Source organism: Flavobacterium faecale (assembly GCF_048320115.1).
In the GTDB taxonomy this organism is placed as follows: Bacteria; Bacteroidota; Bacteroidia; order Flavobacteriales; family Flavobacteriaceae; genus Flavobacterium; species Flavobacterium faecale_A.
Window position 1 is genome coordinate 2,076,170 of sequence record NZ_CP182943.1, and the last position, 230,686, is coordinate 2,306,855.

Consider the following 230,686-nt stretch of genomic DNA (forward strand, 5'->3'; position numbering starts at 1 on the left):
TCAATCCCTCGAATAGTAGTTCCAAAAAAATTAGTATTTACACGTGGTACAATTACACCAATCATTCCACTTCGACCACTTTTTAGTGCAAGTGCAAGCCTGTTTTGTTTGTAGTTCATTTTTTCGGCCGTATCCATAACTAGCTTAATGGTGTTTTCGCTTATTTTAGGATTTTTATTCAAAGCCCTAGAAACTGTAGCAGCTGATATGTCAAGCTTTTTGGCTATGTCGTAAATTGTGGTTTTTTTACTCATTATGGAATAAGATATTTTAAAGTGCGTAAAAGTAGTTTTTTTTCTTTAATATGTAAAGTATAAGACATGTAATCGATTATCGATAAAAATAGAACTTACAGGTTTAATATTTTTTCTGTATTTAAATGTGTAGAATATGAATTTTTTAGTGATGTATTTAATAAGTGTTATAAAAATAAGTGTTTTTTTTATGGTTCATATAATTTTGACTGTTTTTTTTTGGTTTTAAGCTAATATATTTCTACTTTTGTGTAATCGATTGCATAACGATGATGTTTCGCTGGTTTTTTGTGTGGATTTGAGTAAGTTAATATTGTATAATGATGAAACGAAATTTATTTTTATTGTTTGTTTTGGTTTTAAGCATTTCCTGTAAATCTACGAAACAGCCAAAAGCTGTATCTAGTCCTTGGAATTTGATGAAAACAATTGAAGCTCAAATTGTAGTGCCTGCTTTTAAGAATAAAACCTATAATGTTATTGCTTACGGTGCCATTGGCGATGGGAAAACGGATAATACTAGAGCAATCAATTCAGCTATTTTAAATTGTTCCAATGAAGGTGGTGGAAAAGTTCTTGTGCCATCGGGGAAATATTATACAGGTCCAATCAATTTACAAAACAATGTTAATTTGCATTTGGCTGAAGGAGCTGAAATTTTATTCAGTACCAATCCTAAAGATTATCCTATTGTTCATACTTCTTTTGAAGGGACCGAAGTAATGAATTATTCGCCTCTAGTCTACGCTTACCAAAAAACAAATGTTGCCTTGACTGGCAAAGGAATCTTGAATGGTCAAGCGAGTAATGATAATTGGTGGTTTTGGTGTGGTGCTGAAATGTACGGATGGAAAAAAGGAATGCCAAATCAAAAAGAGCCTCAAAACCTTTTTCGCTTGATGGATATGGCAGAAGAAGGAGTTCCAGTTTCTAAAAGAGTTTTTGGCGAAGATCGTTACCTAAGACCAACATTTATCGATTTTTTTGAGTGTACTAATGTGCTTTTAGAAGGGATCAAAATAGTAAAGGCACCTTTTTGGGTCATTCATCCTATGAAATCAACTAATGTGACTATTGATGGTGTAACAGTAGAAAGCCACGGACCTAATAATGACGGTTGCGATCCCGAATATTCTAAAAATGTAATAATAAAGAATTGTGTTTTTAATACTGGAGACGATTGCATCGCTATCAAATCAGGCAGAAATGCAGATGGAAGACGAGTGGCAATCCCTAGTGAGAATATTATAGTACGAAATTGCAAAATGATTGACGGTCACGGTGGAGTGGTGATAGGAAGTGAAATTTCAGCTGGTGTTCGAAATGTATTTGTCGAAAACTGTTTGATGGATAGTCCCAATTTAGATCGTGCCATACGAATCAAATCGAATTCTAAACGCGGTGGACTAGTAGAGAATGTCTATGTTCGAAACCTAGAGGTGGGACAAGTAAAAGAAGCGGTATTGAAAATCAATATGTTTTATGGTATCTACGGAAAACAAGAAGGAAATTTTATTCCTGAAGTGCGCAATGTGTTCCTTGAAAATGTAAAAGTAAAAAATGGTGGTAAATTCGGAATATTAGCCAATGGCTATAAAGAATTACCCATTCAAAATATAAGATTTATGAATGTCACCATTGATAAAGTCGACAAAGAGTATTCGATAGATAATGTGGTGGGATTGCAATTTATAAATACTCGTATTAACGGGAATTTGATGCAAAGTCCATAATAAAGCATAACTTTTACTTTCGATTTGTTTGACATTCGAAAGAACTGTTATTTAGTTAATTTAATTTTTTTTTTTGGTTTTTTGAGTTTTTAAGAGGAGCTTGACTGGTTATCAAGCTCCTTCTTAAATTCAAAAGGAGAAGTAGGATATGAAAAAAACAGTGCTAATATTACTATTTATTGTAACCAATATTTTTGGTCAAGAACCGTATCCTATTGATACTTCATATACTGTAAAAAGTACTTATGCAAAACTAATTCGTAATTATCCCGACATCAAAATCCCTAAAAAAAGCACATCAAAAAACGTTCAAGAGAAATTCAATATTATTTATAAGAATGAAAATGCACGTGCATTACATTTGGATGCTTTTTTCAATACAACAAGAAACAACAACCCTGCAATACTGTTGATTCATGGTGGTGGATGGAGATCAGGGAACAAAGCGCTCATGCATATTTTAGCTCAAAAAATAGCGAAAGAAGGGTACTCTTGTTTTGCTATAGAGTACCGATTATCTTTAGAAGCTAAATATCCAGAAGGGATTTATGATATAAAGAACGCCATACAATTTGTGAAGGAAAATGCATCAAAGTATCATGTTGATGCCAATAAAATTGTCGTTTTAGGTTGTTCAGCTGGTGGACAAATGGCGGCTTTGGTAGGGACAACAAATAATAATGCAACTTTTGAAAAAAAGTCAATCAGTAAACAAAATACCAATGTTGCTGCTATTGTGAATATAGATGGAATATTAGCGTTTAAACATCCAGAATCACAGGAAGGTGAGATGGCTGCTTTTTGGTTGGGTGGAACTTATGAGGAAAATCCTCAAAATTGGGAGAACGCATCGGCTTTAAGCCATGTTAGTCAAAACACACCTCCTATGTTGTTTATAAACAGTAGTTTTAAACGGTTTCATGCTGGTAGAGATGATGTTATTAAAGTGTTGAACCAATTTAATATTTATAGCGAAGTACATTCGCTTCCTAATTCGCCGCACTCTTTTTGGTTGTTTGAACCATGGCTAGAACAAACAGTGACACATACCACACGATTTTTAAATAAAATTTTCAAATAAAATAATATTAATGAAAACAATACTATCATTATCAGTACTAGTTGTTTTAGGATTGTCCAGCTGTAAAACACAGAATAAAAATGAAATAAGTAAGGCTAAAACCTATGCTGAAATATCGGTTAAAGAAGGTGGAAAATGGGAAGGTAGAAAGTATATAGGCGGTACTTTTAAAAATGTACAGGAATTGCAATTGGCCCCTGAGCACACAGACCACTCGTTTGATATTCGCTATGAAGGTCCAGGTTGGGAAAGTGATAAAATTGGATATCGTTTGTATCTGGACTGGCGCAATGCCATTGATATTTTTGGAAAAAAAACCGAAGCTATGATTTTACCTCAGGTAGGTCAAGACGGGTTTGATTCCTATCACGAAATGAGTGACTGGGGCGCTGATATTTTAAAAGCAGGAAAAGGAATTGGTATTGGTTCTATCGATCGTTATTTGAATAATGAAAGACTACACTTCTATAAGGTGGACGCAACGAGTGCCAAGGTAATCAATGATAAATCAAAATCAACGGTTAAAATCAATTACAGCGGTTGGGAAACGGCTTCAAATAAAATTGACTTTAGTTCGGAGTTAACGATAAAACCGGGTCAACGTTACACCCAACATACTATTCAAGCCTCTAAAGCGATTGAGGGAATTTGTACGGGAATTGTAAAACAGAAAAATACCGAAATTTTAAAGAGAACCAGTACTAATAAAAAATGGGCGTATCTAGCTACTTATGGGACACAGTCCTTAGTCCCAGACAAGTTGGGAATGGCTATTTTTTATGAAATTAGTACTGTTGCTGATGTGGTGGATGCTCAGTTTGATCATTTATTGATTTTTAAACCAACTACAAAAGCCGTAACTTTTTACTTTTTAGGCGCTTGGGAACAGGAAGTTAACGGAATTAAAAGCCAAGAAGCTTTTGTGGATTATTTGAATGAAAAATTAGAGTTGCTGAACAATAAAAACAAAATATAATTACAGTTATAATGGTAAAGACAATAAAAAAAGGTGGTTTTATAGCTATCGCTTTGATAGTAGTTTTAGGATATACAAGTTGTAAAACAACCTCTCAAACAACTACAAAAAATGGAGGGATTTCTAAAGATTTAAAATGGTCTGAAAGAATGGCACAAACAGTGATGAAAAGTCACGAACAATCCTATATGATTGATGATGCCAAAGAGCCTAAATGGGATTATGTACACGGTTTGGTTTTAACTTCGATTCAAGTACTGAATAAGAAAATAAACAACCCAGCCTATCACAATTACGTGAAAAGCTATGCAGATATTTTAATTGACGAAAAAGGAGTTATAAAAACTTATGAAATCGAAAAGTACAATATAGACATGGTGGTGGCAGGTCGTATTTTATTTGATTTGTATGCCAGTACGAAAGACAATCGTTATTTGGTTGCCATGCAAACCTTGAAAAAACAAATTGAAAACCAACCGAGAACACCAAGTGGTGGATTTTGGCATAAAAAAGTGTATCCGAACCAAATGTGGTTGGACGGTCTTTATATGGGGCAGCCGTTTTACACGCAGTACACAGTTACTTTTGAAAATGGAAAAAATTTGGATGACATCGCCAAGCAATTTGAATTGATTCAAATGCATGCTACTGATAAAAAAACAGGATTGTTGTACCACGGTTGGGACGAAAGTAAAAAAATGCCATGGGCTAATCCAGAATCTGGAACTTCTCCAAATTTTTGGTCTAGATCGATTGGATGGTATGTAATGGCATTGGTAGATGTTTTGGACTATTTTCCAAAAGACCATCCAAAGCAAAAAGAATTGGTGGGTTATTTGAATAATGTTGCGAACAGTTTGACTCAATTTCAAGACCAATCGGGATTGTGGTACCAAGTAACGGATATGGGCGGAAAAGAAGGTAATTACTTGGAAGCTTCAGGAAGCGCAATGTTTGCTTATGCTTATGCAAAAGGAGCAAACAAAGGATATTTACCCGCTAAATTTAAAGTTTTGGCCAATAAAGCATTTGATGGTTTGACTAATGATTTGGTTAAATTAGGTGATAACGGAGAAGTAATTCTAACGCAAGCATGTGCAGTAGCAGGTCTTGGTGGAAAACCGTATCGAGATGGGTCTTACGAATATTATGTAAACGAAAGAAAAAAAGATAACGATCCTAAAGCGACAGGGCCTTTTATTTTGGCTGCTTTAGAATTGAATCGATAAGTTTAGGATGAAGTATCAATTGAAATATACCCTCTTTTTATTTTTTGTCTTTTGTCAAGGAACTATTGGACAGAAACAATTAAAATCATCAGTTTGGATATCTGACAATGCTGATGGAACCTATATAAATCCTGTTTTACATGCCGATTATTCGGACCCTGATGTGATTAGGGTAGGTGATGATTACTTCATGACGGCCTCTTCCTTTAATTGTGCGCCGGGTTTGCCTATTTTGCATTCCAAAGACATGATTAATTGGGATTTGGTCAATTATGCTTTGCCACGACAAACGCCACTCGACGTTTTCGCGCAACCGCAACATGGGAACGGAGTATGGGCACCCTGCATTAGGTATCATAAAAATGAATTTTATATCTATTATCCTGATCCTGATTATGGAATTTACATGATAAAGACCAAGAATCCTAAGGGGGTTTGGTCGACACCAATTTTAGTCAAAGCTGGAAAAGGATTGATTGACCCCACACCACTTTGGGATGATGACGGAAAGGTCTATTTAGGCTATGCTTTTGCAGGAAGTAGAGCGGGAATCAAAAGTTTATTGGCAATTTGTACAATGAATAGTGCGGGAACTTTGGCAAACCAAGATGATGTAATAATCATTGATGGTCATGAGGGAGAAACGACAATTGAAGGCCCTAAATTGTACAAACGCAATGGCTACTATTATGTTTTTGCACCTGCTGGTGGAGTTCCTACTGGTTGGCAAACGGTGATGCGATCCAAAAATATATATGGACCTTATGAAAAACGAAAAGTTTTGGAACAAGGTAGTACAGCGGTAAACGGGCCACATCAAGGAGCTTGGGTACAAACGCAAACTGGCGAAGATTGGTTTTTTCATTTTCAAGATAAAGCTGCTTATGGTCGAATTGTGCATTTGCAACCTATGAAATGGATCAACAATTGGCCCGTGATAGGAATGGACCAAGACGGTAATGGAATAGGGGAACCAGTGATGTCCTATAAAAAGCCAAATGTAGGGAAGCAATATCCAATGGTGACGCCGCCAGATTCGGATGAGTTCAACGAACCCAAATTAGGTTTGCAATGGCAATGGCACGCTAATCCGCAAGTATATTGGGGATTCCCGTCAACTATGGGGTATTATACCCTGTATTGCCGTCCCAAGCCTGAGAATTCAGTAAATTTATATGATGTGGGGAATTTGCTATTGCAAAAATTTCCTGCAGAGGAATTTACCGCCACAGCCAAAATGACTTTTAATGCGAGATTTGACGATGAGGAAGTAGGTTTGTTAATCATGGGATTGGATTACAGTTATTTGAAGGTTAAATTCTCAAATGGGAAATTCATTTTATCGCAAGTGGTTTGCAAAGACGCTGATAAAAAAGGAAGCGAATTTGAAAAAGGTAAGACAGAATTGCTAAACGGTACTTTTTATTTACAAGTGAAAGTGAGTAAAGGTGGTATTTGTAATTTCTTTTATAGTGAGGACGGTAAAGAATTTACAGCCATTGGAACCAATTTTAAAGCGAGAGAAGGAAAATGGATTGGCGCTAAAATAGGATTTTTGGCACTAAGAAATGGTACAATCAATGATGCAGGAAATGTAAATATTGATTGGTTTAGAATTACAAAATAAGATCATTAATATTCGATTTTTCGAAGTAAAAAAAATAAGAATGAAGAATTTTTGCAAAATACTAAGCGTACTTTTTTTAAGTATGGCATGGAATAGTTCGGCTCAGCTGTTGAATAAATCTTGGGGGAGTGTTACAGAAAAAGAAGAAGGTGCTTGGTTTGCTTCGGATGAGGCCAAAGCTATTGCCGAAAATGTTTTGTTGTACCAAAGAAATATTGGAGGATGGCCAAAAAATATTCAGATGCAAAAGCCTTTGACTGAGGCTGAAAAAAAAGAACTTTTGGATCTAAAACCGGACACGCATGACGTTACAACAGACAATGGTGCGACTTATCAAGAAATGGTTTTTCTATCTAAAATGTACCGACAAGTACCAGATGAACGATATAAAAAAGCTTTTTTAGCGGGTTTGGATTATATTTTAGAAGCACAATATGATAACGGGGGATGGCCTCAATTTTATCCTTTGAAAAAAGGCTATTATACACATATTACTTACAATGATGATTCGATGGTGAATATCCTGAATGTTCTAAAGGAAATTAAAGACAAAACAGATTATTTTTCGATTCAACCAAATGAAAAAACAATTGAAAAAGTTAAGGCCGCTTTTGATAAAGGCATCGATTGTATTCTTAAAACACAATACAAACAAAATGGAGTGTTGACAAGTTGGTGTGCGCAACATGACGAAAACACATTAGAACCTGCCAAAGCTCGGGCCTATGAATTACCTTCTTTGAGCGGGAAAGAGTCGGCTAAAATTGTCTTGTTGTTAATGTCGATTGAGAACCCTTCATCTGATGTCATTAACGCAGTAAATAGCGCCGTAGCTTGGTTCGAAAAAGTTAAAATTACTGGTTTAAGAGAAGACCGTACTGTTGAAAACGGGAAGATTGTAGATAAAAAAATAGTTGTAGATGTTACTGCAAAACCATTATGGGCGCGCTTTATGGAATTAGAGGACAATAAACCTTTTTTCTGTGATAGAGATGGAGTCAAAAAGTATTCTCTTGCTGAAATAGGTGCGGAACGTCGCAACGGTTATGCTTGGTACACTAACGAACCTAAAGAAGTTTTGAAATCCTATGATGAGTGGAAAAAAAAACTTCCAACAGAACTGAGTTCAAAAAAAAAAGTAGGTACTAAAACGCCTAGAGATGAGTATAATATGGTGGTAGCTCTTGATGGAAGTGGCGATTTTACCAGTATTCAAGACGCTATCAATGCAGCCAAGGCTTTTCCGCCACAACGAGTAATTATCAATGTAAAAAATGGTCTCTATCATGAAAAAGTAAAAATTCATGAGTGGAACAGCCATATTTCGATAATTGGAGAAAGTAGAGACAAAACAATAATTACTTATGACGATTATTTTGATAAAATTAATTTAGGTCGAAATAGTACTTTTTATACGTCAACCGTTCTTGTTGAAGGGGATGATTTTTATGCCGAAAATATAACGATACAAAATACTGCCGGTAAGGTGGGCCAAGCGATAGCTTTATCTGTCAATGCTAATAGAGTATTACTTTCTCGATGTAATATATTAGGAAATCAAGATACTTTATACCTAACAGGAAATGGAAGTAAACAGTATTTCAAAGATTGCTATATCGAAGGAACAACTGATTTTATTTTTGGACAAGCAACTGTTTTATTCGAAAGATGTGAGATTCATAATTTGAGTAATTCCTATATTTCCGCTGCTTCTACTCCAGATAATGTGGCCTTTGGTTTTGTTTTTAAAAATTGTCGTTTGACTGCTGCACAAGGAGTCAAGGAAGCTTATTTAGGTCGGCCTTGGCGCATCCATGCTAAAACAGTTTTTATAGAATCTGAGATTGGGAAACATATTAAACCAGAGGGTTGGAATGATTGGGACAAAGCTGAAACACATCAAACCGCCTATTATGGTGAATACAATTGTACAGGAGAAGGTTTTCAACCCAAACTACGTGTGAATTGGTCGCATCAATTGAAAAAGAAAGAAGCTAAAAAATATACAATTAAAAATATTTTAGGTACAAATTCAAAAGGGAAACAGTGGTATGAACAATTTAATCAATAGAACTATGTCTTATTTTAATTTTATCTTTTTACTATTTGTAATGCTGAATTGTTCTGCCCAAAAAGCAACTATTTACAGTATTGGAGACTCTACTATGGCTGATAAAGTGAACCCTAATGAAAATCCAGAATTTGGTTGGGTACAAGTTTTACCTTCTTTTTTTACGACTGAGGTTAAGATTCATAATCATGCTGTTAATGGGAGAAGCAGTCGTAGTTTTATTGCCGAAAAAAAATGGGAGGCGGTGTATAATTCTCTAAAATCTGGAGATTATGTTTTCATTCAGTTTGGACACAATGATGCTAAAATTGCTGATTCAGCACGTTACACAAATCCACATACGGCTTACCGTCATAATCTGATTCGGTTTGTTACTGAAAGCCGCAAAAAAGGAGCTGTTCCAATTTTGTTCTCCTCAATTGCAAGAAGAAATTTTAACGAAAATGGGGTTTTAGTAAGTACTCATGGAGATTATCCTTTGGAAGCGAGATTGGTAGCTCAAGAATATAAAGTACCTTTTATTGATTTAGAATATTTTTCAGAACAGTTAGAAATGCGTTATGGACCAGAAAAGTCTAAAGAGTTGCATTTGCATTTTGCGGCTGGGGAACATCCCTATTATAAAGAGGCAAAAAATGACGACACCCATTTGTCAAAATTAGGGGCAACTGAAATAGCTAAGATTGTTGCAGTCCAACTCAAAGAAACCAATCTAGAATTGAAAAAATACTTGAAGTAAATCAGATGAAAAAGATTATTATTTGTTGTTCGTTTTTTCTTTTTACAACCTTGATCGTTGCACAATCTGCGACAAAGAACACAACAGTTGAAATAGAAAATATTATCAAAAGGATACAGTTGCCTAGTATTCCTCATAATCGCTTTTTCGTAACTGATTTTGGTGCCAAGGGAGATTCGGTTACAAATTGTAAAAAGGCCTTTGACAAAGCTATGGTGGCTTGTGCTAGGAAAAAAGGTGGAGTTATTGTTGTTCCTAAAGGAGTTTACACTATTAACGGTCCGATTCATTTTGAATCTAATGTGGAACTGCACTTAGAAGCGGGGGCTCGCATTCGATTTGGGTCTAACCCAAAAGATTATCCATTGGTATTAACGAGTTGGGAAGGCACGATGTTGTACAATTACAGTCCATTGATTTATGGGAATACTGTTGAAAACGTAGCTATAACCGGTGAGGGTGTAATTGATGGTGAGGCAAATCATACTTGGATTAAATGGAAGCCGTTAGAGGAGGCCGACAAACTTTTAAGTCGGGAGATGAATCATAAAGAAGTGCCCGTAAAAAAGCGAATCTTTGGTCAAGGGCATTATTTGAGACCGCAATTGATTCAGTTTATTAATTCCAAGAATATTTTGATTGAAGGGGTTCGAATTGAAGACTCTCCATTTTGGTGTGTTCATTTATTGAAATCTAAAAACATTACCATTCGAAATATTAAATACGATGCGCAGAACTATAATAATGACGGAATTGATCCTGAATATTCCAGTGATATTTTGATTGAGAATGTACAGTTTAATAATGGTGATGATAATATTGCAATCAAGGCTGGTCGCGATACTGAAGGCCGTGTGAATAGCCATACTCCTTCAGAAAATATCGTTATCAGAAATTGTTTTTTTAAAGGATTGCATGCCGTTGTGATAGGAAGCGAAATGTCTGCGGGCGTTAGAAATGTATTTGTAGATAATTGTAAAGCAGTAGGATATTTAAAAAGAGGAATCTATATTAAAACCAATTCAGATCGTGGGGGGTACATAAAAGATATTTATTTTTCTAACCTTCAATTCGGTAAAGTGGAAGATTGTATTTATATGACGGCCAATTACCATGGTGAAGGTAGCGGTAATCATCCTTCTAAAATAGCTAATATTCATTTGTCCAATATAAATTGTGACGAAGCTACCCAAACTGCTATTGTTATTGAAGGTTTTCCAGAGTCAAAAGTAGAAGACGTTTTCTTGAATCAGATTACAATAAAATCGGCTAAAAACGGTATGACAGTGACGAATACTTCAAATGTTGTTGTTAACGAGCTAGTTATCGGAGATAAAATAGGCGTTCCTACTGCTGTGAAGTAGGTTTTCTCTAATTTAATGATTAACTTTAATTCAGATTATTGATTTTTCTATTGTAGTTGGAAAAATTATTAGTTACTTATCTTAATCTAATTCAAAAGAAAAATTGGGTTTCCACAATTGGATTTAATATCTGAAATTTAAATTATTACCTAATTATGTAATCGATTACCTTAGTTTATTGAATTTTATTTTGCTAATTGTTCTTTTTTTTAAAACAAATGATTTAGAATTCTTAGCTTTTAAGAGTTTATTGTGATGATATGTTTAATTTTTAAATCAAAAATCAGCAAAACGTTATGAATAATGAAAAATATAGTACTTTTTTTTATATGATGTGTTTTTTACTTGTTTTTTCGAAATTAATGCATAAATTTGTGTAATCGATTGCATTAGTTGTTTTGTTCGATTGTTTTTTAAGGTTGAGAGCTGCTATAAGAAAATGTAAATGGAGAAGTGAAAAATCTATTTATGTTGGTTGGGAAAAAAAAATAAAAAAAAATACATCTTAAAAATTAGCTTCTAAAGATTAGATGTTTGAAAACAAAAACACATAACACTAAACTAAATACTAACTATTAAAATTTAAACTATGATTATTAAACGTTTCTTCAACGGAAGGGCAAATTACAGTTTTGTCATCATTATCTTAATGACCTTGTTCATGAGTAATGGGGTAACGGCTCAAAATGATTTGAAAATTACTGGTGTGATAAAGGACGTCGGTAATTTGCCATTACCAGGAGTGAATGTATTGGAAAAAGGCACTAAGAATGCAGTAAGTACTGATATTGACGGGAAATTTGCAATAAAAATTTCAAAACCAAATGCCATCTTAGTAGTTACTTATATTGGGTTTAAAACCAAAGAAGTTGCTTTGGCTGGAAAAAAGACGGTAAGTGTCACTTTAGAAGAGTCTCTAGTTTCACTTAACGAGGTAAAGATTGTAAATATTGGATACGGGACTACTCGTAAACAAGATTTAACGGGTTCTGTGGTTTCAATCTCAGGTGATGATTTGAAAAAACAATCTATTTCTAACGTAGCAGAAGCTTTAACAGGTCGTATGGCTGGGGTTCAAGTATCATCTGCTGAGGGTTCTCCAGATGCAGATATTAAAATTAGAATTCGTGGTGGTGGGTCGTTAACACAAGATGCTTCTCCATTAATTATTGTGGATGGATTTCCGGTTAACAGTATGAACGATGTTACTCCTTCTGATATTGAGAACATTACAGTATTGAAAGATGCTTCTTCTACAGCTATATATGGTTCTAGAGGAGCTAATGGAGTTGTGATTGTAACAACTAAGAGTGGTAAAGATGGGAAAATTGCAGTAAGCTATAACATGTTTTATGGTGCTAAGAAGATCGCTAAAACTATTGATGTGTTACAGCCTGAAGATTTTGTAAAATGGCAATATGAGTATGCTGTTCTTAGAAACCCAAATGATATTAGTTCGTATGAAAAATATTTTGGTAACTATCAAGATATTGATCAATACAAAGGCTTGCAAGGTAACAACTGGCAAAAACAGATTTATGGTCGTATGGGCCAAGTACAAAGTCGTGATTTAGGGGTTCGTGGTGGATCTGAAAAAGTTAATTTCAACTTCAACTATGCACATTATGATGAAACAACCATCATGCAAGGTTCTGACTTTAATAGAGACAATATCTCTTTGGCTTTAAAGGCAAAAGCTACTAAAAAAATAGACTTATCATTTACATTGCGTTACTCAAATACAGAGATCAACGGAGGTGGTGCTAATGAGCAAAATGAAATTTCTTCTGCTGATGCTCGTTTGAGACATAGTGTGGGGTATTCACCAATTCCTTTACCAGGTTTAACAACAGATAATACTGACGAAGCACTTTCTAGTTATTTAGTAAATCCTTTTGTTGCTGTGGATGACAACCAGCGCAAGCAATTGAGAAAAAACTTTAATATGTTGGGTAGTTTTTCTTGGAAAATTATTGATGACTTGCAATTAAAAACAGATTTAGGTTTAGATAATTACAATAATTTAGATTACCGTTTCTACGGGCGTTCTACTTATTATGCAAATAACAGACCAGCTGCCGAAAATCAAGGATTGCCTGGTTTGGTAATGAGCGATGAGAAAAGAGAAAGATTTAGAAATGCAAATACTTTAAACTACGATTTTAAAAAATTAATTGGAACCAATCACCGTTTGAAACTTCTTGTTGGAGAAGAAATGATTGTTTTTCGTACCAACGAATTAACTAGTGAAATACATGGTTTTCCAAAGTTTTTTGACTTTAATACTTCAAGAAACTTGACTACTCAAGGGAAACCAAATTCAGTGGACAACTATTACAGTCCAGATGACAAATTGTTGTCTTTCTTTGGTCGTGTAAATTACGACCTTCACAATAAGTATTTATTTACTGCTACTTACCGTGCCGATGGTTCTAGTAAGTTTTTAGGTAACAATCGTTGGGGGTATTTTCCATCAGCTGCAGTAGCTTGGAAAATTAATGAGGAAGAATTTTTGAAGAATGTGGATTGGTTAAGCGCTCTTAAATTAAGATTGAGTTATGGACAAGCAGGTAATAACAATATTCCTACTGGACAAACGGTTCAAAACTTCCAATCATCTACAACTACTTTTATTAATAATGTTTCAAGTTATTGGGCAGCCTCTAATACTTTAGCGAACCCAGATTTGAAATGGGAAACTACAGTTACACAAAACTTAGGTTTGGATTTTGATTTGTTTAGAGGACGAATCAGTGGTTCTGTAGAGGCATATAAAAACACTACAAGTGATTTATTAATTAACTTCCCAGTTCCAGGTACAGGTTATGCTACTCAATATAGAAATATGGGGGAAACTCAAAATACAGGTGTTGAGGCTTCGTTAAACTTGGTAGCTTTGGATAAAGAAGATTATGGATTGAGTTTTGCTTTCAATGTTGGAGTAAATAAAAACCGAATTAATTCTCTTGGAGTTATGCAAAATTTTGGTCAAAACACAAACTGGGCTTCTTCTCAGATTGGAGATGATTATGTAATCAATGTAGGGCAGTCTTTAGGTCAAATGTATGGATTCCAAAGTGACGGTCGTTACGAAGTATCTGATTTCACCTATAATGCGACAACAGGTAGTTATACATTGAAGCCTTATTTTTTACCAGACGGAATTACCGTAAATCCAGAAGGAGTAGTTGATAACTCAGCTATTGTAGGAACAATTAGACCTGGTACAATGAAATTAAAGGATATTAATGGTGATGGTAAAGTAACTGTTGCGGATAACACGATTATTGGTAATGCTAATCCAAAACATACTGGTGGTATGGTAATTAATGCCAATGCTTATGGATTTGATTTGTCAGCTGCATTTAACTGGAGTGTTGGGAATGATGTATACAACGCTAATAAAATTGAGTTTACTACTTCGAACCAAAATGGTCAATATAGAAATCTTGCAACTGAAATGGCTGATGGGAAAAGATGGACTAATTTAGATGCTGCAACAGGTCAAATTGTAAGAGATCCAGCTGCTTTAACTGCTCTAAATGCAAATACAACGATGTGGTCTCCTTATATGCAAAACTTTGTTTTCAGTGACTGGGCTGTTGAAGATGGTTCTTTCTTAAGATTGAACTCACTTACATTGGGTTATTCAGTACCAAAAACGTTAGTTTCTAAAATCGGAGTTTCAAAAATGAGATTTTATGCAACTGCAAATAATGTTTTCATTATTACAAACTACTCTGGTCTTGACCCTGAGGTTTCAACAAGAAGAAAGACTCCTTTAACTCCTGGTGTGGATTACTCTCCATTTCCTCGTAGTAGACAATTGGTTTTTGGTTTAAACCTTAATTTTTAATTAAACATTTATTAGAAGATGAAACATATAATAATAATTTCAGGAATAATAATAGCTGGGCTTTTTAGTTCTTGTCAAGAGACGAATGGCGATTTCTTGGATGCACCAGCAAAATCAACCTTAGATGAATCTATTATCTTTTCAACGGCTGGATTGGCCAAAGGAGCTGTAGATGGCATCAAAGAACCAATGGGGCAAACAAACTCATACAGAGGGCGTTTCATTCCTTACTATGGATTTAATACAGATATTGAGTGGATTACTGCCTCTGAAACTACAAATGATGCTAAAACTGATTTGGCTCGTTATGACACTAAGGTGAATAATTCAGAAATGAATACCACAAATAATGCTTGGGCAATGATGTACTCTGGTATTGAACGTGCTAACATTTGTATCCGTGGTTTACGCAAATTTGGGAATCCACAACCAGGGACAGAATTAGGACAACTACTAGGAGAAGCTTTTAACTTTAAGAGCGATTTACTACGCTGATTTAATGAAAGCTTGGGGTGATGTTCCCGCTCGTTTTGAACCAATTAATTCCGAAACTTTGTATTTAGCAAAATCAAGTCGTGATGTGATTTACAAACAACTTATTGCTGATTTAGGAGAAGCTTCAACTTTAGTAGCTTGGCCTGGGGAAACTGCTGCAACTACATCAGTAGAACGTATTAATAAAGCATTTGTAAAAGGGCTTAGAGCTCGTTTAGCAATGGTTGTTAGTGGTTTTCAACAATATCCTGACGGAGTAAGAAGAAGTACTGATCCAGATTTGTCAGTGGCTAATATGTATAAAATAGCACTTGATGAGTGTAGGGATGTCATCAATAGTGGAAAAGCTAAATTAGAGCCTTCGTTTGAAACTTTATGGAAAAAATTAAACCAAGAAAATGTTACTGCAGGTGGAGAATCTTTATGGGAAATTCCTTTTGCTGATGGTCGTGGTCGTGTAGTATTTTCATTTGGTGTTCGTCATGCGACTAACAATCAGTTCCATAATAATGGTTCTAACCGTGGAGGAACTGCGGGGCCATTACCTACTATTTTCTATGATTATGACGTTGCTGATAGCCGTAGAGATGTTAGTTGTGTGCCTTACAGATGGGGAACTGCTGTTAACGGTATTGCACAACAAGAGCTTGTAGGTTCTAATACTTGGTATTTTGGAAAATTCCGTTACGAATGGATGACTCGTTTTGTAACTTCTAGTAATGATGATGGTGTTAATAAAATGTATATGCGTTTTGCTGAGGTACTTTTAATTGCTGCTGAAGCGGCAAATGAATTAGAGGGAACTGCGGCTGCGGCACCTTATTTGAAAGAAGTGCGAAAAAGAGCTTTTGCTCCAGCTTTGCACCCTGTAAAAGTAGAGGCTTATGTAAACGGTCTAACGAGTAAACAAGCCATGTTTAATGCAATTGTTAACGAACATAAATTAGAATTTGTTGGTGAAATGGAGCGTAAACAAGCACTTATCCGTTGGAACTTATTGAAAGCAAACTTAGAGTTGGCTAAAACTAAAATGTACAATTTCAAAAACCGTACTGGTGAGTATGCTGATGTGCCAAAAACATTGTATTATAAATATAAAACGGACAATGTTAGTCTTGATATTTATGGTTTAAATAGAGGTGAAAATGTAAGTCCAGGGGTTGATTATTCTTCTTTTGGGTGGAATTCATTGACGGATCTTAGAGTAGAATCTCTTTTTAAAGCAGGCGTAAATCCAGATAACAGACAGTTCTGGCCAATTTGGCAAGTGTTTATTGATGGAAGTAATAACACGCTGAAAAATGACTACGGTTACTAACAATCACACAAAATAATTATAAGTTATTAGGAATAGGTACTTCGCCATTAAATAAAAGGTAGTTTAACTAGTTATTTAGTGGCTATTACTTCCTAACGACAAATAACAATAAAATTTAAAGAGATGAAAACAATATATATATTTAAGGGTCTGCTAGCCGCAATATTACTTACTTTCACTGTCTCCAGTTGTGATAGTTATAATGTTGATTTGATTGACGAGTTATTAGTAGATAGAGTATTTGCTCCAACAGCTATTAAAGCAATACGAAGAAATCAAACGAGTGTTGAACTAAGTTGGGCCATCCGTGAGGGGGTTTCAAAATATGTCATCGAATTTAGTGCGGACGATCCAGATTTCACCACTATTTTTAAAAGAGTAGAAGTAACAGCGGCTGAGTTACCTGTTACAATTGCTCTTGAAGGAGAAACTCTTTATTCAATAAGAGTAAAAGCCATTAGCGCTACTGATTTAGAAGATTCTAAATGGTCTGTAACCACTGTTCAAACATTGTCAGAACAAATTTTCTTGGCGAGTGTGCCAGGTGATGTTAAAGCAAAAGAGGCTACTTTCAGATGGCCAGCAAATAGTGCTGTAACTAAAATTGAAGTTACTGGACCAGTTTCAAATCCAGGTCCGATTGTACACGTTATTACAGCTCAAGAAAAAGCAAATGGAATCGCGACAGTGACGGGATTAACAGGTGAAACGGCTTATACTGCTGTTTTGTATAACAACTTGAAAAAAAGAGGTACTGCTACTTTTACTACAGGTGTAGATATTGGTACAGGTATTTTAGTGAAACCAACAGATGATTTGGTACAAATTTTAGCGAATGCAAACTCAGGGGATGCATTCTATTTAGAGCCAGGAGATTATACAGTTGCGTCAGGACCAATTCAATTGACGAAGTCTGTTATTGTAAGAGGTTTGAGAAGTTATGACAAACCACGTTTGAAAACAGGTTTTTTAATCAATGCAGGAGCTGCTAATGTGAGTTTAATTGATTTAGATTTAGAAGGATTTGGCCCGTCAGTGGATTCTAATAATGATGTCGTTCGTTTTAACGAAGCAGGAACTTTTAACTCATTATTAATTAGTGGGTGTAATATTCGTAATTTTAGAAAATCGTTTATTGCGGGTGATGTTACATCTTCATTAGTAACAACCGTAACAGTTGAGAATACCATTGTGTCAGATGTTTACTGTAACGGAGGTGATTTTATTGATTTTAGAAAAACTAATGTTATTAACCTAGATGTTAAAGCGAATACATTTAGAAATTGCGGTTCATATGCGGTTACAGGCGAACGTGATTTTATTAGAATCGATGCTGCTGGTTTAACAGGTACTGGTTTAACAACGAGAATCCTATTAGATAGTAATACACTTTACAATGTTTCTAATGCTTCAGGCAAGAGAATTTTATATGTTCGTTTTATTTCTAATGCATCGACTGTTAAGAATAATTTATTTGCTGAAACTGTAGCGATCTATTCTAATCAAGCCAATACAGCAGATCCAGTATTTACAAATAACAACTATTTTAATGCTACAGGTTTCCATTCTACTGCAACTAAGTTTGACAATTCAGGAACCTTTACAACATTAAACCCTGGATTTACTGATGCAGCAGCAGGTAATTTTAAAATTTCTAATCAAACGCTAAAAGACAATAAAGTTGGGGATCCAAGATGGAGACTTTAATCGATATTGAAAAAATCCGTTTGTTTTAATAACTATAAAAGAGGTATGCATTGTGTGATGTATACCTCTTTTTGCAATAAAATCATAATTATAATTCCTGAAAAGGAGTTTAAAAAATAATGAAATGAAAAGAATCTATTTATTTATCATAGCGTCTCTGATTTCCTGTTCAAAAGATGAGACCACAACCCCAGAAGAAATAAAAGAAGTACAGACTTTAGTACAATCAATAGCTATCGAAGGAAGTAATATTAGTTCAGGAACCACTGGGCAAATGACTGCCGTGGTTTTACCTGCTGATGCCAGTAATAAAGCAATTACATGGACTTCGTCAGATATTACTATTGCAACGATTTCGGCATCAGGATTGGTTACTGCACATAAAAATGGTACGGTTATTATTCGTGCCACAGCAGCAGATAAAAGCACAGTGTCTGCCACCAAAACAATCACCATCTCAAATATTGTAGTTGTTCCTACTTACGAATATACCGTAGCGAATGCAACAGAATTTTTGTCAGCTTTAACGAAAGTGAAAGCTGGTGAAACCATATTTGTAAAGGCAGGTATTTATGTAATGAATGCTAAAATTACTTTGAGTAGCTCAGGTACTTTGGGAAATGAAATTAAAATCTTAGGACAAACGGAAGGAGGACGTGCCAAACTAGATTTTTCTTCCATGCCCGAGAATTCGGCTAATCAAGGAATTATTCTTACGGGTAATTTTTGGCATATCAAGGGGATTGATGTTTTTAAAGCTGGAGACAATGGATTACAACTTAAGGGAAGTAATAACTTGATCGAGTTTTGTACTTTTTCTGAATGTTCAGATACGGGTTTGCAAATTGACAATGGGGCTGCTAATAATACCATACTCAATTGTGATTCTTATTTTAATGCCGACTCAACGCTTGAAAATGCAGATGGATTTGCTTGTAAATTAACCGCTGGTACTGGAAATAAATTTATTGGTTGTCGTGCTTGGCAAAATCTTGATGATGGTTGGGATGGCTATTTACGTGGTACGGATAATATCACAACTACCCATATCAATTGCTGGGCGATTAAAAATGGTTATTTAAAAAATGGAACCAAAGGAGCTGGAGATGGTAACGGTTTCAAAACAGGAGGGAGTGATGACAAACTTTTAAAACATAATGCGGTGTATAAAAATTGTATTGCTGCTGGAAATGTTGCCGATGGTTTTGATCATAATAGTAATCGTGGCAACGTTGAAATTTATAATTGTTCAACCTATAGCAATGGTGTGAATTATAATTTTAGCAATACCAATCCGCTGGCCAAATTGACGATTAAGAATTCATGTGCGATTGGTGCTTATGGCAATACAAATGCAACGGCGGTCATAGCGACTAACAATGGTTGGCAAAACGGAATTATTACGGATGCTAATGATTTTCAAAGTATTGATATGAGCCAATTAATTCAAGCTCGTAAAGCCGATGGTAGTTTACCTGATGTTAGTTTTATGCACTTAAAATCAGATAGCGATTTGATTGACAAAGGAACTGATGTGGGATTGCCTTTTAAAGGTGTGGCTCCTGATATTGGTGCATTTGAATTGCAATAAGAAATTAAATATTTAAGATGTAGGAGTCTTGACTAAGAATAGAAAAAATATTTGATAAAAATAAGGTATATGATGAATTGGAATTTAGCCGTTAGACTAATTCTTTTAGTGAGCTTTGCCAGTAGTACATTGGCACAAAAAAAAGAAATCAAAAAAAATAAGTTGTACGATTTAGTAGTTGATGCAGGAGGGACTGGTGATTTTACAACAGTGCAAGCAGCTTTTGATGCAGTGCCTTTCAATAAAGAAACTGAAACGAAAATTTTCATCAAAAAAGGCATTTACAAAGAAAAGTTAGATTTGCCTCAAAACAAAAAACATATTAGCATCATAGGAGAAGATAGAGAAACTGTGGTGCTTACTTTTGATGATTATGCGTCCAAGAAAAATAGTCTTGGACAAAATATTGGTACAACAGGTTCTTCAAGTTTTTTTCTAAATGGAGACGATTTTAAAGCTGAAAATATCACTTTCGAAAACTCATCAGGAAATGTAGGTCAGGCAGTTGCTGTAAGGATTGACGGGGATAAAGTTGTTTTTTATAACTGCAAATTTCTAGGCTATCAAGACACTTTATATGCCCATGACAGTAGCAGCAGGCAATATTACAAGAGCTGTTATATAGAAGGAGCAACAGATTTTATTTTTGGTGCTTCAACCGCTGTTTTTGAGGATTGTGAGATATTTGCAAAAAAAGGGGGGACTTACATAACTGCCGCTAATACGACAGAAGGGAGTGCCTATGGTTTTGTTTTTATGAATTGCAAATTAACTTCAGACTCGGGAGCCAGTACCTATTATTTAGGCAGACCATGGAGGAATTATGCTAAGACTGTCTTTATCAATTGCGAGATGGGAATTCATATTAAACCTGAAGGTTGGCACAATTGGAGCAAGCCAGAGGCCGAAGAGACGGCATTTTATGCGGAATATCAATCAAAAGGAGCAGGAGGGAACACTATTTCTCGTGTGAGTTGGTCACGGGTGCTGAGTCCAGCACAATTTGAAAGCTATAATCTAAAAACAATATTTAAGGATTGGATTCCTGAATTGTAACGAATAAAAAACTTGTATAATTCCTGAGTTTATTTTTCTCTTTTTTTCCTTGGTTTTAATGCGTAAAAAAAGCTTCAGATTTCTCTGAATCTTTCTTAGTAGTCCGCTACAGCGGAGACTCGAACCTTTGTCCGCCGCGGCGGATATGAGCTTTCTTTATAAAGCGTTTTGAATTAAATTTTTGATAAATTCACGTCCGACTCCTGTTTTTAAATACTTTTCTCTTTTCATAGCTTCGGATTTTGAGTTAAAAAATTCAACATGAATTACTTTCCAAGGTCTAAATTTCAAGGTGTGGCCTTTAGTTTCCAGTTCGTTGTGAGATTTGAAACGTTCAATAAGGTTGGAAGTAAATCCAGTGTAGTTCTTGTCAAATTTTTCAGAATATAAAATGTAAACAACAAATTCCTCCATGATAAAAAGTGTTATAAACGAAAAAACACCAACTTTAATAAGTGGTGTTTTTTTCTAGTAGTCCGCTACAGCGGAGACTCGAACCTTTGTCCGCCGCGGCGGATATGAGCTTTCTTTATAAAGCGTTTTGAATTAAATTTTTGATAAATTCACGTCCGACTCCTGTTTTTAAATACTTTTCTCTTTTCATAGCTTCGGATTTTGAGTTAAAAAATTCAACATGAATTACTTTCCAAGGTCTAAATTTCAAGGTGTGGCCTTTAGTTTCCAGTTCGTTGTGAGATTTGAAACGTTCAATAAGGTTGGAAGTAAATCCAGTGTAGTTCTTGTCAAATTTTTCAGAATATAAAATGTAAACAACAAATTCCTCCATGATAAAAAGTGTTATAAACGAAAAAACACCAACTTTAATAAGTGGTGTTTTTTTCTAGTAGCGGGAACAGGACTCGAACCTGTGACCTTCGGGTTATGAGCCCGACGAGCTGCCTACTGCTCTATCCCGCGCTGTGTGTTTTGCAATCTTGGTTGAACCTTTGTCCGCCGCGGCGGATATGAGCCCGACGAGCTGCCTACTGCTCTATCCCGCGATGTGCGTTTGTAATCTCAATAAAATTAACTTAGTAGCGGGAACAGGACTCGAACCTGTGTCCGCCGCGGCGGATATGAGTTCGAAAAGCTGCTTCATGCTCTTAGTTTTAATCTCAATAAAATTAACTTAGTAGCGGGAACAGGACTCGAACCTGTGTCCGCCGCGGCGGATATGAGTTCGAAAAGCTGCTTCATGCTCTTAGTTTTAATCTCAATAAAATTAACTTAGTAGCGGGAACAGGACTCGAACCTGTGACCTTCGGGTTATGAGCCCGACGAGCTGCCTACTGCTCTATCCCGCGATATATTTTCAATTTGTATATTTAAGAACCTGTGTCCGCCGTGGCGGATATGAGCCATCTGAATTAGCCTACTGCTCTATCCCGCGATGTTTCGGGTGCAAAGATACATATAAAATCTAGATTTCCAATGCGTAATTTTAAAAAATGTTTTATTTCATCTATTGACTTGATATGACTACCTTTGCAGCATTAAATAAATAAGGAAATGGCACACAAAGCAGGTTTTGTAAATATTATAGGGAATCCTAATGTAGGGAAATCAACGTTGATGAATGCGTTTGTAGGGGAAAGATTGTCTATTATTACCTCAAAAGCACAAACTACTAGACACAGAATTCTTGGAATTGTGAACGGAGAGGATTTTCAGTTAGTACTTTCGGATACTCCTGGAATTATCAAACCCGCTTATGAAATGCAAGAGTCGATGATGAATTTTGTAAAATCGGCTTTTGAGGATGCTGATATCTTGATTTATATGGTGGAGATTGGAGAGCAAGACTTGAAAGATGAAGCTTTTTTTAATAAAATCATTCATTCTAAAATTCCAGTGTTGTTATTGTTGAATAAAATTGACAATTCTAACCAAGAACAATTGGAGCAACAAGTGGCTTTTTGGACAGAGAAAGTGCCTAATGCTGAAATTTACCCAATATCGGCTTTACAAAATTTCAATGTTCCTGAGGTTTTTGGCCGAATTCTAGAGTTGTTGCCAGAATCACCAGCTTATTATCCAAAAGATCAATTGACAGACAAACCAGAACGTTTTTTTGTGAACGAAACCATTCGTGAGAAAATATTATTGAACTACAGCAAAGAGATTCCGTATGCAGTAGAGATTGTGACTGAAGAATTTATTGAAACAGATAATATTATCAAAATTCGTTCGCTTATTATGGTGGAACGTGACACCCAAAAAGGAATTATCATAGGTCATAAAGGAGCTGCTTTGAAGAAAGTAGGGATGGAGTCTCGTGAGGATTTGGAGAAATTCTTTGGAAAACAAATTCACATCGAGTTGTATGTGAAAGTGAATAAAAACTGGAGAAGCAATGCCAATATGTTAAAGCGTTTTGGATACAATCAATAATATGCTGTAGGGACAGGTCGCGACCTGTCCGTACCAATAAAAAATGCAATCAATCTGTACAAACAGAATTTGATTAAGAAATGCCCTAGCCCAGATGGGAACGGCATCCTTTTATGCTGGGGTTCAGCATAAAAGATATAGTGGACAGCTGGAAATAGCTTCCAGAAATTGTAAAAATCATAGGTACTCAGAAACTTAGCGACTTAGCGATTTTTTTAACTACCTTTGCCGAATATTTGAAAAAAGATTATGAATAATATTGTTGCGATAGTAGGAAGACCTAATGTAGGGAAATCAACCCTTTTTAATAGGCTGATACAAAGAAGAGAAGCCATTGTAGATTCGGTTTCGGGTGTTACCCGTGATAGAAACTATGGTAAGAGCGAGTGGAACGGAAAAGAATTTTCTGTAATTGATACAGGCGGATATGTGCGTGGTTCTGATGACGTGTTTGAAGGAGAGATTCGTAAGCAAGTAGAATTAGCTATCGATGAAGCCGATGTGATTATTTTTGTGGTTGATGTTGAGGAAGGTATTACACCTATGGATGATGCTGTTGCTAAATTGTTACGTAAAGTAACGAAGCCAGTATTGTTAGCGGTAAATAAAGTTGATAATGCCATGCGCGAGAAAGACGCGGTGGAGTTTTACAACCTTGGATTAGGGGATTACTACACTTTTGCTAGTATATCAGGCAGTGGAACAGGAGATTTATTAGACGCTTTGATCGATGCTTTTCCTGAAAAACCAGTTGTTGAAGAAGTTTCAGACTTGCCTCGTTTTGCAGTAGTAGGACGTCCTAATGCTGGAAAATCGAGTTTTATCAACGCCTTGATTGGACAAGACCGTTATATTGTAACCGATATTGCGGGTACTACTCGTGATGCGATTGATACTAAATTTGACCGTTTTGGGTTTGAATTTAACTTAGTGGATACAGCGGGAATCCGTCGTAAAGCTAAAGTAAAAGAGGATTTAGAGTTTTATTCTGTGATGCGTTCAGTACGTGCGATTGAGCATGCTGATATTTGTATCTTGGTAATCGATGCTACTCGTGGATTTGAAGGGCAGGACCAAAGTATTTTTTGGTTGGCTGAGAAAAACCGAAAAGGTGTGGTGATTTTGGTAAACAAATGGGATTTGGTTGAAAAAGATACCATGTCAACTCGTGATTATGAAGAGAAAATTAAAAAAGAATTAATGCCATTTACGGATGTGCCTATTCTTTTTGTTTCGGCATTGACCAAACAGCGATTGTTGAAAGCCTTGGAGGCGGCAGTGAAGGTGTATGAAAGTAGACAAACTCGTATTCCAACTTCAAAATTCAATGAATATATGTTGAAAATTATTGAAGCTTATCCACCACCAGCGACAAAAGGGAAATATGTGAAAATTAAATACTGTATGCAGTTGCCATCGGCAACACCACAGTTTGTGTTTTTTGCTAATTTACCACAATATGTTAAAGAGCCTTACAAGCGTTACCTTGAAAATAAAATCAGAGAAAACTGGGATTTTTCAGGTGTTCCAATCGATATTTATATTAGAGAAAAATAAGTCTCAGAAACCATAAAAATAAATTACCCTCAAGATGCATTTTGGCCTTTGAGGGTTTTTTTTATTATCCAATTAAACCTTATAACTATTTTTAGGTCATACAATACTATTTAATTTGCCAAAAAACCATGTTCAAAAGCCATTTTTTAGTTCTGTTCTTGTTTTTATCATTTAGTTTTTTTGCCCAAGAGAGCTATTTTATTCAAGGACAAGTATTGGATATCAATACCCAACAGCCTTTAGAAGCGGCTAATGTTTATTTTTCAGTAGTCAAAGATTCTTTGAAGTTAGGAGCAACGTCAACCGACAATACGGGTCGGTTTAGAATTAGATTAAAAAAGTATGACAATCCTACTTTTTTGAATGTTTCCTTTGTAGGACATGAAAATTATAAAGATGAATTAGCGGGTATCACAGAGAATAAAGATTTAGGGACTATTTATTTATTCAGTACTGAAAATATTTTAAAGGATGTAGTGATAAAAACTACAGCACCTCCAATTGTCGTTAAACAAGATACTTTAGAATACAATGCGGCTTCATTTAAAGTGCGTCCAGATGATAATGTGGATGCAGTCTTGAAAGAACTACCTGGTTTTGTAATTGATGATGAAGGGAAAATTACAGTGAACGGCAAAGAAGTGAGTCAGATTTTAGTCAATGGAAAAGCCTTTTTTGGTAAAGATGGAGCTGTGGCCTTACAAAATTTACCAGCTGATATTATTAATAAAATTCAGGTTTCTGATTTTAAAACTAAAAAAGAAGAATTGGCAGGAGATGATGCCGCTTCTGATTTTTTGAGTCTGAATTTGACCATTGATAAAAAGAAAAATAAAGGTTATTTTGGGAAATTCCTAGGAGGTTATGGTACTGATGATCGCTATGAAGGAAGTTTTTTAGTCAATCAATTTGATAATAAACAGCGCATTAGTGCGGTAGGTTCTACTAATAATATCAATTTATCGGGATTCTCAATTGATGAAGCTTTTGGTGAGGATAAAAATAAATCCAATGGTGATGTGGGGGCAACAATTTCAAGAAAAGGGATTACTCGTACCAACTTGGCTGGATTTAATTATTTTAACGAATGGTCTGATAATCTAGAAACTACAGGAGATTATTCGTATGATAATAGCTTGAATAACAATGCGAAAAAGTCAACGCAAACCCGTTTTTTACCTACAGGAAACATCACGACAAAATCAGATTCAGATGCTAAAACAGAGAATACGAATCACAAAATAAATTTTGAAATAGAATACAAACCAATAGATAATGTTCAAATTGTCTTTGAGCCAAGATTTCGAAAAGCTAATTTTAAAAACAATGGTTCATCTTCAAGTGTTTCAACAAATGAAGTTGGAGATTTACTTAATGAAAATAAAGGAACTACCGAAAGAAGTACAGATTTGCTCAATTTTGATAATGTAATTTCGGTTAATAAAAGTTTCGAAAAAAGATCTCGTAATTTGATTTTTTCGATGACCAATAATAATTCTAAGAATGATTTATTAGGATTTAATAAAAATGAAATTAAATCCTATACTTCAGGAAAAACCAACCTGCGTAACCAGATGATTGACAACTCTGTGAAACGTGATTTTTATTATGCACAGGTTGAATTTACGGAGCCTATTTCGAAAGTTATCCGTTTTAGAGTAGGGGCAGAGTATAAATGGGACAACAAAATCACGGATGAAAAAACGTTTAATTTTGATACTACAACTGAGGGGTATTCTATATTTAATGCTGCACAATCCAGCTATATTTCTTCCAATCAGAGTTCTATAGCTCCAAAAATGGGTTTCTTTTATAATGATAATGTGTTTTCATTCAATGTTAGAAATACCACATCTTTGGTGCAATACGATAACTATTCTTTTTATCTTAATAATCAAACCAAGCTAAAGTCGAATTATTTTATTCCAGAATGGCATACACAATTTAAGTATAAGATTGACAAATCGAATTATGCGTTATTAAAATACGATTATAGAGTTAATTTACCCACTGCTTACCAATTATTGCCAGTTTTGGATATTAGCAGTACTGTGAATACAATTATAGGAAATCCAGATTTAGATCCTATAAAGAAACATAGTTTTAATTTTAGTTTTAGAAACTATAATATGCAAAAACGTTCTGGTTATAGCATTTATATGAAAGCAGACGTTGTTGATAGTGATATTATTTCTGCTAGGACGTATGCTGAGGATGGGACAAGTAATACAACCTTTATTAATATTAATAATATTTATAAAACAAGTTTGAGTATTTACTGGAATAATTATATTAAGAAAGAATTGAATACTTATCGCTATGGTTTTGGTTTTAAAACTGATTATTCTTTTGATAAAGGATTTGTAAATAATGTTTTCTATGACGCTAAAATTCTTTCATTTGCTCCAAGAGTCTATTTGTCTTATAATTATGGCAAACTGTTAACGATATCACCATCTTATAGTTTTCTGTATAATGAGTCTAGATATCGAAATTTCTCTATTGATTCTCGTTTGAATGCAGTTCACAAATTAAATTTAAGGGTAACAAACTATTTTGGAGAAAGTTGGGTCTTGAGTAATGATTTTGGATACAGCTATAACACTAATTCGGGTACTGGTTTTCAAAATCAGTACAAATTGTGGAATATGAGTTTGGGGTACACTTTCTTGGATAAAACGTTGACAGCAAGAATAAAAGTTTTTGATATTTTAAATCAAAACCAAGGATATACGCGATCGATTACAGAGACTTCAATTAGAGATGAGGAAAACACAGTTCTAAAGCGTTACGGAATGTTTTCATTAATATATAAGATCAAAAATTTTGGAGGAATGAAGCCTCCAGGACCTAATTCGGATAAAGATAAAAATTTTGGAAGGAATAAAGATTTAGACTCTAAAAGTAAAAATAGAGAAGATTAATAAAAAAGTACCTGCTGTTTTATAAACTAGCAGGTACTTTTATTTTTAGTTAAATCGAGTTTTGAATAGTGTAGGGGTGAATTTCACCTGGATATAGGCCCAAGTTGCGATGTTGTCAGCATTTCCAAAGTTTTTGATAGTTGTCATGGTGTCTGTTGGTAATGCTACTGAAAATCCGCTTTCAATATTCGTAAAATGATTTGGTTTGTATGTGACTAATAAATCATGTTCGTATCCCATGAATGGTTTTAGTTCTTGATTGGCGCTAGTAATAAATTTCCTTTGGGTATAGAACAAATGATTGTTCGAATGCAATTCTAATTTTTTAGATACTTTTTTGCTAAAAAAAAGGTAAGGATTGATCAATCCAGCATTATTTAAATCAGATGGGAATCGGGTAAAAAAGTCCATAAACCCATTAAATCGATGAGCAACTCCATATAATGGAACAAAATTATGGTCCGTTTGACCTACGGTTCCATTATCACCACTAAGTATTTCAGCGCCTAATCGAATGGATAATTGGTCATTTGAACTGTATTTTATTTCTGGCTGAATGTACCAAGCGTCAATAGTTTTTCCTGTGCTGTTGCGACCAGATTGTAAATAAGTAGTAGTAGTTACATACCAATTTTTATTTTTGACCTCTAGTCGGCCTCCATAAGTAAAACGCCAGTGGTTCAGTTCTTTTTGCACCTCATCCTGATAAGCATCACTTGCTATAATAGAAGTTGCGGTAAATTTAGAGTTGAAATTATATTTTAAATAATGAATTGCGAGTGCTTTGTAATTAGTCCAAGTTGTTGCTGTGCTATTTGCAGGAGTGATGCTTAATGTAGCAGGAGTATAATCGGTGCCAAAAATACGTTCTCCAGTTTGGTTAAAGGCGCCCACTAATTCAGTGCTTAGCTTTTTTTTGTAATAACGAAAGTTAATTGCATCATGAGCAGCTCCGTTAATCCGCCATTCATTTTCTGCAAAAAAGCGTTGGTTGTCGTATGCAATACGCTGTCTTCCTATTCGGATTGAAAGATTTGGATTGATAAACGGCTCTATATATCCTTCAAATAATTGTATGGTTCCATTTAAACCCCGTGGGTCATGTGAACCCCAAACTCTGGCATCTTGTAGTGATAGTAAAGTATTGAATGATTTACCCTGTTTATAATCAATATTCAGTCGGCTTCGTTGGTTGATAAATACAGCAGCACTACTGTTGTCATTTGGAATATTTCTGTATCCATGTCGATATTCTCCTCGATTTTTTATCTGTAAATCTACTTGGAAAGTTTTGTTTTTTACTTGTTCCGCTACATTAGACTTGCTGTGAGAACGAATAGAATCGGCTTCAGTTTGTTTAATGATTTTTCTTTGGATAAGTAAATTCAGGATATCATCTGAGTTTTGTGCAGTAATGGAATTAAGAGTAAAAAGGGTAATTATTGAAAAGATAATTTTATTTATTCTCATTAGAATTTAAATCAAATTTATATTGTAAATGCTGGTGTGTCTGTGTTTTTGTAATAATAAATAGCGTCTTTAAGCTATTTTGAGTGCAAATATATATAAATTCTATAAAATTAGTAGAATTTAAAAAAAAATATTTTTATTTATTTACTAATGAAGCAATAGTGATGCCCTTCATAGCATTTAAAGTTTCGTCTCTAATGGTGATTAAACCGTGTCGAAGCAAGCATTCTGATTCATCAGTACAGTCCGAACAACGTTCGTAAAAATTTAAAGAAGCACAAGGAAGCAAAGCGATAGCACCGTCAAATAATCGATGGATATCAGCCAATGTAATTTCGTTCACATGTTTTAAAAGATAATAGCCGCCAAATTTACCTTGTTTACTCCCAACAAAATGACCTCGTTTGAGGTCTAATAATATTTGTTCCAAAAATTTTTTTGGAATATTAGCTGCCTCAGCGATATCCGTTGTTTTGGATACAACATTTTGATCTTGTTTCGCTAAATAAAGTAATGCTTTAAGAGCATATTTTGCTTTGTGTGATAACATGTTTCTAGTTTTAGCCTCGGACTATATAAAAGACAAAGGGTTTAAAGATAGTATTTTTTACAAATACAATCTAAAAAGCTTTTAAACTAATTTTGAGGTTGAGTCTAAATATGCAAACTTATTTTCAGGTGTAAAAATAAGAAAATCAGTGTAAATGAGAACTGTCGGGGAATTGATTATTCTTCGTTTTCGTCTTTTTCTAGTGTGTTCATGGGGTGGTCTTCATACCATTCTTTAAAAGTATTGGTAGGATTGTAATTGTCTGTTAAGACCTTGTAAACCATAAGCGGTATTAAAAACACTCCAATAAAATGTAGTGCTAATAATATCCTCAAATCAGTGTCTGTTTGATTTAAAATAGCGAATACAAACACATATACCGTAGTAAACCATACGAGCTTAATTGCAAAATTTTTCATAACTGTTGTTTTCTCTTAAAGTTACGGAGTTTATTTTGTAATTGCTGTTAAAGTATTGGTAATCAGTTGTTAGTATTGTATTTGAGTTGGTTTTTTATGTTTTCACTTTGAGTTTACCAGTTATTGATCTATCTACCAACTTCCACCAGAACCTCCGCCAGAGAATCCACCTCCGCCAAAACCACCACCGAAGCCGCCGCCGCCAAATCCGCCGCCTGAAGAACCACCGCCAAAACCGCCGCCACGATGACCACTGCCAAGACTGCTTAGAATGATAACATCCAATAGGCTAGGGCCACCAGAACGGTTGCCTGAGTTTCCGCCTCCGCTACCGCCTCCTTTGTTTTTGGAAGCCAATATGATAATAAATACGATGATGATGATAAAGGGTAAAATAGGGAAGTCTTTGCTTTCCGTTTGTTTGCGTTGGCCTTTGTATTTGCCTTTGAAAACGTCGATAATTGCATCAGTTCCTTTGTCTAGTCCACGGTAATAACTGCCGGCTTTGAATTCGGGAATGATAATATTTCGGGTGATTTCACCGCCAATTCCCGCTGTCAATCGGTCTTCGAGTCCGTAACCTGGAGAAATCCATATTTTTCTTTCAGCTTTTGCCAATAAGATTAAAACACCGTTATCGTCTTTTTTAGTGCCTCCAATTCCCCATTGGTGTGCCCATTTGGGGGTTAAGATTCCGATATCTTCACCCTTTAAACTTTCAATAGTTATAATGACTATTTGTGTTGTTGTGGAGTCTGAATAGCGAATAAGCTTCTCTTCCAGTTGTGCTTTTTCGGTACTGCTCAATACATTGGCGTAATCATAAACCGAAGTTTGAAATTTTGGGATTTCAGGAATGGTAAATTGTGCTAATAGGAAACCGCTATTCAATAGAAAAAAGAGTGCCAATAAAACGCTCCAGTCTTTCTTTAAAAATTGAATTTTGTTTTTTGAATTTTGTTTTTTGAAAGTTGACTTTTGCATTATTATCCTTTAGAAATTTCGTTTGATAATTCGTTTGTGTCACCTTCTAGGTAAGGGAAGTACTTTTTAAGTTGTTCCCCAGCTCTGGTAATTCCGTCAATCAAACCTTGTTTGAAATTGCCAGTTTTGAATTGCGCTACCATGGCGTCTTTGGTACAATCCCAAAAATCATGAGGTACCACATCATTAATTCCCTTGTCACCACAAATTACAAATTGATGATCTTCAACAGCAAGATAAATCAGTACGCCATTTTTGAGTTCAGTCGCATCCATGCCTAGGTCATGAAAAACTTCTGTGGCCCTGTCAAAAGGAATTTTAGAAGTTGTTTTTTCGATATGAACACGAATCTCGCCCGAGGTTTTTTCTTCGGCCAAGCGAATCGTTTCTACAATCGCTTTTTCCTCTTCTTGGGTTAAAAAATCTTCTACTTGTGACATGCAAAGGAGTTTTAGTTTCAAGTGTAAATACACTCAAAATTAGAATAAACATTTTTTACCATTAAGAAATTAAGATTCATTAAGTCTACTTGAGCTAAATTATCTTAATTTCATAATGGTTTTTTTTTTTTTTTCAATGTTTTGAAAATTTCAGATTGATTTTAGAGGTGTAAATCTCCTATCAAAAATCGTTAATCAAAAATCAAAAATATTTTTTAGAATTTCACTTCTACGGGTTTTTCAGCACCTTCTACAGCATTGAAATAAGCTTTCTCTTGGAAACCAAACATTCCCGCAAACATAGAGTTTGGGAAGGTTTTGATATGTGTATTGTATGGTTTAACAGTTTCGTTAAAACGAGTACGAGCTGTTAAGATTTGGTTTTCAGTGCTTGCCAATTCGTCTTGTAATTTTAAGAAATTTTGATTCGCTTTCAAATCAGGATATTGCTCTACAGTTACTAATAAACGAGACAAAGAGCTGCTTACGCCACTTTGTGCTTTGTTGAAAGCTTCTAATTGTTCAGGTGTAATGTTGGCTGGGTCAACAGTTGTCTGAGTCGCTTTGGCACGAGCTTCAATTACTGCTGTTAAAGTGCTTTTTTCAAAATCAGCAGCTCCTTTTACAGTGTTTACTAAATTTCCAATAAGGTCATTACGTCTTTGATACGAAGTTTGTACATTTCCCCAAGATTCTTCGATATCTTGATTTAAAGTTACCGCTGTGTTGTTGATGCCTTTAACCCAACTATAACCAGCGAAAAGAATAACTGCTACAATAATCCAAGGTAAAAATTTTTTAAAATCCATGTTTCTATTTAATTTAAAGTTTGTTGTTTTTATTTACTATATATTTTTAAAATTGTCAATTTCAATTGCTTATTGATATTGTTTTTTTTTACTTTAAAGTTCGTTTTTAATATTGGTTAACTGCGTTTTGATTGCTTCCAGTTTTCGAATAATTTCAAATTTGTCCAAGGTTTTCTTTTGTCCTTCTTTCAGGTGAATTTTAGCACCTTCAAGAGTAAAACCTCTTTCTTTAACCAAATGATAAATCAATTGTAAATTGGTCACATCCTCAGGAGTAAACATTCTATTGCCTTTGGCGTTTTTCTTTGGTTTCAAAATATCAAATTCGCTATCCCAAAATCGGATGAGCGACGCATTTACATTAAAAGCCTTAGCGACCTCTCCAATGCTGTAATACCTTTTATCTTTTGAAAGTTCTATGTGCATTTTAATTTTTGTTTCAAGTTTAAAGTTTTAGGTTTTTTCCTGCAAGGTATAAAATCTGTTTTTTAATTTCAATGTTAATATTATAAGCTATTCTTAAATTTTAAATCCCAAATCTCAAATCCAAATTCCTTAATCCAGCGATTGATTCTCCTGATTCGCTAATTTAGATATCGCCACATATTCCACTGCCGAAATATTGCCGTAATAAAAATTCAACGGATTCACGACCTTACCATCTTTATGGACTTCATAATGTAAATGTGGCGCTTCCGATCTTCCTGTACTGCCTACAAACCCAATGATATCTCCTCTTTTAATCCTTTGCCCTGGACGGCAGTTGTATTTGCTCAAATGCGCATACAACGTTTCGTATCCATAACCGTGCCTAATGACCACATGATTCCCATAACCTGAAGCATTGGCATCTGCTTGTGACACTACGCCATCTCCTGTGGCATAAATGGGAGTTCCTGTTTTAGCTGTAAAGTCCATGCCTTCATGCATTTTTCTTGCTTTAGTAAATGGGTCGGTCCGGTATCCAAATCCAGAAGCCATGCGTTTCAAGTTTTCATTTCGAACTGGCTGAATGGCAGGAATAGCAGCTAATAATTTGTCTTTTTCCTTGGCTAATTTCAAAATGCCATCCAATGATTTAGACTGAATAGCGAGTTGTTTTGCCAAAACATCTATTTTTTGGGTAGTACTCAAAACTAGCTTGGTATTGTCGTACCCTTGCAGCTCGGCATATCGATTGGGGTCTTTAAATCCTGATTTGCGTTCCTCTGTTGGAATAGGGGAAATGTTAAAATAAGTGCGGTAAAGGTTATTGTCTCGGTCTTCAATAGCTGCCGCAACTGCTGATAGCTCTTCAATGCGTTTATTTAAAACCTCATAATTCAATTTTAAATTCTCAATCTGACGCATCAAGAGGCGGTCTTTTGGTGTGTCAAAATAAGGTGTATTCAATAAAGCTAGAAAACACAGGAAACCAAATAAGGCCGAAGCCACCAAAAACAAGACTGCATAAGCAAATTTGTGTCTTTTTTTTGTTTTGATCTTCCGATATGCCAGATTTTCAGAATCGTAATAATATTTTACTTTCGCCATATTTTAAAATACCCTATTTTTGCACGTCCAAAAAGGTTGGTCGAACAAATTTAATAAATGTTTCATTCGTAACACCCCTTTTTTCGGAATAAAAAAATAATTAGAGCCTATTCCAGCTATCCGTTGCAAGTTCTCGTTTAGCAATCTTTTTTTCTACCCTGTTGCAGGAGCTTCCTCTGGTCGCTCTGCACCATCAAGAAAAAAATAGATTGCCCAAACTCGAAGCTTTCCACTTTTATCTGGGGCAAAAAAGTTGATTCGTTGATTTGGTTTTTCGTTTATTCGAACAAACCATTAAACAATTAAGCAATTAACCGATTAAACATTAAAAATGAAATCACAAGACATTCGCAAAGCGTATTTACAATTCTTTGAAAGCAAAGGGCATTTAATCGTTCCTTCGGCACCTATCGTTCTTAAAGACGACCCCACCTTGATGTTCAACAACTCAGGAATGGCACAGTTTAAAGAGTATTTCTTAGGAAACGCCACACCCAAAAGCAATCGTATTACCGATACGCAAAAATGTCTTCGTGTATCTGGAAAACACAACGATTTGGAGGACGTAGGTTTTGATACCTACCACCACACCATGTTCGAAATGCTAGGGAACTGGTCATTTGGCGATTATTTCAAAAAAGAAGCGATTCCGTGGGCATGGGAATTTTTGACGGAAGTTTTAAAGTTAGACAAAGATCGTTTGTATGTTTCTGTTTTTGAAGGAAACGAAGCAGAGAATGTGCCTTTTGATCAAGATGCTTTTGATATATGGAAACAATTCGTTTCTGAAGACCGAATTATCCTTGGTAATAAAAAAGACAACTTTTGGGAAATGGGAGACCAAGGCCCCTGCGGACCTTGTTCAGAAATCCACATCGATTTGCGTACCGATGCAGAAAGAACCGAAGTTTCAGGTTTCAGTTTGGTAAATGCTGATCATCCGCAAGTAGTGGAAATTTGGAACAACGTATTTATGGAGTTCAACCGTAAGGCCGATGGTTCACTAGAAAAATTACCAGCACAGCACGTTGATACCGGAATGGGATTTGAGCGTTTGTGTATGGCAATGCAAGGCGTGACATCCAATTATGACACGGATGTGTTTACACCACTAATTGAAAAAGTGGAGCAAATCACAGGATTGAAATACACTTCAAACGAAATAAAAACCGTTTCTGAAGAGCAAAACAAAACGAATATCGCTATTCGTGTGATTGTAGATCACGTGCGTGCGGTAGCCTTCGCTATTGCCGATGGACAATTGCCGTCTAATACTGGAGCGGGATACGTAATTCGTCGTATTTTACGTCGTGCCATTCGTTACGGCTTTACTTTCTTGAATACAAAAGAGCCATTTATTTTCGAATTGGTAGCGGTATTAGCAGACCAAATGGGAGAATTTTTTCCAGAAATCAAAAAACAACAAACTTTGGTTACCAATGTTATTCGCGAAGAAGAAGCTTCTTTCTTGAGAACTTTGGATCAAGGATTGCAATTATTAGACAAGGTAATTGCTGAAACTTCAAGTAAAGAAGTGAATGGAGCTAAAGCATTCGAATTATACGATACATTCGGTTTTCCAATCGATTTAACGGCTTTGATTTTAAGAGAAAGAGGATATAGCTTGGATGAAGCTGGTTTTGATAAATCCATGCAAGAACAAAAATCACGTTCTCGTGCGGCCTCAGAAGTTTCTACTGATGACTGGAAAATTTTAGTGGACGGAAATGTTGAATCTTTTGTAGGCTACGACCAATTAGAAAACGAAGTTAAAATCACTCGTATTCGTAAAGTTGATTCTAAAAAAGATGGGGTGATGTACCAAATCGTTTTAGACGCTACACCATTCTATCCAGAAGGTGGAGGTCAGGTTGGGGACAAGGGAACCTTAGTTTCGGCAAACGAAACTATTGAAATCATCGATACTAAAAAAGAAAACAACTTGATTTTGCATTTTGCTAAAAAATTACCAGAAAATGTAAATGCAAGTTTTGTAGCCAAAGTTAATATCGATTTAAGAAGTTTGTCTTCTAAAAATCACTCGGCGACACACTTGATGCACTTGGCATTGCGCACGATATTAGGAACGCATGTGGAGCAAAAAGGGTCGTTAGTAAATCCAAATTATTTGCGTTTTGACTTCTCACACTTCTCTAAAGTGACGGATGAAGAAATTCAGCAAGTGGAGGATTTCGTCAATGCTAGAATACAAGAGCAATTGCCATTAATTGAAAGAAGAAATATCCCAATTCAACAAGCCTTGGACGAAGGTGCGATGGCTTTGTTTGGTGAAAAATATGGAGATAATGTACGTGCAATAAAATTTGGCAACAGTATGGAATTGTGTGGTGGAATCCATGTGAAAAATACCGCTGATATTTGGCATTTTAAAATCGTTTCTGAGGGAGCTGTTGCGGCAGGAATTCGTCGTATTGAGGCGATTACTGGTGATGCTGTTAAAAAATTCTTTGCGTCGCAGGAGGCATTGTTAGGCGAAATTAAAGCAACTTTAAAGAACCCTCAAGATGCTGTGAAAGCGGTGGTTTCTTTGCAAGATGAAAACGCCAAACTGAAAAAACAAGTCGAAGCCTTGTTGAAAGACAAAGCAAAAAATATGAAAGCTGAATTGGCTCAAGAGATTCAAGAACTAAACGGCATACAGTTCTTAGCCAAGCAAGTGGATTTGAATCCGGAAGGCGCAAAAGATTTGGCGTATGAACTAGGAACCTTAGGAACCAATTTGTTTTTGGTTTTGGCCACAGCCGACGAAGGAAAGCCAATGTTGACTTGTTATATTTCTAAAGAATTAGTAGCTGAGAAAAGCTTAAATGCGGGACAAGTTGTGCGCGAATTGGGTAAATTTATCCAAGGTGGCGGTGGCGGACAGCCATTCTTTGCTACTGCAGGTGGTAAAAACGCTGGAGGAATTCCAGATGCTTTGACCAATGCAATTGAATTCGTGAAGTAGTAGAAAAAAAATAAAAACCAAAGCTATAGTTTTTTTATATCTTTGGTTTTTATAATGTTAGAGATTGTAAGAATACCACCTTTATAGTTTTAATTTTTAATATCATTAAATGACAAAAAGAATATTTATATATTGGTTCTTGACAATTGCTTTTTTGTCGCTTTCTTCTTGTACGGATGATTTAGATGATAAAATTAAATACGTAAAAAATATTGTTGAAACTTCGGAGAGTGGAACAGAAAAAACAACTACCTTTTTTTATAATCAAGCCCAGCTTGTTAGAATTGAGAGCGCTGAAACGATAAAAGTATTTACCTATACTGCCGATTTGATTACCAAAATCGAAACGACGACCCTTTCAAACAACTCGAAAACCATTGTGAATTATTCCTATAACAACGGAAAACTGCAAACCGTTCAATCCGATGGGGATTATGTCATCAATTATACGCATAATCAGGACGGTACGATATCTTATGAAAAGTTTGATATCAGTTTATTGCCGTTACCTGTAAAATTACATCATGGAAAATTGTATTTTGATAATGGGAATATCATTAGAGAAGAACGTACCTTAGATAATGTAGGGGTAGGAGTGTTGTCACGCTATTATGTGAATTATGAATATGATTTAAAATCTAATCCTTTGCATCATATTCAAGGGTATGAAAAATTATTGGACCACGAAGGGATTATTTCTACAAATAATTATCTTATCAGTACCGTAGAAACCAGTGTTGAAAAAGATGGACAAATTATTTCGTCGGCTAGTTTTTATAAAAATACCTTTAAATACGACAAGAGGAATTATCCAGTGGAGAAAAACTCTTTAGTAAGTATTCCTCACAAAGGTATTTCCTATAATTTGAAAACAACTTATCATTATTAACCCTACAATGGATTTCAGACTTCAAGTTCCTATTTCAAAAAGTAAATTTCCTATTGATTATGATTCCAAAATACTATCACTAGGTTCTTGCTTTGCCGAGAATATGAGCCAGAAATTTGAGTTTTACAAATTCCAAAATACAGTGAATCCTTTTGGAATTATTTTCAACCCTGTCTCCATTGAAAAATTAATCCAACGTACGGTTCGCAAAGACTATTTTACCGATAACGATGTTTTTTTTCATAACGATTTATGGCATTGTTTTGAAGTACATTCTGAATTGTCTAATCCAGACAAACAACAACTTCTCGATCAATTGAATGGATTGTTGGATGGGTTTTGTAACCAAATCACACAAGCAACCCATTTTGTCATTACTTTAGGCACTGCTTGGGTGTACCGCAGTATTGAAAGCAATGCGATTGTAGCCAATTGTCATAAAGTGCCTCAAAAACAATTTACTAAGAAGTTGTTATCTGTTGAGACTATTGTTAGTAGTATTCAAAGAAGTATCGACTTAATTCAGTCTGTTAATCCAAATTGCAATTTCATATTTACCGTTTCACCAGTTCGACACATAAAAGATGGTTTTTTTGAAAACAATATAAGTAAAGCATCATTACTGCGAGCCATTTATGAAATAGTGAATACTGAACACTTTAAACTGAATACTGAATACTTTTGTAGCTACGAAATCATGATGGATGAATTGCGTGACTATCGTTTTTACGCTCCTGATATGTTGCATCCAAGTCAAGTGGCGATTGATTATATCTGGGAACGATTCAAAGAAGCCACGATTTCTGAATCTTCATTTTCCTTGATGAAAGAGGTTCAACAGATACAAACCGCCTTATTGCATCGTCCTATTAATCCCAATTCAGAGTCTCATCAGCAATTTGTTATCAAAAATCAAAAACGAATTGAAACTTTGACCCAAAAATATCCTTTTATGGTTTTTTAACTTTTGATTATGATTTTCTCAAAGGATTTTGTTTATTTGAAACTATGTTTTGATTAAAGTAACGCCTATGGATTCAAATATACTTTACCTTAATTGTTTTGTCATATTTATATTATCATTAATTGTAGTCTCTATCCTTATTACCAAAAAAGAAAATCCCAAAGCAAGATTATCGTTCTGCTTTTTCTTTTTGAACATTATTTTGGTTTGTTTTTCTAATTTAATCACTTACTATTACGGTAATTATCATTTGGTATTTATTCAGTTTTCTATTACTGGTTTTGCATTGTTGTACGGGCCTATGCTGTTGCAATACGTTTATTTTACCTTGGAACAAAAACTACCAAAATATTGGAGTTTAAATTATTGGATTGTATTATTGGTTTTTGTAGCGGGTCTATATTATTTATTTATACCTGACGAATTGCAAAAACAATATTTTGACGAAATGATTCAAGGGAATCACACGCCTACGGCAATTTTGAATAATTTGGTGTTGTTTCATTCCGTTTTTTATTTTATTTATCTACGAATATTTCTCAATAAATTTAAAGTCAGTGAGAACGATATCCAACTAACTTTAAGAAAGGAATGGGTTTCTGATTTTGTAAATTATATGATTTTCTGTAATGTGATTTTTATTTTCTATTACATAATCGCTACATTATTTTATGCTGAATATATTGTTTTTGGGGATTTAGTAATTGTTCCCATTATTATCTTGGCTATCTATTCTTTTATTGTTATCAAAAGCTCTCAAAAGCATAAAGAAGCCGAATACAAATATGTTTTGTCACATATCGAAAATCAAAATGAATTGTTGCAACAACGTTTGTCTATTTCGAGAGATTTGCATGATAATATAGGTTCTCAGCTTACTTTTATCTTATCCTCCGTTGAAAATATTCAATATGCGCATACTATTGAGGATGCACATTTAGGAACCAAATTGAATACGATTGGTCAATTTGCAAAGGAAACCATCGTGGAATTAAGAGATACGGTTTGGGCTTTAAAGAGTAACGAAATGCTATTTGAAGATTTAGAAATGCGTGTCAATGATTTTATAGCTAAAGCAAAAATGTCAAACGAAGCGATTCAGTTTAGTTTTGTGATTGACGAAAAATTAAGGGCTAAAAAGTTGAGTTCCATCGAAGGGATGAACATTTATAGGGTGTTACAAGAAGCCGTTCACAACGCTTTCAAACACGCACAAGCAAGACAGATTACAATAGCGGTTTCTGAAAAAGAAAACCAACTCCTAATTACCATTAAAGATGACGGAATTGGGTTTGACAGTGCTACTATTGTCAAAGGCAACGGACTGAATAATATGAAAAAAAGAATCCAACAAATAGGAGGGCAGTTCATATTGGATTCTAATTCGCAAGGAACAAAAGTGGAAATTAGGCTGTGATTTTCCTCTTTTTATTTAAAAATAGGGCAATTGCCTTATTTCCCATCAGCAATCATATTTAGAATTTTGTTTAAACTAATTTTAAATATGCAATATGAAAACCTTTTTTAAAAAATTATTTTTTCTATTCCTACTCACAGCCTTTCTAACTTCGAATGCTCAAACAATTAATGAGTTTAAGATTAAGAGTTTTGGAGGAACCAAACAATTAAAAAACAAACCTAAAAAAGTATTTGTAAACGATTTTGTGGTACATTATCAGTTTTACAATCAAAAAGAAAAGACTTCTAAAGGAGGAATGCTAGGAAGTGTACTGACAGGTGACGCCAAATCAAAACTTTTTTTAGGATTGGATAATTTAACCGAAGAAAATTTTAAAGACATTACCAATGATCTGTTTGCTGATTTTAAAAATCAATTGAAAACAAAGGGCTATGAATTTGTTGATGGGAAAAATTATGAAAAAACAGATGCCTTCAAAGGAAGAGAGCGCATAGAAAATTATCCCGTTTCTTATACCATTTTCCCAGGAGTTGCCTCTGTTCGTCCGAGTAATTATGCCTTTTATTCTTCAAACGAAAACTTCTTGAAAATGAATTACGGTTCTAAATTGTCCAAAGATTTGGATGATGCAGTGGTGGCCAATGTAGAATTGTTTGTGTTTTTTATTGAAGATAAAAACTCATGGGCTCAAAGAAATAAAAGTGCCAATATAAAAGTAGAAACACAATTGCGTATTGTTGCTTATGACAATGTCAAAGCCATCAATGAAAAAGAAATAAGCAAATTACAAGCCTTAACCATCGGGAAGAAAAAACAAGTGGATATTCCAGCACAAAGCCAAATTGACATCACTTGTGGACGTAACCCTATTGGAGGGTCGCCTGATGTTAGTTATATAGGAACGCTTAAAAATGATATTGTTATCGATGGAGCTTTCAAAACGCAAACTATTAAGAGTGAGGCAAAAAATGATGAAGATTACATAGGTACCAATACGGCTTTTGGGAAAGTGTATAGAGCCAACAATATTACGGTTTCTAACAGTTATGTTTTACCAGTGGATGTAGAAAAATACAAAGCAGGGGTGTTAAAAGGTGGAATAGCTTTCCTTAAATCACACATTGATGAAATGCTAAATTAAAACACCTAGATTTGATTTAAAAGCTGACTGAATGATAAAAAAGAGGTCAGCTTTTTTATTTTTAGGAATAGTGAAATTTCGTTATATGCAATTCAAAATGAATAGAATCCTTCCCGTTTTTATCTTATTGCCACTACTATGGATTTTATGTTCCAATGTTTCCCAACCCGGAGTGTATAATAGTGGTGGAATGGCATTTACCATGTTGTTTCCCGAAGATTCATTGGCTTACAAAAAAATACAAATGCGGGATGAGCGTATTTATATTCAGTTGTACAAAGGCTATGCTGTGGTCAAAGGAGTTTACCAAATGGTTAATACCACTTCTGAAAAGTTGAGTTTTAAAATGGGATATCCCATCAAAGGAATTTATCATGGTGGTGCAGTGGAAAGCAATGAAGTGAGTTTGGATTCGATTTATAAATTCAAAGTGAAGTCCAATGGCAATGAGCTGCCTGTCCTTACACATCAATTTGATGACACGAATGAAGTAATGACGTTTGCAAACCAAAATTGGTTAACATGGCAGATGGATTTTTTGCCCCAACAAGAAAATGTAATTACGGTTTATTTCATTGTAAACACCAATAACGGACAGGTTTCAAGAGGGTATTCTAAAGATTATTTGAATGTGTTTACCTATCTCCTTGAATCAGGCAAAGTATGGAAACAACCTATAGAAAAAGCTACTTTTATCATACAATTGCGAGATGGTTTAAGTTACAAAGCTATTCGTGGCTTATCTGAACATTTTCAGTTTAAAAAAGCTTCTAATGCTCCGATATTCTTGGGAGGGTTAACAGCTTTTTCACCTTTGCCTAAAGATAATTTGGTTGTTACTTACGGTCATCAAATCGAAAATTTTGATTTCGAAAAGGTATTGGAAAAAGAAACTATTTTATTTGAGGCAATAGATGATTTTTCCAATCAAAAATTACCTTCCACTTTTGAAAAAATACAACCTCAAAGTCCTTATGAGGTATCATTTGATATTTGGTCAACTTTTCCGTTTATGATTATTATTTTAGGAATAATAGCACCTGTTGTTCTTATTGTAGTGGTTGTTTTTTATATTTTTAAGCAAATTTATAACCGTAGAAAATCCAAATAATAGTCTTAATTAATCTGCTTGGTATGAATAGCAATAGCTGTAATTTAGAGTTAAGAAACAAGTGGAAGTACCTATTGCTGCTTTTAGGTTTTTGGTGTCATGGAATTTTGGCTCAAGAAAAAATACCTTTGCAACAGCTCAAAAAACAAGCGAATTATTGGATACAAAAAGCGAATGATTCCAGCGACCAAAACAACAATGAAGCGCTTGTTTATGCTAAAAAAGCATTGGCAATTTCTCGACAAATACCCAATGACACGCTTTTGTCAAAAGTATATAATACGTTAGCCAACGCTTACCAACACAAAACCTTATTGGATAGTGCTATTGTATTTCATAAACAAGCGTTGCAACTTCGTCAAAAAATAAACAGTCCAATAGAAATTGGGGACAGCTATAATAATTTAGGAATATGCAGTGAGTTTTTAGGTGATTTAAAGACTGCCTTAACGTATTATTTTAAGGCCTTGTCAATGTATGAACGTCAAGGCAATCCAAGCAAGAAAGCGATGGTTTTGGCTAATATTGGAATCGTTTATAAGGAACTAAAGTCGTATGCCAAAGCTTTGAACTACTACAAAAAAGCCAATGTTATATATACTAGTATCAACGATGATTTTGGGAAGACGGCAACCTATGGTAATATGGGTTCGGTATTGTTGAATTTAAAGCAATATGAAAAATCGATACACTATTCTGCTAAAGCATTTGAAGGATATCGAGCTTTAGGGTTTAAAAACTACCTTCCGTACCCAGTTTCGAACATGGCCATGGCGCTGGATAGTTTAGGGAATTATTCTCAAGCGGAAACTAAATTTAAAGAGGCTATACTTGGTCATAAAGAAACGGGTAATGCTTATGAAGTGGCGAATGTTTTGAATGCTTACGCCAAAAGTTTGTTGAAGCAAAAAAGATATACTGAAAGTATTCAAAAATCCAATGAAGCTTTAGTGTATATTGAAATGACAAATGCTGAAAAACTTAAAGTAGCCCAATTGCAAAACTTGTCTAAAGCTTATGCCGGCCTGAATAAATTTGATAAAGCCTATTGGTTTTCGCAACAATACAATGCGATTAAAGATACCTTATTTGAAAAAGAAAAAGCCAAAGCCGTTTTTGAATTGGAAACAAAATACCAAACAGCCAAAAAAGATGCTTTGTTAATTAAATCCAAAAATCAACTCGCTGAACGTGAGCGCCGAATTAAAGAGAAAAACAAATTGTTTTATTTTGCTTCGGGCATGGCTTTTTTGTTAGGGTTGATAGGTTTTTTAGTGTACCAACAACAACGACTTAAAAACAAACAAATTATCAAAGAAAACGAATTAAAACAGGCGTTAATCAAAATTGAAAATCAAAACAATCTTCAGCAACAACGACTGGCGATTTCTAAGGATTTGCATGATAATATTGGCGCGCAATTGACCTTTATTATTTCGTCATTGGACAATTTGAAATATTTTGATTTCACAAAGGAAAAATTGTACTCCAAGTTTGATGCGATAGGTACTTTTACCCGTTCCACAATTACGGATTTGCGTGATACCATTTGGGCCATGAACAAGGAACACATCACCTTTGAAGACTTAAAAATAAGAACGACTAATTTTATTGAAGCGGCACGAACTTCTTTGATTGGCATCGCTTTTTCATTCACACATCCTCCTCAATCAGAGGAAATATGTTTTAATGCTTTGATGGGTATTGATGTGTATCGAATTATTCAAGAAGCGGTGAACAATGCAGTCAAACATGCAAGAGCGACCCAAATTAGTGTTCGTTTTGAAAATGAAAATAACCAACTCGAAATCACCATTCAAGACAATGGAACTGGTTTTGACACCACTACTATTGAAGCAGGTAACGGAATGCTATCGATGAAAAAAGAGCTCGCGAAATAGGAGCAACATTACAATTAACGTCATCAGATACAGGAACTCGTGTTCAGTTGTGTTTGCCTGAACAATAGTCGAATGTGGTTTTTTATAGCACAACATAAAATGAATTCGAATACCCATTCCATAGCTACTTACTGTTCAATTGTCCTTATGACAGGATGTACCATTATGGAAATTATTCATAAACAAACCACTGTATTTTACATTTTGTACTTGTTTTGGTTTGACGAATTTATTCGGACTGTTTTTGATAGAATTGCCTACTATTCCAAAAAAGTTCCAACAGCTGATGCGGTTCAATTCCTTGGAAATAATAAAGAAAGGTTCTTTATGTTGGGTATTTATTTGGTGTTTATTATTGTCTTTTTTGGTATCATCATTGATTGGAAAGAACTCGATTTGATAGGATTGAATTTTGAAATTTTTAGTTTTAAAAACCCTTATTTTAATGGAAGCCTGTTCATTTTTACACTAAGAGAAGGCTTTCTTTTTTATACTAATTCGAAAGTAAGATACGCCAAAGATATTTTCTCGAATGGCATACTCACGCTGCATCTGTCGCTATTGCTAGGCATTTTGATTTGGTTTTTATCTGCTCAAAAATGGCAATTCATGGTCGAATATGCCAATGTTTTCGCTGTTATTCCTTTTTTGATTCTGAAAATTATCTTCGAATTAAAACTAAAAGAATAACTGTTTTTTGACCAATATAGGGCAATTGCCTTATTTATTCGTGTTTCCTGTTTGGTTTATTTTGTGATAAACAAATAACCCATTATGAGAGCGATACGATACTTGTTTCTTTTTTTTGTATGTAGCACAATAGCCCAAAACGGTTTGTTTACTAACATACAATGGAGTACTAAATTAAAACCCATACTCAATAAAGCAGAAACCCATTGCTTGCTTTGGAACGGCTCTAGCTATGGTTTAATCTATGATTTGACAACAGGAGAACAAGTAAAAGAAGTTATCCTAACAGGCTTTACTAAGAGTAGCAGTTTTGAAGCTCTTGTTTTTGATTATAGAAACGACAAAGCCATTATAGCAGGTTGGGACAATAGCGAACTAAAACCAGACCATTATTTCTTATGGGATGAAGCCTCAAATTCTTTTTTTCCAGGCAATAATTTTGCAAAACCCAATCATGGAAAAATTATCGATTTGATTGGAGATGAAATAGTTTTTTGTTTTACGATTTATAAAAAAGACAGCAAGGGGCGTCTTGATTTAGACAAACCCGAACATAGTTTTGTGCAATTTTACAATTGGAAAACTAAAAAATGGCGTGAAACCAAATACGACTACGAATTTGCCGTTGCTATTCCGTCTAAGAATTTATTGGGCTTTAAGGAAAAAAACAAAATAAAATACCTTGATATAAATACGCTTTCATTTCTGGATACCACGACTGATTCGTATGACAATATTATCACGCATTATCAAGATGGGAAGGTTTATGCTGCTAAATATAATAAAGGAATTGATAAAGTAGCCTTGCTAGATGAAAAGACCTTGACCACAGGAAAATTTAGCAAACCACCTTCAACAAATAATTTGGATTATTATTGGGGTGCTTTATGGAAATACCAAATCCAACTGTTGAAGACCGAAAATAAAAGTTTAAATGCTCAGGATGTTGATTTAGTAATCACCAATAAGCAAACCAAAGAGGAAAAGAAAGTAAGAATCACGGCCAGTAGTAAGGAAGAAGTAGCTTTAGTACGGGATAGAGTTGAAACAATCAAAAATGCCCGTTTGAATCAAACAAAGAATGATTTAGCTAAAAAATATGCCGGTCAAGCAGCTGATTTTAAGGAATGGGAAATCAATTTTCAGGACTTGCCTAAATCCTACGTACATAATTATCAAAACGCCAAAGGAAGAGATATAACTAATTTAAAAATGTCTCGAAGATTGTTCTTAACGCCTAATACCACGGTTTATGCGATTGGTAAAATATTTCAATGTGAGGAATCCAAAACCTTTTTGGTGATGCTCAGAGGGCCTCAGGCAGAAGGAACCGAATCAGTTTATGCGGTGCTTAAAACAGACCATTATGGCAATAGATTGCAATACCAAATCGTTGCAAGAACCCTCAGCAATAATTTAGGATATATCCAGATGGATGATTTTTCCATTTCGACCTATCTCAATAACAATACAACCATTGATGTTACTGAGAATTATATGGGAGAAAAAAAGAAAAAACAGTATAAAATATATTGTCTGAATTAACGAATAAACGCATTTATAAAACAAACTTCTTTTAATTTCAACTCACAAAATAAAAACCAATTATGATGAAAAAAATACTACCATTAGCCTTGTTGTTAGCCATTACAACCACTTGGGCACAATCCAATTTTAACAAACAACCAGGAAAAAAAGAGTTTAAAAAAGGAATGGTTACTTACGAATCGTTTACAGATTCTAACGGTGCTGTATCGTACGGATTTAGAATAAACGGACTAATTGTAGGACCCAATATGGTGTTGCATACCAATGGGAAATCCTCGTTTGTAAATTACAATCTTAGTAGCCAAATGGATGGAACTTTAATTGAAATGGATAAAAATTCGGGGACGATAGATTTGATTACCTACAGAGATGGCGAAAAAGATGGTCCGTCGTTCAAAATAACCAATGGAAAACCGAGCTCAAGTCAGCAATACAAGAATGGCAAAATTGACCCAAAAGGTTTTAATCCACCACCTCCTGGAAAATATGCCTTGCAAAAAGGAGATGGAAAAACAGGTTTGACGATGGAAAAATACGATAAAAGTTATGCTTTAGGCTATTTTATTCACGGATACAGAAATTTTCCGATGATTCATGTATGGAATGACGGAGATTCCTACTACGGACAATATATGTTTGGAGAACGCAGAGGGTTTGGCGTTTTTTTCTATAAAAACGGAAATAAATACGTAGGCTATTGGGATGAGAATTATAGAGAAGGACTTGGTTTTTTAGTGGATAAAAACGGAGTAGTCATTGAAAAAGGCTATTATGATGACGGAAAATTAGTAACTCCATTATAATTTCAATTCTATGATGTCTTTGAAAAAAATAGCGATTCTATTTGGATTTTTTTGGTCATTAGTCGTAAGTGCGCAAAATGATTTCAATGCCTTTTACAACACTTATTTAGAAGGTTATAAATCGAATGATTTGTCAAAAATGAAATCCGGTAGCGAAGGCTTGATGGTCAATTTTTCGGATGAGTTTGCTGGCTTTTATCTGAACTCGTATTACCAAATCCTAAAAGGAGATTTGAATCAGGCACAGTTAGCCAATACTCAGGCAATGAACATTCAGCCTTTGATGTCATATCCCTATTACACACAGGCCTATATTGACTATCTCAATGGCAATACAGCAACTGCCATGAAAAATTTAGAATGGGCTGCTCAGTTGTGTACGTTTCCTTCACCCAAAGACATTATTGATGATATCGAAAAAATTGAGGTTATTACCAAGAAAGATTTATCGGCATTGAAAAATCAATGGAATGCCTATTATCAAACGAATTTTATTCAGCCTAAAATAAATTCGGCCAATGCTTTAGACCAATGCGTAAACGGTATTTTGACAAAGGGACAAAAGTGTGACAATCTGGACGCTCAATTTGCTTATTTTTCGACTTTAAAAAATGCCAATCCGTTATTTCAAAAAATGCTGCCCTTACTCAAAGCGGTAACGTATTATTACGGAAGAAATACAACAGCCAGCATTAAACAATTTGAAACCTTTATCGAAGGCAGCAAAAACATTCCTCAATTATACTGGAAAAGAAGTTACGCACTACATTTTTTATCAACCATCAAGAAAAATTCCTTTGACAGCCGTGGGGCTTTGTTGGATATCAATGAAGCGCTAGCCGATTATTCAAAGTTGCATTTCCCTTCGGTGCATCAGGCGTATATGCAAATGCATAAAATTAATGTGATAGGGGATGTAGGCAGTAATGTGGAGGAAAAAGTTCAAATGGCGTATCAATTGGAACAAACCGCTAACAAAATCAACAATGATTATTATAAGGCTCGAGCCTATGGAGTCATTGGCGCTACCAATTTTTTTAGTCGTGACCCTGTTGAAAAACAAAAAGCCACAGATTATATTTTGAAAGCCTATAATCTGGCAAAGAAAATACAAGATGACGACTTGTCAAATTCGGTTAATACTAACTATGCGATGATTAAAGCCAAACAAGGCTTGTTTGCTGAAGCAGTGCGTTTGAACGAAGAGGTAGCTACTAATTATTTGTCAAAAAAACAATATCAAAAAGCGCAAAACAACTACAACAACCTTGGTTTTGTTTTCTACATGCAAAAAGAGTATGCTAATGCGATTGTTCAGTTTGAAAAAAGCATCGATTTAATTGATAAAGTAAAAAAAGATTTGAATGCCAAGCAAAAGTTGGAATACATGAATGCTGTTTCAGGAACTTTTGAGGCGATGATGATGTGTCTAAAAGAAACCAATAAGGTGGACAAACTTTTTGAAATGCAGGAGAAAACCAGAAGTGGTTATCTTAAAGAATTGCTTACCATAAATAATGTGGCAACCATAAAGGATGCGCAGGCTATGCTCAGTGATGATGAAATATTGCTCACCTATTCGATAGGGCGACCTGGGGAACTTATTATTACGGCGATTACTAAAAACAAAGCCGAAATACGTTACAATTATCCTGTTGAGAATTTAATTGCTTTAAAAAAGTTTTATACCGATCGCATCAAAAAAGTACCTTCTGAATTGAACAAATACATGCAGGATTTTAATGTGGATTACGTCAACGGAAAATTGGTGCGTTATGCAGATAAAAGCAGTAATTATACCAAAGACGATTTTGTTACTTTAGTGCAATGGACTCGTGATGTTTTAGAAAATTCAGACAAACCCGATTACCAAAAACCACAAGCCGATTTTTTACATTTTTGGTACAATCTCACCTTGCAACCCGTACAGGATTTGGTTTCACAATATAAAAATGTCATTATTAGTGTGGCTTCGGAGTTGAATTATTTGCCTTTTGAAGCTTTCATTAGTCCCAAAAACCAATACTTTGTAAGTACCAATAATGTGCGTTATATTCCTAACGTAACCATTTGGAAAAAAATCGCAAACCGCCATTATAGTAATGACCGAAAATCCATTTTGGCTTATGGAGGCGCACAGTTTCAACCCTCAGGAAATGTAAAAGGAACGGTTCGTAATATGGAAGATTTTTACAAAGTTTCGGATGCGGTAACCAAAAAAATCCAACAAGGGAATTACAATCTTAAACCAGAATTGGAAGCCGTAGGTTTTGGTGGTGCCAATTTCTTAGAAGGAACGCTCAAAGAAGTACAATTTATGGCTACGCTGTCAAAAGATGTTAAGGTGGTAACCGGCTTGAATATGAGTGAATCCAACTTTAAAAAAGCCAATCTATTGGGTGAATTAAAACAATACAAAAACATCCTTATATCTACTCATGGTTTTACTGATGATGTGATACCCGAATTTAGTGGCGTGATGTTTTCGCAACCCAATGGAGGCGACGGACAAGAAGATACTTTTTTGTTAGCTCCCGAAATTATGAAACTCAACCTCAATGCCGATATGACGGTTTTGAGTGCTTGCAGTACCGCGGTAGGCAAACTCTATGGAGGTGAAGGAATTAATGGCTTGAATAACGCCTTCTTGATTGCGGGATCCAATAGTACTTTGCTGTCGTTGTGGCCCGTAAATGATGCTAGTACGGCGATAACCATGCAAATGTTGTTTAAAAAAGTAGTTCAAGAAAATGCCCAAGCCAGTGTGGTCTTGAACGATATCAAACGTGCTTTTATCAACGGTGATATAGGTGAAGCAGCCAAATCACCCAAATATTGGGCGCCTTTTTTATACAACGGGAGATAGTTTTTGGAACCCAAACAAATAGGGCAATTGCCTTATGGTGTGTGACTTCCTTTTTTTTCAACTTTGATTGTACTTTAATTTTGATACTTATGAAACGATTTTTTACCCTATTCCTCTTATTCAGTCTCTCTTTGGTTAAGGGACAAAACTTCTCCAAAGTCGTATTAAAACATTATGATATTGTGACCAATGATGTCGTTGCAATAAATGAGATTTCCAGTTCTTACAATGGTGTTTCAAAAACATTTGGTGTTGAAAGAAAGACAGCGTACGAATTTGATGCAAACGGGTACAATACGGCGATTAAATATCCTTCGAGTGATTCCAAAACAATTATTTCGTATGATAAAAAATACACCCAACAAACCAAACAAATTAATGATAAAAAATATGTTGAATACCTAATCGTAACTCCAGAACGTTATTATATTATGCCCACAAATGACGTGGAGAAAAACAGCGATGGTTCTGTCAAGAAAATAACGTATAAGGATTTGACTAACAAAAAAGATTTCGATTATAATTTTAGTTATAAGGGAGGTATTACAACCATTACGTCAACAGGTAGTTTTAATTTGACTCAACGTTTTTCTTCTGATGGATTAATGCTTTCGGAAGCCACGGATTTATTAAATACGTATTGTTTTTATAATAATCCAAAGACTAAATTGCTCTCTCAAAAAATATCAAAATTAAATAAAGGCGGTTCGGATATTTATTATATATCGCTATATGAATACGATACACAAGGCAATTGGATAGTACGTTATAACTTTTCGACGATTCCTACGTATGGAACAATGGGGAATTTGATACAGTCGGTTACCGTTAGGGAATTGGTTTATAAAAAAGGCAATAAGACCGGCTATACGACCATACCTGAGAATACTAAAAATAAGGCTATCAATCTTCGAACGAGCATTTCGGTTACTAAATTAGAGACTAATAATTACGAGAGTTTTCCAGTTTATATTGATTTTGATAAAAATCTTAACTCTCAAGCAAGTCTTAGCAATCCAAGTACACCTAGTAGTCCAAGTACACCAAACTCCCCACAACCCATGAGTGTGGATGTAAAATGTAGAGGAAATTGCCAAGATGGTTGGGGAACTTATACGTATGACAATGGTTATTATGACGGTTTTTGGAAAAACGGCCAAAAAAACGGCTACGGTCTATATGTGTGGAATACAGGAGCGAAATATTTTGGAAACTGGGAAAACAATCAAATGTCGGGTTATGGTGAAACGATATTGAGTAACGGTGACCTTCATTTTGGGTTATACAAAAACAACAAATACGATGGGGCAGGAGTGTTCTTTAACAAAGAAAAAAACAAATACGAACACAATATTTACCAAGAGGGGAATTTTCTAAAAACAGCGGGTTATATAACCATTGCAGGCGCAACTACAGGTTGTACAGCAGGACAGTGTTATAATGGTTATGGACGCTATGTATTTCCAAATGGCGATCAATACTACGGACTTTTTGTAAATGGAGCGATGCATGTAGGAAGTTTTATTTTTAAAAATGGAGATGTTTACATGGGCGAATTCAATGATAAAAATCAATTCTCAGGCTACGGATTTTATAAATTCAAAGAATCTGGTGATTTCTATCGAGGCAATTGGGCTGCTGGTAAATATGATGGTTGTGGTTACGGTTTTTTTAACAAACAAACGAGCCGTGGCGAATTTAAAAATGGGGTTTTGGTAAACAAAATGTGATAAGACCATGGGGAAACTTAGTAAAATAGTGGCGGTTTCACCTTCCTGTCAAGGAGTGTATTGGAATGCCCTGTTTTTAATAGTGTTGTTGTTTCTAGGAAAAGCGAATCCTATGGCCATTGTTTTTGCGTATGTGTTAGAGACGATTATCATAGGTGTGTTTCATGTGGGAAAACTGGTTTTAATCCTTCGTAACAATCCTTTGGAGAAAACACAATCTGGGATTACGTCTTATTTCATGATTCCGTTTTTTTTGCTTCATTATGGTTTTTTTGTAGCTATTCAAAGTGTTTTTATTTATATCGGTTTTGCAATTAAAGACGAACGCTTTTCAACCTCTTTGCAAGCGAGTAACTTTCTTTCTATTCTATCTTTAGAAGGCTTTTATTGGGTGTTCCTTTCCTTGATAGCAACTCATTCGATACAGTTTTATTTCCATTTTTATAAAAATAAAAAATACAATGAGTATAGTTTGAATCGGTATTTTATGAAACCTTATTTGCGGATTGTCATTCAGCAATTTTTAGCCATTATACCGTTCTTTTTTTTAATCATTTATGACCATGTGGGAATAATAGCGGCTTTGTTACTCATTGGGATGCGAACATTTCTAGATGTTTATCTTAGTGAATTAGCACGTCATCCAGAGAAATTAGATAAGGTAGCGCGCTCTTTGATGAAAACCAATCAACCCGAAGAATTACCCGAAATCAAAAAGACATTGCAGGTTTTTTTGGAAGATTAAAATGAACGCAAAACAAGGATGAAAGATGAGTGTATTGTTAATTTTATTATTTTTAGTAGGTTTGGTACTAGTAATGTGTTGCATCCAAGCCATCGCTAAGTCCAAAAAAGAACACCAAGTTTTGATGGAACAAATTGAGGATCAACTAGGGCTTCAAAAAGAAACCCAGCAGGATTTGCAAAAGAACGCAAAACAAGATTGGGTGTCGATGATTTATTTTAAGTTAAAAATCATCCAACAACAAGTACATTTACTATCGGAAATTTCTAAAGAAAGGGAACCATGAAAATAGCCATTATAGATGACAATCACTTTTTAATTCAGTCAGTCAAAGAAAAATTATCTTTTTTTGAAGAAGTAGAAATCAAATTTACAGCTTGTGATGGGAATGATTTGATGGAAAAATTAGAAACCAATTACAACCTCGATGTGTTGTTAATGGATATCGAGATGCCCGTGATGAATGGAATCGAGGCCACCTTGTTAGTCAAACAAAAGTTTCCTCATATTAAAATTATCATGCTCACTGTTTTCGATAACGACGAAAATATATTTAATGCCATAAAAGCGGGTGCCGATGGCTATTTGTTGAAAGATGTAAACCCTCATACCTTGTTCAACGGAATCGTGGAGACTCTAAATGGTGGTGCTGCCATGAATCCTTCAATCGCGATGAAAACACTAAAACTCTTGCGCAATCCAGTCGATTTTAATCTTGATAATCAAGAAGATTTTAATCTTACCGCTAGAGAAATCGATGTTTTAGAACAACTAGCTCAAGGGTTAAGTTATACTGTTATTGCGCAAAATATGTTTTTGTCTCCATCGACCATTCGCAAACACATTGAAAATATTTATAGCAAATTACAAGTGCATTCTAAACTAGAAGCTGTACAAAAAGCCCAACGAAATAATTTGATTTGATTCAGCACGTTCGTTTTTCTTTAGTATCTTCGTTCTTGAATTCTAATATAATCACATGAATCGTCTTGCTGAAATCAGAAAATGGGTAATACTAATCATTATTGGTTTTTTATTATTTTGGGCTTACCAATATTTTTCGAAAAAAGAGGATACTTCTACTGTTGAATACAATACAGCACTAATACAACAGCAAATAAAGAATGTGGGTAAATTAGTTGTTACCGAAGGTCATTTTGCCGAAGTACTTACTTATAAAGACAATAAAAAATACTTAGGAAGTTTAATTTCCTTTGAGAAAAAAGCCTTGGTAGTAGTCAATGCTGATGTGACCGTGGGTTTTGATTTGAGTTTAATTGAGTACCAAATCGATTCAGTAAACAAAGTGGTGACCATTCTAAAAATCCCAAAAGAAGAAATTAAAATCAGTACCGACCTAAAATACTATGACACCGAATCCAGTCGATTAAACGAATTTACCGGGGAGGATTACAACAAAATTGCCAAAATTGCCAAAGCCAATATTGCTAAAAAAGTAGCCAATTCTTCCCTGCAGAAAAACGCTAAGAATCGATTGATATCTGAATTGTCAAAATTGTTGATAATCACCAAAACTATGGGTTGGAAATTGCAATACGACGGCGAAATTTTAGATCAAGAAACTGATTTGAATCGAAAGATAAAGGGTTGATTGTTATTTGGTTATATTTTACGTCCCTCGTTCCTGAAATACTCAATTTTATAATGAAACATTTCAGCCATATTTTTGGCTCTTAGTTTGGCTTCATCAGCAATTGTACCTTCAAATGATGTATTTACAGTATCTGTGAAAATCTCCATCCAACGGTTAAAATGCTCTTTCTCCACTGGTAAATGTTTGTGTGGAGGAAACGGACTCCCAGAATAAGAGTGTACTTCTAATAAGATAGTTTGCCAAAAACGGTACATTTTTTCCAGATGTTCGTCCCAGCGATGTCCAATCTTTTGATTGAAAATAGGGCCAATCAAGTCGTCTTTTTGAACTTTATCGTAAAAGGTATTTACAAGGAGTTTGATGTCGTCTAATGTAGTAATATCTGGTAATGGCATTGTTATAAGTTAGTGTTTTGCAAAAATAGCATTTATTGGAAATAAATATTACCCAATCAACTGCGTGAATAAATCAGGCATTTCGTTGAGGTATTTGAATTCAAAACCTTTGTTGGTCATATTGACTTTGATGGATTCGATATCTTTGCGGTTTTTTAATTCCAATCCCACGACCACCGTTCCCACCTCACGGTTGGTTTTTTTGTTGTATTGAAAATAGGTGATGTCATCATTGGGGCCCAAAATGTCGTTTACAAATTCCTTCAAAGCACCTGGTCGTTGCGGAAACTGAATCAAGAAATAGTGCATCAATCCTTCGTAGAGCAAAGAGCGTTCTTTGATTTCGGCGGTACGTTCAATGTCGTTATTACTCCCGCTTACCACACAAACTACGGTTTTTCCTTTGATTTTGTTTTTGTAAAAATCAAGTGCCGCAATGGTCAAAGCCCCTGCAGGTTCTACAACCATAGCTTCTTCATTGTACAAACGCAGGATGGTAGTGCATACTTTTCCTTCTGGAACAAGAACAACATCGCTCAAGTTTTTTTGACATATTTCAAAAGTGTGATGCCCTACTTGCTTGACGGCAGCCCCATCCACAAATTTATCAATGGTTTGTAATGGGATGTTTTGACCCGATGCAATCGAGTTTTTCATAGATGGAGCCCCCTGAGGTTCAACGCCTATTATATGGGTTTGAGGACTTAATTGTTTGAAAACCGTGGAGACACCAGCAGCCAATCCGCCACCTCCAATGGGGATAAATAAATAATCAATAGGTAAGGAGCATACGTCGAGAATTTCTAGACCTACAGTACCTTGCCCTGCAATTACTTTACAGTCATCAAAAGGATGAACGAATATTTTATCATTTTTTGTAGCATCTTCCATCGCGGCCGCAAAAGCATCATCAAAAGTATCGCCCGTTAAAACAATTTCCACAAATGATTTTCCGAACAATTGAACCTGCTTGATTTTTTGTTTTGGAGTTGTATTAGGCATGTATATCTTGCCTTTCAATTGAAGTAAATGACAAGAATAGGCCACCCCTTGTGCATGGTTGCCTGCGCTAGCACATACAATTTCTTTGGATTTATCTGTTTCAGGTAGACTGCTAATTTTGTTGTAAGCACCTCTTATTTTATAGGAACGTACAATTTGTAGATCCTCTCTTTTTAGTAAAATAGTAGCATCGTATTCCTCTGATAAGTTTAAGTTTTGTTGTAGTGGAGTAGTGGGGACTACATTTTCTAATTGTTGCTTGGCTGCTACTATGTCTGCGAATAAATCCATTTGTATCATTTTTGAATATAAAAAAAACCTCTCAAAGGAGAGGTCTAGATTTTGTAAGTTTCGTATTTACTGATCTAAATTACATTTCGTGACAACTCTGAGAAATAGAAATGTAGGTTCTCAATTCCTCGTAAAAATAATGATTAATCAGCAACTTGTGTGTGATGCTTTTATTTTTTTATATCCGAGGGCGGAAATTGGGCTAGTATTTTGGCAACAAAATTATTGATTTGTTCTTCTTTTTTGCTGCGGTTTTCAGTCAATACGCCTACTCCTTCGCCTTCCCAAACCAATTCTTTTTTCTTTGCATCAATTATATCAATGAATAGCGTGCCTTCTGTAGAGGAAGTTACAAATGTATTGCCTCCCCAGAAATAAGGGTTCCATCCCCATCCCCAACCATAACCCCATCCGGCGTTAAATTGGTTGACATCTAGACGTTCTCTTTCTTTGGTGAAAATATTCACTAGCATGTCAGGATTTTCACTTTTAGTAAATCCTTTTTTAGTCATTTCGGTATCAATTGCGCGTAGGATTCTTTTTTTATCGAGTCCTGATATTTGCGCTTTGTCAATACCATTTTTGTGAAATGCATAAGTTTTATATTGAGTAAAATCAGCTTTTGAATCATAATCTGCATTTACATGAATACTACTGCAAGAACTCAATATAAAAACCAGTAAAAGCGGTATAAGTTTAAGTGTTTTCATATTGTAGTATTTTTTGTTGAATTTATTTTGTTTTCCAATGCTTTGATTGTGTATGAAATAGCTCAAAAATCATGCCGATTGCGATGCGAAAATGCTAGTAAGGATTAACTATTGCTTTTTTTGATTGTTCCAGTGTTTTTATCATATCCATAAGGGCAATGTCTGCAACCATTTTTACAACAATAGCCTCGTTTAAGGTGGTATTTTTCAGTTAAACATTTATAGCCTTCGGGAGTATAATAAAAATCTTCTCCTTCAATTAATTTATTTTCATTACTTTGGTCAATCATATTTTTTGTCAGCTCTGTCTTAGTAGCTCAACTTTACAAATTTATAACTTTTATCAAGAATGTTTTTTGTTGTTACAAAATATTTAACGCCAAAGGGTTTTCGAGGATTAAGCCTGTATCCATTCGTGTTTATAAGATACGCAACTGATATACAAAATCCTGTTTTTGTCAATCATGAAAAAATCCATCTGAAGCAGCAATTAGAATTATTGATTCTGCCTTTTTATATTTGGTATGTTTTGGAATATTTTATTCGTTGGATACAATTTAAGGAAAAACATTTAGCGTATAGAAATATAAGTTTTGAACGAGAAGCATATACTAACGAATCGGATCTTAATTATTTAGCCAAAAGAAAATCATTTGCATTTATAAAATACCTCAAATAAGGAGGTATATGAGTAATAAGCTTTTAACTTTTACGTTTTGGTGATACCTTTGCACAAACACTTTCTATATTGAATCAATCCATAAAAATATCATTTCCCAAGAATATTTCTGTTTCGATCAAGCGTGAGGATTTGATTCACCCTTTTGTTTCTGGAAATAAATTTCGGAAACTGAAATACAATTTGCTTCAAGCTAAAGATGAAAAAGCTACTAGTTTGCTGACTTTTGGGGGGGCTTATTCCAATCACATTGCTGCAGTCGCTTTTGCTGGGAAAGAAAAGGGTTTTAAAACTATTGGAATCATTCGCGGTGAAGAATTGGCTAGTAAAATCAATGAAAACCCCACCTTGAAATTTGCCAAAGAGTGCGGAATGGAATTCGACTTTGTAACTAGAGAAAGATATCGTTCCAAGGAAGATTTGAAATTTATAGCCGATTTAAAACAAAAATGGGGTGATTTTTATCTGGTACCCGAAGGAGGGACTAACGACTTGGCAGTTCAAGGATGTGAAGAGATTTTAACAGAAGCTGATGCTCAATTTGATTACATCTGTTGCGCTGTAGGAACAGGAGGAACCATTTCAGGATTAATTAATAGTGCTTTACCGCATCAAAAAGTTTTGGGTTTTCCAGCTTTAAAAGGGGATTTTTTACAAGATGAAATTTGTACTTTTGTGAAAAATAGAAATTGGGAGTTGATTCAAGATTACCATTTTGGAGGTTATGGAAAAGTTACCCCTGAATTAGTTTCTTTTATAAATGATTTTTTCAATAAAACAAAAGTACCGCTAGATCCTATTTATACGGGAAAATTGGTTTTTGGAATTTTGGATTTAATCCAGAAAAATTATTTTCCAGAAAATTCAAATATTCTACTGATTCATACTGGAGGTTTGCAAGGGGTAGCAGGAATGAATACCAAATTGAAAAACAAAAAATTACCTTTAATACAAATTCATGATTAAGAAAATCTTTTTATTCATCATCGTAGCAGCTTTAGTGGGGTGCAACTCTAGTAAATCAACAACTGCTACTTCTAAACAAAATGGAGCTAGAAGAACTAATAAAAGTTCTCAAGCAGTATCAAGGAATCAAGTGGTAAGCTCTTATGTCGATCAATACAAAGATGTGGCGATGCGTAATATGAAAAAGTACGGAATTCCAGCCAGTATTATTTTGGCACAAGGAATTTTAGAATCAGGAGCTGGTCGCAGTGAACTGTCTGAAAATGCGAATAATCATTTTGGAATTAAATGCCATAACAATTGGTTAGGTGAAACGATACGACACGATGATGATCAGCGTCAAGAATGTTTTAGGAAATACCGAAATTCAGCAGATTCTTATGAAGATCATGCTGCTTTTTTGACCAGTGGTAGTCGTTATGCGAGTTTGTTTAATTTACGAAAAGACGATTATGAATCATGGGCCAAAGGACTTCGTGCGGCAGGCTACGCCACCGATCCAAGATACCCTAATAAGCTAATTGCTTATATTGAAGCCTATGATTTGGCTCAATATGATGCTCAAGTTTTAGGTAAAAAATATACTTCTACAATAGTAAATAATTATAGTAAAGGCGTTTTTCATGAAGTGCAAAAAGGAGATACCTTGTATTCTATTTCCAAAAAATACAATGTTTTGATTGAAGATTTAATGCGAAGAAACAACCTTTCTGATAATACAATTTCCATAGGACAACAACTAAAAATAAATTAAAATTTAAGTAATGTTATACCAAAGAAGCAGCCAGCTTTTTGCTGCAGCAGAACAAGTCATTCCGGGTGGTGTAAATTCACCTGTAAGAGCATTTAAAGCCGTAGGCGGGACACCTATTTTTGTCAAAAGTGCTAAAGGAGCTTATTTATATGATGAAGACGGAAACCGATTGATAGATTACATCAATTCATGGGGTCCAATGATATTAGGGCATGCTTTTGAGCCTGTTGTTGAAGCGGTTATTGAAAAAGCAAAATTGGGAACATCCTTCGGAATGCCTACAGAGTTAGAAACACAGATTGCAGCTTTGGCAGTTTCTATGGTTCCTAACATTGATAAAATTCGGTTTGTGAATTCAGGAACTGAGGCTTGTATGAGTGCCATTCGTTTGGCTCGTGGATATACCAAAAGGGATAAAATCATCAAGTTTGCTGGTTGTTATCATGGACATTCCGATTCTTTTTTGATTCAGGCAGGTAGTGGAGCAATTACTTTTGGTTCGCCTAACAGTCCCGGAGTTACAGAAGGTACTGCCAAAGATACCCTGTTAGCAAACTTCAATGATTTAGAAAATGTACGAACATTAATTGAAGCCAATAAAAACGAAATTGCTGCCATTATTGTAGAACCTGTAGCGGGTAATATGGGCTGTGTACCACCAGGGAATGGATTTTTGGAAGGATTGAGAGCGTTGTGTACTGAAAACGGCATCCTGCTTATTTTTGATGAGGTAATGACAGGATTCAGATTGGCTAAAGGTGGTGTGCAAGAATTGTTCAATATCAATGCTGATATTGTTTGTTTTGGAAAAGTAATTGGTGGAGGCTTGCCAGTGGGGGCTTTTGCAGCTCGTGCTGAAATTATGAATTATTTGGCTCCTCTCGGTCCTGTATATCAAGCGGGAACCTTGTCAGGAAATCCGTTGGCCATGGCAGCTGGATTAGCCATGTTGCAGACGTTAAATGAAGATGCGGAAATTTTTCAACGATTAGCTGATAAAACCGCTTATTTGGCAGCTGGAATTGATAAAGTTTTGAAAGCTAATAATGTTGTATTTACCATCAATACAGTAGGTTCAATGATATCTGTTCACTTTGACGCTAATCCAGTGGTAGATTTTCAAACAGCTCGAAATGGAGATAATGAAACTTTTAAAAAATTCTTTCATGGATTGTTGCATGAAGGTATTTATATAGCGCCATCTGCTTATGAAACTTGGTTTATTACGGATGCCTTAACCTATGATGATTTGGATTTTACCATTCAAGCGATTGATAAAGTAGCTAAAACTTTTTAAAAGGTTTTTGAATGAAATGAAAAACTTCCGGCAGCACCGGAAGTTTTTCTGTTTTAAAGAGTACTGATTGATTATTCTTCAGTTCCTGCTTCTTTTTTCATCTTAGCTTCTCCTTGACCTTTTCCTTTGCCTTTAGACATGTTCGCTTGCCATTTTTCGAATTGCTCTGGAGTAAGGATTTCTTTCAATTTTTTCCCAGTTTCTTTCATTTTAGCTCTATTTTCTTCTTTGCTATCAGGATTTTCTTTGATAGCTTTCTTGATAGCAGCTTGCTCTTCAAGAACTGGAGTTAATTTTTTTTGTTGATCAGCATTTAATGCCAACTCTTCTGTCATTTTTTTCAATCTCATTTCGGTGCTTACTTCTCCACCTTTTTTCTTTTTACCCTCTTGAGCAAATCCAGTTAAACCTACTGCTAATAACGCAATTATAAGTAATCTTTTCATTTTTATTTGTTTTTAAGTTGTTTTATGGAGATTAGATACTTGATTTTCTAAAAGGTTTAATTAACTGTCAAATATGATGTTTATTTGTAAATGATTATAGGGTAAAAAAAAATCTCGTAATAAACGAGATTTAATTTAATAATGAGAGGAACTAATTATTGAGCTGAAGCTTGTTCTCAGCTTTTGCTTTTTCTTGTAATTCCTTTCTTGTTTTCTTTTGTTCAGGAGTTAAGATAGCAGAGATCTGTTTACCTAGCTCTTTGTTTTTAGCTTGATTTTCTGCTTCGTGTTCTGGGTTTGCTTTTGTATCCGCTTTAAGCGCTACTTGTTCTTCAAACAAAGGTTTTAATTGTGTTTGTTGGTCGGCTGTTAATGACAATTCAGTAGTCATTTTATCCAACATTTTTTCTGCTCCGCTTTTCTTTTGAGCAAATCCTGATAAGCTTGCAACTAATAAAGCTGCAATAAATAATTTTTTCATTTTTATGTTTTTTCTTGAGTTAGGTTTTGTTTTATAAGATAGTAAACAATGGTCTAATGTCTTAGAAAACAGAATGTAAAAGTATCATTATTTTGATTTGAAAAATTATTTTTTTGTTAAATTTTTATTGAATGTTTTTTTGGTTGAATTGCTAATAAATGCGGTTTTAATGGAGAGTTTTTTTGCTTTAATTTAGGAAAATGTTTTTCTTTTTAAATAAATCATAAAAGTTTGTCTGAAGGGGTTTTAATTGTTGTTGCTGTTTTGGATAAAAATGAATATTTTGAACGAAAATTATTGGTTCAGAATTGTAATTATGGGAATGCAGATATAAATAAAGCTGTGGAAAATTTAATTATATAGGAATATCTTCTTTTGGAATTGTATTTTTGAAAACGAATTAATAAAATGTTATCATGGTTACCATTCAAGAAGCTTTTTCGATTTTAAATAATAATCTTCCAGCGCCTAAAGTAGAGATATTGCCTTTGGCGAAAGCCAAAAAACATGTCCTAGCCGAAGATTTATTCGCACCTATTTCAATGCCTCCTTTTCGTCAATCTGCTATGGATGGTTTTGCTTTTGGACTTTACGATGGCTTAGAATATGAAATTATCGGAGAAGTCAAAGCGGGTGACAACCATCAAGTTGTTTTAAATGCTGGCCAAGCGGTGAAAATTTTCACTGGTGCTCCTGTTCCTGATTCGGCTACGGCGGTCATGCAAATAGAAAAAGTAACAGTTTCAGGAACGGTTTTGAAATTAGCAGAACTGCCTAAACAAGAACAAAATATCCGTCCCGTAGGAGAGCAAAATTTAAAAGGAGATTTAGCACTTACAAAAGGAACTTTACTCAATGCGGCTTGTATTGGATTTTTAGCTGGATTAGGATTTACAGTAGTGAAGGTTTATCAAAAGCCTAAAATAGGGATATTGGTTACTGGAAACGAATTGGTGCAACCTGGATTGCCATTGGATTTTGGTAAGATATACGAAAGTAATTCGGTCATGCTTGATATTGCTTTGCAGGAGGCTTTTTATGAAAATACAAGTATTTATAACGTTAATGATGATTTTGAAAATACCAAAAACAAAATTGCCGAAGCTTTGGCTGAAAATGATGTCATTCTTATTTCTGGTGGAATATCAGTAGGTGATTATGATTTTGTTGCCAAAGCATTAGAAGTCTTACAAGTAGAAACTCTTTTTTATAAAGTCAAACAAAAACCTGGAAAACCTTTTTATGTTGGGAAACTAAACGACAAAAGAATATTTGCCTTGCCAGGGAATCCTGCCGCTTCACTGACTTGTTTTTATGTGTATGTGTTGCCGACCTTGCAAATAATCTCTGGAGTGAATACAGATTATGGCCTAACCAGTTCAAAAAAACTCACACATGATTTTACGGTAAGTAATGCCCGAAATCAGTTTTTAAAAGCGCATATTGTAGGTGATAAAGTCACTATTTTGACCCATCAAAATTCTTCTATGTTGAATACTTTTTCGATTTCAAACGGATTGGTGTATGTGGAAGATGGAGGCTATCTGTTGGCAAAAGGAGATGCCGTTGAGGTTTATGTGATTAATTAAAAAAATAATTCTATATAATTGATTAAATTATTGTGCCTCCAGAAGAGTTTTATCTTTTTGGGGGCATTTTTAATTGTAAAATTTATTTTTACTCCTTTGCTCAAAAGGAAATGAAAGACTCTTTTAAATAATGATTTACTAGATTTCAGCCTTGTTTTTTTCGAATTATATAGAAGTGTGTGTTGTGTTTTTTTATCAACCCCTCTTTCGTTATATTTGCAAAAGTATAACGTAAATTGTCCGCTTTGAAAATAAAAAGTAAAATCTGGATTGAAACTGATGAAGGCATCCTTATTAGCTGAAGGACGTGTAAAATTGTTGAAATTGATAGCAGAGACGGGTTCGCTCAACAAGGCAGCCAAAGCCATGGAGTTGTCTTATCAAAAAGCTTGGAAGTTAGTGGATGCTTCGAACAAAGTTGCAAAATATCCTTTGATAGAAACCCAAGTGGGTGGAAACAAAGGAGGAGGGACGGTTTTGACATCTTATGGTCAGTCTTTGATTGATGCTTTTGAAACCATCAATAGCAATTGTTGGGAGTTTTTGGATAGCGAATTTAAGAAGCACGAATTGTAATTATGATCGATTTATTAAACATGCCTTTGTTACTAGTATTATTGCCTGTTGTGGCATTTTTATATGCTAGTGTAGGCCACGGTGGTGCCAGCGGTTATTTGGCTTTGATGAGTGCTTTCGCATTTCCTGAAACCTTTATGAAACCAACCGCTTTGGTACTGAATATCTTAGTGTCGGGAGTTTCTTTTTATTTTTATTTTCGAGAAAAAGAATTCAGATGGAATTTGTTTTATCCTTTTGCGATCACTTCTGTGCCCTTTTCATTTTTGGGTGGATTTTTGACCGTTTCTGGCTATTACTATAAAATAATTTTAGCCACGGTTTTAATTTTTGCTGTTTTGAGATTAATGGGACTTTTAGGAAAGGAAAAGGAAGAACTTAAAAATCTGAATTTGTATGCTGCGCTTGTTGTTGGCGCGGTAATTGGATTTTTGTCTGGTTTAATCGGAATTGGAGGTGGAATCATATTGAGTCCCGTAATTATCCTAATGGGTTGGGGAACGATGAAGCAAACAGCGGCTGTTTCGGCTTTGTTTATTCTAGTGAATTCCATTTCAGGGATGACTGGTTTCTTGTCTAAAGGAGGTGTGTTGCCTGAGTCTTCATTACCACTTATAGGAATTGTTTTCGTAGGTGGTTTTTTGGGAGCCTATTATGGTAGTAAAAAATTCAATTCGATCGTGTTGAAAAATGTTTTGGCAACCGTTTTAGCGATAGCGATTTATAAATTATATGTTACGGCATAAATTAGAATTTAAAACTTATTAGGAATTAGACGGAAGAAAAAATGACTCACTCTTAATTTCTATCAAACAACCTAATAGCTAAGTTATAACTTTTAACTCATAACAGATAAACATGGAAAACAATTATACAGCATACATACTAGCAGGTGGAAAAAGCCAACGCATGGGGAGGGACAAGGGGTTGTTGCCTTTGAACGGTAAAACTTTTGTTAGTCATATTTGTGAAGCTTTAAAGCCAATCGTGGAAGATAATATTGTGATTGTTTCTGCAAATGTTAATTACGATTTTTTAGGTTATTCAAGAATCGAAGATTTAATTGATGATAAAGGTCCCGTGGGGGGCATTTATACTGCTTTGAAACATTCGAAAACCAAATTTAATTTTATTTTGAGTGTGGATGCACCTTTAATTTCGACTGATTTGTTGCAGTGGTTGGCCGATAAACACGAAGATTCTTATATGATGACGCAAGTGCAAGTAGGTGACAAAGCGAGTCCGTTAATTGCAGTATATGATCGATCTTGCAAAATTGCTTTTGGCGAACATATGGCTGCTAAACAATTGAAATTGCGTGAAGTTATAGAGGATTTGTCACATCAAACGCTTATTGTTCCAGACAAGTGGAGCAAACAAGTTCAAAATATTAATACACCCGAAGAATATAAAAAAATACAATAATGATAATCAATGCAAAATATTTTGGTTTGATTGCAGATATCACCAATAAGAAAGAAGAGCGGTTGCAATTAGAAGACAAGCAAATTTCTGTGGCTAAATTGAAAGCTATCATGGAGATGAATTATCCTGATTTGAAAACAACTACTTATACGGTAGCAGTGAATCAAACCATGGTTGGATCAGATACCAAAATTAATAAAGAAGATACCATTGCGTTCTTGCCACCGTTTGCGGGAGGTTAAGAGAAAATCAAAATTCAAAGGTCAATTTCAAAGGTCAAATTTCAAATAATTAAGAAACTTAGTGAACTTCGTGCCTTCTTCGAGCTCTTAGTGGTTAAATCAACATAAAAAATGAGATACAATCGTCAAATCATCCTTCCTGAAATAGGGCAAAGTGGTCAGCAAAAATTAGCTGAGGCGCGTGTCTTGATTATTGGTGCGGGGGGGTTGGGCTGTCCAGTTTTGCAGAATTTAGCCGCAGCTGGTGTCGGGACAATCGGAATTGTGGATGGTGATGTAGTTGAAGAAACCAATTTACACCGACAATTGTTATACAATCTTGATCACTGTGGTCAATGTAAAGCGGAAACGGCAGCTAATGTGATTGGTCAATTGAATCCAGATATAAAAGTTAATGTTTATAATCAGTTTTTTAGCAGTGACAATGCTTTTGAAATTGTTGATGATTACCAAATTATTGTAGATTGTACGGATACAATTGCTGTTCGTTATCTGATTAATGATGTAGCAGTCTATAAAAAAATCCCTGTGGTATATGCTTCTATTTATCGTTTTGAGGGACAAGTTTCGGTTTTTAATTATCAAAATGGTCCAAGCTATCGCTGTTTGTTTCCAGAAAAAGAAGGTTTGCAAAAAACACCTAATTGTGAAGTAATGGGAGTTTTAGGGGTATTACCGAATACACTGGGTGCTTTTCAGGCTACAGAGGTGTTGAAAATAATTTTGAATATTGGTGAAGTATTATCTGGGAAATTGTTGGTGTACGATGCGTTGCAATTTCAAACCCAAACGATTGATTTTGCCAGAAATCCAAAAGCTATTGAAAAAGGATATATAAATGGCACCCAACTTTTACATCGTAAAAAAGACATCAAAAATTTAAGTTCAGTCTCCTTTTTGGAAAAATGCAGTCAATTAGGAATTGTTGTGATTGACGTTCGGGAATTGGAAGAAAAACCAGAGTTTAAAGGAGAAAATGTAGTACAAATTCCTTTGGCAGAATTGGAAGACTACAGTAAAAAATTAGATAAAAATCAAGAAATCGTTCTGTTTTGTCAAACAGGTCAGCGAAGTCTAGCCGCTATGAATTATCTAAGAGATTCTGGGTTTGTAGGTGTCTTTCATTTAGGAAAGGGAATTGAATCTTTGAAAAATCAAATTGAATAAAATAAAAATAAACATACATTGCCATGGCAACAGATAAACCAAAAAAAAGTTCTTTTATTCAAGGACAAATTACATCGGATTTTATTGGGAATTCGATTGCAAAACACCAAACTAAAACCACTATTGGTGCTCACAATATTTTTTTAGGACAAGTTCGTGCCGATGTGATTGACGAAAAAATCGTTGCGGCGATTGAATATACCGCTTATGAAGAAATGGCTGAGCAATCTTTTTACGAAATTAGAGAAGCGGCTTTTGCTAAATATGATTTGACTTGTATGCATATTTATCACAGTTTAGGCGTTGTAAAAGCAGGAGAAATTTGTTTGTTTGTTTTTGTATCGGCTCCCCGACGTAAAGTAGTATATGAAGCATTAGAGTTTCTAGTAGAAGAAATCAAAAAGAGTGTAGCGATCTTTGGAAAGGAGATTTTTGAAGACGAGAGTTATAAGTGGAAAGAGAATTCATAGAATTGATTGCGTAAAGTTTCACAGAGAATCTCAGAGCAACGCAAAGAAGTGAAAAAGTTTTGTGAATCGCTGCGAAAAAATAATAAGTAAAAGCAAGTAAATGGTTGATATTATACATAAAATTATCACACAACGCACCGCAACGGCGCAGGCGATTGTGAAAGTAGGAACAAAAGCTACAATGGAAGCGATTTTGAATAAAACCGTTCCCAAAGGAGATGTGCTGGAAGTAGCCAGAACAGCGGGACTTTTTGCCGTAAAAAATACTTCCAATTCGATTCCGGATTGTCACCCCATGCCGATTGAGTTTACGGGAATCGAATATGAATTCTTGGATGATTCAATTTTGATTAAAGTAACAGTAAAAGCTATTTACAGAACAGGTGTTGAGGTGGAAGCCATGCATGGAGCATCTATAGTAGCTTTGACAATGTATGATATGCTGAAACCAATTGACAAACAGGTCGAAATTTCAAGCATTAAATTGTTACATAAAAAAGGAGGGAAGTCGGATTTTGGGAAGCATGATGTGCCTGATTTAGGTGTGTCTGTAGTGGTATGTTCAGACAGTGTTTCCAGTGGTAAGAAAGACGATAGAGCAGGAAAAGTGATTTCAGAAAAAGTTAAAAACTTAGGTTTGCGAGTGTCTAATTATACGGTAATACCAGATGAAGTTTTGGATATTCAAGCTACGGTTTCCAATTTATGCGAATTGAAAGTAGATTTAATTATATTGACAGGAGGAACAGGATTGTCTAACCGTGATGTCACTCCTGAGGCTGTCATCCCGATGTTGGATCGTCGTATACCCGGAATAGAAGAAGCCATTCGTTCCTATGGACAAGATCGTACGCCGTATGCAATGTTGTCACGTTCGGTAGTTGGGTTTAAGGGAGGGACTTTGATTATGGCCTTGCCTGGTTCTACGGCAGGAGCATCTGAATCTATGGACGCGGTTTTTCCATCTATTTTACATTTATTTAAAATTCTTAACGGATTTAATCATGGTGCCTAAAAATTTCTTGCAGGACACGCACGGACGCGCACACAATTATTTGCGCATCTCCATTACAGAACATTGTAACTTGAGGTGTGCCTATTGCATGCCTGCTGAAGGAATTGCTTTGACACCAAGACCTTACTTGATGACTGCGGACGAAATTGTGACTATTGCACAAACTTTTGTGGATGCGGGAGTAACTAAAATTAGACTAACGGGAGGTGAGCCTTTGGTGCGTAAAGACGCCAAAGAGGTGATGCTACGTTTAGGAAAATTGGGTGTTGAATTGACCATTACCACCAACGGAATTTTAGTGCATGATTTTATTGATACTTTCAAAGAAGCTGGAATTACGGGCTTGAATGTGAGTATTGATAGTTTGCAAAAAGAAAAATTTAACTTGATTACGCGACGCAATTATTTTGATCAGTTTTGGAAAAATTTAGAATTGCTAGAACAAGAAAATTTTAAATTGCGGCTGAATGTTGTGGTCATGAAAGGTTTTAATGATAACGAAATTATAGATTTTATCGAATTGACCAAAAACCGCAATATTATGATTCGGTTTATTGAGTTCATGCCTTTTGATGGGAATAAATGGAATAAAGAAAAATTAGTTTCCTATGCCGAAATCATGAATCAAGTTCATGACAACTTCGGAATCACCAATACAGAGCGATTAGTTGATAAACCCAATGATACTGCCAAAAATCATAAAATAGTAGGCTATCAAGGAAGTTTTTCAGTAATTAGTTCGGTTACGAATCCGTTTTGCAGTACCTGTAATCGTATTCGATTAACGGCTGATGGGAAATTAAAAAACTGTTTGTTTTCGAATACGGAAACCTCTTTGCTTGAAACTCTGCGTGCTGGTGAATCCATTGTGCCTCTAATTACACAAAACATACAATCCAAACATGCTATGCGTGGTGGCATGGATGATGATGCCAAATTTCAAAACCCAGCTTTGTTTTCCCAAAATAGGAGTATGATTAAAATTGGGGGGTAAATTAAAATTTCAATTCGTTATTGAAGAAATGCTACACCTATTCTGCGGTAATATCTATTGTTTTTGAGAAGTCAATATCAACTTGTGAAGTCTTTTTGGGGGGCAAGCGATATTAGGAGGGGCTGGTTCGTACACAATTTTAAAATCCAACAGATTTCTTTCTAAGGATTAAGTGGGGAATTAAGATTTAGTATGCTAAAAATAAAAAACAAATAGGGTTTGACTTAAATTTTAAGTCAAACCCTATTTGTTTTTTGATGATATTTATTGGTCACAGTTTCGGGTCTAAAACCCTGCAATTTATTGCAGTACTTTAGTAATGCGAAAAAATCTATATCTTTAGGTTATGGCTATAGATTTAAGAAAAGGTTCGCATACAGTAAGCAGATTAACATGTCATGTTGTTTGGGTTACTAAATATAGGTTTAAAGTATTGAAAGGTGATGTTCAAAAGCGTTGCCGTGAAATTTTGATACAAATTTGTGAAGCAGAAGGAATTGAAATTTTAAAAGGAGTTGTAAGTTCTGATCATGTTCACATGCATATTGAATATGCCCCCAAACAGAATGTCAGTTCAATTTTAAAAAGTTTTAAAGGGAGAACGTCTCGAAAATTACAGATGGAATTTCCTGAATTGAAAGAACGATATTGGGGTCAACATTTTTGGGCAAGTGGTTATGGAGTTTGGAGTACTGGGAATATAACTGACAAAATGGTAAATGAATATTTGGAGCATCACAGAAGAAAAGATAATGATGATAATTCAAATTTCATTCTCGAATGAAAGAAATGAGGGACTTTCAGTCCCTCGTCAAACAAACCTCTGCACTTTCAGTGCAGAGTGGTTTAGTTCAGAAAACAGAAACTATTTTTTCATTTCACCTTCTCTCATCATCCTTTTTTTATCTCCTTTTGAATGGTGTCTTTGCATTCCTTTATGGTGATGATCTTTTAACTTTTCCCATTTTGTAAATTGTTCTGGAGATAATATTTTTTTCATTTTAGCTTTCATTGCTATTTGTTCGTCAAGCATTTTGCTTTTCATTGCAAAAATCTCGTCCGATGTCGGTTTTTCTGTTTTCGCTTTTCTGTTTTTCATTTGAGCTTCTCTTTTTGCACTTTGCTCGCCAATGATTTTACTCATGTCTTTTTGTTGAGAAGTAGTCAAATCCAATTCTAATGTCATTTTTTTTAACATCAGTTCTTGGCGTTGTTCAGGTGTGAATTGCTCCATAGGCTGTCCTTCATGTTTTCCATGTCTCTCTTGTTTTTCTTGTGCGTAGCCAGTGATGCTTATTATAGCAATCAATGCAGTTGTGATTATTTTTTTCATAATTTAAAAATGTTTGTTTAGGGATAAGACAATGGTTTTCTTAAAAGGTTTATCTATTAAGATTAATTTGTGATTTTGATTATCTTTATTCATGATAAATTAACAGTAAGTTAAATTGTTATTGTATTGTTGCTAAAATAAAAAAGGAACTCCATTACGAAGTTCCTTTTTTAATATAATCTATGTTGATCTGTGAAATCGATGTTTTAATAATTACTCCACCAATTCTACAATTTTATCTTCACCAATTTTTGCTACCTTGGTCAATCCATGTTTGGACAATCCTTTCATGGCTGCATCCCATTTTTTACCGCTCAAATCAGTTTTTACTTTAAGTAAACCAAGATCCATTTTGTTCTCGTTTACTTTTAGTAAATCAATGATTAATTTTTCTTCGACAGTCAATTCAATTTGAATTTGCTTTTTCTCAGGTCTCATTTGTGGGAACAACAACACCTCTTGAATCGAAGCATTGTTTGTCAGGAACATCATCAAACGATCCATTCCAATTCCTAAACCAGATGTTGGAGGCATTCCGTATTCCAAAGCTCTTAAGAAATCCTCATCGATAATTCCGTTTGCTTCATCATCACCTTTGGCAGCCAAACGCATTTGATCTTCAAAACGTTCTCTTTGGTCAATTGGGTCGTTTAGTTCAGAATAAGCATTTGCCACTTCTTTACCACAAACCATCAATTCAAAACGCTCTGTCAACTCAGGATTGTCACGGTGTTCTTTACACAATGGTGACATCTCTTTTGGATAATCAGTAATGAATGTTGGTTGAATATAATTTCCTTCACATTTCGCTCCAAAAATTTCATCAATCAATTTTCCTTTACCCATGGTTTCGTCCACTTCGATTCCCATTCCTTTAGCAGCTTCGTACAATTCGGCTTCGCTTTTTCCAGAAATATCAAAACCTGTAAAATGTTTGATTGAATCGGTCATCGTTACACGAGCGAAAGGTGCTTTGAAGCTAATTTGGTGCTCGCCAAAAGTCGTATCACTAGTACCATTCACACCAATAGCGCAGTGTTCTAGTAATTTCTCAGTAAACTCCATCATCCAGTTGTAGTCTTTGTAGGCTACATATATTTCCATAGCGGTAAATTCTGGGTTGTGCGTACGGTCCATTCCTTCGTTACGGAAGTTTTTCGAAAACTCATAAACCCCATCAAACCCACCAACAATCAATCTTTTTAAGTACAACTCATTCGCAATACGCATGTACAACGGAATGTCAAGCGAGTTGTGGTGCGTAATAAATGGACGCGCTGCCGCTCCACCAGGAATCGCTTGTAAAACTGGTGTTTCTACTTCCAAATATCCAGCATCGTTAAAGAAACCACGCATAGCATTGAACAATTTGGTACGTTTGATAAAAGTTTCTTTTACATTTGGATTCACGGTCAAATCCACATAACGCATGCGGTAACGCAATTCGGCATCATTGAAAGCGTCATATACTTTTCCATCCTCATCTACTTTTGGCAATGGCAACGGACGCAAGGTTTTACTCAAAAATGTAAAACCATCCACACGGATACATTGTGCGCCTACTTTAGTAGTGAATAACTCTCCTTCAACTCCTATATAGTCTCCTAAGTCAGTCAGTTTTTTGAAAACCTGATTGTAAAGGGTTTTATCATCACCAGTACATAAAACATCTCGATTCACGTACAGTTGAATACGTCCTTCGCTATCTTGTAATTCAGCAAAACAAGCTTTACCTTGGTCACGTACACTCATCAATCGACCAGCTACAATCACGCGCTTTGATTCCTCAAAAGTTTCCTTTATCTGCTTTGATGTATGATTTACAGGAAAAAGGTTAGCAGGGTAAGGATTGATTCCTAAATTGCGTAGGGCTTGAAGTTTTTCTCTTCGGATGATTTCTTGTTCTGATAATGCCATTATAGTCTGATTTTTAAGTCTGCAAAGATAAAGTTTTTGCAATCAAGTTCAAAGTCTAATGTTGTGGTTTTTAAGTTGTAGAAAACCCCCTTTTTTAATCATGATTTCTCCCGCTATCCATTATAATCTAGTAGGGCAAAAAGCCTGTCTCCATAGGGATTTCCACTACTATTGGGGCTACATTAAAAAAAAAATCATTTTTGAAGGCCATTCAAAAAAAATAGAAAATAACATTTTATAGGTCTTAACTAATATGCTTTTAAATAACGTTCCTAATCTTTCTACAAACATAAAGGTCCGTTGTAATAACAGCAATTGGAAAATTCATCTTCCCTACAGAAGCTCCACTAGGCTAGCTGTTTGTAGTAACAAGAATTAGAGATGGTTTAAGCTCCTTAAGAGCGATCTGTAGAATGCATGTCCTAACAAAAACAATAGAATTTCAAATCTTTCTTTTAAACCTTAATGCTTTATTGTACATTATCTTAGGATAAAACTAATATTCTTCCTTATTATTAAATTAAACCTTTGTTCAGTATATGTAGTCCAATGGAGTATTTAACTATATAATTAATGATTTTAAATCAGGAACTTTTTCAAGAAATGTATCATGAATACAAGTCCCTCGTGTACAACGTGGCGCTGAGTTATGTTCAAAATGTAGAAGATGCCGAAGAAATCACCCAAGATGTTTTTGTGAAACTTTATCAATCCATAGACAGTTTTAAACAACAATCCACCTTAAAAACTTGGATTTACCGCATTACCATTAATAAAAGTCTGGACTTTTTGAAGCATAAAAATAGTCAGAAACGCTTTTTTATTTTTGGAAAACGCTCTGAAAACGAAAACGAAATACAAAACATTTCCAGTTTTGAGCATCCCGGAATTTTATTAGAAAACAAAGAAAAATCCAAACTACTCTTTGAAGTCATCAACCAACTGAATGAAAATCAAAAAACAGCTTTCATCTTGTCCAAAATTGACGGATTGAGTAATCCTGAAATTTCGACAATTATGGAGCTAAGTATCTCATCTGTAGAATCGCTTATTTTTAGAGCTAAAGACAATCTGAAGAAAAAATTAGGAAATAAATTTGAAGAATACCACAAGAAAAAATAAAAAATAGAGTCTAATAGTTATGGAGAAAGAAAATTGGATAAACGAAATTATAGACAGTACGAATCAAATCGTAAAAGTCCATCCAAGTGATGGATTATATGCTAGAATTCAATCCCAAATAAATGCGCAAAAAACAATCGATATCAAATGGGTTTGGTTAGCTGCGGCCTCAATTTTGCTGCTTGCAAGTATCAATATTAAAGTCATTTTAAACGAAATTCAATCAGAGAAAGAAATTCAAGAAACTGCTTTAATTGCTTCAATCAGCGATACAAATCAATTTTACAAAAACAATTATGAGTAAGCTAAAAATATTAACCTATTCTGTTATTATACTTGTCATTCTTAATCTAAGTATGATTGTTTTTTTTATGGTAGTAAAACCACGAGAATTTAGAAATCATCGAAATGGACCTCGTAAAATGATTATCGAAAAACTCCATTTGGACAAACAACAACAGGAACAATTCGAATCATTAGTAGAAAAACATATCGATAAAATCAAAACTTTTGACAAACAAATTCAACAAACTAAAGAAAGTTTGTATGCTCAGTTAAGTCAGCCAAAAGTAGATGTAAAAGTCAAAGACAGTTTGATTACTTCATTAGGAGATTTGCAAAAACAAATAGAAATCGCTCGTTTCAACCATTTTAAAAACATTCGTGAAATTTGCAATACTCCAGAACAAAGAGAAGATTTTAAAGAATTGTCAGTAGAATTATCTAAAATGTTTTCCCATAGAAGAATGTCCCATGCAAGAGACAATCAAAAAAAATAATTCCTCAGTAATTGCAAGAATTAATTAAAAAGACATTTTAAAAACAGTAGCGAAACTAATTTTAACACTATGAAAAAATCATTATTTTTAATCATTCCAATTTTAGGTATCCTATTGTTTCTAGCTTGCAGCAATTCTGACGACAATTCGGATTCAGGTACTACTTTAGCAACTAGCACAACGACCGTACCTGCTGTTTATCAAAAAATTTATGGAGCAACCAGTATCACTACTGATGGAACTTATGTAACTATCAAAACCAACGGACAACCTGACCATAAAAGTGTGTATTACCCAACAAACAATGTAAAATACGAAGCTTTTAGCGGAACTACTTTTGGCGGAGCTACTTTTCGTCAGAACCCCAACAGTATTAGTTTAACCAATTCGTTTACTTTCAAAATCCCTTTACATCCAGTTGTGGCCTCAACACATAGTGCCACTCCAATGGGAGCCATAGGAGTATCGATAAACGGCGTGCCTTTATTTAATCAATATGCCGCAGGCGGTTCTCCATTAACAAATGAAGTTGCCTCATTTGATCAATATAGAGGACATCCAACAGGGACCCATATGTATCATTACCATGTTGAGCCATTATATCTGACACAGACCAAAGGCAAAGAAGCCTTAATGGGTTTCTTGTTAGACGGATTCCCTGTTTATGGACCCGAAGAAAACGGAGCTGCTGTAACTGGACTCGATGTGTACCACGGTCACACAGGTGCAACAGTTGATTACCCAAACGGAATCTACCACTATCATATTACGAATTCAGATCCTTACATCAACGGAAATGGATTCTATGGTACGCCAGGAACGGTTTCGAACTAAGTTTTTTTTTAAGTGTTTTAATTCTAAATGCCTTTGAAAATTTATTCTTTTAATGAAAAATTCTTTCTGTTGATTACCACTTTAATAATGATAAGTTGTAATCAAAAGCAGAATGAAACACCTCAAAGACAAGCACAAAAGACACCCTCTATTTATAAAAACGCCTCTGATTCCAATTTCAATTTCAAACAAGACACGTTGTTTTTTAAAACCGAAAAATATTCAGGTAAACAGTATGCATTATATCCTAACAAGGACACGCTTTTTATAAAATCCTATTTGAATGGAATGTTAGAAGGAATTCAAAAACAATGGTATGAAAATAATAGACTAGCTGAAAAACGCTTATATATTGCCAACAAAAAAGAAGGCACACATCAAGGCTGGTGGGAAAATGGCAAACCCAGATATAACTATCATTTTTTCAACGATGAGTTTCATGGTGTAGTGGTCGAATGGTACAAAACTGGACAGTTGTTCAAGCGTTTTCATTATAACAAAGGTTATGAAGAAGGAAGTGAAAGATTGTGGTACGAAGACGGGAGTGTACGTGCCAATTACGTGATTAAAAAAGGAAAAAAATACGGACTAATCGGAATCAAACTTTGCAAAAATCCATATGAAACTAATAAATAATTTCATTGTACTACTTCTAGTTCTTTGCGTCGTTTTCTCTTGTAACAAAATAAAGAAAGAGGACGAAGAGGAAGCCCTGCCTTTTATCAATTCAGCGGAATTTACCCCAGAATGGATTAGTTCAGATAGTCCGCAGTATCCAGAAATCCATACAATTCCTGCTTTTTCTTTTACCAACCAAGACGGACAAACTGTGACTGAAAAAAACGTTGAAGGGAAAATTTACGTTGCTAATTTCATGTTTACTAGTTGTGGTAGTATTTGCCCTAAAATGACCGACAATATGAAGCTTTTGCAAGATAAATTTAGTAACGATGACTCCGTTTTGCTACTCTCTCACTCGGTAACTCCCGAAACGGATAATGTAGCGGTTTTAAAGCAATATGCTTTGGATAAAGGTTGTATTTCTGGAAAATGGCATTTGCTGACTGGGAATAAAAATGAAATTTATTCTATCGCTAAAAGGCAGTATTTCGCAGGAGACTCCATAGGCTATTACGGAAAACTCAATGATTTTCTTCACACCGAGAACTTTATCTTAGTTGATGGAAAACGTCGTATTCGAGGTGTTTATAACGGAACTTTACCCATTGAAATGGACCGAATTATAGAAGATATTTCTGTTTTGAAACGGGAAGATTAAGGCGTTTTTGGTCTAATTATCAAAAAACTACATGACTTTGTGAGGTCGTGGTATAAAACAAGAATTAGTGCTACCTTTGCCATTCTAATTAGTGAACAAAGTAATTACGACTTCGTTCCTTGCTATTTCAAATGAATAAAACTGTCCAACTTCAAGATTTAGGAATTAAAGATTATAAAACTACTTGGGAATTTCAAGAGGAATTATTCAAAGCAGTAGTTGATTTGAAAATTCAAAATAGGAGGGAAGAAACAAACCTTGCAACACCCAATTATTTATTGCTAGTCGAGCATCCGCATGTTTATACTTTAGGAAAAAGTGGAGACCTGGAAAATTTGTTGTTGTCCGAAAAACAGCTGGAGGCTAAAGGCGCAACTTTCTATAAAATCAATCGTGGCGGGGACATAACTTATCACGGTCCTGGACAAATTGTGGGTTATCCCATTTTGGACTTAGAAAACTTTTTTACCGATATTCACAAGTATTTGCGCTTACTAGAAGAATCTATAATTCTAACGCTACAAGAGTATGGCTTGGAATGTGGACGCAGTGATGGCGAAACTGGAGTATGGTTGGGTGTGGGAACACCTTTTGCTCGTAAAATCTGCGCCATGGGGGTAAGAGCATCTCGCTGGGTTACCATGCATGGTTTTGCACTCAATGTGAATGTTGATTTGGGATATTTTGACAATATAATTCCCTGTGGTATAAGAGGGAAAGCCGTGACTTCCCTAAACGTAGAGCTCGGCGTTGAAAAAGTAGATGAGCAGGAAGTAAAGGATAAAATTGTAAAGCATTTTAAAGCATTGTTTGAATGTGAAATTTTGGAGTCAGTTTAACCACAAAAGGCATCAATAAAACTATACTTTCAGAAAATAATTTGAATCACAAATCTAAAGTAAGTTGCTCCGGCAACAATCGAAAACTCATTCGGTGGTATTTAGTAGGGCCGTATTTTTTAATCGCCTCACGGTGTTCTTTGGTAGGATAGCCTTTGTTTTTTTTCCAATTGTACATTGGGAATTCTTCATGAATTCTATCCATGTATTCATCACGATAGGTTTTGGCAAGTACAGATGCCGCTGCAATACTCAGATATTTGGAATCGCCTTTCACAATACTTTGATTCGGAATCGATTTTAAAATTTCGATTTCTTTGGTAGTGAATTGTTTTCCAGTGGTGTTTTTCAATCCCAGTTTGGCATTCAATGCTCTATTGCCGTCTACAATAATGTATTCAGGACAAGGGTTCAATTTTAAAACTGATTCCTGCATGCCTTTCATTGAAGCATTTAGAATGTTTATTTCGTCAATTTCATTGGGGAATAAATGCGTAACAGCAAATGTAATGGCTTGTGCTTCGATTATCGGTTTGAGTTTAGCTCTTATTTTTTCAGATAATTGTTTACTGTCATTCAGTATGTCGTTTTCAAAATCCAAAGGCAATATTACTGCAGCAGCTGTTACAGGTCCTGCTAGACAGCCACGGCCTGCTTCATCGGTCCCTGATTCTAAAATAAAAGTAGAGAATTGTCTTTTGAGCATAGTTTCAAATTTTGAAAAAACAAAGATTGTGATTTTTTTAGAGAATTTCTTCTGAAAAGAGTTTCATTTTTTTTGAAATACGGGTTCTTTATTAGAGCTAAGATTTATAAGATATTTGATAGCTTACTTTTTAGATAGCTGTTTTTTTATAGCTTTATATCAATTACCTTTGCGCAAATTAAATGTCGATGCAGTCATCGCCTAATCTGTTGTACCCAATGAGAATTCTCTTTTATTTATACTTATTAATTGTGCCTACATTACTTTTTTCTCAGGATAAACCCAAAGAAAAACCATCACTTAGGCAAGAGGCTAATGGAGAGGATGCTAAAAAAGAAAAAATAGCCACAATTGATATGTATCGAATCATTTCACTGGAGCGCGATACGACTTATATAGATACTTCTTTGACTATTCAAAGGGAGTATAGCCATAATTATTTAAGAAGAGATACTTTTGGACTGTTAGCTTTTCCTAATGAAGGACAAACTTATAATACACTACAATATAGTTTAAATAATTTTTCGCCATACCCTGATATGGGACTCAAAGGGAAACATTTTAGTTTTATCGAGGCAGGAGACATTCGTTATGCATCGGTGGCAACTCCAGTAACGGAACTTTTTTTTAAATCAATTATCGGAAGAGGACAATTAGTAGATTCGTACTTTACCTTAAACATACATCCGCGACTAAATTTTTCTATTGCTTATAAAGGAATTCGTTCTGAAGGTAAATACATCAATCATTTTGCAAATTCCGGTCATTTTAGATTTACGACCAGTTATAGTACAGAAAATGAACGTTATTATGCTAATGCTCATTTTGTTTCGCAAGATATTCTAAACGAGGAAAATGGAGGGATAACAACTATTGATGATTTTGAAAGTGGAAATCCAAATTTTAGTAATCGTCAGAGTTTAGAGGTGTATCTTACAGATGCCGAATCGTTTTTAAAAGGGAAACGATTTTTTGTAGATCATAGTTTTAGAGTGAATCCTTCCAAAGGAAATAATAATCTCTTTGTGAATCATCAATTCAACTATGAGAATAAATTTTTCGAATACAAACAGCCTACCCTAACTTCAACAGAAGGGTCGTCAACGGTATTTCGTTTTGGAGATTCCTTTGTGAGTTCAGGTCTTAAAGACCAAATTCATTACAATCGCATGTATAACAAAGCAGGAGTGACTTATGAAAATACAACCTTAGGAAGGTTTCAGTTTTTTGTAGATGATTTTCGATCTAATTTTTATTACTACAAAATTCTGGTTCAAGAGGATGGTACCGTTGTTCCAGCGTCTTTTACCCGAAATATTAATGCCGCAGGTGGTCAATACGATTATCAAAAAAATAAGTGGACGGGTAAATTTTTGTACTCCAGATCCATATCTAATCAATCTTTGTCTAATCTAGATGCCAAAATGAGATTGGATTGGAACGATGATTTCCAGTTTGATTTTCAATACCAAAATATTAACAAATTAGCGAGTGATAATTATAATTTATATCAAAGTAGTTTTGTAGACTACAACTGGACCAATAATTTCAAAAATGAAAAAATCAATCGTTTATCGGCTAATGCAGTAACACCTTGGTTAAATGCCTCTTTGAATTTGATTACGCTGGATGATCATTTGTATTTTGAAAATGTAGCAAGTTCAAGTTCGCAACAAATCATAGCGCCTAATCAATACGATAAAACGATTAATTACCTTTCCTTAAAAGTAAATAAGGAAATCAATTTTGGCAACTTTGGTTTTGATAATACTATTTTGTATCAAAAAGTAGATCAGCAAGATGCTGTTTTAAATGTGCCTGAAATAGTAACACGCAACACTTTGTATTTTAGCAATTATTTTTTCAATAAAGCTCTTTTTCTTCAAACGGGGCTTAGTTTGAATTATTTTACAAATTACTACGCTAACGATTACAACCCAGTAACAGGAGAGTTTTTTGTTCAAAATCAAAAACAAATTGGGAATTATCCCAACCTTGATTTTTTTGTAAATGCTAAAATTCAAAGAACCCGAATTTTCATCAAAGCAGAGCATTTTAACTCCTCTTTGTCAGGGAATAATTTCTATTCAGCGCCTAATACTCCTTTTCGTGATATGACAATCCGTTTTGGATTGGTTTGGAATTTCTTCAATTAATTTTTTGAGGAGCAGAACATTAGTACATTAATTAAACATCGTTCCCGCTCTTCGCATTATCTTTTATACTGTGGCTTGCTACGCCGCCACAATATAAAAGGATAATTTGCTGCGATCGGGGCTAGAGAGCGCGCTTGTTTCTTTTAATTTAGAGTTTATCAAATTACGTTATCCTAGTTGAATCATCTTTTTTTTGTTGAACATAACGACATCGTTTGGCGTTATTCATAAATACGTTTGTTTAAACAAATAAAATGTTAATTATGGACAACCAAACGAAAACAGTTTTCACTACAGAATTAAAATTAAAAAATACCTCATTTGATATTTATGAGACAGGAGGAAATTACATCAATCAAATTCGCTTGTTTCATGCTTATTTTGAAACTATTCCTAATATAAAGTCTATTCGATTCATCGAAATTACAGCGATGAGAAAATGGATTCTTGCTGAAATGAAAAATGACATTCAACAGCAACATTACTATCAAACTTATGAAGAAAATGCTAAAAAGAATTTTTATTCCGATCATTTCTTTATTTTAAAAAATGGAATAGTAATCAATCTTTTTTATAAACAAGCTTATATCCTTTTTAAAATTGAACTAGAAAAAGAAGCCCAAGAGTTGCAGAATCAATTGTTACAGTTTAAGGTAAAGCCTAAAAAAACAACCCAAATAAGTTTAATAGTCAATAGTAACAAGGGATTCACATCTAAGAGTATTGAAATTAAAAAACCAAAATTAGATCTTAATTTACATTACAATGATGATTTTAAAAACATTCATCAATTAATCATTAAAAACATTAGAAAACCAAATACAAAAGGATTGTTTTTATTTCATGGATTACCTGGTACTGGTAAAAGTACATACATTAAATATTTAATCCATCAGCAAAAAAAAGATGTAATTTTTTTATCGCCAAAAATGGCAAGTAATTTAGATGATATGGCATTGACTGAATTTTTATTAGAGAATAGGAATTGTATTTTGGTAATAGAAGATGCCGAAGAGTTAATATTGTCTAGAGATAATCATCATAATTCTAAACTTTCTTTTTTATTGAATTTGACTGATGGTTTACTTGGAGAAAGTTTAGGCATACAAATTATAGCAACCTTCAATACAGATTTAAAAAATATTGACAAGGCACTATTACGAAAAGGAAGACTAACTTCTATTTATGAATTCAGACCACTTAGTGTTGATAAATCTAACATCCTTTTAAAAAGTTTGGGACATGAAATCGAGATTAATAATCCATTAGCACTAACGGATATTTTTAATTTTGAAATAGATAACAATTACCAACCTAAAATAAGAAAGGCAGTAGGTTTTGGTAATTAGTGTTATCACGTCATAATTTGGCGTCAATAAATAGTATTTTTGATTTAATAAATGAAGAAATGAAAAAGAAAATTTTATATATAGATATGGACGGAGTTTTAGCTGACTTTGATAAGGCATTAGAAAGTTACGATTCTGAAATCAATAATTTGAACCATGAAAATGATGCAGGTCAAGCAAAAATAAGAAACAATAAAGTGGATATGATTTGTGAAGCTAATGAAAACTTCTTTCATGAAATTCCACCAATAAATTCAGCAATTGAAAACGTGACTAGATTATTCGAAAAATTTGATATTTATTTTTTATCAACTCCTATGTGGAATGCACCTCATTCATTTACAGGAAAAAGAATTTGGATTGAAAAACATTTTGGAGAAATGGCTTCTAAAAGACTAATACTAACACACAGGAAAGATTTGAATATTGGCGAATATATAATTGACGACCGAATTTGTAATGGAGTAGAACATTTTACGGGAACACATATTCATTTCGGGTCAGATGAATTTCCGAATTGGGAGATTATTGCACGATATTTAATTAATAACAACTAATGTATAAAAATAATGGCCGATAAAATAATACATCCTTCAGATTCAGCTAAACAAAGAGAAATTGAGCTATTCATCGTAAATGAGATCGCTAAAAAAGAGAATTTAATATTTGAAGAAAAAAAAACAATTATTGAAGAAGTAGCCTTTGAATTTGATTTTTATCATAAAGAAAAAAAAATAATTGGAGAAATTTATGCAGGAATTGAAAAGATTAGTGCAGGTTCACGAAAAAAGGTGATTACTGATTGTTTTAAACTTGTTTATGCTGAAAAACTTTTGGGTTACCCTTGCAAGAAAAGACTTGTATTTATTGATGAAAATATAAAAAAAGTATTTACAGGAAAAAGTTGGGTAGCTAATGCCATTAAAGAATTTGGAATTATCATTGATGTCATTCCAATTTCACAAGAAATTATGAACGAATTAATTGAAATAAAAAAAATACAACAATGCAGTAATAAAAAAATACAATCCTAAAAAATATGTCAAAAAAACAATTCATAAAACGCCATCATTTAATAATCAATAAGTTGCGTATTAACCCTTGTTCATTTAAAGAGTTACAGAATTATTTGGAAAAGCATTCGATTGATGATGATGAGAATTATATGATTTCAAAGCGAACGTTTGAGCGTGACGTTAAAGAAATATGGGAAATCTATAAAATAGAAATTGGATATACCCGTTCGCAAAATGTTTATGAAATAATACAGGATGCTGATGAAGTAAAAAATGATCGTTTAATAGAATCATTTCAAATTTTCAATGCTTTAAGTATTTCAGATTCTGTATCAAATCATATTATTATTGAAAAAAGAAAACCACGTGGAACAGAAAATATGCATGGATTATTACATGCTATCAAAAATCAATATCACATACAGTTTAGACATGAAAATTTTTGGAATGACAATAATACCAAACAAATCCGTACTGTATTTCCTTTAGCATTAAAAGAAGCTCGAAATCGTTGGTACTTGGTTGCTCAAGACCCAAAAGATACTGTTTTTAAAACCTTTGGATTAGATCGAATTTTTGATTTACAAATTACACGTAAAAACTTTGAGTACCCTAAAAACTTTACTCCTGAAGAAAAATTCAAATACTCATTTGGAATAATTACTGATGGAACAAAACCCGAAAAAATCAAGCTTTGCTTGTCTCATAATCAAGCTAATTATGTAAAATCTCTACCTCTACATATTTCCCAAAAGGTAATCTCAGAAAATGCTACAGAATGCCATATAGAATTATACATGAGTCCCACATATGATTTCATCATGGAATTATTATCAATGGGAGCGGAGGTAAAAGTGTTAGAACCAAAAAGTTTGCAGAGCGAAATGAAAAAAAAGTTGTCGGAAGCTTTAAATCACTATAATCAAGATTAGTCTATATTTGTAAAATATTCTTTTTTCAATGAAAATCATTTCTAACATCCTCTTAGACGACTACCATAATATCTTTCCACATGGATTGGAAGCCAAATTTGGCACCTTACATGATGCTGAGATTTCTACGGATTCTTTTAGTTTTTATACTTCGGTAGCATCTGTTTTTTCAAGTAAAATCGAAGGAGAGGAAATTGAATTGGATTCATATATTAAACATAAAAGATTTGGAATCGAATTCCTTCCTGATTATACTAAGAAGATAGATGATTTGTACAATGCTTATTCCTTTGCTAAAAACAATTCTTTGAACTCAGCAAATATAGCTCAAGCACACATCCTCTTAGGTAAACACATTCTTGAAAAAAGTCATCAAGGCAAACACCGCATCCATTCTATGTTTGTTACAACTGATGAAGGTCGCATAGAATATGTTGCTGCACTTCCGCATCAGGTTGATGATGAGATGAAAGCTTTTTACGAAGACCTAGAAACTTTATTGCATACTGAACTTAATTTTCAAGAAGTATTTTATTATGCAAGTATGATTCATTTGGTTTTTGTTAAAATTCACCCCTGGAATGATGGTAACGGACGTAGTGGTAGATTATTAGAAAAATGGTTTTTGTCTGAAAAATTAGGAGAAAAAGCGTGGTTTGTTCAAAGTGAAAAAAATTATTACCAAAACCATCAATTGTATTATACAAATTTAAGAAGATTAGGTTTAGAATACGATTCATTAGATTACTCCAAAGCCCTCCCTTTTCTTGAAATGTTACCTAAATCATTGCTCATTTAGAAATGCCAATTCCTAAATTAAAAAATCCTTAATTCAAAATTCCCTTGACATTCACCGCTATAGATTTTGAAACAGCAACAGCTTTCCATCCTTGTTCGGTAGGGATTGTAACCGTAGAGAACGGTATTATTGTGGACGAATTTGTTACTTTGATTCAGCCTCCCAATAATCTATACAATCCATTTACAATCAAAGTGCATGGGATTTATCCACGGGATACGGCAAACGCAAAATCATTTTTACAGGTGTTTCCAGAAATTGAAAAAAGAATTCAAAACAGAGTGGTAGTTGCACATAATGAGAGTTTTGATAGAAATGTGTTGGCCAAATCCATGGCACTTTATGGGTTGGATTATAATGAACTCAATATTGCTGCCCGCTGGGAATGTACAGTAAAAATATACAAAGCCAAAGGGCTTAAACCAACCAAGTTAAGTGATTGTTGTCGTGCCAAGAATATTCAACTCAACCATCACGAGGCGCTATCCGATGCTCGTGCTTGTGCACAATTGTACCTTTTGAAATAAATTTATTTTGCACGGGAATTTTTCTTACTTTAGTCTTCGGTCTTAGATTATAGATTATGAAAGAAGATTTTCTGCACTACCTCTGGAAATTCAAGAAGTTCAATACGCTTGATTTAAAAACCACTCAGCAAGAGTTGGTTACCATTCATCACCAAGGACAGTATCTAGAACTGGCAGGCCCTGATTTTTTTAATGCTAACATTACTATTGGCAATCAAAAATGGGCTGGAAATGTCGAAATTCACCTCAAATCATCTGATTGGTACGTTCACCATCATGAACGTGATGCAGCTTATGAGAATGTAATTCTTCATGTAGTTTGGGAACATGATGCTGCTATTTTTAGGCATGACAATACAGAGATTCCTGTTCTAGAACTCAAGAATTATGTAGATAAAATCACCTTGGCAAAGTACCAAGCTTTAGTAACGCCTAAATCGTGGGTTTTTTGCGAAAAGGAACTTAAAGATATCGACCAGTTTTTATTCAAAAATTGGCAAGAGCGTTTGTTTTTTGAACGATTGGAACGCAAATCTAAATTTATATTTGAATTACTAGCAGCGACTAACAATGATTGGGAAGCTGTTCTTTTTTGTTTGTTAGCCAAGAATTTTGGACTCAATACAAACGGAGATTCTTTTCAGCATTTGGCACAATCCATTCCGTTTTCAGTTATTAGAAAAGAAAGTTTTGAAGTTGAAAATCTTGAAAGCCTCCTCTTCGGTAATGCAGGGCTACTTGATACAGATAAAGAAGATAATTATTTTAAAGATTTAAAATTTCGTTATTTTTATTTGTTACACAAATATCAATTGGATAAAACACATACCGTACCTGTCCAGTTTTTCAAACATCGCCCAGATAATTTCCCCACCATTCGCTTGTCACAATTGGCCAATTTGTATCATTTGCATCAAAATCTATTCTCAAAAATGCATGAATTGAGGACAGTTCAAGATTTTTACCAGTTGTTTCAAGTGTCTACTTCGTCCTATTGGGAAGATCATTATCAATTTGATAAGCAAAGTCCTAAAAAGAAAAAGAGATTGTCGGCTTCATTTGTGGATTTAGTCATTATCAACACTATTATTCCCATTAGGTTTGCTTATGCTAAAAGTCTGGGTCAGGAAGTTTCTGAAAGTTTGATACAATTGCTTTCAGAAGTCAAAGCGGAGAAAAACAGCATCATGGATAAGTTCATTTTTCACGGTGTCAAACCCCAAAATGCTTACGAAACCCAATCTTTGTTACAACTGAAGAATGAATATTGCAGTAAAGGTAAATGTATGGACTGTGCCATTGGTGGAGCCTTACTGAAATCAAACTAGGCAATAGGGAATAATATTTTTTTTGTAGTTTTACGCAATAAGTGAATAAATAGTTAAAATACTAGCATAAACTGTATTAATCAGAATGCTTTAAAATTAAAATAGGAATGTCTGCGATTGTTAAACTTAAATTTTTTATGGAAAAGCATGGTTTTCATGTTTCTTCTCGCCTAGCTGATAAGTTAGGAATGCGTGCAAACAGCGTCCGACTCTTTTTTATATATATATCTTTCGTTACCGTAGGATTGGGCTTTGGGGTATATTTGATTCTCGCCTTTTGGATTCGGTTGAAAGATTTGATTCGTGCGAAGCGAACCTCTGTATTTGACTTGTAAACATTTTCTAAATCATTAATTAATTCAATACAAATAATATTTTGGCCGTAAAATCAGATTCTTGGGGTTCACGTGTAGGTTTAATTTTAGCAATGGCAGGGAATGCTGTGGGATTAGGTAATTTTTTAAGATTTCCTGTCCAAGCTGTTCAAAATGGAGGAGGAGCTTTCATTATTCCTTATTTGATTTGTTTTGTGTTGATGGGTGTTCCGTTGCTTTTTATCGAATGGTCTTCAGGTCGTTTTGGAGGTAAATTTGGAAACCACAGTACGCCTTATATATTAGATTCGATGGTTAAAGGTAGGCTGTTGAAATACATTGGTGTTTTTGGAATCTTTACGAATATGGCTGTAGCGGCTTATTATTGCTATATCGAATCTTGGACAATGTCTTATGTTTATCATTCAATTATAGGAACATTTGAAGGAATGAGTCAGGCTGATGTTGCTGGATTTTTTGGAAACTATATTGATATAGCCCATTCTACAACTGGAATTCCCTATGAAGCAGTTATTTTTTATGTGTTTTGTTTGGTGATTAATACCTATATTTTATCCAAAGGATTAAAAGGAATTGAAAAAGTAGCTAAAGTTGGAATGCCTTTGTTGATTTTATTTGGAGCTATTTTAGCTATTAAAGGATTAACACTTGGAACCTCTGGAGCATCTGAAATTTTTCCTGACGCGAATGCTTGGGACGGACTTAATTTTCTTTGGACGCCACAGTACGGTTCATTGTTGGATTTGAAAGTATGGATGGCGGCAGCAGGACAAATCTTTTTTACTTTATCCGTGGGAATGGGTACGGTACATTGTTATGCAGCCTATCTGGATGAAAAGGATGATATTGCTTTAAATGCTGTTTCGGCAGGTTTTATGAATGAATTTGTTGAGGTAGTGTTAGGAAGTTTAATTGTGATTCCTATTGCAGCGGGTTATTTAGGGTTGGATTGGGTTATAGAAAATGCAGGTTTCGGAATGGCATTTCAAACAATGCCATATTTGTTTCAACAATGGGGAACTTTAATTGCTGTTTTTGCTGGGGTCTTTTGGTTTGGATTATTGTTTTTTGCTGGAATTACGTCTTCTTTAGCAATGGGAACACCCTGGATAGGTTTTATGAGAGATGAATTTGGCTGGAGCCAAAACAAAGGGGCATGGTCTTTTGGATTTATTGCTTTGATTTTAGGATTGCCTACGGTAATCTTCTTCCAAGAAGGTGTGTTTGATGAATATGACTATTGGGCAGGAACAGTCAGTTTAGTGATGTTTGCCATGTTAGAAACCATTTTGTTTTCATGGATTTTTGGATTGAAAAAAGGATGGCCTGCTATCACAAACGGAGCAGATATAAAGGTGCCTATAATTTTTAAGTATATTATTAAGTATGTGACTCCTGTCATGTTGATAATAATTTTTATGGGGTCTGTGTTTAAACCGCTGGATAATGATTGGTCAACTAATATGAATAATTTGGTTTCAGGAAAAGCTTGGTTGTTGGATAATGGTTCGATTATTAAAACCATCTCACATGCGGGACTTAAAGAACAACTTGCAATAACAACTGACCCTGTTTTGAAAATGCAATTAGAAGATAAAATGTTTTATCTTAATTTCGCTCGATTATTATTGGTAGGCTTGTTTGTTTTTATTAGTTCATTGGTGTACTTGGCATTTCAAAAAAGAAGAAAAGAAGGTCGTGTCACCTTATAATGACAGGTCTTAAAATTTAAAAATAAAAGTTATGAATACAGAAGCTTTAATTACAATGTTGCTAACTCAAGGGATAGTTGTCTCTTTTGCGGCTTATTTTTTCTATAAGGTGTTGACGATAAAGCCAAAGCAAGAACCAGATTCGTTTTCTGAAAATGATGATGAAAAAGAAAGACAATCCATCGAGTAGTTTTTTAATATTTATTCGTCGATTATGAAAGAAATAAAGTCCTTTTTCCTGTTTTCTAAAGAACAAAGAAACGGGATTTTTTTGTTAATTAGTTTGATTGTTTTCATTCAAGGGTGTTGGTTCTTTTATGGAAGAATGGAATTTATTGAGGCATCTTCTGTTGCTGAAAGACAGTGGTTGGCTTTGCAGCCTGAAATAGATAAGCTAAAAGAATCCTCTTCAGATTATAAATATGAATTAAAACCATTTAATCCCAATTATATGACAGATTATAAAGGGTATAAATTAGGGATGTCAGTGTTGGAGATAGATCGTCTTTTGAAGTTTAGAAAAACCAATCAATATGTGAATTCTGCTCAAGAATTTCAAAATATAACCAAGGTTTCAGATTCTCTATTAGCTGTAATTGCGCCTTTTTTTAAATTTCCTGATTGGGTCAGTCAAAAGAAAGAATCAAAATCCTATGTGCACTATGAGAAAAAGGGATTTGCAAAAGATACTAAAATTGCAGTCCTTGATTTGAATACGGCATCACAAGAGGATTTAATGAAAATAAATGGTATTGGGCCAGGGTATTCCGATCGAATTATAAAGTTTAGAGAAAGCTTAGGTGGTTTTGTATCGATGCAACAAATGGAAGATATTTGGGGCTTGCCGCCAGATGTTATCAATAAATTAAATGCCAATTTCAAAATTGGTACAACAGCGCAGATTCCAAAATTAGACATCAATAATGCGTCTTTGAAAGAAATAGCACAATTTCCCTATTTTAGATATACTTTAGCAAAAGAAATCGTGATGTACAGGAGTATGAATGGTGATTTTAAATCGGCAACTGATTTAACAAAAATTAAAGGCTTGTCTATTGAAAAAGCTAATATTATAGCCTTATATTTGACCTTTTAAAAACAATAGCTTTAAGATGAACTTTGATTATAACGAAACGCAATCGATGATTGCGCAATCCATAAGAGATTTTGCTGAGAAAAACATACGTCCTAATATCATGGAATGGGATGAATCTCAAACATTTCCAGTTCCTTTATTTAGAGAATTGGGTGCGATGGGGTTTATGGGGGTTTTAGTTCCTGAAGAGCTAGGTGGTTCTGGATTAGGCTATCATGAATATATTACCATTGTGGAAGAGATTTCGAAAGTAGATCCTTCAATTGGTTTGTCTGTTGCAGCGCATAATTCTTTGTGTACTAATCATATTTTGACTTTTGGAACTGAAGAGCAAAAGAAAAAATGGATTCCAAAATTAGCTAGTGGAGAACATATCGGTGCTTGGGGATTGACGGAGCACAATACAGGTTCAGATGCAGGAGGAATGAACACTACTGCCAAAAAAGATGGAGATTTTTGGGTGGTGAATGGCGCAAAAAACTTTATTACCCATGCTATTTCTGGAGAGATAGCTGTAGTAATTGTGAGAACTGGGGAAAAAGGTGATTCTCACGGAATGACTGCTTTTGTATTCGAAAAAGGAATGGCTGGTTTTAGTTCAGGTAAAAAAGAAAATAAACTAGGGATGCGTGCCAGTGAAACCGCTGAGTTGATTTTTGATAACTGCCGTATTCCGGATGCTAATAGATTAGGTGCGGTTGGAGACGGTTTTGTTCAGGCCATGAAGATATTGGATGGTGGAAGAATTTCGATCGGTGCATTGTCATTAGGGATTGCTAAAGGTGCCTATGAAGCGGCTTTGAAATATTCGAAGGAGAGGTATCAGTTTGGGAAACCAATAAGTAGTTTTCAAGGGATATCTTTTAAATTGGCTGACATGGCAACAGAAATTGAAGCTTCGGAATTGTTACTGCATAAGGCGGCTTTTTTAAAGCAGGAACACAAGCCAGTAACTACGATGGGGGCTATGGCTAAGATGTATGCCTCAGAAGTATGTTGTAAAGTAGCTAATGAAGCGATTCAGATACATGGAGGCTATGGTTATACCAAAGATTTTCCAGTGGAAAAATTCTATCGTGATGCTAAATTATGTACTATAGGTGAAGGAACTACTGAAATTCAAAAAGTCGTAATTGCTAGGAATTTGTTGAAAGACTAGCTAGTGTATAAAGAATAGTGAAAAGAGCCAAGAAGCAAGATGTTGCTATTTGGCTCTTTTTTTTATGGAAGTTAACAATCAGTCTTTTTCTTTGTTCTAGCTTCATTTATCTTTTTTAAAATAACTTAAAATTGATACTTCATAATTAAAATTAATTTTTACCTTTGCTGCCTTAACGAGAGGAGGTGTCAAAATTATGTTAATTATACCGATTAAAGACGGAGAAAATATCGATAGAGCATTAAAGCGCTATAAAAGAAAATTTGATAAAACAGGAACTGTTCGTCAATTAAGAGCACGTCAAGCTTTTATTAAACCGTCTGTCAAAAACAGAATGAAAATTCAGAAAGCGGCTTACATTCAAACATTGAAAGATGGATTAGAAAGTTAGTAGTTTTCTTTATAGAAAATAATTACCGTTAGTATTCAAAGTTTAGTAACTTTGGTGCTAACGGTTTTTTTTATGGCTACAACATTCGAATCATTTAAGGATTATCTTTTAAAAGAAAAACATTATTCTGTTCATACTTTAGTAGCGTATGAGAATGATATTGTTGGTTTTCAGTTGTTTGTAAAAGAGGTTTTTGAGCAACAATCTGTTGAGGAAGTAAATTATAGTCAAATCAGGAGTTGGATAGTTAGCTTGGTGGATAGTGGGTTGAGTGCTGTTACTGTAAATAGGAAGATAGCTTCTTTAAAAGCGTTTTATAAGTTTTTGTTGAAGACAAGACAGATTAGTGTGAATCCCTTATTGAAGCATAAATCTTTAAAAGTCTCTAAGTCGTTACAGATTCCGTTTTCAGAAAAAGAGGTTGGTGTGGTTTTAGGTGAGAATGGGTTAGAGGGGAGTTTTGAAGGGATTCGGAATCATTTGATAATTGAACTGTTTTATACCACTGGAATGCGGAGGGCAGAGTTGATCCAGTTGAAGTTAGCTGATGTGGATTTGGTGAATAACAGTTTGAAGGTGATTGGAAAAAGAAATAAAGAACGGATACTGCCAATTTTGCCAACTATAAAAAAAAACATCAATTGTTATCTTTCTAAAAGGGCTGAAATAGAAGGGGTTGTGGTTAGTGAATTTTTTTTTATAACAAAAAACGGAATTATGTTAAATAATTCGCTTGTATATCGCTTGATAAATTCGTACTTTGGTAAAGCTTCAGAAAAGGTAAAAAAGAGTCCTCATGTGTTAAGGCATACTTTTGCGACTCATTTATTGAATAATGGAGCAGATTTGAATTCAGTAAAAGAATTATTAGGACATTCTAGTTTGGCTTCGACACAGGTGTATACTCATAGTAGTTTAATGGAGTTAAAAAAGGTATACCAAAAGGCGCATCCTAGGAATAATGATAATGAAGATTAAGTTTAACCATTAAATAAGTATTGATTATGAAGGTAAGTATTCATGCAGTTAACTTTAATGTTGACGGAAAGTTAGTTAATTTTGTTCAAGAGAGAATGGATAAATTGGAAAAGTACTACGATAAAGTGGTGTCTTCTGATGTGTATTTGAAAGTGGAGAAAACAAGTGATAAGGAAAATAAAATTGTTGAGGTAAAGATAAATGTGCCTGGAGATGGTTTTTTAGTAAAAAAACAATGCAAATCTTTTGAAGAAGCGGTTGAGTTATCGGCGGAATCATTAGAGCGTTTGTTGGTGAAAAGGAAAGAAAAAATAAGAGCTCATGCATAATATGAAAATTTTTTAAAAAAATGTTTTGTTTGAGAGATAAAATCTATACATTTGCAGTCCGTTAGAAATAGCGGACTTTTTTTATTGAAATTGCCAGCGTAGCTCAGTCGGCTAGAGCAGCTGATTTGTAATCAGCAGGTCGTGGGTTCGAGTCCCTCCGCCGGCTCAAGTAAAACTTCGGTTTTAGTTATAAGAATTCAAATAGAAAAAGAGGGGAGATACTCAAGCGGCCAACGAGGGCAGACTGTAAATCTGCTGTGTGAACTTCGCAGGTTCGAATCCTGCTCTCCCCACAAAAAAAGAATTTAGAAAAGAGGGTTTAGATATTACTAGATTCTGGATTCTAACTTCTGGACTCACAAAAGCCGGTGTAGCTCAGGGGTAGAGTGCTTCCTTGGTAAGGAAGAGGTCTCGGGTTCAATTCCCGACATTGGCTCTTAAGAAAAATTTTGAACACTAATAAATTAATAAAGATTAAAATCTAAGTAAAATGGCAAAAGAAACCTTTAACCGTTCGAAACCACACTTAAATATTGGTACAATCGGACACGTAGATCACGGAAAAACTACATTAACTGCTGCAATAACTAAAGTGTTATCTGATGCTGGTTACTGTCAAGCGAAATCTTTTGATCAAATTGATAATGCTCCTGAGGAGAAAGAAAGAGGTATTACAATTAATACTTCTCACGTAGAGTACGAAACAGCTAACCGTCACTACGCTCACGTTGACTGTCCAGGTCACGCGGATTACGTAAAGAACATGGTTACTGGTGCTGCTCAAATGGATGGAGCTATCCTTGTTGTAGCTGCAACTGATGGGCCAATGCCACAAACTCGTGAGCACATCCTTTTAGGACGTCAAGTAGGTATTCCACGTATCGTTGTTTTCATGAACAAAGTGGATATGGTTGATGACGCTGAGTTGTTGGAATTAGTTGAAATGGAAATTAGAGACTTATTGTCTTTCTATGAGTATGATGGAGATAACTGTCCAGTTATTCAAGGTTCTGCTTTAGGAGGTTTAAATAATGATGCTGCTTGGGTTCCTAAAATTCTTGAATTGATGGAAGCTGTTGATGCTTGGATCGAAGAGCCAGTACGTGATGTAGCTAAGCCTTTCTTGATGCCAGTTGAGGATGTATTTACAATTACAGGTCGTGGAACTGTTGCTACAGGTCGTATCGAAACTGGAGTTGCTAATACTGGAGATCCAGTTGAAATCATTGGTATGGGAGCTGAGAAATTAACTTCTACTATTACTGGAGTTGAGATGTTCCGTAAAATCCTTGATAGAGGTGAAGCAGGAGATAACGTAGGTTTATTGTTAAGAGGTATTGATAAAGCTGATATCAAAAGAGGTATGGTTATTATTAAGCCAGGTTCAGTAAAACCACACTCTACTTTCAAAGCTGAGGTGTATATCTTGAAAAAAGAAGAAGGTGGACGTCACACTCCATTCCATAACAACTACCGTCCACAGTTCTATGTACGTACAACTGACGTAACAGGAGTTATTACTTTACCAGAAGGTGTAGAGATGGTTATGCCAGGTGACAACTTAACAATTAATGTTGCTTTGTTAAGCCCAATCGCGATGAATGTAGGTTTACGTTTCGCTATCCGTGAAGGTGGTAGAACTGTAGGTGCAGGTCAGGTAACTGAAATCGTAGCATAATTTAAATAAATACTAACCAGCAACTTCTTAGGTTGTTGCTGGTTAATTCTACGGGCGTAGTTCAAGGGTAGAATAGCGGTCTCCAAAACCGTTGATGGGGGTTCGAATCCCTCCGCCCGTGCAATAAAAAAATAAATCTAATGGCAAAAATTGGTAATTACATTTCAGAAGCATTTGAAGAATTAAAATCAAATGTAACTTGGCCAGACTGGGCTGAGGTGCAGCGACTAACTATTGTTGTAGCTGTTTTTTCAGTATTGTTTGCTTTGGCAACATGGGGAGTAGATGAAGTTTTTGCAAAAGCATTAGCAGGATTTTTTAACTGGATTAAAGCTTAATAATTGACATGGCAGATAATAATTTAAAAAAATGGTATGTCGTTAGAGCTGTAAGTGGTCAAGAGAATAAAGTGAAAGCTTATATCGAGACTGAGATTTCAAGATTGGGAATGGAAGATTTTGTTTCGCAAGTTCTTGTTCCTACAGAGAAAGTGGTTACTGTAAAAGAGGGGAAAAAATTAGTTAAAGAAAGAGTTTATTTTCCTGGTTATGTAATGATTGAAGCAAACCTTGTTGGGGAAATCCCTCATATTATTAAATCAATAACTTCGGTAATTGGTTTCTTAGGAGAGACTAAAGGAGGAGAGCCAGTTCCATTGAGAATTTCAGAAGTAAATAGAATGCTAGGTAAAGTGGATGAGTTAGCAGTTAACACTGACAATCATGCAATACCGTTTAATCTTGGAGAGACTATTAAAGTAATTGATGGTCCGTTTAATGGTTTCAACGGTACAGTTGAAAAGATTAATGATGAGAAGCGTAAACTAGAAGTAATGGTGAAAATTTTCGGAAGAAAGACACCTTTAGAGTTGAGTTTTATGCAAGTTGAAAAAGTATAATATTGTTACACTATAATAAATCATAACAGTTGCTTCTATAAATTGTTGTGTTAAATTTTTTAAAAAATGGCTAAAGAAATTAGTAAGGTAGTTAAACTACAAGTTAAGGGAGGTGCTGCGAATCCGTCGCCACCGGTTGGACCTGCTTTAGGAGCTGCTGGGGTAAACATCATGGAGTTCTGTAAGCAGTTCAATGCTAGAACACAAGATAAACCTGGCAAAATATGCCCAGTACAAATTACTGTGTATAAAGACAAATCATTTGATTTTGTTGTTAAGACTCCTCCTGCAGCAGTTCAGTTATTGGAAGCTGCAAAGCTAAAATCTGGTTCAGGTGAGCCTAATCGTAAAAAAGTAGCTAGTGTTACTTGGGAACAAATTAGAGCTATTGCTGAAGACAAGATGCCAGACTTAAATGCATTCACTATGGAGTCTGCAATGAGTATGGTTGCTGGAACAGCTAGATCTATGGGTATAACTGTATCAGGAGACGCTCCTTTTTAATTAAGAGAAAGACATGGCAAAATTGACAAAAAAGCAAAAAGAGGCTGCTTCAAAAATTGAAAAGAACAAATTATACACTTTGAAAGATGCATCTGCATTAATTAAAGTTATTGCTTCTGCAAAATTTGATGAGTCTGTTGATATCGCAGTAAAATTGGGTGTAGATCCAAGAAAAGCGAATCAAATGGTAAGAGGTGTAGTAACATTACCTCACGGAACAGGTAAAGATGTAAAAGTATTAGCATTAGTTACTCCAGATAAGGAAGCTGAAGCTAAAGAAGCTGGTGCAGATTTCGTAGGTCTTGATGAGTACTTACAAAAAATTAAAGATGGTTGGACTGATGTTGATGTAATTATCACTATGCCAGCTGTAATGGGTAAATTAGGTCCATTAGGTCGTATTTTAGGACCTAGAGGTTTAATGCCAAACCCTAAAACAGGTACGGTAACTATGGATGTTGCCAAAGCTGTTGCAGAGGTTAAAGCTGGTAAAATTGACTTTAAAGTTGATAAAACTGGTATCGTTCATGCAGGAATTGGTAAAGTTTCTTTTGGAGCTGAGCAAATTTATGACAATGCACACGAAATTATTCAAACATTAATCAAACTTAAACCAACTGCTGCTAAAGGTACCTATATTAAAGGTATTCACCTTACAAGCACAATGAGTCCAGCAATCGCGTTGGATCCTAAAGCAGTATAATTGGTAGTTAATAATTTTTAGTATGACTAGAGAAGAAAAATCAATCGCGATTGAAGAATTAACTGCACAGTTAGCTGGTACAAATATTGTTTATGTAGCAGATATTTCTGGATTAAATGCAGAAACTACTTCAAACTTGAGAAGAGCTTGCTTTAAAGCAGGTATTAAATTAGAAGTTGTAAAGAATACATTACTTGCAAAAGCAATGGAAACTTCTGAAAATAGTTACGGTGAATTACCTTCAGTTTTGGTAGGTAATACAGCTATCTTTATTTCAGATGTAGCTAATGCTCCAGGTAAAATCATTAAAGATTTCCGTAAGAAATCAGATAAGCCAGTTTTAAAGGGTGCTTATGTGAATGCTGAAGTTTACATTGGAGACAATCAATTAGATATGTTGTCTACAATTAAATCTAAAGAAGAATTACTTGGAGAACTTATTGGATTACTTCAATCACCAGCTCAAAGAATTATTTCTGCACTTCAAAACAAATTTGCTGGAGAAGAGCAAGCTGAAGAAGTTCAAGCTGAGGAAGCTTAATATTGATAGAGAATTTCTCTATATATTATTAAATAAGCGCATAATAAACAAAATATAATTTTACAAAATCATTTTAAAACGATAGAAAAAATGGCAGATTTGAAACAATTCGCAGAACAATTAGTTAACTTAACTGTAAAAGAAGTTACTGATTTAGCAACAATATTAAAAGATGAGTACGGAATCGAACCAGCTGCTGCAGCTGTAGTAGTTGCTGCTGGTGGTGGTGAAGGTGCTGCTGAAGAGGCTCAAACTGAATTTACAGTTGTATTAAAAGAGGCTGGTGCTTCTAAATTAGCAGTTGTGAAATTGGTTAAAGAATTAACAGGATTAGGTCTTAAAGAAGCTAAAGATGTAGTGGATAGCGCACCATCTAATGTTAAAGAAGGTGTATCTAAAGAAGAGGCTGAAGGTCTTAAAAAATCTTTAGAAGAAGCTGGAGCTGTAGTTGAGCTTAAATAGTTAAACTTAGTTTAAAGAATAAGGTTTAGGTCTTGGGTTTAGTCGCCCAAAGACCTAAACCATTTTTCGTATAACAAAAGTCTATTTTGTGTTACTATATTATAGTCTTTGAAATTATTTCAGTTTTACCCTTTACGAGGAAAAAAAATTAATAGATAATAAAAAAGTAGTTATCTTAAATTGATTTTTAAAAGATGTATTGGATGTAAAATATAAGTATAAAACTTTTATACTAAACAAATTACTTTTATAATCAAAATTTTGTCCATTGATGATAACAAATCAGACTGAAAGATTGAATTTTGCCTCTACTAAAAACATCCCGAATTATCCAGATTTTCTAGATGTTCAGGTAAAATCTTTTCAAGATTTTTTTCAATTAGAAACTAAATCAGATGAAAGAGGCAATGAAGGACTTTATAATACCTTCATGGAAAACTTTCCAATTACAGATACAAGGAATAACTTTGTATTGGAATTCCTTGACTATTTTGTAGATCCACCGCGATATACAATTCAAGAATGTATAGAAAGAGGTCTAACGCATAGCGTACCCCTAAAAGCAAGGTTAAAACTGTATTGTACAGATCCAGAACACGAAGATTTTGAAACTATCGTTCAAGACGTGTATCTTGGTACAATTCCTTATATGACGCCAAGTGGTACTTTTGTTATCAATGGGGCCGAACGTGTTGTTGTTTCGCAATTACACAGATCTCCAGGTGTTTTCTTTGGACAATCATTCCATGCTAATGGAACAAAATTATATTCTGCCAGAGTAATTCCTTTTAAAGGTTCTTGGATAGAATTTTCAACTGATATTAATAGCGTTATGTACGCTTATATCGACAGAAAGAAAAAATTACCTGTAACTACTTTATTCCGTGCTATTGGTTTCGAAAGAGATAAGGATATCCTTGAAATCTTTGACCTTGCTGAGGAAATTAAAGTATCGAAAACAGGACTTAAAAAATATATCGGTAGAAAATTAGCAGCACGTGTATTGAATACATGGCATGAAGATTTCGTAGATGAAGATACTGGTGAAGTAGTTTCTATCGAACGTAACGAGATTATCCTTGATCGTGATACTATTATCGATAAAGATAATGTGGAAGAGATCATCGATTCAAACGTTAAATCTATTTTGTTACATAAAGAAGATGCTAATCAAGCTGATTATGCAATCATCCATAATACGTTACAAAAAGACCCAACAAACTCTGAAAAAGAAGCTGTTGAGCATATCTACAGACAATTGCGTAACGCAGAACCGCCTGATGAAGAAACTGCTCGTGGTATTATAGATAAATTATTCTTCTCTGACCAACGTTACAACTTAGGTGAAGTAGGTCGTTACAGAATGAATAAAAAATTAGGGTTAGATATCCCAATGGAAAAGCAAGTACTTACCAAAGAAGATATCATAACTATCGTTAAGTACTTAATTGAATTGATTAACGCAAAAGCGGATATTGATGATATTGATCACTTATCAAACCGTCGTGTTCGTACAGTTGGTGAACAATTGTCACAACAATTCGGTGTTGGTTTAGCACGTATGGCTAGAACTATTCGTGAGAGAATGAACGTTAGAGATAACGAGGTGTTTACACCAATTGATTTGATTAATGCTAAAACATTATCTTCAGTTATCAACTCTTTCTTTGGTACTAACCAGTTGTCTCAATTTATGGATCAAACCAATCCATTAGCTGAGATTACACACAAAAGAAGATTATCGGCACTAGGACCAGGTGGACTTTCGAGAGAGAGAGCTGGATTTGAGGTTCGTGACGTTCACTATACACACTACGGACGTTTATGTCCTATTGAAACTCCTGAGGGACCAAACATTGGTTTGATTTCTTCTCTTGGAGTTTATGCTAAAGTAAACGGAATGGGATTCATCGAAACTCCGTACCGTAAGGTAACTGACGGAGTGGTTGATTTAGAATCTAAGCCTATCTATTTAAGTGCTGAAGAGGAAGAAGGTATGATGATTGCGCAAGCAAATATCGAAATGGATAATTCTGGTAAAATCGCATCTGACTTCGTAATTGCACGTCAAGAAGGGGATTTCCCTGTTATTACTCCATCTGAAGTTCATTATACTGACGTTGCGCCAAACCAAATTGCTTCGATTTCAGCATCTTTGATTCCTTTCTTGGAGCATGATGATGCGAACCGTGCGTTGATGGGATCTAACATGATGCGTCAGGCCGTTCCATTGATTCGTCCTGAAGCTCCAATTGTAGGTACTGGTTTAGAGCGTCAAGTAGCTTCTGATTCTAGAGTATTGATCAATGCTGAAGGGCATGGAACTGTAGAATATGTAGATGCTAATATCATTACTATCAAATACGATCGTTCTGAGGAAGAAAGAATGGTAAGTTTTGATGCTGATGAAAAGACATATAATTTAATTAAATTCAGAAAGACCAACCAAGGTACAAGTATTAACTTGAAACCAATCGTAAGAAAGGGTGATAGAGTTGTTCCTGGTCAAGTATTATCAGAAGGGTATGCTACTGAAAATGGTGAATTAGCTTTAGGTAGAAACCTTAAAGTAGCGTTTATGCCATGGAAAGGATACAACTTCGAGGATGCGATTGTAATTTCTGAAAAAGTAGTTCGTGACGATATCTTTACTTCAATTCACGTTGACGATTACTCATTAGAAGTAAGAGACACGAAGTTAGGTAACGAAGAGTTGACGAATGATATTCCTAACGTTTCTGAAGAGGCTACTAAAGACTTAGATGAAAACGGAATGATTAGAATTGGTGCCGAGGTAAAACCTGGTGATATTCTTATCGGTAAAATTACACCTAAAGGAGAATCTGATCCTACTCCAGAAGAGAAACTTTTAAGAGCGATCTTCGGTGATAAAGCAGGTGATGTTAAAGATGCTTCGTTGAAAGCTTCTCCATCTTTACATGGTGTAGTTTTAGATAAAAAATTATTTGCAAGAGCTGTAAAAGATAAACGCAAACGTACTCAGGACAAAGATGCTTTAGGAGCTCTTGAAATGGAGTTTGAGGTTAAATTTACAGAATTGAAAGATAAGTTGATTGAAAAACTTTTCTTGATTGTAAACGGAAAAACATCTCAAGGAGTAATGAATGATTTGGGTGAAGAAGTTTTACCAAAAGGTAAAAAGTACACTCAAAAAATGCTTTATGCTGTTGAAGATTTTGCTCACTTAAGCAAAGGTCAATGGGTAGCTGATGATGCAACTAATAAAATGGTGAATGATTTAATTCATAACTATAAAATTAAGTTGAACGATTTACAAGGTGCTTTAAGAAGAGAGAAATTCACTATTACTGTTGGAGATGAATTGCCATCAGGAATTTTGAAATTGGCTAAAGTTTATATCGCTAAGAAACGTAAATTGAAAGTAGGGGATAAGATGGCAGGACGTCACGGTAACAAAGGTATTGTTGCTCGTATTGTTCGTCATGAAGATATGCCTTTCTTGGAAGACGGAACACCAGTTGATATCGTGTTGAACCCACTTGGGGTACCATCTCGTATGAACATTGGTCAAATTTATGAAACTGTTTTAGGTTGGGCTGGAATGAACTTGGGTAGAAAATATGCTACTCCAATTTTTGATGGTGCTTCATTAGACCAAATTAATGAATTGACTGACGAAGCTGGAATTCCACGTTTTGGACATACCTATCTTTATGATGGTGGTACAGGAGAGCGTTTCCATCAAGCAGCAACTGTTGGTGTGATCTATATGTTGAAATTAGGACACATGGTTGATGATAAGATGCACGCACGTTCTATTGGTCCATACTCGTTGATTACACAACAACCACTTGGAGGTAAAGCTCAATTTGGAGGTCAGCGTTTTGGAGAGATGGAGGTTTGGGCATTGGAGGCTTATGGAGCATCTAGTACACTTCGTGAAATCTTAACAGTAAAATCTGATGATGTTATTGGTAGAGCTAAAACTTACGAGGCAATCGTAAAAGGAGAGTCTATGCCAGAGCCAGGTTTGCCAGAATCTTTCAATGTATTGATGCATGAGTTGAAAGGTCTTGGACTTGATATTCGTTTAGAAGAATAAATTTTTTGTTTCAAGTTTGAAGTTTCAGGTTACCAACTTGAAACTTTAGACTTGAAATAATTTTTAATATTAATTAGTTTTCAAGATTTAGCCCCGTAAACCGTTCCGATTTTTTATATAAAAACAAGTTTTTGTATAATTAGCACTTTAATCAAATTTAAAGTTTAGAGAAGTAATCCGAGGGAGGTAGAACATAGTAGGACTATGCGTAAGCCAAAATCAATTTTTCAATTGCAAATAAATCAATAGTAAAAACTATGATGAATAATAGAAATAATAAAGAGAAAAACCAAGTTAAAAGGTTTGACAAAATTTCGATAGGACTTGCTTCTCCTGAATCTATCTTGAAAGAGTCAAGAGGTGAAGTTTTAAAACCAGAAACAATCAACTATCGTACGCACAAACCTGAGCGTGACGGTCTTTTTTGTGAAAGAATATTTGGACCTGTAAAGGATTTTGAATGTGCTTGTGGTAAATATAAAAGAATACGTTACAAGGGAATCATCTGCGACCGTTGTGGTGTTGAAGTTACGGAGAAAAAAGTACGTAGAGATAGAGTAGGTCATATCAACCTTGTTGTGCCTATTGCTCATATTTGGTATTTCCGTTCACTACCTAATAAAATTGGTTATATCCTTGGATTGCCATCTAAGAAATTAGATATGATTATTTACTACGAAAGATACGTAGTAATTCAGCCAGGTATTGCTAAAAATGCAGATGGTGAATCAATTCAAAGATTAGATTTCCTTACTGAAGAAGAGTATTTGAATATCTTAGATACCCTTCCTCAAGACAATCAATATTTAGATGATTTTGATCCTAATAAATTTGTTGCCAAAATGGGAGCAGAGTGTATTATGGATTTATTAGCACGTATCGATTTGGATCAATTGTCTTACCAATTAAGACACTCAGCTAATAACGAAACTTCTAAACAACGTAAGACTGAAGCTCTTAAGAGATTACAAGTTGTGGAATCATTCCGTGAGTCTAACTTAAACCGCGAAAACCGTCCAGAATGGATGATTATGAAAGTGGTTCCTGTTATTCCACCAGAATTACGTCCGCTTGTGCCACTTGATGGAGGTCGTTTTGCAACTTCAGATTTGAATGACTTATACCGTCGTGTAATCATTCGTAACAACCGTTTGAAAAGATTAATGGAGATCAAAGCTCCAGAAGTTATCTTGAGAAACGAAAAACGTATGTTGCAAGAATCTGTAGATTCATTATTCGATAATACAAGAAAAGCATCTGCTGTTAAAACAGAATCAAACAGACCATTAAAATCATTATCTGATTCCCTAAAAGGTAAGCAAGGACGTTTCCGTCAAAACTTACTTGGAAAACGTGTGGATTATTCTGCTCGTTCGGTAATTGTTGTTGGTCCTGAATTGAAATTGTTTGAGTGTGGATTGCCTAAAGATATGGCAGCTGAGTTGTACAAGCCTTTCGTTATCCGTAAATTGATAGAAAGAGGAATTGTAAAAACAGTTAAATCGGCTAAGAAAATCATCGATAAAAAAGAGCCAGTAGTTTGGGATATTCTTGAAAATGTAATTAAAGGACACCCAGTATTACTGAACCGTGCTCCTACTTTGCACCGTTTAGGTATTCAAGCTTTCCAACCAAAATTAATTGAAGGTAAAGCTATCCAGTTACACCCATTAGTATGTACGGCCTTCAACGCGGATTTTGACGGGGATCAGATGGCAGTTCACTTGCCATTAGGACCAGAAGCAATCCTTGAAGCACAATTATTAATGTTGGCTTCTCACAATATCTTGAACCCTGCTAATGGTGCACCTATTACGGTACCTTCTCAGGACATGGTATTGGGTCTTTATTATATGACCAAAGAGCGTTTATCTACTCCAGAAAAGAAAATTTTAGGTCAAGATTTAACTTTCTATTCTGCTGAAGAAACAAATATTGCCTTAAACGAAGGAAGATTAGAATTGAATGCTCGTGTGAAAATTAGAGCGAAAGATTTTAATGAAAATGGAGAATTAGTTTATAAAATTATCCAAACAACTGCCGGACGTGTATTATTTAATGAAGTAGTTCCTCCAGCAGCTGGATATATCAATGAAGTATTGACTAAGAAAAACCTTAGAGATATTATCGGTCACGTATTAAATTCGACCAGTGTACCGGAGACGGCTGCCTTCTTGGATAATATGAAAGATATGGGGTATAAATTCGCCTTTAGAGGTGGTTTGTCATTCTCATTAGGTGATATTAGAATTCCAGAGCAAAAAACACAATTGATTGCTGATGCTAGAGAACAAGTTGAAGGAATTTCTGGTAACTATAACATGGGACTTATTACTAATAATGAGCGTTATAACCAAGTTATTGATGTTTGGACTTCTGCAAATGCTCAATTGACTGAATTAGCGATGAAAAACATTAGAGAGGACCAACAAGGTTTCAACTCTGTATATATGATGCTTGATTCTGGAGCTCGTGGATCTAAAGAACAAATTCGTCAGTTAACTGGTATGCGTGGTTTGATGGCTAAGCCTAAAAAATCGACTGCTGGTGGTGGTGAAATTATTGAAAACCCGATTCTTTCGAACTTTAAGGAAGGTCTTTCTATCCTTGAGTACTTTATCTCTACGCACGGTGCACGTAAAGGACTTGCGGATACGGCTCTTAAAACGGCGGATGCTGGATACTTGACTCGTAGGTTACATGACGTTTCTCAAGACGTTATTGTAAATATTGAGGATTGTGGAACTCTTAGAGGTGTTGAAGTTGCAGCATTGAAGAAGAATGAAGAAATCGTTGAATCTTTAGGAGAAAGAATCTTAGGACGTGTAGCATTACAAGATGTTATCAATCCTTTGACTAATGAAGTTTTAGTTGCTTCTGGTGAGCAAATCACTGAGGCTAAAATGAAACTAATAGAAGCTTCTCCATTAGAGAAAGTAGAAGTTCGTTCACCATTGACTTGTGAGGCCTTGAAAGGTATTTGTGCTAAATGTTACGGACGTAACTTAGCTACTGGAAAAATGACTCAAAGAGGTGAGGCTGTAGGTGTAATTGCTGCACAGTCTATTGGAGAGCCAGGTACACAGTTAACACTTCGTACGTTCCACGTTGGAGGGGTTGCTGGAGGTATTTCTGAAGAATCTAGTATTATTGCTAAATTCCCAGGAAAATTAGAAGTTGAGGATTTAAAAACTGTAAAAGGAGAAGATAGTGAAGGAAACGAAGTGGATATCGTTGTGTCTCGTTCTACAGAATTAAAATTAGTTGACGAAAAGACAGGTATTGTTTTAAATACACATAACATCCCTTATGGTTCTAGTATTTTTGTAAAAGACGGTCAGTCAATTGCAAAAGGTGATGTAATCTGTAAATGGGATCCATATAATGGAGTTATTGTTTCTGAGTTTACTGGTAAAATTGCTTATGAAGATTTAGAGCAAGGACAATCGTTCATGGTTGAAATTGATGAGCAAACTGGTTTCCAAGAAAAAGTAATTTCTGAATCAAGAAACAAGAAATTAATCCCAACATTATTAGTTTATGGTAATGATGGTGAATTGATTCGTTCTTACAACTTACCAGTTGGAGCCCACTTGATGGTTGAAAATGGTGAGAAGATTAAAGCAGGTAAAGTATTGGTTAAAATCCCTCGTCGTTCTTCTAAATCAGGAGATATTACAGGAGGTTTACCTAGAATTACTGAGTTGTTAGAGGCTCGTAATCCTTCAAACCCAGCAGTAGTATCTGAGATTGATGGTGTTGTTTCTTTTGGAAAAATCAAAAGAGGTAACCGTGAGATCGTAATCGAGTCTAAGTTTGGTGAGGTTAAGAAATACCTAGTGAAATTATCTAGTCAAATTCTTGTTCAAGAAAATGACTTCGTAAGAGCAGGGGTGCCGTTGTCAGATGGTGCTATTACTCCAGATGATATCTTGAGAATTCAAGGGCCAGCTGCTGTTCAACAGTACTTAGTTAACGAAATTCAAGAGGTTTACCGTCTACAAGGGGTAAAAATCAATGACAAGCACTTTGAGGTTGTTATTCGTCAAATGATGCGTAAAGTAAGAGTTCAAGATCCAGGAGATACATTGTTCTTAGAAGATCAATTGATCCATACAAAAGACTTTATCGTTGAAAATGATAAGTTATATGGTATGAAAGTGGTTGAGGACGCAGGAGATTCTTCTAATTTGAAAGAAGGTCAAATCGTTACACCGCGTCAGTTGAGAGATGAGAATTCATTGTTGAAACGTACGGATAAGAATTTAGTTGTAGCTCGTGATGTTATTACAGCAACAGCTACTCCAGTATTACAAGGTATTACTAGAGCTTCTCTTCAAACTAAATCGTTTATTTCTGCTGCTTCTTTCCAAGAAACAACTAAAGTATTAAATGAAGCTGCTGTAGCAGGTAAAATTGATTACTTAGAAGGATTGAAAGAAAATGTAATTGTAGGACACAGAATCCCTGCAGGTACGGGTATGAGAGAATACGATAATGCTATTGTAGGTTCTAAAGAAGATTACAACGATATGATGGCAAACAAAGAAGAATATATTTATTAGTAAATAATAATATTTTGAACTAAAATAAATAGAAAGATTACTTCGTGTAGTCTTTCTATTTTAGTTTATAATAGTTTGGTTTTAATTTTAAATAAAGAAATCATACATTTGAGTAAACATCAAATAAAAGCTGAACGACACGGTATATTATTTAAAAAACAAATAAAAAAATTATGAAAGATCAACAAGAACAAATCAATATAGAATTAGATGAAAAAACCGCTGAAGGAATTTATTCTAATTTGGCAATAATTAATCACTCCTCTTCAGAGTTTGTTTTAGACTTTGTGAGTATCATGCCTGGTATTCCTAAAGCAAAAGTAAAGTCAAGGATCGTATTGACTCCACAGCATGCTAAACGATTATTAAAAGCAATTGGAGAAAACATCCATAGGTTTGAAAGTGCTCACGGGGAGATCAAGGAAATGGAGCAAGCACCTATTCCTCTTAATTTTGGTCCAGCTGGTCAGGCTTAAAGATGTTACTAAGGTTTCCTAACGGAAGCCTTTTTTATTGGTTCTAACTGAGGTTAATTTATATACTTTAGAACACGATTTTGTATGCTGTCAGGCAGGAAACAAAAAAAAGTTTTATACAGATTTTTTAGAATATATAATCTGCGGAGAGCTGCAATGTCTGTCTGAAAAAAAAATAATAAAAACCCTAATGCTAATTTTGTGGAAATAAATATTTGACTCAAAGTAGATGAAGTGTTAAGGAAATTATTATTTAGTATAGGCTTACTCAGTGTGCTATTGAGTTCTATACTTTATATTGTTAGTTATATAGCGTTATATTAAGCTTTTAATGGCTCTGATTTTGTGTGTTAACGAGTATAATTGTTGTTTATCGAATATATTTTTAATGGGTATAATGTTGCTCTAAATTTGTTCAAAGATAAGGAGGACATACTTTTCTAATCTCATTTAAAACAAATTTTATGAACTATTCAGCTAAAAAGACCAATTTAAAAAAAGCATTATTTAATACATTGTTTGTATTTGTTTTGTTGTTTTCAGTGTCTGCTTTTAGTCAATCATCAATTGATTTATTAACCGAGGTTGAACCGGTTTCTACGACTAATCAAGGAACTACTTCTAGAGTTTCTTCCAATGTAGAATTTGTATTGTGGTTTATGGGGACTAAACAAAATCCTAATACTACTATTTCAACTGAAGGAAATAGCACTAGAAACGAAATCATAACTTCTGGTTTAGCTCCTAATCGTTTGTTAATTAAAGCTTTTTTAAAGAAAGCTGTAAATTTTGAAGTATCAGTAGCATAAATAAAAATAATAATTATAAAAAAAAGGTCAATTTTGAATTTTCAAATTGACCTTTTTTTATTCTTTTTGACGAATCTCTGTTTACGTATCTTTTGGCTTTAGTAAAATGCTGTGAATATATCCTCCTGTTTTTTCTAATTATACTTCATTTGTATTTTATTAGAAAACATATTCTATCTGGTTGTAAGTCTCTGCTTATAAATTGGTTGTCTTTATTTTTGATTTTTTGTTTTCACAGTTTTATATTTATGTAATCGATTGAATTATTCTGTTTTTTATTATGATATTTAGTGTGATTATGGTCTTTTTGTTTCTTATTTGGTTTAAAATGCTATTAATTATATAAAAATAACTAATTATCTAATTTTTTATTGAAAATAACACTTGACTATTTATCCTTTTTTATATTTTTATGTAATCGATTACACAAGGTGATCGATTTAACTAAATACTATAATATTATGAAAAAAATTACTTTAAAATGTTTTCAAGGACAAAGCTTACTACCTGTAAAAGGATTAGTAGCTATGTCAGCTCTGTTGTTGATGAGTACTCAGGTGAGCTGGGGTCAACAAGTAATCGGATCTTTTGGTGGAATGGACGGAGGGTTTGAAGGACAGGCTATTGGTGCATTGGATGTGAGTACAACTGCTGTTACGGGCAAGTGGACGGCAAGAGATGCAACTATTATTACAGATGTAGTAGAAGATGCTACTAATGCGCGATCTGGGTCTAAATATGTTAATATTAGTGCATTGACCTCAACTAATAAGTATTTGTCAAGTCCTCCGTTAGTTCCAATGATTACAGCAAGTACTTCTTATACAATACAATATTATATTAGAAGCACTGAAGCAGCGACTCCTGGTAGCGGTTTGCAATCACATCTGTCGACAACTTCAGGTACAGGTGGAGGAACTGCAACTGTTGCAAATTATGCTCAAAATACTTGGGTTAAGTCCGCTACGACAAGAAATTCAACTTCTGGTACGCCTACTGCTGATAACTGGACTGGTGCAAGGATTTCAAACATGGCATTAGATGTTGATGATTTTGTGCTTTATGCAGGATCTTTGGATGTAACGGCTCCTGATGCTCCTTCTGGACCATCGGTAAATGGTTTGAACGTAAGTTGGACTGCTCCTGCGACTGGTGTAGATGGTGGTGGATATATGGTAGTGCGTTATGCAACAATTCCGAATGCAGATAATGATCCTAATGTAAATGGAATTTATGCTAAAGGGAATACGATTAAGAATGGGACAGGAGCTTTAGTGGGAACTGTAGTTTATTTAGGTACAGGAACTTCTTTTACTGATGATGTAGCTGGTTCAGTTTCTGGTTCAGATTATTATAAGATTTATACTGTAGATAAGGCATTCAATTATTCAGATGAGGCACAAACTACATTAGGTATAAATGACCTTTCAGTGGCTAATACTGCAAATGTATCTTCTAATGGTAAAATAGTTTCAGTTTCTAATATTAGTTCAGCAACTACAGTTTCTGTTTACAATACAACTGGAAGTTTAGTGAAAAGAGTAGATACTAGTTCAGATACTTCTTTTAGTCTTCCTGCAGGGGTTTATGTAGCTAAAGTGAAATCGTCAGAAGGTGAAAAATCAGTAAAATTATTGATTCAATAATTTTAGTTTTTATAAAAACAGAAAAGGATATCCAACACGGATATCCTTTTTTTTATTCGTACAAAATTTTATTAATAACACAAACTTAATCAAATTCCGAAGTAAAGAATAATTTTACTGTTGGGTATTTGCTTTGTGTCATTTGAATTGTAAAATCAGAATCGGCTAAGAAAACCAGCTGTCCGTATTTGTCTTTGGCCAAGAATTTTTGTTTGATACGTAAGAATTCTTTAAACTCGGCGTTCTTAGCGTCATCAGGTTTTACCCAACAAGCCTTGTGAACCGGGAAGTTTTCATAGGTACATTTTGCACCGTATTCGTGTTCTAAACGGTATTGAATTACCTCGTATTGCAGTGCTCCAACGGTTCCAATCACTTTACGATTATTCATTTCGAGTGTAAACAACTGTGCCACTCCTTCATCCATCAACTGATCCACTCCTTTGTCTAGCTGTTTCGCTTTCATTGGGTCGGCGTTATTGATGTATCTAAAGTGCTCTGGAGAGAAGCTCGGAATTCCTTTGAAACTCATCAATTCTCCTTCAGTCAGGGTGTCTCCAATTTTAAAGTTCCCTGTATCGTGTAGTCCTACAATGTCTCCTGGATACGAAATATCCACGATTTCCTTTTTCTCAGCAAAAAAAGCATTCGGACTCGGGAATTTTAAATTTTTCTTCTGTCTTACGTGATAGTAGGGTTTGTTTCTTTCAAAAGTTCCCGAAACAATTTTGATAAACGCCAAACGGTCACGGTGTTTTGGATCCATATTCGCGTGGATTTTAAACACAAAACCAGATAATTTGGTTTCTGCAGGATCAACCAAACGCGTTTCAGATTCTTTAGGTCGTGGAGAAGGAGCAATGATCACAAAGCAATCTAGCAACTCACGAACACCAAAATTATTCAAAGCCGAACCAAAAAATACCGGTTGCAGTTTTCCATCCAAATATTCCTGACGGTCAAACGGAGGATAAACTTCATCAATCAATTCCAATTCTTCACGCAATCTTGCGGCAGGTTTTTCACCAATGATTTTCTCCAATTCAGGATTTTGAACGTCCGAGAAAGCAATTGTTTCCTCGATATTCTTACGGCTATCACCACTAAATAAGTTGATGTTTTGCTCCCACATATTGTAAATCCCCTGAAAATCGTACCCCATACCAATAGGGAAACTCAGCGGCGTTACTCTCAAGCCTAATTTTTGTTCTACCTCGTCCATCAAGTCAAAGGCATCTTTACCCTCACGATCCAGTTTGTTGATGAAAACAATAATCGGAATGTTGCGCATTCTACAAACCGAAACCAACTTTTCCGTTTGTTCCTCAACCCCTTTGGCAACGTCAATCACCACAATCACACTATCTACTGCTGTAAGCGTTCTAAAAGTGTCCTCGGCAAAATCCTTGTGACCAGGAGTATCTAGAATGTTTATTTTCTTCTCTTTATAGTTAAAAGCTAAGACCGAGGTAGAAACCGAAATCCCTCTTTGGCGTTCGATTTCCATAAAGTCACTCGTCGCGCCTTTCTTGATTTTGTTATTTTTCACGGCACCCGCCTCCTGAATCGCTCCTCCAAAGAGTAGCAATTTCTCTGTCAACGTGGTTTTACCAGCATCGGGATGCGAAATGATTCCGAACGTTCTTCTTTTTTGTATTTCTTCTAAAAAGCTCATATGTGATTCTAAATGGTCTGCAAAAGTACTAATTCTAAATCCGATTTAAAAACAAAGCCCAATTCTTTTATAGCCAACTTGTAATGGTCATTTTTAGGAGCAGAAAGATTCCGTATTTCAGTGGCATTTTGTCCTGCTCTCCGCTGTATCTCTTGTGTTTGCTATCGCCACACAAGAGGATGCCGCTTCGATCAGGGCTAGGAAGGACGTTTTGTTTTTCATAGTTGCGATTGTGGAGGAGTGCTAAAGAGGATGATTTGTTTTTTGTTGAACTATTTTAAATTTGTAAGAAAAAATAAACATATATTGAAAATATGTATAATATGGCGTTTGTTAGGCCTTTATATAAGTTGTAGGAAATTGTGAATAACTTTGCTAAAAACCAAATTTTTAAAACAAAAAGACTATTTCTTTTTTAAGTATTTTAGCAAACTTATTTTTAAAATTTCTACACTTTGAAAACTCTACCAATATATGATACCGAACAAATTGAAGGTGAAATAAAAATTCAATATTTATTTGCTAGTGTTGGCGAAATAACAATTATTAAAGCAATCGAATATTCTCCTGTTACTACTATGGGTGGAAGAACTATTTATAATTTAGGATTTGGAGATTATGATGAAGCTAATGGCACGATTATAGATGACATTAATAGTAATAATGGAGATATTTATGTTGTTTTTAATACTGTATTAAGTACTGTTCCTGTCTTTTTTGAAACTAACCCAGATGCAGTAATTATTGTAAGTGGTAGTGATAGTCATGACGAATTTATAAGTGATTGCCTTCCTTATTGTAAAAAAAAATGCACTGATAAATGCAAAAATCACCAAAGAAGAATAAAAACTTATAGATATTATGTAGATAAAAACTTTGATGAACTTTGTAAAGATTTTATTTTTTTTGGACGTAATAAAACAAAAGAAAATACTTTTGTACAATATATTCCAAAACAAGATTATGACGATATTTTGGTTTATAAGAAAAAATAATATAAATTTGCTGATAATTAGGCATTAATTTTTAATCAAATACTAATATTATGAAAACAATTAAACCAACTTTAAAGGCATCTAAAGTTATTGTTGCATCAACAATAATTAGAGAAAGAATTGCAACTGTTGCTAATAATCTTAAGGGGAAAGAATTGTTTACTGACAAGATAGAATTGGCAAAGAAAAGTTTAAGTGACTTAAAATCTTTACCTATTTAATATATAATATTTCAAATTAAAAAAGTCGATTTAGTTCCCTCTAAATCGACTTTTTTGTTTTACTCATTTTATTGAGCTCAAAAAACATTCCCACTGGTGCTCGACTATGACAAGTATCTACTTATAATTTAAAATGAGTCGTAGCGTTCGCAATTAGACTTAGTTGTAGAACCCTGACAGGGTTTTAAACCCTGTCAGGGTAAAATATATAAGTACGCTTTGTGTGTTTTCCTTTTATGAATCTCTGTGAAATGATTGTTTGTGGATTTTAAGAAAAGTTTTTCCATATTTAGGATGTAGAAAATCCGTGTGATCCGTGTCATCTGTGGGCTATTAGTTTTTTTGCGAAACATAGTTTCTTTTTTGGGTGAGGGATAGTAGTGGAAATCCTTTTATGAGGCTTTTTCAGCCTCATAAAATATTGAAGCGAATAGCCCGACCCGCTTTTTTCAAGCGGGGCACCCCCAAATAATTTCCGTAGATAATATTTTGTTAATAGTATTGGCTAAACTTGTAATATGTAGACGAATTGTTATTTTTGTTCGTTTTATACATTTTGGCAGTCTATAAATTTTTATTTACTGCTACTTATCACGTATATTTGGACGCGATAGGGGAATGTGATGAAAAAAGCGAATATAATAATTTGGTTTCGCTCCCTATTAATATTAAAATATGCCAATTAAAATACTACGAATGAAATTTGTAAATACTAAAATTGCCTTTTTGTTTTTCTTGATGTTGTTGTCTGGTCTTGGAATGAGTGCGCAAGAAATAATTAAAGAAGCAGAACCTGTTGTGAAAAATGTACCTGTGACAGGTAGACAAAAGATTGATGGAATTATTGCAACGGTAGGGGATTATATCATTTTGGATTCGGATATTGACAAGATGTTTTTGGAACTTTCAAGTCAAGGAAATTCAATTAAAGATATCAGTAGATGTCAGATGCTTGGGAAATTATTGGAAGATAAATTATATGCGCATCAAGCCATTCAGGATAGTATTAAGGTGACTGATGCCGAGGTGAAAGGGATGATGGAAGAACGTTTGAACTACATGGTAGAGCAGATTGGTTCTATTGAAAAAGTAGTTCAGTATTATAAGAAAGAATCAGTTGAAGATTTTAAGACTTACTTCTTTGATATTTTGAAGGAAAACAAATTGACATCTGAAATGCAGAAGAAAATTGTTGATGAAGTAGAAATTACCCCAGAAGAGGTTCGCAATTTTTTCAAAAAAATACCCAAAGACGAATTGCCAATGTTTGGTGCTGAGATGGAAGTGGCGCAGATTGTAGTAACTCCTAAAGTGTCTGAAGCCGATAAACAAAAAGTAATTGATAAACTCAACGAATTTAAAAAAGAAATAGAATCTGGACAATCTAGTTTTGCAACAAAGGCAGTATTGTATTCCCAAGATCCAGGTTCCAGAGCAAGTGGTGGATTTTATAAGATGAACCGTAAAACACCTTTTGTAAAGGAATTTAAAGATGTTGCTTTTGCTTTGCGTGAAGGAGAAATATCGGCCCCTTTTGAAACTGAATTTGGATTTCATATTATATATGTAGAAAAAATTAAAGGACAAGAGTTGGAGTTGCGTCATATTCTATTAGCGCCAACAGTTACTCAGGCTTCCCTAAATGAAGCTAAAGAGAAGATAAGTTTGATTAGAAAAAGAATAATAGACAAGGAGATTTCTTTTGCAGATGCAGCAAGAACCATGTCTGATGAAAAAGAAACGAGGGCTAATGGAGGAACATTGATTAATCCACAAACTCAAGATACTCGTTTTGAGTTGACTAAGATGGATCCAGTATTGTATGGTCAAGTGTCAAGTTTAAAAGACAACGAAATTTCACTTCCAATTATAGATGAAGAAAAACAAGGAAAGAAAAAATATAAAATCATTACGGTAACTAATAGAATCAATGAGCACGTAGCAGATTATGCTCAGGATTATATTAAAATTAAAGATTTAGCATTAAAAGAAAAGCAAATTAAAGCTATTGGAAAATGGTTTGATGAAAAAATTAAAGAGACCTATATCAAGATACTTGGAGAGTATAGAGATTGTGATTTTACAAACAATTGGTTGAAAAAATAATTTTTTCAGAATAAGTAAAAAGAGTTAGTTTTATGTTTTTGTATTACTAACTCTTTTTTTAATTTAAAAAATATTCAAAATGTCTGATGTAGCTGCCATACACAATTTGGTTCAAAAAAGGAATGAACTAAAAAAGGAAATAGCAAAAGTAATCGTAGGTCAGGATGAAGTAGTGGATCAAATTTTGATTTGTATTTTTTCTGGAGGACACGCCTTATTGATTGGAGTTCCGGGTTTGGCTAAGACATTGATGGTGAATACGCTTTCACGTGCTTTGGGGTTGGATTTTAAAAGAATTCAGTTTACTCCAGATTTAATGCCTTCGGATATTTTAGGAAGTGAGATTCTAGATGAAAACCGACAGTTTAAATTTATTAAGGGTCCTGTGTTTTCAAATATTATTTTGGCTGACGAAATCAATAGAACACCTCCCAAAACACAGGCAGCTTTGCTAGAAGCGATGCAGGAACGTTCCGTTACTATTGCGGGGCATAATTATAAATTGACTTTACCTTATTTTGTTTTAGCAACTCAAAATCCAATTGAACAAGAGGGAACTTATCCTTTGCCTGAAGCACAGCTAGACCGTTTTATGTTTGCAGTTAAATTAGAATACCCTTCATTTGAAGAGGAAGTTGAAGTGGTTAAAAGAACTACTGCTGATAGCACAAATGAGATAACATCTTTGTTTAGTGCGCAAGAAATAATCGATTTCCAACATCTAATTCGTCGTATTCCGGTTGCTGATAATGTGATTGAGTATGCCGTAAGATTGGTAAGTAAAACAAGGCCTAATAGCGATTTGTCTGACGCCTATGTGAAAACATATTTGGATTGGGGAGCAGGACCAAGGGCTTCACAGAATTTAATTTTGGCTGCTAAAACTCATGCCGCTTTTCATGGTAAATTTTCACCAGATATTGAAGATGTGAAAGCGGTAGCTGTTGGGGTGTTGCGTCATCGCATTATTAAGAATTATAAGGCAGATGCTGAGGGAATTACCGAAGAAATGATTATTGGAAAGTTAGTTTAATGCCATAGATTTTGATTTTTGTTGTATTTTAATTAAAATCAAACTAAGAATTTGCTATTTGATGTAACATTCCATTTATACTTTGTTAGAAAAAAGAACTCGCATTATTGATTTTTTAAAAATAGTAGTCGATTTGGTGTTTTTTGATAATTTTACACGGGCAAATCAGTTATTTTGCAATATTTTTTGAGTAAAAAAATCGCTTCTATTATATTTTTTTAAATCTCATCTTAAATAACTAAATTTGCGACACAAAAAATAAAAACACCTAGATATTCTGGCTTTTGATCTTGAATTTATCAAGAAAATCTGCCTTTAACTTTGTAAAGACTTCTATTATGAACACTTATAACGATTATCTACAAGAAATCGAAGAAAGAAAAGCTCAGGGACTTAACCCTAAGCCTATTGATGGCGCTGAATTGTTAAGCGAAATCATTGCGCAAATTAAAGATGTAGACAACGCAAATCGCGAAGATTCTCTTAAATTCTTTATTTATAATACTGTTCCAGGAACTACTCCTGCAGCAACTGTGAAAGCAAAATTTTTAAAAGAAATTATTCTAGGTGAATCTGTAGTAAAAGAAATTACTCCTGACTTTGCTTTCGAGTTATTGTCACATATGAAAGGGGGACCTTCTATTGAAGTCTTACTTGATTTAGCTTTAGGAAATGATGTTGCAATCGCAGAAAATGCAGCAAAAGTACTTAAAACTCAAGTTTTCCTTTACGAGGCAGATACAGATCGTTTAGAAGCAGCTTACAAGAGTGGTAACGCAATTGCAGCAGCCATTTTAGAAAGCTATGCAAAAGCAGAGTTTTTTACTAAATTGCCAGAAGTAGCAGAAGAAATTAAAGTAGTTACTTTTATCGCAGGTGAAGGAGATATTTCAACAGATTTACTTTCTCCAGGGAACCAAGCACACTCAAGATCTGATCGTGAATTGCACGGTAAATGTTTGATTTCTCCAGAAGCTCAAGACCAAATCGAAGCTTTGAAAGCGCAGCATCCAGATAAAAGTGTGATGTTAATTGCTGAAAAAGGTACCATGGGTGTAGGTTCATCAAGAATGTCAGGTGTAAATAATGTGGCACTTTGGACTGGGAAAAAAGCGAGTCCTTATGTTCCATTTATCAATATTGCACCAATTGTTGCTGGTACTAATGGTATTTCACCAATTTTCCTTACTACAGTAGATGTTACTGGTGGTATTGGACTTGATCTTAAAAACTGGGTTAAGAAATTGGATGAAAACGGTAAAGCGGTTTTAAATGAAAGTGGTGATCCAGTTTTAGAGGAGGTATATTCAGTAGCAACAGGTACTGTTCTTACAATTAATACAAAGACTAAGAAACTTTATAGTGGAGATAAAGAGCTTATAGATATTTCTAAAGCTTTTACTCCGCAAAAAATGGAATTTATTAAGGCTGGAGGGTCTTACGCAATTGTATTTGGTAAAAAATTACAAACATTTGCTTCCAAAACTTTAGGGATTGATATTGTTCCTGTTTATGCTCCTTCAAAAGAAGTTTCTATCGAAGGACAAGGGCTTACAGCGGTAGAAAAAATATTCAATAGAAACGCTGTTGGAACAACTCCAGGGAAAGTATTGCACGCTGGTTCTGATGTTCGTGTAGAAGTTAATATCGTTGGTTCGCAAGATACAACTGGTTTGATGACTTCTCAAGAATTAGAGTCTATGGCTGCCACTGTGATTTCTCCTATTGTTGATGGTGCTTACCAATCAGGTTGTCATACGGCTTCTGTTTGGGATAACAAATCAAAAGCTAACATCCCAAGATTGATGAAATTCATGAACGATTTCGGGTTGATCACGGCTCGTGATCCGAAAGGTGTTTATCATGCAATGACGGATGTTATTCATAAAGTATTAAATGATATTACTGTTGATGAGTGGGCTATCATTATTGGTGGTGATTCTCATACAAGAATGTCAAAAGGGGTGGCTTTTGGTGCTGACTCAGGAACTGTTGCTTTAGCATTGGCTACTGGTGAAGCTTCGATGCCAATTCCAGAATCAGTAAAAGTTACTTTCAAAGGAGATATGAAAAACTACATGGATTTCCGTGATGTTGTTCATGCTACTCAAGCGCAAATGTTGCAACAATTTGGAGGAGAAAATGTATTCCAAGGTAAAATTATCGAGGTTCATATTGGGACACTTACTGCTGACCAAGCCTTTACATTTACTGATTGGACTGCTGAAATGAAAGCGAAAGCGTCTATCTGTATTTCTGAGGATGCTACATTGATCGAGTCATTAGAGATTGCTAAAAGCAGAATCCAAATCATGATTGATAAAGGTATGGATAATGCTAAGCAAGTGTTGAAAGGACTGATTGCTATTGCTGATAAAAGAATCGCTGAAATTAAATCAGGTGAGAAACCTGCTTTAAAACCAGATGCAAATGCTAAATATTACGCTGAAGTTGTTGTTGATTTAGATCAAATTGCTGAGCCAATGATTGCAGATCCAGATGTAAACAATGCTGACGTTTCTAAGCGTTATACGCACGATACGATTAGACCTCTTTCTTACTATGGAGGAGATAAAAAAGTAGATCTTGGGTTTATTGGTTCTTGTATGGTTCATAAAGGAGATATGAAAATCCTTGCTCAAATGCTTAAAAACGTTGAGGCACTAAACGGTAAAGTGGAATTCAAAGCACCTCTTGTTGTAGCGCCACCAACATATAATATTGTTGATGAGTTGAAAGCTGAAGGGGACTGGGAAGTTTTACAAAAATATTCTGGTTTCGAATTTGATGATAATGCTCCTAAAGCAGCTGCTCGTACCTCATACGAAAATATGTTGTACTTAGAACGCCCGGGTTGTAACCTTTGTATGGGTAACCAAGAAAAAGCAGCCAAAGGGGATACTGTAATGGCAACATCGACGCGTCTGTTCCAAGGAAGAGTTGTTGAGGATACCGAAGGTAAAAAAGGTGAGTCTTTACTTTCGTCTACACCAGTGGTAGTTTTATCAACAATTCTTGGTAGAACTCCATCAATTGAAGAATATAAAACTGCCGTGGAGGGAATAAACTTGACTAAGTTTGCTCCATCTCACAAACAATTAGTGAAATAATCATCTGATTAATTTATACTTTAAAAAGCCTGAGTTCAATGACTCAGGCTTTTTCTTTTATAGCTGTTCTATTTTTTGTATATTTAAGGTTCAAAAATAATTTACAAAAATAATATACATAAAAATTATGGCATTTGATATTGAAATGATTAAGAAAGTGTATGACAACATGGCGAGTCGTGTTGATGCTGCACGTGATATTGTGGGGCGTCCTCTTACATTAACGGAAAAGATTTTGTATAGTCATCTTTGGGATGGTGTGCCAAAACAAGGTTTTAAAAGAGCTGTAGATTATGTTGATTTTGCTCCCGATAGAGTAGCTTGTCAAGATGCGACAGCACAAATGGCTTTGTTGCAATTTATGCACGCTGGAAAGAAGACAGTTGCTGTGCCTACAACAGTTCATTGTGATCATTTGATTTTGGCTAAAAACGGAGCTAAATCCGATTTAGAAATGGCTAACAAGCAATCTAAAGAAGTTTTTGATTTCCTTTCGTCGGTTTCAGATAAATACGGTATTGGCTTTTGGAAACCAGGCTCTGGAATTATTCATCAAATTGTGCTAGAAAATTATGCATTTCCTGGAGGAATGATGATTGGTACCGACTCTCATACCGTAAATGCAGGTGGATTAGGGATGTTGGCCATTGGGGTTGGTGGAGCTGATGCCGTAGATGTAATGTCTGGAATGGGATGGGAATTGAAATTTCCAAAACTAATAGGGGTAAAGTTAAGGGGGAAATTATCCGGCTGGACAGCTCCAAAAGATGTTATCTTAAAAGTAGCCGACATTCTTACCGTAAAAGGAGGTACGGGTGCTGTCGTTGAATATTTTGGAGAAGGTGCTACAAGTATGTCTTGTACAGGTAAAGGTACCATTTGTAATATGGGTGCTGAAATTGGCGCTACAACTTCTACTTTTGGCTATGATGATTCGATGAGGAGATATTTGACTGCTACAGGTCGTCAAGACGTGGTTGACGCTGCTGATAAAGTGGCTGATTACTTAACTGGTGATGCGGAAGTTTACGCTAACCCAGAAAAGTATTTCGATCAAGTAATTGAAATTAACCTTTCGGAATTAGAGCCACATATTAATGGTCCATTTACGCCAGACAGAGGTACTCCAGTTTCTAAAATGAAAGAAGAAGCAAAAGCGAATGGTTGGCCAATAAAAGTAGAATGGGGACTAATCGGGTCATGTACAAACTCTTCTTATGAAGATATGGCTCGTGCCGTGTCAATTGTCAATCAAGCTGTGGAACACGGAATTACTCCCAAAGCGGAATTTGGTGTTAATCCAGGTTCTGAGCAAATTCGTTATACTATTGAAAGGGATGGGATGATTGCAGCATTCGAAAAATTGGGCACCAAGGTTTTTACAAATGCTTGTGGACCTTGTATCGGACAATGGGATAGAGCAGGGGCTGATAAACAAGAAAAAAACACCATCGTGCATTCGTTCAATCGAAACTTTTCTAAAAGAGCCGACGGTAACCCAAACACACATGCCTTTGTAACTTCGCCAGAAATGGTTGCAGCTTTAGCAATTTCAGGTAGATTGGATTTTAATCCTATCACTGATACTTTATTAAATGACAAAGGAGAAGAAGTGAAGTTAAAAACTCCTTTTGGGGATGAATTGCCTTCTAAAGGATTTGATGTGGAAGATGCAGGATTTCAGGCGCCTGCGGAAGATGGTTCTAAGGTAAAAATCGTTGTGAGTGAAACCTCAGATCGTTTGCAATTATTAGCTCCTTTTGAAGCATGGGACGGGGAAAACATTATGGGAGCCAAATTACTTATAAAAGCCTTTGGAAAATGTACAACTGACCATATTTCTATGGCTGGACCATGGTTGCGTTTCCGTGGACATTTAGATAATATTTCTAATAATATGTTGATTGGTGCTGTAAATGCATATACCCAAAAAACAAACTCGGTTAAAAATCAATTAACGGGTGAGTATGATGCCGTTCCAGCTGTAGCTCGTGCTTACAAAGCTGCTGGTGTTCCCTCAGTTGTTGTGGGAGATCACAACTACGGCGAGGGTTCATCACGTGAACATGCTGCTATGGAACCACGTTTCTTAGGGGTTAAAGCGGTATTGGTGAAGTCATTTGCTCGTATCCATGAAACAAACCTTAAAAAACAAGGATTATTAGGATTGACATTTGCAAATGAATCTGATTATGATAAAATTCAAGAGGATGATACCATAAATTTTGTTGATTTGGTTGATTTTGCTCCTGGAAAGCCTTTAACTATTGAATTTGTTCATGCTGACGGTTCAAAAGATGTCATCATGGCGAATCATACGTACAACGAAGGACAAATTGGTTGGTACAAAGCAGGTTCAGCTTTGAATTTGATTGCGGCAGAAGCCAAAGCATAATTTCAGTTGTATCGTAGTATAAACGCTCTGTTCTAACAGGGCGTTTTTTTTATATCAGATTTTCTTAAAATGAGTACAAAGAGTTGTTAAAAATAGTGAGATATTTGCAGGAATGGGTTATTTTTACGGTCCGAAAATAGGATTTACTTATGTTTTTTGAATAAGTAGGAACAATAAGTTAAAATCCTGGTAAAAAAAAGATTGTTGGTAGAATAAGTTTTGTCTTGTTTTATGAAAAAAAATAAAATATATGAAGGGTTATAGTTATTTGATAGTTGCGATTTTGTTTTCTGGTTTTACAGTTTTTGCTCAGCAAAAAACTACGGAACATGTCGTTGCTAAAGGGGAAACTATTTCCAAGATTGCTGCCTTATATAATCTAAAAGCAAAGGATATTTATGAACTCAATCCCGAAGCTAAGAAAGGTATAAAATTCAATACCAAGTTGTTGATTCCAGTAACAGCTACTGCAGTTTCTAATGAGATTCTTCATGAAGTTTCAGCTAAAGAAACATTGTATGGTATTTCAAAAGAATATGGAGTAACCATTGAGGATTTGTACAAGTCAAATCCAGCATTAGAAGAGTCAGGCCTTAAAGTAGGTCAAAAAATAAGTGTCATTGGGAGTACTAAAATGCTAAAATCTGTTTCCAAAGCAGAGTCAGAAAGTTTAACGGCTGAAGCTGTCCCGCAAAAAGTAATGACCGAGGGGATTGTTTACGAAGTTTTAGCCAAACAGACCAAGTATAATATTGCTAAAGAACACGGAATCACAGTTGCTCTTTTGGAAAAAGCCAATCCAATTTTACAGACAGAGGAATTAAAAGTAGGACAGAAAATTATTATCCCTGTTCAAAAATACATTCCAGAAATAAATGAAACTTCAGAAACGGTTTTGAATAAGGAAGAAAAGCTTTTGATTAAAAAAGAGGATGAAGTCATTAGTGGAGTTTTTGCTTCAATTGTAAAGGATGAAGTTGTTTCAGGAATTATTGCAAATACTATTGTTCATGAAGTTTTGCCCAAAGAAACTAAATATGCTATTGCCAAACAACACAGAATTACAATTGCAGATTTGGATAAAGCCAATCCAATTTTGGAATCCGAAGGATTGAAAATAGGTCAAAAAATTTCTATTCCAGTTCAAGAATTAACTACTGAAAAGGAACAAGCCGTTTCAAATACTGATAATGTGAAATTGAAAAAAGATACGGTGACTTCAGATAAAGAGATTTTGGTTAAATCTAAGGATTCAATTAAGGTAGAACAAACCGAAATTACACATAAAGTATTGGTTAAAGAAACAAAATACGGAATTGCAAAAGAGTATGGAATCACTGTAAAAGAATTAGAAAAACACAATCCATCAATAATAAATCAACTTAGAGTAGGTACTGTTTTGACGATTAAGAATTCAAAAATATCAAACCCAGTAGCTGAAGTTAAGCAAGAACAAGTAGTTGAAGAAAGTTTGGATTCAAAATCCATTCATGACGAAAGATTTGTCGATCAATTAATTTCTACTGCTTCTGAAAATATTGGGACTCGATACCGAATTGGTGGTACTACAAAAGACGGTTTTGATTGCTCAGGCTTAATGTGTTCCACTTTTGGTGCCTTTGATGTGCAGTTACCAAGGACTTCCTTAGAACAATCGCAATACGGAACGGTCGTAGAAGTTGATAAAGCTCAAAAAGGAGACTTGATTTTCTTTAAAACAAGGGGGAGAAGCCAAATCAATCACGTAGGGATGGTAGTAGAAGTGGCCGATGGTGATGTTAAGTTTATTCATGCTTCTAATTCAGGTGTAATTATTTCCTCGATTAAAGAAAGCTACTATTCTAAAAGAGTGGTTCAGGTCAATAGAGTTTTGTAATTTATAGTATACTAGGTTTGTTGATAGATTTTATCAGAAAACCCCAATCACCCACATATAAATTCCTATTTTTGTTCTTCTTATTATCAAAATCTAATCTATGTTAATTATAGGGATTGCTGGAGGAACGGGCAGTGGCAAGACTACTGTCGTGCATCAAATTGTAAATGAATTACCAGACACCGAAGTAGGTGTGCTCTCTCAGGATTCCTATTACAATGCCACACATCATTTAAGTTATGAAGAGCGCTCAATAATAAATTTTGACCATCCTAGAGCGATTGATTTTGAGCTTTTAGTACAACATTTAAAGGACTTAAAAGCAGGAAATACAGTTCATCAGCCCATTTATTCCTTTGTAACACATAATAGGACGGACGATTATATTATTACGCATCCCAGAAAAGTACTGATTGTTGAGGGGATTTTGATTTTTACGAACCCAGAACTACGAGATTTATTTGATGTTAAAATATTTGTTCATGCTGATTCTGACGAGCGTTTAATCAGAAGGTTAAAACGGGATATTGCTGAGAGAGGACGTGATATGAACGAGGTTTTAAATCGTTATCAAAAAACGTTAAAACCCATGCATCAACAATTTATTGAGCCTACCAAAGCATTTGCAGATATTATTATCCCGAATGATCGACCAAACAATGTAGCAATTGAGGTAGTTCGTGCCTTAATAAATCAAAAATTACTATAATTTATTGTAATTTTATATCCACAAAGAACGTTTCTCAGGTTGTTAAATTCCATTTAGTAGTGCATTCAAATTGTTAATTTTTTTATTTTTCTAATAATGGCTAATCCATACAAAGACAAATCTTGGTTCAAGTTTATGAGTAATAAGTACATGTGGGTGCTCTTATTTTTTATTGCTTGGATGTTTTTTTTGGATAATTACTCATATTTTGATCATCGTGTTTTAGACAATCAAATAGATGAATTAGAAGAAAATAAAACTTATTATCAAGAGGAAATCGATAAGGATGAAAAGCAGATTAAAATGTTGCAAAATCCAGACCAAGTAGAAAAGTACGCTCGTGAAAAGTATTTTATGAAAAAAGACAGCGAAGATATTTATATTGTCGAATTTGAAGGTGATAGTATAGTAAAAAAGTAGTAACACTTTTTTTATTTAAGTACTAGAATTCAAAAGCCGTTTTTGTTTAATTGAAATTATAATACCATGGCAAGTCTAACTCCATTATTTAATGAATTTGATTCTGTTTCTTCCAAATTATGGAAACAGAAAATTCAATTTGAACTCGATGGAGCAGATTATAACGAAGCCATGATTTGGAATTCACCTGAAGATATTAAAGTAAAACCTTTCTATCATCGTGATGAAATGGGGGTTAAATATCCTGTAAAGACCAATGCTTCTCAATTTTCGATTTGTCAAAATATCTTTGTTTACGATGTAGATAAATCCATTGAAAGAGCTTTGGATAGCCTAAAACGAGGAGCAGAAAGTTTACGTTTTACTATAGAAAATGAAGCCATTGATTTTAATAAGTTATTAAATAGTTTGCCATTGGATGGTTTAATAATTTATTTCAACTTTAGCTTTTTATCTCTAAAAGTCATTCAGAAAATAGAAAGTATTGTTCAGAATAAAAGAGCTACTCTTTATTATAATTTAGATCCGATTGGGCAATTAGCAAAAGACGGAAATTGGTTTTCAACTCCTGGTAAAACTAATTTTGATAGTTTGATTTCAATTTCAAATACACTATCTCAAAACTCCTATTTGAGTGTCAATATGAGTTTGTACCAAAATGCAGGAGCCAATATTGTACAACAATTAGCCTATGGTTTGGGACAAGTCAACGAATACTTCAATAGAATTCCGTCGATTGATTCTAAAATTTTATTTGAGATTTCGGTGGGATCTAATTATTTTTTTGAAATTGCCAAACTGCGCGCTTTTCGAATTTTGTTTCAAGCCTTGGCTAAAGAATACAACCACAAACAAGATTGTCATTTATTGGTAACGCCATCCAAACGCAACAAAACCATTTACGGTTACAATGTTAATATGTTACGTACCACGACCGAATGTATGTCGGCCATTTTGGGTGGATCAGACAGTATTGCAAATTTAGCTTTTGATTCCATTTACCATAAAGACAATGAATTTGGAGATAGAATTGCTCGCAACCAATTACTGATTTTAAAAGAAGAAAGTCATTTTGATAAAGTCAACAATCCAGCCGATGGCAGTTATTATATCGAAAGTATAACACAACAATTGGCAGATAAAGCTCTTGTACTTTTTAAAGAAATGGAAACCAAAGGTGGTTTCTTAAAATTACTGAACGAAGGTGTTATTAGAAACAAAATCCAAATTAGTGCCGACAAAGAGCAACAATTGTTTGATTCGAAAGTATCCCCGTTAATAGGAACCAATAAACACGCTAGTAGGGAAGATGTAATGAAAACGGAACTTGAGTTGTTTCCTTTTGTGAAAATAAAGCCGAGAAAAACATTAATCACGCCCATCATTGAAAAACGATTAGCTGATCAATTGGATCAAGATCGTTTGGCTGCAGAATAACTATATATAAACAGTACCACAATTATTTCTTGTGAAAAGAAAACATATTCAACATATAACCCTTGACAATTCGATTCCAAAGTTAGAATCATCTCATGCCGAAGATTCCTTTATGACTTCGGAAGGGATTTCTTTGGCTTCAACATATTCCGAGTTGGATGTTGAGGAATTGAAACATTTAGATTTCGGAGCAGGTTTTCCGCCTTATTTGCGTGGGCCTTATTCCACTATGTATGTTTCGAAACCTTGGACGATTCGACAATACGCTGGTTTTTCAACAGCCGAAGAGAGTAATGCTTTTTACAAAAGAAACTTAGCTGCAGGACAAAAAGGATTGTCAATAGCTTTTGACTTACCAACACATCGAGGTTATGATTCGGATCATGTGCGTGTAACGGGCGATGTAGGGAAAGCTGGTGTTGCTATTGATACGGTCGAAGATATGAAACGATTGTTCGATGGAATTCCTTTGGATGAGATTTCGGTTTCAATGACGATGAATGGTGCTGTATTGCCTATTATGGCTTTTTATATTGTGGCAGCTGAGGAACAGGGAATTCAACCTGAACAGCTACTAGGTACGATTCAAAATGATATTTTGAAAGAGTTTATGGTTCGAAATACCTACATCTATCCACCCAAAGCTTCGATGAAAATTGTGTCAGATATATTTGAATATACGCATAACAAAATGCCGAAGTTTCATTCGATTTCGATTTCGGGCTACCACATGCAGGAAGCAGGTGCAACGGCTGATATTGAATTGGCTTACACCTTAGCTGATGGTTTGGAATACATTAGAACTGGATTAGCTACTGGGATGAAAATAGATGATTTTGCACCCAATTTATCCTTTTTCTGGGCTATTGGCAGGAATCATTTTATGGAAATCGCCAAGTTGCGTGCAGCTCGTATGCTGTGGGCTAAATTGGTGAAACAATTCAACCCTCAAAATCTTAAATCAATGGTTTTGCGTACCCATTGTCAGACTAGTGGGTGGAGTTTGACTGAGCAAGATCCTTATAATAATGTGACTCGTACCTGTATTGAAGCAGCGGCGGCTGTTTTTGGAGGAACTCAATCTTTGCATACCAATGCACTTGACGAAGCGATTGCATTACCAACTAACTTTTCGGCACGGATTGCTCGAAACACGCAGTTGTATTTAAGAGATGAAACCAAAATCACCAAAACGGTGGATCCTTGGGGCGGAAGTTATTATGTCGAAAGCTTGACTAATGAACTTGCGCAAAAAGCTTGGCAATTAATTGAGGAAGTAGAAGTTTTAGGAGGTATGACTAAGGCGATAGAAACGGGAGTTCCAAAGCAAAGAATTGAAGCTGCAGCTGCAAGAAAACAAGCTAAAATTGATAATAAAGAAGAAACAATTATTGGGGTAAATAAATATCGTTTAGCCAAAGAGGAATTATTACCAATTTTAGATATAGACAATCATAAGGTACTAAGTCAACAGTTAGAGCAACTGAATGCACTAAAGTCTACTAGAAATACCCAATTGGTTACTGAATCGCTCCAGAAAATTACTCATTGTGCCAATACTGGAGAAGGGAATTTACTGGAATTAACCATTGAAGCGGCCAGAAATAGAGCGACATTAGGTGAAATTAGTTTGGCTCTTGAAAAAGTATACGGTCGTTATGTAGCCAAAGTAAAATCAATTACGGGAGTATATGCTGCCAATATTCAAGACAATTCCTCCTATGATAAAGCCCGTCAATTGATGCGGCAATTTGTGGAGAAAAAAGGAGTAAGTCCTAGAATCATGATTGCAAAAATGGGACAAGATGGACACGATCGCGGTGCAAAAGTAGTGGCAAGCGCTTACGCCGATTTGGGATTTGAGGTCTATATCAGTCCTCTTTTTCAAACACCAGCTGAGGTAGCTAAGCAAGCAATGGATCATCAAGTCCATGTTTTGGGAATGTCTTCAATGACGGCTGGTCACAAAACCTTGGTTCCACAAGTCATCAATATTCTAAAAGAAAATGAAAAAAACAAAATTAGGATTGTGGTTGGAGGAGTTGTGCCACCTCACGATTATGATTACCTGACTCAGGCAGGTGTATTTGCCGTTTTTGGGCCAGGAACTGCTATTGGTGAGACAGCCATAGTGATTTTGGAAGCTTTATTGGTGGAGGAGTAATTTTTGTTGTTATCCCATATAGAAAATGCGATGTTTTCCGTTTCAAGGGTGCACATCGCATTTTTGTATTATAAGATAGTGGTTTAATTCAAACTCACTACTGCATTGTTGTCAGGAACAATAAATGAAGTGTCATATCCACCAAAGGCTTTCATATAACTTCTGATAGACGTTCCATAAGCGTCTCTAAGGTATCTAGAGCCATTGCTTTTGAAGAACTTCTTAACGGAACCGGCACCACCTAGATGAGCTGCTGCTAAGATACCTGATTCGGTTATACGAATGCCGCTCACAACTTTACCTTCGTATTTTTCGATAATATCACGCAAAAGCCATTTGTTCTTAGCTAATAGTGCCACGAATGCTTTTTCTTGCATTTTAGGACTGCTTAAAAATTGTGGGCTGTTTTTAATTCCGATTGTTTTTAAGGTTTCAACACCAAATTGGTATTTGCCTAAATATCCTAAGGAATTAATCTTTCTATATTTTCCTTGTGATTCTTTGAAGCCGATTGCTTCTTTGAAACCAATAAATAAATTTCCGGTAAAAGGGATATTCAAATTGGTGTAATCTTCTTGTTCTTGTGACGGATATAAGTACTGAGATCCGTCTGGATTTTTTATTAGAAACCAATGATTAGAATCAATTTTAAGTGGTTTGAAACCTGAGCTTAAAAAAGCTATAATAATCGCTAAAGTTGTATAAAAATACCATTTCTTTCTCATAAATTGTTTTTCTTCAGAAACCTGTCACCATCTGAAATTTCTACGGTGCAAATATACAACAATTTTTATAAAACTGAAAATCAAGCTGTTAAACTTAGTTAAAAGTAGAAAAGATGAAGCCTAACTGACTCGTTAGCTGTTAATTCTACTGTGGGTGCGGGAATTTTTAGCGTGTTAAAAACACTAAAAAAAGTTTTTAAAATATAAGATTTTGTCTCTATTTTTGTTAGGTCAACGTCTAGGCTGAGGTAGAATTGTCTTTTATTTTTGATGATTTCGTTGTTTAAAACATAGGTTTTTTCGTTATTTCCATACAGCATTCCATTAGCTCCATATCCAAAAGCAAGGTTCAGCCATTTGGGTATTTTTGTGTTTTTTGCAAAGGAATGTAAATTGATTGATAACCAATAGGTTTGACCATTGTAATCCTTTAGGAGTTGTTCGTTAAAAGATCTTCCTAAAACTTGAGGTCGTTCTGCTGCATATCGAGTTTGATGGAAAGAGAATTTAGGAATAATGCGTTGTTCTTTCCAGAGTAATTCTTGTGATACAAATAAGGCAGTTCCACTTGCATTGGCAATCACGTCACCAAGTGAAGCTCCCCATTCTGAGGAAAAACCATCCATTACTTCAACAGTTGTTAAAAAGGCAAAGCCAAGACCAGCTCCATATATAAGTTGATCTTTTTGGGAGGCGCCACTCCATTGAAGTAGCTCTGTGCCAAATCTTCCCATTTGGTAAGAAGAAAATATATGTCCTAATTTGTCCATTTGTAACCATTCTTGATTGTCATTGATGAAATGAAATCGAGAACGAGGATAATCAGCATACCACAATTGGTTCAAGCCAACTAAGGCTCCAGTAGACACTAGGGCTTCAGAAAGTAGAACTGTGTTCTTACGGGAGTTATTTAAACTGTCAGCGGGTTTTAAAAATCGATTGAGACTGTTTTGTGAGTAGGAAGAAAGGGTTAGGATTCCTAAAATGACAAAGCAAAACGATTTATTTTTACTAATCAAAACTATCTTTTTACTCCCTGACTGTTAATCCAATTAGAATATTTCTTAGCATTTTGATTGTGTTCTGAAAGCGTAGCTGCAAATTCATGGTAACCAAAACGCTCCACACTAGCACAGAAATAAATAAAATCGTGTTTTTCGGGATTTAGTACGGCTTCCATTGCGGTGATATCCGGCATGGCAATAGGTCCTGGAGGTAAACCGATGTTTACGTATGTGTTGTAAGGGGAACTCATTCTAAGGTCGTTATAAAACACTCTTTTGATCACTTGCTCAAAATCATTCGAGTTCTTTTTGATGGCATAAATTACAGTAGGGTCTGCTTGTAAGGGCATTCCAAGTCTTAAACGGTTTAAGTATACACCTGCAATACGTGGTCTTTCATCTTTTTTAACAGATTCTTTGTGAACAATCGATGCCAATATGGTAGCTTCCACAGGAGTTAGGTTTTGTTGTTCAGCTTTTTTTATTCGCTCATTCGTCCAAAACTTACGGTATTCCTTAATCATTTTATCTCTAAATTTCACCGCCGAAGTATTCCAATAAAATTCATAAGTATTAGGGATAAACATGGCAAAAACGGTCTCCTCATTAAATCCGTTTTCCTTCATGAATACTGAATCCTTAATTGCATTTAACAATGAAATACTGTCTGCTTCTATTTGTGAACTCACTCTTCCAGCAAAATTTTCCAAACGCTCTTGATTATTGAAGGCTAGTTTTACAGGAACGTTTTGACGTAATGTTTTTACTAATTCGTAACTATTCATTCCTTTGGTAATCAAAAAGCGTCCTGCTTTCACATTTTCAAGATAGTCTCTTTTGCTAGCAACCATCTCAAAACGATCCATGTTTTTGATATAAGGAGCGATAATTATTTTTGCTGTTTGATAGTTGGCATCTGTTGGAATATGAACAAATACTTCGTTTTCTTCAAACTTTGTGTTTTCGGAAAAGATTTGGTTTACTAATATAAAACCATAAATAATTAAACCTGAGATGATAACAATAGCTGAGATTGAAATGATTTTCTTGAAGTTCAAAGTCGTAGATTTAAAATTGTTACGTCAGTTCGCTGGCGTCCGTTTTTTGGTTGATGAGTTGATACAATCCTTCATCTTTGTAAATGCCGTTGACCAAATTCCAGTCTTTTTTGATGCCAATACATTCAAAGCCAAATTTAGTAAAAAGAGCTTTACTGGCGGTATTTTCTTCATCAATATTTGCATATAATTGATGTAAGTTTAAATGATAAAAAGAATAGTTGATTAAGAGTTCTAATGCTTCAGATCCAATGTTTTGTTTTCGATTTGCACCACCTTGGATAACGATTCCGATACCTGCTTTATTGTTTTTAGGGTCAAAATCAAATAAATCAATCAATCCCACAGCTGGAAAATCATCGTCTTTGCAAATGGCTAATCGCAATTGCTTAGCTTCATAAATATCCTGTTGGGCATTTTCAAGATATTGCCGAATCAAGAATCGGCTGTATGGAGTTTGTGTATTGCTGACTTCCCAAATCGTTTCGTCATTTTCCATGGCATACACAAATTCCAAATCATTGGGTTCTAATGCGCGTAGGTAAATATCTTTTCCTTTGAGGGTTATCATTTGGGAAGTATTAAAAAAAATGGCAATTATTAAATTGTAATGGTACCTGCAAAAACAAATTCAGCTGGGCCTATTAAAAACACATTGGTATATTGATTGTCTTTTTTGTCAAAAGAAACAGCGAGTTTACCACCTTCTACATTAATATTTAAAGCCGTGGCATCAGTTTGTCCAGTTGCATTCATTGCAATAGCCACGGCTGTTGCTCCTGTACCACAAGCCAAGGTTTCGTCTTCCACACCTCTTTCATAGGTGCGTAGCGCAAATGTGGTTTCGTCTATTTTTTTGACAAAATTAATATTGCTGCCTGCATTACCATATAATTTACCGTAACGAAGTGCAGCTCCATTTTCTTTGACGTTGTAATTTTCTAAATCGTCAACTAGCTGCACATGGTGAGGAGAACCTGTGTTTAAAAATGAATAGTTAGTCGTATTGTCGATTTTATCTACATCAATCATTTGTAAGGATACAATACCATTTGGACTGATACTGGCATGATGCAAACCATCGATAGCGTTGAAGGTAGCAGTATTGTCAATGACCTTCATTTGTTTTGCAAAAGCTACTAAGCATCTACCACCGTTGCCACACATAGTGCTTTGATTTCCGTCGGAGTTGTAATACACCATTTTGAAATCAGTTTCAGGGTCATTTTCAAGTAAAATCAAACCATCACCACCTATTCCAAATCGTCTGTCACACAAATGCGCGATGAGTTTGGTGTCTTCTTTTGGGAAGGTTTCATCACGATTGTCAATCATTACAAAATCATTTCCTGTTCCTTGGTATTTATAAAAATTCAGTAGCATTTTCTTATTCAATTTTTTTTGGAATACAAAAGTACAAATAATACTATACCAAATTATATTTCACCTCAAAGACTTGCAGGCAAATATTGATATATCATCAAAATAGTTAAATGATAGTAAATAGTGCAGGGTATTTAGTGAAAATACTAAGAAAAAGTTAATCCTTGTTAAAGGGCGTTAAACTGTTTTTGAGGAACTATTTTTATTATTAATTTTACTTTGTAAACCATAAAAATGACTTTGTAATATGAATAAATTATCACAGCTTTTTCTAGTTTCACTAATGAGTGGCGCTACTACTTTGGGGGCTTATAAATTATTTTTTGATAATAATGCTCCTTTTTCTTTAGATAAAAAACCAGTGACAACCATGGCTACAAGCAACTACAATAGTAATGTAGGTTTGTCTGCTACTGTCTTGGATTTTACTGAAGCAGCTGATAAAACGGTTCACTCTGTAGTACACGTTAAAAACGTGACACGTAGAGTAGTATCAAATCCGATGCTGGAGTTTTTCTATGGGTACAAAGGAGGTCAGTCTCAAGAGCAAATAGGTACCGGTTCGGGTGTAATTATTTCAGAGGATGGATACATAGTAACTAATAACCATGTAGTGAAAGATGCTTCTGAAATTGAGATTACCCTGAACAACAAAAAATCCTATAAGGCCAAATTGATAGGAACTGATTCTAAAATGGACATCGCACTTTTAAAAATTGATGCAGATGAGAAATTATCGTATACGCCTTTTGGCGATTCAGATAATGTAAAAGTTGGGGAGTGGGTATTGGCTGTTGGTAATCCATACAATCTAACGTCAACGGTTACGGCCGGAATTGTTTCTGCCAAAGCTAGAAATTTAGGAGATAACGGCATTCAGTCGTTTATTCAAACCGATGCTGCGGTGAATCCTGGAAATAGTGGTGGTGCACTAGTAGATACCCGTGGAAATTTAGTGGGAATCAATACCATGATTTCTTCCATGACGGGATCTTATGTAGGTTATTCTTTTGCGGTTCCTTCTAATATTGCTCGAAAAATTATCGAAGATATTATGGAGTACGGAAATGTGCAAAGAGGTATTCTAGGTGTTGAAGGTGGGGAATTAAATGCTCAAGCTTCTAAAGAATTAGGTGTTTCACAAACTGAAGGTTTTTATATTAATAGAGTGACAAAAAATTCAGGAGCTGAAAAATCAGGATTGCAAAAAGGGGATATCATCATTAAATTAGATGCTAAAAATATCTCAACTTTTGCTGATTTATCAGGTTATATTAATACGAAGCGTCCTAATGATAAGGTAGAAGTAACTTACTTAAGAGATAGTAAAATCAAAACCACTACAGTTACTTTGACCAAAACAGAATTTTATAGTACCGAATTCAAAGGAATCGAACTAGAGAATATTGATGCTTCAGACAAAAAGAAATTCAAACTAGATTATGGGGTAAAGATTAAGGCAATTAACAATGAAAATTTGGCTCAATATAGAGATGAACTACAAGGAAATATCATTTTAAGTATTGATAATGTTAAAGCAATAAATGTGGAGACGGTTTCTAAATTATTGAATAAAAAAGATGAAAATCAAAGTGTTCGTTTGGAGATGATCAATAAAAATGGGGAGTTGATTCGAATCATCATCTAATAACTTGTTAAATATCAGACTAAACCAGCTGTTTTTAACAGCTGGTTTTTTTATCAAAAAAAATCACGAAAACATTTTACGAAAACGTTTGAAATCACTATTTTTGCCATCGTTGTAAAAGGAAGTTATTTAATTTAAACTTTTGTTATAAATTAAATTGTTGATTTACAGGTTGGGGCTGCTGAAGTTAAATTTTTAGTTTTTAGTTTTTAGTTCAAGTTTCAGATTAAGATTTACAGTGGTTCCACCTGATTTTATAGAAATCCATCTCGAAAGAGGTGGATTTTTTTTTGGGGAGCATATTAAAGGCAAAACCAATTTTAAAAATCAAAGATCAAAAGACAAAAGTCAATTTCAATTAGCAATTGGGTATGACAGTGTTATTTATACACGGCTTTTATCGTTGTATGTTTTTTAAATAATAAAAAGTGAGTATTCTTAAAAACATAATCAGTTACTTTTTGCAGAAGAAAAGGAAGAGGTAAAGCTATTTGTCAATGGTTATAGAAATCGTTCAAACTATAGGTTTTTATTACTAACTATAGTCTTGAGGTGAAATATAGAGTATTTGTAATTTACCATTAAGAAATTAAGACTCGTTGAAAGGATCAAAACTTTAATTCTCTTAATTTCTTAATTGTTGAAAAAAAACAATATCTAAAATATTTGAAATTTTTAATTATTTATTCTTTTTCGCTTTAATCATGGCTTCGAGTTGGTCCCAGAGTTCTTCGGGAATGGCTTCGAGTAGGTTGAATTGTCCTGCTCCTTTGAGCCATTCGCCTCCATCAATAACCACGACTTCACCATTAATGTAAGCCGAAAAGTCGGAAACGAGGTAAGCCGCTAGATTGGCTAATTCTTGGTGGTCGCCTACACGTTGCAAAGGGACTTTTTTGGCCATATCAAATTTTTCCGCCAAATCCCCAGGAAGTAAACGATCCCAAGCGCCTTTGGTAGGAAAAGGTCCTGGAGCTATCGCATTGGTGCGAATGCCGTATTTTGCCCATTCTACGGCTAAGCTTCGGGTCATGGCGAGCACGCCAGCTTTGGCGGTGGCACTTGGCACTACATAAGCGGAGCCTGTCCAGGCGTAGGTTGTTACAATATTCAATACGGTAGCCGTTTCTTGCTTGCTGTCAATCCAATGTTTTCCAAAGGCTAGAGTACAGTTTTTGGTTCCTTTGAGCACGATGTCTATTACGGTATCAAAGGCATTGGCAGACAATCGTTCAGTGGGCGAAATGAAATTTCCAGCGGCATTGTTAAGTAAAACATCAACTTTACCAAAGCTTTTGAGAACCTCTTGTAGCATTTGCTCTACTTGATCGTAATGTCTCACATCACATTGAAGAGGCAAACAGGTGCCGCCAGTTAAAGATTCAAGTTCTTGTGCGGTATTTTTTAATTTATCTAAATCTCTTGAAGTGATTGCTACTTTAGCTCCCAATTCTAGGAAATATTGGGTCATGGCTTTGCCTAAACCGCTTCCGCCACCAGTCACAACAATTACTTTGCCTTGAAGAGCATCATCACGCAACATTTTATTTTTAAAGTTCATATAAATAGCTTTTTAGTAAATATAGGAAATTTAAAGTTACTATGCACGCATAGCAAAACCAATTTTGTGTTAAATTAAAGTCTAACTAGTTGTTGAGCGGCGGCTTCTAATGTTTCATCGGTTTTAGCAAAACAAAAGCGAATCAGTTTGAGGTCTTTGCCATTGGCATAAAAAGTGGAATTCGGTATAGCGGCCACGCCATATTCTTTAATCAGTCGTTTGCAAAAATCTACATCATTTTCATCCGATATAGCTGCATAAGACACCACTTGAAAGTAAGTGCCTTCAGCTAGGAAGCAAGTTAAAACGACTCGGTGCGAGTAGTTCTCTAAAATAATCTCTCTTTTTTTGATAAAAAGAACTGATTTCCTTGAAATCTACAAAATCCAAGAATTGACAAATGGCTGCTTGTGCTAGGCTGTTGACGCTGAAAACCAAAAATTGGTGTACTTTCTTGATTTCGTGCATCAGATTTTCGGGAGCAATGAGGTAACCTATTTTCCAGCCTGTAATATGAAAAGATTTTCCAAACGAAGAGGCTATTATAGAACGGGAGCGCAATTTTTCTCGGCTATTAGCTGAAATGTGTTTTTCTTCAAATGTGATGTATTCGTACACTTCGTCAGATAATAAAAGTAAGTCTGGGTTTTGATCTAAAATATTTTCTAAAGTCTCAATATCTTTTTTGTTTAGGATTTTTCCCGTTGGATTATGAGGATTGTTGATGATAATCATTCTGGTTTTTGGAGTACAAGCTTGAGCTACTGCCTCCCAATTCACGGTATAATCATCATATAGCGGAATCCGAACTGATTTTCCTGATGCCAGTAATATCGAGGGTTCATAGGAATCGTAGCTGGGGTCCAGTACAATGACTTCGTCTCCTGTTTTTACTAATGCTTGAATAGCGGTAAAGATTCCCTGAGTAGCGCCAGTAGTGATTAAGATTTCAGTGACTGGGTCAACTTTTCTTTGATAATGTTCTTGTGTTAAAAGTGCAATTTTATCCAATAGTGGTGGGTAGCCAGCCATAGGTGCGTATTGATGCACATTCTCTTTTGTGAGCTTGACGGTAATTTCGATTAGTCTTTGGTCTACTGGGAAATTAGGAAATCCTTGTGATAAATTAATCGCATTGTTAGCTGCTGCTAATTGCGACATGGTCGAAAAAATACTGGTACTGATATTTGGAAGCTTACTCATTGAGAAACCAAAATTACATTTTATGAATGATAAAAATAGTGGGGCGTTTGTGCAAATCAATTGTTTCTTTTTTCCAAGCCGAAATCTTTTTTGTTTTGATGTATTCGGTAGGTAAGGTGATATCAGTTGCGATGCATAAATGTGTTTCAGGATGTAGAGTCTGAATTAAATCTTCTAGTAATTTATTGTTTCGGTATGGTGTTTCGATGAAAATTTGAGACTGATTTTTTTCGAATGATGTGCGTTCTAAGGCTTTAAAACTCGCTTTTTTTTCGTCTTTTTCAATGGGTAGATAACCATGAAAAGTAAAGCTTTGTCCGTTCATTCCTGAGGCCATCATGGCTAGTAAAATTGAAGAAGGACCTACTAGTGGAATGACTTGAATGCCTTTATCGTGAGCCATTTTTACAATTACAGCGCCTGGGTCTGCCACTCCAGGACATCCCGCTTCACTCATTAAGCCCATATTTTTTCCTTCTAACAAAGGTTTTATGAAATCGCGATGTTCTTTGGTTTCAGTGTGTTTATTTAAGGTAAATAATACTAAATCGGCTTGCTTTTTTTCAGGCAAAACTTGTTTGATGGATTTACGTGCTGTTTTTTCGTTTTCAACAATGTAATAGTCGATCAAATCGATTGCTCTTTGTATGGTTTGAGGTAAAACATCCATTGGGTCACAATCACCCATCGTTGTAGGGATTAAATAGAGTTTTCCTATTGTATTCGTGGTCATTTTGTAGTGGTTTATTTGTAAACGAAATACAAATAACGGGATTTAATTGTGATTATCAATATAGCTATAACATAAACAGTTTGTCTAGGTTTCTTTATGAAATGAAAAAACCTATCTGAGTAATATTTCAAATAGGTTTTTTTGTAATGTATTGGGTTCTTATTTGTTTACTGGTTTAAAAATCCTAATCCAGTCTATTTTCATGGTGTTTCCGTCAATGTCTTTGATTTCTTCATCAGTTGGTGTGCATCCAATTCCAGCTCTCCAGTTTTGGTCTTCCATGGTAATTAGGATATCCATTGCTTTGTTAAGTCCAGTACGAGTGGCTTTGTCCTTTGTTGGTGAAGTGAAGCTTTTAGGGTCAATACCGTCTTTACTTCCAACTGTATCTAAATTATTTGTGGAACGAACAAGTTTTCCGTCGATATAATATTCTAACTCTGTTGGACTTTTCCAGTACACTCCATAACGATGATAAGCATCAGTCCAATCACCCACTTTACTGTCTGTGTACCATGTAGTGATGTCAGCTGGTTGATAATCTTCAAATGGATTTCGAATAAAAACGTGGTGACTCAAGTGGATTGTTTTAGAAAATTGTCTACCGCCTACAACATTGTTTCTAGCCGCTTTACCTCCCCATGCTTCCATGAAATCAATTTCTTGTGTATCGTCAGGGCTTAGCATCCATGCACCAGAGGTACAAACGGTATTTGCTATTTTAATTCTACTCTCAATATATACTGGATATACAATTTGTTTGCTAGAAGAGACTGCTCCTAAACGTGTCGCTTTCCCAGTTAGTGTGTTTCCTCCATAATCGTATGATTTCGTTTCTCCATCAACTCTTGTTGTTTTTAGTTCTAGTAATCCTCCAGAAACTGAAACATTTTCATGTTTCCATTTTGTTAGTCCTGGTCCATCCCATCCATTATGGTAAAAGTTAATCCATTTTCCATTTCCAAAAGTTGTTTTGGTAGTAACTGGGTTAAAAGTATATTCAAAGTCATCTGAAACGTCAGATTGAAATTCCCATTTTTTTCCTGTTCCAGCATCTGCAGGTACTGGTATTAATTTCCAATCGGTTATTTCTGGTACTGGTGTAGTTACAGTAGGGGGGGAATAGGTGTGTCAACTGAGTCTTTGCTGCAGGAAATTAAACTGATGCACAAGGAGGTTAATAATAAAAATGCGGTTTTTTTCATGGTTGTTAATTTTTTTTAAATTGTAATTCTTGAATCTTGATTTAAGTCTAATAATGGTGACTATTTTTTAAGAATCAATGGTTTGGGTTATTGTTTTAATATCTCAAACAAAATTACATATATGAAAAAAAAGTAAATAAAACTGTCGCAGTTTTTATGGTCTCTCTGGGGGCAGAATAACTAGATATAAACTAGACAAAATAGACTTTGGGTTGTTTTGTGGTCTTATAGTTGTTAAAATCAGTAAAAAACAACTAACTGTTGGAGTTGAAAAAGATTGGCTCTTGATGTGGAGTTGAGGAAGTTTATGCGTGTTTGTTTAGTAGCTTTTGTGAGATAGTTTCACAAGCTTCGTCTAGCATTTTGTATACTAAATCAAATCCATTATTTGCTCCGTAGTATGGGTCCGGAACATCTACATTTTCGTTGGGGAATATTTCGTTTAAAATCATATTGACTTTGGCAATATGTTCTGGTGTTTTTGCTAATTCTATTACGTCATTGTAATTTGAACTATCCATTACATATATATAGTCGAAATTGTCAAAATCAGAAGTTTTAAATTGTCTTCCTTTTTGTTTAGAAATGTCGAGTTTGTTTTTTTGAGCAACGGCTATAGAGCGTTTGTCAGGTGAATGCCCAATGTGCCATGAACCTGTGCCAGCTGAGTCTACTATGAATTTGTTTTTAGGTAGTTTTGAAGCTAAAATGCCTTCTGCCAAAGGAGAACGACATATGTTCCCAAGGCATACCATTAAAATTTTCACAGCCATTTGTTTTATAGCGTTAGTTTTTTGTGTATATCATCAACAAACTTTTTGAATTGTTTGTCGGTTGTTACTAGATTATCGACAGTTTTACAAGCATGTAGTACAGTAGCGTGGTCACGGTCACCAATCTGTGAACCGATATTAGCTAATGAAGCTTTGGTGAATTTTTTAGCAAAAAACATCGCCAACTGTCTTGCTTGAACAACGTGTCTTTTTCTAGTTTTAGATTGCAAGGTTTCTAAATCCAATTGAAAATAATCGGAAACAATTTTTTGTATGTAATCAATAGAAATTTCTCTTTTTACATTTTTCACGAATTTTTCAACGACACTTTTAGCTAGTTCGATTGTTACTTCTTTTTTGTTAAAGGAAGATTGTGCAATCAAAGAGATAATAGCTCCTTCTAATTCTCTTACATTGGATTTAATGTTTCTAGCTACATATTCAATAATGTCTTCAGGCATTTCAACACCATCACGATACAAAATGTTTTTTAGAATTGAAATACGTGTTTCGTAATCCGGTTGGTGTATTTCTGCAGACAATCCCCATTTAAAACGAGATAGCAAACGTTGTTCGATATCTTGCATGTCAACAGGTGCTTTGTCAGATGTTAAAATCACCTGCTTGCCGTTTTGGTGTAAATAGTTAAAGATGTGAAAAAACACATCTTGTGTTCCTGATTTTCCTGATAAAAATTGAACGTCATCAATAATTAATACATCGATTAATTGATAGAAGTGAATGAAATCATTTCTATTGTTCTTTTTGACAGAGTCAATATATTGTTGGGTAAAAATCTCAGCTGAAATGTATAAAACCGTTTTTTCAGGATATTTTTCTTTGATTTCAACTCCAATTGCGTGAGCTAAGTGTGTTTTTCCTAATCCTACTCCTCCAAAAATCAATAGAGGATTAAAGGAGGTTCCTCCAGGTTTATTGGCAACAGCCATGCCTGCTGAACGAGCCAGACGGTTAGAGTCTCCTTCAAGGAAGTTGTCAAAACTATAATTGGAATTCAGTTGTGATTCAATTTTTAAATTACGAATTCCAGGAATGACAAATGGATTTTTTAATTCAGGGTTTAAGTTTTTTAAAGGAGCATCAACATCTTGAGGCTTCATTGGAACTCTATTGGCACTTGGCAACTGTTCTGTAAACGGTTGTTTGTTGCCATAAGTGTTTTCCATCTTAATTTTATAAAGTAACTTTGCGTTTTTTCCAAGTTCTTTGGTTAGAGCCACTTTTAATAATTTTACATAGTGTTCTTCTAGCCATTCGTAAAAGAATTTACTAGGAACTTGAATGTAAAGTGCGTTATCGGTAAGCTCAACTGACTTGATTGGTTCAAACCAAGTTTTGTAGGCTTGGTCTTGAATGTTGTCTTTGATAAAAGACAGGCAGTTTTCCCATACTGATTGTGCAGTTTTGTTCATGAATTCTTGTAAATTATTATATTTTATACTAGGTATTTTATAGGAAAAGCAATGTTATTTTTGGCTTTCTTTTAGGTTAACAAATATGTGAACAATTTTCTGTAAAAAAAAATTATTGGGGGTTGAATTTGTAAAAATAATGTTGTAAGTAGGGCTTTTAAAATAAAAAAAATAATGTTAAAACTAATATGTTAATTAATGAAAGAATATGAGTTTAAGGTGCGAGTAAGGTATTCGGAAACGGACCAAATGGGAGTCGTGTATCATGGTAATTATGCACAGTATTTTGAGATGGGACGTGTGGAATGGCTAAGAAACATGGGGGTTTCCTATAAATGGATGGAAGAGAACGGTGTGATGCTTCCTGTAGTTTCTTTGAGTATGAACTATAAAAAACCAGCTCGATATGATGATTTATTGACTGTTAAAACAATTTTGAAAAGTCAATCTTCTGTCAAGATAGAATTTGATTATGAGATCTATAATGAAGCAATGGAGTTGTTAACAATTGCAAACTCAATTTTGGTTTTTGTAGACATGAAAACAGGTCGTCCTAGAACTCCTCCCGATTATGTGAAAGATCGTCTATTGATGATATGAGGATTTCAAGATATTGAAATGAATTATTCCTTAATTTGAATGTTAATTTCATAGAGAGAATTGAAAATGTCGAATATTATTTCGGCATTTTTTTTTCGTATTTTAATCTCTATTTTTCCAATTGGTAATCCTGTTTCAGGATTTATTTCCATTTCTTGATGAATGATATCGAGTTTTTTTTCTTTGATGACACGCATGGCTTTATTCATATTTTGGTAGTCAAAAGAAAGGATGTAGTGAGTGTCGATTGTTTTTTCGATAATTTCACAGGAGTCAAGGGTAATTTGTGCGGCAGTTTTGTAAGCGGATATCAATCCACCCACTCCTAATTTAATGCCGCCAAAAAACCGAACCACTAGAACGATTATATTGGTTAGTTCGAAGGATTGAATTTGTCCGTAAATAGGGATTCCTGCAGTATTGTTAGGTTCGCCATCATCATTAGTTCTATAGTGAATGGTTTCGGTTCCTATTTGGTAGGCATAGCAAATATGACGGGCGTTAGGGTGAACTTTACGTAAGTTTTCAATGATAGGTTTGACTTCATTTTCTGAAACTATCGGGTAGGCGTATCCATAAAACTTACTGCCTTTTTCTTTAAACAGGGTTTCTTTTGCAGGGGTTATTATTGTTTTGTACGTGTCGTTTGTATCCAAAAAACAGATTATAGTATATTTTTATCAAATAATTCTACGACATCTTCTTCTCCTACTTGAAGGTTCCATACGTGTAGCCCAATTGATTTAGCAGCGTCTGTGTTTTCTTTTTTATCATCAACAAATAAAGTTTTGGAAGCTTCAAGGCTATGGCTGTTTAAAACATATTCATATATATCAGCATTTGGTTTGCGCATTCCAATTTCGTATGAAAAATAAACGTGTTCAAAACAGCGATAAAAATCAGTATAAAATGTTTCACCTGATTTTTTTTGGAATCGATCAATGTGAATTGAGTCTGTATTGCTCAACAAAAACAATCGATACTTTTGCGAAAGCATTTGTAAAAATTCCAGTCGATACAAAGGAAAATCTAGTAAAATGGCATTCCAGATTTTTTGAATTTCAGTTGTAGAAGCATTCGGACAGTGTTTTTGGATTCCAGTCAAAAAGTCCTCTTTAGATATTTTACCCATTTCAAATTGATGATTCAAATGGTCTAAATCATCATTCCATTCTGAAAGACCTAATTTTTTTAATCCTTCAAAAGTTGCGGGTTTGTCTAGGTTGATGAAAACATCACCAAAATCAAATATTATAGCCTCAATCATGGTTTTTATATCTTTTAAATTCGTCTTCTCTTAGTTGTTCTTTTGAAAAATAGTTTTGAGCAAAAACAGGAGCTTTGATTCCTTCCTTGAAAATAATATTTCCTTTGAAAACGAATGCTTCGTCCCAAAGATTGTTGTTGATAAAAGCTTGCAAGGTTTGCAATCCCCCTTCAATAATTACAGATTGAATATCGTGTTTGTACAGGACTTCAATAATCTGACTTGTAATTTCTTTTTTAAAGTCAATACTCTCAAAGATACAATTTTCTGTGTTTTTTATAGCGCTTAAATCACAAATTACAATAGTTTTAACCTGATTGTTGAAAATATTACTGTGTTTTGGGATTCGGTTGTTTCGATCAATAATGACTCGAATAGGATTGTTTCCTTTCCAATCTCTTGTGTCCAGTTTAGGATTATCATCAATAACGGTCTGTGTTCCCACTAGAATAGCCTGTTCTTCACTGCGCCATTTGTGAACTAATTGTCGCGAATATTTAGAAGTAATCCAAACTGGCTTTTGTTCGTTTCGTTCTAATGGTGCGATAAAACCGTTTAGGGTTTCTGCCCACTTTAGAATGATATAGGGTCTTTTCTTTCGGTGAAAAGTAAAAAAACGTTTGTTGAGTTCGTTGCATTCTGTTTCTAAAACCCCAACAGTTACGTTTATACCAGCCTCCATTAATCTTTTGATTCCGGATCCTGCCACTTTGTTATTTGGGTCTACGGTACCTATTACTACATTGGGGATTTTATGCTTGATAATTAAATCACAACAAGGCGGTGTTTTTCCATAATGACTACAAGGCTCCAGACTAACATAAATGGTGGCCTCCGTTAATAAAGATTTATCTTTAACTGAATTTACTGCATTTACTTCAGCATGAGCTTCCCCCGCTTTTTTATGCCAACCTTCTCCAATGATGGTATTATTATGAACAATAACGCTACCTACCATCGGATTGGGATAGGTCGTTCCTAGGCCATTTTTAGCAAGGTCGATACAGCGTTGAATGTATTTTTTATTGGAGTTCATGCGGCAAAAATACTATTTTGGTTTTGGTTTTAAAGATAAAAATATAATTTGCGAACAACTATTGTTACTTTTGTTAATTCTTAAAAAAAAAAACATTCCTCGAATTAAGCACTATGAGCATAAGACAATACCGTGACCAATTTATTCAAAAACTAAGTTCACTTTATGGAGTAGAGGAGGCGGAAAGTTTTTTTTATTTAATTCTAGAAAATCAGCGTCAATTAAAACGGCTGGATTTAGCTTTGCAACCTGAGTTACTTTTTTCTGAACAAGAGATGGAATTTTGGGACGAAATTACAAGTCAACTTCAACTGGAGATTCCTATTCAATATTTACTAGGGACTACTCATTTTTACGGACTTGAATTTGAAGTAAATAATAATGTATTGATTCCAAGGCCAGAAACCGAAGAGCTGGTAGAATGGATTGTACAAGATCATCAATCAGGACTTAAAACCGAGAAGTTAAATCAAGAAAATAAGAATGTCAATATTTTGGATATTGGAACAGGTTCGGGCTGTATTGCTATTTCTTTGGCCAAAAATATTCCAAATGCTACTGTTTTCGCTATTGATGTGTCTCCAAAAGCTTTGGAAATCGCCAAAAAGAATGCCGAAATCAATCAGGTATCGGTTACTTTTTTAGAAAAAAACATTTTGGAAACCGATGATTTAGAACAAAAATTTGATATTATTGTTTCTAATCCGCCGTATGTTCGTAATTTAGAAAAAGAAGAAATTAAAAAGAATGTTTTGGAGTATGAGCCTCATTTGGCATTGTTTGTGGCGGATGATGATGCTTTGGTTTTTTATTCTAAAATAGCGCAGCTAGCCAAGAAAAATCTCAGGCCAAAGGGACAATTGTTTTTCGAAATCAATCAATATCTCGGTTCAGAAATGATTGCATTACTTCGAGAATTAGATTTTAAAAACATCGAATTGCGAAAAGATATTTACGGGAATGATCGAATGATTTACGGGGAAGTTTAAAAAATGAATGCTAATTGAAATTTCTATCTGTTTCAAAAAAAAAGATAGACTATTCATAACGCAATGCCTCAATAGGATCCAGTGTAGCAGCTTTGATTGCAGGGTACAAGCCTGAAATAATAGCCACAATAAAACTCGTCATAAAAGCCGCAAAAATAGCCAACCACGGAATCACAAAATCAAATTTTATAGCCGACGCGATTCCGAAACCAATCGAAATCCCAAAAATAATTCCAATAATTCCTCCTAATTGACCAATCAATAAAGTTTCGATAAAAAACTGAATTGCAACGGTCGATTTTTTGGCTCCCAAAGCTTTTCGAACGCCAATTTCCCGAGTACGTTCTGTTACCGATACAATCATAATATTCATCAAGGCAATTGAAGAACCAAGGATAGTAATTACGCCAATTCCCCATGAAGCCATGCCTAGGTACTTGGTTATTCCTAGAATTTTGTTGATTAAATCATCAGAGCGAACGACACCAAAATTATTGTCCTTGATAGGGCTTAATTTTCTAATGTTTCGCATGGTGCTGATGGCGTGGTCAATGGCTTGATCTAATAGTAGACTGTTTTGGGTCAATATACTGACCGTATAATTGATATTGGGAGCTGTAAATAGGGAACGTGCCAATTGAATCGGAATCAAAACCCGTAAATCTTGGTTGTTGCCAAAAGTAGCTCCTTTTTCTTTTAAGACCCCAATGACTTTAAATCGTGCGCCCCTAATTGAGATTGTTTTTCCAATGGGGTTGACATCTTTCAGTAATCCTTTCTCAAAATCCGAACCTACAATACAGGAGTAAGTGTTGTTACTAATGTCAAAATTGGTGAAATTTCTCCCTAAACTCGTTTCTAAACCCGAGTTAACTAAGAAATATTCATCCACACCCATAATGGTAATTTCGGGATCGGTTTTTTCGGTTTCAAATTTTACTTCTGCCGAACTTGTGGCTCTAAACGATAACGAAGTTTCTGTTAATGGGAAATCAAAATTCTTCTTAAATGCTACTGCTTCGGGATAGGAGATTACTGGATTAATGATTTTTCGAGACTCACCACGGCGTCTCCTTAGGTCATTTTCATATTGTTTTACCGAAAAGGTGTTGGCGCCCATGGAGGAAAAGTCAGTAGCAATAGTGTTTTCCAAAGCCGAAACTACAGTTAAGATGCCTACCAAAGCTGTAATTCCAATCGCGATAATAATCACCGTTAAAGTTGTTCTCAGGATTTGTGTTCGTATAGAACCTACCGCAATCCTTATATTTTCTCTTAGCAAATGAAGCATCTCGATTTATTTGCTACTAAATTACACTTTTAGATATAACTTTCATTAGAGATTTTTAAAGAACATTGATTAAAGGAGTTTCTTGTTCTAATATATATATAGTTCCACAATTTTAGATTAAATGATAAAACATCTTTGGAAAACTTAGAGTGTGTAAAATATAGAGCCTTCTCTTAAATGTTCTTCAAATTCTTAAATGGTTTAAAAAAAATATATGTTTCCTCTGCAAGTAAAACGCCTCTTTGTTTGTTCAAACAAAATCCTATGAATCTATCTGTTTCAAAAAAATCTTCTAAAATTTAATTTCCTTTTTTATAAACAGATTTCTTTTAAAAATAAGATATTTGCAGAGATTTTAATTTCTGGTTTTGAGTTACTCTTTAAGTTCTCAATCCTAAATCTATAATCCAAAATCCAAAATTATTATAATGGCATCAAAACCAAGTATTCCTAAAGGGACCAGAGATTTTTCACCTGCTGAGGTGGCAAAAAGACAATACATTATTCAGACTATAAAAACCAATTTTGAGAAATTTGGTTTTCAACCTATCGAAACACCTTCATTTGAAAATTCGGAAACTCTTATGGGGAAATACGGAGAAGAAGGCGACCGATTGATTTTCAAAATCTTGAATTCGGGAGATTATTTATCGAAAGCAAATGCCGCTCATTTAGAGACTAAAGACAGTACCAAATTAACTGCAAGTATTTCAGAAAAAGCTTTGCGTTATGATTTAACGGTTCCCTTTGCTCGTTACGTAGTTCAACACCAAAACGAAATAGAATTCCCTTTTAAAAGATACCAAATCCAACCTGTTTGGCGTGCTGATCGTCCACAAAAAGGACGTTTTAGAGAGTTTTTTCAATGTGATGCAGATGTGGTAGGCTCTAAGTCGCTTTGGCAAGAAGTAGAGTTGGTACAATTGTATGATGCGGTTTTTACCGATTTAGGTTTGTCAGGAGCAACCGTAAAAATCAATAATCGTAAAATATTATCTGGAATTGCTGAGGTTATCGGGGCTTCGGATAAGTTAATCGATTTTACAGTTGCCTTGGATAAATTAGATAAAATAGGCGAAGACGGAGTTAAAAAGGAAATGATCGAAAAAGGCATTGCTGAAGAAGCGATTGCTAAAGTACAGCCTTTGTTTAATTTTACAGGGACAATTGCAGAAAAATTAGAAAAATTAGCATTTTTGCTAGCTGATTCTCAAGAAGGAATGAAGGGGGTTGAAGAATTGCGTTTCATTTGTGAAAATGTAACTCAATTAGGTTTGTCAACGGCTATTTTAGATTTAGACGTGACTTTGGCTCGTGGATTGAATTATTATACAGGTGCTATTTTTGAAGTAGCTGCGCCAAAAGGAGTTGCCATGGGGTCTATTGGTGGCGGTGGTCGCTATGATGATTTGACTGGGATTTTCGGTTTGAAAAACATGAGTGGTGTGGGTATTTCTTTTGGATTAGACCGCATTTATTTGGTTGTTGAAGAACTGAATTTGTTCCCGCAAACTGTTACCGTTTCCACCAAGGCTTTGTTCATTAATTACGGTGAAAAAGAAGCTTTTTATGCGATGAATGCCATTAAGCAATTGAGAGCAGCAGGAGTGAAAGTAGAGTTGTATCCCGATAGCGCTAAAGTGGGGAAGCAATTTCAACATGCAGACAAACGCAATATTCCATTTGCAGTGATTGTTGGGGGTGATGAAATGGCCCAAGGGAAATACGCTTTGAAAAACTTGGTAACAGGTCAACAAAATTTGTTGGACTTAGAAGAATTGAAAGCCGCATTACAAGAATAGTACGCAGGTTAAACGGATTCGTCACAGCGAAAACGCAGATTAAAACGGATTTTGATAATATTAAGTTTAAAAAAATAATTAAACCATTAAGCGAGATTTAGACTTAATGAATCTTAATTTCTTAATGATGAGAAAATCTAATTGGTGAAAATTAAATCTTGATTTTAAAAGAAGATAAAGTCAAAAACTATATCGCATAAAAAAAGCTTTGTTTTATAAAACAAAGCTTTTTTTTGATATAAGGTATAGTGAATTAATAATATAGTAAATAACCTTAGAATCCCTAATTGAGGAGAATAGGTTACAAACATAATTAAAACAATTGATATAATTCATAAAATTGTATTAAAATTTAAATTAATAATGAAAAAATAACAGTCAATTTTGATTTATTCAGAAATCGAACTGACAATTTGACGTTTGAAGCGTTTTGGCAGTACTTTTGCTTTCCAAAAGAAAGTTCAAAATATGTTTAAGAATATTTTTAAAAATAAAGGTAATATGACTACTGAAAATACAGAAATCGATCAAAAAGTAGATGATGCGGCATTGGATAATAACAATGCAGGTGGAGAACAAGTTTCAGCTGATGAGGTAAATGCAGAGGAATTAAGTGTTGAAGAACAATTAGCAAAAGACTTGGCCAATGAAAAAGATAAATTTTTGAGATTATTTGCTGAATTTGAAAATTACAAAAGAAGAACAACTAAAGAGCGTATTGAGTTATTCAAAACAGCTAATCAAGATGTTTTACAGGCCTTACTACCTGTTTTAGATGATTTTGATAGAGCGGTTATTGAAATTGCAAAATCAGAAAATGAAGCAGTTTCTAAAGGGGTTGAATTAATTCATGAGAAATTAAAGAATACTTTAAACGCTAAAGGTTTAGAGTTAGTTGAGGTAAATGCAGGAGATGCTTTCAATGCTGATTTTGCTGAAGCGATTACACAAATACCAGCTCCATCTGAGGATATGAAAGGTAAAATTGTGGATGTTCTTGAAAAAGGATACAAATTAGGAGATAAAATTATTCGTTTTCCTAAAGTTGTTATTGGGCAATAATTAGGCGACAATACGCAATGCTGTAATTTTTTAACCTAAAAGAGTACAATGAAAAAAGATTATTACGAAATATTAGGGATTTCTAAAGGAGCAGATGCTGCAGCCATTAAGAAAGCCTACCGAAAAAAAGCCATTGAGTTTCATCCTGACAAAAACCCAGGAGACAAAACGGCAGAAGAAAAGTTCAAAGAAGCAGCCGAAGCTTATGAAGTGTTAGGTGATCCTGCCAAAAAACAAAAATACGATCAATACGGTCACCAAGCCTTCGATGGTTCAGGAGGATTTGGAGGTCACGGTGGCATGAACATGGATGACATATTTAGTCAGTTTGGAGATATTTTTGGTGGTGGATTTGGCGGATTTGGTGGCGGTTCAAGAGGTCCTCAAAGAGTCAAAGGGAGCAATCTTCGTATCAAAGTAAAATTGACATTGGAAGAAATTGCTAATGGTGTTGAGAAAAAAGTAAAAGTAAAACGCAAGGTGCAAGCGCCAGGTGTAACGTATAAAACTTGTTCTACTTGTAATGGTCAAGGACAAGTAATGCGTGTAACTAATACAATTCTTGGACGTATGCAATCGGCAACTACATGTCCTGCTTGTGGTGGTTCAGGCCAAATTTTGGATCGTAAACCTTCTGAGGCAGATGCTCAGGGAATGATTGTAGAAGATGAAACCGTTTCTATCAAAATTCCAGCGGGTGTTGTAGATGGCATGCAATTGAAAGTTTCCGGTAAAGGAAACGACGCGCCTGGTAACAGTGTACCAGGTGATTTGATAGTAGCGATTGAAGAATTAGAACACGAGTTCTTGAAACGTGAAGGAGAGAATTTACACTATGATTTATATGTAAGTTTCCCAGAAGCTATCCTAGGAGTTTCAAAAGATATTGAAGCTGTAAACGGAAAAGTAAGAATCAAGCTGGAAGAAGGAATTCAATCAGGTAAAATTCTACGTTTGAAAGGAAAAGGAATTCCTAATATCAACGGTTATGGTAACGGAGATTTGTTAGTGCATGTCAATGTTTGGACACCAAAAGAGCTGAACAAAGAGCAAAGACAATTTTTCGAGAAAAACTTAACGGATGATAATTTTATTCCAAGTCCTGAAAAATCAGATAAATCATTTTTTGAAAAAGTAAAGGATATGTTCTCTTAGAAAAAAAAGTTATGAGTTAATGGTTAAATCTTATTGGTTTTAGCTACAATTCATTTTTTTAACACAGAAGATGAAAAGAGCAATCTGACGTTTTTATTCTATAAAAAAACCCATTCTATCTATTTTAGAATGGGTTTTTTGATGGTAAAACACGAGAATTCGCTTTGATTTCTTTACTTTTACACAAATTCAAAATCAAGCATGAATAACTTACTTGAAGTCAACAAAGTTGTCAAACAATACGGGGATTATACCGCTTTGAATGAAGTTTCGTTAAGCGTGCCCAAAGGAAGTATTTACGGGCTTTTAGGGCCTAATGGAGCTGGAAAAACTTCTTTAATTCGCATCATTAACCAAATTACTCTGCCAGACAGTGGCCAGATTATTTTGGATGGTGAAAAATTACAACCTAAACACGTTCAGTATATTGGCTATTTGCCTGAAGAGCGTGGTTTGTATCAAAGTATGAAAGTTGGTGAGCAATGTTTGTATTTGGCACAAATGAAAGGGCTATCGAAAACCGAAGCCAAAAAACAACTAGACTATTGGTTTGATCGTCTTGAAATTCAAGGTTGGTGGAACAAGAAAATTCAAGAATTATCTAAAGGAATGGCACAAAAAATCCAATTTGTGGTTTGTGTGTTGCACCAACCGAAATTGTTGATACTTGACGAACCTTTCTCGGGTTTTGATCCTGTAAATGCTAATATCATTAAAGACGAGATACTGACCTTAAAAGAAAAAGGAACTACGATTTTGTTCTCTACCCATCGAATGGAAAGTGTCGAAGAGCTTTGTGATGAAATCGCTTTGATACATAAATCCAATAAATTAATCGAAGGAAAACTAAACGATGTCAAACGACAATTTCGAACCAATAGTTACGAAGTAGGAATTTTAAGTTCAGATGTCGAAGCCTTGATGTATGCCATTACGCAGAATTTTACGGTAAATCCAGCTAATTTCAAATCCTTGAATAACGAATTGAAATTAGAGATTCACATTGGCAATGCCACACCCAACGAATTGTTGAATGTATTAGTGCAAAAAGGACAAGTCACACATTTTGTGGAAAAAATTCCGTCAGTGAATGATATTTTTATCCAAACTGTTAGCGAGAAATAATTATTTGGGTAATCCTAAATCAAAAAATCATTAATCTTAAATTTGAAAATGAGTATCATTTCATTAATCATCAAAAGAGAATTTATTGCCAAAGTCCGCAATAAGTCCTTTATTGTTATGACTTTTTTGAGTCCGCTATTGTTCGTGGCTATTACTGTTTTTATCAGTTACCTTAGTGCAATGAAAGCGGATACTAAACGCATTGCAATTCACGATCCTTCGAGCTTTTTTGTCAAGGAACTTCTAGCCGAAAACAAGAAGGAGTCTGAGTATAAATATGTAGATTTATCAGCCATAGAGGTGCAATTTGTAAAAGACAGTATTGCCAATCAAAACTTTGAAGGTCTTTTGTTGATTCCTCAAACTGCGGACGCTACCACATTAGAAAATGAAATCCAACTCATTGCTAATACCAGTCCGAGTATTTCTTTTATAGAGAAAGTACAGCAAATCATTGGTAAAAAAATAACACAACTCAATCTCGAAAAAGCACATTTGGACACCTTAGCTATTCAAAAAGCCCAGTCCAAAGTCGTTCTTAATTTAGCCAAAACTTCTGGTGAAGAAACAGTAAAAGGCCTCAATGAAATTAAGATTTTCATTGGCGGTGCTTTTGGGTATTTGGTGATGATGTTCATCATCATGTATGGCAATATGGTCATGCGTTCTGTAATTGAGGAAAAAACCAATCGCATTGTCGAAATTATCATTTCCTCTGTAAAGCCATTTCAATTAATGATTGGAAAAATCGTTGGAACATCCTTAGCCGGTATTTTACAATTTGTAATTTGGGCGATACTCGGATTATCTATTATGATTTTTGCTTCCTACTTTTTTGGAGTAAATATGGGGCCTACAGCACGGTTGTCACCAGAAATGATGGACAATGCTACTAGCGAGTTTACAGGAACCATTCAAATGTATATTAAAGAATTATGGAGCTTGCCTATAGCTTCCATTCTATTAGGGTTTATTGTGTATTTCATCGGAGGTTACTTTTTATACAGTTCGTTTTACGCCGCTATCGGTGCCGCCGTAGACAATCAAACCGATTCACAACAGTTTCTTTTGCCTATTATAATGCCATTGATTTTGAGTGTTTATATTGGTTTTTTTAGTGTAGTTCAAGACCCTCATAGTACAATTGCTGTCGTCTTTTCGATGATTCCGCTTACCTCACCCATAGTAATGCTCATGCGAATTCCTTTTGGCGTACCTTTGTGGCAAATTGCTGTCTCGGTAACAATTTTATTTGCTACTTTTTTAGGAGTAGTTTGGTTTGCAGCCAAGATTTACCGAGTGGGAATTTTGATGTATGGGAAAAAGCCAAGCTGGAAAGAATTGTACCGTTGGTTGAAATATTAATGATTAAACAGTTAGCCAATTAATCAAGGAAATGGAGCGAATGGCTTGGTTTTTGTCAGTAGACATTGTTCCTGATCTCAACGCTTCGGTGTGCTATATCTCTTATGCTTTCTTGAAGCTTCGGAACAGCACAAGAGGATGTTGCTGCGATCAGGGCTAGATAGCCAAGATATTTTTTTGTAAAATAGTCTAAATTACCTGACAACGAAACGAATAAACTGTTAAACGAATAACCATTTAAACAGAAAAGCATGCCGAAAATATTAATTATTGAAGACGAAGCCGCTATCCGAAGAGTATTGTCCAAAATACTTTCAGAAGAGAATGACAGTTACGAAGTTGAAGAAGCTGAGGATGGAAGCATTGGATTTGAAAAAATAAAAAACAACGATTACGACTTAGTGCTTTGTGATATCAAAATGCCAAAAATGGACGGCGTTGAAGTACTTGAAGCAGTCAAAAAAATAAAACCAGAAATTCCGATGGTCATGATTTCTGGTCACGGTGATATGGAAACCGCAATTAATACGATGCGTTTGGGGGCCTTTGATTACATCTCAAAACCGCCAGATTTGAATCGTTTATTGAATACGGTACGAAACGCCTTGGACAGAAAACAATTGGTAGTAGAAAATAAAATTCTTAAGAAAAAAGTTTCTAAGAATTACCAAATGATAGGCGAAAGTGAAGCTATCGATCACATTAAAGTAATGATTGATAAAGTAGCACCAACCGAAGCGAGAGTTTTGATTACTGGAGCAAACGGAACAGGAAAAGAATTGGTTGCACACCAACTTCATGAAAAAAGTGAACGTGCTAGTTACCCTTTAATCGAAGTGAACTGTGCGGCTATTCCGTCAGAGTTGATAGAAAGTGAACTGTTTGGTCATGTTAAGGGGGCTTTTACTTCGGCAGTTAAAGACCGAGCAGGAAAGTTTGAAGCCGCTGATAAGGGAACGATTTTCTTGGACGAAATTGGAGATATGAGTCTTTCGGCTCAAGCTAAAGTGTTGCGTGCCTTGCAAGAAAATATGATTACTAGAGTGGGAGCCGACAAGGATATCAAAGTCGATGTGCGTGTGGTAGCGGCAACCAACAAAGATTTAAAAACCGAAATTGCCGAAGGTCGTTTCCGTGAGGATTTGTACCACCGATTGGCGGTAATCTTAATCAAAGTCCCATCTTTAAATGAACGAAGAGAGGATATTCCGCTTTTAGTAAGTCATTTTGCTAACAAAATAGCTTCTGAGAATGGAACGGCAGTCAAAAAATTTTCGGACAATGCTGTGAAATTATTACAAGAATACGATTGGACCGGGAATATCCGTGAATTGCGCAACGTGGTAGAACGATTGATTATCCTCGGAGGAGCAGAAATATCGGAGAATGACGTGAAGTTGTTTGCAAGTAAATAAAGCTATTGAATGTCAAAAAGGAAGAAAATTGTGTTAATAATGACACTTATAGTTCTATTATTTTTAGGATTTAAAATATTCCGATTTGTTCAAATTGATAATTGTTTAGATAAAAGTGGAAGGTGGAATTATGAAAGAGATGAGTGCGAAAACTATGAATCATCTTCTGGTAATTCCTAAATCCAATATCTAAAATCCTAAATAATGTTATGAAACTAAAAAAAATAAACGAAGGCTTGCAGCAGTCATTAATCAACTGCGGATTGACAGAAGCCAACGACTTGCAAAAAGAAACTTTTTCAACCATTAAAAGTGGCGCTGACTGTTTGATTTTGGCACCGGCTGGTTCTGGGAAAACAACCACCATTGTGTTGAACGTGATTCAACAATTGGTTAAAGAAGGGGAGCAGTCACCAAGAGCTTTGATTGTAGTACAAGACAAAGAAAAAGTTTTGGAAATGCTTTCGATTTTTGAAAAATTGGGAGCACATACAGACTTGACGGTTTATGGTGTACACGAAAAAGGCGATATGGATTATGATAAAAACTACATTTCGGGGGGAGTGGATGTGTTAGTAGGAACGCCTATCAAGTTAAGCGATATGCTGAGTACAGCGGGTTACAATGTCAATAGATTGAAAATGTTTATTATAGACGATGCCGACCCAATGTTGCGTTTGCGTCACGAAACTAGAATTGCTCGTATCTCGAGCAGTATCGCCAAAACCCAAAGAATCATTTTTGCAACTGAAATGACTGAACGTGTGGAATCATTAGTGGATAAAATCCTAGTAGAGCCTTTTGAGTTTGATTTTGAAGAGTATGATGAAGAGGACAACGAGGATGTGTAATTTTTAAGTGTTTCATTATTATAAATTTAAATTAGAAGGTAAATATGAAAAAACTATCTTTTGTTTTGGTTACAAGTTTAATGTTAACAAGTTGTTCTCAGGATTTATTTAATTTTACTCTTATATCCACTAAAAATATTGAACTTTCAAAATTGAGTTCGTTAGAAAAATCTTCAGAAAGAGTAAAGGGACAAGATAAAATGAGTTTGATTGTTTTTTTTCCTACCAAAAGAATAAAAATTGATCAAGCGGTTAGTAATACAATAGAGGCTGTGCCTGGTTGTGTAGCGTTAATAGATGGAACTGTGCATTCAAAATTTTGGTGGATTCCTTATATATATGGAGAGTCAAAATTTGTAGTTGAAGCTACACCATTAATTGATCCTACTACGGTTAAACCATCTAAGGAATTACCTAGGTATGGGAAATTGTTTCTTGATAAAAAAGGGAGGGTGAAATCTATAGAATCAATTTCGGAGGTTGTGTTTACTAATGAAAAAAATAAAATACAAGAAAAATAACAGATAAAATATAGTTATGGGATTAATGAAAATATTTTCAGGAAGTGAAGTTTTGGCTATTGCTCTGAAAGATAAAATTGAAGCAGCTGGTGTTGATGTTGTGATGAAGGACAATATTCAATCCGCTCGTGTGGCGGGTTTTGGATCCTACGGACAAGCGGTTGAGTTGTTTGTACAAGAAACCCAATACGGAAAAATTTATCCGATTATTGAGGAGTTTAAAATGAATTTGTAGCATTCATTTACTAGAAAATTAAACACAGATTTCACAGATTGTAACAGATAAAGTAGAGAGACTAATCTGGAAAAATTGTGGTAATCAGTGATAATAAAATATTATTATATGAAATACAAAATGCTGGTCTTGGACATGGATGACACCTTGTTGAATGATGACCATATTATTTCAAACGAAAACAGAACGATGCTTTCTAAAGCAAAGGAAAAAGGAGTGCATATTATTTTAGCTTCTGGGCGTCCAACTCCTGCGATGATAGAATTTGCCAAAGATTTAGGATTGATGGATTCGTATATGATTTCGTTTAATGGAGCTGTGATTACCGACTTGAGTACTAATGAAGTGATCTTCGAGCAAAGTTTGACTCAAGAGCAAATACATATATTGTATGATTACAGTCAAAAAAAGAAAACGCATATTATTACGTATTTAGACGGGAAAATAATAAGTGAAACCTATTCAGAATATATTGACGTTGAAAAGAATATTACGGGCTTAGAACATGAGGTAGTACCTAATTTCAAAGAGCGTGTACAATCAGCAGCAATAAAATGTATTTTATTGGAGGAACCGAGTTACTTGAAAGAAGTGGAAGAAGATTTAAAGGCGACTATGCCTCATTTGAGCGTATGCATGTCAAAACCCTTCTTTTTAGAAGCCGCTCAAACTGGAATTGACAAAGGTGCCAGCGTGAAATTCTTAGCCGAAAAATTAAATATTTTACAATCCGAAGTGATTGCAGTGGGGAATGCAGGTAACGATTTATCGATGATTGAATATGCTGGATTGGGTGTTTGGGTAGATAATGTAGATGCGCATTTAAGAGACAAAGGCGATGTGGTTGTCGCTTCAAATAATGACCATGGTGTTGCGGAGGTAATTGAGCGATTTATTTTGGCTTAAGATTTTTATAGTTTATATATTTTAAAAACCATTAAGGGATTAAGGAAAGTTAAGAGTTAATCTTAATTGGGCTTACTTTCTTAATGGTTTTTTACTCAATCTTGTCTTTTCGACGAAGGAGAAATCCCATCAATAAATTCTACAAAAGCATTGAAGTATGTATTTCTTAACTGAAGTAGGCGCAAAGTCATGAGACAATTGTTACCCTTTGCAGTGCAGGAGAAAGCCAAATGATTATCTCAATTTTTTCTTAGGATTTTTGCAGGTGTGGAAAATTGCCGAAATTAAAATGATAGCATCAATTTTAGTATAAATGATTACAAAAGGAAATTTTTTGACTGTAGCTCTGCGATACGTTTCAAAATCGAATGGGAAAGATTCTGGATGTAATAAAATGGATTGAATGCAGCTGTTAATTTGTTTTAAAAATTAGCAGCTACATTTGAAGAAATTAAATTGTAGAAATAAAATGCGTCTTCTAATTCGTTTTCAGCTTGAATAGTAAAAACCTCTTTCAATTTAGCCATTTCGTTTCGCAATTAATTTAGCTTTGATTTGGTCCCAAGATTTTCCTTTGTCTTTTTCTGAAAGATAATTTTCGGTGTTTTCTCTAACTAAATTTTGTTGCTCTTCACTTAATTTAAAATTTGAATCGTCATCGCTTAAGACGTTTTTTAAAAAAACCAAAGTTTTCTGATCATCAGTGTGAATAATCTTCTCAATTAACTCCAGTTTATCTTTTTGTAAATTAGAGGAATGCATGATTTTTAAATTTAAAATCTATTTACAAATATAATGATAATCGGATTTTAAATTCTGTAATTAATATGTAAATTTGCACACACTAATTTTTGACAACGATTTCATTATTAGTGACTACTTATGGAAAAAAGAAAAAAGGTTGCCTTTTATACCCTAGGATGTAAGCTGAACTTTTCAGAAACATCAACCATCGCACGCAGTTTTCAAGACGAAGGTTTTGACCGTGTGGACTTCGAAGATGTAGCAGATATGTATGTGATTAATACTTGTTCTGTTACTGAAAATGCCGATAAACAATTCAAACAAGTGGTAAAAAAAGCCATGAAACTCAACGACAAAGCTTTTGTTGCTGCCGTGGGTTGTTATGCGCAGTTGAAACCCGAAGAATTAGCTGCAGTTGATGGGGTTGACTTGGTTTTAGGAGCTACTGAGAAATTCAAAATCACGGATTATATCAATGATTTGAGTAAAAATGATATGGGCGAAGTGCATTCGTGTGAGATTGCCGAAGCTGATTTTTACGTGGGCAGTTACTCCATTGGTGACCGCACCCGAGCATTTTTAAAAGTGCAAGACGGTTGTGATTATAAATGTACTTATTGTACGATTCCGCTAGCGAGAGGTATTTCTAGAAGTGATGCGCTCGAAAATGTATTGCAAAATGCTAAAGAAATTTCAGCCCAAAACATTAAGGAAATTGTGCTTACGGGTGTCAATATAGGAGATTACGGAAAAGGGGAGTTTGGAAATAAAAAACACGAACATACTTTTTTAGATTTGGTTCAGGCGTTAGATGAGGTGGAAGGCATTGAAAGATTGCGAATTTCGTCTATCGAACCTAATTTATTGAAAAACGAAACGATAGAATTTGTTTCGAAAAGCAGGACTTTTGTACCGCATTTCCATATTCCGCTACAATCAGGGAGTGATGCTATTTTGAAATTAATGAAGCGTCGTTATTTGCGTGAGGTGTATACCGAGCGAGTGAATAAAATTCGCGAAGTGATGCCACATGCTTGCATTGGAGTTGATGTGATTGTAGGTTTTCCTGGTGAAACTGACGAACATTTCTTAGAAACTTACCATTTCTTGAACGAAATGGATATTTCGTATTTACACGTTTTTACTTATTCTGAAAGAGACAATACTGAAGCGGCTGCTATGGACGGAGCTGTGCCTTCAAATGTACGAGCCAAACGCAGTAAAATGTTGAGAGGTTTGTCTGTAAAAAAGCGTCGTGCTTTTTATGAAAGTCAGTTAGGGACACAACGAACGGTTTTGTTCGAAAGCGAAAATAAAGAAGGCTATATTCATGGTTTTACAGAAAATTACGTAAAAGTTAAAACACCATGGAATCCTGAATTAGCCAATACTTTACAGTCGATAAAGCTAACACATATTGATGAAGATGGCGCGGTTCGAATGGAGTTTGTAACGGAGGAAGTAGTTTAAATATTAAAGATTTTTGAAATTGACTTTTGAATTTTGGAATGATTTAACCGCGAATTTCGCTAAGGAAACGCAAAGAAGGCAATGCGTACGGATATCATTTTTGTTGCTCAACGGAAAGGATTTTCAATTTTATAAAGCACAAAAGTCACAAAGAATAAAAAAGACACAAAGGCTCAGCGAACTTTTGTGTCTTTTTTGTTTACGAATATCTTCCTAACAAGGTTATGGATTTGTTGACCAAATACTACTGTTTTTAATAAACACACGACGGTTTAATTTTAGATGCGCAATAATTAACTCGGCCATGTCTTCAGACTGCATTACTTTATCGGGGTTTCCGTCAGTAAGGTTGAGGTCTTTGGCCATGTCTGTAGCAACGGTACTTGGTGTTAAGGCTGTTACACGAATGTTGTGTTTGCGAACTTCTTGCATCAACGAATCAGTTAGTCCTAAAACAGCAAATTTAGAAGCGCTATAAGCACTTGTTACCGCATTTCCGTTTAATCCTGCTGTAGAGGAAATGTTGATGATGTCTCCAGTTTGACGCTCAATCATATTTGGTAAAACGGCACGAGTTACATAATATGTACCCATCAAGTTTACTTGGATAATACGCTCCCAATCGGTTACCTCCATCTGTAAAAAGTTACCAAAGGCTGCAATTCCAGCGTTGTTGATTAAAATATCGATTGTTTTGAATTCTGTTAAGGCTTTAGTAACCGCTTGGTTTACGGAGTTAATATCCGCTACATCAGCTGTTAAAGCTAATGTTTTTACCCCAAATGGAGCAATTTCTGCTGCTACTGTATCAATATCTGTTTGTGTGCGTGCGACCAAAATCACATTTACACCTTCTTTAGCTAGTGCAATAGCGACAGCTTTTCCAATTCCTTTTCCAGCTCCAGTAATTAGAGCGTTTTTATTTTTTAATTCTGTCATTTCTTTATTTTTAGTTCTTTAGCAAAGTTAGGATTTTGTGGTTGGTTAATGAAAGGTACTTATGTGAAAAAACAATAAATTTTCATAGCCAAAAATGTAAATCTGAAAATTTGACAACATTATAAGAAAATCATATAACAAAGATTTTTGGCTATCTTTTGATCTTTGTAATGTAAAATTAAAATTATGAAAAAGTCAATTATAGTTATATTAATTTTGGCAATCGTTTTTATATCATGTAAGAATAATGAAAGTAAAGAGGAACCAAATACTATTAACGAAGACACGGAAATCACGATTGAAACTCGAGAAAAACTGGAGGGAATTCAGTATCAAATGATGGAAGCGAAGTCTTGGTTGAAAGAAACTCAAAATAAGGAATCGGTTTTGCAAATTGCAATGGACGTGAATCGTACTGATAGAAAGAATTTAGCGAAAATGGATTCGATCATTGTTCCCAATAAATTGGATGGAAAAAGGGAAGACTATTTGCCTTTTCCATTGCAGGTTGAAAGTTTGCGAAAAGTAGATAAGATATTGTTTTTTTCTTATCCCACTCAAACATTTGCTGCGTATAAAAACGGAACATTGGTTTATACAGGGCCAACCAATATGGGTCGAGAAAAAGATCCCACTCCTACGGGTTTGTTTTTTACCAATTGGAAAGCTGAGGAAACCATCAGTACATTTAATGATGAATGGGAATTGAAATGGAATTTTAATATCGAAAATAAATTAGGTGTTGGTTTTCATCAGTATGAATTACCGGGTTATCCTGCTTCGCATTCTTGCTTGAGGCTTCAAGAAAAAGATGCTCGTTATTTGTATGATTGGGCGCAACAATGGGAGTTGATTGATGATGAAACAATTAAAACAAAAGGAACTCCTGTGATAGTGTTTGGAGAATACCCATTTAAGGGTAAGAAGCCGTGGTTGCAATTATTGAAAAATCCAGAGTCATTAGAAATTTCAGAAGATGAGATCGCAAAATTAGTTCAGCCTAAAATGCAATCAATTTTGAAAGAACAAAAAAATAGTAAGCTTGAAGCACAAGATAAATAGTTTAATTTAGTTTTTGGTTGATAAACGGCTTGTTTTTACACAGCCGTTTTTCTTTTTAGACATTGAGCTTGCTAGAGTAGATTTTGTACATACTGTGAATTTTGGAAATGAATTTCTAGCCCTGATTGCCGCTGAAATACTTTGAAAAGGATTTGTGTTTTTTTCTGGGAGAAACAGAGCGACTAACGGAAGCTCCTGTGGCGACCTAAGAAAAAAAACAAATCCTTGAAGAAGTATTGTAGCAGAAAGCAGGAAAATGCTCCTAAAAATGAGTATATTTACTAGAAATAAAATTTAATAGCATGAAATCCATAGATCCAAAAGACTTTAAAGTAGTAGCTCCAATTAGTTTAAAAGATTTACCAACAGATTTAAATTGTCGAGCGAGTGATGATGATAAGGAGGATAAATTAGATGGGGTGCGAGAAAAGTTGAGTGAATTACAAGATGTGATGTATGCGCACAATCGGTATGGAGTTTTGATTTGTTTGCAAGGTATGGATACCTCGGGCAAGGATAGTTTGATCCGGGAAGTTTTTAAAGAATTCAACTCTCGAGGGGTGGTAGTTCATAGTTTTAAGACACCCAATTCGGCCGAATTAGAGCATGATTATTTGTGGAGACATTATTTGGCTTTGCCTGAGAAGGGGAAGTTTGCGATTTTTAATCGAACGCATTATGAAAATGTTTTGGTAACGCGAGTGCATCCTGAATATATATTGAATGAGAATTTGCCTGGGATTGAAAAAGTGGAAGATATAACCCCGCAGTTTTGGGAAAATAGAATGGAACAGATTAATAATTTCGAAAAACATATTAGTCAAAACGGAACCATTGTATTGAAGTTTTTCTTTCATTTAAGTAAGGAAGAACAGCGCAAACGCTTGTTGCGACGATTAGAAAACGAAGAACATCATTGGAAATTTTCACCAGGAGATTTGCGAGAACGGGAACATTGGGATCATTACATGCAATATTATGAGGAAGCTATAAATAAAACGGCCAAAGAGCATGCGCCTTGGTATATTGTTCCTGCTGACGATAAAGATATGGCGCGCTATATAGTGGCTCAAATTATTTGGGAAGAAATGCAAAAATACACTGATATCAAAGAACCTGAACTGGATGATAAAGTTAAAATGAATTTTGCAATATATCGGGACCAGTTGAAGGATTAGTTAAGTAGTGAAATCTTCAACTGATTTAGATGTAAATTTTATCTTTTAAAATAAATTTTAATCACAAACAAGAGTCCAATAAAAATAAGGAAGCCCAGAAGGATTTTATAATTTCCTTTATAGTATTTTTTGTGTAGTGCTAAATCCTTTCGGTAGGAGTATATGGCTGCGATGACAAAAGCTACAAAAAAACAAGCGGCAAATAATAATTGTCCTGAACTAAACATGGTTTTAATTTTTTTGGCAAAAGTACGCAATTGTATAGAATTTGTTGCTAATTTGCCTTTTCAAATATAAGTTAAATAACCATGCGTAAACAACTAGACTCCGTTACAGAATTTCATACGGCCTTTAAGATAGGACATAGTGAATCTCCAATTGCTAATCTTGCAGAAGAAAAGAAAATCCTCCGTTACAACTTGATGAAAGAGGAAAATGAAGAATACCTTGAAGCAGTCAAGAATAATGATTTGGTTGAAATTGCAGATGCTTTAGGGGATATGATGTATATCCTTTGTGGGACCATAATTGAACATGGTTTACAACATAAGATTGAGGAGGTATTTGATGAAATACAGCGAAGTAATATGAGTAAATTAGGGGAAGACGGAAATCCAATTTATCGTGAAGATGGAAAAGTGATGAAAGGACCTAACTATTTTAAACCTGATTTTTCTAAGATTTTGGAACAATAAAAAAAGAGCGATTTTCAATTAGAAAATCGCTCTTTGGTTTTTGAGTTGTAATTTTATGAACTAAGAAACTTTCACCGTCCAACCGAAACTGTCTTCAGCTAGTTTGTGTTGAATGTTGGTTAGTTTATCTTTTATTTGCAATGCAACAGAATCAGAAACTTTTGGCAATTCAAAATACTCGTTACGGTAAGAAAAGCCACAAATAGGGCTTACTACCGCGGCAGTACCTGCACCAAATATTTCTTTTAAGCTTCCGTTTTTAGCAGCCTCAATAAGCTCTGCCACCAATACGGGACGCACTTCTACGTTGATGCCTTCTTTTTTAGCCATATCAATAATACTTTTTCGGGTAACTCCATCAAGTATTCTTTCGCTTACAGGAGCTGTGAATAAAGTATCGTTAATTCTAAAGAATACGTTCATAGTTCCGGCTTCTTCTAATTTTGTATGGGTTGCATCATCAGTCCAAATTATTTGTTGGAAACCTTCTTTGTTCGCTAAATTGGTTGGGTAAAATTGCCCTGCATAATTACCAGCTGTTTTAGCAGCACCAATACCGCCATTAGCAGCGCGACTATAGTGTTCGGCAATTAATACTTTTACTTCACCTGAATAATACGCTTTTGCAGGGGAAAGGATAATCATGAATTTATATTCGTCAGATGGATTTGCAATTACTCCTTCTCCAGTGGCTATCAAAAAAGGTCTAATGTAGAGTGAATTTCCTAAACCTTTTTTAATCCATTCGTGATCAAGTTTTAACAACTCGTTTAATCCCTCCATGAAAACCTCTTCAGGGACTTCAGGCATGGCCATACGTACTGCAGAAGAGTTGAAACGGTTGAAGTTTTCATCAGGTCTAAATAGCCAAATGGAGTCATTCTCGTCTTTGTAGGCTTTCATGCCTTCAAAAATAGCTTGTCCATAATGAAATACGCGAGCTGAAGGGTCTAACAAAAAAGGTGCATAAGGTTTAATGACGGGTTTTTGCCATTCGCCATTTTTAAAATCACACTCTAATAAATGATCTGTAAATACAGAACCAAAGCTTAAGTTGTCAAAATCAACTTGGTTAATTTTTGAGGTTGCTACTTTGTTTATTTCAATTTTGTTAGCTTGAGTTGTACTCATAATTGGGTATTATTTTGTTTTATTTTTTAAAAGTGAATCCTTATGACAGTTGTTTTATCTATAATATCAAAAGAAACTTTAATTGTAAGCAAAATTAAATAAAAAAGACTAAAAAAGGGAGAGGTATTAGTATTAAATGTGACAATAAATTGTTAATTGTTTATATTTTAAAAAATTTTGAGATTCGGAGTTGATTTATAGGGAATAGGCAAAATATCTAGTTTTTTTTCAATTATGTGTTTTTGTTTTGGTTATTTTTGGGCTGTATTCTATTTATGGATACTGAAAATTAAATAAATTGCAATTTTGGAGAGAGAAATTATACAAACCCTTGACGGTTCAACGACTATTCATATTAAAGATTGGAATGAAAGTTATCATTCTAAACATGGAGCGATTCAAGAGGCGCAACATGTATTTATCAAGAATGGATTGGCATTATTTGAAAACAAAAATATTTCTATTCTGGAGATTGGTTTTGGAACAGGACTAAATGCATTTATTACATATATCGAAAGTGAAAAAATGAATCAACAAATTGACTATACTGGTGTGGAGGCTTATCCTGTTTCTCCAGATGAGTTAGCTGCAATGAACTACATTGATGAATTAAAAGCGAGTGATTATATTGCTGTTTTTGATAAGATGCATGAATCAGCATGGGGAGAAAAGACGCATATTGATAACAATTTTGTTTTAACCAAAAGAAAGCAGTTTTTTCAAGAAATAGATGATGTGGAAAAATTTGATTTGATTTATTTCGACGCATTTGGTTATAGGGTACAGCCAGAATTATGGAGTACTGAGATTTTTCAGAAAATGTATCTGTCTTTGAAAAAGGAAGGTGTTTTAGTAACGTATGCCGCAAGAGGAGTTGTGAAAAGAAGTATGTTGGAAGTGGGTTTTGAAGTTGAAAAACTTGCGGGACCACCAGGCAAACGAGAAATGTTTCGTGCACGAAAAGCTTAGTATTTTTTAGTTATAAACACTGTGGTTTGAAAAATTATCGTTAAAATTTTTAGGAAGTATCGGTAAAAAATGTATTTTTACTCACGATTTAAAATTAAATTGTAAACCTCAAAATCTTAAAGTTATGTCTAAAGTAATGTTTGATTACACTAAATCTATTTTAGAGAGAGTAAGTTTTGATCCGTTATTATTTTGTAAAGAATTAGAAAAGGCAGTTAAAACCTTGTTGCCTTTTGAACTTGAAAAGCTAAAAGAATGGTTGTTTGAATATATAATTGAAAAGCCAGAATTGAAACAATGTTTAGTAGTTGTTGAAACGATATAAAATAGGAGCCTAATAAAGGCTCTTTTTTTATGCCGTTAAATTCTTAGATTAAGAGAAATGATTAATCTATGACGGGTTTTTGTTTAACCCTCCCTTCTTTTTATATGCAGTCTTTATCCTTCATATTTTTAATAAAAGTGTATTTAATCGATTATTTATTGCTTTTTGTCGTTATTTTGATTTTGTTTTCTACTTTTGGAATGAAATAAATTAATAATCTTTTAATACCTGCTTGTTATGTCTAGAATGATTTATGATTGTACAAAAGAGGTTCTCGAAAGAGTAAGCTTTAGCCCAGTTCTTTTTTTAAAAGAACTTAAAAAAGCAGTTAAGAATTTATTGCCTTATGAAATGGAGCATTTACGAATTTGGCTTTTATTTTATACAAGTAAGAAGCCTATTTTGAAAGAATGTCTCATTGTTATTAACGATTAGTTGCCCTATTTGCCCCCAAACTTAAAAAGGAACCCTTATTGAAAGCGTTCCTTTTTTTTATTTTTATTTCTTTTGCAGTGGGCTAATTATTTGTACGTTTTGAAAAACAATAGCTCCTTTAATCACTCCTGCAATGGTACTTCTTAAGGCGTCTATAATTTGAATTTTGAGTTCGTTCTTAGGGTAAATTAGGCTGACTTCTCTCGCTGGTTTTGGCTCTTTAAATTGGCGAAGTTTTAATTTGTCTGCATCTTTTAGGTCTAAAGTATGCAGATAAGGTAGTAAAGTAGTACCTAAGCCTTCGTCGGCTAATTTGATTAATGTTTCAAAACTTCCACTTTCAATTTGAAAACGATTGTTTTCACTGATACTCTCATTTTTGCAAAGGTTTAAAATACCGTCTCTAAAACAATGGCCGTCTTGTAGTAATAAAATTTCGTCTAAATTTAAATCGTCTATTTCGATTTCTTCTTTTTTAAAATGTTGGTGATTTTCGGGTATATAGGCAACGAAGGGTTCAAAATACAAAACAATTTCCTTGATTTTTTCTTCCATTAATGGTGTAGCGGCTATAGCAGCATCAAGATGTCCGTTGTTGAGCTTTGTGATGATTTCTTCGGTGTTTAGTTCTTCAATGATGAGTTTTACTTTTGGATATTTGTTGATGAAATTATTTAAGAACATTGGAAGTAGCGTAGGCATGATTGTAGGGATGATTCCTAATTTGAATTCGCCTCCTATAAAACCTTTTTGTTGCTCAACAATATCTTGAATACGATCTGCTTCATTTACAATGTTTTTAGCTTGTAGAACTATTTTTTGACCAATGTCAGTAAGTTGTATTGGTTTTTTGGTGCGGTCAAAAATCGTAATATTGAGTTCTTCCTCAATTTTTTGGATTTGCATACTTAGAGTAGGCTGAGTAACAAAACATTTTTCGGCAGCGAGGGTAAAATTTTTGTGTTCAGCTACAGCTAAAACATATTTTAATTGCGTAATGGTCATGGATGTTGTAATTTGGATGTAAATATAAAAACTATCCAACTAGATTGTCGATTGTTTTTTTTATTTTATTGTGTAAAATTAAAGTTTGGTATCGAGCTGTCTTTATTGTTCTTTATAATGAATCGTTTTGCTGTTTGATAAAGTTCAGATTGATAAAGAGATGAGTGTTGATAGTTAAAAATTGTGTTAATTTTTTTTTAATTTTGTTGTTTATTTATTGTTTTGTTTCACTTTAAACATATTTTTGTATACATGAAACTATTCGCAAAGTTATTTTTGGCTCTGTTTATTATTTTTTTGTTGACGCCAACTGTTGTTACGTTGATAGAGAAAAAATGCGATGTTTCAATGTTTTGTAAATACTCAGAAGAAGAACATTCTCATAGTAAAGAAGTAAAAGCTTTTGAGTATACAAGTGCATTTACTCAGGTTTTTTTAGTCATAAAAGTTGCTAAATCTAGTTTGATTCATTCCGAGAATTTATCTAAACATGATAATGTATCGTCACAAATTTTTTCACCTCCACCAGACTTTATATAATACATTCATTTTTAATTTTAAATAACTGTTTTTTTAATGGGTAGTTGTTTTTTATGTTTAATAATTTATAAAGTATTATGTCAAAAAAAATAAATCTTTTTGCCAATCTTAAGTCAGATTTTGCTGCAGGTTTGGTTGTTTTCTTAGTGGCGTTACCATTATGTTTAGGTATAGCAATGGCTTCAGGTGCGCCATTGTTCTCAGGTATTATTGCAGGAATTGTTGGAGGGTTAGTCGTTGGTTATTTGAGTCAATCTCATATTAGTGTTTCGGGACCAGCTGCAGGTTTAACAGCAATTGTACTGACTGCTATTACGGATTTTGGAGCTTTCGATATTTTTTTAACTGCTGTGTTCATTGCAGGATTAATTCAATTAGGACTTGGATTTTTAAAAGCAGGAAGTATTTCTAATTATTTTCCAACAAATGTGATTGAAGGAATGTTAGCTGGTATTGGAGTCATTATTATATTAAAACAATTGCCCCATGCTTTTGGTTATGATGCCGATTATGAAGGTGATCAGTCCTTTGTACAAAATAATGGTGACAATACATTTTCATCTTTATTTGAAATTTTTGATTATCTACAAATTGGTGCATTAATTGTTACGGTTGTTTCCTTAGTTATCCTTATCTCGTGGGATAAAGTAGCTTTTTTAAAGAAATTTAAATTGGTTCCGGGTGCCTTAGTTGCAGTAATTACTGGTGTTTTGTTAAATGAAATATTTATGGCTTCAGGGAGTAGTTTGGTTATTTCTAAAAGTCATTTGGTTTCTTTGCCAGTACCATCTTCTTTTGAGGATTTTAAATCAATCATCGTTACTCCAAATTTCACAGGATTTACTGATCCTAAAGTATGGATTACGGGTGTTACGATCGCAATTGTGGCTTCAATTGAAACTTTACTATGTATTGAAGCTGCTGACCGTATGGATTTCCAAAAAAGATTTACCAATACTAATGTTGAGTTAAAAGCTCAAGGAGTTGGAAATATGGTGAGTGCTTTATTAGGTGGTTTGCCAATGACATCTGTAGTTGTGCGTACTTCTGCAAATAATAATGCAGGTGCAAAATCTAAAATGTCGACAATAATTCACGGTTTGATGTTGTTGTTAAGTGTGTTGTTAATTCCGGTCCTGCTAAATAAAATACCATTAGCAACTCTAGCGGCTGTTTTGATTATGGTAGGGTATAAATTAGCGAAGCCAGCTACTTTTGTACATTTTTGGAAAAAAGGCAAATATCAATTTGTTCCTTTTGTAGCAACTTTAGTAGCTGTTGTAGCTACTGATTTACTCAAAGGGGTGATGTTAGGTATGATTATTAGTATTGGTTTTGTTTTAAGAGGAAACTTGAAAAGGGCTTACAGTTTTAAAAAGGACGAGTATGTAGATGGTGATGTAATCCATATCGATTTAGCTCAAGAAGTATCTTTTCTAAATAAAGCAGCTATTAAGTCTACTTTAAATAATATTCCTGAAAATTCTAATGTGATAATCAATGCCTCAGATACCGTTTATATAGCACATGATATTCTGGATTTGATAGAGGAGTTTAAAGAAATACGTGCTAAGGAAGATAATATTAAGGTAAAGTTAAAAGGATTTAAAGAAGCCTATGATTTAGAAAATTCTACTGATGCAGCAAATCATGTAACTTTGGAGCACGAATATGATGTGGCCAAACGTAAACTAATTAAAAAGCAAACGGCGCATAACGCATTCCTAGAAGAATAATATTTCAAATAATAGAATCGATTAACAATAAAAAATAATATTTCCATGAGTGATTTTTATAAACAAATAATAGACAATAATAAACAATGGGTAGAATCTAAATTAGCTATTGATGAAAATTTCTTTGCTGATTTGGCTAAAGGACAAAATCCACCATTATTATGGATTGGTTGTTCGGACAGTAGAGTTCCTGCAAATGAGATTATTGGAGCAAAACCAGGTGAAGTGTTTGTACATCGTAATATTGCAAACATGGTAGTTCACTCGGATATGAATATGTTAAGTGTTTTAGATTATGCAGTAAATGTGTTAAAAGTAAAACATGTTATTGTTTGCGGACATTATGGTTGTGGTGGTGTAAAGGCAGCTATGGGGAATCAATCTATAGGATTAATTGATAACTGGATTAGACACATAAAAGATGTGTATCGCATGCATAATAACTATCTAGATTCGATTGAAGACGAAACTACACGTTTTAATACGTTTGTAGAAATAAACGTAAAAGAGCAAGTGTATGATCTATGCAAGACATCAATAGTTCAAGGTGCGTGGAAAGCAGGTCAAGATTTGACTATTCACGGTTGGGTTTATGGATTGAATTCAGGATATGTAACCGATTTAAATGTGAATTTTAGTTCGAATGATGGACTAAGTGAAGTTTATCAATTAAAATTGTAAAGCATAAAAAAATCGCCGTTAAGGCGATTTTTTTTATTCACTATCTAAGTTTTCGTTAAACGCAGATGGAAGCATTTTAGGAATAAATTTGATTAAAATGGGAAGTAGTAAGCTGCCGCCTGGAAGTAAAAAAATAGTTAGTGACGGAATCGTTTTGCAAATTTCCAATAACTGTTTTTTTACTTTTTTCTTTTCTTTTTCATCTAAATCTCTTGTGGTAGAAATGGCCAACAGAATCATTAGTTCTTTACTTTCAGTGATTTCTTTAAAAAGCCGATTTTTATTCCGTGTGATTAAAGTTTCTACATTTTTAGTTGTTTGATCATAAAAATGTTTTACCGGATTAGAATAATTAAAATATGGGATTTCTTTTTTATGCCTTGAAATAAATGCATTTGTTTCGTGAATACTGTTTGTTACGAAATCATCAGAAACGCCTATTTTTTCTGCGAGTTTATACAGGAAATAAGCTTCTTCATTTTCGAGCTTACCGTCACTCCATAATGACATTCCAGCCATATCAATAATGTAATATTTCTCTAGTTGTGAATTGAAATTACTGAGGTTTAATTCGTCTATATTATGGATGCTTATTTTAGAAAATTTACTATAGCGAACAGATGCCTCAAACAACTTAATTAATAAATCGTCATATTTAGATTTATTAGTTTTGGTTTTCAGGGCTAAAGAAATAACACTAACGATAGATTCCTCAATTCTTTTTAAGTATTTGTCTGGTAACTCGCCTCGAGTAAGAAATTCTCTAAAAGCTAATATGTCTATGAAAAGTAAGGCATTGGTAACAATGTGAGAGAAATTTTTGCTTACAATGTCAATGTTTGTTTGTACCCGGCTATCTATGATTTTCTCTAAATTAAATGAGTCAGGGCTATTAGGAAGTACCTTTTTGAATAAATTGAAACCTTGGGGATGCATGGCATCATAAAATTCCAAAGCTTTTTTTATAAAATGTTCTGTGTTTTCGTCTTGATGATGTAATTTATAAGTGGCATGTAAAATATTGAGGAGAGCAACTTTTGGAATTTCATTCTGTACCCAGCCTTTGGTGTCAATTGGAGTCTCTGTTTCAAAAGATACTATATGACCATATATAAAACCAGTTTGTCTTACTTTTAGATAAAAGGCGTCTATGTCGTTTGAGTAAACGGCAGTAGATTTTTTTTGTTTTAAAAAGTATTTATCTATCCAACCTGGAGCCGAAGCGTTAATCATGTTTTCTTTTATGAGCTACAAATCTAGCTTTTTTTATGTTTTATTTGTAGAGATTGAATTAAATTTTGGTTAGATAATCTCAAAAAAATAAACATGACTATCTTTTGGTTTAAACTATTTTAGGAGTTCTATTAATTATAATTTAAAATTTATAGTTTGAATAAATCATTAGTGATTTTGTTTAAATCGTCATCAAATTTAGACTCTTCTGCAAGTATGCTTAATTTATAATTTTTAAAATCATTGATTTTTGAATCGAACTCTAAAAAGGATGTTTTAATTTTTTCTATAATCTTATTTTCATTTTGTTCGGTGTATTCAAATTTATATTCTTCCAGAATTGGTACATCTTGATAGAAATTAGCACTTCCTTTTTTATTTGTGATGATAATGCAACCACACATCGCGGCTTCTCTTGGAATGCGATCTTTGCCGGGATGGTTACCAAAGTCAATATAAACTTTAGCCCTTAATAGTAAGTCTTTTACTTCTTTTGGGGTCATGTTTTCAATAGGAATCCATGCTATTTCGGGATAGGTAAGAATTAGTTTTTGAGTTACTTCGAAACCTTTTTTTGGATTATAAGCAACAATGTTTTCTTTTGTTTGGTTGTTGAAAATCTTATCTTTTAGTTCAGTTAAAAAAATTGGATCAAGAAAATCAGAAAGAAAATCAATTTTGGATATGCCTCGCGAGCTAAGATAATTTTTTGCATAGTGCGACTGTACCCAATGAGAGTGTTTAGGCTGTTTTTTGTATAAAGAATATGTTTTTTTGATTCCTAAAAATCGTTTTAGTGAGAAGCTTCGTTTCCTGCCTTCAAAGCCAGGATAGTTGTCTACGCTTAACCACCAAATCACTTTGTTTATTGATTTGTATTTATAAACTAAATCGGGAAAAGATTCCGATATTATAATTAAATTATTAGAGTTGTCATCAATGTTTAATGTAAAAGGTAAGTTGAAATGTTTGTAAAATTCATGTACTGGATTACTATCTTTTTCACTAATTGGATAGAACATTTTTGCCCTAAATCCTAAACAAATGAGTTTATAAGCTAATTGGTGTAATAGAAAAGGGCCGCCAGTTGCAGCATTAGCAGGGCTAGCTATGTAAATAATACTATTATCTTTATTTAGTTTCATGTTCAATTTTTGATTTATTTAGGGCAGAAGCAATTATTTGATGCATGTCATAATACTTGTATTCTGCTAGTCTACCGCCAAAGATAACATCTTTTGATTTTAGACTTAATTCTTTATACTGAGAATATTTTTTTTGATTTACTTCGTCGTTGATGGGGTAATAAGCTTCTTTTTCTGACGTCCAGTTTTCAGGATATTCTTTAGTAACGATAGTTTTCTTTTGTTTCCCAAATTCAAAATGTTTGTGCTCAATGATTCGAGTAAATGGAATGTTTAAATCGTTGTAATTAACCACAGCATTACCTTGAAAATTTTCAGTATCCAGAATTTCAGTTTCAAATCGTAAAGAACGATATTCTAATTTTCCGAATTCATAATTAAAATATTCGTCAATTTTTCCTGTGAATACAATTTTATCGGCCAAAGATTCATAATAAGTTCTGTCGTCAAAAAAATTAGTATTCAATTGAACTTCAATTCCCTTTAGCAATCCTTCGGTGATTTTATTGTAACCACCAATTGGTATGCCTTGATATTTATCATTGAAATAGTTATTGTCAAAAGTAAATCGCACAGGAAGTCTTTTAATAATAAATGCAGGAAGTTCTGTTGCTTTTCTGCCCCATTGCTTTTCGGTGTATTCTTTGATAAGTGATTTGTAAATGTCTTTTCCAACTAAAGAAAGTGCTTGTTCTTCTAAATTCTGAGGGTTTTCTACTCCAAATTCTTTAATTTGATTGTCAATTTTCTGTTTAGCTTCAGTAGGTGTAGTGCATCCCCATAATTGATAAAAAGTATTCATATTAAAAGGAAGGTTATATAGTTTTCCTTTAGATAATGATAAGGGCGAATTGATATAATTATTGAATTCAGCAAATTGATTTACATAGTCCCAAATGTATTTGTCATTAGTGTGAAAAATATGTGCTCCATATTTGTGTACATTGATATCTTCAATATTCTCACAGTATATGTTTCCTCCAAAATGATTTCTTTTGTCGATTACAAGGCATTTTTTTCCTTTTTTTGTCGCTTCATGAGCAAACACATTTCCAAAAAGTCCTGAACCAACAATTAGGTAGTCATATTTTTTCATAGCTGACGTTTTCTTGTAATTTTATCGATTAGTATAAAGTATATATAAAGTAAAAAATTACTCTTTTTAATTTTGCTCAATGTCTCCTCGCAATCTTTTTTTGATGCTTGAATTAATGCTTTCTGTTTCACATTGTTTTGTTCCAAATCTATATCATAATGTAGATTTATGAATGTTTTGTATCGACTATATTGTTTAACGAACAAATGTCTTAATTCTATGGTGTTTTTAGGAACTTCAAGTCCTAGGGCAATTCTTTTTACTCTTAATTTGGCTTTAATTTTACTTTTTTTCTTGATACCTACTTGTTGATTTTGATGTATTCGGTAGGAGGTAAGATTTTCGGCGATATAACCCAATTTAGAATTAAAGGCAAGCTTTTTTGCAATCAACTCATCATGAAGATTACCTGTTTTTTTAATAATTGAAACAATCTCTTTTTTCCAATTACCCTTAAAACACATGGTTGCCCCCGTTGCAATGTTTCCATTCAAAGCAATTGTGCTTAAAAAAGCAATTGGTTTGGGTAGTTCTTTTTCAAAGAATGAAATAGCATCCCATAATGTGGCATTATTGGAAATTTTGTCGTTGTCATCAATTAAATCCGCATTGGTAAACACAGCCTCGATTTCTGGATGATTGTTTAAAAATGTGATGGTTTTTTTTGTCTTATCTTTTTTCCATAAATCGTCTTGGTCAGACAGAAAAATGTAGTCACCTGTGCAAAGTGATATCGCTTTTTTGAAATTTAAGTTACTTCCTAAATTGAATTCATTTTGGTGAATATTAATGATTTTAGGATATTTGGATTTATATCTTGAGAGAACTTCTATAGTATTATCTGTTGAATTATCATCGCAAATAATTATTTCATCGGGGACATAATCCTCTTGGTTTAAAATACTATCGAGTTGTTTAGCTAAGTATTTAGATCCGTTGTAAGTACATAAAGCAACTGATATCATTATACTTCAGTGTTGAGATTAACTATTTTTTGCTTCGTTTTAAGTGATTTTGACAATGGTGCACCAATAAATAGAACATTGAATATTTTCCAATATTTAGGTTTGAAAATACTTTTAAAAAAATAGTTGATTATTAAATGTATGTTTAAAACTTTGTATGCTAAATAGCCACAATGTTTTCTAATAACATAAAGATGTGAAATTTTTAGTTCAATTTTGATGTCTATTGAAGAAGGTGTGCTCATCCCGTGATAATGTATGTATTGTGCTTCAGGAATTAAGTAACAACTTTTGTTTATATTTTTTAGTCGTGTTGCTAAATCAGTTTCTTCGTGGTATAAAAATAGATTAGTGTCAAAACCACCTACACGATTAAAATCAGCTGTTCTGAGCATCATAAAACTTCCCTGTACATAACTCACTTGTAGAGGCATGGTATATTCAGATTTTCTTTTTGGGAATTTTTTCGGATTTATTTTTTCTATAAAATCCCTACCCATCAATGCTTTTGTTAAAGACGCAAAATGATCAAAAGCTTGCATTCTTTTTCCATCTTCAGTAAATGATTGTCCTCCCACCATGCCAATTGAGGGATTGTTGTCAAGTGTTTCTTTTAAAATGGAGAAACAGTCATTCTTGAGTAGACTGTCATTATTAACAAATGCGATATATTTACCCGTTGCATATTGAACTCCGTGCATGTTTCCGCCACCAAAACCAGTGTTGATTTTGCTTCTAACTAATAGTAAGTTAGGAAATGATATTGAATTGCAGCTGTTTGTCAAAGCATTGTAATCTGGTTCTTCAGAGCAGTTGTCAACTACAATAATCTCATACTTTAAAGAGGCTGAGGTTTTTTCTATAATACTTTCGATGCATTCTGTAGTATATTTACTAGAGTTGTAATTAATGATGATAACTGAAATGTCAAACATATGCTGTTTTTTTTATGATGGTTTATTCTAATTTTCGATACATCATCCACAGTTGGAGATAGCGTTTGAAAACAGAAAAGGAATGAATGTATGCTAAGATATAACCTTCTTTTTTGTCTATAAATCCGCCTCGGATAAAATAATGATAAAAAAAATAAGAGCAAGGTCTAACAATAAAATCATAGAAGCTAGGCTTCTTTTTTTGATCATAAAGTTCTTTTGCTTCAAGTTGGCTGTCTAGATTTAATTTTTGGTTGTATGCGTCAAAAGTTTCGTATCTGTTGTAGTCTATTTGGTTTTTCAAAACTCCTACAGAACCATTAGTTTGTAATCGTTCATGAATTAATTTACCGTCGTATATGTTATTTTTTTTATTGAAAACTCTAACAACATCGCGGTCATACCAAGCTCCGTATTTTATTTTTTTATTTTGAAAAATAAAATTTCTGTTGACTTTGAAAGCATTATGAATGTTGTTGGAGTCGGATAAAATAGATATAATTTCTTCTGCTATTGCTTTAGATATGTTTTCCTCTATTTCAAAGAAAACAATCCAATCGTGTGAAGCTTGTTGTATTGCAAATTTGCGTTGTGCTGAAAAATTGTCAAATGCTCTCTGAATTACAACTGCTCCTTTTTCCGAGGCAAACTTTACAGTTGCATCCTCACTGTAAGCGTCTATGATGATAATTTCGTCCGCAAAATGTAAGCTTTTAATATGCTTTTCAATAGTGGATTGATTATTATACGTTAAGGTTAGCGCGGTAATCTTAGGTCTCAAATTTTTAATTTCTATTTGTTAGAATATTGATGACAAATGTAATAATTTTACAGTGATGTTTTAGATTTAATATTTGACTATGGCAAGATTACCAATTTTGATGTACCACAATGTAAGTAAAATGGATGGTTTAGGGCAAGGGCTTACTATTTCTGAGTCAAAGTTAGAGGATCAATTTCGGTATTTGAAGGAGAAGGGATTTACTTGTTTTCATCTGTCAGAATTAGAAAAATTAAAAAACATTCCTTCTAAGAGTGTTGTTATTACCTTTGATGATGTTACATTGAATCAATTAGAGTTGGCTGTTCCTCTTTTAAATAAGTACAAGCTCAAAGCTACCTTTTTTATCCCTTTTCAATATATTGGGCAAGCTGATTTGTGGAACGAAGGAAAGGAGGCTATTATGGATGCAGAGATGTTGCAAAGTCTAGACGCTTCCATTGAATTAGGTTTGCATTCCTATGCACATCAAAAATATTCGACTTTGTCAGATGATGAAATTAAGTCAGATTTTGAGGGGTGTTACGGTAGTATTCGGGTAAATAATTTGAATGTCTATCCAGCATTAGCATATCCTTACGGGAATTTTCCCAAAAAAGAACCTAGGAAAAGTCAATTTCAAAAATTACTTCAGGATCAAAACATAAAAATGGGGTTACGAATAGGGAATAGAGTCAACCGATTTCCGTTTAAAAATCCATACGAAATTAATCGAATTGACATTAAAGGAGAAGATAGTTTGCTGAAGTTTAAATTAAAATTAAGACTAGGGAAACTGCGATTATTTTAATTCTTTTTCAATCAAAAGAATTTTGGCGTAACGAGAAAAAACGCCGTAAGCATTAATGCTAGCAAGTGCTAATCCAGGAATTCCATCCATAAATCCACGTTTTAAAATATAAGTTGAAAAAAAACGGTAAAAAGGTTTGAAAATCAAATGAAAGTAAGTCGCTTTTTTGCCTTTTTTGTGAGAAGTATGAGCTTGAAACCAAGCGTAAGAATCCTTTTTTTGTAGTAAATGAAACAAGCCTTTGTAGGTGTAATGAATCATGAAATTTTTCAAAACTCCCTCGCTACCTTTAAAATGTAATTTTTCATGCACATCTCCAGTAAATTTTAAATCTTGATTTTTGACCAATCGAACGACACGGTCCACTTTGTGGTACATAAAGCGGTTCATGAAAAAATGTGGGAAACTAATCTTGTAGCCCCCATGTTTACTATTTTGAATGGTTTTTAGAATTTCAGATTTTAATTTTTGAGTTACTCTTTCATCAGCATCAATAAATAATACCCAATCTCCAGTTGCGTAGCTGATAGCATGGTTTTTTTGACTTGAAAAATTGTCGAATTTTCGTTCTACTAATTGACAGCCTAGTTCCAAAACTTTTTCATGGGTTCCATCTGTGCTGAAAGAATCAATAACAATTATTTCATCTGCAAAATCCACCGATTTTATGGCGTCTTCAATATAATCTATTTCGTTGTAAGTAGGGATTATTACGGAGAGAGTTGTCATTTATTTTTCAATTTGAAGAAAGCAAAATTAACAATTTTAGGTTATCTTTGCGCCATTATGCAAAAGAATATTTCCGTAGTAATCAGTACTTATAATTCGCCCGAATGGCTTAAAAAAGTGATTTGGGGTTACAATACACAAACCTATCGTAACTTCGAAATGGTCATTGCTGATGATGGTTCCCGTCAAGAAACTATCGATTTGATTGAAACGATGAAGAAAGAAGTTTTTTACCCAATTATTCATGTTTGGCATGAAGATAATGGTTTTCAAAAATCTCAGATTTTGAACAAAGCGATTTTGGCCTGTACCACAGATTATATCATGATGTCTGATGGCGATTGTATCCCGCGTCCTGATTTTGTAGAGCAACATATTAAATATCGTGAAGAGGGTTATTTCTTGTCTGGTGGCTATCATAAGTTGCCAATGGAGTTGTCTCAAAAAATAACTAAAGAGGATATTTACGCCGATTTGTGTTTTGATGTTGCTTGGCTAAAGAAAAACGGAATGAAGGCTTCGTTTAAAAATAATAAAGTAGATGCTAAAGGTCTTAAAAGTGATATTTTGAACTGGTTAACTCCAACAACACCAAGCTGGAATGGGCATAATGCTTCAGGGTGGAAGAAAGATATATTAGCAATCAATGGTTTTGATGAGCGTATGCAATATGGTGGTCAAGATAGGGAATTAGGAGAGCGATTGGTTAATTACGGCATTAAGCCGAAACAAATTCGTTACAGTACCGTTTGTTTGCATTTAGATCATCCTAGAGGGTATGCTACTCCAGAATCGATTAATAAGAATAAGAATATTCGAAAAGAAACCAAATTAGAAAAAAAGAAATGGACTGATTTTGGAATCAAGAAGTAATAAAAAATGTAAAAGCAATTCGTAAAGAATTGCTTTTTTGTTATAAGTTGTTTTTTAAGAATTGATCGAGTTGTGGTAGAATAAGTTCTGGTGTTAACTGTAAATACAATTCTTCTGGATTAGCTTCTATTTTTTTTCGTTCTTCAAAGGTGAAGCTGTCAAATAAATCGGGTTTCATTTCTAGTAAGTGGACCGAAGTATGGAATTTTCCATCCTCAAAACTTGCCCAATGGTCTTTGTTGACATAAGGGGAGAAAATTGTAAATGTAGGTTTGTTTAGGGCTTTAGCAATATGAACGGTTCCGCCTTCGTTAGAAACTAAAAGTGCTGATTGATACATGAGTTTGATAAAATCCCTTATAGTAGGTGCGTAAATATCTAAAATGATGTTTTCTTTTTTTTGGCAAAGATTATATATCTTTTGAGCTTCAGCTTTTTGGTTTGGAGCATAGTTGAACATGATGTAAACATCATATTGGTTTGATATGAAATCAACAATTTCTGCCACGTATTCATAAGGCATTGACTTTTGTGGCGTGCTTCCTAGAATTCCAAAAACAATTACTTTTTTATTAGCATAGTGACCTAATAGATTCTCGTTTTTTTCGGCTTCAGACAAGAATAGTTTGGGTTCATAGTCAATCTTAGAAAAAGTATCAGCTTGTTGTAATAGATGGATGCGGTCTTCGATAGCTTTACCGCATATTTTAGTTTTTTCTTTGGAAATTGCTACTGGATGCGTGTAGAAGCCCAATTGGCCTATTTTTTTTCGGCTTTTGTGTCCAATGGTTTGTTTGGCGCCTGAGAATTTACAAATTAATCTACTTTGTGTTTTAGAATACGGATCTATGATGATGTCGTAATGCTCTTTTTTAATTTTTCGAATTAATTTTAATAAAACAGGTAGGCGTTTGAGCTCTTTGTCGTTAATACTAATGATTTTATCAATATTAGGATTGTTTAATAGTACGCCATGAGTGAAGTCATACGCCATAAAATGAATGGTGGCATCAGGATGTTTGGCTTTGTAATTGTTTGCAATTACTGAACTGATTAAAACATCACCAATTCTCTTGTTTTGTATGATTAAAACTTTCATGCAGTTTTTATTGATTTTATTAGAGGCATGTAATTCGCTATTTGAATAGTTAATAAACAATTAAATTCGACACGACACATTCCTTCCTAAAACTATTTCTTGTTGCAAAGTACTATTTTTTATACTTTTAAACCAAAAATAATATCCTATATCGTGCAAATCACTACTCATTCTCTTTATAAAGAAAAAGAAGCCCTTATCTCTCAGTTGGTTGATGATTTTTTAAGTAGTGGTGACTTGATTGTTCAAGGAGCGCGCAATACGATTAAGTCCAGTAATTTGGAAGGAGAAAAAATAAATATTAAGTTTTTTCAAAAACCAGGACTTTTTAAATCGATTATTTATTCTTTTTTTAGAAGCACCAAGGCTAAGCGGTCTTTTGATTATGCCAATTATCTTTTGGAGCATCAAATTCCAACTCCATTTCCTGTTGCTTATACCGAAGAAAAAAATGGTTTAGGATTACTTCAGGATAGTTATTATATCTGCAAGCATATAGATTATGATTTTACCATTCGTGAACTCATTCATAACCCTTTGTTTCCTGATCGAAATAATATTTTAGAACAATTTGCTGCTTTTACGTATAAGATGCACGAAGCAAGGGTTAATTTTTTAGACCATTCACCAGGCAATACCTTAATTGTAAATAAAGGAGCTGGGAAATATGATTTCTATTTAATTGACTTGAACCGGATGAAATTTGAAACCTTATCCATCGAGGCCCGTATGGATAATTTCAAAAAAATGTGGCTCTCCAAAACCATGGTCAAAGTTATTGCTAAAAAATATGCCGAATTAAGCGGGCAATCTGAAGAGAAGCTACAGCAACTACTGCTCGAAAAAACCAAAACATTCAAAGGTAAAATCACCAGAAAAAAATACTTAAAGCTGAAGCTGAAATTGATGAAATAAAAAAATCCCAAATTCTAAAGTCAAACTTTGGAATTTGGGATTTTAAATAGTAGCCTTTAAGATTTAAACCGCAACATCATATTCTCTCAACGCATTGTTCAATGACGTTTTCAAATCAGTAGATGGTTTACGAGTACCAATGATTAATGCACAAGGCACTTGGTATTCACCAGCAGCGAATTTTTTAGTATAACTTCCAGGAATCACCACTGAACGAGCAGGAACGTATCCTTTCATCTCAACTGGCTCATCACCTGTAATATCAATAATTTTAGTAGAGGCAGTCAAACATACGTTAGCACCAAGAACCGCTTCTTTACCTACGTGAACACCTTCAACAACAATACAACGAGAACCGATGAAAGCACCGTCTTCAATGATAACTGGAGCAGCTTGTAATGGCTCTAAAACACCACCAATACCTACACCACCACTCAAGTGAACGTCTTTTCCAATTTGAGCACAACTACCTACAGTAGCCCAAGTATCTACCATTGTTCCAGCATCAACATACGCTCCAATGTTTACATAACTAGGCATCATGATTACACCGCTAGAGATAAAAGAACCGTAGCGAGCAGAAGCTCCAGGAACCACACGAACACCTTTTTCAGCATAGTCTTTTTTCAATTCCATTTTGTCATGGTATTCAAAAATTCCAGCTTCCCAAGTTTCCATTTTTTGAATAGGGAAATACATTACTACTGCTTTCTTTACCCATTCGTTTACCTGCCAGGAGCCTGTACTGAGCGAAGTCGAAGTATCTGCTTTTGGTTCAGCAACGCGTAATTTTCCTGAGTCTAATAGTTCAATAACTTCTCTAATCGCGTTAGTGGTTGTTTCTTCTTGTAACAAAGCTCTGTTTTCCCAAGCTTGTTCTATAATTGTTTGTAATGCACTCATGATTTTAAAATTTTTGCGACAAAGATAATTGGATTTTTTTAAACAGCTCCATTTTTACTTTTTAAAATAGTAGATAGTAGGATGGAGAATTGTTGAAATTAGTCATAGAGATAAAATGATTATCAATTTCAAAAACTAAACTATCTTTGCAAAATCAAATTTGAATTATGGCGAGAATACTTTGTATCGACTACGGTCAGAAACGTACCGGAATTGCAGTGACTGATGAAATGCAAATTATAGCATCGGGATTGACAACTATTCCTAGTGCAACAGCCATTGATTTCTTAAAAGATTATTTTTCGAAAGAAAAAGTCGAATTAGTACTCATTGGTGAGCCAAAACAAATGAACGGAACTCCTTCTCAAAGTGCTTCTATTATAAAGGGTTTTGTGACGCATTTTACCAATCATTTTCCGGATATGAAAGTGGTAAGAGTGGACGAGCGTTTTACTTCTAAAATGGCTTTTCAAACCATGATTGATAGTGGCTTGAAGAAAAAACAAAGACAAAATAAAGGCTTGATTGATGAAATTTCGGCAACGATTATGTTGCAGGATTATTTGTCGCGCAAAATGTTTTAATAATTCTTTGTTAAATAGACTTATTGTAGTGATAAATGTAACTATTTAGCTTTGAATAGGTGTTTTAATTATGATAATATAAAGTATCTTTGCGCTTTATACTAAAATATTATGCCTGATACAACCATACGTTCGAATAGTGATGTAGTTCTAATTGGAGCTGGAATTATGAGTGCCACACTTGGCTTAATTCTAAAAGAATTACAACCAGATTTAACCATTGATATTTACGAAAGATTAGATATAGCTGCTGCTGAAAGTTCTGATGCATGGAACAATGCTGGGACAGGGCATTCTGCTTTTTGTGAATTGAATTATACACCAGAAGGGAAAGATGGTAGCATCGATCCTAAAAAAGCCATTAGTATTGCAGAATCTTTTGAAGTTTCTCGACAATTTTGGGCTTATTTGGTACAACAAGAAAAAGTATCTGCTCCAGAAAATTTCATTAAAAGAATTCCGCATATCAGTTTTGTTTGGGGAGATAAAAACGTAAAATACCTAAGAAAACGCTACGAAACCTTGCAAGCAAATCCATTGTTTAAGGATATGTTGTTTAGTACTGATTTTGCTGAACTGCAAAAATGGATGCCTCTTGTTATGGAAGGTAGAAAAGAGTCAGATAAGGTTGCAGGAACCACAATGGCTATTGGTACAGATGTGAATTTTGGAGAATTAACCAGAAATATGTTTGGTTATTTAGCTAAAATGGATGGTGTGAATATGTACTTTAATCACGAAGTTCAAAAATTAAAACAGCGTGAAGATAAATCTTGGAGAATTAAGATTACAGATTTAGGAACAGGTCAAAAAAGAAAAGCATATACTAAATTTGTATTTATTGGTGCTGGTGGAGGATCATTGCCATTATTAGAAAAAGCTGGAATTCCTGAAGGAAAAGGATTTGGTGGTTTCCCTGTTAGTGGACAATGGTTGAAATGTACTAATCCAGAGATAATTGCGCAGCACGAATCTAAAGTGTACGGAAAAGCAAGTGTAGGTGCACCACCTATGTCTGTTCCTCATATTGATTCTAGAATGATAAATGGTGAAAAACAATTGTTGTTTGGACCATTCGCTGGTTTTTCTACTCGTTTCTTGAAAAATGGTAAATATTCTGATTTGCCAAAATCGATTCAATTAGATAATATTGTTCCGATGGTGATTGCAGGATATAAAAATATTCCTTTGACTAAATATTTGATTGAGCAAGTGAGACAATCTCCTGAAGATAGGATAAAGGCCTTGAGAGAATATGTTCCTGGTGCTAAATCCAAAGACTGGGTTATTGAACGTGCAGGACAGAGGGTTCAAGTTATTAAGAAAGATGAAAAAGAAGGTGGTAAATTAGAGTTTGGTACTGAGGTGATTACTTCTGCAGATGGAACTTTGTCAGTTTTACTTGGTGCTTCACCTGGTGCTTCAACGGCTGTTTCAATTATGATTGACGTGATTGGAAGATGCTATAAAGATAAAATTAAAACAGCTGAATGGGAGCAGAAATTAAAAATGATGATTCCGTCTTATGGTCAAGAATTAAATAAAAATCCAGAATTGTTAGAACAAGTACGAAGCAATACGGCTGAGGTATTGAAATTAAAATAAATTTTTTGAAAAACTATTTTTAAAAGCGATTGACAATTCTGTCAGTCGCTTTTTTTTTGACTATTTTTATTCAGCAGTTAGTAACTGTTGTGTTGTCTTGACAATATTATCTGAAAGATTTGTTAGCCAAATAAGTTGTTCGATAACCAATTGTGCTTCTTGCATTTTATGAAGTGATATAGCTTGATTGGCTTCCATTCCTTGTTGGAACTCTTTGGCTCTAATACTCTTTAAATTATCGAAGTTATTGGAAGATATTGAGGTTTCGGTTGGCTCGCTAGTTTCTGTTTTGTTTTCGTGCAACAAAAAAATGGCGTAATCTAATTTTTGAATAATCTGATTAATGGCATCGTTGAATGTAGCAGAAGCATCTGTTGTTTTGTGAGATTGTGTATAAGTTCCTAAAGAGGCTGCAGACGAAAGGAAGGCATTGTTGAGTACTGTCAGTTTGTAAAAAAGAGGGAGTTTGTTTTGTTTGGACTTGGGTTCTTGTACCATTCTTTGAAATGACGCCATTAGATTTCCAATTTCAATAAAGGCTTGGTTTCTAGCTAGTCTATAAGAGGAAGAGACGGCTCCTTTGGAATTATACAGTGAGGAAAACTCTTTTAGATAATTTCTATTAGCTTGAATTGCTTTTTCTAAGTATTCAGGGATGTTCAGAAATTCCCAACTTGGCCATAAAAAATAATTAGCCATGAAGGCAAGAATCGCCCCAACGATGGTATCTAAAATTCGGTATTGAATTAGGTTTTCCATATTAGGAGTAAGAATAGCAAAGACAAAAATAACATGTACCGTTATAAAAGTTGTTCCTATTTTATAATTAGTAGGGTTAAAAGAAAATCCTAAAATCATACAGGCAATTGCGATGCACCCTAAAATAGTTGTATTAGGAGTAAACGAAAGTATTGAAAAAGCAATTACACCGCCAATTACCGTTCCTATAAATCGATGATAAGTTCTTTCTTTAGTTAATCCGTAACCTGGTCGCATGATCACGACTATGGTTAGTAATATCCAATACACATTTTGAAAGGGAAGAATCTTTCCTATAAAAAAACCGATTAGGATGGTTATGGTAATGCGAAGCGAATGGCGAAATATAGTCGAGGAGAAATTTAAGTTTTCAATAAAGGTATGGATGGGATAATAATGATGCTGAACCAGTTTTTCTAATTCTTTATCACGTCCGTTTAAGTCTTTGAGTTGTACGGTTTTGGTAAAAGCTCTTTCTAGAATTTTAATTTTTTCAACCTGCTTTTCTGCGTAATCTAACATGGTAGTCAACATCAAAACTCCTTCAATAGAATCGATTGGTCCTAAGTCTTTTTTGTATTCTTCAATAGCTTCTTCTAATTGATTTAAATCATCCGTTAAACTGTGTTTTGATTGATAAGCAGTTTTGTTTAAAATACTTTGAGATAAATGTTTTAAACTTCGACTCAGGTTGTATGCTAGATTTTGATAGGTGATTAAAACAAAAGGATGTGCGTCAAATTTTTGATGTAATTTGTTATGGTCAAATGAAGTAGCGATTGCTAATTCCATTATTTCAACTAATGAAATAAAGGATAAAAGCATTTTTCTATTTTGATTTGAAGAACCGTAGTTGGTGCGGTTTCGAATTAAAATTTCACGAATGTTTTCATGGATAGTGTTCAACTCCACTTGAAGGTAAAGCTGTTTTTTTGTTATCTCCTTTCGGTTAGAATTAAATTCCCATAAATCACCTCTTAATTTCAGATATTTAGAAGTGAGTTTCATGCATTCAACTAATTGTATTTCAATATATCGATTCGGACGAATGTAGTGAAACATAACTGAAATTAATAAGTAAAACAAGCCGCCGCTTAGTAACAATCCCGCATGTTTCATAATTTCAAACCAACCTGTATTGAGATGAGCAAAAGACAAGGAGACAGATAATAAACCTGAAAAAGCGACCATTGTGGCTCTTTGGTCATAAGCTGCCAACATCGAAATAAGGAAGATTAATCCAGTTAGTATTGGGTAAAAAAGGATGGGATAAGGATGAAAAAGATTGATTATTAAATTGGCTCCAGATACGATAAGGCTAGTCACTATCAATCCGTTAATCTTATGTTTTAAATTACTTGGGATGTCACTTGGAAAGACAAAAAAGGCGCCTAGAGCAATGGTGATTCCAGTGGCTATTTGACCAAGGTTTGAAAAAAATAAAACAGGAAGTACACCAGAAATAGTGACTTTTAAGGCATTAGTGAATTCGGTACTTTCTTTGAACTTATGTATATGAGCTATCATAGTATCATTTGTTAAACACAAAAATAGCAATTGTAAAGTGGAATTGAGCTACAATTTAATTTCGAAATTAGAGAATAAGTTAAAAAATAGGAATTGTTTGGCTTAGAATAGTCGTTGTCTATTTTTTTACTATTTTTGCCATCCATGGTAAATTCATGAAAAAGTATTCTTGAATTTACAGATGAAAAATTAATATAGAAAACAATGATTTTACCAATAGTAGGATATGGTGATCCGGTTTTACGTAAAGTAGGAGCAACCTTAACGCCAGAACATCCTAATTTAAAAGAAATAATTGCTAATATGTACGAAACGATGTACAATGCATCAGGAGTAGGATTAGCAGCGCCTCAAGTAGGCTTAGCGTTGCGATTGTTTGTGATTGATGCCACTCCTTTTTGCGATGATGAAGATTTAGCTGAAACAGAGCAAAAGAAAATGAACGGTTTCAAACGAACTTTTATCAATGCAAAAATTATAAAAGAAGAGGGTGAAGAATGGGCTTTTAACGAAGGCTGTTTGAGTATTCCTGATGTTCGTGAAGATGTTTATAGAAAGGAAAGGATTATACTTGAATATTGTGAAGAGGATTTCGTAATGAAAACAGAGGTTTTTGACGGATTGATTGCCAGAGTAATTCAGCATGAATACGATCATATAGAAGGAATATTGTTCACTGATAAAATTTCGTCTCTTAAAAAACGTTTGATTCAAAAGAAATTAAAAAACATCATGGAAGGAAAAACTTTCCAAGATTACCGAATGAAATTTTTTGGTAAAAAAGGAAGATAGTCCCTTGAGTTTTTAAAAGTTCAATGCCAAGAATATTTTAAGTTTAAAAAGGAAATCAAAAAAATTAGAAAAAAATATAAAAATGAATTTAGAAAAAATTTTATCTATTTCTGGTAAGCCAGGTTTATATGTTTTAAGAGTACAAACTCGTACAGGATTTGTAGCAGAGTCATTGTCTGACGGAAAAAAAATCACAGTTAACTTGAAAAGTAACGTGAGTTTGTTATCTGAGATTTCTATTTACACTTATGACGGAGAAAAGCCACTAGTAGAAATCATGGAAGCTATTGCTGTAAAACATAACTACGGACAAGCTATTTCTCATAAAGAAGATAATGCTACTTTGTTAGCTTACTTGAAAGAAATTTTGCCTAATTATGATGAAGACAGAGTTTACGCTTCTGATGTGAAAAAAATCTTGAACTGGTATAATACATTGCAGTCTAAAGGGTTAGTAGTGGAAGAGACTGCTGCATCTGAGGCTGCTACTGAAGCCGTGACTGAGGAATCGGTGGTTGCAGAGAAACCTAAAAAAACAAAAACAGTTAAAGAGTAATTATTTATTCTTTTTTAAATAAATCCTGTAATCTTGAATAGAGATTACAGGATTTGTTATTTTTACAAAGGAGAGACGTAGCCAAATTAATTTCAATTCTAATGAATACAAGAAAAACACAATTACAAGCCTTTGATCGATTATTGACCATTATGGATGAATTGCGGGCACAATGTCCCTGGGATAAAAAGCAAACCATGCAAAGTTTAAGGCATCTCACCATTGAAGAAACTTATGAGTTGGGAGATGCTATATTAGACGATGATTTGAACGAAGTCAAAAAAGAGCTTGGTGATTTATTATTGCACATCGTTTTTTATGCCAAAATAGGAAGCGAAACCAATGATTTTGATATGGGTGATGTGTGTAATGAGATTTGTGAAAAATTGATTCACCGTCATCCGCACATCTATAGTGATGCTGTGGTTGCTGACGAAGAAGAGGTGAAGCAAAACTGGGAAAAATTAAAATTGAAAGAAGGAAAAAAATCCGTTTTGGAAGGAGTTCCCAAAAGTTTGCCCGCTCTGGTAAAGGCAAGTAGAATCCAAGACAAGGTTAAAGGTGTAGGCTTTGATTGGGAAGAACCGCATCAAGTTTGGGATAAGGTACAAGAAGAACTGCAAGAATTACAGGAAGAGGTTAAAGTAGGGGATCAAGATAAAATGGAGGCTGAATTTGGAGATGTTCTTTTTTCGATGATTAACTATGCTCGATTTTTGAATATTAATCCTGAGGACGCTTTGGAACGTACCAATAAAAAATTCATCAAGCGTTTTCAATATTTAGAAAATAAAGCGGGAGAATTAGGAAAGCCGTTAATGGAAATGACCTTAGCAGAGATGGATGTTTTTTGGGATGAAGCTAAGAAACTGTAGCGAATAGATAGGGGGTGTATGGTAATGCAAAATGAACTAATAAATTCGATAACTCTTGTTACATTACTACGTATATGAAAATAGTCTTTCTGACCAATGGGTCACTTTTGTGCATGGAGCTGGCGGAAGTTCCTCAATTTGGTTCAAGCAAATTAGAGATTTTAGAAAAGAGTTTAACGTATTATTAGTAGACCTTAGAGGACATGGAAACTCAAAGGAAACCTCAGGAAATAGTAAACGATATACTTTTTCTGCTTTAGCAGATGATATTCTAGAAGTTTTGGATTTTCTTAAAATTACCAAATCACATTTTGTTGGGATTTCTTTAGGTACAATTTTAATTAGGCAATTGGCAGAAGCGCACCCTCACCGAGTGCAAAGTATGGTTATGGGAGGCGCTATTCTAAAGTTAAATTTAAGATCTCAACTATTAATTAAACTGGGTAATTTCTTCAAATATGTTCTTCCTTATCTCTTTTTGTATCGTTTTTTTGCTTTTGTGATTATGCCCAAAAGAAACCATAGGCAATCACGTGCTTTGTTTGTTCAAGAAGCAAAAAAAATGAATCAAAGTGAATTTCTAAAATGGTTTAAATTAACCAATGATGTTAATGCACTTTTGAAATGTTTTAGAGAAAAAGAAATAGTTATAGAAACACTTTATATCATGGGAGAAGAGGATTATATGTTTTTACCCCCAGTTATAAATGTAGTATCAAGTCACAATCAGAGTACTAGGTTAATTGTAATCTCAAGATCTGGCCATGTTGTTAACGTTGATCAGCCTAGCTTTTTTAATGAAGCTGTACTGGCCTTTCTAAACGATATAAAATAAAAAAAGCCGCTGTTTTGTTAAACAACGGCAATCTTTTAACTAACCAAAACCAAATAATAAATAACCAATTTATTACTCTGCAAAGATGCTACAGAAAAGCTTTTAAGCTTGTTAAAATTTAGTTATTACTTTCTGATAAATAAGTTAATTATTTCGTAAAACGGTGTAACTATTTGATTTTTAAGTAGTAGTATGTTTCGCTGTCTGGATTCAAAAATTAATATTTTTAAAATCTATTAATAAAATACAACGGTCTTATTGCAATACACCATCATTTTTCTTTCAGAATGTAGTTTGATAGCTCTCGCCAATACAATTCGCTCTAAATCTTTCCCCTTCATGATAAAATCTTCAACAGAGTTTACATGAGATACGCGGCTGATATCTTGGTCAATAATTGGACCTTCATCTAATTCTTCGGTAACATAATGACTTGTGGCTCCAATAATTTTTACACCGCGTTTAAAAGCAGAATGATAGGGTTTCGCGCCTGGGAAAGCAGGTAGGAAAGAGTGATGAATGTTAATGATTTTATTTTCGTACAATTCAATCAACTTTGGAGTAATAATTTGCATATAACGTGCCAATACGATAAAGTTTATATTGTATTCTTTTAGCAATTCTATTTGTCTTTTTTCCCCTTCTTCTTTATTGTCTTTGGTAAAAGGAACATGAAAGAAAGGAATGTTGAATTGTTCTGCTATTGGTCTTAAATCTTCATGGTTGCTAATGATTAAAGGAATTTCGACATTTAGTTCACCAGAGCTATTGCGGCCTAAAATGTCATATAGGCAATGCGTGTATTTAGATACAAATATGGCCATTTTTGGTTTAATGTCTTTATTGTAAAATTCCCATGCCATCTTGAAATCTTTGGCAATGGAAGTACTGAAGTCTTCTTTGACCGAAGCAACTGTATGAATGGAGTTAGTAAGTTCACATTCTAGTCGCATAAAAAACACATTTTGCTCAACATCCACATGTTGGTCAAGGTATATGATGTTTCCTTCTACTTTTAGAATAAAATTTGTTACTGCTGCAATGATTCCTTTCTGGTCTTTACAGTGAATCAATAAGGTGAAATGTTGCATTTTTAAGTCTTATATGTTTTAATGGTATATCAGCTAATTTTAAAAACGAGTTATTTTTTGTCTTGAATGGCAAAAACTCTTTGTAATAGGGTAGAAGTTCTTGCGTTTATATTGGTTCTAATTTCTTTTTCTTCTACAGCAATCATTTTAAATACCCCACTCATAGCTTGTTTGGTAACATAATCATTTAAGTCTGGGTTTACTTTAGTTACCAATGGAATACTATTGTATTTTGTAATGATATTTGACCATACTTGATCTGCTCCCACTTTACTGAAGGAGTTTTTTACAACAGGATTAAATTTTGTGTACAAAGCTGATGAAGTAGAATTTTGTAAATAGCTGGTAGCTGCCATTTCATTTCCCATTAAGATACCTCTTGCGTCAGTAATGGTCATGTTTTTAATCGCACTTATAAATATCGGGGTTGCTTCTTTCACAGCATTTTCGGCTGCTCTATTCAACATTTTAAGTCCTTCATCGGCTAGGGAACTCATTCCTATTTTTCTCAAACCAGAATCCACTTTTTGTAATTCAGCTGGTAGTAGAATTTTAACTGCCGCATTTTTGTAAAAACCATCAGTGGCGGTTAATTTACTTACTTGTTTACTGATGCCATTGTTTAAAGCTTCTTTAAGTCCGCTTGAAATATCTACAGCCGTTGTAGTCGTTTGAGGTAATTGTGCTATAACTTGTTGCATTTCGGCACAACTGGTTAAAGAAAATGATAGTATTAAAAGGAAGGCTTTTTTCATCGTTTGAGATTTTATTTAGTTTGTAAATTACAACTAGTCTTTGATAAGTTCAAAAATACTATATATTCAAAGAAAAAGCATTGTTTTTTTAGAGTTCTATTGGAAATCCTTTTGAAGTATTTTTATAGCTAAATAGGGTCGTTGTTTTGAAGCGTTAATATATTGGTTGTGAGTGTTTTATTTCAAATAGGGGAATATCTGCAGCTTAAGTAGTTATCATTTTAATATGTAGATTTTTTGTCTTAAATTTAATACTCTAATTTAATTGACAGGAAATGAAAAAGATTATTCTCTCTAATTTTCACCCTATTCAAGTCGGTAAATTAATCGATCAGGCGAAGCTAAATCAATATACAAAGTATTTATATTTTCATTTTCAAAACTTAGCTCTTCAACACGGTTTTCACGAACCCGTAACTTTTGAATCTGTTTCTGAACATGTGGATAAATACTCTGTTTCTAAAGAGGGAATTGGAAGTAGGCAATGTGTCATTTTTGAAGAAGTTGAAGATTATATTGAAAGAATTTTTGATGTTAGTTCACCTAATGATTATCATTTTCCCAAAGGATTTGAAGTTGTTGGAGGACATTCTTCAGGACCTAAAATTGAAATGAGGATGGAATGGTTTAAAAGAAAAATGAAATTTGTTTTCGATCATTTTTATGATAAAAATACTTCAAAACCCGAAAATTTAATTCATGTGACCTGTTCAGGTTATTCTTCTCCTAGCGTGGCACAAGAAGCCGTTATAAGTCGAAAGTGGGAAGATGTTCAAGTGACACATTCCTATCATATGGGATGCTATGGCGCTTTTCCAGCTATCCGTACAGCAAGAAGTTTAATTTGTGCTAGTGAAACCAATGGTCGTTCTGATGTTGTGCATACAGAATTGCTGTCCTCTCATTTGAATCTGACGGAATTTTCACCTGCCAATACGATGATTTGTTCCCTTTTTGCAGATGGATTTATTGGATATTCTCTTTATGAAGAAGAAGCCTTTTTTAATGATAAGAGTATCTCAGAAAAAAAAGGATTGCGTATTTTGGCCGCACATGAAGTAATTATTCCTGATTCTCTTGAAGATATGTCCTGGGATTTAGGCGAATATAATTTTTTAATGACACTTTCCAAAAGAGTGCCTGTTTTTATTCGGAAAAATATAAAGACTTTTTTAACTGTACTATGTCAAAAAGCCAATGTAGAGCTCGATGCATTAAAATCAGATATGCATTTTGCAATTCATCCAGGTGGCCCTAAAATCATAGATTATGTTGTAGGCGAATTGGGATTACAGGAAGAACAGGCCAGCTGGTCTTATGAGGTGCTAAGGAAACATGGTAATATGTCATCAGCTACTATTCCTCATATTTTTAATAAAATTATTAATGATGATCAAATTGAATCAGGAAAGAAAATTGTTGCGATGGCATTTGGACCTGGACTTACAGCAACGGGGCTTTTATTAGAAAAAATATAGTTTTAATTTTTATAGAAGTTAATCATACAGACAGTAGTAAATCTAAATTTACTGCTGTTTTTTTATATCAAAATTTTATGTTAAAATTTTGGTAATGGAGCTTTTTTTAATTTTTAGTAGCCAAAAATCTTCAATTATGAATTAGTAAGTTATTACAAAATATCCTAGTATCATATTTATTAAAATAGGTCAATGATAAAGATTAATTAAAATATATTTTTGCATTTTTAACAATAATTTTGCATTAACATTTTACATGTAGTTTTATTTGTAATAAACTAATAATCATGTAATTAACAGTCTATTTATTATGTTTGTTTTAAAAGTAGATTTAATTTCTTACCACATATTGTTCTTTATCGATATTAGATGTAATTAATCTTGTTTAAACCTTTTTTTTTCTTCTTATTTAAGAATCTAACTAACTTTGAATCAATAAGTAAAGGAATCGTTTCTTATTTAGAGTCCTTTATTTTTATCTGTAAATAAGCTTCGGTAGATACTATAACCACGAAAACATCTACTGTATTAATTAAAAAAGTTGATTGTCTAACGAAATCTACAACACGAAAGAATCATTTTTTAATCTTATTTATTGTAATTATCATTTTAATATTGATGGAGTACTTCAAAAAAATATTTTTTTGAAGAGATTTAGCTTTTACAAGTTTTCTCCCCAAGTTTGAAGACTATGGTACCAACCTATTTTATTACGTTTTATTTTTTTTAGTCTTTTTACATTGACTTATAAATATGTAAAGACTTAGTGTTATTCTCTCGATAGAATTGCTATTTCTTTGTTGACTGACAACTTTATTTTCTTAACGGAAATGAAGAGGGCTTACCCCAAGTCTTTTTTACTATTTACCTAATTATAGATTCTTATGAAAAAAAAATACTATTATTATGAAAAAAGATATTATTTACACGATAAAAAGTGTAAATGTAAAAGAGAATTGCGGGACCCGTTGCTGTTGTAGTGATGGTCGGAAGAGTTTTTTATGGACGCTATTGTGTTCTAAAAAACTCATTTTTTTCTATCCTTATTGTTTTTGACATTTACTATGCCTTATGGATACGGTCAGGATGTAGGTTCTTCAGCTGTAAAAGCTAATTTTGGGATAGATGGGGATGCGTATGCGAAAATACTTCAATTCCCTAATAACCTTGGAAATCCACTTCCAGATCCCCCAGCAGAACTTGCTACTGATGACTGGTTTTCGAACGCAGGTGAAGGCTCAGGTTTAGGAGTAATTGATGAACAGGGACTTAATCCAAGATCAGATGCTGTTCCAGCTACACCAAATACTGCTTATCAGCTAAGACAATCAAAATTCATTCCGACTGCTCCATTTCCATTTCCAGTAGTTGGTGATTATTTATGGTTAGATGCCGTTTATGGACGAGACAACTTCGTTAAGGGTGGTAGTGCTGAAAAATCCTATTTTGCAGGGACTGGTGATAAAAACGCAGATAACCCAACAACTTGGTCTCTAGGTACGGGGGGAAGTGTTCCTGCCAAAGATGATATTATTGATGTCTATGCACATATTAGGGGAGAAGGACTTAAATCGCCTACATTAAACGACCCTAGGCCATTTACGACTCTTTGGGCTTATGCAGGGGCTTCATTAGTTGTTACTAATGGTAATAAACACCTCGACTTTGAATTTTTTCGTACCGCACTGGAAACACCAGCGGACTTAAATATTCCTGGGAAAACAGGTCCAGACGGTGGACGTACTGCCTTTACATTTAACGATGACGGAAGTGTTAACGTACCTGGAACTATTATTATTTCTGTTGATTATATTAATGGAGGAAATGTTCCGTCAGTTAGAATTAGGGTATGGATGAGTCAAGCCACTTTTGATGCTTTTGATAACACCAAAGCAGGAAGACCTTTCAATGTAGATAAAAATGTAGCTTTTGAAAAAGGAACTGAATCAGGTGTATTTGGTTATGCCGCTATTAATCCAGTAGCAGGAGGTACAAATGTGTGGGGTAGAGTTAATGATGATTTTATAACCGATGCTAGCTCAATTACTATGGCACCTCCTTGGGGTAGTTTTTACGGACCAGGGCCAGATGCTATAAATGGATATGTACGATATCAATTTGTTGAAATCGGAATTAATTTGACTGCTTTTGGATTGGATAAAAGAGGTGAACAATCTCCCTGTTCAAATTTACTCGGAAGTTTATTAATCAAAACCCGTTCTAGTGGTGGTGGTCCAAATGAGAGTGCGTTTGGTAGTGAATTAAAAGACTTTGCAGGACCTTACTTGTTTGGTGATACAGGAAATCAACCAGTTGTAACTGTTACTCCTAAGGCGGCTTGCGCCGGTGTAGCTGTTAATCTGACTACAGGGGCATCTACAACAGCTGGTCCGATTGAGTACTTCAGAGATGCTAATTATACGGATAAAATCATTGACCCAACGGCATATACTCCAGGAGTGACTCATATTTATGCTCGTTCTGAGAGTTTGTCAAATCCTGGTTGCTTTGGTTTTGCGGAGCTAGATATTACGGTAAATCCATTGCCACAAGCGCCAACAGGTCTTGACGTGACAGCTTGTTTTGATAATACAGCAAAAACAGGATCAGCAACGGCAGCTGCAGGTGAGACCCTAATATGGTACACAGCAGCTACAGGAGGGTCTGTTACCACAGCGCCTTCAAGAACAGCAGTTGGAACTAGTTCAGCTTATGCAGGAGCCAAGATTACAGCCACTGGTTGTGAAGGTCCACGTACGCTGGTAACTGTTACTATCAATCCATTGCCACAAGCGCCAACAGGTACTAACGTGACAGCTTGTTTTGATAATACAGCAAAAACTGGGTCAGCAACGGCAGCTGCAGGTGAGACCATTGTATGGTATACAGCAGCTACAGGAGGATCTGTTACCACAGCGCCTTCAAGAACAGCCGTTGGAACAAGTTCAGCTTATGCAGGAGCCAAGATTACAGCCACTGGTTGTGAAGGTCCACGTACGTTGGTAACTGTTACTATCAATCCATTGCCACAAGCACCAACAGGTACTAACGTGACAGCTTGTTTTGATAATACGGCAAAAACAGGATCAGCAACGGTAGGAGCAGGTGAGACCCTAATATGGTACACAGCAGCTACAGGAGGATCTGTTACCACAGCACCTTCAAGAACAGCCGTTGGAACAAGTTCGGCTTATGCAGGAGCCAAAGTTACAGCCACAGGTTGTGAAGGTCCTCGTACGCTGGTAACCGTTACTATCAATCCATTGCCACAAGCGCCAACCGGTACTGACGTGACAGCTTGTTTTGATAATACAGCAAAAACTGGATCAGCAACGGCCGCCGCAGGTGAGACCATTGTATGGTACACAGCAGCTACAGGAGGATCTGTTACCACAGCACCTTCAAGAACAGCCGTTGGAACTAGTTCAGCTTATGCAGGAGCCAAAATTACAGCCACAGGTTGTGAAGGCCCACGTACGCTGGTAACTGTTACTATTAATCCATCGCCAGAAGCACCAACGGGTACTAATGTGACAGCTTGTTTTGATAATACAGCAAAAACTGGATCAGCAACGGTAGGAGCAGGTGAGACCCTAATATGGTACACAGCAGCTACAGGAGGATCTGTTACCACAGCGCCTTCAAGAACAGCCGTAGGAACAAGTTCAGCTTATGCAGGAGCCAAAAATCCAAACACAGGTTGTGAAGGTCCACGTACGCTGGTAACCGTTACTATTAATCCATTGCCACAAGCACCAACGGGTACTAATGTGACAGCTTGTTTTGATAATACAGCAAAAACTGGGTCAGCAACGGCAGCTGCAGGTGAGACCATTGTATGGTACACAGCAGCTACAGGAGGGTCTGTTACCACAGCGCCTTCAAGAACAGCAGTTGGAACTAGTTCGGCTTATGCAGGAGCCAAAATTACAGCCACAGGTTGTGAAGGTCCTCGCACGTTGGTAACCGTTACTATCAATCCATTACCACAAGCGCCAACAGGTACTAACGTGACAGCTTGTTTTGATAATACAGCAAAAACTGGATCAGCAACCGCCGCTGCAGGTGAGACCCTAATATGGTATACAGCAGCTACAGGAGGATCTGTTACCACAGCACCTTCAAGAACAGCTGTTGGAACAAGTTCAGCTTATGCAGGAGCCAAAATTACAGCCACTGGTTGTGAAGGTCCACGTACGTTGGTAACCGTTACTATAAATCCATTGCCACAAGCACCAACAGGTAATAACGTGACAGCTTGTTTTGATGATACGGCAAAAACAGGTACAGCAACGGTAGGAGCAGGTGAGACCCTAATATGGTACACAGCAGCTACAGGAGGATCTGTTACCACAGCGCCTTCAAGAACAGCAGTTGGAACTAGTTCAGCTTATGCAGGAGCCAAAATTACAGCCACAGGTTGTGAAGGTCCACGTACGCTGGTAACCGTTACTATTAATCCATTGCCACAAGCACCAACGGGTACTAATGTGACAGCTTGTTTTGATAATACAGCAAAAACTGGATCAGCAACCGCCGCTGCAGGTGAGACCATTGTATGGTACACAGCAGCTACAGGAGGATCTGTTACCACAGCACCTTCAAGAACAGCTGTTGGAACAAGTTCAGCTTATGCAGGAGCCAAAATTACAGCCACTGGTTGTGAAGGCCCTCGTACACTGGTAACTGTTACTATCAATCCATTGCCAGAAGCACCAACAGGTACTAACGTGACAGCTTGTTTTGATAATACGGCAAAAACAGGATCAGCAACGGTAGGAGCAGGTGAGACCCTAATATGGTACACAGCAGCAACAGGAGGATCTGTTACCACAGCACCTTCAAGAACAGCTGTTGGAACAAGTTCAGCTTATGCAGGAGCCAAAATTACAGCCACAGGTTGTGAAGGTCCTCGTAAACTGGTAACTGTTACTATCAATCCATTGCCAGAAGCACCAACAGGTACTAATGTGACAGCTTGTTTTGATAATACAGTAAAAACAGGTTCAGCAACGGTAGGAGCAGGTGAGACCCTAATATGGTACACAGCAGCAACAGGAGGATCTGTTACCACAGCACCTTCAAGAACAGCCGTTGGAACTAGTTCAGCTTATGCAGGAGCCAAAATTACAGCCACAGGTTGTGAAGGTCCTCGTACGTTGGTAACTGTTACTGTCAATCCATTGCCTGTTTTAGTAGTTAATAATCCAGCCAACGTTTGTGATCCATTAACAGTTGATTTGACTGTACCTGCAGTAACATCTGGAAGTACATTACATGGTGCAACATTGACCTATTGGACAAATGCCGACGCAACTATACCCTTGGTTAATCCAAATGCTGTGTCAGTATCTGGAATGTATTATATAAAAGCAACGACCGCTGCAGGTTGTTCACATATACAACCAGTCACTGTAGCTGTCGATATTTGTTCTAAAGCGCTATGTACTTATACGCAAGGTTACTATGGTAACGCAGGAGGTATGTCTTGTGCTCCTGATCTAGAAGGTGAGTTCAAACAATACACAACTAAGGAGCTTATTGCTAAAGCTTTGGCTTCTTATGGAGGTACCATGTATGTGGGTATACAAGGTGTACGTCATGTGTCAATTATGAATAATGATACTGATATCAACGCTCTTATTTCTGTTATGCCAGGTGGTGGAGGAAGTAGTGTACTACCAAGCAACCCTAATAATGGATTGTTCTCTATCAGTAGCTTGCCTAATAGTATGTTGAAAAAAGGTAGAATTAGTAATACACTATTAGCTCAAACCATCGCTTTAGGTCTTAATATTGGTATAAACAGTGCGCTAGGTGACTTTGAATTAAAAGCAGGTACAATTGCCATAGCAACTCCGGATGGAGGTTGTGGTTCAGATATTCCTAAAGCACGTACTTGTAATCCAGATGGAACTGTTAATAATGAATACAAATATTACACTATCTCAGCTCCAGTTGTAAATGCCTTAGGTGCTAATGCAACAGTTCAAGGTTTATATAATTTAGCCAACCAAGCTTTAGGAGGAGGTTCTACTAATGGTCTTTCATTATCACAAATTGCAGGAATGGTAGATTTAATCAACAATGCTTTTGATGAATGTAGAATTTTTGTAGGATATGATATTGAGCCATTAGAATGTCCAGTGTTGGATACTGTTGAATTAGCTGCTAAAACTGCTGATGTGGCTAGCTTTACAGCTTATCCAGTACCTTTTCAAGGTCAATTAACAATTAAATATGATTTTGATTATGTTTCTGATGTAACTATCGAAATATTTAATTCTCAAAACGAATTAGTGTTCACGATGGTAGATACTAAAAGCTATTTGAACAAAGAAGTTACTGTAACTATAGGTTCAACTTTAGAACAAGAGCAAGTATACATTGTGAAATTAACTACCGATAGAGGTAGTAGCATTAAGAAAGTGATGTCTTCCAATTAATAAATGTTTAATCTTAAATTTCAAAACATCCGTTTCGGCGGATGTTTTTTTGTTGTTATAACTATTAAAGATTTAATCACGGTATTGAGTTTTGGTTTTATTTGATAATCTGCTGTGTACTTTAGTAAGTTATTGATAATTAGATTTTTTTAAATCTAGTATAACGACTAATTCATTGCTTTTTATAGTAGGATTAAGGTTGTTTTTCAGAGCTTAAAAAATCATCAAAAAAAGTTTGGCACAATAAATGGATATAAGTTAAACAGATAACTATAAAAATTCAAAGTCATGAAAAAGATAATTTTACTTTTTTCCCTTTTGGGAATTGTTGCACTTCAAAGTTGTACTGAAGAAGTAGATAATGATACTATCAGTGAAGTTTTTGAGGTTGAAACCTCATTTAATTCATCCAATGATTATGCAAGGGTTATTAATCTAAGTCCTGCTATATTTAATTCGGATGTAGTATTGGTGTATAGATTAAGCGGTGTTTATCAGGGGGCTGATGTTTGGAAGTTGTTACCTGAAAGTTTTTATTTTAATAATGGGACATTGGATTTTGGATACCGTTTTGACTTTACAAAGTTTGATGTTAATGTGTACATGGTAGGTAACGATTTGCAATCTGTTTCAACTGAATTTAGAAACAATCAGGTTTTGAGAATAGTGATTGTTCCAGGAAGTTTTTCAAAGTCAGTTGATGTAACAAATTATAACGAAGTAATGGCTGCTTTAGAAGTCAAAGAAAAAGATATCCAAAAAGTGGAATTCTAGTAGGTTGATTGGAATCCATAAAAAAAGAGAACTAAATGGTTCTCTTTTTTTATGGCCGTTTGCCTTCTGAAATATCGATACTTTAAACAATAGTTACTGTGGTTTACTGTATTAGGTTTTTTTCTTGTTAGAACGTAAAGAAATAATGATTCCTGTGATAAGTGACAAAGCGATAAAGGTTAATGAAACCCATTCAGGGAATTTAACCCAATCATGGATGAGCATCTTTAGTCCGACAAAAAATAATATGGCAATTAAACTGTATTCAAGATAACTGAATTTTTCTAGCATATTTGCTAAAAAGAAATACATGGAACGGAGTCCTAGAATCGCAAAAATGTTTGAGCTGAAAACTAAAAAGGGATCTGAGGTAATGGCCAAAATTGCAGGAACGCTATCTAAAGCAAAAATAATATCCATTACTTCTATGACAATTAAAGCCACAAACAAAGGTGTTGCGTATTTTATTTTATCTATTTTGATGAAAAAATGTTCACCGTCCATTTTGTTTGTGATTGGAGTGAATTTATTTAATAAGCGGTAGACAAAAGAGTTTTTAGGTTTGAATTCTTCCTCCTCATTCGAGAAAAGCATTTTGATTGCCGTATAAATTAAAAAAGTTCCAAAAATATAGGTAGTCCAAGCAAATTTATTGATGATTAAAACTCCAAAATAAATCATAAGACCTCTAAAAAAGATGGCACCTAAGATTCCCCAAAATAAGACGCGATGTTGGTATTTCTTAGGGATTTTAAAGGCAGAAAATATGATGGCAATCACAAAAATATTGTCTACACTCAGCGATAACTCAATGAGATACCCAGTGATGTATTTCATGGAGGCAACCGTTGGTTTGAGCTGGTCAGGATTATTTATATAGTTGTTTTGATATAGCCAATAGACAACCGCCGAAAAGATAAAGGATAAAGTAACCCAAATGGCGGTCCATTTTCCCGCTTCTTTGGAGCTAATTTCATGTGGAGTCTTGTTAAAAACACCTAAATCTAGGGCTAAAAATAAAAGAATGGCCAATAAAAAACAAATCCAAACAATCATGATATATTACATTTAAGAAATGTAAAGATACTTTTTTGAATGTTTATTTTTCGTCTTTTTTCTAAGTTTTGAAAAGGAATGAGGATTGAGCATAAAAAAAAGTGCCACGATTAGTTTTTAAGGCACTTTTAGTATTTATACAAAGGAATTAAATAGGGCTTTAATTGTGTATGATGCTTTTTTTTTAAAATGATTTAGGGCTGAATTTGATTTTGAATAAAAAATCACTAGTTGAAGAGAAAGATCGTATAAAGAAAGTTTTTATTCGGTCTCATTCATAGTTTCAGGAAATTCAGCACAATCTATTGGTGAGAATTTGTATTTTACTTTGTCAAAATCAATAGGTGAATCTTTAACAAAATAAGAGGCTCCCATTGAAGTTTCTATTTTGCCATTTCCTAGAATAAGTTGATTGTCTTTTTTAAGAAATGCCATAGGATTTTTATAGGTGACTTTTTTGTTTTTTTCCAAGGTAAAGGTGTAACTCGCAAACAAAGTGTCGCCACGAAATTTACCCACTAATTCACCAATTTTTTTTTGTCTGTTAACAATATTCATTACCATTTGGCCCTTAATATCACCATCTTTCATAGTGTTTAATTTTAGGTCTAGGGTGTCCTCTTGGTAAATAGCTTGATAGCATTCTGTATTTGTTGGTTCTTCGAATTCGGCAACCCGTGGTTCTGTGTTTTTTTTGCTTTCATTGTTTTTGCAACTCTCGAATCCAAGAGCGACTATTAGTAGACATAATATACTTAAGTTTTTCATAATATAAATTTATTATAAGTTAATAATTTGTGAGGGTCTAATGTTGTATTGTGTATTAAATATAAGATTTTTTTTTAAATAAAAAAATATAATGGAGATTACGTCTTGTGAATCATCTTATTAGCTATGATAGATAAGTAGCTAGAATTTATTTCTTAATTGGGTTAAAAGCAAAAAAAAATGCCTTCAAAAAAATTGAAGGCATTTTTATTATTTCAGAGAAGAAATTACAAAGCAGATTTAACTGTTTTGATGATTCTTGCAGCGATTTTGTATGGGTCACCGTTTGAAGCAGGTCTTCTGTCTTCTAACCATCCTTTCCATCCTTTTTGAACAGTCATCAAAGGAATACGGATAGAACATCCTCTGTCAGATACTCCATAAGAGAAATCGTTGATAGAAGCAGTTTCGTGTTTACCAGTTAAACGTTGGTCGTTGAAAGCACCGTAAACAGCAATGTGTTCTTTAGTAACTGGACGGAAAGCCTCACAGATTTTCTCATAAGTTTCTTTAGAACCACATGTTCTTAATACTTCGTTAGAGAAGTTAGCGTGCATACCTGAACCATTCCAGTCAGTATCACCTAGTGGTTTTGGGTGGTATTCAATGTAGTAACCATATTTCTCAGTCAAACGATCTAATAAATATCTAGAAACCCAGATTTCATCACCTGCTTTTTTAGCACCTTTTGCAAATAATTGGTATTCCCATTGTCCGCAAGCAACCTCTTGGTTGATTCCTTCAAAGTTAAGACCTGCAGCGATACATAAATCAGCGTGCTCTTCAACTAATTTTCTTCCGTGCGTGTTTTTTCCACCTACTGAACAGTAGTACATACCTTGTGGAGCAGGGTAACCTCCAACAGGGAATCCTAATGGTAATAAAGTTTTAGTATCCATGATGAAGTACTCTTGTTCGAAACCAAACCAGAAATCATCATTATCATCGTCAATAGTAGCTCTTCCGTTAGAAGAATGTGGTGTTCCATCAGCATTCATAACTTCACACATTACCAAGTATCCGTTCAAACGTTCTGGATCTGGGTAGATAGCTACTGGTACTAAAAGGCAATCAGAAGAACCTCCTTCAGCTTGCTTAGTAGATGAACCGTCAAAAGACCAGTTTCCGATCTCTTCTAATGTCCCTTGAAAGTTTTCGTGCTCTTCAACTTTAGTTTTGCTTCTTAGGTTTTGTGTTGGTTCGTATCCATCCAACCAAAGGTATTCTAATTTTATTTTAGTCATAATATTGTAAATTAATTTAATGATTTTAAAACAGCGCAAATATAATAGTTTTTTTTTAGAGGGGAAAATTAGGGGGTGTAAAATATTTCTTTGCAACTTATTTTTTTGATTACTACAATTTTCATGGGGGATAATTTGGAAAAATTCATTTTGAGGGGGTGTAACAATTAATTGTGTAAAAAATTAAGAGCTGACTGCTTCTTTATTATAATAGCCATTAATTCTTTGTTATCTTTGTGAAAATTATAGAATTCAATCTGAAATAAGTAAACTATATGTCAACAATTCGTTTTCAGGCTTTGAAAGAAGCTTCAGCAAGGAAACCAGTTCATTTTGAAGAAACTGGAAGAAAATCAGCCATTTTTGGTTCAAATGTTTTTAATCAATTTGCGATGAAGCAATATTTGACTTCTGATGCTTATAAAGCAGTGCAAAGTGCTATTCAGCACGGAACAAAAATTGATAGAAAATTAGCGGATTATATTGCTATGGGAATGAAAGAATGGGCACTGTCTAAGGGAGTGACTCATTATACACACTGGTTTCAACCTCTAACTGGTGCAACTGCGGAGAAACACGACGCTTTTTTTGATATGTCTTTTGACGGTAGTGAAACTGTTGAGAAATTTGGTGGTGCTCAATTGGTACAACAAGAACCAGATGCTTCTAGTTTTCCTAATGGGGGTATTCGTAATACATTTGAAGCAAGAGGATATACCGCTTGGGATCCTACCTCGCCAGCTTTTATTTTTGGAACAACACTTTGCATCCCTACGGTTTTTATATCTTATACAGGTGAAGCTTTAGATAATAAAATTCCTTTGTTAAGAGCCTTGTCGGCAATCGATGAAGCAGCTACTGAGGTTTGTAAATATTTTGACAAAAATGTTAAAAAAGTAACCGCAACCTTAGGATGGGAGCAGGAATATTTTTTGATTGATAAAGCTTTGGCCGAATCTCGTCCAGACATCATGATGACGGGAAGAACCTTATTAGGACATACTTCTGCCAAAGGGCAACAGCTAGACGATCACTATTTTGGGGCTATTCCAACGCGCGCATTGACTTATATGAGGGATTTGGAACAAGAATGTATGTTGCTTGGGATTCCTGTTAAGACAAGACACAACGAGGTAGCGCCTAATCAATTCGAATTTGCACCTATTTTTGAAGAAACTAATTTAGCGGTTGATCACAATTCACTATTAATGGATGTGATGCAAAAAGTGGCAGAAAGACATCATTTAAAAGTATTGTTACACGAAAAACCATTTAAAGGTGTAAATGGTTCTGGAAAGCATAACAACTGGTCGTTGGCTACAGATACGGGGATTAATTTGTTGAGTCCGAGTAAAACGCCGATGACTAATTTACAATTTTTGACCTTTTTTATAAATACTATCAAAGCGGTAAATGATTACGAATCTTTATTGCGTTCTTCGATTGCAACCGCTAGTAACGACCATCGTTTAGGGGCAAATGAAGCGCCACCTGCGATAATTTCGGTATTTATTGGAGAGCAATTAACAAAAGTTTTAGACGAATTAAAAGAGGTGACCAAAGGAAAATTATCTCCAGAGGAAAAAACCGATTTAAAACTAAATGTAGTAGGTAAAATTCCTGAAGTAATCTTGGATAATACCGATAGAAATAGAACTTCGCCTTTTGCCTTTACAGGAAATAAATTCGAATTTAGAGCGGTAGGTTCTTCTGCAAACTGTTCGAATTCTATGACGACTTTGAATACTATAGTTGCCAAGCAATTGAAAGATTTTAAAGTTGAGGTAGATGCTTTAATTGACGCTAAGGCCATGAAAAAAGATGATGCCATCTTTAATGTACTTAGAGAATACATCAAAAAATCGAGAAGAATTCTTTTTGAGGGTGATGGATATAGCCAAGCTTGGGAAGCTGAAGCAGCGAAACGAGGTTTGAGTAATTTTAAAACCACACCTGAAGCTTTAAAGGCTAAAATTTCAAAACAAGCATTGGAATTATTCTCTGAAATGGGAATCATGAATCATGTCGAAGTAGAAGCTCGTTACGAGATTGAACTTGAGGAATACGTGAAGAAAATTCAAATTGAAGGACGTGTTTTGGGTGATATTGCTACGAATCACGTGATTCCAACAGCCATTCGTTACCAAAACACTTTGATTGAAAATGTTAAAGGATTGAAAGATATTTTTGGAACCGAATTTGAGACGATTGCTAAAGAACAAATTGTATTAATCAAAACGATTTCGAAACATATCGAAGGTATCAATACAAAAGTGGTTGAAATGATTAATGAAAGAAAGAAAGCAAATGCTTTAGAAGATGCACAAAAAATGGCCGAAGCATATTGCAACAACGTGAAGCCTTACTTTGAAATCATCCGTGAACATTGTGATAAATTAGAACTTTTGGTGGATAATGAATTATGGACTTTGACAAAATATAGAGAATTGTTGTTGACCAAATAGTGATTTTTATTAACTCTTAATATAGAAAAATGCTTGTCAAATCTCCGACAGGCATTTTTTTTGTGTAATTTTTTTAATAAAGGGGGTAACAATTGTTTTTCTAGATTGATATAGATACGTATTCGACAAAAACTGTTCTATTAATCTTAAAATTATTTATTATGAAAACAATTGTACACCTAGTCACCGTATTGTTTATTTTATTAGCGGGGTCAGTAACGGCTCAAAAATACCAAGACACCTTGATAACTGTTGGAAATACTAAACTACATTATGAATATGATGTGAGTTGGACTAAAGATGTGAAATCAAGAGAGATTGAGCAATTTATTAAAAATCAAATGACTCCCTCTTTTAAATCATCTTCTCAAATACTATCCATTTTGCAAAACATCAAAGTATCTCAAGATCCTTGTTTTAATTCTGGTTTTGAAAGTGGCTACAGTGGTTGGACAGGTTTGAGTTTAAAACATGGTATAACCACACTTCCTATTGAAAATGGATTGATTTTGAATCCAGGCGTTTTGGCTTTGCCTTACACTGGTTTAGGAAGTGGACAAAATTTTACGGCTATCGAAACCGTTGGTACTGATGCATTGTTGTTAGCTTCAACTCCCTCTTTTTCGATGTCTAAAACAGCCCCAGGATCTTTGGGTACGCAATCACTTCGTTTAGGAAATAATCAGCCAGGTTATGGTGCTGAAGGAGTAGCGAAGCGTTTTGTAGTTACACCAGCAAATGCAAAATATTATTTCCAATATGCTATGGTGATGGATAAGAGTCACTCTAATACTGATGGAACTCCAAACGGAACCGAAGTGTTTTTTGTGGCTGAGGCTGTTGATATGTCGGGAGTTACGATTGATAAAATAGTAGATGTTGCGGCTCCTTCGAATCCTTTTATTAGCACCACTAATTCTCCGACCGAAGGGGTGAAATACTATAGAAATTGGCGTTGTGCTTATTTAGATTTATCCAGTCACATCGGACAAGAGGTTGTGGTGATGTTTATTAATTCAGATTGTTCGGCTGGAGCGCATAATGGATATACTTATATTGATGAAACCTGTACAACCTGTAAAAATACCTCAGAAGGCACCATTGATTTAAGTTTGAAAGGACGTGATTGTATTGAGCCGAAACAAACTTTTAATGGAACATTTACGGTACCTGCTTTGGCTTCGAATGTTTCTATTAGTTTTGAAATCTATCAAAGTGGTACTTTATTAAATACCATTCCAGCAACAACTGTTGTGGGGTCAAATTATACTATAGATGTTACTGCTACTGATTTTCCTATCCAAACGGTAGGTACATGTTATGATGTGGTGGCTAAATTAACTTTTGATTTAATTGACTTAAATGGAAATGTACAAACGGTAGTTCAGTATTCTACAAAGCCAGTTTTAGGAGTGCAATATGGTCAGGTAGCGGGTTTAAATAATGATATTTGTTTTTGTGATAACGATTTGGGTTCTTTCTGTTGTGATGCTGATAATTTGGTGAGTAATGGAAATTTTGAGGCAGGTAACACAGGTTTTTCAAGTGCTTATTCCTTAAATGCAGCAACCAATCCTGGGCAATATAATGTTATAAATACAGCAGCGGCTTTTGGAGCAGCGGTTACAGATCATTCGTATTGTGTTGACCCCGTGACTTACGCGTCCAATTCTAGATATTTGACTGTAAATGGGAAAACGCAGCAATCGGGTTCTTCTGTTATTTGGGAGCAAACGATTACTGGGTTAAGAAAAGGGGAAACATACCGTTTTTGTGCTAATTTTAAAAACATGAAGCAATGTACTTTTGATATTTTACCAAAAGTTCGAATGGAGGCAGGAACTACGAGTTCTCCAGTATTCACGATAAATATGGCGACTACTAATGCTTGTGCATGGCAAAATGAAAACATGACTTTTACAGCATCTGGAACTACAGAAACTATTCGAATCTATCTTGATGAAATGGGTAATGGTGACGGAAATGATTTAGCAATTGATGATATTTATGTGGGGATTTTGAGTGATCCAGGACTTGCTATTACGGTACAACATGACGGTACAAACAATGCAATTATAGGTTCAGTAAATACAATTTCAACTACAGATGATACTATTAAAGGGGATTGTAGAAAATACCACTGGTTTGTGGCTGAGGTAAGTTCTTATCCGTCAATAGTGATTGATTGGAGTACTTTTGCACACGGAAACAATACAGGAAGTAATCTACCACCATTTGCAGGAACTCCATCGCTAATACCTTGGAATCTTACAACTACTTTTCCTGGGTATGCTTTTGCAAACAATAAACTATATATCGTAGGAATGTACACGCCAGAATGTGAGTGTTATGCAAGTGATTTTACGTATCAACTGACCTTTAATACCACGGCTAAAAATGCAGTATCTACTAAAGTATCTGATGAGCAACGAGAACAAATTATTGATGCTATCTTGAATGGATTGAAAGCTGATAAAATTGATGTAGAATTTTCGAAAGAAGTAGCCGCGACAAAAAGTATTGAGATTTATCCTAATCCTGTGAAGGAAGAGTTTGTTTTATCAGTATCCAATGAAATGATTTCAAAAGTCATTATTTCTGATATGGCTGGTAAAATTGTTAAAGAGCAATCTTTTTCTTCTCGAAATAGTGACGAGAAAGTAAATGTCTCTCAATTGATTCAAGGAGTTTATTTTGTCAAACTATTGACAAATAAAAACACCTATGATTCTAAAATGATAAAGAATTAATTTCTTAAATATTTTTTTGAAACGGGTTATCTACAGAGGTAGATAGCCCGTTTTTTGTTATTATAATTTAAAAGTAACAATGCCATAATCCATTGGGATAATCTGTCCTGACATGGATTGAGCTTGGTCTGAAATTAAGAAGCAGGCCATTGCGGCCACTTCTTGTGTGTTTAAGAAGCCTTTCATAGGATGGCGTTCTGTCATGTTGTCTCTCATGCGGTCGTTGCGCAGGATGTTTGCGGCCAAGGAGGTGTCTGTAATCGTTGGCGCTATTGCATTGATTCGGATGTTTGGAGCTAATTCGGCTCCTAAAGATTTTACTAATCCTTCAATTGCTGCCTTGGAAGTGGCTACACTGGCGTGATAAGGCATTCCAAGTTTTACTGCAACAGTACTGAATAATAGAATGGAAGGTTTGTTTCCTTTTTTAAGAACGGGCAAATATTTTTGGATGGTTTTGATCGCTCCAATTACGTTAACCTCAAAATCATGTCTAAAATCGTCTAGACTCAATCCAGAAATGGGCTTTAAGTTGATAGTTCCCGGACAATAAATAATACTGTCTAATGCTTCTATTTCAGGTAGCTCATCTTGAGTAATGTCCAGTGAAAAATGAGTGAGATTTGCATGAGTTATTTCGGGTGCTGTTCTGCTGATATTGGTAACGTTTTGGTTTAGAAGTTGTTGTTCTGCAATTGCTTTTCCTATTCCTTTGCTGCCGCCAATGATTAGTATGTTTTTCATCTTTTGGATATTTTATTTTGGCTAATTTGTCTTTGTCTGCTACATTTAAAACGGCCTTCGCTAAAAGTTCTTAATTGTGCATGTTTGGTTTTGCGACCTTGTACTCTTGCACGCCAACGTTTGAAGCTGGAAGGTTTTAATTCCAGTCGCATGTGATTGATGACTTCTTGTTCATTCAGTCCAAATTGAAATAAAATGGCATCAAATGTCGTTCGATCTTCCCAAGCCATTTCGATAATTCGGTCGCTGTCTTTGTTGGTTAGTTTGGCTTTCAATGTTTTAATTCTTTATATTGATTGACAATGATATTGGCTTTTAGGTCAAAAAGTAGGTTGTATAAGCCAAAGAACGTACGATTCATATAGATAAAATGTTTAGATCCTCGGTTGCCATTCATTTTTTTAAGATTGGTGTCTTTGGAAAAACGCTCTCCCAATTGTGCTATTTTTTCGAAAAATATACCGTCAGAGAAATCGAATGTTTCTGATTGAAAAGGCTGTGTAAATAGCGCTAGCAAGTCATAAAACATTTGTGTGAAATACTCTTTTTCTTCTTGAGTGTCCTCAGATTTGATGATTTCTAAATCCGTAAGTTTGGTTTCAAAAAGTTGTGGATTATTGAGGATTTTTGTGTCTACCAATTCGAAATAAGGGATGTAGAAGGACTCAGGGATTGTCTTCATACAACCAAAATCAAGAGCTACAAGTTGGTTTGCTTTGTTAATTAAAAAATTCCCAGGATGAGGGTCAGCGTGTACTTTTTTAAGAATATGAATTTGAAACATATAAAAGTCCCAAAGTGCTTGACCTAGTTGATTGGCAATAATAGGGTCATTATTTTTAAATTCGGATAGATGAACTCCTTCCATCCAGTCCATCGTGAGTATTTTGTCAGAGGAATATTCAGGATAGTATTGTGGCATTATCAAGTTCGGAATATGTTTGCAAGCGGCTTCAATTTCTTGGCTTTGTTTCAATTCCAGCGTATAGTTCGTTTCTTCAATCAGTTTGTCTTCAACTTCTTTGAAATATTTATCCGAATCTTTTCCTTGTAGGTTGAACATTCTAATTGCCACTGGTTTGACCATTGCTAAATCAGATGAAATACTGTTGGCAACACCAGGGTATTGAATTTTAACGGCTAGTTTTTTGCCTTGTTTTACAGCTTGATGTACTTGTCCGATGCTTGCTGCATTGACCGAATTGTCGTTGAATTCATCAAATATTTCATGGGGATTTTTACCCAAGCTATTTTTGAATGTTTTTAATACTAAAGGAGCTGAAAGTGGCGGTACTGAAAATTGTGACAATGAAAATTTCTCGACATAAGCCTGTGGCAAAAAGTTTTTGTCCATACTCAACATTTGCGCTACTTTAAGAGCGCTTCCTTTCAAATCTTTGAGTCCATCGTAAATGTCAGCAGCATTGCTTTCGTTCAACTTATCTTTAGTAAGTTCAGAGTTGACAATTTTTTCGCCATAATATTTGATATAGTTAACGCCTACTTTAGCACCAGTTTGTACCAATTTAGTAGCGCGTTCAATCTTAGAGGTGGGAATACGGTCTAGTGACTTCATTACATTTTTTGTATTTTTTCTTTAAAAAGAAATTTGCCAAAATCAAGCAAACTATCAATAGGTGCTATATTGATCAATTCAAAACTCAATTTCACTGATTTTTCAATGTAAATGTCAGTTTTTTCAAAAGCAGCTGAATCATCTTCCATCCAAAATTTTAAGGTTAGTAAAAACTGAATCCAAGCACTCTCTTGTAATCCCTTGAGTTGTATTTCTTGTACTTTTTCTTGTTTTAGAAGGTAGTTTTCGTCCAGTATTTCAGCAATGAATTTTTTGAATTCTGTACGTAGCGGTCCAAGTTGGGATAGGTTTTTCAATATGTTTTTATGTTCTTTAAGTGTCAAGATTACATAAGAACGATTCATAGTTAGCATTTCGAAAAAAGTAAAGTAGAAACTCAAAAGTTTATTTTTGGTTTCGTAATCTAAATAAGCTGGGTCTTTTTGAATCAAATCGGTGGTTTTTGAAAAAAACAAACTAAAAATAGCCTTGTCAACTGCTTCTAGTGTTCCAAATTCTTTGTAAAAATCTGCCTCCGAAATGTTGTTTTCTTTAGCAAATAGATAGACGGAATCTGGTTTTTTACTGTGTTCTAGACTATAGTTCATATACATAGATATGATACTTTCTTTATCTGCTTTTGTTTTTTTACTTGCCATGATTGCTGCTTATTTGGATTTGAAAGTAAAGGTAATAAATGTTTAATCATTAAAGTAAAAGATTAAACAAAAGTTTTGTTAATGTTTTTTTTAGTGATAACCTTGAGACTCAATTGTAAGCTTCCTAAATCTTCAATCAAAAATCTATATTCTTTTATTATCTTTGCGCACGCAAACTAGTTGGTCAAAACCACTTACATAATAACAATTCATGAGTTCAGATACTTCAAAAAGATATGCCCTACGTGGGGTTTCGGCATCCAAAGAAGATGTGCATAACGCCATAAAAAACATTGATAAAGGTTTATTTCCTCAAGCATTTTGTAAAATTGTTCCTGATTATTTGACTCAGGATGAGGATTATTGCTTGATTATGCATGCTGATGGAGCAGGAACAAAATCCTCTCTAGCATATATGTACTGGAAAGAAACAGGTGATTTGTCTGTATGGAAAGGGATTGCCCAAGACGCGTTAATCATGAATATTGACGACTTATTATGTGTAGGAGCTACAGATAATATTTTGCTTTCTTCTACAATTGGAAGAAATAAAAACTTGATTCCAGCCGAAGTTATTTCAGCAATCATCAACGGGACTGAGGAATTAATAAAAGAATTGGACTCTTTTGGAGTTACGATTCATTCTACAGGAGGAGAAACCGCTGATGTGGGTGATATTGTTCGTACTATTATTGTGGATTCAACAGTAACCGCTCGTATGCCTCGTGCTAAAGTAATTGACAACGCCAATATTCAAACAGGGGATGTGATTGTAGGATTGGCTTCTTTTGGTCAAGCATCTTATGAAAAAGGATACAATGGCGGAATGGGTAGTAATGGATTAACATCGGCTCGTCATGATGTTTTCGAAAAATATTTGGCTACTAAATACCCTGAAAGTTATGATGCAGCCGTGCCAAACGAATTAATCTATTCAGGTCAAGTGAAATTGACAGATGCTGTAGAAAACTCACCTATTGATGCTGGACAATTGGTTCTTTCGCCAACACGTACCTATGCGCCAATAATCAAGAAAATTTTAGACAAATACAACGCCGACGATATTCACGGAATGGTGCATTGTAGTGGAGGAGCGCAAACTAAAATCTTGCATTTTGTGAACAATCTTCACATTATTAAAGACAATTTGTTTCCAGTGCCACCTTTGTTTCAATTGATTCAAGAGCAATCTAAAACGGACTGGAAGGAAATGTACCAAGTATTCAACTGTGGTCATCGCATGGAATTATATGTTCCTGAGGCGGTTGCTCAAGATATTATTGCAATTTCCAAATCTTTCAATGTAGATGCTCAAATCGTGGGTAGAGTAGAAGCTGCAGATGCTAAGAAATTAACAATTACCAGCGAATACGGTACTTTCGAGTATTAATATAAGAGTTGCTAAGAGGCTAAGGAACTAAGTTGCTGAGAGTTTATAGTGTTTTCAGTCCAATAGGAATCTTAGTATCTAGAATCTCAGAACCTTTGTAACTTTAGAATTATGTACGAACTCGTTTTTTGGCAATATCAAGAAGAGGTTTACCTCAATCATCAATTGGTTTATGAAGCCTTAATTGAAGAAGAAACCGTTGAAGGACTAGAGCTACTTCCTGTCCAAGTGATTCTTAATCGTATTGCCTCTGTTTTCTCCGATTGGGAAAAAGTAGATGCCGATAGTTGGAAAAATCCAAAAGGGAAAGGTGCTTTTCAAGTAAAGACAACTCCTCTGAGTGTTGCTATAGATTGCTATGGGACGCAAGGAAAAACGATGGATAAATTAGTAAGCATTATGGAGGAGTTCAAATGCCCGCTTTTTGATCCGCAAGTTCCAGCGCGTTACGATGAGTATTACGAAGAAGAATAAGTTGTCAGTGGTCAGTTTTAGTTAGTGTTCAGTTAGCATAAAAGAAAATAATTAGTGATAATTGGTGTAAATAGGGGTTTGAAAATCCTAAATCCCATCCTGAAATTTCGGGACTAAATCCTAAATAAAAAAAATGAAAATAAATCTCAAAAATGGAATAGACAAGTTGCTATTCGGGATGAAACAAAAAGATGTAGTAACGCTTTATGGTAAACCTACAAAAGAATATAAAGATGAGGATGGTCACCAAATTTTAGTGTACAACAGCCTAAAAATGCGCCTAACTTTTTACCATGACGAAGATTTTAAATTAGGTTATATCGTGGCTTCAAGTGCTAATTTAGAATTATTTGGAAACAAAATCATCGGAAAAAAAATAGGTGATGTTAAAAAAGATTTGGCTTCAAAAAACATTACTAAATTCACTCAGGAAGAATTTGATACGTTTGAGAATTACTTCAACGAAGAAAACTGGATTATCTTTCAAACCGAATTTGATGAAGTAGTTAAATTTGAAATCGGTGCTATCATCAATCAAAAAGATGAATTTGAGTGGAAATTTGGAAAAAAATAAATTTCTGTAAAGAATAAAAAGGAAACCGTCAATGAGAATTGGCGGTTTTTTTGTGAGTTTTCGGTATATTTGAAGTATAGGATTATTTGAGAAATGACACCACTAGACGAATTTTATCAAAGACAAGAAGAACCACTCAAAGGGATTTATTTGGCTTTGCGTGATATCATATTAAAGCAAGATGATAATATTACGCATAGTTTGAAATACGGCTGTCCTTTTTTTAGTTACAAAGGTAAGATGTTTTGTTATCTGTGGTTTCATAAAAAGTATAAACAACCTTATATCAGCTTGGTAGAAGGGAAATTGTTTGAGGAATTGTTTTTACTACAAGAAAAAAGAGCTAGAATGAAAATCATGCTTTTGGACATGGATGAAGATTTGCCTATAGAACAAATTGAAGCTGTTATTCAAAAAGCCATTTCGTTTTATAAAACGGGATTGATAAAAATTAAGAAATAATGCTATATTTCTTATAAGTGCACATGATACTATTAAAAAAAAATCTGTGTAGATCCGTTTAATCTGTTTTCCATTTCACACAATATTTTCTATTGCATTAGAATAATTATTTGTCCACTTTAATTCGGTTTTCTCTATTGGCGAGTTCCCATGCTAATACAAACGCGAGTTGTGTTCTCTTTTTTAAAGCGTCTAGTTCTATTTTATCAGGGGTGTCAGTTGCTCTATGGTAATCAGCATGGACCCCATTAAAAAAGAATACAGATGGAATTCCGTGTTTTGCAAAATTATAATGGTCTGAACGGGTGTAGTATTGATTAGGGTCGTAATCAGCAGTAAACCTATAATCAATATCCAGCTTGGTGTATTTTTCATTGGTAGCCACTAGCATATTATAAAGCTCAGTGGACAAACGTTCGGCGCCTATGGCGTAGACATAATTGTTAGATTTGCTGTGTTCTACGTCTCTGCGACCAATCATATCGATGTTGATATTGCTTACCGTGTTGGCTAAGGGGAAAATGGGATTTTCGGAATAATATTTAGAACCTAATAAGCCATGTTCTTCTCCAGTAACATGTAAGAATAAAATGGAACGTTTTGGTTTGTGCCCGTTTTTCTCCGCGATTTTAAAGGCTTGAGCAATTTCTAATAAGGCAGCAGTTCCTGTTCCATTATCGTCGGCTCCATTAAAAATGAGTTCGTTTTTGGTACCAATGTGGTCATAGTGGGCAGAAAGCACAATGATTTCTTCAGGCTTTTCAGTCCCTTTTATAAACGCACAAACATTTTCGGATTCATTTAGGTATTGTCCATTTCTCGTTCTTAATGCTTTGGAAGGTACTTTTTGGAAATAAGTTTGTAAGCTTTCAGGGTATGGAATTTCATTTTTTTGATAGTGTTTGGCTAAGTAGTCAGCTGCTTTTTTCTGGCCCAGCGATCCAGTTTGACGTCCTTGCATAGAATCAGAAGCTATAATGTAAAGATGTTCTTTTAATTCATTTTCAGTAATGGAATTCATATAAGTGCTTGCGTCGACTACTGTTTTTGTTTCAGTTAAGCGTACATTGGCACAGGAAAGAGTAAGCAGTACAATTAAAATAAAGATCTTATTTTTCATAGCTTAAATGGTTTATGCAAAAGATGTTTATGAGTTGAGATGTTACTATTTAATGAAATGAATTCAAATTTATCTCAATGCGAAAGTACATTTTATTTTGAGAGGTTAGAACTGCGACTGAGATTTTAACGGTAAATAGGGCGATTTGGGGTAGAAAGGGTTGGTTTTAGGAGTACTTTAGGTCCTTAAGTTAAAAAATAGCCTTATTTTTGCATTTTATAAGCACTCAAAAACAGTAACATGGAACAAATTCAGCAAGAACTTTCAACAAAATCGACTCAATTAATCAACAAGGAAAACAAGTATGGCGCTCATAATTATCACCCTTTACCAGTAGTACTGGAACGTGGAGAAGGAGTGTATGTTTGGGATGTTGATGGGAAAAAATATTTTGATTTTTTGTCTGCTTATTCTGCTGTAAATCAAGGGCATTGTCATCCTAAGATTGTTGAAGCTATGGTGCAGCAAGCACAAACGTTGACCCTAACATCACGTGCCTTTTATAATGACCAATTAGGGAATTATGAAGAGTACATTACAAATTATTTTGGTTTTGATAAGGTGTTGCCGATGAATACGGGAGCCGAAGCAGTTGAAACGGCTTTGAAGATTTGTAGAAAATGGGCCTATGAGGTAAAAGGAATTGATGAAAATCAAGCACAAATTGTAGTGTGCGAAAATAATTTTCACGGGAGAACCACTACGATTATTTCGTTTTCAAATGATGAAGGTGCTCGCAAGAATTTTGGTCCTTATACAGAAGGGTTTATTAAAATTCCGTATGACAATTTAGAAGCTTTAGAAAAGACCTTAGCGTCTTCAAAAAATATTGCGGGGTTCTTAGTGGAACCTATTCAGGGTGAAGCGGGCGTTTATGTACCTTCTGAAGGTTATTTAGCGAAAGCCAAAGCGCTTTGTGAACAATACAATGTATTGTTTATAGCCGATGAGGTTCAGACAGGAATTGCTCGTACAGGAAAATTATTAGCGGTGCATCATGAAAATGTACAACCTGATATTTTGATTTTGGGGAAGGCTATTTCAGGAGGTGTTTATCCTGTTTCGGCGGTTTTGGCCAATGATGTTGTGATGAATGTCATAAAACCAGGGCAACACGGTTCTACTTTTGGAGGAAATCCAGTGGCAGCAGCCGTTGCCGTGGCGGCGCTTGAAGTAGTAAAAGAAGAGCAACTTGCTGAAAATGCGGAACGATTAGGTGTTATTTTAAGAGCAGGACTCAATAAAATAGCCGAAAAAAATCCGTTAATCACTTTAGTAAGAGGGAAGGGATTGTTGAATGCGATTGTGATAGATAGCAATGAAGAGTCTGATTTGGCATGGAATATCTGTTTGAAATTTAGAGATTTAGGATTGTTGGCTAAGCCAACGCATGGCAATAAGATTCGTTTGGCACCGCCATTAGTTATCACTGAAGAACAAATAAATGAGTGCCTGAGTATTATTGAAAAAGCCTTAGAAGATTTTTTGTAGTAAGATTTTAGCTTAAAAAACAACAAAATTCATTTCTGGAAAGTAAAATTTGATTGTTTTCTACGTATGTTTTGAAATAATACTTATATTTGTTAAGTATTTATACGTAGAAAATTTTATTAATCAAATTTGGAACTAAGGATGCGATTTTTGAGACGTTATGTAAAAAGAGCGAAATTTATTTTCAAATTATTAAACGATGATAATATGAATAAGTCAAAAACACCAAAATTAACGATAGTAGGAGCGGGACCAGGTGATGTGGAGTTGATTACTGTGAAAGCGATTAAAGCATTAGAAGCTGCGGATGTGGTTTTGTATGATGCCTTAGTCAACGAAGACTTATTGCAGTATGCTTCGGGAGCCGAAATTGTATTTGTAGGCAAGCGCTTGGGTTGTCATGCGTATAGTCAAGACCAAATTAACGAACTGATTGTTGCCATGGCTTACCAACACGGTCATGTGGTACGATTAAAAGGGGGCGACCCATTTGTTTTTGGACGTGGAAGTGAGGAAATCGCTTTTGCTAGTGAAAATGGATTAGAAACGGCGATTGTGCCAGGAATATCTTCTTCTATGGGAGTGCCTGCATTGAACGGAATAAGCCTAACACAACGTAAAGTAGCCGAAAGTTTTTGGGTAATTACTGGAACTACTTCTGACCATAAATTATCTAATGATGTGGTATTAGCATCACAATCCTCTGCAACGGTGGTTATCTTGATGGGTATGCATAAACTAAGCGAAATTGTAGCGGTTTATCAAGCCAACAGAACGGATGACTTGCCTATTGGAATCATCCAAAATGGTACTAGAGCGGATCAAAAGAAAGTGATTGGAACTATCAGCACCATCGAAAACTTAGTTAAAGACCAACAAATTTTATCCCCAGCCATTATCGTTATTGGGGAAGTAGTAGGGAATATTTCAAAACTAACGGACTATATTGAGGAAGAAGATTTAGAATACGAATTTGTATATCAAAATTTGAGTCTTTAAATCGTTTTACAATAAGGTTTAAGTTTTAGCATAATAATTAAAAACCATTAAGAAATCATTTGCTTGATTTTTTAATGGTTTTTTTTGTGAAGTGGAGTTGTTTTCTTCATTAGCAGCTATTTATCTAAAGATTTCTGTAATTTCTAGACTTAATAATTTACCCTAATGTGATACTTGTCAACTTCGTCCAGATATAATTATTTGTCAATATTTAATTAAAAATCCCAATAGGTGAAGTAATTCTCTACAAGTACAGAAGTGTGTTTGCAATTTTGTAATTAAAAGCACATCATAAAAAAATGCTATTATGAAAATAAAAACGAACTAAATAGCCCTGATGGCAATGAAAATCCCACGCCTTTTTTTGGCGTGGATTGTAATGAACAGCAGGACGAGGCGTTGTTTTGAAAAGGAGGAGCGGTGCTCCTAAAACTACTGAGAATGAGGTTGCAATGGAGTAACGATTGTTACACTGTCCCGACGCTTCGGACAATGTTAGTAAGCTCGAGTTCTCGATACTGAGATAAAATTTTCTGTCGCAAATTTTATCTCAACTCGAACTGACGATGCATAATTTAATGACATTGCTTCGATTTCTCGAGTGTTGCAACCGTCATGTTTTATTCTGTTGTCATTACTGCAACTCGACCTTGATATTGTATTTTTTTGAGTTCAAAATGGTATCGATGGAACCAAAGGTAGCAATGCTTTTTTGTTCTTCTCTGATGCGTTTCATTTCGATTTGGCGCAAACAGTTTTGAAAACGGCTTACTTCCTTTAGGGTGGTCAAAATTAACCCTGGAACCGGAGAGGTCTTTCCTTCTTTGTCTTTGGAAACCATGGTGAAGTAGGAGGAGTTACAATGTTTGATTACTCCTGTTTGAATGTTTTCAGCTTCCACACGAATACCTACAATCATCGAGCTTTTACCCACATAGTTGACACTTGCTTTCATAGTTACTAATTCGCCAACTTCAATTGGCATTAAAAAGTTTACCGTGTCTACAGATGCTGTCACACAGTAGTTCCCTGAAAACTTAGAAGCGCAAGCAAAGGCAATTTGGTCCATTAGTGATAAAATATATCCTCCATGAATTTTTCCGCTAAAGTTGGTGTGCGAAGGCAACATCAATTCTGAAATCGTAATATGAGATGAGCTTACCGTTTTAAAAGTATTATTCATGTGCTAGTGCTTAAGTGTTACTTATATTTCTTGAGTTTCGTTGGTCAAAGCTATGAAATTATTTTTTGGTGCTTCGCATAGGGAACAACAATAATCATCCGGTAGGTTTTGGAACAATGTACCTTTTTCAATTCCTTGAACTAAATCTCCGTATTCAGAGTTATATACTGTTAAGCACTCTTGACATTGGTAAACGTCTTGAATTTTGTTTTCTTTTTTGGCAATTGTAGTTTCGTTATTAGTTTCTACAATTGAGCTTCCTAATTGGTTAAAGTATTTACGACTCAATTCAATTAAGATGTTAGGCAATTCTAGTTTGTCCACATCTTGTGCGTGAACTAGGTATTCGCGACTATTTGGATCAAAGTTCTTAGCATGCAAAACGTTAAAAGTATCTCTAATTTTGATAGATTCTAGGTCTTTTGGTAGTTCATTTTTTTCAACTACAATCGAGGTAAAATAATGTCCCTCACGATTGTAATCGGAAATTCCAAAGGTCAATCCGTAAGTACTGATGTCAAATTGATCCAAAGTTCGCACTAAGAATGTTTTCAAATTCAAGGCCCATTCGGTTGCTACCGGTAGATGCCAGTTGAGCTCTAGTAAAGAGTGACGCACATTGATACCGTTTTTGCCAAGGAATTTTTCCCAATCCAGTTTGTTGTCTTTAGGAATTCCTTTGATGATAAATGATTTCCAAGGTGTGATACAAATTTTTCCGATTTTACAGTCAAAACACAAATCACACATTTCCTTTAAGAACTTCAAGTCATAGAGGTTGTTTCTCCAGTACAATCCTAACCAATATTGGTCAATTCCCAATCGATTCATTCCTTCGTAATAAGGAAATGGATAGAAAGGAACGTTTAGGGGTTTGTCAATAGTTCTATTATTGGTGTCCAAAGCTTCACTCACCAAGCTGAAAATCATGTCGATTCCGCAACTTTCTTGTCGTACTACTTTTTCAATTTCGTAATAAATTTTGGCAATATCCCAGCTGTAGATTAGCACAGGATAGACTTCCATGCGTTCCCATTTGGGTAAACGAATGTATAAGTACCAATAATCTTCATGCTCAGAAGCAATAAAGTTAATATGTCCTGTAAATAAAGGAACGAGTTGTTGTTTTGGGTCAGTGATATTGACTTTTAATTCGGGTTGATCTTTGAATTGTTCCAAAACATACAAAAACTTGTTTCCTGTCAACCAAGGGGTATTTCTAAAAACATCTGTAGAAACATAGGAAGAAACAATATTGTTGTTACCACTGTTTTCATCAGGAAATACAAAATGATGTTTTCCAGTTTTTTCTCGGTCTATATTTTTAAATCCTTTTGGAAAAATAATGTCTTGTCTGGAACCAAATGAAATTGTTTCTAGGCCTTGTTCTAGTGCCATATTGACAATCTCTTTCAATTCTCCAGGAGATAATACGCCTCCTTTTACTATCAATCGTGTTAATTCCATGTTCTATCTAGTTTACGGTGTTCAGTTTGCAGCATTCAGTTTAAAAGCATTATGTCTTAATTGCTGTTTGGTTTTTCCATTTTCACAACGAGTGACTGTTTACTTATATCTGACTACTGAACACTAATTTTTTAATTACATTTTGCCAATAATTCTTTTACCTCGGTTTTACAACTTCCGCAGCCTAAACCAGCTCCGGTGGTTTTACAGAGTTCTGTAAAGTTAGTACAGCCTCCTTTGATAACTTCTTCGATGTTTCCGCTACCTACTTGGCTACAAGAGCAAACTAATTTACCAATCACGGGTTTTGCAGAACCACCACTTCCTCGAAGCAACATATTTCGTTTGTCTGATAATTCAATTTTGCTTTCAATCATTGTCTTGAATTCCGCAAATTCGTTTTTATCACCCATTAATATGGCCCCTACAAGTAAATCATTTTTGACAATACATTTTTTGTAATAGCGTTTCTTTAAATCAGAGAATACAATTTCTTCATAAGAATCATCATTTTCTGGAATTTCAATATCTCCAATACTGCAGAGGTTGATGTCTTCCAGTTTAAGGATATTCATTAATACAGAGCCTTTGTAAAAACTGCTAATGTCACCACCTATAAAGTTAGCTAAAATATCTGCTTGTTCTTCGGCAGCAGAGGTTATTCCAAACAATTGGTTGTTGAATTCAGCGATTTCTCCAATGGCAAAAATATTAGGTTGAGAAGACTGTAAATATTGATTTACCTTAACACCACGTCCACAAGCGATACCTGTTTCTTTGGCAATTTCAATATTTGGAATCGTTCCAATGGTGTAAACAATCGCGTTAGCAGTTAATATACGTCCACTTTTCAATCCGATTTCGATTTCATTAGGATTGTCTGTTTCAAAAACAGTGCTAACCTCATTGTCAAAGTAGATTTGAATGTCTCTGATTTGCACTTCTTCGGCTAGTAATTTACTAGAAATACGGTCTAACTGACGTTCCATCAAACGAGAAGCTCGTTGGATAATCGTAATTTTTACTTTTTTATGTTTTAAAGCTGCTGCCAACTCAAGCCCTAGTAAACCACCACCTACAATAACAACATGTTGTTCTTCTGCAGGTAATTTAGTGCCATCTAAGTAATTTTTTAAACGGTCGGCATCTTCTTTTTTTCTAATTGTAAAGCGACCTGGTAGATGCAGTTGTGCATTTTCAGGTACGAATGGTCTACTACCAGTAGCTAAAATTAAAGAATCATAGCTGTGGGTGTCTCCATTACTATCAGTAATAATGTTATCTTTTTTGTTGATGTTGTTAATAGCAACACCAGACTTCATGGTAATGTTTAGCTTGCTTAAAGAATCTTGTTTTATCTTTTGTAAACTTTCCCATGAAAGCTCGTCTGTTACATATTCAGGCAACAATACACGGTTGTAAAATGGGTTTTCTTCATTGGAGAAAACTATAATTTCGTCGGTAGTATTGATTTCTCGATAATTTTGAATGAATCTGAAGGCTGCTGCTCCAGCTCCTACCACGGCAATTTTTTGGAACGGTTTTACATATTTGGTTATCGAAACCGTTGTGAATTTAAAATCGGGTTCTTTTGAAATTGGGTCAACAACAGTGTTTGTTAAGTTGTTCGTTCTATTCAAATCATTTTCCAATTGTTTACCCCAGTGCATCGGTAAGAAAACAACTCCTTCCTTAATAGTGTCTGATACCTTAGCTTTTACACGAACTTCACCATTTTTACTTTGTACAACCGTAATGTCTCCGTCTTCAATTCCTGTTTTAAAGGCATCGATTGGGTTGATTTCAAGCATTGGACTTGGGATATGTGATAATAAACGGGATACTTTTCCTGTTTTTGTCATCGTATGCCATTGGTCTCTGATGCGTCCTGTTGTTAAGATGTAAGGATATTTATCACTTGGTTGCTCAGAGGTATTGTCAATAGAGGTAGGTAAGTTGAAAATCGCTTTTTGTGAAGGCGTATAGAACTTTTTGTCTGTAAACAAACGAGGAGTTCCAGGATGTCCGTAGTCAGAAACAGGCCATTGGAAAGTACCTTCGTTTTTCAAACGGGTATAATTTAGAAACGAAATATCAATTTTTGTGTTTTTGGTTAAAGCACAATATTCTTTGTAGATTTCTTCAGTTGAGTTAAAGTTAAACCCGTTGAAGTTCATTTTTTTAGCAAAACGAGTCAGAATTTCAACATCTGAAAGTGCTTCTCCAGGGGCATTGATTCCTTTTGGTAAATAGGAAATACGTCTTTCAGAGTTAGTCATCGTTCCTTCTTTTTCTAACCATCCTGCTGCTGGTAATAACAAATCAGCGTATTTAGACGTGTCAGATTTATGCGAAATGTCTTGAACGACCACAAATTTTGCGTTTCCAAGGGCTTTTTCCACTCTACGTACATCCGGCATACTCACCAATGGATTGGTACAAATAATCCAAACGGCTTTCATTTTACCAGATTCTAAGGCGTCAAACATTTCAGTAGCCGTTAAACCAGGTTTCTCAGAAATAGAATCCACTCCCCAGAAATCAGCTACTTCCTGACGATGCTCAGGATTCGCCAATTCTTTGTGAACAGCTAATAAATTGGCCATTCCGCCCACTTCGCGTCCACCCATGGCGTTAGGTTGACCAGTTAGAGAGAAAGGTCCTGATCCAGGTTTACCCACATGTCCTGTTAACAAAGAAAGATTCAATAAAGCGGTATTTTTGTCCACTCCGATGGCACTTTGGTTCAATCCCATTGCCCACATAGAGATGAAACCTTTGGCTTTGGCAATCATTTCAGCAGCTTGTTTGATTTCGCTGATTGAAATGCCACAAAGTTGCGATGCTTTTTCTAAAGAAGTGTTTGTGATTAACTCTTTATAGGCATTAAAGTTCTCCGTATGGTTTTTGATAAAATCATTGTCAATATATCCTTTGTCAATCAAGCATTTGGCAATCGCATGGTATAAGTAAATGTCTGAACCTGGAAGAATTTGCAAGTGCAAGTCGGCAGTTAAAGCTGAGTCCGTTTTTCTTGGGTCAACAACGATGATTTTAGTTTTAGGATTTTTTTCTTTGTGTTGTTCGATTCTTCTGAAAAGAATTGGGTGACAATAAGCAGGGTTTGCTCCTGTAATTAAGAAAGTATCTGCCAATTCGATATCTTCATAAGCAATTGGCACAGAGTCTTCCCCAAATGTTTTTTTGTAGCCTACTACAGCAGAACTCATACAAAGCCTGGAGTTGGTATCTATATTGTTAGTTTTTAGAAAACCTTTTACTAATTTATTTACGAGGTAATATTCTTCGGTTAAACATTGACCGGAAATATAAAATCCGACACTGTCTGGTCCGTGTTTTTTTATAATTGAAGAGAATACAGCCGCTGCACGATCTAAGGCGTCGTCCCAGCTCACACGTTCTTTAGGGTGTGATTTGCTCCATCTCATTTCAGGATATAGAATTCGGTCAGAAGTGTCATTCACAACATAGTGCAAGTTCATTCCTTTAGAACAAAGCATACCTCTGTTTACTGGGTGGTCTTGATCTCCTTTTACGCTTACTCCATTTTTAGAATCATTGGTGACAATTATTCCACATCCTACACCACAATAGGAACAGGTCGTTTTTATTTCTGAATTTTGCATTGCTGAACTTCTTTGTTGTTACTAAAACTAGGTCTGATTATTTCGACGGTGTAAAAATACGTATTTTTACGTATAAATACGTATTAGTGATACTTTTTTTTCTATTTTTGGTAAAAATTAATATTTGGTACCCATTTATATTGTTATCGTTTAAAATTTCAACTCATGAAAGCAGAATTAGCAATTTGTAGTACGTGTATAAATGAAAATTGTTTTATTAAAAAGCATGTTCATTTAGATCAAATCAAGGAGTATGTTGACAGAAAACATAGTTTTTTGTGTAAAAAAAGCCAGCAGTTTATTATAGAAGGCGCGCCAATTCAGGGTTTGTATTTTGTCTATAAAGGAAAGGTGAAGACTGTAAAAACAGGCATTCATGGACGCGAGCAAATAGTCCGATTTACAAAGGATGGCGATACAGTTGGGTTCAGAGGCTTTGGAACCAGCAAACGATATTTAATTGGTGCTTACGCACTGGAAGATACAGTGCTCTGCAATTTTAGCAATGATGACATGCTTGAAATGTTGCGCTCTATTCCGGAACTGACCTTTGATTTGATGTTGTTTTATGCCGATGAATTAAATAAAAGCGAGAACAATATCAGAAAGATTGCCCAGATGAATGTACGGGAGCGAGTAGTGGATACGTTATTATATATCTATCGAAAATTTGGACAAGCTACGGGTGTTGTAGGAATAGATTTATCCCGAAAAGAAATTGCTGATTTCGCGGGAACTACAGAGGAACAGGTGATTAGGGTGATATCAAGTTTAAAAAAAGAAGGGCTAATCGGTACGGTAGGGAAACGTATTGGGTTGAAAGAAATTGAAAAGCTACAATCAGAACTTAGAGAACATAAGTATTTCTAATTTTTCACAATAAATTTTTTCACTAAAGGGAGCGTCATTACGCTCCTTTTTTATTTTTTAATGCTATAAGTAGGTGTGTAAACTACGTATAGTGCTGTTGTTATGCCCAGTATTTACAGGCTTTTTTTATGGTTTTATGGTTTTTGGCAGTTTTAGAACTCAATTTTTGACTAGAAATAGGGTGGAAAAAAGAGATTTCCGAATGGTTTTTAGATAGTTATTACGTATAAGTACTTATGTAGATTTGCTCCATACAAAACTTAAATATTAATAATTATGGAATTGATTAAAGCAAAAGCACTTTTTTATCAAGGAATTCAAAAAGTGAATGTTTCAAAAGGAAACCTTTCAAAATCTATCTTTTTAGGTATTGCATTTACATTATTAAGTTCTAATGAATCCCAAGCGCAACTTTCGGCAACAGGGCAAATAAGAGAACGTACAGAAATTCGTGATGGTTTTGGGACCTTATCCAAAGACGGACAAAAAGCCGCTTTGTTCAATACGCAAAGAACAAGATTCAATCTAGGTTATTCTGGTTATCGTTTCAAGTTTTTTACAGCTTTACAAGATGTTAGAGTTTTTGGCCAAGATGCTTCTACAAATAATAGAGTCACTACTGATCCTAATGATGGTGTCCTTCTTCATGAAGCATGGTTAGATCTTTCTTTGAAAGACACCATTGATAAATCAGGAAATATTTCTTTGAAAATTGGACGTCAAGAAATTTCATATGATGATCAAAAAATATTAGGTGGATTGGATTGGTTACAACAAGCTAGAAGACATGATGCGATAGTGTTTAAGTATTCTAGAAAAGGTTGGGTTTTTGACGCTGGTTTAGCTTTTAACCAAAATAGAGAACTTTCAACAGGAACAATTTATACTGGTGTAAACACGGCTTATCCAGCAGGAACTAACGGAATTGGTACCATGTATAAATCCTTTCAATACGGTTATTTGAGTAAAAAATTCTTCTTTGGGGACATTTCCTTCTTGTATTTTAAAGATGATTTCAATAGATATTCTAATGTTACTTCTGGAACTCCACCAGTAACGACTAAAGTATATGGAGAGGGGGTTTGGAGTCGTAATACAACCGGTCTTTACTTTAATGTGATGCCTACTAGAAAATTAAACTTAACAGGTAATGCCTATTACCAAGGTGGACACGATAAAGATGGAAATTCAATCAGTGCTAAACTGGCTTCTATTACTGCCACTTATCAAGTGAATAGAAAACTTTTTGTAGGTCCTGGAATTGACTTTTTATCAGGAAATGACGGCACAAAAGCAGCGACTCAAAACAATCGTTTTGATCCATTATACGGAACTCCTCATAAGTTCTGGGGTTATATGGATTATTTCTATGTGGCTAGTGGATTTGGAAGTCAAGGTTTAGTGAACTATTTCTTTAAAATGAAATACAACGCTAAAGACAAGCTGACTTTCTCTGCAGATGTTCACGGATTTGAATCGGCTAATAATTTAGCAGGAGGATTGACGAAATATTTAGGAACCGAATTGGATCTTACAATGAAATACAACATTACTAAAATCATAAATCTTGAAGTAGGCTATTCTGTTATGAAAGCAACTAACACGATGGCTTCTGCAGCAGTAAAAAATGTGACCAATCCTAATTTAACTCCTCAATTTGGATACGTGATGTTGAACATCAAACCAGACTTTTTAGCTAAAAAATAAAACAAATAACAACAATTAAATAAAATTTTTACAATGAAAAAATCCATTCAAAAATCAACAAAGCGTTTTTCAAAAGTGCTGTTGGCAGCGGTAGTAACAGTATTCTCTTTATCAGCAACGAATGTAAATGCACAGGGAGATCCCATCAAATTAGGTTTTATTCCATTGACTGATTGTTCACCAATTGTAATGGCTAAAGAGCTTGGCTTATTTAAAAAGTACGGTGTAGAGGTAATCGTAACTAAAGAATCTTCATGGGCTAATGTTCGTGACAAAATCTTAACAGGAGAGCTAGACGGAGCACACTGTTTGTTTTCAATGCCATTCTCAGTATACACAGGTGTAGGTGGAAAAGCGGGCTCAGAAATGAAAATCGCCATGATGCTAAATGTAAACGGGCAAGCCATTACTTTATCAAATGATTTCTGCGGAAAAGTTGGTTTCAAACAAATGAATAAAGTAGCGCCTGTGGTAGCGGCCAAGTTAAAAGCAGAGAAAGAAGTGACTTTTGCAATGACTTTCCCAGGAGGAACGCACGATTTATGGTTGCGTAACTGGTTAGCCCTTGGCGGAGTGAATCAAAAAACCTCTAAAATTATCACAATTCCACCACCACAAATGGTTGCTAATATGAAAGTAGGAAACATGGATGGATTTTGTGTAGGAGAACCATGGGGTGGAGTAGCGGTGAAACAAGGAATTGGATTTACACAAATTGCTACTCAAGACATCTGGAAAGACCATCCAGAAAAAGCCTTGGTAGTCAATAAAGATTTTCCAGTACAACGTAAAGAAGATCTTAAAAAAGTAATGAAAGCGGTAATGGAAGCTTGTAGATGGTTAGATGTTCCTGCCAATCGCAAAAAAGCAGCAGCAATCATTGGTAAAGCACCTTATGTAAATGCACCAGCCGAGGTTATTGAAAACCGTTTGATGGGTAATTATGATTTAGGTTGTAGTTTAGGAACTGAAATATATGATAATGACTATATGTTGTTCCACAAAGGTGGAATGGTAAATTTTCCTAAAAAATCACACGCTATCTGGGCTATGGCACAATTCGTAAGATTTGGATACTTAAAAGAAGCTCCAAACTACAAAGCGATTGCCGATAAATTAATCTTGCAAGATTTATACAAAGAAGTTGCTTCAAGTATGAAAATCAAAATGCCGGCAGATGATATGAAACCTTTTTCATTAACAATGGACAAAACGGTTTTTGATCCTTCAAATCCAGAAGCGTACTTAAAAGTAGTTAAAAAATAATTTCTAGCAACTTGAAAAAAGCGTTTCAAGTAATCCAAAGAGTACCGCTGAAACGCTTTTTAAACTCAAAAAAAAATCAAACTTCTAGTGTTTTGATTTAAAAATATAATAAAAAAGATTGCCCCCAATCAATTACTACAAAACAATATTAAACTAAACAGATTGCATTATGTCAGAAAGAGAATTAACATTAGGAACACTTGAGGAGGTAAAAAATGCTTCAGCAACTGCTAGCTCAAGTGAAGGAGCCAAAAAATTAAAAGTAATTGGTGAAAAGATAGTAGAAAAGTCTAAATCAATATCATTTGCAGCTTTAGGATTATTCATCGTTGGAGGATTCTGGGAATTATTAAGCAGTATTACCAAAGATGCGCTGCCAGGACCCATCGCTACCTTAACCGTTTTATACGAAATGGTTAGCGATCCGTTTTATGATTATGGACCGAACGACAAAGGAATCGGATTGCAATTATTCAATTCCATCAAAACAGTATTAACAGGTTTCTTTTTAGGTTCTTTAATTGCTATTCCAATTGGAATATTAATGGGAGCCAGCACGGTAGCCAAACAAATATTTTACCCAATTGTACAATTGTTAAAACCAGTTTCGCCATTAGCGTGGTTTCCAATTGGACTAGTAGTATTCAAAGATACAGGTTTGGCCACCGTATTTATAGTATTCATCACATCTTTATGGTCTACCTTGATCAATACGGCATTCGGAATAGCCTCTTTGCCACAAGATCATAAAAATGTAGCCAAAGCATTTGGATTTTCTACCATGAGATACCTAACCAAAATCCTAATTCCGTTTAGTTTGCCACACATTATCACAGGATTGCGTTTGTCTATCAGCGTAGCTTGGTTGGTAATCGTAGCAGGCGAAATGTTATCAGGAGGTGCTGGAATTGGATTTTTTGTATGGGACAGCTGGAACGCTCTAAGTCTCGAAAAAGTAATATCAGCCATCATCATCATCGGGGTCGTTGGATTGCTTTTTGATAAATTATTTACCTATATCGAAAACAAAGTAGCTTATAAAGCATAAAAGGCACTAAGTGTCTAAAATCGAGAACAGTCAAAAATCCTAAAATTAAACATCATGAGTTACTTAGAAATAAAAAACCTAGAAATATCATTCCCAACACCAAAAGGTAAATACACAGCCGTAAGAGATATTAATTTATCTATTCAAAAAGGCGAAATCATATCCATCATTGGACATTCAGGATGTGGAAAATCAACTATTTTAAACGCAATTGCAGGAATGCTAAACCCATCGGAAGGTTCCGTTGTTTTAGACAATCAAAATATCAAAGGACCAGGACCAGACCGTGGCATCGTTTTTCAAAATTATTCGCTATTACCATGGTTAACCGTTTATCAAAACATTTTTCAAGTGGTAGACTCGGTAATGAAATGTTCTACTGAAGAGAAAAAAGCCATCGTAGACAACAATCTGAAAATGGTGAATTTATATGAACACAAAGACAAACTTCCGGGACAATTGTCAGGTGGAATGAAGCAAAGAGTTGCCATTGCTCGTGCTTTTGCTATCAATCCAGGAGTTTTGTTGATGGACGAGCCATTTGGAGCTTTAGACGCTTTAACCAAAGGTTCGATGCAGTTAGAAGTGTTGAAATTGTGGAACTTAGACAACCGTGAAAAAACCATTATCATGATTACACATGATATCGAAGAAGCCTTGTTTTTGTCGGATCGAATCGTTGTTTTGAACAACGGGCCAGCTTCTACCATTCGTGAGATTGTTGAGGTGCATTTGCCAAGACCAAGAAACAAAATCGAAATCGTAAAAATGCCCGAATACATCGAGCTTAGAGATAAATTGTTACACCTATTAACTGATAAGTTCTCTATCGAAGACATGGGAATGAAATATAAAAGTTAGTTTAATTTGTTTTGTTTGTTTTTTAAATCCCTATTGCACTAGAACAATAGGGATTTTCTTTTTTGTGTTTTAGCCTGTTTTAACTTGCTGAAAAGCAGTTTATTAATTGGTTTAGAACGGCTGCTACCTATGAATACTTGACTATATTTAGGTTGTAATAATATTTGGAGTATTCGATAAATATAGAATTCTTTACAAGCGCGATTCATAACTCATAAAATAAATCTTTCATGAATAATACAACTTTTGATTTTATAGGAGGAAAAACTGGTGATTGGAAAGTAGTAAAAATGACAACCTTAAAAGGAGATTCTTTGCCTAAAGTCACTCATATTGATAAAATTCAAAGTTCGCTTATCAATCGGTTTGAGGGGATTTGGTCATTGAAAGGGATTATTAGCAACCTTCGCTATACGGAAAAATCAGATAAAGAAAAACTAGCTGCAGTTCAAGAAGATTTGGGACGTCCGCAAGCCACTTACGCAGCACTAATTCCCATTCGAAAAAATGAAGCTTGGTGGAATCTAGCCCAAGATGAACGTCGGAAAATCATGGAAAATCAATCGCGACATACCCACATAGGCATGCAGTATTTACCCGCAATAGCCCGTAAATTATTTCATTCCAGAGATATAGGAGAGCCTTTTGATTTTTTGACTTGGTTTGAATTTGCCCCCGAAGATGAAGCGGCTTTCAATGAATTATTAAGCAAATTACGCCAATCAGAGGAATGGGAATACGTAGATCGCGAAATTGATATTCGGATGAAAAGAGTGTAGATGCTTTTGAAAAAGAATAAGCTTTAGATTGAAAAAAGATTGCTATTTCAACAATGTGGAAGTAAGGGTTGTTTTGTAAGTTGTTGGTTTTTAATGTTTTTTGAGGTTGATGTGTGAATGATGTAAGTAATTGTCGTAATTTTATAACAAAGGTGTAGCTTTTTAAAAGCACCTTTGTAGCATAATACTAATCTTTTAAAATTGACCAAATGAAAAATAATAAAACACAAAAAATTATCGGATTCTTTTCTTTAGTTGTAATGTTAATGGCTATGGGATGTAAAGACAAAGCTCCTGAAAAAGAGGTAATTGTTATGCCTGAAAAAACAACCATTATTGAAAAAGAAACAACAGTGTCAGATAGCACTTCTGGTACAAGCATCAGTGTAGATAAAGATGGGGTAAATGTAGAATCTGAAAAATTAGATGTGAAAGTAGGGAAGTAATACTGCTATACTCAAAGTAAATATTGGATAAAATCAACGAAAAACTCAAAGGCTGTTTAGTCTTTGAGTTTTTTATTTGAATCGGATGTGCTGAAATTTACTTACTAAAAAGACAATGTTCTTTTAGATTTTCGAGATCATTTTCAAACTGCATCGCTAATTTTGCTCTATTAAAAGCTTCTTTAGCAAATTGTGTTGCTGATTTTTTTATAGCATCGTTGTCAATGGTTCCCAAAGAAGTATATGTTTTTTGTAAACGCAACATCACCTCAATATTATCGGCACCATCTCTGGAAATAGGGCGGAAGGCATCGTCAAAAAAATCTTCCATACTAATATCCTGTACTTCTACGCGATCATAAAGGACTTCTTCTTTTTCCGTTTTAGATTTTTTTTCTTGGTTCCACAGAAAAAACAGTCTTTCATGACTACCAATAATTTGAATGGCAGTTCCAGGGTCATTAATTCCTGGGGATAAGGCTCTACTGGCAATTTCACTTAAAGCAATCAAGCCAAATCGAGGATCTTCGTCGAAAATTCTAGTCGTCCCAACATGAATGGTATTGTTTATTTTTTTGGCTATCATCTCTAACTCTAGATTTTGGTCAGAACGAACGTAAGCGATGACGAAATGGTCGTGGACGAATTTTCCAGGAATACAATTGAGTCTCATTTTTAAATCCAAATCCTTAGCAATAGCTTGTAATTCTTCCATATTGATGTGCTGCACATAGCCTACAGAGTTCGCAGTTATAGCAAGGCTGTCGGGGAAATCTCCACGGATTGGCAAGGCTTTTAAATTGGGATGCGATATGTATTCGGTTAATGATTTAGCTGCTACAGTTTCAATTTGATTGATGGTATGTTCTAATCGTCCCAGTCTTGAAATTCGGTCAACCCATCTTAAAAATGTGAGGATGACTACTGTAAATAATAGAATGGTGAATAAAAATAAAATAAAACGGCCTGCTTTGCCATAATATTCATTGTTAAGCGCAATCGTAGCTACGATACTAAAAATGAAGGCACCAATAAATACAGACAGCGCATTTTGAGATACATCATCAGTAACCACAATTTTAAACGACCTTGGAGTAGCGGTAGTACTTGCATTGGAAAAGGCCGAAATCATAGAACCCACCGCAAAGATTGAGATGACTAACATACTCGAAGATATGGTGTCCAGTAATGCTTTTATAGAGTCGATGGAAATATCGGGTATGTTTTCATTAAACCCAAAACCATCTGCTTGATGGGCAAATAAGGCCCCAATGACTGAAAAAACACAAAAAAGCAACGGTCTAAACCACAGTTTTTCTCGAATCTTTAGGATGTAAATACGGATGTTTTTTTTCACGACAGATTTTTATTAGTTTGTTAAAGAGAGAAATGTACTAGGTCATTGCTTTCAATTTTAGGGTTTTAAAAATAGTGAATAAATCTTGGTTATAAGGCATCCACAATGGAAATATGAAGAGTTTGCCATCTTTTGAAGTTCTTAAAAAAAACTTTCTTAAAGAAAACCGAGCTGTTTTAGGATGTTATTCTAGGATCGATATAACTATTTTGCTCTAGCATGATGGTTTCGTCTAGGTATTCAATAACCACTCTGTTTTGTTCGAATTTCAGCATTAAGGCAAGGGCTAATTGCTCAATTTCAATTTTGAGTGTTTTTCTTTTGAGTTTAAATTTTGGGTAGTTGATAAAACTTAATTTCAAATGAGGTTCTACTCGGCCTCTCATCACTATCGTGCATTCAGTAACAGCTGCGCTTAAGTAGATACTTTTTTTGGTAATAAGACCATCTTGAAATTCTTGAATAAAGGCAATTACCTCCGATTTTTCAATTTCAGTATTTTTATAGCCAAGCTCTAGTCCTAAGGTTATGGTAGCAGAGAAGGGTTTTACAGCAATTCTATTCATTAGTTTTAGTTTAAAATTAAAAAAAATAAATTGGTTACGAAATTAATCGGCCATCATCCATTTGGATAATGCGAGATGTTTTTTCTGCAAAAGTTAAATCATGCGTTACAATTAAAAATGTTTTTTTGTAAACCGTAGTGAGTTCTTTGAAAATATCAAAGACAATTTCAGTGTTTTTATTGTCTAGATTCCCAGTGGGTTCATCGCACATCAAAATTAGGGGATCATTGATCAAGGCACGGGCAATGGCAATCCGTTGTTTTTCTCCACCCGATAATTGGTAGGCCATGCGGTGTGCTAGATGTTCGATTCCTAAGTTTTTTAATAAAGATAATGCTTTAAACTCCAGTTCTTCCTCCGTCATTTTATTGGCTTTGTAACCTGGAATCATTACGTTTTTAAGAACTGTGAGCTCATTAAGTAAATAATGAAA

General features: G+C 34.7%; 210 protein-coding genes and 6 tRNA genes (2 of these 216 cut by a window edge). 146 read left to right on the plus strand and 70 right to left on the minus strand.

Annotated elements, in window-relative coordinates; all coding sequences use genetic code 11:
* Positions 1-254 carry the 5' end (the start) of a LacI family DNA-binding transcriptional regulator gene (locus ACNH59_RS08680; RefSeq protein ID WP_418262155.1) on the minus strand. The gene continues 772 nt to the left of window position 1, outside the view, so the window shows 254 of its 1,026 coding nt (coding positions 1-254); it begins with the start codon at positions 252-254; the stop codon falls past the left edge of the window.
* A gap of 320 nt (positions 255-574) precedes the next feature.
* On the opposite strand from ACNH59_RS08680, the gene ACNH59_RS08685 reads away from it, so the two are divergent.
* The 14 genes from ACNH59_RS08685 (at position 575) to ACNH59_RS08750 (ending at position 21,097) form a co-directional block, all read left to right on the plus strand.
* The gene (locus tag ACNH59_RS08685; RefSeq protein ID WP_418262156.1) at positions 575-1,987 is read left to right on the plus strand and encodes a glycoside hydrolase family 28 protein; all 1,413 of its coding nucleotides are present in this window, start codon (positions 575-577) and stop codon (positions 1,985-1,987) included.
* Between the two features lie 148 nt (positions 1,988-2,135).
* Complete coding sequence (locus ACNH59_RS08690; RefSeq protein ID WP_418262157.1) at positions 2,136-3,068, plus strand: alpha/beta hydrolase fold domain-containing protein; 933 nt, start codon at positions 2,136-2,138, stop codon at positions 3,066-3,068.
* 10 nt (positions 3,069-3,078) lie between these two features.
* Positions 3,079-4,044, plus strand: coding sequence for a DUF4861 family protein (locus ACNH59_RS08695; protein ID WP_418262158.1), 966 nt, complete (start codon positions 3,079-3,081; stop codon positions 4,042-4,044).
* A gap of 11 nt (positions 4,045-4,055) precedes the next feature.
* Positions 4,056-5,273, plus strand: coding sequence for a glycoside hydrolase family 88/105 protein (locus ACNH59_RS08700; RefSeq protein ID WP_418262159.1), 1,218 nt, complete (start codon positions 4,056-4,058; stop codon positions 5,271-5,273).
* A 7-nt stretch (positions 5,274-5,280) separates the two neighbouring features.
* A complete protein-coding gene (locus tag ACNH59_RS08705) occupies positions 5,281-6,900 on the plus strand; it encodes a glycoside hydrolase 43 family protein (protein ID WP_418262160.1) in 1,620 nt (539 codons plus the stop codon).
* Between the two features lie 40 nt (positions 6,901-6,940).
* Entirely contained in the window at positions 6,941-8,971 is a 2,031-nt protein-coding gene (pelA, locus tag ACNH59_RS08710) for a pectate lyase (protein ID WP_418262161.1), read from the plus strand.
* Positions 8,952-9,710: a rhamnogalacturonan acetylesterase gene (locus ACNH59_RS08715; protein WP_418262162.1), complete on the plus strand. Its 759-nt coding sequence runs from the start codon at positions 8,952-8,954 to the stop codon at positions 9,708-9,710. The genes pelA and ACNH59_RS08715 overlap by 20 nt, the downstream gene beginning before the upstream one ends.
* A gap of 5 nt (positions 9,711-9,715) precedes the next feature.
* Positions 9,716-11,074, plus strand: coding sequence for a glycoside hydrolase family 28 protein (locus tag ACNH59_RS08720; protein WP_418262163.1), 1,359 nt, complete (start codon positions 9,716-9,718; stop codon positions 11,072-11,074).
* Between the two features lie 589 nt (positions 11,075-11,663).
* Positions 11,664-14,930, plus strand: a complete 3,267-nt coding sequence (locus tag ACNH59_RS08725; protein WP_418262164.1) for a SusC/RagA family TonB-linked outer membrane protein — start codon at positions 11,664-11,666, stop codon at positions 14,928-14,930.
* Positions 14,931-14,948: 18 nt separating this feature from the next.
* The gene (locus ACNH59_RS08730) at positions 14,949-15,425 is read left to right on the plus strand and encodes a hypothetical protein (RefSeq protein WP_418262165.1); all 477 of its coding nucleotides are present in this window, start codon (positions 14,949-14,951) and stop codon (positions 15,423-15,425) included.
* A gap of 4 nt (positions 15,426-15,429) precedes the next feature.
* Positions 15,430-16,743, plus strand: a complete 1,314-nt coding sequence (locus ACNH59_RS08735) for a RagB/SusD family nutrient uptake outer membrane protein (protein ID WP_418262166.1) — start codon at positions 15,430-15,432, stop codon at positions 16,741-16,743.
* A gap of 123 nt (positions 16,744-16,866) precedes the next feature.
* A complete protein-coding gene (locus ACNH59_RS08740; RefSeq protein ID WP_418262167.1) occupies positions 16,867-18,450 on the plus strand; it encodes a DUF5123 domain-containing protein in 1,584 nt (527 codons plus the stop codon).
* A gap of 124 nt (positions 18,451-18,574) precedes the next feature.
* The gene (locus tag ACNH59_RS08745; protein ID WP_418262168.1) at positions 18,575-20,041 is read left to right on the plus strand and encodes a right-handed parallel beta-helix repeat-containing protein; all 1,467 of its coding nucleotides are present in this window, start codon (positions 18,575-18,577) and stop codon (positions 20,039-20,041) included.
* Positions 20,042-20,110: 69 nt separating this feature from the next.
* A complete protein-coding gene (locus ACNH59_RS08750) occupies positions 20,111-21,097 on the plus strand; it encodes a pectinesterase family protein (protein WP_418262169.1) in 987 nt (328 codons plus the stop codon).
* A 156-nt stretch (positions 21,098-21,253) separates the two neighbouring features.
* Here ACNH59_RS08750 and ACNH59_RS08755 read toward each other — a convergent pair whose 3' ends face one another.
* The 4 genes from ACNH59_RS08755 to ACNH59_RS08770 form a co-directional block, all read right to left on the minus strand.
* Entirely contained in the window at positions 21,254-21,511 is a 258-nt protein-coding gene (locus ACNH59_RS08755) for a GIY-YIG nuclease family protein (RefSeq protein ID WP_418262170.1), read from the minus strand.
* 115 nt (positions 21,512-21,626) lie between these two features.
* Positions 21,627-21,884, minus strand: a complete 258-nt coding sequence (locus ACNH59_RS08760) for a GIY-YIG nuclease family protein (RefSeq protein ID WP_418262170.1) — start codon at positions 21,882-21,884, stop codon at positions 21,627-21,629.
* 58 nt (positions 21,885-21,942) lie between these two features.
* A tRNA-Met gene (locus ACNH59_RS08765) sits at positions 21,943-22,015 on the minus strand.
* A gap of 313 nt (positions 22,016-22,328) precedes the next feature.
* Positions 22,329-22,401, minus strand: a tRNA-Met gene (locus tag ACNH59_RS08770).
* A gap of 205 nt (positions 22,402-22,606) precedes the next feature.
* Between ACNH59_RS08770 and era the strand changes: the two genes are divergently transcribed.
* The 3 genes from era to ACNH59_RS08785 all read left to right on the plus strand — a co-directional run bounded on the left by era (position 22,607) and on the right by ACNH59_RS08785 (position 27,969).
* Positions 22,607-23,488 (plus strand): GTPase Era, encoded by an 882-nt coding sequence (era, locus tag ACNH59_RS08775; RefSeq protein ID WP_418262171.1) that lies wholly within the window; start codon positions 22,607-22,609, stop codon positions 23,486-23,488.
* 249 nt (positions 23,489-23,737) lie between these two features.
* Positions 23,738-25,045, plus strand: a complete 1,308-nt coding sequence (der, locus tag ACNH59_RS08780) for a ribosome biogenesis GTPase Der (RefSeq protein ID WP_418262172.1) — start codon at positions 23,738-23,740, stop codon at positions 25,043-25,045.
* A gap of 128 nt (positions 25,046-25,173) precedes the next feature.
* Positions 25,174-27,969 carry an outer membrane beta-barrel protein gene (locus ACNH59_RS08785; protein ID WP_418262173.1) on the plus strand — a complete coding sequence of 932 codons (2,796 nt, stop codon included), beginning with the start codon at positions 25,174-25,176 and terminating at the stop codon, positions 27,967-27,969.
* Positions 27,970-28,014: 45 nt separating this feature from the next.
* Here the strand turns inward: ACNH59_RS08785 and ACNH59_RS08790 are convergent, their stop codons facing one another.
* The 8 genes from ACNH59_RS08790 to ACNH59_RS08825 all read right to left on the minus strand — a co-directional run bounded on the left by ACNH59_RS08790 (position 28,015) and on the right by ACNH59_RS08825 (position 34,174).
* Complete coding sequence (locus ACNH59_RS08790; protein ID WP_418262174.1) at positions 28,015-29,439, minus strand: alginate export family protein; 1,425 nt, start codon at positions 29,437-29,439, stop codon at positions 28,015-28,017.
* A gap of 136 nt (positions 29,440-29,575) precedes the next feature.
* Positions 29,576-29,989 (minus strand): RrF2 family transcriptional regulator, encoded by a 414-nt coding sequence (locus tag ACNH59_RS08795; RefSeq protein WP_418262175.1) that lies wholly within the window; start codon positions 29,987-29,989, stop codon positions 29,576-29,578.
* A 176-nt stretch (positions 29,990-30,165) separates the two neighbouring features.
* Complete coding sequence (locus ACNH59_RS08800) at positions 30,166-30,408, minus strand: hypothetical protein (protein WP_418262176.1); 243 nt, start codon at positions 30,406-30,408, stop codon at positions 30,166-30,168.
* 132 nt (positions 30,409-30,540) lie between these two features.
* Positions 30,541-31,392, minus strand: a complete 852-nt coding sequence (locus ACNH59_RS08805) for a TPM domain-containing protein (RefSeq protein ID WP_418262177.1) — start codon at positions 31,390-31,392, stop codon at positions 30,541-30,543.
* A 2-nt stretch (positions 31,393-31,394) separates the two neighbouring features.
* Entirely contained in the window at positions 31,395-31,832 is a 438-nt protein-coding gene (locus ACNH59_RS08810; protein WP_418262178.1) for a TPM domain-containing protein, read from the minus strand.
* A 215-nt stretch (positions 31,833-32,047) separates the two neighbouring features.
* A complete protein-coding gene (locus tag ACNH59_RS08815; RefSeq protein ID WP_418262179.1) occupies positions 32,048-32,641 on the minus strand; it encodes a LemA family protein in 594 nt (197 codons plus the stop codon).
* A gap of 93 nt (positions 32,642-32,734) precedes the next feature.
* On the minus strand, positions 32,735-33,067 hold the full coding sequence (locus ACNH59_RS08820) for a MerR family transcriptional regulator (protein ID WP_220760030.1): 333 nt from the start codon (positions 33,065-33,067) through the stop codon (positions 32,735-32,737).
* Between the two features lie 129 nt (positions 33,068-33,196).
* Positions 33,197-34,174 carry a M23 family metallopeptidase gene (locus ACNH59_RS08825; protein ID WP_418262180.1) on the minus strand — a complete coding sequence of 326 codons (978 nt, stop codon included), beginning with the start codon at positions 34,172-34,174 and terminating at the stop codon, positions 33,197-33,199.
* 331 nt (positions 34,175-34,505) lie between these two features.
* Here ACNH59_RS08825 and alaS point away from each other — a divergent pair, with 331 nt between their 5' ends.
* The 16 genes from alaS (at position 34,506) to ACNH59_RS08905 (ending at position 54,562) form a co-directional block, all read left to right on the plus strand.
* The gene (gene alaS / locus ACNH59_RS08830; RefSeq protein ID WP_418262181.1) at positions 34,506-37,142 is read left to right on the plus strand and encodes an alanine--tRNA ligase; all 2,637 of its coding nucleotides are present in this window, start codon (positions 34,506-34,508) and stop codon (positions 37,140-37,142) included.
* Between the two features lie 109 nt (positions 37,143-37,251).
* On the plus strand, positions 37,252-38,031 hold the full coding sequence (locus ACNH59_RS08835; protein WP_418262182.1) for a hypothetical protein: 780 nt from the start codon (positions 37,252-37,254) through the stop codon (positions 38,029-38,031).
* 7 nt (positions 38,032-38,038) lie between these two features.
* Entirely contained in the window at positions 38,039-38,995 is a 957-nt protein-coding gene (locus tag ACNH59_RS08840; RefSeq protein ID WP_418262183.1) for a GSCFA domain-containing protein, read from the plus strand.
* A gap of 67 nt (positions 38,996-39,062) precedes the next feature.
* Entirely contained in the window at positions 39,063-40,412 is a 1,350-nt protein-coding gene (locus ACNH59_RS08845; protein ID WP_418262184.1) for a sensor histidine kinase, read from the plus strand.
* 94 nt (positions 40,413-40,506) lie between these two features.
* On the plus strand, positions 40,507-41,556 hold the full coding sequence (locus ACNH59_RS08850) for a hypothetical protein (RefSeq protein WP_320891297.1): 1,050 nt from the start codon (positions 40,507-40,509) through the stop codon (positions 41,554-41,556).
* Positions 41,557-41,653: 97 nt separating this feature from the next.
* On the plus strand, positions 41,654-42,667 hold the full coding sequence (locus ACNH59_RS08855; RefSeq protein WP_418262185.1) for a hypothetical protein: 1,014 nt from the start codon (positions 41,654-41,656) through the stop codon (positions 42,665-42,667).
* 23 nt (positions 42,668-42,690) lie between these two features.
* Positions 42,691-44,568 (plus strand): tetratricopeptide repeat protein, encoded by a 1,878-nt coding sequence (locus tag ACNH59_RS08860; protein WP_418262186.1) that lies wholly within the window; start codon positions 42,691-42,693, stop codon positions 44,566-44,568.
* Between the two features lie 99 nt (positions 44,569-44,667).
* The gene (locus ACNH59_RS08865; RefSeq protein ID WP_418262187.1) at positions 44,668-45,258 is read left to right on the plus strand and encodes a hypothetical protein; all 591 of its coding nucleotides are present in this window, start codon (positions 44,668-44,670) and stop codon (positions 45,256-45,258) included.
* An 84-nt stretch (positions 45,259-45,342) separates the two neighbouring features.
* Complete coding sequence (locus tag ACNH59_RS08870) at positions 45,343-46,803, plus strand: hypothetical protein (protein WP_418262188.1); 1,461 nt, start codon at positions 45,343-45,345, stop codon at positions 46,801-46,803.
* 65 nt (positions 46,804-46,868) lie between these two features.
* Positions 46,869-47,609: a hypothetical protein gene (locus tag ACNH59_RS08875; protein WP_220760051.1), complete on the plus strand. Its 741-nt coding sequence runs from the start codon at positions 46,869-46,871 to the stop codon at positions 47,607-47,609.
* Between the two features lie 10 nt (positions 47,610-47,619).
* On the plus strand, positions 47,620-50,475 hold the full coding sequence (locus tag ACNH59_RS08880; protein ID WP_418262189.1) for a CHAT domain-containing protein: 2,856 nt from the start codon (positions 47,620-47,622) through the stop codon (positions 50,473-50,475).
* Positions 50,476-50,564: 89 nt separating this feature from the next.
* Entirely contained in the window at positions 50,565-52,205 is a 1,641-nt protein-coding gene (locus ACNH59_RS08885) for a hypothetical protein (protein WP_418262190.1), read from the plus strand.
* A 7-nt stretch (positions 52,206-52,212) separates the two neighbouring features.
* The gene (locus ACNH59_RS08890; RefSeq protein ID WP_418262191.1) at positions 52,213-52,950 is read left to right on the plus strand and encodes a DUF6498-containing protein; all 738 of its coding nucleotides are present in this window, start codon (positions 52,213-52,215) and stop codon (positions 52,948-52,950) included.
* A 25-nt stretch (positions 52,951-52,975) separates the two neighbouring features.
* Positions 52,976-53,236, plus strand: a complete 261-nt coding sequence (locus tag ACNH59_RS08895; RefSeq protein WP_418262192.1) for a hypothetical protein — start codon at positions 52,976-52,978, stop codon at positions 53,234-53,236.
* A complete protein-coding gene (locus ACNH59_RS08900) occupies positions 53,233-53,874 on the plus strand; it encodes a response regulator (protein WP_418262193.1) in 642 nt (213 codons plus the stop codon). The genes ACNH59_RS08895 and ACNH59_RS08900 overlap by 4 nt, the downstream gene beginning before the upstream one ends.
* Positions 53,875-53,929: 55 nt before the next feature.
* Positions 53,930-54,562 carry a DUF4230 domain-containing protein gene (locus ACNH59_RS08905; RefSeq protein ID WP_418262194.1) on the plus strand — a complete coding sequence of 211 codons (633 nt, stop codon included), beginning with the start codon at positions 53,930-53,932 and terminating at the stop codon, positions 54,560-54,562.
* Positions 54,563-54,573: 11 nt separating this feature from the next.
* On the opposite strand, the gene ACNH59_RS08910 is transcribed toward ACNH59_RS08905, so the two are convergent.
* From ACNH59_RS08910 to ACNH59_RS08925, 4 genes are all read right to left on the minus strand, one after another.
* Positions 54,574-54,960: a group III truncated hemoglobin gene (locus ACNH59_RS08910; RefSeq protein WP_418262195.1), complete on the minus strand. Its 387-nt coding sequence runs from the start codon at positions 54,958-54,960 to the stop codon at positions 54,574-54,576.
* A 48-nt stretch (positions 54,961-55,008) separates the two neighbouring features.
* Positions 55,009-56,253, minus strand: a complete 1,245-nt coding sequence (gene ilvA, locus ACNH59_RS08915) for a threonine ammonia-lyase IlvA (RefSeq protein WP_418262196.1) — start codon at positions 56,251-56,253, stop codon at positions 55,009-55,011.
* A gap of 170 nt (positions 56,254-56,423) precedes the next feature.
* Positions 56,424-56,963, minus strand: coding sequence for a DUF4136 domain-containing protein (locus ACNH59_RS08920; RefSeq protein WP_418262197.1), 540 nt, complete (start codon positions 56,961-56,963; stop codon positions 56,424-56,426).
* A 104-nt stretch (positions 56,964-57,067) separates the two neighbouring features.
* Positions 57,068-57,253, minus strand: coding sequence for a DUF5522 domain-containing protein (locus tag ACNH59_RS08925; protein WP_418262198.1), 186 nt, complete (start codon positions 57,251-57,253; stop codon positions 57,068-57,070).
* A 458-nt stretch (positions 57,254-57,711) separates the two neighbouring features.
* On the opposite strand from ACNH59_RS08925, the gene ACNH59_RS08930 reads away from it, so the two are divergent.
* From ACNH59_RS08930 to hemL, 3 genes are read left to right on the plus strand one after another with little or no spacing between them, the layout of a single operon-like run.
* Entirely contained in the window at positions 57,712-58,608 is an 897-nt protein-coding gene (locus ACNH59_RS08930; RefSeq protein ID WP_418262199.1) for a 1-aminocyclopropane-1-carboxylate deaminase/D-cysteine desulfhydrase, read from the plus strand.
* Entirely contained in the window at positions 58,601-59,362 is a 762-nt protein-coding gene (locus tag ACNH59_RS08935) for a glucosaminidase domain-containing protein (RefSeq protein ID WP_418262200.1), read from the plus strand. The genes ACNH59_RS08930 and ACNH59_RS08935 overlap by 8 nt, the downstream gene beginning before the upstream one ends.
* Before the next feature lie 10 nt (positions 59,363-59,372).
* Positions 59,373-60,659: a glutamate-1-semialdehyde 2,1-aminomutase gene (hemL, locus tag ACNH59_RS08940; RefSeq protein WP_418262201.1), complete on the plus strand. Its 1,287-nt coding sequence runs from the start codon at positions 59,373-59,375 to the stop codon at positions 60,657-60,659.
* A gap of 71 nt (positions 60,660-60,730) precedes the next feature.
* Here hemL and ACNH59_RS08945 read toward each other — a convergent pair whose 3' ends face one another.
* Both ACNH59_RS08945 and ACNH59_RS08950 read right to left on the minus strand, forming a co-directional pair.
* Positions 60,731-61,105 (minus strand): hypothetical protein, encoded by a 375-nt coding sequence (locus ACNH59_RS08945; RefSeq protein WP_418262202.1) that lies wholly within the window; start codon positions 61,103-61,105, stop codon positions 60,731-60,733.
* Between the two features lie 151 nt (positions 61,106-61,256).
* A complete protein-coding gene (locus tag ACNH59_RS08950) occupies positions 61,257-61,586 on the minus strand; it encodes a hypothetical protein (RefSeq protein WP_418262203.1) in 330 nt (109 codons plus the stop codon).
* Between the two features lie 416 nt (positions 61,587-62,002).
* Between ACNH59_RS08950 and ACNH59_RS08955 the strand changes: the two genes are divergently transcribed.
* The 10 genes from ACNH59_RS08955 (at position 62,003) to tnpA (ending at position 69,848) form a co-directional block, all read left to right on the plus strand.
* Positions 62,003-63,175, plus strand: coding sequence for a molybdopterin molybdotransferase MoeA (locus tag ACNH59_RS08955; RefSeq protein WP_418262204.1), 1,173 nt, complete (start codon positions 62,003-62,005; stop codon positions 63,173-63,175).
* Between the two features lie 279 nt (positions 63,176-63,454).
* The gene (locus ACNH59_RS08960; protein WP_418262205.1) at positions 63,455-63,751 is read left to right on the plus strand and encodes a winged helix-turn-helix domain-containing protein; all 297 of its coding nucleotides are present in this window, start codon (positions 63,455-63,457) and stop codon (positions 63,749-63,751) included.
* Positions 63,752-63,771: 20 nt separating this feature from the next.
* Complete coding sequence (locus ACNH59_RS08965; RefSeq protein ID WP_418262206.1) at positions 63,772-64,497, plus strand: sulfite exporter TauE/SafE family protein; 726 nt, start codon at positions 63,772-63,774, stop codon at positions 64,495-64,497.
* Between the two features lie 112 nt (positions 64,498-64,609).
* Positions 64,610-65,176 (plus strand): molybdenum cofactor guanylyltransferase, encoded by a 567-nt coding sequence (gene mobA / locus ACNH59_RS08970; RefSeq protein ID WP_418262207.1) that lies wholly within the window; start codon positions 64,610-64,612, stop codon positions 65,174-65,176.
* The gene (locus ACNH59_RS08975) at positions 65,176-65,418 is read left to right on the plus strand and encodes a MoaD/ThiS family protein (protein WP_418262208.1); all 243 of its coding nucleotides are present in this window, start codon (positions 65,176-65,178) and stop codon (positions 65,416-65,418) included. Before mobA ends, ACNH59_RS08975 begins: the two co-directional genes overlap by 1 nt.
* 111 nt (positions 65,419-65,529) lie before the next feature.
* On the plus strand, positions 65,530-66,585 hold the full coding sequence (locus tag ACNH59_RS08980) for a ThiF family adenylyltransferase (protein ID WP_418262209.1): 1,056 nt from the start codon (positions 65,530-65,532) through the stop codon (positions 66,583-66,585).
* Positions 66,586-66,608: 23 nt separating this feature from the next.
* Positions 66,609-67,055, plus strand: coding sequence for a molybdenum cofactor biosynthesis protein MoaE (locus ACNH59_RS08985; RefSeq protein ID WP_418262210.1), 447 nt, complete (start codon positions 66,609-66,611; stop codon positions 67,053-67,055).
* 100 nt (positions 67,056-67,155) lie between these two features.
* Complete coding sequence (moaCB, locus tag ACNH59_RS08990; protein WP_418262211.1) at positions 67,156-68,070, plus strand: bifunctional molybdenum cofactor biosynthesis protein MoaC/MoaB; 915 nt, start codon at positions 67,156-67,158, stop codon at positions 68,068-68,070.
* On the plus strand, positions 68,060-69,064 hold the full coding sequence (gene moaA / locus ACNH59_RS08995; protein ID WP_418262212.1) for a GTP 3',8-cyclase MoaA: 1,005 nt from the start codon (positions 68,060-68,062) through the stop codon (positions 69,062-69,064). The genes moaCB and moaA overlap by 11 nt, the downstream gene beginning before the upstream one ends.
* Before the next feature lie 346 nt (positions 69,065-69,410).
* Positions 69,411-69,848 (plus strand): IS200/IS605 family transposase, encoded by a 438-nt coding sequence (tnpA, locus tag ACNH59_RS09000; RefSeq protein WP_418262213.1) that lies wholly within the window; start codon positions 69,411-69,413, stop codon positions 69,846-69,848.
* 81 nt (positions 69,849-69,929) lie between these two features.
* Here tnpA and ACNH59_RS09005 read toward each other — a convergent pair whose 3' ends face one another.
* Together ACNH59_RS09005 and lysS are read right to left on the minus strand one after the other, a co-directional pair.
* Positions 69,930-70,397 (minus strand): hypothetical protein, encoded by a 468-nt coding sequence (locus ACNH59_RS09005; protein WP_418262214.1) that lies wholly within the window; start codon positions 70,395-70,397, stop codon positions 69,930-69,932.
* 213 nt (positions 70,398-70,610) lie between these two features.
* A complete protein-coding gene (lysS, locus tag ACNH59_RS09010) occupies positions 70,611-72,314 on the minus strand; it encodes a lysine--tRNA ligase (RefSeq protein WP_418262215.1) in 1,704 nt (567 codons plus the stop codon).
* A gap of 573 nt (positions 72,315-72,887) precedes the next feature.
* Here lysS and ACNH59_RS09015 point away from each other — a divergent pair.
* The 7 genes from ACNH59_RS09015 (at position 72,888) to lipB (ending at position 77,167) form a co-directional block, all read left to right on the plus strand.
* Complete coding sequence (locus tag ACNH59_RS09015) at positions 72,888-73,436, plus strand: RNA polymerase sigma factor (RefSeq protein WP_418262216.1); 549 nt, start codon at positions 72,888-72,890, stop codon at positions 73,434-73,436.
* 19 nt (positions 73,437-73,455) lie between these two features.
* The gene (locus ACNH59_RS09020) at positions 73,456-73,740 is read left to right on the plus strand and encodes a hypothetical protein (protein ID WP_418262217.1); all 285 of its coding nucleotides are present in this window, start codon (positions 73,456-73,458) and stop codon (positions 73,738-73,740) included.
* A complete protein-coding gene (locus ACNH59_RS09025) occupies positions 73,733-74,215 on the plus strand; it encodes a Spy/CpxP family protein refolding chaperone (RefSeq protein WP_418262218.1) in 483 nt (160 codons plus the stop codon). The genes ACNH59_RS09020 and ACNH59_RS09025 overlap by 8 nt, the downstream gene beginning before the upstream one ends.
* A gap of 69 nt (positions 74,216-74,284) precedes the next feature.
* Positions 74,285-75,049 (plus strand): YHYH protein, encoded by a 765-nt coding sequence (locus ACNH59_RS09030; RefSeq protein ID WP_418262219.1) that lies wholly within the window; start codon positions 74,285-74,287, stop codon positions 75,047-75,049.
* Positions 75,050-75,136: 87 nt separating this feature from the next.
* Complete coding sequence (locus tag ACNH59_RS09035) at positions 75,137-75,685, plus strand: toxin-antitoxin system YwqK family antitoxin (protein ID WP_418262220.1); 549 nt, start codon at positions 75,137-75,139, stop codon at positions 75,683-75,685.
* Positions 75,669-76,328: an SCO family protein gene (locus ACNH59_RS09040; RefSeq protein WP_418262221.1), complete on the plus strand. Its 660-nt coding sequence runs from the start codon at positions 75,669-75,671 to the stop codon at positions 76,326-76,328. Before ACNH59_RS09035 ends, ACNH59_RS09040 begins: the two co-directional genes overlap by 17 nt.
* A gap of 131 nt (positions 76,329-76,459) precedes the next feature.
* Complete coding sequence (gene lipB / locus ACNH59_RS09045; protein ID WP_418262222.1) at positions 76,460-77,167, plus strand: lipoyl(octanoyl) transferase LipB; 708 nt, start codon at positions 76,460-76,462, stop codon at positions 77,165-77,167.
* A gap of 46 nt (positions 77,168-77,213) precedes the next feature.
* On the opposite strand, the gene ACNH59_RS09050 is transcribed toward lipB, so the two are convergent.
* Positions 77,214-77,873, minus strand: coding sequence for a ribonuclease HII (locus ACNH59_RS09050; RefSeq protein ID WP_418262223.1), 660 nt, complete (start codon positions 77,871-77,873; stop codon positions 77,214-77,216).
* Positions 77,874-78,091: 218 nt separating this feature from the next.
* On the opposite strand from ACNH59_RS09050, the gene ACNH59_RS09055 reads away from it, so the two are divergent.
* From ACNH59_RS09055 to ACNH59_RS09210, 32 genes are all read left to right on the plus strand, one after another.
* Positions 78,092-80,029 carry a putative porin gene (locus tag ACNH59_RS09055; protein ID WP_418262224.1) on the plus strand — a complete coding sequence of 646 codons (1,938 nt, stop codon included), beginning with the start codon at positions 78,092-78,094 and terminating at the stop codon, positions 80,027-80,029.
* 263 nt (positions 80,030-80,292) lie between these two features.
* The gene (locus ACNH59_RS09060; RefSeq protein WP_418262225.1) at positions 80,293-81,378 is read left to right on the plus strand and encodes an AAA family ATPase; all 1,086 of its coding nucleotides are present in this window, start codon (positions 80,293-80,295) and stop codon (positions 81,376-81,378) included.
* A gap of 59 nt (positions 81,379-81,437) precedes the next feature.
* Entirely contained in the window at positions 81,438-81,935 is a 498-nt protein-coding gene (locus ACNH59_RS09065) for a 5' nucleotidase, NT5C type (protein ID WP_418262226.1), read from the plus strand.
* A gap of 12 nt (positions 81,936-81,947) precedes the next feature.
* Positions 81,948-82,412 carry a hypothetical protein gene (locus tag ACNH59_RS09070; RefSeq protein ID WP_418262227.1) on the plus strand — a complete coding sequence of 155 codons (465 nt, stop codon included), beginning with the start codon at positions 81,948-81,950 and terminating at the stop codon, positions 82,410-82,412.
* A gap of 5 nt (positions 82,413-82,417) precedes the next feature.
* Positions 82,418-83,326, plus strand: coding sequence for a helix-turn-helix transcriptional regulator (locus ACNH59_RS09075; RefSeq protein ID WP_418262228.1), 909 nt, complete (start codon positions 82,418-82,420; stop codon positions 83,324-83,326).
* A 28-nt stretch (positions 83,327-83,354) separates the two neighbouring features.
* Positions 83,355-84,125: a Fic family protein gene (locus ACNH59_RS09080; protein WP_418262229.1), complete on the plus strand. Its 771-nt coding sequence runs from the start codon at positions 83,355-83,357 to the stop codon at positions 84,123-84,125.
* Between the two features lie 44 nt (positions 84,126-84,169).
* The gene (locus tag ACNH59_RS09085; RefSeq protein WP_418262230.1) at positions 84,170-84,652 is read left to right on the plus strand and encodes a 3'-5' exonuclease; all 483 of its coding nucleotides are present in this window, start codon (positions 84,170-84,172) and stop codon (positions 84,650-84,652) included.
* 56 nt (positions 84,653-84,708) lie between these two features.
* Positions 84,709-85,980 carry a DUF2851 family protein gene (locus tag ACNH59_RS09090; RefSeq protein ID WP_418262231.1) on the plus strand — a complete coding sequence of 424 codons (1,272 nt, stop codon included), beginning with the start codon at positions 84,709-84,711 and terminating at the stop codon, positions 85,978-85,980.
* Positions 85,981-86,087: 107 nt separating this feature from the next.
* Positions 86,088-86,315, plus strand: coding sequence for a PspC domain-containing protein (locus ACNH59_RS09095; RefSeq protein WP_418262232.1), 228 nt, complete (start codon positions 86,088-86,090; stop codon positions 86,313-86,315).
* 41 nt (positions 86,316-86,356) lie between these two features.
* Positions 86,357-88,027 (plus strand): sodium-dependent transporter, encoded by a 1,671-nt coding sequence (locus tag ACNH59_RS09100; RefSeq protein WP_418262233.1) that lies wholly within the window; start codon positions 86,357-86,359, stop codon positions 88,025-88,027.
* Positions 88,028-88,058: 31 nt separating this feature from the next.
* Entirely contained in the window at positions 88,059-88,217 is a 159-nt protein-coding gene (locus ACNH59_RS09105; RefSeq protein WP_418262234.1) for a hypothetical protein, read from the plus strand.
* A 24-nt stretch (positions 88,218-88,241) separates the two neighbouring features.
* Complete coding sequence (locus ACNH59_RS09110) at positions 88,242-89,123, plus strand: ComEA family DNA-binding protein (RefSeq protein WP_418262235.1); 882 nt, start codon at positions 88,242-88,244, stop codon at positions 89,121-89,123.
* Between the two features lie 16 nt (positions 89,124-89,139).
* Positions 89,140-90,282, plus strand: coding sequence for an acyl-CoA dehydrogenase family protein (locus ACNH59_RS09115; RefSeq protein ID WP_418262236.1), 1,143 nt, complete (start codon positions 89,140-89,142; stop codon positions 90,280-90,282).
* 196 nt (positions 90,283-90,478) lie between these two features.
* Positions 90,479-90,673: a 30S ribosomal protein S21 gene (gene rpsU / locus ACNH59_RS09120; protein ID WP_418262237.1), complete on the plus strand. Its 195-nt coding sequence runs from the start codon at positions 90,479-90,481 to the stop codon at positions 90,671-90,673.
* Between the two features lie 72 nt (positions 90,674-90,745).
* Entirely contained in the window at positions 90,746-91,651 is a 906-nt protein-coding gene (locus ACNH59_RS09125) for a tyrosine-type recombinase/integrase (protein WP_418262238.1), read from the plus strand.
* Between the two features lie 26 nt (positions 91,652-91,677).
* A complete protein-coding gene (hpf, locus tag ACNH59_RS09130; RefSeq protein ID WP_418262239.1) occupies positions 91,678-91,980 on the plus strand; it encodes a ribosome hibernation-promoting factor, HPF/YfiA family in 303 nt (100 codons plus the stop codon).
* A gap of 92 nt (positions 91,981-92,072) precedes the next feature.
* Positions 92,073-92,146 (plus strand) — tRNA-Thr (locus tag ACNH59_RS09135).
* Positions 92,147-92,192: 46 nt separating this feature from the next.
* Positions 92,193-92,273 (plus strand) — tRNA-Tyr (locus ACNH59_RS09140).
* 71 nt (positions 92,274-92,344) lie between these two features.
* Positions 92,345-92,416: transfer RNA gene (locus ACNH59_RS09145), tRNA-Thr, on the plus strand.
* Between the two features lie 54 nt (positions 92,417-92,470).
* Positions 92,471-93,658, plus strand: coding sequence for an elongation factor Tu (gene tuf / locus ACNH59_RS09150; RefSeq protein ID WP_418262240.1), 1,188 nt, complete (start codon positions 92,471-92,473; stop codon positions 93,656-93,658).
* Between the two features lie 50 nt (positions 93,659-93,708).
* Positions 93,709-93,779, plus strand: a tRNA-Trp gene (locus ACNH59_RS09155).
* 19 nt (positions 93,780-93,798) lie between these two features.
* The gene (gene secE / locus ACNH59_RS09160) at positions 93,799-93,996 is read left to right on the plus strand and encodes a preprotein translocase subunit SecE (RefSeq protein WP_418262241.1); all 198 of its coding nucleotides are present in this window, start codon (positions 93,799-93,801) and stop codon (positions 93,994-93,996) included.
* Positions 93,997-94,004: 8 nt separating this feature from the next.
* The gene (gene nusG / locus ACNH59_RS09165) at positions 94,005-94,556 is read left to right on the plus strand and encodes a transcription termination/antitermination protein NusG (protein ID WP_418262242.1); all 552 of its coding nucleotides are present in this window, start codon (positions 94,005-94,007) and stop codon (positions 94,554-94,556) included.
* 66 nt (positions 94,557-94,622) lie between these two features.
* On the plus strand, positions 94,623-95,060 hold the full coding sequence (gene rplK, locus ACNH59_RS09170; protein ID WP_220762453.1) for a 50S ribosomal protein L11: 438 nt from the start codon (positions 94,623-94,625) through the stop codon (positions 95,058-95,060).
* 13 nt (positions 95,061-95,073) lie between these two features.
* Entirely contained in the window at positions 95,074-95,763 is a 690-nt protein-coding gene (gene rplA / locus ACNH59_RS09175) for a 50S ribosomal protein L1 (protein WP_418262243.1), read from the plus strand.
* A gap of 22 nt (positions 95,764-95,785) precedes the next feature.
* Positions 95,786-96,304, plus strand: coding sequence for a 50S ribosomal protein L10 (rplJ, locus tag ACNH59_RS09180; protein WP_418262244.1), 519 nt, complete (start codon positions 95,786-95,788; stop codon positions 96,302-96,304).
* Positions 96,305-96,394: 90 nt separating this feature from the next.
* Positions 96,395-96,766: a 50S ribosomal protein L7/L12 gene (gene rplL / locus ACNH59_RS09185; protein WP_418262245.1), complete on the plus strand. Its 372-nt coding sequence runs from the start codon at positions 96,395-96,397 to the stop codon at positions 96,764-96,766.
* 271 nt (positions 96,767-97,037) lie between these two features.
* Positions 97,038-100,850, plus strand: a complete 3,813-nt coding sequence (gene rpoB, locus ACNH59_RS09190; RefSeq protein ID WP_418262246.1) for a DNA-directed RNA polymerase subunit beta — start codon at positions 97,038-97,040, stop codon at positions 100,848-100,850.
* Positions 100,851-101,107: 257 nt separating this feature from the next.
* Positions 101,108-105,415, plus strand: coding sequence for a DNA-directed RNA polymerase subunit beta' (gene rpoC / locus ACNH59_RS09195; RefSeq protein ID WP_418262247.1), 4,308 nt, complete (start codon positions 101,108-101,110; stop codon positions 105,413-105,415).
* 173 nt (positions 105,416-105,588) lie between these two features.
* Positions 105,589-105,891, plus strand: a complete 303-nt coding sequence (locus ACNH59_RS09200; RefSeq protein ID WP_418262248.1) for a DUF3467 domain-containing protein — start codon at positions 105,589-105,591, stop codon at positions 105,889-105,891.
* A 464-nt stretch (positions 105,892-106,355) separates the two neighbouring features.
* Entirely contained in the window at positions 106,356-106,700 is a 345-nt protein-coding gene (locus tag ACNH59_RS09205) for a hypothetical protein (protein ID WP_418262249.1), read from the plus strand.
* A 461-nt stretch (positions 106,701-107,161) separates the two neighbouring features.
* On the plus strand, positions 107,162-108,346 hold the full coding sequence (locus ACNH59_RS09210; protein ID WP_418262250.1) for a T9SS type A sorting domain-containing protein: 1,185 nt from the start codon (positions 107,162-107,164) through the stop codon (positions 108,344-108,346).
* A gap of 85 nt (positions 108,347-108,431) precedes the next feature.
* Here ACNH59_RS09210 and ACNH59_RS09215 read toward each other — a convergent pair whose 3' ends face one another.
* A complete protein-coding gene (locus ACNH59_RS09215) occupies positions 108,432-110,021 on the minus strand; it encodes a peptide chain release factor 3 (protein ID WP_418262251.1) in 1,590 nt (529 codons plus the stop codon).
* A gap of 455 nt (positions 110,022-110,476) precedes the next feature.
* Here ACNH59_RS09215 and ACNH59_RS09220 point away from each other — a divergent pair, with 455 nt between their 5' ends.
* From ACNH59_RS09220 to scpA, 11 genes are all read left to right on the plus strand, one after another.
* A complete protein-coding gene (locus ACNH59_RS09220) occupies positions 110,477-111,016 on the plus strand; it encodes a DUF6934 family protein (RefSeq protein WP_418262252.1) in 540 nt (179 codons plus the stop codon).
* A gap of 50 nt (positions 111,017-111,066) precedes the next feature.
* Positions 111,067-111,237 carry a hypothetical protein gene (locus tag ACNH59_RS09225; RefSeq protein ID WP_418262253.1) on the plus strand — a complete coding sequence of 57 codons (171 nt, stop codon included), beginning with the start codon at positions 111,067-111,069 and terminating at the stop codon, positions 111,235-111,237.
* Between the two features lie 696 nt (positions 111,238-111,933).
* Positions 111,934-113,343, plus strand: coding sequence for a peptidylprolyl isomerase (locus ACNH59_RS09230; RefSeq protein WP_418262254.1), 1,410 nt, complete (start codon positions 111,934-111,936; stop codon positions 113,341-113,343).
* A gap of 79 nt (positions 113,344-113,422) precedes the next feature.
* On the plus strand, positions 113,423-114,376 hold the full coding sequence (locus tag ACNH59_RS09235) for an AAA family ATPase (RefSeq protein WP_418262255.1): 954 nt from the start codon (positions 113,423-113,425) through the stop codon (positions 114,374-114,376).
* A 338-nt stretch (positions 114,377-114,714) separates the two neighbouring features.
* A complete protein-coding gene (locus ACNH59_RS09240) occupies positions 114,715-117,486 on the plus strand; it encodes a bifunctional aconitate hydratase 2/2-methylisocitrate dehydratase (RefSeq protein WP_418262256.1) in 2,772 nt (923 codons plus the stop codon).
* Positions 117,487-117,613: 127 nt separating this feature from the next.
* Positions 117,614-119,881 (plus strand): aconitate hydratase, encoded by a 2,268-nt coding sequence (locus ACNH59_RS09245; RefSeq protein ID WP_418262257.1) that lies wholly within the window; start codon positions 117,614-117,616, stop codon positions 119,879-119,881.
* A gap of 250 nt (positions 119,882-120,131) precedes the next feature.
* Positions 120,132-121,757, plus strand: coding sequence for a LysM peptidoglycan-binding domain-containing protein (locus tag ACNH59_RS09250; protein ID WP_418262258.1), 1,626 nt, complete (start codon positions 120,132-120,134; stop codon positions 121,755-121,757).
* Positions 121,758-121,857: 100 nt separating this feature from the next.
* Positions 121,858-122,466 (plus strand): uridine kinase, encoded by a 609-nt coding sequence (gene udk, locus ACNH59_RS09255; protein WP_418262259.1) that lies wholly within the window; start codon positions 121,858-121,860, stop codon positions 122,464-122,466.
* A 96-nt stretch (positions 122,467-122,562) separates the two neighbouring features.
* Positions 122,563-122,886, plus strand: coding sequence for an FtsB family cell division protein (locus tag ACNH59_RS09260; RefSeq protein WP_418262260.1), 324 nt, complete (start codon positions 122,563-122,565; stop codon positions 122,884-122,886).
* A gap of 66 nt (positions 122,887-122,952) precedes the next feature.
* Positions 122,953-124,323, plus strand: coding sequence for a methylmalonyl-CoA mutase subunit beta (locus tag ACNH59_RS09265; protein ID WP_418262261.1), 1,371 nt, complete (start codon positions 122,953-122,955; stop codon positions 124,321-124,323).
* Between the two features lie 31 nt (positions 124,324-124,354).
* The gene (gene scpA, locus ACNH59_RS09270; RefSeq protein ID WP_418262262.1) at positions 124,355-126,487 is read left to right on the plus strand and encodes a methylmalonyl-CoA mutase; all 2,133 of its coding nucleotides are present in this window, start codon (positions 124,355-124,357) and stop codon (positions 126,485-126,487) included.
* Positions 126,488-126,570: 83 nt separating this feature from the next.
* Here the strand turns inward: scpA and ACNH59_RS09275 are convergent, their stop codons facing one another.
* The 5 genes from ACNH59_RS09275 to dapF all read right to left on the minus strand — a co-directional run bounded on the left by ACNH59_RS09275 (position 126,571) and on the right by dapF (position 130,657).
* Positions 126,571-127,212 carry a peptidoglycan-binding protein LysM gene (locus ACNH59_RS09275; RefSeq protein ID WP_418262263.1) on the minus strand — a complete coding sequence of 214 codons (642 nt, stop codon included), beginning with the start codon at positions 127,210-127,212 and terminating at the stop codon, positions 126,571-126,573.
* A 98-nt stretch (positions 127,213-127,310) separates the two neighbouring features.
* Positions 127,311-128,231 (minus strand): DUF2279 domain-containing protein, encoded by a 921-nt coding sequence (locus tag ACNH59_RS09280; protein ID WP_418262264.1) that lies wholly within the window; start codon positions 128,229-128,231, stop codon positions 127,311-127,313.
* 2 nt (positions 128,232-128,233) lie between these two features.
* Positions 128,234-129,274 (minus strand): endolytic transglycosylase MltG, encoded by a 1,041-nt coding sequence (gene mltG / locus ACNH59_RS09285; protein ID WP_418262265.1) that lies wholly within the window; start codon positions 129,272-129,274, stop codon positions 128,234-128,236.
* 19 nt (positions 129,275-129,293) lie between these two features.
* The gene (locus tag ACNH59_RS09290) at positions 129,294-129,845 is read right to left on the minus strand and encodes a GNAT family N-acetyltransferase (RefSeq protein ID WP_418262266.1); all 552 of its coding nucleotides are present in this window, start codon (positions 129,843-129,845) and stop codon (positions 129,294-129,296) included.
* A 29-nt stretch (positions 129,846-129,874) separates the two neighbouring features.
* Complete coding sequence (dapF, locus tag ACNH59_RS09295; RefSeq protein ID WP_418262267.1) at positions 129,875-130,657, minus strand: diaminopimelate epimerase; 783 nt, start codon at positions 130,655-130,657, stop codon at positions 129,875-129,877.
* 247 nt (positions 130,658-130,904) lie between these two features.
* Between dapF and ACNH59_RS09300 the strand changes: the two genes are divergently transcribed.
* On the plus strand, positions 130,905-132,305 hold the full coding sequence (locus tag ACNH59_RS09300) for a Do family serine endopeptidase (RefSeq protein WP_418262268.1): 1,401 nt from the start codon (positions 130,905-130,907) through the stop codon (positions 132,303-132,305).
* A gap of 679 nt (positions 132,306-132,984) precedes the next feature.
* Here the strand turns inward: ACNH59_RS09300 and ACNH59_RS09305 are convergent.
* The 7 genes from ACNH59_RS09305 to dnaA all read right to left on the minus strand — a co-directional run bounded on the left by ACNH59_RS09305 (position 132,985) and on the right by dnaA (position 139,213).
* Positions 132,985-133,866, minus strand: coding sequence for an SDR family oxidoreductase (locus ACNH59_RS09305; protein WP_418262269.1), 882 nt, complete (start codon positions 133,864-133,866; stop codon positions 132,985-132,987).
* A 74-nt stretch (positions 133,867-133,940) separates the two neighbouring features.
* Complete coding sequence (locus tag ACNH59_RS09310; protein WP_418262270.1) at positions 133,941-134,135, minus strand: aminotransferase class I/II-fold pyridoxal phosphate-dependent enzyme; 195 nt, start codon at positions 134,133-134,135, stop codon at positions 133,941-133,943.
* A 16-nt stretch (positions 134,136-134,151) separates the two neighbouring features.
* Entirely contained in the window at positions 134,152-135,069 is a 918-nt protein-coding gene (locus tag ACNH59_RS09315; protein WP_418262271.1) for an aminotransferase class I/II-fold pyridoxal phosphate-dependent enzyme, read from the minus strand.
* A gap of 13 nt (positions 135,070-135,082) precedes the next feature.
* Complete coding sequence (locus tag ACNH59_RS09320) at positions 135,083-135,802, minus strand: SAM-dependent methyltransferase (RefSeq protein ID WP_418262272.1); 720 nt, start codon at positions 135,800-135,802, stop codon at positions 135,083-135,085.
* A gap of 159 nt (positions 135,803-135,961) precedes the next feature.
* Positions 135,962-136,891: a family 16 glycosylhydrolase gene (locus ACNH59_RS09325; RefSeq protein ID WP_418264886.1), complete on the minus strand. Its 930-nt coding sequence runs from the start codon at positions 136,889-136,891 to the stop codon at positions 135,962-135,964.
* Positions 136,892-137,312: 421 nt separating this feature from the next.
* Entirely contained in the window at positions 137,313-137,780 is a 468-nt protein-coding gene (locus tag ACNH59_RS09330) for a low molecular weight protein-tyrosine-phosphatase (RefSeq protein ID WP_418262273.1), read from the minus strand.
* Positions 137,781-137,785: 5 nt separating this feature from the next.
* On the minus strand, positions 137,786-139,213 hold the full coding sequence (dnaA, locus tag ACNH59_RS09335; protein WP_418262274.1) for a chromosomal replication initiator protein DnaA: 1,428 nt from the start codon (positions 139,211-139,213) through the stop codon (positions 137,786-137,788).
* 198 nt (positions 139,214-139,411) lie between these two features.
* Between dnaA and ACNH59_RS09340 the strand changes: the two genes are divergently transcribed.
* Positions 139,412-139,813, plus strand: a complete 402-nt coding sequence (locus tag ACNH59_RS09340) for an acyl-CoA thioesterase (RefSeq protein ID WP_418262275.1) — start codon at positions 139,412-139,414, stop codon at positions 139,811-139,813.
* Between the two features lie 23 nt (positions 139,814-139,836).
* On the opposite strand, the gene ACNH59_RS09345 is transcribed toward ACNH59_RS09340, so the two are convergent.
* From ACNH59_RS09345 to ribD, 3 genes are read right to left on the minus strand one after another with little or no spacing between them, the layout of a single operon-like run.
* Positions 139,837-140,469, minus strand: a complete 633-nt coding sequence (locus ACNH59_RS09345; protein ID WP_418262276.1) for an IMPACT family protein — start codon at positions 140,467-140,469, stop codon at positions 139,837-139,839.
* An 8-nt stretch (positions 140,470-140,477) separates the two neighbouring features.
* Positions 140,478-141,080: an HAD family hydrolase gene (locus ACNH59_RS09350; RefSeq protein ID WP_418262277.1), complete on the minus strand. Its 603-nt coding sequence runs from the start codon at positions 141,078-141,080 to the stop codon at positions 140,478-140,480.
* Positions 141,073-142,116, minus strand: coding sequence for a bifunctional diaminohydroxyphosphoribosylaminopyrimidine deaminase/5-amino-6-(5-phosphoribosylamino)uracil reductase RibD (gene ribD / locus ACNH59_RS09355; RefSeq protein ID WP_418262278.1), 1,044 nt, complete (start codon positions 142,114-142,116; stop codon positions 141,073-141,075). The genes ACNH59_RS09350 and ribD overlap by 8 nt, the downstream gene beginning before the upstream one ends.
* 113 nt (positions 142,117-142,229) lie before the next feature.
* Here ribD and prmC point away from each other — a divergent pair, with 113 nt between their 5' ends.
* Entirely contained in the window at positions 142,230-143,105 is an 876-nt protein-coding gene (prmC, locus tag ACNH59_RS09360; protein ID WP_418262279.1) for a peptide chain release factor N(5)-glutamine methyltransferase, read from the plus strand.
* A 49-nt stretch (positions 143,106-143,154) separates the two neighbouring features.
* On the opposite strand, the gene ACNH59_RS09365 is transcribed toward prmC, so the two are convergent.
* The gene (locus ACNH59_RS09365) at positions 143,155-144,396 is read right to left on the minus strand and encodes an ABC transporter permease (protein ID WP_418262280.1); all 1,242 of its coding nucleotides are present in this window, start codon (positions 144,394-144,396) and stop codon (positions 143,155-143,157) included.
* A gap of 428 nt (positions 144,397-144,824) precedes the next feature.
* On the opposite strand from ACNH59_RS09365, the gene hisS reads away from it, so the two are divergent.
* From hisS to ACNH59_RS09415, 10 genes are all read left to right on the plus strand, one after another.
* Positions 144,825-146,198 (plus strand): histidine--tRNA ligase, encoded by a 1,374-nt coding sequence (gene hisS, locus ACNH59_RS09370; protein WP_418262281.1) that lies wholly within the window; start codon positions 144,825-144,827, stop codon positions 146,196-146,198.
* Between the two features lie 468 nt (positions 146,199-146,666).
* Positions 146,667-147,260, plus strand: coding sequence for a nucleotide exchange factor GrpE (locus ACNH59_RS09375; RefSeq protein ID WP_418262282.1), 594 nt, complete (start codon positions 146,667-146,669; stop codon positions 147,258-147,260).
* 48 nt (positions 147,261-147,308) lie between these two features.
* A complete protein-coding gene (dnaJ, locus tag ACNH59_RS09380) occupies positions 147,309-148,415 on the plus strand; it encodes a molecular chaperone DnaJ (protein WP_418262283.1) in 1,107 nt (368 codons plus the stop codon).
* A gap of 201 nt (positions 148,416-148,616) precedes the next feature.
* On the plus strand, positions 148,617-149,540 hold the full coding sequence (locus tag ACNH59_RS09385; protein WP_418262284.1) for an ABC transporter ATP-binding protein: 924 nt from the start codon (positions 148,617-148,619) through the stop codon (positions 149,538-149,540).
* Positions 149,541-149,588: 48 nt separating this feature from the next.
* On the plus strand, positions 149,589-150,905 hold the full coding sequence (locus ACNH59_RS09390) for an ABC transporter permease (protein WP_418262285.1): 1,317 nt from the start codon (positions 149,589-149,591) through the stop codon (positions 150,903-150,905).
* Between the two features lie 251 nt (positions 150,906-151,156).
* Positions 151,157-152,320, plus strand: a complete 1,164-nt coding sequence (locus tag ACNH59_RS09395; protein ID WP_418262286.1) for a sigma-54-dependent transcriptional regulator — start codon at positions 151,157-151,159, stop codon at positions 152,318-152,320.
* 209 nt (positions 152,321-152,529) lie between these two features.
* Positions 152,530-153,171 carry a DEAD/DEAH box helicase gene (locus ACNH59_RS09400; RefSeq protein WP_418262287.1) on the plus strand — a complete coding sequence of 214 codons (642 nt, stop codon included), beginning with the start codon at positions 152,530-152,532 and terminating at the stop codon, positions 153,169-153,171.
* Between the two features lie 44 nt (positions 153,172-153,215).
* A complete protein-coding gene (locus tag ACNH59_RS09405; RefSeq protein ID WP_418262288.1) occupies positions 153,216-153,692 on the plus strand; it encodes a hypothetical protein in 477 nt (158 codons plus the stop codon).
* Between the two features lie 16 nt (positions 153,693-153,708).
* Positions 153,709-153,927: a DUF2007 domain-containing protein gene (locus ACNH59_RS09410; protein ID WP_418262289.1), complete on the plus strand. Its 219-nt coding sequence runs from the start codon at positions 153,709-153,711 to the stop codon at positions 153,925-153,927.
* A 108-nt stretch (positions 153,928-154,035) separates the two neighbouring features.
* Complete coding sequence (locus ACNH59_RS09415; RefSeq protein ID WP_418262290.1) at positions 154,036-154,833, plus strand: Cof-type HAD-IIB family hydrolase; 798 nt, start codon at positions 154,036-154,038, stop codon at positions 154,831-154,833.
* Between the two features lie 519 nt (positions 154,834-155,352).
* On the opposite strand, the gene ACNH59_RS09420 is transcribed toward ACNH59_RS09415, so the two are convergent.
* Positions 155,353-155,595, minus strand: coding sequence for a hypothetical protein (locus ACNH59_RS09420; protein ID WP_418262291.1), 243 nt, complete (start codon positions 155,593-155,595; stop codon positions 155,353-155,355).
* Between the two features lie 120 nt (positions 155,596-155,715).
* Between ACNH59_RS09420 and mtaB the strand changes: the two genes are divergently transcribed.
* Positions 155,716-157,047, plus strand: a complete 1,332-nt coding sequence (gene mtaB, locus ACNH59_RS09425) for a tRNA (N(6)-L-threonylcarbamoyladenosine(37)-C(2))-methylthiotransferase MtaB (RefSeq protein WP_418262292.1) — start codon at positions 155,716-155,718, stop codon at positions 157,045-157,047.
* Positions 157,048-157,269: 222 nt separating this feature from the next.
* Here mtaB and ACNH59_RS09430 read toward each other — a convergent pair whose 3' ends face one another.
* Positions 157,270-157,986, minus strand: a complete 717-nt coding sequence (locus ACNH59_RS09430; RefSeq protein ID WP_418262293.1) for a 3-ketoacyl-ACP reductase — start codon at positions 157,984-157,986, stop codon at positions 157,270-157,272.
* Positions 157,987-158,172: 186 nt separating this feature from the next.
* Between ACNH59_RS09430 and ACNH59_RS09435 the strand changes: the two genes are divergently transcribed.
* The gene (locus ACNH59_RS09435; protein ID WP_418262294.1) at positions 158,173-159,048 is read left to right on the plus strand and encodes a L,D-transpeptidase; all 876 of its coding nucleotides are present in this window, start codon (positions 158,173-158,175) and stop codon (positions 159,046-159,048) included.
* Between the two features lie 302 nt (positions 159,049-159,350).
* Positions 159,351-160,226 carry a PPK2 family polyphosphate kinase gene (locus tag ACNH59_RS09440; protein ID WP_418262295.1) on the plus strand — a complete coding sequence of 292 codons (876 nt, stop codon included), beginning with the start codon at positions 159,351-159,353 and terminating at the stop codon, positions 160,224-160,226.
* Between the two features lie 38 nt (positions 160,227-160,264).
* Here the strand turns inward: ACNH59_RS09440 and ACNH59_RS09445 are convergent, their stop codons facing one another.
* Positions 160,265-160,453, minus strand: a complete 189-nt coding sequence (locus ACNH59_RS09445) for a hypothetical protein (protein ID WP_418262296.1) — start codon at positions 160,451-160,453, stop codon at positions 160,265-160,267.
* An 81-nt stretch (positions 160,454-160,534) separates the two neighbouring features.
* Here ACNH59_RS09445 and ACNH59_RS09450 point away from each other — a divergent pair, with 81 nt between their 5' ends.
* A complete protein-coding gene (locus ACNH59_RS09450; RefSeq protein ID WP_418262297.1) occupies positions 160,535-160,921 on the plus strand; it encodes a hypothetical protein in 387 nt (128 codons plus the stop codon).
* A gap of 60 nt (positions 160,922-160,981) precedes the next feature.
* Here the strand turns inward: ACNH59_RS09450 and ACNH59_RS09455 are convergent, their stop codons facing one another.
* Positions 160,982-162,052, minus strand: a complete 1,071-nt coding sequence (locus ACNH59_RS09455) for a branched-chain amino acid aminotransferase (protein ID WP_418262298.1) — start codon at positions 162,050-162,052, stop codon at positions 160,982-160,984.
* A 306-nt stretch (positions 162,053-162,358) separates the two neighbouring features.
* Here ACNH59_RS09455 and mnmD point away from each other — a divergent pair, with 306 nt between their 5' ends.
* The 3 genes from mnmD (at position 162,359) to ACNH59_RS09470 (ending at position 163,781) form a co-directional block, all read left to right on the plus strand.
* Positions 162,359-163,021, plus strand: coding sequence for a tRNA (5-methylaminomethyl-2-thiouridine)(34)-methyltransferase MnmD (mnmD, locus tag ACNH59_RS09460; protein ID WP_418262299.1), 663 nt, complete (start codon positions 162,359-162,361; stop codon positions 163,019-163,021).
* 124 nt (positions 163,022-163,145) lie between these two features.
* A complete protein-coding gene (locus tag ACNH59_RS09465; RefSeq protein ID WP_418262300.1) occupies positions 163,146-163,346 on the plus strand; it encodes a hypothetical protein in 201 nt (66 codons plus the stop codon).
* A gap of 237 nt (positions 163,347-163,583) precedes the next feature.
* Positions 163,584-163,781, plus strand: a complete 198-nt coding sequence (locus ACNH59_RS09470; RefSeq protein ID WP_418262301.1) for a hypothetical protein — start codon at positions 163,584-163,586, stop codon at positions 163,779-163,781.
* Positions 163,782-163,844: 63 nt separating this feature from the next.
* Here ACNH59_RS09470 and ACNH59_RS09475 read toward each other — a convergent pair whose 3' ends face one another.
* Entirely contained in the window at positions 163,845-164,786 is a 942-nt protein-coding gene (locus ACNH59_RS09475) for a LysR substrate-binding domain-containing protein (protein WP_418262302.1), read from the minus strand.
* A gap of 252 nt (positions 164,787-165,038) precedes the next feature.
* Here ACNH59_RS09475 and ACNH59_RS09480 point away from each other — a divergent pair, with 252 nt between their 5' ends.
* The 3 genes from ACNH59_RS09480 (at position 165,039) to can (ending at position 167,743) form a co-directional block, all read left to right on the plus strand.
* Positions 165,039-165,326 carry a hypothetical protein gene (locus tag ACNH59_RS09480; RefSeq protein ID WP_418262303.1) on the plus strand — a complete coding sequence of 96 codons (288 nt, stop codon included), beginning with the start codon at positions 165,039-165,041 and terminating at the stop codon, positions 165,324-165,326.
* A 77-nt stretch (positions 165,327-165,403) separates the two neighbouring features.
* A complete protein-coding gene (locus tag ACNH59_RS09485; protein ID WP_418262304.1) occupies positions 165,404-167,062 on the plus strand; it encodes a SulP family inorganic anion transporter in 1,659 nt (552 codons plus the stop codon).
* A gap of 45 nt (positions 167,063-167,107) precedes the next feature.
* Positions 167,108-167,743, plus strand: a complete 636-nt coding sequence (can, locus tag ACNH59_RS09490; RefSeq protein WP_418262305.1) for a carbonate dehydratase — start codon at positions 167,108-167,110, stop codon at positions 167,741-167,743.
* Positions 167,744-167,776: 33 nt separating this feature from the next.
* Here can and ACNH59_RS09495 read toward each other — a convergent pair whose 3' ends face one another.
* The 6 genes from ACNH59_RS09495 to ACNH59_RS09520 all read right to left on the minus strand — a co-directional run bounded on the left by ACNH59_RS09495 (position 167,777) and on the right by ACNH59_RS09520 (position 173,898).
* On the minus strand, positions 167,777-168,976 hold the full coding sequence (locus ACNH59_RS09495; RefSeq protein ID WP_418262306.1) for an LETM1-related biofilm-associated protein: 1,200 nt from the start codon (positions 168,974-168,976) through the stop codon (positions 167,777-167,779).
* A gap of 149 nt (positions 168,977-169,125) precedes the next feature.
* On the minus strand, positions 169,126-170,121 hold the full coding sequence (locus ACNH59_RS09500) for a hypothetical protein (protein ID WP_418262307.1): 996 nt from the start codon (positions 170,119-170,121) through the stop codon (positions 169,126-169,128).
* A complete protein-coding gene (gene glf / locus ACNH59_RS09505; RefSeq protein WP_418262308.1) occupies positions 170,108-171,217 on the minus strand; it encodes a UDP-galactopyranose mutase in 1,110 nt (369 codons plus the stop codon). Before glf ends, ACNH59_RS09500 begins: the two co-directional genes overlap by 14 nt.
* Positions 171,214-172,182 (minus strand): glycosyltransferase, encoded by a 969-nt coding sequence (locus tag ACNH59_RS09510; RefSeq protein WP_418262309.1) that lies wholly within the window; start codon positions 172,180-172,182, stop codon positions 171,214-171,216. The genes glf and ACNH59_RS09510 overlap by 4 nt, the downstream gene beginning before the upstream one ends.
* Positions 172,182-173,117: a glycosyltransferase family 2 protein gene (locus ACNH59_RS09515; protein WP_418262310.1), complete on the minus strand. Its 936-nt coding sequence runs from the start codon at positions 173,115-173,117 to the stop codon at positions 172,182-172,184. Before ACNH59_RS09515 ends, ACNH59_RS09510 begins: the two co-directional genes overlap by 1 nt.
* Before the next feature lie 22 nt (positions 173,118-173,139).
* The gene (locus ACNH59_RS09520) at positions 173,140-173,898 is read right to left on the minus strand and encodes a glycosyltransferase family 2 protein (RefSeq protein WP_418262311.1); all 759 of its coding nucleotides are present in this window, start codon (positions 173,896-173,898) and stop codon (positions 173,140-173,142) included.
* A 79-nt stretch (positions 173,899-173,977) separates the two neighbouring features.
* Here ACNH59_RS09520 and ACNH59_RS09525 point away from each other — a divergent pair, with 79 nt between their 5' ends.
* Positions 173,978-174,688, plus strand: coding sequence for a polysaccharide deacetylase family protein (locus ACNH59_RS09525; RefSeq protein WP_418262312.1), 711 nt, complete (start codon positions 173,978-173,980; stop codon positions 174,686-174,688).
* On the opposite strand, the gene ACNH59_RS09530 is transcribed toward ACNH59_RS09525, so the two are convergent.
* Positions 174,680-175,417, minus strand: coding sequence for a glycosyltransferase family 2 protein (locus tag ACNH59_RS09530; protein WP_418262313.1), 738 nt, complete (start codon positions 175,415-175,417; stop codon positions 174,680-174,682). The genes ACNH59_RS09525 and ACNH59_RS09530 overlap by 9 nt on opposite strands.
* 57 nt (positions 175,418-175,474) lie before the next feature.
* Here ACNH59_RS09530 and ACNH59_RS09535 point away from each other — a divergent pair, with 57 nt between their 5' ends.
* Positions 175,475-176,290, plus strand: a complete 816-nt coding sequence (locus ACNH59_RS09535) for a glycosyltransferase family 2 protein (protein WP_418262314.1) — start codon at positions 175,475-175,477, stop codon at positions 176,288-176,290.
* A gap of 40 nt (positions 176,291-176,330) precedes the next feature.
* Here ACNH59_RS09535 and ACNH59_RS09540 read toward each other — a convergent pair whose 3' ends face one another.
* Positions 176,331-177,389: a glycosyltransferase family 9 protein gene (locus tag ACNH59_RS09540; RefSeq protein ID WP_418262315.1), complete on the minus strand. Its 1,059-nt coding sequence runs from the start codon at positions 177,387-177,389 to the stop codon at positions 176,331-176,333.
* 102 nt (positions 177,390-177,491) lie between these two features.
* Between ACNH59_RS09540 and ACNH59_RS09545 the strand changes: the two genes are divergently transcribed.
* Positions 177,492-178,304 (plus strand): lipopolysaccharide kinase InaA family protein, encoded by an 813-nt coding sequence (locus ACNH59_RS09545; protein ID WP_418262316.1) that lies wholly within the window; start codon positions 177,492-177,494, stop codon positions 178,302-178,304.
* 63 nt (positions 178,305-178,367) lie between these two features.
* Here ACNH59_RS09545 and ACNH59_RS09550 read toward each other — a convergent pair whose 3' ends face one another.
* Positions 178,368-179,207 (minus strand): 2,3,4,5-tetrahydropyridine-2,6-dicarboxylate N-succinyltransferase, encoded by an 840-nt coding sequence (locus ACNH59_RS09550; RefSeq protein WP_418262317.1) that lies wholly within the window; start codon positions 179,205-179,207, stop codon positions 178,368-178,370.
* A 167-nt stretch (positions 179,208-179,374) separates the two neighbouring features.
* On the opposite strand from ACNH59_RS09550, the gene ruvX reads away from it, so the two are divergent.
* Entirely contained in the window at positions 179,375-179,791 is a 417-nt protein-coding gene (gene ruvX, locus ACNH59_RS09555) for a Holliday junction resolvase RuvX (RefSeq protein WP_418262318.1), read from the plus strand.
* 111 nt (positions 179,792-179,902) lie between these two features.
* A complete protein-coding gene (locus ACNH59_RS09560) occupies positions 179,903-181,396 on the plus strand; it encodes a malate:quinone oxidoreductase (protein ID WP_418262319.1) in 1,494 nt (497 codons plus the stop codon).
* Between the two features lie 66 nt (positions 181,397-181,462).
* Here the strand turns inward: ACNH59_RS09560 and ACNH59_RS09565 are convergent, their stop codons facing one another.
* Complete coding sequence (locus ACNH59_RS09565) at positions 181,463-183,682, minus strand: FUSC family membrane protein (protein ID WP_418262320.1); 2,220 nt, start codon at positions 183,680-183,682, stop codon at positions 181,463-181,465.
* Positions 183,683-183,886: 204 nt separating this feature from the next.
* Here ACNH59_RS09565 and def point away from each other — a divergent pair, with 204 nt between their 5' ends.
* From def to ACNH59_RS09585, 4 genes are all read left to right on the plus strand, one after another.
* Positions 183,887-184,474 (plus strand): peptide deformylase, encoded by a 588-nt coding sequence (gene def / locus ACNH59_RS09570; RefSeq protein WP_418262321.1) that lies wholly within the window; start codon positions 183,887-183,889, stop codon positions 184,472-184,474.
* Between the two features lie 82 nt (positions 184,475-184,556).
* Positions 184,557-185,030, plus strand: a complete 474-nt coding sequence (locus ACNH59_RS09575; protein WP_418262322.1) for a DUF5606 domain-containing protein — start codon at positions 184,557-184,559, stop codon at positions 185,028-185,030.
* Between the two features lie 101 nt (positions 185,031-185,131).
* A complete protein-coding gene (mazG, locus tag ACNH59_RS09580) occupies positions 185,132-185,905 on the plus strand; it encodes a nucleoside triphosphate pyrophosphohydrolase (protein ID WP_418262323.1) in 774 nt (257 codons plus the stop codon).
* 55 nt (positions 185,906-185,960) lie between these two features.
* Entirely contained in the window at positions 185,961-186,740 is a 780-nt protein-coding gene (locus ACNH59_RS09585) for an alpha/beta fold hydrolase (protein WP_418262324.1), read from the plus strand.
* A 236-nt stretch (positions 186,741-186,976) separates the two neighbouring features.
* Here the strand turns inward: ACNH59_RS09585 and purU are convergent, their stop codons facing one another.
* Both purU and ACNH59_RS09595 read right to left on the minus strand, forming a co-directional pair.
* Positions 186,977-187,831, minus strand: a complete 855-nt coding sequence (gene purU, locus ACNH59_RS09590; protein ID WP_418262325.1) for a formyltetrahydrofolate deformylase — start codon at positions 187,829-187,831, stop codon at positions 186,977-186,979.
* A 50-nt stretch (positions 187,832-187,881) separates the two neighbouring features.
* On the minus strand, positions 187,882-188,586 hold the full coding sequence (locus ACNH59_RS09595) for a DUF4197 domain-containing protein (protein WP_418262326.1): 705 nt from the start codon (positions 188,584-188,586) through the stop codon (positions 187,882-187,884).
* A 275-nt stretch (positions 188,587-188,861) separates the two neighbouring features.
* Here ACNH59_RS09595 and ACNH59_RS09600 point away from each other — a divergent pair, with 275 nt between their 5' ends.
* From ACNH59_RS09600 to ACNH59_RS09610, 3 genes are all read left to right on the plus strand, one after another.
* On the plus strand, positions 188,862-190,064 hold the full coding sequence (locus ACNH59_RS09600) for a 3-oxoacyl-[acyl-carrier-protein] synthase III C-terminal domain-containing protein (RefSeq protein ID WP_418262327.1): 1,203 nt from the start codon (positions 188,862-188,864) through the stop codon (positions 190,062-190,064).
* 1,052 nt (positions 190,065-191,116) lie between these two features.
* Entirely contained in the window at positions 191,117-196,510 is a 5,394-nt protein-coding gene (locus ACNH59_RS09605; RefSeq protein ID WP_418262328.1) for a hypothetical protein, read from the plus strand.
* Between the two features lie 288 nt (positions 196,511-196,798).
* Positions 196,799-197,284 carry a hypothetical protein gene (locus ACNH59_RS09610; protein ID WP_418262329.1) on the plus strand — a complete coding sequence of 162 codons (486 nt, stop codon included), beginning with the start codon at positions 196,799-196,801 and terminating at the stop codon, positions 197,282-197,284.
* Positions 197,285-197,395: 111 nt separating this feature from the next.
* Here ACNH59_RS09610 and ACNH59_RS09615 read toward each other — a convergent pair whose 3' ends face one another.
* The 3 genes from ACNH59_RS09615 to ACNH59_RS09625 all read right to left on the minus strand — a co-directional run bounded on the left by ACNH59_RS09615 (position 197,396) and on the right by ACNH59_RS09625 (position 200,352).
* Positions 197,396-198,340 (minus strand): TerC family protein, encoded by a 945-nt coding sequence (locus tag ACNH59_RS09615; RefSeq protein ID WP_418262330.1) that lies wholly within the window; start codon positions 198,338-198,340, stop codon positions 197,396-197,398.
* A gap of 261 nt (positions 198,341-198,601) precedes the next feature.
* Positions 198,602-199,108, minus strand: a complete 507-nt coding sequence (locus ACNH59_RS09620; RefSeq protein WP_418262331.1) for a hypothetical protein — start codon at positions 199,106-199,108, stop codon at positions 198,602-198,604.
* 227 nt (positions 199,109-199,335) lie between these two features.
* A complete protein-coding gene (locus tag ACNH59_RS09625) occupies positions 199,336-200,352 on the minus strand; it encodes a glutamine synthetase beta-grasp domain-containing protein (protein WP_418262332.1) in 1,017 nt (338 codons plus the stop codon).
* A gap of 275 nt (positions 200,353-200,627) precedes the next feature.
* On the opposite strand from ACNH59_RS09625, the gene ACNH59_RS09630 reads away from it, so the two are divergent.
* Together ACNH59_RS09630 and ACNH59_RS09635 are read left to right on the plus strand one after the other, a co-directional pair.
* A complete protein-coding gene (locus tag ACNH59_RS09630) occupies positions 200,628-202,817 on the plus strand; it encodes a glutamine synthetase III (protein WP_418262333.1) in 2,190 nt (729 codons plus the stop codon).
* A 161-nt stretch (positions 202,818-202,978) separates the two neighbouring features.
* The gene (locus ACNH59_RS09635; RefSeq protein ID WP_418262334.1) at positions 202,979-205,567 is read left to right on the plus strand and encodes a T9SS type A sorting domain-containing protein; all 2,589 of its coding nucleotides are present in this window, start codon (positions 202,979-202,981) and stop codon (positions 205,565-205,567) included.
* Between the two features lie 60 nt (positions 205,568-205,627).
* Here the strand turns inward: ACNH59_RS09635 and ACNH59_RS09640 are convergent, their stop codons facing one another.
* Genes ACNH59_RS09640 through ACNH59_RS09655 form a run of 4 tightly spaced genes read right to left on the minus strand, consistent with a single transcriptional unit; the run spans position 205,628 to position 208,546 of the window.
* On the minus strand, positions 205,628-206,311 hold the full coding sequence (locus ACNH59_RS09640) for an SDR family NAD(P)-dependent oxidoreductase (protein WP_418262335.1): 684 nt from the start codon (positions 206,309-206,311) through the stop codon (positions 205,628-205,630).
* A complete protein-coding gene (locus ACNH59_RS09645) occupies positions 206,308-206,586 on the minus strand; it encodes a TIGR03643 family protein (RefSeq protein WP_418262336.1) in 279 nt (92 codons plus the stop codon). The genes ACNH59_RS09640 and ACNH59_RS09645 overlap by 4 nt, the downstream gene beginning before the upstream one ends.
* Positions 206,583-207,887, minus strand: coding sequence for an ABC1 kinase family protein (locus tag ACNH59_RS09650; RefSeq protein ID WP_418262337.1), 1,305 nt, complete (start codon positions 207,885-207,887; stop codon positions 206,583-206,585). The genes ACNH59_RS09645 and ACNH59_RS09650 overlap by 4 nt, the downstream gene beginning before the upstream one ends.
* On the minus strand, positions 207,887-208,546 hold the full coding sequence (locus ACNH59_RS09655; RefSeq protein WP_418262338.1) for a TetR family transcriptional regulator C-terminal domain-containing protein: 660 nt from the start codon (positions 208,544-208,546) through the stop codon (positions 207,887-207,889). Before ACNH59_RS09655 ends, ACNH59_RS09650 begins: the two co-directional genes overlap by 1 nt.
* 211 nt (positions 208,547-208,757) lie before the next feature.
* On the opposite strand from ACNH59_RS09655, the gene ACNH59_RS09660 reads away from it, so the two are divergent.
* From ACNH59_RS09660 to ACNH59_RS09675, 4 genes are all read left to right on the plus strand, one after another.
* Complete coding sequence (locus tag ACNH59_RS09660) at positions 208,758-209,936, plus strand: AIR synthase related protein (protein WP_418262339.1); 1,179 nt, start codon at positions 208,758-208,760, stop codon at positions 209,934-209,936.
* 111 nt (positions 209,937-210,047) lie between these two features.
* Complete coding sequence (locus ACNH59_RS09665) at positions 210,048-210,410, plus strand: hypothetical protein (RefSeq protein ID WP_418262340.1); 363 nt, start codon at positions 210,048-210,050, stop codon at positions 210,408-210,410.
* Positions 210,411-210,543: 133 nt separating this feature from the next.
* Complete coding sequence (locus ACNH59_RS09670) at positions 210,544-210,984, plus strand: hypothetical protein (RefSeq protein WP_418262341.1); 441 nt, start codon at positions 210,544-210,546, stop codon at positions 210,982-210,984.
* 93 nt (positions 210,985-211,077) lie between these two features.
* Positions 211,078-211,446 carry a DUF1801 domain-containing protein gene (locus tag ACNH59_RS09675; RefSeq protein ID WP_418262342.1) on the plus strand — a complete coding sequence of 123 codons (369 nt, stop codon included), beginning with the start codon at positions 211,078-211,080 and terminating at the stop codon, positions 211,444-211,446.
* A gap of 106 nt (positions 211,447-211,552) precedes the next feature.
* Here ACNH59_RS09675 and ACNH59_RS09680 read toward each other — a convergent pair whose 3' ends face one another.
* On the minus strand, positions 211,553-212,566 hold the full coding sequence (locus tag ACNH59_RS09680; protein WP_418262343.1) for a M28 family metallopeptidase: 1,014 nt from the start codon (positions 212,564-212,566) through the stop codon (positions 211,553-211,555).
* Positions 212,567-212,806: 240 nt separating this feature from the next.
* Here ACNH59_RS09680 and rocD point away from each other — a divergent pair, with 240 nt between their 5' ends.
* Both rocD and cobA read left to right on the plus strand, forming a co-directional pair.
* The gene (rocD, locus tag ACNH59_RS09685) at positions 212,807-214,057 is read left to right on the plus strand and encodes an ornithine--oxo-acid transaminase (RefSeq protein ID WP_418262344.1); all 1,251 of its coding nucleotides are present in this window, start codon (positions 212,807-212,809) and stop codon (positions 214,055-214,057) included.
* Between the two features lie 207 nt (positions 214,058-214,264).
* Positions 214,265-215,056 (plus strand): uroporphyrinogen-III C-methyltransferase, encoded by a 792-nt coding sequence (cobA, locus tag ACNH59_RS09690; protein WP_418262345.1) that lies wholly within the window; start codon positions 214,265-214,267, stop codon positions 215,054-215,056.
* A 634-nt stretch (positions 215,057-215,690) separates the two neighbouring features.
* Here cobA and ACNH59_RS09695 read toward each other — a convergent pair.
* The 3 genes from ACNH59_RS09695 to ACNH59_RS09705 all read right to left on the minus strand — a co-directional run bounded on the left by ACNH59_RS09695 (position 215,691) and on the right by ACNH59_RS09705 (position 221,353).
* Positions 215,691-216,239 carry an acyl-CoA thioesterase gene (locus ACNH59_RS09695; RefSeq protein WP_418262346.1) on the minus strand — a complete coding sequence of 183 codons (549 nt, stop codon included), beginning with the start codon at positions 216,237-216,239 and terminating at the stop codon, positions 215,691-215,693.
* 21 nt (positions 216,240-216,260) lie between these two features.
* Complete coding sequence (locus ACNH59_RS09700; RefSeq protein WP_418262347.1) at positions 216,261-217,706, minus strand: rubredoxin; 1,446 nt, start codon at positions 217,704-217,706, stop codon at positions 216,261-216,263.
* A 131-nt stretch (positions 217,707-217,837) separates the two neighbouring features.
* Positions 217,838-221,353 (minus strand): molybdopterin-dependent oxidoreductase, encoded by a 3,516-nt coding sequence (locus ACNH59_RS09705; protein WP_418262348.1) that lies wholly within the window; start codon positions 221,351-221,353, stop codon positions 217,838-217,840.
* Between the two features lie 165 nt (positions 221,354-221,518).
* On the opposite strand from ACNH59_RS09705, the gene ACNH59_RS09710 reads away from it, so the two are divergent.
* The 7 genes from ACNH59_RS09710 (at position 221,519) to ACNH59_RS09740 (ending at position 228,330) form a co-directional block, all read left to right on the plus strand.
* Positions 221,519-222,223 carry a Crp/Fnr family transcriptional regulator gene (locus ACNH59_RS09710; protein ID WP_418262349.1) on the plus strand — a complete coding sequence of 235 codons (705 nt, stop codon included), beginning with the start codon at positions 221,519-221,521 and terminating at the stop codon, positions 222,221-222,223.
* Positions 222,224-222,499: 276 nt separating this feature from the next.
* Positions 222,500-223,930 carry an alginate export family protein gene (locus ACNH59_RS09715; RefSeq protein WP_418262350.1) on the plus strand — a complete coding sequence of 477 codons (1,431 nt, stop codon included), beginning with the start codon at positions 222,500-222,502 and terminating at the stop codon, positions 223,928-223,930.
* A gap of 33 nt (positions 223,931-223,963) precedes the next feature.
* Positions 223,964-225,196, plus strand: coding sequence for a CmpA/NrtA family ABC transporter substrate-binding protein (locus ACNH59_RS09720; protein ID WP_418262351.1), 1,233 nt, complete (start codon positions 223,964-223,966; stop codon positions 225,194-225,196).
* Between the two features lie 169 nt (positions 225,197-225,365).
* Complete coding sequence (ntrB, locus tag ACNH59_RS09725; RefSeq protein WP_418262352.1) at positions 225,366-226,244, plus strand: nitrate ABC transporter permease; 879 nt, start codon at positions 225,366-225,368, stop codon at positions 226,242-226,244.
* 54 nt (positions 226,245-226,298) lie between these two features.
* Positions 226,299-227,105, plus strand: a complete 807-nt coding sequence (locus ACNH59_RS09730) for an ABC transporter ATP-binding protein (protein WP_418262353.1) — start codon at positions 226,299-226,301, stop codon at positions 227,103-227,105.
* Positions 227,106-227,335: 230 nt separating this feature from the next.
* Positions 227,336-227,884 carry a chlorite dismutase family protein gene (locus tag ACNH59_RS09735; protein ID WP_418262354.1) on the plus strand — a complete coding sequence of 183 codons (549 nt, stop codon included), beginning with the start codon at positions 227,336-227,338 and terminating at the stop codon, positions 227,882-227,884.
* Between the two features lie 209 nt (positions 227,885-228,093).
* Positions 228,094-228,330, plus strand: coding sequence for a hypothetical protein (locus tag ACNH59_RS09740; protein WP_418262355.1), 237 nt, complete (start codon positions 228,094-228,096; stop codon positions 228,328-228,330).
* 97 nt (positions 228,331-228,427) lie between these two features.
* Here ACNH59_RS09740 and ACNH59_RS09745 read toward each other — a convergent pair whose 3' ends face one another.
* From ACNH59_RS09745 to ACNH59_RS09755, 3 genes are all read right to left on the minus strand, one after another.
* A complete protein-coding gene (locus ACNH59_RS09745) occupies positions 228,428-229,687 on the minus strand; it encodes a DUF2254 domain-containing protein (protein ID WP_418262356.1) in 1,260 nt (419 codons plus the stop codon).
* 176 nt (positions 229,688-229,863) lie between these two features.
* Entirely contained in the window at positions 229,864-230,253 is a 390-nt protein-coding gene (locus ACNH59_RS09750) for a hypothetical protein (protein ID WP_418262357.1), read from the minus strand.
* A gap of 34 nt (positions 230,254-230,287) precedes the next feature.
* Positions 230,288-230,686 carry the 3' portion of an ABC transporter ATP-binding protein gene (locus tag ACNH59_RS09755; protein ID WP_418262358.1) on the minus strand. Its footprint extends 282 nt past the window's final position, so the window shows 399 of its 681 coding nt (coding positions 283-681); its start codon lies off the right edge, out of view; its stop codon occupies positions 230,288-230,290.

Coding starts and splice junctions, on each gene's coding strand:
- ACNH59_RS08745 (WP_418262168.1), top strand. CDS start 18,575: ATGAAAAGAATCTATTTATTTATCATAGCGTCTCTGATTTCCTGTTCA.
- ACNH59_RS09715 (WP_418262350.1), top strand. CDS start 222,500: ATGGAATTGATTAAAGCAAAAGCACTTTTTTATCAAGGAATTCAAAAA.
- hpf (WP_418262239.1), top strand. CDS start 91,678: ATGAAGGTAAGTATTCATGCAGTTAACTTTAATGTTGACGGAAAGTTA.
- ACNH59_RS08810 (WP_418262178.1), bottom strand. CDS start 31,832: ATGTCACAAGTAGAAGATTTTTTAACCCAAGAAGAGGAAAAAGCGATT.
- mazG (WP_418262323.1), top strand. CDS start 185,132: ATGAATACAAGAAAAACACAATTACAAGCCTTTGATCGATTATTGACC.
- ACNH59_RS08755 (WP_418262170.1), bottom strand. CDS start 21,511: ATGGAGGAATTTGTTGTTTACATTTTATATTCTGAAAAATTTGACAAG.
- ACNH59_RS08905 (WP_418262194.1), top strand. CDS start 53,930: ATGAATCGTCTTGCTGAAATCAGAAAATGGGTAATACTAATCATTATT.
- ACNH59_RS09695 (WP_418262346.1), bottom strand. CDS start 216,239: ATGAATAATACTTTTAAAACGGTAAGCTCATCTCATATTACGATTTCA.
- ACNH59_RS09125 (WP_418262238.1), top strand. CDS start 90,746: ATGGCTACAACATTCGAATCATTTAAGGATTATCTTTTAAAAGAAAAA.
- ACNH59_RS08835 (WP_418262182.1), top strand. CDS start 37,252: ATGACAAAAAGAATATTTATATATTGGTTCTTGACAATTGCTTTTTTG.
- ACNH59_RS08825 (WP_418262180.1), bottom strand. CDS start 34,174: ATGGCGAAAGTAAAATATTATTACGATTCTGAAAATCTGGCATATCGG.
- ACNH59_RS09750 (WP_418262357.1), bottom strand. CDS start 230,253: ATGAATAGAATTGCTGTAAAACCCTTCTCTGCTACCATAACCTTAGGA.
- ACNH59_RS09305 (WP_418262269.1), bottom strand. CDS start 133,866: ATGAACTTTAAAAATAAAATGTTGCGTGATGATGCTCTTCAAGGCAAA.
- ACNH59_RS08870 (WP_418262188.1), top strand. CDS start 45,343: ATGAGAGCGATACGATACTTGTTTCTTTTTTTTGTATGTAGCACAATA.
- ACNH59_RS09225 (WP_418262253.1), top strand. CDS start 111,067: ATGAAAACAATTAAACCAACTTTAAAGGCATCTAAAGTTATTGTTGCA.
- ACNH59_RS08975 (WP_418262208.1), top strand. CDS start 65,176: ATGATAATCAATGCAAAATATTTTGGTTTGATTGCAGATATCACCAAT.
- dapF (WP_418262267.1), bottom strand. CDS start 130,657: ATGCTACTGAATTTTTATAAATACCAAGGAACAGGAAATGATTTTGTA.
- ACNH59_RS08920 (WP_418262197.1), bottom strand. CDS start 56,963: ATGAAAACACTTAAACTTATACCGCTTTTACTGGTTTTTATATTGAGT.
- ACNH59_RS08935 (WP_418262200.1), top strand. CDS start 58,601: ATGATTAAGAAAATCTTTTTATTCATCATCGTAGCAGCTTTAGTGGGG.
- ACNH59_RS09675 (WP_418262342.1), top strand. CDS start 211,078: ATGACACCACTAGACGAATTTTATCAAAGACAAGAAGAACCACTCAAA.
- ACNH59_RS09090 (WP_418262231.1), top strand. CDS start 84,709: ATGAAAGAAGATTTTCTGCACTACCTCTGGAAATTCAAGAAGTTCAAT.
- ACNH59_RS09470 (WP_418262301.1), top strand. CDS start 163,584: ATGTCTAGAATGATTTATGATTGTACAAAAGAGGTTCTCGAAAGAGTA.
- ACNH59_RS09445 (WP_418262296.1), bottom strand. CDS start 160,453: ATGTTTAGTTCAGGACAATTATTATTTGCCGCTTGTTTTTTTGTAGCT.
- ACNH59_RS09300 (WP_418262268.1), top strand. CDS start 130,905: ATGAATAAATTATCACAGCTTTTTCTAGTTTCACTAATGAGTGGCGCT.
- ACNH59_RS08840 (WP_418262183.1), top strand. CDS start 38,039: ATGGATTTCAGACTTCAAGTTCCTATTTCAAAAAGTAAATTTCCTATT.
- ACNH59_RS09610 (WP_418262329.1), top strand. CDS start 196,799: ATGAAAAAGATAATTTTACTTTTTTCCCTTTTGGGAATTGTTGCACTT.
- ACNH59_RS09480 (WP_418262303.1), top strand. CDS start 165,039: ATGAAACTATTCGCAAAGTTATTTTTGGCTCTGTTTATTATTTTTTTG.
- ACNH59_RS09215 (WP_418262251.1), bottom strand. CDS start 110,021: ATGAGCTTTTTAGAAGAAATACAAAAAAGAAGAACGTTCGGAATCATT.
- ACNH59_RS08785 (WP_418262173.1), top strand. CDS start 25,174: ATGTTCAAAAGCCATTTTTTAGTTCTGTTCTTGTTTTTATCATTTAGT.
- ACNH59_RS08855 (WP_418262185.1), top strand. CDS start 41,654: ATGAATAGAATCCTTCCCGTTTTTATCTTATTGCCACTACTATGGATT.
- hisS (WP_418262281.1), top strand. CDS start 144,825: ATGGCATCAAAACCAAGTATTCCTAAAGGGACCAGAGATTTTTCACCT.
- ACNH59_RS09660 (WP_418262339.1), top strand. CDS start 208,758: ATGAGTTCAGATACTTCAAAAAGATATGCCCTACGTGGGGTTTCGGCA.
- ACNH59_RS09115 (WP_418262236.1), top strand. CDS start 89,140: ATGAACTTTGATTATAACGAAACGCAATCGATGATTGCGCAATCCATA.
- ACNH59_RS09455 (WP_418262298.1), bottom strand. CDS start 162,052: ATGAGTACAACTCAAGCTAACAAAATTGAAATAAACAAAGTAGCAACC.
- ACNH59_RS09070 (WP_418262227.1), top strand. CDS start 81,948: ATGGCCGATAAAATAATACATCCTTCAGATTCAGCTAAACAAAGAGAA.
- ACNH59_RS09565 (WP_418262320.1), bottom strand. CDS start 183,682: ATGATAGCTCATATACATAAGTTCAAAGAAAGTACCGAATTCACTAAT.
- glf (WP_418262308.1), bottom strand. CDS start 171,217: ATGAAAAAATATGACTACCTAATTGTTGGTTCAGGACTTTTTGGAAAT.
- ACNH59_RS09670 (WP_418262341.1), top strand. CDS start 210,544: ATGAAAATAAATCTCAAAAATGGAATAGACAAGTTGCTATTCGGGATG.
- ACNH59_RS09050 (WP_418262223.1), bottom strand. CDS start 77,873: ATGCTCAAAAGACAATTCTCTACTTTTATTTTAGAATCAGGGACCGAT.
- ACNH59_RS09320 (WP_418262272.1), bottom strand. CDS start 135,802: ATGACCACGAATACAATAGGAAAACTCTATTTAATCCCTACAACGATG.
- alaS (WP_418262181.1), top strand. CDS start 34,506: ATGAAATCACAAGACATTCGCAAAGCGTATTTACAATTCTTTGAAAGC.
- dnaA (WP_418262274.1), bottom strand. CDS start 139,213: ATGAACAAAACTGCACAATCAGTATGGGAAAACTGCCTGTCTTTTATC.
- ACNH59_RS08950 (WP_418262203.1), bottom strand. CDS start 61,586: ATGAAAAAATTATTTATTGCAGCTTTATTAGTTGCAAGCTTATCAGGA.
- ACNH59_RS08895 (WP_418262192.1), top strand. CDS start 52,976: ATGAGTGTATTGTTAATTTTATTATTTTTAGTAGGTTTGGTACTAGTA.
- ACNH59_RS09315 (WP_418262271.1), bottom strand. CDS start 135,069: ATGAGTAAGCTTCCAAATATCAGTACCAGTATTTTTTCGACCATGTCG.
- ACNH59_RS08700 (WP_418262159.1), top strand. CDS start 4,056: ATGGTAAAGACAATAAAAAAAGGTGGTTTTATAGCTATCGCTTTGATA.
- ACNH59_RS09230 (WP_418262254.1), top strand. CDS start 111,934: ATGAAATTTGTAAATACTAAAATTGCCTTTTTGTTTTTCTTGATGTTG.
- mtaB (WP_418262292.1), top strand. CDS start 155,716: ATGGAAAAAAGAAAAAAGGTTGCCTTTTATACCCTAGGATGTAAGCTG.
- ACNH59_RS08720 (WP_418262163.1), top strand. CDS start 9,716: ATGAAAAAGATTATTATTTGTTGTTCGTTTTTTCTTTTTACAACCTTG.
- ACNH59_RS08945 (WP_418262202.1), bottom strand. CDS start 61,105: ATGAAAAGATTACTTATAATTGCGTTATTAGCAGTAGGTTTAACTGGA.
- ACNH59_RS08900 (WP_418262193.1), top strand. CDS start 53,233: ATGAAAATAGCCATTATAGATGACAATCACTTTTTAATTCAGTCAGTC.
- ilvA (WP_418262196.1), bottom strand. CDS start 56,253: ATGGATTTATTCGCAGACATAGTAGCAGCCAAGCAACAATTAGAAAAT.
- rpsU (WP_418262237.1), top strand. CDS start 90,479: ATGTTAATTATACCGATTAAAGACGGAGAAAATATCGATAGAGCATTA.
- ACNH59_RS09245 (WP_418262257.1), top strand. CDS start 117,614: ATGGCATTTGATATTGAAATGATTAAGAAAGTGTATGACAACATGGCG.
- hemL (WP_418262201.1), top strand. CDS start 59,373: ATGTTATACCAAAGAAGCAGCCAGCTTTTTGCTGCAGCAGAACAAGTC.
- ACNH59_RS09415 (WP_418262290.1), top strand. CDS start 154,036: ATGAAATACAAAATGCTGGTCTTGGACATGGATGACACCTTGTTGAAT.
- ACNH59_RS09020 (WP_418262217.1), top strand. CDS start 73,456: ATGGAGAAAGAAAATTGGATAAACGAAATTATAGACAGTACGAATCAA.
- ACNH59_RS09410 (WP_418262289.1), top strand. CDS start 153,709: ATGGGATTAATGAAAATATTTTCAGGAAGTGAAGTTTTGGCTATTGCT.
- ACNH59_RS08730 (WP_418262165.1), top strand. CDS start 14,949: ATGAAACATATAATAATAATTTCAGGAATAATAATAGCTGGGCTTTTT.
- ACNH59_RS09720 (WP_418262351.1), top strand. CDS start 223,964: ATGAAAAAATCCATTCAAAAATCAACAAAGCGTTTTTCAAAAGTGCTG.
- ACNH59_RS09340 (WP_418262275.1), top strand. CDS start 139,412: ATGAAAGAATATGAGTTTAAGGTGCGAGTAAGGTATTCGGAAACGGAC.
- ACNH59_RS09065 (WP_418262226.1), top strand. CDS start 81,438: ATGAAAAAGAAAATTTTATATATAGATATGGACGGAGTTTTAGCTGAC.
- ACNH59_RS09420 (WP_418262291.1), bottom strand. CDS start 155,595: ATGCATTCCTCTAATTTACAAAAAGATAAACTGGAGTTAATTGAGAAG.
- ACNH59_RS09240 (WP_418262256.1), top strand. CDS start 114,715: ATGAACACTTATAACGATTATCTACAAGAAATCGAAGAAAGAAAAGCT.
- dnaJ (WP_418262283.1), top strand. CDS start 147,309: ATGAAAAAAGATTATTACGAAATATTAGGGATTTCTAAAGGAGCAGAT.
- der (WP_418262172.1), top strand. CDS start 23,738: ATGAATAATATTGTTGCGATAGTAGGAAGACCTAATGTAGGGAAATCA.
- ACNH59_RS08845 (WP_418262184.1), top strand. CDS start 39,063: ATGGATTCAAATATACTTTACCTTAATTGTTTTGTCATATTTATATTA.
- ACNH59_RS09330 (WP_418262273.1), bottom strand. CDS start 137,780: ATGGCTGTGAAAATTTTAATGGTATGCCTTGGGAACATATGTCGTTCT.
- ACNH59_RS09620 (WP_418262331.1), bottom strand. CDS start 199,108: ATGAAAAACTTAAGTATATTATGTCTACTAATAGTCGCTCTTGGATTC.
- ACNH59_RS09015 (WP_418262216.1), top strand. CDS start 72,888: ATGATTTTAAATCAGGAACTTTTTCAAGAAATGTATCATGAATACAAG.
- ACNH59_RS09735 (WP_418262354.1), top strand. CDS start 227,336: ATGAATAATACAACTTTTGATTTTATAGGAGGAAAAACTGGTGATTGG.
- ACNH59_RS08805 (WP_418262177.1), bottom strand. CDS start 31,392: ATGCAAAAGTCAACTTTCAAAAAACAAAATTCAAAAAACAAAATTCAA.
- ntrB (WP_418262352.1), top strand. CDS start 225,366: ATGTCAGAAAGAGAATTAACATTAGGAACACTTGAGGAGGTAAAAAAT.
- ACNH59_RS09075 (WP_418262228.1), top strand. CDS start 82,418: ATGTCAAAAAAACAATTCATAAAACGCCATCATTTAATAATCAATAAG.
- ACNH59_RS09560 (WP_418262319.1), top strand. CDS start 179,903: ATGCCTGATACAACCATACGTTCGAATAGTGATGTAGTTCTAATTGGA.
- nusG (WP_418262242.1), top strand. CDS start 94,005: ATGGCAGATAATAATTTAAAAAAATGGTATGTCGTTAGAGCTGTAAGT.
- def (WP_418262321.1), top strand. CDS start 183,887: ATGATTTTACCAATAGTAGGATATGGTGATCCGGTTTTACGTAAAGTA.
- ACNH59_RS08865 (WP_418262187.1), top strand. CDS start 44,668: ATGAATTCGAATACCCATTCCATAGCTACTTACTGTTCAATTGTCCTT.
- ACNH59_RS09400 (WP_418262287.1), top strand. CDS start 152,530: ATGAAACTAAAAAAAATAAACGAAGGCTTGCAGCAGTCATTAATCAAC.
- ACNH59_RS09200 (WP_418262248.1), top strand. CDS start 105,589: ATGAAAGATCAACAAGAACAAATCAATATAGAATTAGATGAAAAAACC.
- ACNH59_RS08790 (WP_418262174.1), bottom strand. CDS start 29,439: ATGAGAATAAATAAAATTATCTTTTCAATAATTACCCTTTTTACTCTT.
- ACNH59_RS09095 (WP_418262232.1), top strand. CDS start 86,088: ATGTCTGCGATTGTTAAACTTAAATTTTTTATGGAAAAGCATGGTTTT.
- ACNH59_RS09395 (WP_418262286.1), top strand. CDS start 151,157: ATGCCGAAAATATTAATTATTGAAGACGAAGCCGCTATCCGAAGAGTA.
- rplJ (WP_418262244.1), top strand. CDS start 95,786: ATGACTAGAGAAGAAAAATCAATCGCGATTGAAGAATTAACTGCACAG.
- ACNH59_RS08685 (WP_418262156.1), top strand. CDS start 575: ATGATGAAACGAAATTTATTTTTATTGTTTGTTTTGGTTTTAAGCATT.
- ACNH59_RS09465 (WP_418262300.1), top strand. CDS start 163,146: ATGTCTAAAGTAATGTTTGATTACACTAAATCTATTTTAGAGAGAGTA.
- ACNH59_RS08815 (WP_418262179.1), bottom strand. CDS start 32,641: ATGGATTTTAAAAAATTTTTACCTTGGATTATTGTAGCAGTTATTCTT.
- ACNH59_RS08800 (WP_418262176.1), bottom strand. CDS start 30,408: ATGAAAAATTTTGCAATTAAGCTCGTATGGTTTACTACGGTATATGTG.
- ACNH59_RS09510 (WP_418262309.1), bottom strand. CDS start 172,182: ATGATATCAGTTGCTTTATGTACTTACAACGGATCTAAATACTTAGCT.
- ACNH59_RS09260 (WP_418262260.1), top strand. CDS start 122,563: ATGGCTAATCCATACAAAGACAAATCTTGGTTCAAGTTTATGAGTAAT.
- ACNH59_RS08740 (WP_418262167.1), top strand. CDS start 16,867: ATGAAAACAATATATATATTTAAGGGTCTGCTAGCCGCAATATTACTT.
- ACNH59_RS09235 (WP_418262255.1), top strand. CDS start 113,423: ATGTCTGATGTAGCTGCCATACACAATTTGGTTCAAAAAAGGAATGAA.
- tnpA (WP_418262213.1), top strand. CDS start 69,411: ATGGCTATAGATTTAAGAAAAGGTTCGCATACAGTAAGCAGATTAACA.
- ACNH59_RS09600 (WP_418262327.1), top strand. CDS start 188,862: ATGAAAAAGATTATTCTCTCTAATTTTCACCCTATTCAAGTCGGTAAA.
- ACNH59_RS08695 (WP_418262158.1), top strand. CDS start 3,079: ATGAAAACAATACTATCATTATCAGTACTAGTTGTTTTAGGATTGTCC.
- purU (WP_418262325.1), bottom strand. CDS start 187,831: ATGCAACATTTCACCTTATTGATTCACTGTAAAGACCAGAAAGGAATC.
- ACNH59_RS09450 (WP_418262297.1), top strand. CDS start 160,535: ATGCGTAAACAACTAGACTCCGTTACAGAATTTCATACGGCCTTTAAG.
- tuf (WP_418262240.1), top strand. CDS start 92,471: ATGGCAAAAGAAACCTTTAACCGTTCGAAACCACACTTAAATATTGGT.
- ACNH59_RS08960 (WP_418262205.1), top strand. CDS start 63,455: ATGAAGGCATCCTTATTAGCTGAAGGACGTGTAAAATTGTTGAAATTG.
- ACNH59_RS09040 (WP_418262221.1), top strand. CDS start 75,669: ATGAAACTAATAAATAATTTCATTGTACTACTTCTAGTTCTTTGCGTC.
- rplA (WP_418262243.1), top strand. CDS start 95,074: ATGGCAAAATTGACAAAAAAGCAAAAAGAGGCTGCTTCAAAAATTGAA.
- ACNH59_RS09655 (WP_418262338.1), bottom strand. CDS start 208,546: ATGGCAAGTAAAAAAACAAAAGCAGATAAAGAAAGTATCATATCTATG.
- ACNH59_RS09730 (WP_418262353.1), top strand. CDS start 226,299: ATGAGTTACTTAGAAATAAAAAACCTAGAAATATCATTCCCAACACCA.
- ACNH59_RS09385 (WP_418262284.1), top strand. CDS start 148,617: ATGAATAACTTACTTGAAGTCAACAAAGTTGTCAAACAATACGGGGAT.
- ACNH59_RS09680 (WP_418262343.1), bottom strand. CDS start 212,566: ATGAAAAATAAGATCTTTATTTTAATTGTACTGCTTACTCTTTCCTGT.
- ACNH59_RS08885 (WP_418262190.1), top strand. CDS start 50,565: ATGAAACGATTTTTTACCCTATTCCTCTTATTCAGTCTCTCTTTGGTT.
- rocD (WP_418262344.1), top strand. CDS start 212,807: ATGGAACAAATTCAGCAAGAACTTTCAACAAAATCGACTCAATTAATC.
- ACNH59_RS09365 (WP_418262280.1), bottom strand. CDS start 144,396: ATGCTTCATTTGCTAAGAGAAAATATAAGGATTGCGGTAGGTTCTATA.
- ACNH59_RS09595 (WP_418262326.1), bottom strand. CDS start 188,586: ATGAAAAAAGCCTTCCTTTTAATACTATCATTTTCTTTAACCAGTTGT.
- ACNH59_RS09515 (WP_418262310.1), bottom strand. CDS start 173,117: ATGTTTGACATTTCAGTTATCATCATTAATTACAACTCTAGTAAATAT.
- ACNH59_RS08715 (WP_418262162.1), top strand. CDS start 8,952: ATGAACAATTTAATCAATAGAACTATGTCTTATTTTAATTTTATCTTT.
- ACNH59_RS09530 (WP_418262313.1), bottom strand. CDS start 175,417: ATGACAACTCTCTCCGTAATAATCCCTACTTACAACGAAATAGATTAT.
- ACNH59_RS09705 (WP_418262348.1), bottom strand. CDS start 221,353: ATGCAAAATTCAGAAATAAAAACGACCTGTTCCTATTGTGGTGTAGGA.
- ACNH59_RS08860 (WP_418262186.1), top strand. CDS start 42,691: ATGAATAGCAATAGCTGTAATTTAGAGTTAAGAAACAAGTGGAAGTAC.
- lipB (WP_418262222.1), top strand. CDS start 76,460: ATGAATAAAACTGTCCAACTTCAAGATTTAGGAATTAAAGATTATAAA.
- secE (WP_418262241.1), top strand. CDS start 93,799: ATGGCAAAAATTGGTAATTACATTTCAGAAGCATTTGAAGAATTAAAA.
- ACNH59_RS09030 (WP_418262219.1), top strand. CDS start 74,285: ATGAAAAAATCATTATTTTTAATCATTCCAATTTTAGGTATCCTATTG.
- ACNH59_RS08725 (WP_418262164.1), top strand. CDS start 11,664: ATGATTATTAAACGTTTCTTCAACGGAAGGGCAAATTACAGTTTTGTC.
- ruvX (WP_418262318.1), top strand. CDS start 179,375: ATGGCGAGAATACTTTGTATCGACTACGGTCAGAAACGTACCGGAATT.
- ACNH59_RS09110 (WP_418262235.1), top strand. CDS start 88,242: ATGAAAGAAATAAAGTCCTTTTTCCTGTTTTCTAAAGAACAAAGAAAC.
- rplK (WP_220762453.1), top strand. CDS start 94,623: ATGGCTAAAGAAATTAGTAAGGTAGTTAAACTACAAGTTAAGGGAGGT.
- ribD (WP_418262278.1), bottom strand. CDS start 142,116: ATGAACTCCAATAAAAAATACATTCAACGCTGTATCGACCTTGCTAAA.
- ACNH59_RS09550 (WP_418262317.1), bottom strand. CDS start 179,207: ATGAGTGCATTACAAACAATTATAGAACAAGCTTGGGAAAACAGAGCT.
- ACNH59_RS09205 (WP_418262249.1), top strand. CDS start 106,356: ATGAACTATTCAGCTAAAAAGACCAATTTAAAAAAAGCATTATTTAAT.
- ACNH59_RS08880 (WP_418262189.1), top strand. CDS start 47,620: ATGATGTCTTTGAAAAAAATAGCGATTCTATTTGGATTTTTTTGGTCA.
- ACNH59_RS08890 (WP_418262191.1), top strand. CDS start 52,213: ATGGGGAAACTTAGTAAAATAGTGGCGGTTTCACCTTCCTGTCAAGGA.
- ACNH59_RS09435 (WP_418262294.1), top strand. CDS start 158,173: ATGAAAAAGTCAATTATAGTTATATTAATTTTGGCAATCGTTTTTATA.
- ACNH59_RS09105 (WP_418262234.1), top strand. CDS start 88,059: ATGAATACAGAAGCTTTAATTACAATGTTGCTAACTCAAGGGATAGTT.
- ACNH59_RS09740 (WP_418262355.1), top strand. CDS start 228,094: ATGAAAAATAATAAAACACAAAAAATTATCGGATTCTTTTCTTTAGTT.
- ACNH59_RS09630 (WP_418262333.1), top strand. CDS start 200,628: ATGTCAACAATTCGTTTTCAGGCTTTGAAAGAAGCTTCAGCAAGGAAA.
- ACNH59_RS09290 (WP_418262266.1), bottom strand. CDS start 129,845: ATGATAACCCTCAAAGGAAAAGATATTTACCTACGCGCATTAGAACCC.
- cobA (WP_418262345.1), top strand. CDS start 214,265: ATGAATAAGTCAAAAACACCAAAATTAACGATAGTAGGAGCGGGACCA.
- prmC (WP_418262279.1), top strand. CDS start 142,230: ATGAGCATAAGACAATACCGTGACCAATTTATTCAAAAACTAAGTTCA.
- ACNH59_RS09035 (WP_418262220.1), top strand. CDS start 75,137: ATGATAAGTTGTAATCAAAAGCAGAATGAAACACCTCAAAGACAAGCA.
- ACNH59_RS08875 (WP_220760051.1), top strand. CDS start 46,869: ATGAAAAAAATACTACCATTAGCCTTGTTGTTAGCCATTACAACCACT.
- ACNH59_RS09575 (WP_418262322.1), top strand. CDS start 184,557: ATGAATTTAGAAAAAATTTTATCTATTTCTGGTAAGCCAGGTTTATAT.
- era (WP_418262171.1), top strand. CDS start 22,607: ATGGCACACAAAGCAGGTTTTGTAAATATTATAGGGAATCCTAATGTA.
- ACNH59_RS09475 (WP_418262302.1), bottom strand. CDS start 164,786: ATGACCATTACGCAATTAAAATATGTTTTAGCTGTAGCTGAACACAAA.
- ACNH59_RS09210 (WP_418262250.1), top strand. CDS start 107,162: ATGAAAAAAATTACTTTAAAATGTTTTCAAGGACAAAGCTTACTACCT.
- ACNH59_RS08760 (WP_418262170.1), bottom strand. CDS start 21,884: ATGGAGGAATTTGTTGTTTACATTTTATATTCTGAAAAATTTGACAAG.
- ACNH59_RS09640 (WP_418262335.1), bottom strand. CDS start 206,311: ATGAAAAACATACTAATCATTGGCGGCAGCAAAGGAATAGGAAAAGCA.
- ACNH59_RS08705 (WP_418262160.1), top strand. CDS start 5,281: ATGAAGTATCAATTGAAATATACCCTCTTTTTATTTTTTGTCTTTTGT.
- udk (WP_418262259.1), top strand. CDS start 121,858: ATGTTAATTATAGGGATTGCTGGAGGAACGGGCAGTGGCAAGACTACT.
- ACNH59_RS09055 (WP_418262224.1), top strand. CDS start 78,092: ATGAGAATTCTCTTTTATTTATACTTATTAATTGTGCCTACATTACTT.
- ACNH59_RS09080 (WP_418262229.1), top strand. CDS start 83,355: ATGAAAATCATTTCTAACATCCTCTTAGACGACTACCATAATATCTTT.
- ACNH59_RS09005 (WP_418262214.1), bottom strand. CDS start 70,397: ATGAAAAAAATAATCACAACTGCATTGATTGCTATAATAAGCATCACT.
- pelA (WP_418262161.1), top strand. CDS start 6,941: ATGAAGAATTTTTGCAAAATACTAAGCGTACTTTTTTTAAGTATGGCA.
- ACNH59_RS08850 (WP_320891297.1), top strand. CDS start 40,507: ATGAAAACCTTTTTTAAAAAATTATTTTTTCTATTCCTACTCACAGCC.
- ACNH59_RS09710 (WP_418262349.1), top strand. CDS start 221,519: ATGAAAGCAGAATTAGCAATTTGTAGTACGTGTATAAATGAAAATTGT.
- ACNH59_RS09700 (WP_418262347.1), bottom strand. CDS start 217,706: ATGGAATTAACACGATTGATAGTAAAAGGAGGCGTATTATCTCCTGGA.
- ACNH59_RS08925 (WP_418262198.1), bottom strand. CDS start 57,253: ATGATTGACCAAAGTAATGAAAATAAATTAATTGAAGGAGAAGATTTT.
- ACNH59_RS09535 (WP_418262314.1), top strand. CDS start 175,475: ATGCAAAAGAATATTTCCGTAGTAATCAGTACTTATAATTCGCCCGAA.
- ACNH59_RS09540 (WP_418262315.1), bottom strand. CDS start 177,389: ATGAAAGTTTTAATCATACAAAACAAGAGAATTGGTGATGTTTTAATC.
- can (WP_418262305.1), top strand. CDS start 167,108: ATGAGTGATTTTTATAAACAAATAATAGACAATAATAAACAATGGGTA.
- ACNH59_RS09485 (WP_418262304.1), top strand. CDS start 165,404: ATGTCAAAAAAAATAAATCTTTTTGCCAATCTTAAGTCAGATTTTGCT.
- rplL (WP_418262245.1), top strand. CDS start 96,395: ATGGCAGATTTGAAACAATTCGCAGAACAATTAGTTAACTTAACTGTA.
- ACNH59_RS08820 (WP_220760030.1), bottom strand. CDS start 33,067: ATGCACATAGAACTTTCAAAAGATAAAAGGTATTACAGCATTGGAGAG.
- ACNH59_RS09440 (WP_418262295.1), top strand. CDS start 159,351: ATGAAATCCATAGATCCAAAAGACTTTAAAGTAGTAGCTCCAATTAGT.
- ACNH59_RS09635 (WP_418262334.1), top strand. CDS start 202,979: ATGAAAACAATTGTACACCTAGTCACCGTATTGTTTATTTTATTAGCG.
- ACNH59_RS09495 (WP_418262306.1), bottom strand. CDS start 168,976: ATGATTAACGCTTCGGCTCCAGGTTGGATAGATAAATACTTTTTAAAA.
- ACNH59_RS09250 (WP_418262258.1), top strand. CDS start 120,132: ATGAAGGGTTATAGTTATTTGATAGTTGCGATTTTGTTTTCTGGTTTT.
- lysS (WP_418262215.1), bottom strand. CDS start 72,314: ATGGCATTATCAGAACAAGAAATCATCCGAAGAGAAAAACTTCAAGCC.
- ACNH59_RS09025 (WP_418262218.1), top strand. CDS start 73,733: ATGAGTAAGCTAAAAATATTAACCTATTCTGTTATTATACTTGTCATT.
- ACNH59_RS09430 (WP_418262293.1), bottom strand. CDS start 157,986: ATGACAGAATTAAAAAATAAAAACGCTCTAATTACTGGAGCTGGAAAA.
- ACNH59_RS09625 (WP_418262332.1), bottom strand. CDS start 200,352: ATGACTAAAATAAAATTAGAATACCTTTGGTTGGATGGATACGAACCA.
- moaA (WP_418262212.1), top strand. CDS start 68,060: ATGGTGCCTAAAAATTTCTTGCAGGACACGCACGGACGCGCACACAAT.
- ACNH59_RS08750 (WP_418262169.1), top strand. CDS start 20,111: ATGATGAATTGGAATTTAGCCGTTAGACTAATTCTTTTAGTGAGCTTT.
- ACNH59_RS08980 (WP_418262209.1), top strand. CDS start 65,530: ATGAGATACAATCGTCAAATCATCCTTCCTGAAATAGGGCAAAGTGGT.
- mobA (WP_418262207.1), top strand. CDS start 64,610: ATGGAAAACAATTATACAGCATACATACTAGCAGGTGGAAAAAGCCAA.
- ACNH59_RS08910 (WP_418262195.1), bottom strand. CDS start 54,960: ATGCCATTACCAGATATTACTACATTAGACGACATCAAACTCCTTGTA.
- ACNH59_RS09650 (WP_418262337.1), bottom strand. CDS start 207,887: ATGAAGTCACTAGACCGTATTCCCACCTCTAAGATTGAACGCGCTACT.
- ACNH59_RS09265 (WP_418262261.1), top strand. CDS start 122,953: ATGGCAAGTCTAACTCCATTATTTAATGAATTTGATTCTGTTTCTTCC.
- ACNH59_RS08955 (WP_418262204.1), top strand. CDS start 62,003: ATGGTTACCATTCAAGAAGCTTTTTCGATTTTAAATAATAATCTTCCA.
- ACNH59_RS09665 (WP_418262340.1), top strand. CDS start 210,048: ATGTACGAACTCGTTTTTTGGCAATATCAAGAAGAGGTTTACCTCAAT.
- ACNH59_RS09060 (WP_418262225.1), top strand. CDS start 80,293: ATGGACAACCAAACGAAAACAGTTTTCACTACAGAATTAAAATTAAAA.
- ACNH59_RS08965 (WP_418262206.1), top strand. CDS start 63,772: ATGCCTTTGTTACTAGTATTATTGCCTGTTGTGGCATTTTTATATGCT.
- ACNH59_RS09405 (WP_418262288.1), top strand. CDS start 153,216: ATGAAAAAACTATCTTTTGTTTTGGTTACAAGTTTAATGTTAACAAGT.
- ACNH59_RS09375 (WP_418262282.1), top strand. CDS start 146,667: ATGTTTAAGAATATTTTTAAAAATAAAGGTAATATGACTACTGAAAAT.
- ACNH59_RS09350 (WP_418262277.1), bottom strand. CDS start 141,080: ATGATTGAGGCTATAATATTTGATTTTGGTGATGTTTTCATCAACCTA.
- ACNH59_RS09615 (WP_418262330.1), bottom strand. CDS start 198,340: ATGATTGTTTGGATTTGTTTTTTATTGGCCATTCTTTTATTTTTAGCC.
- rpoC (WP_418262247.1), top strand. CDS start 101,108: ATGATGAATAATAGAAATAATAAAGAGAAAAACCAAGTTAAAAGGTTT.
- ACNH59_RS09525 (WP_418262312.1), top strand. CDS start 173,978: ATGGCAAGATTACCAATTTTGATGTACCACAATGTAAGTAAAATGGAT.
- ACNH59_RS09390 (WP_418262285.1), top strand. CDS start 149,589: ATGAGTATCATTTCATTAATCATCAAAAGAGAATTTATTGCCAAAGTC.
- ACNH59_RS08795 (WP_418262175.1), bottom strand. CDS start 29,989: ATGTTATCACACAAAGCAAAATATGCTCTTAAAGCATTACTTTATTTA.
- ACNH59_RS08985 (WP_418262210.1), top strand. CDS start 66,609: ATGGCAACAGATAAACCAAAAAAAAGTTCTTTTATTCAAGGACAAATT.
- rpoB (WP_418262246.1), top strand. CDS start 97,038: ATGATAACAAATCAGACTGAAAGATTGAATTTTGCCTCTACTAAAAAC.
- ACNH59_RS09275 (WP_418262263.1), bottom strand. CDS start 127,212: ATGAGAAAGAAATGGTATTTTTATACAACTTTAGCGATTATTATAGCT.
- ACNH59_RS08735 (WP_418262166.1), top strand. CDS start 15,430: ATGAAAGCTTGGGGTGATGTTCCCGCTCGTTTTGAACCAATTAATTCC.
- ACNH59_RS09500 (WP_418262307.1), bottom strand. CDS start 170,121: ATGAAACTAAATAAAGATAATAGTATTATTTACATAGCTAGCCCTGCT.
- ACNH59_RS08690 (WP_418262157.1), top strand. CDS start 2,136: ATGAAAAAAACAGTGCTAATATTACTATTTATTGTAACCAATATTTTT.
- moaCB (WP_418262211.1), top strand. CDS start 67,156: ATGGTTGATATTATACATAAAATTATCACACAACGCACCGCAACGGCG.